Here is a 226,747-nt window from a genome sequence, read left to right on the forward strand (position 1 = left end):
GGGCTTGCACAGAACCTGACCGCGCTCGACGCCTTCACGGTCGATACCGCGCAGCAGAGCACCGATATTGTCGCCAGCCTGGCCCTGATCGAGCAGCTTGCGGAACATCTCGACGCCCGTAACCGTCGACTTGACCGTCGGACGGATGCCGATGATCTCGACTTCCTCGCCGACCTTGACGATGCCGCGCTCGACGCGACCCGTCACCACCGTGCCACGACCCGAGATCGAGAACACGTCCTCGATCGGCATCAGGAAGGGCTGGTCAATCGGACGCTCGGGCTGCGGGATATAGGTGTCGACAGCCGTCATCAGCTCGAGGATCGCGTCCTCGCCGAGCTTGGCGTCGCCGTCATTGAGCGCGACGACCGCCGAGCCCTTGACGATCGGAATGTCGTCGCCCGGATAGTCGTAGGACGACAGCAGCTCGCGGACTTCGAGCTCGACCAGCTCGAGAAGCTCCGGATCGTCGACCAGGTCAACCTTGTTCAGAAACACGACCAGCGCCGGAACGCCGACCTGACGGGCGAGCAGGATGTGCTCGCGGGTCTGCGGCATCGGGCCGTCGGCAGCCGAAACGACCAGGATCGCGCCGTCCATCTGCGCCGCGCCGGTGATCATGTTCTTCACATAGTCGGCGTGGCCGGGGCAGTCGACGTGGGCGTAGTGGCGGTTCTGCGTCTCGTATTCGACGTGCGCCGTCGAGATCGTGATGCCGCGGGCGCGCTCTTCAGGAGCCGCGTCGATCTGGTCGTACGCCTTGAACGTCGCGCCGCCCGTCTTCGCCAAAACCTTCGTGATCGCCGCCGTCAGCGACGTCTTGCCGTGGTCAACATGGCCGATCGTGCCAATGTTGCAGTGCGGCTTCGTACGCGCGAATTTCTCTTTAGCCATCGACGTGGTTTCCTGTCGTCTCGTTCTAACGAGCCAGACGGCTCAAACTACAAAGCGATAGGCCGCCATGGGCGGTCTCTATCGTCGGCAATTCAAAACTCAGTTGATGGAGCGGGTACCGGGAATCGAACCCGGGTATTCAGCTTGGAAGGCTGCTGCTCTACCATTGAGCTACACCCGCACGCTTACGCAAAGTCGAAATGGTGGAGGGGGTTGGATTCGAACCAACGTAGACTAAGTCAACGGATTTACAGTCCGTCCCCTTTAACCACTCGGGCACCCCTCCGGACATTTCGGCAGAGCGTTCAGCGATCAGGATAGTATCCGGAACCCCGTGCCGGAGGCGCCGGTTTTCCGTGGCGCGTCTTATGCCGACGTTGCCCTGCCCTGTCAACGCATATCGCGCTCTCCTTTCCGCGCTCCACAGGACCTTCGTCGGACGATTGCTCCGCGACCCACGCGCACCTATAAGGCTGCGATGAGCGAAGAAAACCGACCGACCAAGCGATCCAAGCATTCCGGCCATTATCGGCCCGGGAAGAACCGTCCCGACAACCGCGCGCCGCGTCATTCAGGCCCGCACAGCCCCGGCGATCGTTCGCCGGATCAGCTGTGGATATATGGCATTCATGCCGTGGCCGCCGTGCTCGCCAACCCACGCCGCAAGGTGTTGAGGCTCCTCGTGACGCTGAATGCGGCGCAGCGCCTGCGCGACGACGGCGCGACGCTGCCCGACGAACTCGAAGACATCACCCCGCACGATCTCGACAAGTTGCTCGGCTCCGAGGCCGTGCACCAGGGCGCCGCGGTCCAGGTCGCGCCGCTTGAGCCGCTCTCGCTCGATTCCCTCGAGCATGCGCGCCTCATCGTCGTACTCGACCAGGTGACGGATCCCCATAATGTCGGCGCGATCCTCCGCTCGGCCGTCGCCTTCGGCGCCGAGGCGCTGGTGACCACCGGCCGCCATGCCCCCGCCGAAACCGGCGTGCTGGCCAAGGCCGCTTCGGGCGCGCTCGAATCGATCACGATGGTCGAGGTGCCGAACCTCGCCCGCGCGCTGACAGAACTGGGCGAACTCGGCTTCACGCGCATCGGCCTCGACAGCGAAGGCACGGCCGTGCTCGAGGATTCGATGGGAGGCGACAAGATCGCGCTGGTGCTCGGCGCCGAGGGCAAGGGCCTCCGCCGTCTCTCGCGCGACAAATGCGATGTCGTCGCGCGGCTCGACATGCCCGGCCCGATCAAGAGCCTCAACGTCTCCAACGCGGCCGTGCTGTCACTCTATCTCGCACGCCGCCACCTCGGCTGAGTGCAATCCGGCAATGAGGATGCCGGACGATCGGCGTCGGCATCCTCGTCTGCCCGCCGCCTTCGTGGCGCAGGCCTGTCCGTGGCGTTGAATTCCACCGCTCCGACCTTGACCACGCCCCCCGGTCCTGACTAAACCCCTCCTCGGGCCGGCGTAGCACAGCGGTAGTGCAGCGGTTTTGTAAACCGAAGGTCGGGAGTTCAATCCTCTCCGCCGGCACCATCATCCCCGACAATCGCTGCGAAGCAGTGATTCTACCTTGCTCAGCAGGCGGGGTTCACTGCGCGCAGGCGGCTCTCAAACAGCCTGTGTTGCGCTGCAGCAAAAACAAGCGCTAAACTCCGATCACTCGTTCGGACCCGGTGAAATCCCGGGTGGCTCTTCCGGCCGCCGATCCGCCGGACCACGCACCAGCCTCGATGCCCCATTCAGCCCCTTTTCCGGGGCGGGCCGCTATGTGCTCTTCGAGTTTCATCCATGAACCTCTCTTCCACGCGCCAGGAATGGCTGACCCGCCCCACGCGGGAGATGCTTGCCGGAGCGGTCGCTACTTTCGCGCTGATCCCAGAAGTGATCGCCTTCTCCTTCGCGGCCGGCGTCGACCCGCAGGTTGGCCTGTACGCCTCCTTCGTGATCAGCATCGTGATCGCCTTCGCTGGCGGCCGGCCGGCCATGATCTCGGCAGCCGCGGGCTCCGTCGCGCTGGTCGCAGCCCCGCTCGTCCATGCCCACGGCCTCCCCTATCTCCTGGCCGCCGGGCTGCTGGCGGGTGTCATCCAGATCGTGTTCGGTTTGCTGCGGCTGAGCGTCCTGATGCGCTTCGTGTCGAAGTCGGTCCGCACCGGCTTCGTCAACGCGCTCGCCATCCTGATCTTCGCGGCGCAATTGCCGCATATCATCGGCGGCGGCTGGGTCAGCTATGCTGTGCTCGCGGCCGGGCTGGCGATCATCTATCTGGCGCCGCGCGTGACGACCGCGATCCCCTCGCCGCTGATCTGCATCGTCATCCTCACGGTGGCATCCATTGCCTTCGATCTGCCGGTAGACAGGGTGGCGGATCTCGGCAAGCTGCCGGATGCGCTGCCGATCTTCGCCTGGCCCGATGTGCCGCTCAATCTCCAGACGCTGGGCATCATCGCCGGTCCTGCCTTGGCCATCGCCATGGTCGGACTGCTCGAATCACTGATGACCGCCGGCGTCGTCGATGACCTGACCAATACGACCAGTTCGAAGAATCGCGAGAGCGCCGGGCTCGGCCTCGCCAATTTCGCGGCGAGCCTGTTCGGCGGGATCGCCGGCTGCGGCATGATCGGGCAGACGGTCAGCAACGTGAAATATGGCGGCCGGGGGCGGCTCTCGACGCTGTTTGCCGGGGTGTTCCTGCTGGTCCTGATGGTGCTCCTGAAGCCATGGGCGTCGCAGGTCCCGGTCGCCGCGCTGGTCGCCATCATGGTGATGGTCTCGATCGATACCTTCGACTGGTCGTCGGTGCGCAGCCTCGTCGCTCATCCGCGCATGTCGAGCATCGTCATGATCGCGACGGTGGCCGTCACGGTCACTACGTCCAATCTCGCTCTGGGCGTGACAGTGGGCGTGCTGCTGAGTGGCGTGTTCTTCGCCTTCAAGGTCGCGAGCCTGCTCCATGTCGTCTCCGAGACGGAGGCGGAGACGGGCCGGCAGGTCTACCGCGTGACCGGCCAGGTGTTCTTCGCGTCGGCGGATGCCTTCGTCGATTCGTTCGACGTGACCGAGGCGGCCGGAAGGAATGTGCTGGTCGACGTCTCGCAGGCTCATTTCTGGGACATCACGGCAGTCGCCGCACTCGAAAAGGTGCTGCACCGCTTCAGGGCACATGGCGCCCAGACGGAGGTCCTCGGCCTCAACGCCGCGAGCGCGACGCTGATCGAACGCCTCGACCGCTCGGCCATGTTTGGCGATACGGTCGCTTGAATGAGCGGCGCGGCACATGTCCAGTGCCGCGCCTCCAATCCGCCGCGGCGCCGAAAGATCGGCTTGGCGGCAGCAAGCGCCGAGATTACTTCCCGGCCTTGCGCGTCAGGTGCAGCGAGGAGATGCCGGCAGCGACATTGAGGCCGGTCTGCGTCGTGACCGAAAGCGGCTGCAGCGCGATGCTGCCATCGCCACCGCCAACCAGCACATTGGCGCCGAGGCCGACACCGACGGTCGCCTGCGCGGTGGCGCCCGTGTAGCGGCCGGACAGGTCGCCGTGGCGCCGGGTCGGCTCGAAAACGCTCCATACGATGGTGCTGTTGCGCGTGATACCGACATCGAGGCCGATCCTGTCGATACGGCCAGTATAGAGTTCATTGCCACGGCTCGAATGGAACTCGCAGTTCAGGCTGCGACGAGATCCAAAGAGCAGGCCGATGCCGGGTGCGACATGGCAGGTCAGCGTTCCGGTTTTGACGGCGGCCTCCGCCACGGACGCCAGCGGCAGCGCCGCCGTGAACGCAACAGCGCCGGCCAGGACAACGTTCAACAGTTTCGACATGATCGACCTCGTTCCAGATTTGCCGACGTCCAACGGGCCGCCCGGGCCCCTTCCACGTGCCTTCGAACGTCAGGGACTGCGATTAGAGTTCACGGTATGGTAGCGCCCATCGCCGCCACACGGACCAGCGTCAGGCGGCGAAACCGTGGCAATTGTGAGGCAGCAGCGGGATCCGTCACGACTTGATCCTGGGCGGTCCCTCATCCCGGCAAGTCCGGCAGATGGCCCCGACTCACGTCAGGGAGCGCGGCCGCAGCCGCCATCGCATGCCCATGCGCGGAACAAGCGATCCACGAAACGGCCCGCTCAATCGCGATCAGGACTGTGAGTAAGCCGGCTCGCCGTCCGCCGTGATGTCGAAACCAATGCTTAAACTTGATCAGGCTCAACGACTGGACATCAGATCGAGAACAAGCCTAACCTGTGACCTACATTATGGGGAGACTGATCTTGAAATTCTTGTTTATCGCGGTTTTGTCGACATTGGCGCTTGCGGGTTGCCAGTCGAGTGGCGGTGGCGGAAACAGTGATTATTCCGGCGCCTGCAACTCCGTTGGTTCCGGCGCGACGCCCGACGTCATCTGCCGCTGAGCAACCGGCCCGCTGCGTTCCCGGAACGCAGCGGGCCGTTTCCGTTCATGGCGCCGTCGAGGCGTCGCCGTGTGGCGCATCCATGGTGAGAAGCTCGACGGCCTCGCGAAGCGGCGCCTCGGAAATGTGAATGAGCCCGCCAAAGGGCTGGTCGAGTTCCATGAGCAGGAACACCGCGCTGGCGACCGACAGCGAGCAGAGCATGAAGGCGACGATGACCGTCGCGTTTCGCGGCGCGAACATGCCGAAGCTCACGAAGATGACCACCAGCCAGAAGATCAATATGATGAGGAATGGCGTCTGCAGCGCGCTCCCGCTCTGCTCGACCAGCAGCCAGCGCGACTGGGCAATATCGCCGGTCAATTCAAGCGCGCGGCCCTGAAGCCATTTCTCCCCGTCCGAAGCCGGCGTCAACCCGCGCAGGATATTCTGGATCTTCTCGATATTGGACGACGCGCTGAGATCCGTCCAGACGGTCTTCACATTGATCGTTCGGCCCTGGCGATTGGCGAGCGCGACCACTGAATTCTTCAAAATCGTCCGCGCCTCGTCGGCTTCGGGGCCGTACTGCCTCAGCACGCGATCGAGCAGCACGAGATTGGCCATGGCCGCGCGATATTCGTGGTCCTTTAAGTCATAGCCGCCCTTGGCCGACGCGATCAGCAAGCCCAGGATCAGCGCGGCCAAAGTGGCGACAGTGCCGATGGCGAGTTTCACGGTCTCGCGCGATTCGCTGCTCAGGTGATGGCCCGGAAGGACGCGGGCCAACCAGAGCCCAGCCATCGCCCCGCTTGAAATACAAACGAACACGATGAGACCGACCCAGGCGGGCGACAGCCAAAATGATGAAAGAACCATCCAATTCACCGAAAGCGCCGTTCGAGACCGAGCATTAGCGCCGGCATCCGAATAAATATATCAAGCCAATATGCTTTGACATGCTCAATCTTACGCAACGGCATTACAGTAAACTATTTCGTGAGCGGCCCACCATTCCAACGATATACCATACCGATCTAGGCCTATTGATCCAATACCGAACCGGCACCCTGAATCCCGACCGCCATCCCTGCCCGATTGGACCACGAAATATTCGTTCAAAATAACGAAAATTTCAGCATGGATCAGCAGAAGCGCCTTCCTCAACTTGTCATTGCCCGCAATTTATTATTTGCTGCACCTGCGAAGTGCCGGCGCATTGGAGGGGCTCCGACATATTGGCATGTCGTTTGGTTGGCGTGAACCGTTCTGAGGGGGGCGGTGGACGGGGGTTTGATTTGAACGATCTTGCGAGAAATTCATGAGTACGCCATCACAGCCCGAAGGGCCGAAATGGCGCTCAGGTCCATTTGTCTATGGCGCCGTGCTGGTGTCATTGCCTCTGATCGCCGTGGCGATTTGGGCATTGCCCATTGTGGCACCGCTGGCGTTGAAGGGCAATCTGGCGGCTCCCAAGGCCCTTGGCGGTCTGGTGTGGTTCGCCATCGTCCTGCTGGCGCCTGTCGGTGCGCTCTATTTTCGGCGCCTGTATCACCGACGTGCGGAGTGGCGACGTCCACGCAGCCTGTCGATCGTCTTCGCCGGCCTGGCGTATGTCGTATCGATCTTGTCCTACGTGGCGATCGCGCTGCTGATGACGAAATTCAATCTCTGACGCCGGAGGAGGAGGACGAGGCCGCCTAGCGCGGCTTCGTCGTCTCGGCCAGTGCCGCCAGAGCCTTCGCCGCCTCGTGCGAGCCGGTGCCGGCCACTGCGACGAAGATCTGCTTGGCTTCCTGGAAGCGGCGGAGATGGAAGTAGCTCCAGCCGCGCATCATCAGGCGGTCGTTCTGCTCGGGCGCCAGTTGCGACAGTTCGTTGAGATACATCAGCGTCTCGACGAAGCGATTGTCGTTATAGGCGGCTATGGCGCGCTGCGAGAGGATCGCGACGCGCATTTCGGTGCTGCGCGCCGCGGGCTGCGATGCAGCCGCGGCCGAAACTGCCGCTGCGTCCGTCAATCCAGCCTGCAGATTGGCCAGGGTTTTGCCATAGGCGGCATCCTGGCGCATCTTCGCGTCCCCCTTCTGCAACGCCGTCTCGAACGCATCGACCGCCTCGATCGAGCGATTGAGATTGAGCATGCACCAGCCACGAGCCAGGGCGGCCGACGCCGACAGTTGGCCCGCCGGCTGGCTGCCATTGCAGGCCCCGCCGCCACCGCCATTGCTGCCCCGCGTCGCCGAGGTGCGGACCACGCGGGCGGAGGCGGGTACGGGATCGACGGCGACAGCAGCCTCGCCCGGCCCGATCTCCGACGAGATCGGATCGATCGAGGGTACCAGCGTATCCTGCCCGGTCGACGCGGCCTGACGGACCGGCTGGCCTGGATTCTCGATGCTTGGCGGCAAGGGCAGATCGTCCGCCGACGAGCGGCGTCCCTGTGCCGCGGCGCGTGGATCGGCGAGCCGGGCGATCCGCTCCGAGCGCGGTCCCCACACCTTCACGACCTTCTGGAATGCGGCCTTGTTGCCGAGCCGGTTATAGGCGAGCGCCAGGCCGAAGGCCGATGGCTCGTTGTTCGGATCCCAGGTGAGCGCTGCCGTGAACCAGCGCGCGGCCGTGAGCGTCTGACCGATATTGTAGGCGTACCAGCCGAGTTCCTGCGCGCCTTGCGGAAAGCGCGCCTCGCTGATCGCCTTGGCCATGCGCGCCAGCACGTCCGGCTCGATCTTGGCCGGCGGATCGAGCGAGAGCAGCGCCGTCGCCACCACGAGATAGGCCTGCTTGTTCTCCGGACTGTCGTCGCGCCATTGATAGGCCGCCGCCTCGCCATCGGCCGGGCGCTTCAACTGGTTGAGCGCATAGGCATAGCCACGCGCGATCTCCGGTGTATCGGCTCGGGTCTTGGCAAGTTCATACCATTTGGCGGCCTGAGCCGGATCACCATGGGCGAACCAGTAGCCGCCGAGCAGCACGGCATCGTCCGCGACGGTGGCGTTCTGTGCGATCTGCGCCAGAAGCGCCAGGTCGGCCGGCGTCGCCTTCTGCTTCGGATCGGCGGCCGCGGCGCCGACGCGCTTGCGCGCCAGATCGCCCTTCACCGGGGCAAACTCGCCCTGCCCGTCTGCGCCCACGCGCTCGAGCTTGAGCAGGTCGTCCAGTTCGCCATCCTTCAGATAGGTCATGGCTTTCTGGACCGTCGCGAGCCGTTCCTTCGGATCGACGCAGTTCGACAGGACATAGGTGCCAACATCACGCGCGCGGGACGAGCGATCGGACTTCGCGAAGGCCTCCGACAAGCGCCAGAGCACATCGACATCGGCGCAGGTCAGAAGGCTGGGTGTTGCGGCGGCAATCGAGACGACCGTATCCCATTGCTGCGCGTTGGAGGCGTTGACGAGCCGCTCGCGCGCTTCCCCGATATCGAGCCGCGCCAGCAGGTCAGCCGGCGGCTTCCATTGCGGATCATGCGCCAGTCGATCGGCGATCGCCCCTCGCGCCGCGGCGTACTGGCCATCGCTGTAATACTTCCACATCTGATCCAGCAGCGGATCGGCGATCGGCTTCGGCTGTGTCAGGTTGTCCGGCGGATACCAGTCGGGATAGAGCGCGCGCAGACGGCCGATCTCGGCATTCAGGCGACGCGTATCGCCCTGCCGCGCAAAATAGCGCAACGCTGTCTCGTCAACCGCGTTCGGATCAGTCGCCGTGCCGGGCGTGGGACTGACCTCGGTCACGGGCGGCGCCGGGGAACTGGCCGGTGTGCCGTTCGCCGGCTGCGTCTCGGTCACCAAGGGCGCGGCGGGCGGCAGCGGTGCCGCAGCCGGAGGCGGCATCTGCACCGGCGGAACCGCCGTCGCCTGCGCCATCTGGATGGTATCTACAGGCGGCCATTGCCTTGCGGAAACGTCCTGCCCGCCGAGGCTGATGAGATCTGCCGATGCACCCGCCAATGTCCGCTCGCTGGCCTGGGCGGTCAGTCCCATATCGCCCGACGGGCCATAGCCGATGCGGAGCGCCGCCGCGCTGGTCAGCGCGACGATCGCGATCGAGCCGAGGCCGATGAAAGCGCGCCTCACAGGCATTCGGCGTGCCTTTCTGCAAGATAGGAGATCGACAGGAGATAGAGCGTCGACGGGTAGTAATGCGTCGGGGTGAAGGATTTCAGTTCGCTGGGGATCTTCGTGCCACTGCGCACGCAGGCGAGAAGCGCCGGTAGCATCCTGTAGCCCGCATCGGTCAGCCGCTCATCGATCTGGTTGGTCATCACGTTGATGATCGGCAGGCCATTGACGCCCGCCCCGGCCCAGGCGGCCGAGAAGGGCGCGAGCAGGTCGGGATTATCGATGCCGGCGCGGACGAGATAGAAGGGAATGCGCAGCGCGTTGTAGCCGAAGACCGGATCGAAACCGGCAGCGGGCTTCGCCTTGCCGCCATGAAGGGAGATCCATTCGGACGGCAGGCCGGCATCGCCGAAGCGGGCGCTGGCGAGAAGATCGAGACCGGAGCGCGCGAGCGCCTGCCAGTCCGTATCCGGCGCGAGCTGCTGCATGACCGGCAGCGCCTCGAAGATCCAGTAGGACAGATTGATGACCGGGCCGTCGGCACGATCCTTGGTGGCGAAACCCGAAGCCCCCGGGAGAAGCAGGCTCTCGCCACGCTCGTCGATCACGGTCGCCTTGCCGAGCGCCTCGGCAAGCGCTGTCGCCGCCTGCGTGTAGCGATCATCCGACCATGCCTTGCCGGCCAGCGAAAGCGCATAGGCGATCAGGAGATCGCCATCGCTCGCATTGTTGATGTCAGGCACATGCGGGGTTGTCGGCAGCCATTTCCAGACCGCGAGGCCGTCATTGCGCAGCAGCATTTCGGTCTGCGTGAACGTCCAGATCCGCTCGAAACCGGCGCGATCATCGGCAGCGAGCGCGAGCAGCAAGCCGTAGCCCTGCCCTTCCGTATGGCTGATATTGCCATTGGCGTCGTCAATGATGCGACCGCTCGGATCCAGGAAACGCTCGCAATAGACCTGCCAGGCCGCCTGGCTGATCGTGCCGCGGATCGTCAGTTCAGCCGCGCGGGGTTCACGGGTCATGACCATGCCGGAAAGGACGAAGCAGGCGATCAGCAACAGGCGGGCGAAGCGCGGGCTCACGACGGCCTCCCGAGGCGGCGCAGCAGCAATGACGTCATGCCGCCCAGCGCAAGGCAGAGCACCATGAGGCCGATGGCATAGAAGATGATGTTGCTGGAGAGCCAGTTGGCCGCGATCAGGCGGACATTCTGGAACGAGAGCGGCTGCGTCACGATGAACTCCGTGCGCGCCGGCAACTGATTCTCAATCCGACCGGTCGTGGCGGTGAAGGTGCTGATCTGGCCGCCGACCTGGGTCCAGGTCTCGACGCCGGCGATAGCCTGTGTCCCCGACATGAGTTGCCGTTCGCTCGGGGCCGTCAGAAGCGTCCACGTCCCCGATCCATCCGGGCTCGCGGCCTGAGCGAGGATCAGGGTCGTCTTCGCCCGCGGCTCGTAGATCACGCTATCGGCTGGTCCCAGCCGCAAGGCGGAGAACGATATGTCGAAGGTGCGTCGCATCCAGTCCTCGAAGGCCGTGATCTGCCCACGCCAGCCGCCGCCGCCCGCAAGCTCATCCTTCCACTTGTTGAAGGTGATCTCGGTGTTTTCACTGTCGAGGTCCGCAGGCGTGCCGGCATCGGCGATCCCGCCGGGCACGGGGGCGGTCCCGCCGCCGGAGGTGGACGAGAACGACATCTGGGCCGGACGTGGCAGATCCTCGCGCCAGCTCGTCCGCGCCGCCTCGGATATGCCCATCTGGCTGAACAGCCCGGCGGGAATCTGCGGCGCAGCACCAATGATGATCGCGGACTGATTGCCGACAGCCGTCAGTTGGGTGGGCACGAATGAAATGATGCGGCCACCCTGGATAGCCAGCCGGCTAACGAAGGTCGCGGCCGCGGAAATCGTATCCCTGCCCGCACCGGCGAGGACCAGCGGCGTCGGCGAGGTCGCGACCATGTAGGGATAGGCCGTTCCGGAAAGCGCGGCGAGATTGGGCAATTGCCCGATCCGCGCGAAGGTCGGCATGGAGAATTCGGTCGTATCGAACAGAACGAACCGCGCCGGGCCCGCCGTCGAGCCTCCCGGCGCGCAGACCTGATCCGCGGCCGTGTCGAGCATTGCCTCGATGGTGATCCGGTTGACGCCGGGATGGAAATGACGAAGCGGGATCTGGATCGGCAGATGGCGGAAGATGCCGCCATGCGTGACGATGCGTGTCGTCGCCGCGATCTGGTCGTTGACATAGATGTCGATATGGCTCGCCGGCAGCACGGCCGCCGTATAGGCCGCGTCGAGCAACAGCGTCGCTTCGCCATAGGCCGAGGCATAGAAGTCGGACGGAATGCCGACGCCGAAGCTGGTGCGGAACCGGCGGCCGGAGAATTCCTGCGTCGGGACGCCGACATCAGACAGGCGCACGGTTTCGGCTGCCCGGAAATACCGAACCTCCGGCGCGAACCAGCTCGCCGTGTCGAGCGTCTTGCGCGCTATGCCGACGGGCCGATTGACCGTCTTTGCCAGCGCATCGATCGTCGCTTCGATCTGGCTCCAGCTTCCGGCCGACACCACCATGACATTGGCCCCGATCGCGGGATCGTCGATGAAGTCGATCGGCGCGAGCGGCGACGCTTCGTTGATCGGCGCCGAGGTGAAGGGCTGGATTTCGGAAGCTGTCCCGACGAGCACGGTCAGTGTTCCGGGACCGTCCGGTTCACCTGCGCTGTCGCTGATGGTCACGCGCGGGTTGGGGAACGCTCCGACCATGCCGATGATCTGGCTGAGCTTCAGGATCGGCGCCGCGACGGCGGCCTGATTGCGCGTCGGCACGATCATGTGGATCGAGGTTACGCCCTTGGCGTCATAGCCGACGGCGGCGACATCATCGAGCTGGCGCAGGACGGGCGGAGCGAGATCGCCGTCGAAGGTCAATGTCGTGCCGGCCGGGTCGATATCGGTCCAGAGTTCGAAAGTCGACGCGATCGAGCAATCCGTGCGATGGCGCTGCGAGATCTGGAAGCGCAGCATATTGGCGCCGGCCAGCGTCAAGCCTGCCGGGATCGCCGCGCTGACCGTCCTGAAGCTGTCCGACGACGCAAGCGCCGTCTCGAGCACCGGCTGATCGTTGAGCAGCACGCGCAGGCGCGAGGCCTCGGGCATGACGACGATGGCGTTCTTGTAGCTGACGTCAATCCGCGCGGAACGGCCGGCCTGCTCGTTCGAAAGCGTGATGGTCCAGGCGCGCTGGTCGATCTCGCCCTGGAAGCGGAGCGCGGCCTGCGGAATGATGTAGCGACGGTTGGCCGATGCCGCGAAGAAGGCCGGCGCTACGGGCGCTACGGGCGCGGGCGTCTGCAGGGCCGGGGCTGGCGCGGTGACAGGTGCCGGTACGGGCGCCACCGGCGTCGGCAGCGGCGACACCGCGACCGGGGGAGCAGGCTGGCTGTTCACCATTGGCGCCGGCAGCGGATTGACGGCGACGGGGGGCGGCAGCGGGTTCACGGCCGTGGACGGACGCAGCGGGGCGACTCCAGTCCCAAAGGGCGCCGGCGCTGGCGCGATCGACGGCGACACGGGCGACGGCTGGATCGGCATGTTGCCGCGCTCCGTGCTCATGTCGAATGGCTGCCCGGTCTGCGCAGCCGCGAGACAGGTCGCGCCGATGACGATCAGTGCAGCGGGGAGAAGGCGCGGAAAACCGATCATGCGCCGCTCTTTCCAGCGACAGGTGCCGCCGTCTTGGACGGCGAACGACGAATGATCTTGGTGAGATAGCCGAGGCCGCGGCCGGTCTGGTAGAGCGCCAGCCCGACGAACCAGATCGTGCCGCGCAGGATGCCGATATTGACGCGGCGCGACCACAGGAACTTGTACCAGAGGTCGGAGCTGGAAAAGACCAGGTCCGAGATCAGCCGGTAGTGATCGGCGATCGTCGGATCATAGCGGCAGCCGAGCATCAGTCCGCCGGTCCCACCCGCCACGGTGCGGACGCTGATCGGCAGTTCGTTGCGCAGGATCGGGACGTTGGTCTTGTAGCGAATGGCGCAAATCATGCCGCGATGAACGTCCTGCGCGGTCAGCCCGGTGGCATTGATCCGGGCGCCGCCGACGGAGGCATCCTCGATCGTCGCCGGGAAGACCCTGTCGCCGATCAGCAGGTCGCAGCGGCGCTTGACGCTGACGCGGCGGCTTTGCCGGCTCTCCTGCCGCTCCGACACAACGCCGAGCGCGCAGCCGGCGATCAGCAGGTTGAGCAGGTTCCAGCCGCCCACCACGAGCGCCACATCGGTTTTGTACGGCTCGGAATAGATGCGCCAGACCGTCATGATCAAGCCGGCGACCAGCAGGAAGAAGATGATGTAGAAGGGCCGCGCCAGTTCGGAGATGCGCGCTTCGTCGAGCGACTCGTTCTTGGCCGTGACCTTGAAGGTCGGCTTGCTCGGATTGAGGATCACGGAGATCAGCGCCGGCAGCAGATAGACCGACTGCACGTATTCATAGAGTTCGGAAATCCATGGCCAGCGGAAGCGGCCATAGAGGTAGTTCTGCATCATCAGGTTCACGAGCATGTAGGACGAGGTGTAGGCGAGGAATTCCGCGCCCGAGGCCGTGAAGATCTCGAGATTGAAGAACAGGTAGCAGAGCGGCGCGAGCAGGAAGACCCAGCGCGTCAGCGGGAAGAACCAGAACAGCGTGCTCGACATGTAGCAGAGGCGCTGCGGGATCGAGAGACCGCGCTTCAGCGGCGGAAAGCGGAAGCGCAGAATCTGCATCATGCCTTGCGCCCAGCGGCTGCGCTGACCGATGAAGGAGGTGAACGTCGCCGGCTGCAGGCCCGCGATCAGCGGACGATCGACATAGACGCTGTGCCAGCCGGTCGCGTGCAACTCGAGCGCCGTTTCGGCATCTTCGGTGATGCTGACGCCCGAGAAGCCGCCGGTCTGGTCGAGCGCCTCGCGGCGCAGCACGGCCGCCGAGCCGCAGAAGAAGGACGCGTCCCATTTGTCCAGGCCGCGCTGGATGATGCCGTAGAACATCTCGTTCTCGGACGGCATGGTCTCGAAGGTGCGCAGATTGCGCTCGACCGGATCGGGATTGAGAAAGAAGTGCGGCGTCTGCACCAGGAAGAGCTTCGGGTCCTGCGCGAAATAGCCAACCGTATAGTTCAAGAAGTCCCGCGCCGGCGCATGGTCGGCATCGAAGACCGCAATCAGGTCACCCTTGGAGACGCCGAGGCCGTTGTTCATGTTGCCAGCCTTGGCGTGCTCGTTGCGCTCGCGCGTCAGGTAGCGGCAATCGAGATCGGCGGCGAGCTTCTGCAGCGCGACATAGCGCTCCTCGGCCTCATGGGCGGTCTGCAGATTGTCGGAATGGCGCTTCTGGATGGTGCCGCCGTCATCGAGCAGCCATACCGTCAGCTTGTCGGCCGGGTAGTCCATCGCCTTGGCTGCCGCGAGCGTCGTAGCGAGCAGCTCGGCCTCCTCATTGTAGGTCGGCACGAACACATCGACAGAAGGCAGGTCTGGCGCGTTCGATTCGACCTTCAGCGAGCGCGGCGCCATCGGCCGCATCACTACGAAAAGGCTCAGGAACAGCATGAAAATGCTGTACATTTCGGCGATGTAGACCAGCACGCCGGGAATGAAGTTCTCCGGCTCGTTGATCGGCGGCAGCGTGCTCGTCGTGCGCCAATAGGCATAGCGCAGCACGATCGAGGTGCCGAGCGCCAGCGCGATCTGGCGCCAGACGCCCTCGCGCGTGAAGAGCTTGAGCAGGATCATCACGCCGACGACCGTCGCGCCCGCGACCAGATGGGCCTGCAGGTTGATCGGCAGCGTGATCAGGATGATCACCGCCAGGGCCGATATCCCCCACAGAACCGCAATCGCGATGCGCGTCATGTCACCCTCATTCCGATCCAGCTTCCGGGCCGCATCATTGACGAACCGGCGATGCGCCGACCGCTCGGCCATCGGTAATCTTCAGCAATCCAAGAAGTGCGCCGGCAAAGCCCCCTTTGCTTCATGCGCACCCCCATCTCTTCTCATGCTGCGGTGAACAACTTCTCTCGATCCACAATGAATCTATCGCGCTGCAATATTTTTCTGGGCTCAGGATGGCGGCGGAACGGATGCGTAATCGCCGTACTGCCGTGGCACGGCGTCGGGATAGGGCACCACGCCGGTCGACGGGGTCAGCGTCGGCGAAGGAACGATATCGGGGCCGAGCACCAGCGGATCATCCAACGTCTCGGCTGCCGCGACCGGCGCGACGCGGCGCACGACGGGGGCCTTGGGCACAGCAGTACTGACCACCGAGGGCGGCGGAATGACGGATGCGCCGGTCACGCCGACATTCGGCGGCGGGGGCGGCGCCTCGCCGAACGGATTCCATCCAGGCGTCAGGAAATAGGAATTGATCGTGAAGCCGTTCATCACGTCGAGCAGCGCGGATTCGGTGGCGCCGGTCTCGCAGAGGCGGAGGCGGATCGAAATCGTGCCCTGATGGCTGATCAGCGTCGGATCGAGATCGGGCGCGCGAATGCGCTGCCAGGCGAACAGGCAGGTATCGCCTGTCTTGGTGTGGCCGGTCGCAAAGCCGAACGAACCATATTTGTTCTGGGCGTAATAGGGCGAGACGCTCATCGGGATGCCCCAGAGCGCCCATTTCATCTCCTGGCCAATATTGAGCGCGGCCAGCGGCTGGTTCGGCATCTCCTTATAGGGGCCGGTGGTCTGCAGCACCGGGCCGAACATGGTGATGGTGAGCACGTTCTGGCCGGCCGTATGCGAACGGTTGGCGAGCACGATCTCCTGCGCGGTGGAATTGGTGTAGCGCCGCTCGACGACGCCGATCACAGCCGGGCCGCCCGGCGGCATGTCGACCATGGCGCGATCAGGCTCGACCCGCGCCGCTATCGAACCGGTCTGGATATCGGAGCGGCGGCCGGCACAGCCCGCCAGCGCGATCGAGGCCGCCATGCAGGCGAGAAGCGAAAGCCGCGACAGGCGCCGCGCCCCTTCCCGCCGAGGCTGGCGCCGATCGTCGTGACGGGGACTGATCATTTCGACGCGCATCGGCCGCAGTACATTTCATGGTTAATGGCGCGAGCCGCCGAGCGCCCGAAAAACCCGGGCGTCCGGCGCGGCATCGGCCGACGCCTCAATGGAACATGGTGGACTGGAGGTGCCGAAAGACCCTTGGCGCGGCGTTTCGGCGAGACTTGTCGTGGTGTTGGAACCGCCTGTCTACCCAGCGCCACAGTCGGCGATCTATGGTTAACATCGCGTTACGGCCGCACAGTTTCACCCTGGCGACGCGGCGCCAAGTCCATGCCGCAACAGCGATATTCCTGCGTCGGCAAAACGACGCAGATCATCCCGCCGACCCGGAGGGGTGCCGGGCCGAATACTGGCGGGGCATTACCGCGACGGAATAAAACTTGCGACTGTCAGAGATGCGGCGTGAGGCGGGCGACGAGATGATCGCGCTCGATCGTGCCATAAGGCAGACGCGCGCCATGCCCCCAGACGGGCCCCGGCCAGGCGGGATCGCCAACGCTGCGCCCGACGACATGGACATGCATCTGCCGCACGATATTGCCGAGGGCCGCGACATTGAGCTTGTCGAAGGGGGCGGCCGCTCCCAGTGCATTCCCGGCGCGGCGGATTTCCAATGCGAGCGTCGCGAGATCGGCGGCGTCGAGTTCCGTCCACTCGACGAGGCCCGGCCGGCGCGGCAGCAGCAACAGCCATGGATAGCGCGAATCATCCATCAGGCGGACCTGGCACAGCGTCCAGTCGGTCAGGAAGATGCTGTCGTTCTCGATCGGCGCCGCAAGGGCGAAGGTTTCAGTCACACGGGCGCTCCTCGAATCGTGCCGGCTGATCCTCGCCGTATCGCTGCGGAGCCGCAATGGCCGGTCGCTCGCGCCCCATGCGCGGCATTGGTGCCACACGCTCCGCTTGTGACGCGGCTTACGCCGAATTCTGCCTTGACCGCGCCATAGTGCGGGTCTTGTCTGATAATTGCTGCGCCTGCGGTTTTCTTTCGCCGGGGCGCTGCACCTCCCCTGCCGACCGAGGTCGTCGTGCCGATCACAGCCGTCCCGCGCGTATTTGCCGCCCTGTCGCGGATGCGCGTCTCCATACACGGGAGCCCGCGCCCGTGACCGCCATCGCGCAAGCGCCGAGCGGCGACCAGGCAGAGCGCATTCTGCTCGGCCTCTCCGTTTCGCTGGTCGGCAACCTGATGTTCGCCACCAGCGACGCCATCGTCAAAACGCTGTCGGGGCGATATTCCGTCTTTCAGCTCGTCGTGACGCAGGCCGTCTTCGCGCTGGTTCCGCTGATCATCATGGTGATCCGGGACGGCGACTGGCGCCAGATTCGGGTCCAGCATCCGCGCCTCGTGTTCCTGCGCGGCCTGCTGGCCGGCACGGGAACCGTGTTCGGCTTCTTCGCCTTCTCGCAATTGCCGCTGGCCGAGACCTATTCGATCTTCTTCTGCACGCCGATCCTGGTCACGATCCTGTCGATCCCGATCCTCGGCGAGCGTGTCGGCCTTCATCGCTGGGGTGCCGTGATTCTCGGTCTCGTCGGCGTCATCGTGATGGTGCGTCCGGGCTTCGCCACGCTGCATCTCGGCCATGCGGCCGCCCTCATGGCCTCGATCATCGGCGCCTTCACCGTGCTCGTCATGCGGCGAATCGCACGCGAGGAGCGCCACGCGGTCATGGTGATGGCCGTGATCACGGGCCTGATCGTCGTTGGTCTGCCCGGCATGATCATGACCTTCCGCCTGCCGAGCCCGCAGGACATGCTGCTCTTCGCCTGCGGCGGCCTGCTCATGGGCAGCGGCCAGTTCTTCGTCGTGCGCTCGCTCTCGCTGGCGCCGGCCTCGGTCATCGCGCCCATGCAATATTCCATGATGATCTGGGCGATCATCTATGGCCTGCTGCTGTTTGGAACCGCAGTCGACCCGTTCGTCGTGTTTGGCGCGATGATCGTGATTTCGAGCGGGCTCTACATCATGCACCGCGAGCGCAAGCGCAGCCGCATGTCACGCCTCGCCGCCAAAGGCGCGTGAGGCGGCGCACCGAGCGCCGCCACCCAACGATTTCCTAGAAGGTCGGCGCGGGACGACCGGCAGCGCGGCAGGCGGCGACCAGCGTGTTCGCCATTAGCATGGCGATCGTCATCGGCCCGACACCACCGGGAACCGGCGTGATCGCGGAGGCATGCGCCGCAGCTTCCGCATAGGCGACATCGCCGACAAGGCGCGTCTTGCCCGCGCCGCGCTCCGGCGCCGGAATGCGGTTCATGCCGACATCGATGACGACGGCGCCGGGCTTGATCCAGTCGCCGCGCACCATTTCCGGACGGCCGACGGCTGCGACCAGAATGTCGGCCCGGGCGGCCAGCGCCGGCAGGTCGCGGCTGCGCGAATGGGCGATCGTGACCGTGCAGCTCTCCTGCAGCAGCAATTGCGCCATCGGCTTGCCGACAATGTTGGAACGGCCGATGACCAGCGCGTCCTTGCCCGAGAGATTATCGCCCAGAACGCGCTTGATCAGCACGAGGCAGCCGGCGGGCGTGCAGGAGACGAGCGCGCGGTCGCGCTCGCCGATGGCGAGGCGACCGACATTGATCGGATGGAAGCCGTCGACATCCTTGGCAGGCTCGATCGCCTCGATCACGGCGGTCGTGTCGATATGAGCCGGCAGCGGCAATTGCACCAGGATGCCATGAATGGCGGGATCGCGATTGAGCGTCGCCACCAAGGCGAGCAGGTCGGCCTGCGAGGTATCGACGGGCAGCGTATGCTGGACGGAATGGAAGCCGAGCTCGCTCGCCTTCTTGCCCTTCGCGCCGACATAGACCTGGCTCGCGGCGTCCTCGCCGACGAGCACGACGGCGAGGCCGGGCGGCAAGGCGCCGGCCGCGACCAGTTCGGCAGTGCCGGCCGCGACCCGGGCCGTGATGTCGGCCGCTACGGCCTTGCCGTCGATGATGGCGGCCGCCTTAGCGGAAGATGACGGTGCGTGTGCCATTGAGGAGCACCCGATGTTCGAGGTGGAACTTGATGGCGCGCGCGAGAACAGCGTTCTCGATGTCGCGGCCGATCGCAATGAGCTCTTCCGCCGACATGGAGTGATCGACGCGGCCGACATCCTGTTCGATGATCGGGCCTTCGTCGAGTTCCGCCGTGACGTAATGCGCCGTGGCGCCGATCAGCTTCACGCCGCGCTCATGCGCCCGGTGATAGGGCTTGGCGCCCTTGAAGCTCGGCAGGAACGAGTGATGGATGTTGATCACGCGGCCGGCGAGCCGCTTCGACAGGTCGCTCGAAAGCACCTGCATGTAGCGCGCGAGGACAACGAGATCGATCCGCTCGGCTTCGATCAGATCGAGAAGCCGGCGCTCCTGCCCTTCCTTGTCGTCGGCGACAACGGGCAGATAGTGGTAGGGCAGCCCCTCGGCCTCGACGCGGCGGCGCATCGTCTCGTGATTGGAGACGACGGAGGCGAGTTCCATCGGCAATTGCCCGATCGAATTGCGATAGAGCAGATCGTTCAGGCAATGGCCCATCTTGGAGACGAGAATCATCACGCGCGGCTTGACCGCGAGATCGTGCAATTCCCAGACGAAATTGTAGCCCGTCGCGACGGGCAGGAAGCCGCGCGAGAAGCTCTCGACGGTGGTTGATGCGGGCGCGGCGAAGGCGACGCGCATGAAGAAACGGCCACTATCGGGATCGCCATATTGGGCGCTCTCGACAATGTTGCAGTCCTGCGAGGCGATGCAGTTCGCCACCGCGGCGACGATACCTCGACGATCTTCGCACGACAGAGTGAGAACGAAGCGTGCGGGTTCCACCGGCATGTTGCAACTGCCCTAGATCGACTGCGAAAATAGAAAAGGCCTTCAGGGCGCGATCCCTAACGCCCGCAAGCGCCCACCGCAACTGCCAACTGCAGCCAAGGCCGGATACGGCCCGGCGCCGCGCGAAACGAGACTTGCGCCCGCAGCGCCAAGCAGAAAGAGTGCGGCCAGTAAAACCAAGAAGGCCGTCATGTCCGAACCGCACTATGCGATTCCCCCCGCCCCCATCTCCTCGCTGCCGATCCAGGGATCGGAAGCCCGCTTTCCCATCCACCGCATCTATTGCGTCGGCCGCAACTATGCGGCCCATGCCCGCGAAATGGGCCATGATCCCGATCGTGAGCCGCCCTTCTTCTTCCTGAAGAACCCGGACGACATCGTTGAGCCGGGCGTGCCCGTACCCTACCCGCCGCTGACCGAGGATCTGCATCACGAGGTCGAACTCGTCGTGGCGCTCGGTGAGGGCGGCAGCGACATTCCGGCCGAGGCCGCGCTCGACCATGTCTTCGGCTATGCGATCGGGCTCGACCTGACGCGGCGCGACGTGCAGGCCGAGGCGAAGAAACTGGCCCGGCCCTGGGCCACCTCCAAGGCCTTCGCCGCCTCGGCGCCCACCGGCCCGATCCATACGGCGGCCGCGATCGGCCATCCCGATTCCGGCCTGCTGACCGCGACCGTCAATGGCGCGGTCCGCCAGGAGGGAGACCTCGCCGACATGATCTGGTCGGTGCCGGAGATCATCGCCCATCTCTCGCGCTGGTTCGTGCTCGCGCCCGGCGATCTGATCTTCACGGGAACGCCGGCCGGCGTCGGCGGGCTCGTTCGCGGCGACATCGTGGTCGCCTCGATCGCCGGCCTCGGCGAACTCAGCGTCCCGATCGTCTGATTGCGGCGACACGATTTGGCAACGCACCGCATGTATAGTGCGCCTCTAGCACAGGCATGCGGGCGGGCTTCGGGCGAACCGCCGAAAGGAAGAGAACGATGATGGCGATCGATCCCAACAAGCGCCGGGCGATCGCGTTCATCGCGAGCGCGACGCCGGAGGCCTGCGCCGCCTGCGATCGGCTCTGCGAACTCTATGACACGGTCGACCCCGAGGCGGCGGACGTGATCGTCGCGCTGGGCGGCGACGGCTTCATGCTGCAGACGCTGCACCGCTTCATGAATTCGGGCCGCCCGATCTACGGCATGAATCGGGGCTCGGTCGGGTTCCTCATGAACGAGTTTCGCGAGGAGGCGCTGCATGAGCGCCTCGCGGCCGCCCTAGCCACGACGCTCTACCCGTTGCGCATGGACGCACTCGACGTGGCCGGCAACGAGCACCGCGCCTATGCGATCAACGAGGTCTCGCTCTTCCGCCAATCCTACCAGACGGCCAAGCTGCGCATTTCGATCGACGATCAGGTCCGGCTCGAGGAACTGAGCGGCGACGGCATACTCGTCGCGACCCCGGCCGGCTCGACCGCCTATAATCTCTCCGCGCATGGGCCGATCCTGCCGATCCATGCCCCGCTGCTGGCGCTGACGCCGATCAGTGCCTTCCGACCGCGCCTCTGGCGTGGCGCGCTGCTGCCCGACCGCATCACGGTCAAGATCGAGGTGCTGGAGCCGGGCAAGCGTCCGGTAAACGCCGTCGCGGACCACACCGAGATCAAATCCGTGCTGCAGATTTCGGTGAAGCAGGATCGGCGCGCCCGGGCCCTGATCCTGTTCGATCCCGGCCATAGCTGGGACGACCGCATCCTGGCGGAACAATTCCGCTATTAGGCGTCTTGGAAGGTAGGCGTCCTGGAAGCGCCCGCGCCCGTCTCCCCCGCTGCGCGGGAGAGACGATGGACGGCGCCGGCTACGCGACCGGCTTCCAGTCGGTGACGATATCGGCGAGGTTGGGCCGCGGCCGCTCGAAGGGCGGTATGTCGCGCGTGCCGATATGGATCAGGCCTGCGAGCCGCTCGCTGTCCGAAAGCCCCAAAATGTGGCGCGCCTCCGGATCATAGCTCACCCATTCGGTGATCCACTGGGTGGAAAAGCCCATCGCATTCGCCGCGACCATCAGGTTCATCGCAACCGCGCCGGCCGAAAGCACCTGTTCCCATTCCTTGATCTTCGGGTGATCGGGAACGGTGCGGCTGACGACCGCGATCACGAGCGGGGATCGCGTGAAGCGATTGCGCTCAAATTCGATGAATTTCGGATCGATATCGGGCCGCTGGCGCTGCATCAGCGCGGCCGTCGCCTCGCCAGCCAGACGGCGCGAATCGCCGCGGAACAGGATGAAGCGCCACGGCACCAGCTTGCCATGGTCGGGAACGCGGGCCGCGATGGTCAGCAATTCCTCGATCTGCGCATCACTCGGACCAGGTTCGACGATGTTGACGGCAGGGATCGAGCGGCGTGTCTTCAGAAGATCGAGCGTATCTGTCATGATGTCCAAGGGTCTGGCCAAAACGGATCGGTTGGGAGAATAGTCGGCCGAGGCGTGTGGCGCGCGACGCCGTCCCTGACATCGGACGAATCGCCGCCCATTTCAACCCCGGTCAGTGGTCGTCGCCATGCTGCAACAGGGTCTTGAAATCGCCACCGTGATCGGGCTCAAGAGAGCCTCGGAATTATTAAGGTCGCCTTGGTGGCGCATCGTCGGCTGGAGGTTCGGAAGACCAATGGGAGCGAACCTTGCTCACTGAGCGGCTGGATAGCCTGGGCCGCTGGCTGTGCTGGAATGCCGCCGCGCTCCTCTTCGTGATCGTGGGCGCCCTGCCCGCCTTCGGCCAGAACGCGCCGACGCCGCCCGCCGACATCCCCGATGGCGCCGCGCCGTCCGATCCGCTGTCGCTCGCCCCGCTCCTGCCCGACCATGTCGTCGACCCCGCTGCTCTGCTGAAGCCCGGCGTCAGCGAGCATCCGGCCGGGGCCGCCAAGGCCAAGCCGCAGAACGGCTTCACGCTCGAAGCGAAGCTGACCGATGCCGGCGCGCTGCTGCCGACGGGCGTCGTCTGGCGCATCTTCGCCGACGCGCCCGGCAGCGACGGCAAGCTGCCGCTGGTCAACGAGATCAATGGCGGCACTGTCCATGTGCCGCTGAAGCCCGGCAATTATCTGGTCCACGCCGCCTATGGCCGCGCGGGCGTCTCGAAGCGCATCGTCGTCAATGGCGACGGGCAGAGCGATACGCTCGTTCTCAATGCCGGCGGGCTCAAGCTCTCGGCGATCGTCGGCAAGGACCAGATGCTGCCGGCCAAGGAGGTCGAGTTCGACATCTATCCCGGCGGCGAGCAGAACAATAGCGAACAGAACGCCATCGCCACCGACGTCAATGCCGACACGATGGTTCGCCTCAATGCCGGCACCTATCACGTCGTCTGCCGCTATGGCGACGCCAATGCGGTGGTCCGCGCCGACATCAAGGTCGAGGCGGGCAAGCTGACCGAGGCCTCGCTGTTCCAGAAGGCGGCGCGCATCACGCTGAAACTGGTCTCGGAGGATGGCGGCGAGGCGCTGGCCAACACTTCATGGTCGGTCATGACCCCCGGCGGCGACAGCGTCTTCGACAGCGTCGGCGCGTTCCCGGACGTCGTGCTCGCCATCGGCGAATATACGGCGGTCGCCAAGCACGACAACAAGATCCACGAGCGCAACTTCACCGTCGAATCCGGCCGCAATCGCGAAGTCGAAGTGCTCGCGAACTAAGACCCGGGGGAGTCGGAACCATAATGGCGCAGACGATCAGGCGGCCGATCCTCGGCTTCGACCATATCGCGCTTCTCGTGCGGGACATCGCCGAGAGCGGTGATTTCTACCGCGACGTGCTCGGCCTGCAGGAAGTGCCCAATGATATGGGCCGGGCAACGGTGCGCTGGTTCAGCCTGGGTGACGGCCGGCACCTGCACCTGTCGCAGGGCGATATGGCCGGCGTCGGCATCAAGCGTTCAAATCACTTCGCGCTGGCCGCCCGCAATTTCGACGAGACGATCGAGCATTTTCGCGCCTCGGGTCTGGCATTCCAGGATTTCGCCGGCGAGGCCGGCAAGGTGCACATGCGCCCTGACGGCTTCCGCATGGTGTTCATCCAGGATCCGAACGGATACTGGATCGAGATCAACGATCACGCGTGAAAGCGCCGCCGCATCGCGGCGGCGCCTTCAGATTCATGCCCTGGCGAGATCCGGCGGCGTCGCCTCCGCCACCAGCGCGGCGATCGCGTCGGAGAGGGTTTCCGAGACCTGATCGCGCGAGCCGAGACGGCGGATATTGACCGTCGCCTCTTCCGCCTCGCGCTTGCCGCAGACCAGGATCACCGGAACCTTGGCGACCGAGTGCTCGCGAACCTTGTAGTTGATCTTCTCGTTGCGGAGATCGATCGAGGCCCGGAGCCCGGCCTTCTTCAGCTTGGCGACGACTTCCTCGGCATATTCATCGGCTTCCGAGGTGATGGTCGCGACCACGACCTGCTGCGGCGCGAACCAGAGCGGGAAATGGCCGGCGAAGTTCTCGATCAGAATGCCGAGGAAACGCTCCATCGAGCCGCAAATAGCGCGATGGATCATCACCGGCGTCTTCTTCTCGCCGTCTGAATCGACGTAGAACGCACCGAACCGCTCCGGCAGGTTGAAGTCGACCTGCGTGGTGCCGCACTGCCATTCACGGCCGATCGCGTCGCGCAGCGTATATTCGAACTTCGGCCCGTAGAACGCGCCCTCGCCCGGCAGGATGCCGGTCTTGATCTTGCCGCCCGACTGCTCCTCGATCGTCTTCAGCACGCCCATCATGACCTCTTCGGCATGATCCCAGACGGCATCGGAGCCGACACGCTTTTCCGGGCGGGTCGAGAGCTTCACGACCACTTCGGCGAAGCCGAAATCCTCATAGGTCGAGAGGATCAGGTCGTTGATCTTCAGGCACTCGGCCGCCATCTGCTCTTCGGTGCAGAAGATGTGCGCATCGTCCTGCGTGAAGCCGCGCACGCGCATCAGCCCGTGCAGCGCGCCCGAGGGCTCATAGCGATGGACCGCGCCGAATTCGGCGAGGCGGAGCGGCAGGTCACGGTAGGACTTCAAGCCGTGCTTGAAGATCTGCACATGGCCGGGGCAGTTCATCGGCTTCAGCGCGAAGACGCGCTCGTCCTCGGTGTCGTCGCCGGCCGACGTCACCGCGAACATGTTCTCCTTGTACCAGCCCCAATGACCGGAGGTCTCCCAGAGCGACTTGTCGAGCACCTGCGGCGCGTTGACCTCCTGATAGTCGAGCGGGCGCAGGCGCCGCCGCATATAGGCGATCAGCTCCTGGAACATCGACCAGCCCTTGGCGTGCCAGAAGACGACGCCCGGCCCCTCCTCCTGGAAATGGAACAGGTCCATTTCGCGGCCGAGCTTCCGGTGGTCGCGCTTCTCCGCTTCCTCCAGCATATGGAGATAGGCGTCGAGCTGGACCTGGTCGTGCCAGGCGGTGCCGTAGATGCGGGTCAGCATCGGATTGTTCGAATCGCCACGCCAATAGGCGCCCGCGACCTTCATCAGCTTGAAGGCCGAGCCGATCTGGCCCGTGGACGCCATATGCGGACCACGGCAGAGATCGAACCAGTCGCCCTGATTGTAGATCTTCAGGTCCTGCCCGGCCGGAATCGCGTCGACGAGCTCGACCTTGAACATCTCCCCTTTGTCGGTGAAGACCTGTCTCGCCTTGTCGCGCGACCAGACCTGCTTGGTGAAATGGGCGTTGCGCGCGATGATCTCGCGCATCTTCGCCTCGATCTTCGGCAGATCCTCGGTGGTGAAGGGCTCGTTACGGAAGAAATCGTAATAGAAGCCGTTCTCGATCACCGGACCGATGGTGACCTGCGTACCGGGAAAAAGCTCCTGCACGGCCTCGGCCATCACATGCGCCGCATCATGGCGGATCAGTTCGAGCGCGCGCGGGTCTTCGCGCGTCACGATCTCGAGCTTCGCATCATGGGTGATCGGGTCGGAAAGGTCGGTCAGCACGCCGTCCAGCGTCATGGCGACGGACTTCTTGGCGAGCGACTTGGAAATGCCCTCGGCGATTGCCTTGCCGGTTACACCGGCCTCGAACTGGCGAACGGAACCATCGGGAAATGTCAGATTGATCATACTATCTCTCCTGCTCACTCCCGCAGACGAGCGCGGGTAAGCGGTTTGTCATGGCGCTACGCCGTCATCCCGGGCGGAGCGAAGCGAAAACCCCGGTTCCATCCAGCCGCGATCGTTGGGAGCGTCGGCCGCCATGGAGCCCCGCTTTCGCGGGGATGACGGGAGAGGGTATCAAGCGCAATCGTGGGCTGATGTCCAGCTTCAAGGCGTCAGGCCACAGCAAATCCAGCCGTGATCTGAGCGCTGCGGCCGAGCGCGTCGGCGGCGTCCCGCATCAGCGCTTCGGCGATAGGGTCGCCCGTGTCGCGCGCCAGCGCCGCGAGCGTTTCGCGGGCATGGATGGCATCGGTTGTCAGCGACAGCGCCACGATGGCGCGATCGATGGCGGCTGCATCGGCACGAGGGTCCAGCGCACGAATCCTGAGCCCCGCAAGCGCGTCGCCGAGCCCGCGTGTCGCGACAAGCGCTTCGCCCTCCATATCGGGCCGGTCGGCGGACCGGATCAGCCGCAGCGACAAGCGCCCGAGTTGCCATTGCAGCGGAACCGGGCCGCCATCCGCCAAGCGGATCTCGGCAGAAGACAGCCGCCGAAGATCACGCCGAATCGCGCGCACCATGCGCGTGGCTGCGAGTTCCGCGCGGTTCGGGAGCACCAGGATCAAGCCGGATACGACCAGCGCCGCCAGCAGGAAGGCCGCCGCGCCACCAAGGATGTCCGCAGGACTCCATGGCACGTTCACCAAGGGCTGCGCGGCGAGCAGAAAGCACATATTGGCGTCGATCGCCGGGATAGCCGTCCATTTGCCGACCCGCGCCAATCCGCCGAGCAGCAGGAACGGCGCGAGGGACAAGATCAGGACAAGATTGGTCCCGACATGGGGCTGAACCGCAACGCGGTAGAGGATAGCAACCGCGATCCCGGCCGAGACCCCAATGACGATCTGCGGCGCCGCGCGGCGCGGGGTCGGCAAGGATGTGATCACCATCGACATGATGCAGATGCCGAGTGCCGCGAACTCGCCGGCGCGCCATGGCACGACCAGACCGGCTAGCGCCGAGATCATGGTCGCGAGGCCGACGAAGAGGCCCGATTCGAGCGCGACGGCGCTGTCGCGCTGCGGCGACAGAACGGCGCGCAGCCAGTCGAAATGCTTCGGCTCCCGAACCTTCCGTTCCGCAAGGACGACATCGCGGCGCGCAAGACGACGCAGGGCGACGCCAAGCTCGGCATCGTCACGCTCGACGCGCGCGATCACCTCCTCCGATGGCGCGGCCGAGGCCAATTCCTCGGCGACACGTGCCACATCCCGGGGCTCGAGACTCACGGGCTCGCCGCGCTGCGCCCGCGCGCCCAGCGTGCCGGCGCGCGCCATCACGGAGAGAACCGCGACGATTTCCGAAATAATGCCATTATAGCGCTTGTAGCCGTCGACCGATCCGGCCGTAACCGTCGTCGCGGCTGAAAGCGATGCGGAGAGCCGGCCGAGCAGATCGCTCGCGCGGACATCGCTCTCTCCCGAAAGTCGCCTTGCAGCAAAATCGGCCGCGTCGACGGCAATGCGGCGCAAGCTCTCGTCAAAATCGTCCCGCCGGGCCCAGGGCGTCGACACGGCCATCACCAATGTCACCACGATCACGCCGATCAGCGTGCAGACGACACGGGCGACCGCGAGGTCGAACGACCCCTCTGGCGCCAGTACGGTCGGCAGGACCACGATGCCCGCCGTCATGCCGGCCATCATCACGCCATAGGACTGCACGCCGCGCACGACATGGACCAGCGCCGCGGCAAGCCCGACCCAAAGACCGAGCGCAACGACCACCGCGACCGGATCCGGCAGCAGTCGCAGCACGGCAAGGCCGACGGCGGCACCGACGATGGTGCCGATCAACCGAAAGATCGCCCGCTCTATGAGCAGGCCACGCGAGGGCTGCACCACGACCCAGATCGGCATGGCGGCCCAATAGGCATGCGGGATGCCGGCGAGGGTCGCGATCGAGAAAGCAAGCCAGGCTGCGAAAGCGAGACGAAACGCCCGCTGGAGCCCGGGTCTATCGATGCCGACCAGCGACGTGAATTGCACTGCCATGGGAGCCCGCTTGCCGCCTGCCGTGCGGCTTCTCGATGAAAATCGTCGACGTTACGGGCGCTCCCCTCGCCTGCCGCCGACCTTCTGCATGGTCATGGCTAGCGCAGCCTTCGGCAGTGCGCAACCGAACCTGGCCTATCGATCCAGCCGCGTCTTGGGATCGATATTCCGGCCGGTCCAGCGGCCGTAACGCCAGGGCAGATACCATGCGGCGTTCGCGGGGCGCTCCTCCGGCACGGGATCATAGCCCGACGCGCCGAAGGGACCGCAGCGCTGGAAGCGGGCGAGCGTCATCCAGCCGCCGGCCCAGAGCCCATGGCGGCGAATCGCCTCCTCGCCATAGCTGGAGCAGGTCGGCAGATAGCGGCAGGATTGGCCGAGAAAGGGCGAGAGCGTCAGCTTGTAGAGCCGGATCAGGCCGATACCCACGAGCGCGGGAAGCCGCGCCACGAATGGCGCGGCCCGTGCCGGATCGACCGGATCGGCGCTCAAGCGCGTTCCGGTCGCGCCGTGATCATGAGCAGTGGAAGTACAGATAGCGGCCGGCCTCTTTGCCAGCGGCCGTGGCCGAGGCCTCGTCCGCACTGATCTTGCCGGCGGAGGCGAGCGCCGTCGCCGCAGCCGTCACCGCCGTGGTCAGCTGGCCCTTGTCCGAGCAGACGGGCTTCAGGTCCGGATTGCTGGCCTTGACCTGGTCGACGATCGTCTGCGCATCGGCCGACAAAGCGAAGGCCGGCGCCAGCGTTCCAAAGAGCCCCAGCGACGCCGCCGCCAGAGCGATCACGGCGCGGCCGCGCAATGTCTTTTGGATCATTCTTGTTCCTCCCCAATATGGGAGAGCCGGTGCGGGATCGCCCGGCCTCTCCTCATAAGCTCAAGCGACTTCGCCGGATCGATGGCAGACGGCTTCGACATTGTGACCGTCCGGATCCAGCACGAAGGCGGCGTAATAATTGGCATGATAGTTCGGCCGAAAGCCCGGCGCGCCATTGTCGCTGCCGCCAGCCTCGATCGCGGCGGCATGAAAGGCGCGGACCGCCGCATGGTCGCGCGCCGTGAAAGCGAAGTGGATGGGACCCGGCACGGCACCCATCGTGCCGATCCAGAACATGATCCGGCCTTCTTCGCCAAACGCCGCCCAGCCATCGCCCTCATGGACGATGCTTATATCGAGCGGGGCGAGCGCGCTGATGTAGAAATCGCGACTCTTCAGAAAATTCGAGACGTTGAACCCGAGATGATCGAAAGGCATGCCGGTTACTCCGCAGCGATCGATAGGACGCGGCGCGCTTCGATCTGGCCGATCGCATCCACTACGGCATCGAAGGTCAGCATGGTCGAAGCGTGGCGCGCCTTGTAGTCGCGCACCGGCTCCAGATATTTCAGATCCTCGAATCGTCCAGCCGGCGGGGCGCCATTCTCCTTGAGCATGGCCAGCATGGCTGCGCGCACAGCGCGAAGCTCGTCGGCCGAGGCGCCGACCACATGGCGCGCCATCACCGACGAGGAAGCCTGCCCGAGCGCGCAGGCGCGCACTTCATGGGAGAAATCGCTGACGATGTCGCCCTCCATGACCAGATGCACGGTCACGGTCGAGCCACACAGCCTCGAATGCGCCGTCGCGCTCGCCTGCGGCGCCGGAAGCTTGCCCAGCCGGCCGATATTGGCAGCGAATTCCAGGATTCGCGCATTATAGATGTCGTCGATCATGACAGCCTCCACGCGCCAATATAGAAACTCGCGCCTCGGTGAACCAGATATAGCACGATTGCCTCGGCCGGCTTCAGCGGCACGGCGCCTCAGATCGATACGGAGTACCTATGGACGCAAAGACGACGCCCGACGCAAAGCGGGCGGCCCCTGAGCCATTGCGCCGCCCGAGCCGCGAGGAAGCCGAAGCCGCCGTGCGCACGTTGATCGCCTGGGCGGGCGACGATCCCGCGCGCGAGGGCCTGATCGAGACGCCGGCACGGGTGACCAAGGCCTTCGGCGAATTCTTCAAGGGCTATGAGGAAGACCCGGCGGAAGTTCTCGACCGCGTCTTCGACGAGGCCGGCGGCTATGACGATATCGTGCTGGTGCGCGATATCCCCTTCTTCTCCCATTGCGAACACCACATGGTGCCGTTCATCGGCAAGGCCCATATCGCCTATTATCCCGGCCAGGGCGTGGTCGGGCTCTCCAAGCTCGCGCGCGTCGTCGATCTCTTCGCTCGCCGCCTGCAGATGCAGGAAAGGCTGACGCAGCAAATCGCCGACGCGATCGAGGACGGCCTCGCCCCGCGCGGCGTCGCGGTCCTGCTCGAGGCGGAGCATCACTGCGTCTCGATGCGCGGCGTGCAGAAATCAGGCGTCTCGACGATCACGACGAGCTTCACCGGCGTCTTCAAGCAGGACGTCGCCGAGCAGAATCGCTTCCTGACGCTGGTGCGCGGGCGGTAATCGGCCAAGGCCCCGCTGGCGACAGGCGCGATCGAAAACACGATCGCGGCCTTGAGACATTGTGTCCGGGCCGCGCTCGGTCTATCCCCCCTCGCAAACGCGATTGAACTGGAGCGAGACGACATGGCGAGCGTGATGGAGCGAGAGAAGCAGACCACGATCCTGCCGCCATCCGCGCCGCTCGTCGGCCGCGTGACCCCGCCGGGCTCGAAGTCGATCACCAATCGCGTGCTGCTGCTGGCGGCGCTCGCCAAGGGCACGAGCCGCATCACCGGCGCGCTGAAGAGCCTCGACACCAAGCTGATGGCGGAGGCGCTGCGCCAGATGGGCGTGACGGTCGACGAGCCGGACGAAACCAGCTTCATCGTGACCAGCACGGGCCGCCTCGCCGCGCCGGCAGCGCCGCTCTATCTCGGCAATGCCGGCACCGCCATGCGCTTCCTGACGGCGGCGGTGGCGCTGGTAGACGGCACGGTGATCGTCGATGGCGACGCGCATATGCGCAAGCGCCCGATCGGCCCGCTGGTCAGTTCGCTCCGCGCCTTCGGCATCGATTGCAGCGATGCGGACGGCTATCCGCCCGTGACGATGCATGGCCATGGCCATTTCGGCAGCGGACGGGTCGAGATCGATGGCGGGCTGTCGAGCCAATATGTCTCCGCGCTGCTGATGGCGGCCGCCTGCGGCACGGGCACGGTCGAGGTCGCGCTGACGGGCAGCGATATCGGCGCGCGGGGCTATGTCGACCTGACGGTCGCGGCGATGCGAGCCTTCGGCGCCCGCGTCGAGCAGAGCGGCGATGCCGCATGGCGCATCGAGCCGACCGGCTACCGGGCGACCGACTTCCATGTCGAGCCGGACGCGTCGGCGGCAACCTATCTCTGGGCGGCGGAAGTGCTTACCGGCGGATCGATCGATATCGGCGTGGCGGCGGGCGCGTTCACGCAGCCCGATGCCAAGGCCTATGATGTCATCGCGCAGTTCCCGAACCTGCCGGCCGTAATCGACGGCTCGCAGATGCAGGACGCGATCCCGACCATCGCGGTGCTGGCGGCCTTCAACAATCATCCCGTCCGCTTCGTCGGCATCGCCAATCTGCGCGTCAAGGAATGCGACCGCGTCGCGGCCGTCGCGACCGAGCTTTCCCGCATCCGTCCCGGGCTCGGCACCGAGGATGGCGACGACCTGATCGTCGCCTCCGACCCCGCGCTCGCCGGCCAGGTGCTGCCGACGCGGATCGAGACCTATTCCGATCATCGCATCGCCATGAGCTTCGCGCTCGCCGGGCTGAAGATCGGCGGCATCACCATTCTCGATCCGGGCTGCGTCGCCAAGACCTACCCGGCCTATTGGCAGGCGCTGCAATCGCTCGGCGTCGAACTCGATCCGGTCATGGGGCGCATGTGATGGCAGAGACGGCAATCTTCGCGGCGCCCGGGTCGCATCACGAGGTCGAGGAAGGCCGGCTGCTGACGCCGCGCTTCGGCGCCGACGGGCTCCTCGCCGCCGTGGTGGTCGATGCCGCGACCAGCGAAGTCGTCATGTTGGCCTGGATGAACGCCGAGGCGCTGGCGCGGACGATCGAGACGGGCGAAGCCTGGTACTGGAGCCGTTCGCGCAAGGAGCTCTGGCACAAGGGCGCGACCAGCGGCCACATCCAGACCGTGACCGAGATGCGGGTTGATTGCGACCAGGATGCGATCCTGATCAAGGTCGACACGGCCGGCACGGGCGCGAACTGCCACACCGGCCGCAAGGGCTGCTTCTATCGCACGGTGCCGATCGGCCAGTCGGCCTCGCAGGAGACCGCGCTCGCCTTCACCGACGATACCCCGCTCTTCGACCCGAAGGCCGTCTATGGCGATGCCTGACCGGCGCGGTCAGGCCATCGCGATATAGGCGCGCATTTCGTCGGCCTCGCGCTCGACCTGCTCGATGCGCGCTTTCACCACGTCGCCGATCGAGACGATGCCGGCGATGCGGCCGCCATCGACCACGGGCAGATGGCGGAAGCGGCCTTCCGTCATCCGCGCCATCACGTCGTTGATCGTGTCGTGATCGGCGCAGGTCACGACACGCGCCGTCATGATCGAGGAAACCGGGCCGTCTAGCGTCTCGACGCCGCCACGGGCGATGGCGCGCACGATGTCGCGCTCGGAGACGATGCCTTCGATGCGCCTGGACGAATCCGCGACGACCACCGCGCCGATGCGACGCTCGGACAGCAGGCGGACAGCGTCGTGAATGATCGTATCGGCGGGGACGGTCAGAACGTCCCGGCCCTTTCTGGCCAGAATGGCAGCAACAGTCATCGGCGTGGGCTCCCTTGCTCGAGGAACCCGGCCGCTCTCTTGTGGTGGACCGGTCCGGACCCCTCAGATGGCGGCGGACGCTTCTCATGCGGAAACGTCACATCCGTCGTTTGATGATGGGCCTCGATTGCCGGCTTTGCAAGACTCCGCCCCGGCGGGGCAAGCCGCTAGGAGAACGAGCTGCCGCGCCGCGAAACCGGGTCGAAGAGCGGAAAGAGCAGCAGCCCGGCAAGGAAGCCGCCAATATGCGATTCCCAGGCGATCTGGCCGGTCTCGACGCCCGGCGGCACGAAGATCAGACCGAACAGCAGGTTGAACACGAACCACACAGCGAGGAAGGTCACGACACGGCGGTCGCGCACCATCTCCATGATCGACAAGGCCGGGCGGAAATCGGCGTCGTAGCGCGCCAGGCCGCCGCCGAGCCGGGCGCCGGGCGAAAAGGCGAAGCGCGCAGAGGCGGCCATCTGCGCCGAGATCGCCGCCGAAGCGCCGACCAGCGGCACGACGCTGTGGGGTGCCAGCAGGAGATGGGCGGCGGCACCCGCCGCAGCTCCCGCGAGCGAGAAGAGCGTGAAGCGGAGCCAGCCGAAACGGCGCGCCAGCGGCGTGCCGAAGGCCGCGAGCCAGAGCGCGTTCACGCCATAATGCATCCAGTCGCCATGCAGGAAGGCATAGGTGACGAAGCTCCAGACCGAGCCCGCCAACCCGCCCGGCCAGTCGAGGCCCACCATCTGCGGCGCGGTGATGCGGATCGGGATGAAGGCGAACGTCACCAGCACCCAGCCATCCTGATCGGAGGTCAGCAGATAGGTCCGCACGGCATGAACGAGGGCGAGCACCGCCAGCGTGGCGATGATCACCGGGGGGAGGTTGAAGACCGGCTCTCGCGCCGCGCGCTCGCTTCTCTGGCTCATGAAGACGGCATAGTCGCCCGCGGCACGGCACGCAAGACGGCGCCGCCTTCAAGCCGATGGACCGGAGCCAGTCGCCGGGGCAAATCGAAAAGCGACCGCCTGGCGCGCGCAAAGCGCGCACAGGCGGTCACCATCACGTTTCGTCTTGCCCCCCGGCTAAAGACGCCCCGTGATCCCGTCGGCAACGCGTCCCAGGATTGGGCCTCACGTCCCATAGCGAATCCTTATTTATCGATTCCGTTACGTAACATCAATCTGGCACAGGCCCTGCAATACCACTTTGCACCGCAGCATCGGGCCGGACATGTCCCGCCGCCGCACGCTCATCATGGGCCGGCACCAGCACGACGCCGGCCAGCGCATCAAAACGGGACGACTACGGGCCACCATGAGACACCCCAATACGCGCGCGCTCCATGCCTATTGGTCGAAGCTGCGCGGCATGGAGCCCGCGCCCGCGCGTTCCGCCATCGATCCCGCTGCGATCGCAGGACTTCTGAGTGACACGTTCATCCTGGAAGATATCGGCCCCGCGGATTACCCGTTCCGCCTCGCCGGCACGCGCCTCTGCCACCATTTCGGACGCGAATTGAAGGGCCGGAACTTTCTCGGCTTCTGGGCGGCGAACGATATCGAGCCGATCGCGACGCTCATGGCAGCCGTGACCCATGACGCCGCAGCTGCGGTCCTCGATGTCGCCATGTCGAATGACCGCGGACAATCGACGCGGGCGGAGATGATCCTGTTGCCGCTACGCTGCGGCCCCGCGCGCTACGACCGCATCCTCGGGCTGGTCGCGCCGATGGAGCGCGCAAGCTGGCTCGGGCTGCATCCGGTCGTCCGGCAATCGGCAAACAACCTCCGCCTGATCTGGCCGGACCGGAAGGACGAGTTCGGCGTGACGCCAGCAGCCAGGCCAGTGGCCAGCCGCCCTGTGCCCTTCCCGCTCAATGGACGCCGCCACCACCACCTCGTCGTCTTCGACGGCGGCCGGCAATAGGCGCCGCCAGCGCTCGTCCAACGGCGCGCTTCTGGCAACGCCTTCAGCCACAGCCGCCCGCCACGGACAGCCGGTCTCGGCCCGGGTCGGCGCGACGCATTGGCATGCCCATGCCTTCATCGGGCATGGCGATGCAAGGCGGCCACAGTTGTTCCCCTCCCGCCACACGAGCGTCACAACCGTTAACCTTAATAAAAGGTTACGCTTGCCTGCCGACACCCTCCGACATATTGTTAACGGGTGGTTAAGCTGAAGTATAAAATTTGAATCTAACTCGATCACAATGTGAATCGAAATGAGGTTCCCGGCTTAGACTCGAATAAAACCATGTGTGCAAAGGTCATTCTCACCTGAGGGGATGGCAGTAGTGAGTTCCATGCGCGTATCGAGTTTCATGGCCGGCCTTGCACTTCTTCTCTGCCTTGGCGGAGCCGAAGCTTTCGCACAATCCCAAGCAGCGTTCATGCGCGTCACGGGCAAGACAACCCAGCCCGTCGGCCATCATGAACTCTGCGCGCGCATCCCGATCGAATGTCGCGAGCGCACAGCCACGGAAGATGCGGTCAAATTGACCCCCGTGCTGTGGCAGGAACTCATCGCCGTGAACGACAATGTCAACACGGCCATCGAGCCCGTGACCGACAAGGACAACTACGGCAAGGACGAATACTGGAACTATCCCGACGACGGCAAAGGCGATTGCGAGGACTTCGTCCTGCTGAAGCGCCGCGAACTGCTCGATCGCGGCTGGCCGGCGGGCGCGCTGCTGATCACCGTCGTCAAGCAGGTCAATGGCGACGGCCATGCCGTGCTCACGGTCCGCACCGATCGCGGCGATCTCGTGCTCGATAATCTCGAAAGCCGCATCAAGCTCTGGAGCGATACGGACTACCAGTTCGTCAAGCGCCAGTCGGACGTGGATAGCGGCCGCTGGGTTGCGATCGATGACGACAGGTCGGTCCTGGTCGGTTCGATCAAGCGCTGAACGAAGCCGGGCAATCCCGGCCTCCGCCCGCCGCAAGCCATCGATGACTTTCCAGGCCCACGGCGACCCCGTGGGCTTGGCGCATTCAGGCCCGAGCGAGCCGCCGCCCGGCCCGACGCCCCAGATGGGAAATGAGATGCAGGTCGGCGCGCGTGGGCTGCGCTCCCGGTGACCGTCTACCCGTCGAGGCCGGCGGCGAAGCGGCGCCAGTTGGCGACATAGTTGAGCGCCGATTGCCGGAGCCGCTCGATCTGCGCCGGCTCCAGCGTACGGATCGCCTTGCCCGGCATGCCGACGACCAGCGAGCCATCCGGAATGTCCCGCCCCTCGGGCACCAGCGCTCCTGCCCCGACCAGGCAATTGGCACCGATCTTCGCGCCGTTCAACACGATCGCCCCCATGCCGACGAGGCTGTTCGCGCCGATCGTGCAGCCATGGAGGATCGCGCGGTGGCCAATCGTGCAGCCCTCGCCGAGCGTCAGCAGGAAACCCATGTCGGTGTGGAGCATGGCGTGCTCCTGGATGTTGGTGCGGGCGCCAATCGTGATGCGCTCATTGTCGCCGCGCAGCACGGCGCCGAACCAGACGCCGACCTCGTCGCCGAGCGTGACCTTGCCGATCACATGCGCATCCGGCGCGATCCAGAACCGGTCGGCGGGTGGTACATCCGGCATAACGCCGTCAAGTGAATGAAGGGGCATGTCTGGTTCCCGGCATCATGGCGGCGACAGCTTCGCACCGCGGGGAACGCTTCGCCAGCCTGATCCTGCGGATCGGCTCCAATCGCGCGGGCGCAAACCCCGCGCGATTCCGTTCAACCGCGCCGCAAAACGAAGCCGTTCGCGGCGCCGGCGGCAAGGCCGCCTATTCTTCCTCGAGGTCGATGTCGAGGATGGCCATGGTGAAGTTGTAGGAGAGTTCGCCCTCCTCGTCGTCACGGAACAGCACGCCGACGAATTCATCGCCGAAATAGACTTCGGCGGAATCGTCCTTGCGGGGCCGCTGACGGACGGTGATGTCCTTCATGGCGAAGCGGCGGCGGAAGAAGCTCTCGAGCTTCTGGATCTCCTTGCGATCCAATTCTATCTCCTGAGATGCGGGGCAAAAGGTCGGCGATCGGCCCGCGCTGGCGCAGGCTCGTCCGTCGCGCCGCCCCGTACGGCGCCTCCGGAACCGGTGTTGATCGGTGGACTATACCTGATTTTCGACGATCTGATCCATCGCGCGGGAAGGCTCCGCGCAGGGCGCCTTGCCGACGACCTTGGCCGGCACGCCGGCGACCGTCGTGTTCGACGGCACGGCATGAAGGACCACCGAGCCGGCGGCGACGCGCGAGCAATGGCCGATCTCGATATTGCCGAGGATCTTGGCGCCCGCCCCGATCAGCACGCCGTGGCGCACCTTGGGATGGCGGTCGCCGGTTTCCTTGCCCGTCCCGCCCAGTGTCACGCCCTGAAGGATTGAGACATTGTCTTCGATCACCGCCGTCTCACCGATCACGATATCGGTGGCATGGTCGAAGAACAGGCCCTTGCCGATCTTCACCGCCGGATTGATGTCGACCTGGAAGACGGAGGAGGAGCGGCTCTGCAGGTAATAGGCGAAGTCGCGCCGGCCGTGATGCCAGAGCCAATGCGCGAGGCGGTGGGTCTGGATCGCGTGGAAACCCTTGAAATAGAGCACGGGCTCGACGGCGCGGTTGCAGGCGGGGTCACGGTCCAGCACGGCCTGGATATCGACCCGGATTGCATGCGCGATGCCCGGCTCGGTCACGAACGCCTCGGCAAAGGCCTGGCGGATGATTTCGCCCGAGAGATCGCGATGATTGAGGCGGTCGGCGATGCGATGCGCGACGGCTTCCTCGAGACGGTCATGGCTGAGGATCGAGCCATAGACGAGGCTCGCCATCGCCGGCTCGGCGCGCATGATCTCCTCGGCCTCGCTGCGAAGCGCGGACCAGAGCGGATCAAAACTCGCGAGGCCTTCGGCCCCGAACCGGGAATTGGCTACGGACATGGACGTCTCCTTGCGCCAGGCGCTGTGCGTCTGGTTGGGCGCGCACATTAGCATGAGCGATCATCGGCACGAAACCGTGCCCGACAGGTAAATAATGCTCCGGGCACCAATGTGCTCCAGGCCGGTATCGCGAAAGGGGCCGCCTCGGCAACAAGAATTTCCCGAAACGGCCCACGACCATCCCGCGGCGGGACAAGGACCGGCCGGACGGTGCGCCAGACGCTCAGCCGAGCCCCTGCCGCGCCAGAAAGTCGAGCACGCCGGCCTTGTAGACCTTGTCGCCGACCGCGAGCATGTGGTCGCGCTTGGGAATTTCGAGCACGGCCGCGCCGGGAATGATCTCGGCCAGCCGCTCCGGCGAACCCGCCAGTTCGTCGCGCTCGCCGACCGCGATCAGCACCGGCATGTGCAGCGTGGCCAGATCATCGGCTGAGATCGGCACGCGGGTCGCCTTCATGCAGGCGGCGAGCGCCACGCGATCGCTCTTCGTCTGGTCGGCGAACTTGCGGAACATCAGCCCGACGGGATCGGTGATCTCTTCGGGATGCTCCGTCTCCAGCGCCTCCACCACCGGGCCCCACGGCCCGATGCCGGTGACAATGCCATAGCCGAGACCGCCGAAGATCAGCGCCTTGATCAGTTCGGGATGCGCCAGCGCCAGGAAGGCAGAGATCCGCGCGCCCATCGAATAGCCCATGACATCGGCCTTCGCGATGCCGAGATGGGCGAGGAGATTGCGCGCATCCTCCGCCAGCGCCGCCACGCGATAGGCAGCGACCTCGTGCGGCTTGGCGCTGTGGCCATGGCCGCGATTATCGAGCGCGATCACGCGTCGGCCGGCCTTCGTCAACGTGTCGACCCAGCCCGGATTGACCCAGTTGACCCGTGCGCTGGAGCCGAAGCCGTGGATCAGCAGGATCGGTGGCCCCTCGCCTTCGTCGAGATAGGCGATCTCATAGCCATTGGAGGAGAAATGCTTCATCCGAGGGATCCGTCGCGGTGGGACCGCCCTTATGGCGCAAGCCGGCGGCCGCGCCAAGGTGTCGCCATTCTGCCGACCATCACGGTCTGTTCATCGCGCCACGACGCCGCTATGGTCCGCCCAACAGCATTCCAACGACGGATTCCGCCATGGCCGATCATGTGATCCCGCATTTCCACAATGATTCCGGCGTTGCGCTGATCGAGATCGGCGTGACGGAATTCATGTGCGTCGGCGCCAAGCCGCCCTTCGACCATCCGCATGTCTTCCTCGACCTCGGCAGCGACGGCGAGAAGGTCTGCCCCTATTGCTCGACGCTCTATCGCTATAACCCGAAGCTGCACGGCACCGAGAGCAACCCGGCCGGGCATCTCTTCATCGATCCGATCGCCGCCTGAGGCGCTCTAGAGGAAAAGCCGTGCGGATAGCAATCGCCGGCGCCGGCATAGCCGGCCTCACGACGGCCCTGCTGCTGTCCCGCGCGGGCCACGGCGTCGATCTCTATGAGCGTGCTGCGAACCTCTCGGAAGTCGGCGCGGGCGTGCAGATTTCGCCCAATGCCGGCCGCATCCTGGAACAACTCGGCCTCGGCCCGGCGCTCGATCATCTCGCGACGCGGCCCGTTGCGATCGACATACGCGGCGCCGTGTCAGGCCGGGTCATTGTCTCCCTGCCGCTCGCCAAGGCCGCCGCGCGCTATGGCGTGCCCTACCGGCTGATGCATCGCGGCGACCTGCAGGGCGTACTTCTGAACGCGGCCATCGCCGATCATGGCATCAAGCTGCATCTCGGTGCCGCGCTTGCCGACTTTGCCGATACGCCGGCTGGCATGCGCTTCAGCGCCAATGACGCGCCGCACGAGGTCGATCTGCTGATCGGCGCCGATGGCGTGCGCTCGAAAGTCCGCGAACTCATCTCCGGACCGAATGGCCGCCAGAGCTCGGGCCGCACCGCCTGGCGCACGACGATTCCCGCCGCCAAGGTGCCCGCCGATCTGCCGCGCGACCGCACCACGATGTTCCTCGGCGATCGAACCCATGTCGTGATCTATCCGATCCGCTCGGCGCGCGAGATCAATGTCGTCGCCATCGTCGAGGAGAACTGGACCGGCGAGGGCTGGAGCGAGCCCGGAGATCCGGCCTGGCTCGCCGTACACTTTCGCGGCGTGTCCCCCCTGCTCCAGGATACGTTCACGGCGGCAGCCGGCTGGACGCGCTGGTATCTCTCCGCCGTCGATCCACTGGCGTCCTGGCAGAAGGGACATGCCGTGCTGGTCGGTGACGCCGCCCACGCCATGCTGCCCTTCCTCGCCCAGGGCGCAGCCATGGCGATCGAGGATGCCGCCATTCTCGTGCGCTGTCTCACGCGGGCGAACACGGATATCGAAGGCGCGCTCGCGCGTTACGAGGTCTTGCGGAAGCCCCGCGTCACCCGTGTCTGGCAGACGGCCCGCCAGAGCGGCACCATCTACCATATGAGCCCGCTGACGGCGCCCTTCCGCGACGCGACGATGAAGACGCTCGGCGGCGAAAGGCTGCTCGGCCGCTATGACTGGCTTTATGGCTGGCGACAGACCGACTGATCGGCCGAGCCCGCCCTCCGGACGCCACAAACCACCGGTCTGGTGCCGCGCGAAGCGACGGTCCAGCACTGCCGTCGCACCTATTCGACGGGAAACGCCATGATATTCCGCCTCGCCGCTCTCCTCCTCGCCAGCAGCACCATGATCGGGAGCGCGGCAGCGGGCACGGTCTGTACGATCGTCGCGGATGCCAGGACCGGCAAGACGCTCCTCGAGGAAGGGCGGTGTGACCAGAGGATCACGTCGGCATCGACCTTCAAGATAGCGATCAGTCTGATGGGCTATGATGCCGGCATCCTCAAGGACGCGCACCACCCCGCCCTGCCTTTCAAGAAGGGCTATGCCGACTGGCTGCCGATTTGGCGCCAGACAACCGACCCGAGCAGCTGGATGAAGAATTCCGTCGTCTGGTATTCGCAGCAGGTGACGCAGGCGCTCGGCGAGGCCCGCTTTCGCGACTATGTGCGGGCCTTCGACTATGGCAATCAAGACGTCTCCGGCGATCCGGGCAAAAATGACGGCCTGACCCGCTCATGGTTGAGTTCGTCGCTGAAGATCTCCCCGGTCGAGCAGGTCGCGTTCCTGCGAAAGGTGGTCAATCGCGAATTACCAGTGTCCGCATACGCCATCGAGATGACGGCGCAATTGACTGCGCTCGATGTCGCGGGCGGCTGGGACATTCATGGCAAGACGGGTGCGGGCCGCGCCACCAAGGCCGATGGGACGCCAGGCAACGCGCAAGGCTGGTTCGTCGGCTGGGCCACGAAGGGCGATCGCACCCTCGTTTTCGCCCGACAGGTCGAGGACGAGAAGACGGAAGCGGTCAGCCCCGGCATCCGCACACGCGACGCGATGCTGAAGGAATTGCCGGCGATGCTCGACAAGCTTCAGGCTGCAGACTGAACCGACATCGCCGGATCACTGCGGCCGCGCCCGACCTTCACCCGCGCGACGCCGCATCGGCGAGCACAGCCAAGGATGGGGATCGGAGAGCGCGGGTGCACCCGTCGCGACCAGCGTTCGGTCAATATCCGGCTCGTCCTCATGCATCGCGCTGCCGGACATGTGGCCCCCCCTCCCTGGGCAATCAGCCAACAGGCGCCAGACGCGCGTCCAGCGCGTCGACTTCGCTGTCGGAAAAGACCTCGATGCCGTTCTCCCTGAGCAGCGCCGCCGTCACGCCGGCGCCGGCATGTTTCGTCCCGTCGAACCGGCCGCCATAGACGAAGCCGCTGCCGCAGGACGGGCTGCCGTCGATCAGGAGGGCAAAGGCGCAATCATGCGCCCGCGCAACGGCCAGAGCCGCCTCGGCGCCGGCGACGAACTGCGCCGTCACGTCCCGGCCATCAATATCGACCACGCGCCCCTCCCCGGCCAGGACGGCATCGCCGGAAAGCCCGGCGCCGATCTCGGCCGGCGCGCGCGGCACGCTGAAACCCGCCATCAGCTCGGGACAGATCGAGACGACACGGCCCTCCGCCTGCCATCGCGCGAGCGTGGAATGGGCGAGCGTCTTGGCCGACCCATTATAGCGGACCGGCCGCCCCAGCAGGCAGGCGCTGACGAGGATCCTGGCGGTCACGATCGGTCCCGGCGATCGCGCGCCGGCATGAATGCAACGACCCTTCCGGCCAAGCCCAGTTTCATCCGACCCGCTCCCTCAGCGTTTCGCGATCTCGATGATTGCCGGATAGTCCGTCTTGCCCGTGCCGAGCATCGGCAGCGCCTCGACGGTCACGATGCGCTTCGGCACCATGATCTCCGGAATGCCGTGCAACCGGGCTGAGCCGACCAGCGCCTCGCGGTCAGGATCGACGCGATCCGTCACCAGCACCAGCTGCTCGCCCTTGCGCTCGTCCGGCACCGCCACGACGGCATGGATGTTGTCGGGCCAGACCTGCGAAGCATAGGCCTCGACGGCGGCGAGCGAGATCATCTCGCCGCCGATCTTGGCGAAGCGCTTGGCACGGCCGCGAATGGTGATGTAGCCCTCGGCATCGACCGAGACGATATCGCCCGTATCGTGCCAGCCATCCGGCGTGCGCTCCAGCTTGCCCGGCGCGCTGTCGCGCAGATAGCCCTGCATGACGTTCGGACCCGTGATCCAGAAGCGGCCGCCTTCGTCGAGGCCGGCGACCGGCTCGATGCGATAGGACATGCCCGGCAGCAGCCGCCCGACCGTGCCGTCGCGATGATAGAGCGGCGTATTGGCGGAGATCACCGGCGCCGCCTCGGTCGCGCCGTAACCCTCAAACAGTTCGATGCCGAACTTGTCGCGCCAGAGCGTGCGGGTCTGATCCTTGATCCGCTCCGCGCCGAGCACGACTAGACGAAGTTTCTCGAAATCCTTCTTCTCGCCCATGCGACCCCAGCCGCCGGCGAAGGTGTCGGTGCCGATCAGGATGGTCGAGCCGCTTTCGGCGACGATGGGCGGGATCTGCTTGTAGTGCAGCGGCGTCGGATAGAAGAACACGCGCATGCCGATCGCAAACGGCGCGATCAGGCCGACCGTCATGCCGAAGGAATGGAACACCGGCAGCGGATTGAAGAGCGAATCCTCGGCGCTGAGCTCCAGCGTTCGCAGGAACTGCTCGACATTGCAGAGGATGTTGGCGTGGCTGAGCGCGACGCCCTTGGGCACGCCCTCCGAGCCGGAGGTGAAGAGCATCACGGCGATATCGTCGGGCTTGGCCTTCGACGCGGCGTGGACGAAGCGCGACAGCATTGACGAGGCGACGCCGAGCAGCTTGTCGAAGGTGCCGACCGATTTGCCGATATCCTCCAGCCAGATGAACTCGACATGCGCGCCGATCGCCGCGATCAGTTCCTCGAGCTTGCCCTCGGCGACGAAGCGGCGCGAGGTGATGACGTGGCGGATCTCCGCCGCCTTGCAGGCGACGAGCAGGTTCTTCGGCCCGGCGGTGAAATTGAGCATGGCGGGAACGCGGCCAAAGGCCGTCAGCCCGAAAAAGGCCGGCGCCACGGTGGCGACATTCGGCAGCAGCAGGCCAACGCATTCTCCGGGCCTGGTGCGCTTGGCGAAGACCCGGCCGAGCACGAAGGCACCGATGATGACGCGGTCGAGCGAGAGCGGCTTGCGCTGCACATCCTCCATGACGATCCGCTTGCCGCCGAAGCGGGCGCGGGCATCGAGCAGCATCTGGAACAGCGTCTTGTTCCAGCGGCGCGGATCGAGCGGGATCGCCGCCGTCGCGGGGCTCGGTATGGCGGTGGCGATGTCCATCGGTCTGTTCCTGCCCCTGGCGCTGAACGGCCGCGCTCAGCCGCGGCGCGTCATTCTCCTCGCCCGCGACCATATAATGATGACGGTCGCCGAGGCGAGGCCATCGCGCATTCTTCAGGCTGCGACGCGCGCGATTCGCGCCAGAAGACCCTCTGCCGTCGGCCAGACATAGCGCAGCAGCGGCGCCGCCTTGCCGTCGCCCTCGGCGGCCGGTTCGATCCGCTCGGCGACAGCGCCGCCCCAGCGATCATAAACGGCGCGGGCGGGATGGTTGGCCTCGTAGACGAGCAGATGTACCGGCGCGCCCAAGGACCCAACCGGCAATTTCTCGAGGGCGGCGCGCAGGAGCGCCGCGCCGATGCCCCTGCCCTTGCGCTCGGGATCGATATGCAGATTGTTGATGAAATGCCCCCAGCGGGCATCCTCATGCGGCACGAGGCAGATCAGGCCGGCGATCTGGCGATCGTCGGTCTCGGCGACGAGAATGATGCAATTGCGCGTCTCGGGATCAACCGTGATCCGCTCAAGCCATAATGCTGCGCGCTCGGCCGCCAGCGGACCGTCGAGATAGGCATCGGCCACGATGCCGCGATAGGCCCGGCGTGAACTCGTCACATGAAGCGCCGTGACAGCGTCGATATCGCGCCGCACCGCGTGGCGGATCGTCTCCATTCAGCCATTCCCTATCATTGGACCCAAGGCGCGACAGCGATCGTCCATTGCCGCCCACCTTGTCAAACGGCGGGCACGAAACGACATGAGACATGTCGTAAGATATATCTTGACGAAACGCCGGGCTCGACCTAATTAAGATATATCGTAAGACATAACGGAGAAACCAGATGGGTTTTGGACATCATCATCATGAACATTGCGGCCATCCGCATCGCGGCCGCTTCTTCGATTTCGCCGGCCGCCGTGGCGGGCGTGGCGAAGGCGGGCCGGGCTTTGGCGGCGGCTTCGGTCGCGGACCCTTTGGCGGGCGTGGCGGCGACGGCTTCCGGATCGGACGCATGGTCGCCGATGGCGACCTCCGCCTGATCGTACTCTCGCTGCTCGAGAAGACCCCGCGCCATGGCTACGACGTCATCAAGGCGATCGAGGAACTGACCAGCGGCAGCTACAGCCCGAGCCCCGGCGTCATCTATCCCACCCTCACCTTCCTCGAAGAGGCGGGCCAGGCGACGGCGACGACCGAGGGCAACAAGAAGGTCTATGCCATCACCGATGCCGGCAAGGCGCATCTGAACGAGAACCGGGTCGGCGTCGAGGCCGTGCTGGACCATCTCGCCCGGATCGGCAAGCGGATCGCCCAGGCTCGCGCCTGGTTCGGCCGCGACGAGGACGGCCCGCGCGGCGAACGGCCGGATCGCGACATCCCGGATGTCATTCCGGCGATGAACGAGGCGCGCCGCGCGCTGAAGGGCGCCATTGCCAGCCGCATCGGCGACGACGAGGCCGAGCAGCAGCGCGTGGCCGACATCCTGCAGCGCGCCGCCGAGGAGATCATGCGCGGCAAGGCCGGCGGCATCGATCTCTAGGCCTGAAAATAGAGATGCAAAAACGGCCCCGTCGCAAGGCGGGGCCGTTTTCGTGTCGCGTCGAGGCATTAGACTCTTTGGTTGGTCGCGTTTCCTTCACGCGAACCGCATTCCACTTCGCTCGGAAACGCCCTATGCCGCGACGGTCTCGGCCGTCTTGAAGCGCGCGGCCGCATGCTTGAGCGAAAGATGCGGACCGAGCGCAAGGCGCGCCGCATCGTGGGCCGCCCAGAGCGCCGGATCGGCGAGCGAGGGAACGGTCACCAGTTCACCCTGGTCGAAGCCGGCCAGCGCCGCATCGACCATCTCATCCGTCGCCATCACCATTTCCGGCGGCAGTTGCGAGACCGGCTGGCCGACCTTTTCCCAGATGGCCGTTGCGGTGGCACCCGGCAGCACGGCCTGCACATGGACGCCGTCCTTGGCGAGCTGGGTCTGCAGGGTTTGCGTGAAGTTCAGCACATAAGCCTTTGTCGAAGAATAGATATTGTCGAAGCGCTCCGGCAGGAGCGGCACGACGGAAGCGATGTTGATGATGCTGCCCGCGCGCGCCACCAGGCCGGGGATGGCGGCGAGCGACAGGCGCGTCAGCGCCGTGATGTTCAGGTCGATCATGCGCTCGATCGCATCGGCATCGGCGTCGACATAGGGGCCGAACACGGCGATGCCGGCATTGTTGACGAGCAGCGTGATCGCCGCGTCATTCTTGAGCCGCGCCTCGACGGTCCGCAGATCCGCCTTGTCGGCCAGATCGGCGACCAGCACCTCGACCGCCCTGCCCGTCGCCGCGACGATCTCCGCCGCCAGCGCGTTCAGCTTGGCCTCGCTGCGGGCGACCAGCACGAGGTCATAACCCCGCTCCGCGAGGCGCCGCGCATAGACGGCACCGATACCTTCGGACGCGCCCGTGACGAGGGCCGTGCCGTTTGCCTGATGATGAGCCATGGAAATTCTCCGTTTCGACTGGGTGCTGGCGCGTTGCCGCTGCCGCACGCAGCGATGCTTAAACGTCCATCGACTTATATGATGGTCATCATCTAACATGCTTCAAGCACCCGGCTGCGGAAAATTTCCGCTTTCGACATTCGTCCGTTGTCGCGTCGAGGGGTCAGGCCTCGTCCGGCGGGACGGCCGAGGCGGGCGCCACCTGCAGGCGTTGCCGCGCCGCCTCGATGATCGCGTCGGAGAGCGGATCGCCCTTGGTCGCCCGCGCCATCAGGATCGTGCCGACCATCAGCGCCATGGTCGCGAGCGCATCCGATTGCGCCGCGTCCGCGTCGTCGTCGCGGACCGGGCTGAGGCGCGCCAGCTCGTCGATCGTCTTCCTGACGCCGGCCGTGTAGGCCTTGCGCACCGCGCTATCGTCGCCCGACCGCGCGACATCGATCGAGAGCGCCGCCGTCATGCAGCCGAGCGCGGGATTGTCGCGATGCGCCGCCGAGAGATAATTCGACAGCACCTCCTGCCGCGCGCCCTCGGCATCGTCCGAATGCCGGGCCATGCTCTGATCGATTCGATCGGTGAACTGGTCGAATCCGGCCGCGCAGGCGAGCGCCGCCAGCGCATCCTTCGATGAAAAATGGCCGTAGAAGCCGCCATGCGTCAGCCCGGCCGCCCCCATGAGATCCGGCACGCTGACCCCGTCCAGCCCGCGCTCGCGAAAGAGCCGCGAGGCCGCCTCGACGATCTGTTCCCGATGTTTCTCCGCCTGCTCGCGCGATGCCCGTGCCATGTCGATACTCCTTGACCGAGCAAATATATGATGCACATCATCAATTGTCAGCGGTTGGCAGCGAATGCGCTGCCGATCCGGTAAACCTTCGCTCGCCGGCGGCATGTTTTTTTGTCAGGCACCGTCCCGGGGCCGATCCACTTCCGAGGCGTTTCCTGTCCTGTTCATCCGGCAAGATCAACCGGACATGATTGCGTCTCAGCCGTGTTTACGAGCAAATTTCCTCTGCGAAATGCGTCATTCTATACTATCATGGCCAGACGCATCACTGCGATGATGCCAACGAACAAACGGGGGTTCTGACGATGACCATTCTGATCCTGGCTCTGCTGATCGGCGTCATCGCCGGTCTGCGCGCTATGACGGCGCCCGCCGCCGTCAGCTGGGCCGCCTTTCTCGGCTGGGTTCCGGTCGAGGGCACCTGGGCTGCCTTCATGGGCTTTCGCTTCACGCCATGGATCTTCTCGGTCCTCGCCATCCTCGAATTCATCACCGACCAGTTGCCGAGCACGCCGAGCCGCAAGGTGCCGATGCAGTTCGGTGCGCGCATCGTCAGCGGCGCTTTCTGCGGCGCCGTCGTGGGAACGCCAAGCGGCATGCTGATCGGCGGCCTGATCGCCGGCGCGATCGGTGCCGTTCTCGGCACGCTCGGCGGCTATGAGGCCCGCAAGTGGCTCGTCGCGGCGATTGGCGGCAAGGACCTGCCGATCGCGCTGCTGGAAGACCTCGTCGCCATTCTCGGCGCCGTCTGGATCGTGGCGACCGTGACATGAAGAGCTTCGATGCCATCATCATCGGCGCGGGCCAGGCCGGCCCGCCGCTGGCCGGCAGGCTGACCGCCGCCGGCTGGAACGTCGCGCTGATCGAGCGCAAGCTCTTCGGCGGCACCTGCGTCAACACCGGCTGCATGCCGACCAAGACGCTGGTCGCCAGCGCCTATGTCGCCCATCAGGCCCGGCGCGCCGCCGAATATGGCCTGACATTGTCGGGACCGGTCGGTGTCGACATGAAGGCGCTGCGAGCCCGCAAGGAGACCGTCTCCAGCAATGCGCGCAATGGCGTCAAAACCTGGCTCGAAGGTATGCAGCGCTGCACGGTCTATGAGGGCCATGCGCGCTTCGAGAGCGCGAAGATCATCGATGTCGACGGCGAGAAGATCACCGCCGACAAGATCTTCATCAATTCCGGCGGCCGCGCCTTCGTGCCCGACATGCCCGGCGTCGACCAGATCAGCTACCTGACCAACACCTCCATCCTCGAGCTGGAGGAATTGCCGAAGCATCTCGTCATCATCGGCGGCAGTTATATCGGGCTCGAATTCGGCCAGATGTATCGCCGCTTCGGCGCCGAGGTGACGATCGTCGAGAAGGGCCCGCGCCTGATCGGCCGCGAGGACGAGGATGTCTCCGATGCCGTCAAGGGCATTCTGGAGAAGGAAGGCATCAAGCTCCGCCTCAATGCCGAGTGCATCAGCTTCCGTCCAGTGGGCGAGGCGATCGGCGTCGGCGTCGATTGCACGGAAGGCGACCCGGAAATCGAGGCCTCGCATGTCCTGCTCGCCGTCGGCCGCGTGCCGAACACGGACGATCTCGGCCTCGACAAGGCGGGCGTGACGGTCGATGCGCGTGGCTATATCCAGGTCGACGACCAGTTGCGCACCAATGTCGACGGCATCTGGGCGATGGGCGATTGCAATGGCCGCGGGGCCTTCACCCACACCTCCTACAATGATTTCGAGATCGTGGCGGCCAACCTGCTCGACAACGATCCGCGCCGCGTCAGCGACCGCATCCAGGCCTATGCGCTCTATATCGATCCACCGCTCGGGCGCATCGGTATGACCGAGGCCGATGTCAGGAAATCGGGCCGCAAGGCGCTGGTCGGCACGCGCCCAATGACACGCGTCGGCCGCGCGGTGGAAAAGGCCGAGACGCAGGGCTTCATCAAGATCCTGGCCGATGCGGAGACGAAGGAGCTTCTCGGTGCCTCGATCCTCGGCACGGGCGGCGACGAGGCGATCCACAGCCTGCTCGACACCATGTACGCCCAAGCCCCGGCAACCGTCGTCCAGCGCGCCGTCCACATCCACCCGACCGTCTCGGAACTCCTCCCCACCGTCATCGGAGACTTCAAGCCCCTCGCCTGACGGAGTCCCCTGACGCTGCGGCAGCGCCCGTTCGACGCGAGCGGCCGGGCCATGGCGTTGCTCTGCGCCATGGCGCCCGGTCTCGCCGCGTGGTAGCGCCAGCTTGTTGCGCCATGTCACTGAAGCCGGGCGGCTCTCTGCTGATCCTCCGGCCAGCAGGGACAGCGCGAAATGACGGGGATATCATGTGACGCGAGGGCTCAGCCGATTTTGTCGGTTCTTCGGGGTCTCGGCAGCCGATCTGGTTCCGATCGGCATCACGATGCTCGTCTCGGTCGTGGTCTACAGCGCGCTGGTTTCCGGCATCGTCTTCACCAACCACACGATCCCGAACAGCCTGCTCTACCCCTATCCGAGCTTCAAGACCGTCTCGGAGGGTCGCTGGCTCGCCGACATACTGATCCAGCTTTTCGGCGGCGGCAGCCAGACCTTCCAGGCCTTTGCCGGCCTGCTGATCCAGTCGGTCAATGGGCTGCTCTTCGCCGAGCTCATCGGCGCGCGCGGTGTCGCCAAGAGAACGATGATCGCGCTGTTCGTGGCGCTGTTCCCGGCCGTGCCCGATCTCTACAGCTTCACCGCCGACAACATCACCTTTACCATCGCGCAGGCGCTGAGCCTTTCCGCGGTCTTCGCGCTTGATCGCATCCGCCTCTATCGATGGTCCATCCCGACTGCCGCTGTGCTCTTTGCGCTGTCGCTCGCCGGATACCAGCCCCTCATCGTCGTATCCGCCACGGTGCTGGTGGCCTGGCTGCTCCATCGCTCGATCACGACAACGCCGCGCGTCAGCCTGTTCCTGGCTTCTGGCCTCGCCATGGTGCTGGGGCTGCTGCTCTATTGGATATCGACCAAGCTCACCATCATCTGGCCGCTGCCAGTCAGCACCAACACGAATGGTGTCCGGGAAGTCGCGTGGGAGATCCTGCGATCCTACCCGAATGCCGTCCGCCGCTTCTATGACTTCATGATCCACCAGCCGCTCGCCGGCCGGCTGGGCGTTGCCGCGACTGTCGTCCTGTCGGGCTGGGCGGTGGCCGCGAAGCTGACACGGTCGAATGCCGCCGCGATCATCGCCTGCCTGATCCTGATGCCATTGGCGCTGCAGGCGGTCTTCATCATCAATGCCGATTCCACGCCGAGCGTGTCCCGCTTCGGCGTCGGATATGGCTATTATCTGGCCTTCGCGGCCTCGCTCGCCTTCGATCTCTTCTCGAAGCTGAAGCTCGGCGTCGTGGCGACATCGGCCGCGCTCTATGGCCTGCTCTTCCTGGCGGTGCAGGAGAACGGCTATACGGCGCTGAAATCGGATTACGAGACGCAGGCGATCAACAGGCTCGTCCTGAAGGTCGGAGACCTGCTCAAGGGCGACGAACACCCTGCCCTTGTCGTCATCGGCCAGTTCCCGCTCGACCATCTCGATCGCCTGCTCTCCTATCCGAAGCGCCCTTTTCGACCCCACACATCCTCTGCGGCCTTCATGCCCTATCGCCAGGTCGAGATCGCCAATTTCTTCATGGGCGCCGACAATCTCCGCTCGCCGACGACCGCCGAGCGCGACGCGGCACTTGCCGACGCCGCCAGCCATCCGATCTGGCCGGCAAACGGGTCTGTCTATCGTTCGGGCGACGTGATTGTGGCCGTGTTGTCGCGAAAGACGGAGGATGTCACATGGGTCCACGACCCATGAGCTGTATCAGCCGGCCAGGACGCGATCCCTCGGCGCGGGCATCGCCAAGGGACGCGGAGAGCCCGACCAGGCACAACATTGTTGAGCGTTGCGCATTCAGCCTTCCGTCCAGAGCTTGAAAATGGCAGTTTCCGGCGCGCTGCGGGCGTGGCGAAACTGGTAGACGCAAGGGACTTAAAATCCCTCGACTTCGGTCATGCGGGTTCGATCCCCGCCGCCCGCACCAAATTTCGTATCCGGTCATCATGCCGAGACCTTCCTACGTCCGACCTCGCCCCGTCGCAGACCAGCGCTTTGCTGCACACTGGTGAAATCAGCCGCCGGGCAGCCGCGTCAGACGGCCGATGCCCGTGCGCGCTACGATGTCCCGAGGCAGCCTGACCGCAAAGGCGACAGGCTTCTCGAAATTGGGTCCGGGCACGCGCGACCGGCCTTCAGCGAGCTCCGTCATGCGGCTCTCACCTCCAATCAGCTTCGATCGCCGGAACCGGTGAGCGACCAGCCGGGATATTCGACCGGTAGGCGGCTGACGGCGTCCAGTTGCACCATGTCGTCGGCGTCCAGCACGATGCGCGTCGCCCCGACATTCTCCTCCAACTGGTCGGTCCGCTTGGCGCCGATCAGCACGGTCGACACGACAGGCTGCCGCAGCAGCCAGGCGATCGCGACCTGCGCCGGGCGGCAGCCATGCTTGTGCGCCACAGCCTTCAACATATCGATCAGAGGCTCGCCGCGACCGCGATCGATCGGCGGGAAATCCAGTTGCGTCTGCCGCCCGCCGGCACTGTCGCCGCCCACGGAATATTTGCCGCTGAGATAGCCGCCCGCCAATGGACTCCAGACCATGAGCCCCACCTTCTCCGCGGCGAGCAGCGGGACGATCTCGCGCTCCAGATCGCGTCCGACCAACGTATAATAGGCCTGAACCGAGATGATCGGTGCCAACTGGCGGGCGCCGGCAATGCCGATGGCCTTCATGATCTGCCAGGCGGCCCAGTTCGACAGACCGACATAGCGGACGTCCCCGGCACGCACGAGCGTATCGAGCGCTTCCAGCGTCTCCTCCATCGGGGTGGCGGGATCGAAGCCGTGAAGCTGGTAGAGATCGATATGTTCGAGGTCCAGCCGCCGCAAACTGGCGCGGATTTCGCTCATGATATGCCCGCGGGACGCGCCCCGCCGGTTGGGCCCGTTGCCCATGGCGCCGTGCACTTTTGTGGCGATCACCACTTCGTCCCGGCGGACGCCGAGATTTTTGAGCGATTGGCCAAGGATTTCCTCACTCCGACCGTTCGCATAGATATTCGCGGTGTCGAAAAGGTTGATCCCGGCATCGAGGGCAGCCTTGACCAAGATATCGGCCTCTTCCTGCCCCAGCTTGCCGACCTGACCCCACAGCCCGTCCGTGCCGCCGAAGGTCATGGCGCCGAACGAGAGTTCCGATACGAAGAGCCCACTGTTTCCCAATTTGCGCATGCGCATCATATTTCTCCTTGATCGGAATTGCGGAGCCGGTCGACCAGGATTGATCGTCCGATGCTCCACCTGGCATGTTCAGGTCAGATTTCTCTGGCGCTCGCCCGTTCGAGCCGCCCGCTCGACTGCTGCGACGAGCCGGCTGTTGTGGAGTGCCTGGACAAATCCCGGCGTTGCATGGGTGCCCGCCACGAGATCGCGACCCAGCGACGCGTAGACTTCACCCACATTGATCGCCGCGCCGTTCCAGAACCCGGCGGCCGTCGGCCCTGTGCCGGTGGCTATCGGAGCGTCCGGAGCGGCAAAAGAGAGGCTCGAGGTCAGCGCGAGATCACCCACCTGCGCGCCCGCCGGATGGTTGCCCGAGAGCCGCAGCCAACCCGCTGAGCCACGGATTTCGAAGACGAAACCGGCCTGCTCCGGCGCGACGCCCGCAAGGACCTGAACCGAGACGGGCGCGCCGCTGGTGGTCTTGGCGATGAGATCGAGATGATCGGGGATCTCACGCGCCGAGGTCTCTCCCGTGTCGACGATCTCGATGTCGGGCCACAACAGTTCGGTGCGTGCATCGACTTCGGTGATCGGCCCGAGCACGGCCTCGATAATGTCGAGGACATGCCCGACCGTGATCGTCATGAAGCTGGCGCCTGACGCGAGCTTGTTGAAGTAGTCGTAGGTGCTCGGCGATTGCGGACCATAGCCGAACGTCGTCGCACCGAGGCGAGCCGACATCAGCCGACCGAGCTTTCCCGAGGCTACCAGCTCCGCGGCGCGGCGAACGGCGGGATTGTGCCGACCCTGCAAGCCGATCACGGTGTGCAGGCCTTCGGCAGCCCTGGCCATCTCTTCCGTTTCAGCGAGGGTCGCCCCGAGGGGGGCCTCGGAATATACGGCCTTGCCGGCGGAGAGAGCGGCCATGACAAGCGCCCGATGAGCGGGCACCTTGACGGCCACCGTGATGACGTCGATGCTCGCATCATTGATCATCGCGTAAGGATCGAAGAACCAGCGTTCGGCCCCGAACGCCTCCGCAGCCGCCTTTGCGCTCTCTTCGCGACGGGTCGCGACCGCAGCCAGGACCAGCGAAGGCTGCGCCCGCAATCCGGGAATGTGCGATGCGCCGGCCCAGCTTGCCTGCGTATCCGCTCCGATGAGCCCGACACGGAATTTCTTGTCTGACATGTCTCTATGTTCCAGCATTTTCGCCATCAGGCGCCGATCAGCGCCAATGCCGAACCATAGCGACCGGCCGAGATCCGACCCTATGCAGATGCTATCAGCGACTTGCCTGCCTCTCTCATTCGTCTGAACCGTGCGCCTTGCTCGAGGGCGTTTGAGAGGATGGGGCGCGCCCTTGATAGGATATGCATAGCCCCCGATATCGACTGGTGGTGATGTGACGGCCGAAGCCGGCCGGCCGGCCGATACACTCCCGCACAGGACGTTCGCCAATGATGAAGCCGCAGTTCCCGGATTTGGTGACCGTCATCGAGCGTTACGCCCGATATGACTATGTGACGCCGGTTCCCGGCCTGAAGGTCGGCCGCACCGATCACCCGACCGAGGTGTCGCACTCGATCTACCAGCCGTCTTTCGGCCTTGTGGGACGGGGCGTGAAGGAACTGATGGTCGGGGAAGTCCCATTCCACTATGCGGCAGGGGAATCCTTGCTGTGCGCCGCCGACGTTCCCGTCACCTCCCGGGTTACGCAGGCCAGCCCTGCGGCGCCCTATCTGGCGATCCATCTCGACATTGATCCGGTCGTCGTGGCCGAGCTTCTGCGTGAGCAGTCCGGCTCGCGCCCGATATCGCCCGACGTCAAGGTCGCTGGCAAATATGCGCTTGATGTGGATCTGATCGATCCGCTGGTCCGGCTGGTCGCGCTCATCGAGCGACCGCGCGACATTGCCGTGATGGCCCCCCTGATCCGCCGGGAAATCGTCTGGCGGCTGCTGCACAGCGACCACGGCCCGATGCTCGCCCAACTCGCCTTCGCCAATGGTCATGCGGCCCGTATCGGCCGCACAACGGCCTGGATCCGAGAGAATTTCGCCGCGATGCTCCGTATCGCCGATCTCGCGGCACTGGCGAATATGAGCGTTCCCAGCTTTCATCGACATTTCAAGGCCGTGACGTCCATGACGCCGGTCCAGTTCCAGAAGCGCGTTCGGCTGCAGGAGGCGCGCCGAGGCTTGTCCGGCGCCAGCACGATCTCGGCTGTCGCCTACGATGTAGGCTACGAGAGCATTTCGCAGTTCAATCGCGATTACCGCCGGCTCTTCAACCTCACGCCGAGCGACGACGCCGCGACCTTGCGCGCACCGCAACGGCCTGGCCATGACCCCGACCGCGCGCCGGTCTCCGGCTGCGGGTCATTGCGGACGCAGCACGTTCGTTTGAGCTGAGCGCGCCGGGCGAGCCCCACTGGGACCCACGCCACGCGCCCGGCGGGCCGCCGACAACGCCTCCCCCACAAGCGCATTGACCTTTCTGGCGAAACCCGGTCAGCAAGCCAAACGGGCTCAACGCGGCTCTGCCGCTCAGCCGTTTGCGTCGAACGCGGCGGTCACCGCGCCAGTTCCGGCACTCTGGCCATCCCGGCGTCGCCTCGCTGCATCGCGCGACGGCGGGAACCCGAACTGCCGGGCATATTCACGGCTGAACTGCGTCGGGCTCCGGTAGCCCACATCGAACGCGATCGATGTTGCGTTGCCTTCACCCGCAATCAGGAGCGACCGCGCCTGCAGCAACCTCACATGCTTCTGGTATTGCAGCGGGCTGAGGGCGGTGACGGCCTTGAAGTGACGATGGAAGGCGGAAACGCTGAGGGCCGCCATCTCCGCCAAATCCCCGACCCGCAACGGCTTGGCGAAATTCTCCCGGATCCATTGGATAGCGACGCCGATCCGCGAGAGCGCGGTGTCCGGCGTCGCGATGTCGCGCAGCATCCAGCCGAGCGGCCCCTGCAAAACCCGGAAGAGGATTTCGCGCTCATAGGCGGGAGCAAGGGCGGCGATCTCGTCCGGACGCTCCATCAGGCGCAGCATCCGAAGCCAGGCATCGAGAAGCTCAGCGGTCACAGGCGCAACCGAGAAGCCGGGGCTGTAAAGATCTCCTCCGGCAGGTTTGGGCAGATCCGCCAGCAGGTTGGCGACGATCGCCGGCTCCAGCGTCAGGCTGATCGCCAGATAGGGCGCGCCATCGGCGGCGGGGTGCACCGAGCCCACCGCCGGCAGGTCGACCGACATGACGAAATAGGTCGCGGGATCATAGCGAAACGTCCGGTCGCCGACGGTCATGGTCTTCGACCCCGTCAGGATCAGGTTGATCATGGGATCGTAGACGGCGGCGAGCCGATGTTCCGGGATCTCGCCCTGCACCATGGCGACGCGGGGAATGCCCGTCTCCGTGCGGCGGTTCTCCGCCCGCGACGCCAGCCGCCTGAGTTCCTGAAGTGGCGTGTCCATGGCCGCGTTGTTTCATGCCAATGGCCCACATGCAACGAGAAAGCAGAAACAGGCAAGAATCGAAGAGAACTGCGCGAGCGCACCGGGCGACCGACGGCTATCACTCGCCTATCCCATCGCAGGAGCATCCCGTGAGCATCGTCATCATCACCGGCGGAAGCCGTGGCCTCGGCGCCAGCATCGCAGTCCAATGCGCAAAACGCGGCATGGGCGTCATCCTCACCTACAACAGCAATCGCCGCGCCGCCGAAACGGTCGTCGACACGATCGAGGCTGACGGCGGCAAGGCAGTCGCTCTCGAACTCGACGTCAGCCACAGTGAGACCTTCCCAGCCTTTCGCGACGCGGTCGGCGAAACCCTGGCAAAGACCTGGACCGCCAAGGCCTTTGACGTCCTCGTCAACAATGCCGGATACGGTCTCTACAACCCGATCGCGTCCGTGACCGAAGACGAGTTCGACGGGCTGTTCCGCGTCCATCTCAAGGGGCCGTTCTTCCTGACGCAGACCCTGCTTCCGCTGATGGCCGATGGCGGTCACATCGTGAACGTGACGAGCGCGACCAGCCGCGTGGCGACCGCCGGCGTGGCGCCCTATGCCGCCTTCAAGGGCGGGCTCGAAGTGCTGACCCGCTACATGGCCAAGGAGTTCGGCGAACGCCGCATCCGCGCCAACTCCATTGCACCCGGACCGATCCGCACCGAACTCGGCGGCGGTCTCACACCGGAATTCGAGGCGCTGCTCGCCGGGCAGACGGCGCTCGGCCGCGTCGGCGAGCCGGACGATGTCGGTTGCATGGTCGCGAGCCTGTTGTCGGAGGAGAACCGCTGGATCAACGCCCAGACCATCGAAATCAGCGGCGGCTACATCATCTAAAGGAGGCTCACATGCTCGATCACATCTTCCTGACGGTCAGTGACGTCGAACGCTCGATCGCCTTTTACGAGAAGGTGCTCCCGATCCTCGGGATCACCACTCGCCACGACTATGACGGCCGCCGGGGCCCGGCAGGGCATCCCGACCTCAAGGGCTTCGGTACGAAGGGCCGGATGTTCTTCTGGCTGAGCCAGGGCGCGGCCATGCCCGGCTCCGTGCATGTCGGTTTCGTCGCCGATTCCGAGGCAATCGTGAATGCCGCTTATCGCGAGGCCTTGGCCGCCGGAGCGACCGAGATCCACCCGCCGGGGCCGCAGCTTCACTATGATCCCCGCTATTACGCCGCGCAGGTCCGCGATCTGGACGGTCATAGCCTCGAATTCGTCTTCAAGAGCTGGCAACACGGGAGTTGACGCGATGACCGCCAAGACCACGATGACCACCAAGACACTGCGCGAGACGGCAGATGCGCTGATCGCCGCCACCAATGCCTTCGACGTCGACACGACATTGACCCTGTTCACACCGAATGCGGTGATCGACGACCCGTCGACGGGTCACCGTTTCGACGGCCATGCCGGCATTCGCGATTATGTCGAGCGGTACTTCGTCGGCTATCACACGGTGACCCGCTTCCTTTCGATCGAGATGACCGGCGAGACACGGGCGCGCTTGCGCGTCGATTTCACCGGAGACTTCGGTCACGAGATCGGCCTCCTCGACATCTCGGTCGATGCCCACGGGCTGATCACGCGCATCGACGCCGATCTCGAATGATGGCCTGCCAGGGGTGAAGCCGCCGATCGCGATTGCGCCCTGGAGGCGGCGCACCTCATACGACAGGATGGGGATGGCCGGTCTGCCCGGCGGCGGGCCCGCTTTACTCGGGCGAACCGGCCTGACAATGTGCTCGCCCGATAGTTGATCGAGGCCCCCTTGGATCAGAACGAGACCGACGCCCCGAAACCGGCGCTGACTGGCAGCGCGCGCGCGGTGTTCCGGCAACTGGTCGAGGGTGGCCCCTCGACGCGCCCGCATATCGGCTCGTCACTGAGCCTGTCGCGCCCGACAATGTCGGCGGCGATCGCCGAACTCGAGCGTCCGCAATACGTCGAGATGATCGGCGCCGTGCGGGGGGCACTCGGGCGCAGCGCCGCGCAATACCGGGTCGGCAGCGGCGCCGGCCACGTCATCGCCGTCGATGCGGGTTCGACCCATGTGCGGCTGCGGGTGTCGACGCTCGACCGCAGGCTGCTGACAAGCCGGGTGCTGCGCCTGCCGGTGAGCCAGATCTCGATGAACGAAGAGGTCAGCCGCGCCGTGGCGGCCGAGGTCGCGGCGGCCCAAGCGGCGATGCGGCCGAGCTGGGGTCCGCTGCGCGCCATGGGTCTTGCCCTGCCGACGCGCGTCGTCGGGCCGACCGGAGACGTGGCCTCGACGCGGCAGGAGATCGTGTTCAGCGCCTTCACCCCGCCCCCCGGCGTCGCGCTGGTGCTGGAGAACAATGTCAACTGCGCCGCGGTGGCCGAGCAGCATTATGGCGCGGCGCGCGGCGCGCAGAGCTTTGCCTATGTCCAGGTCGGGCTGAAGATCGGCATGGGGCTGGTGCTGGGCGAACAATTGGTGCGCGGCCGCAACGGCGCAGCCGGCGAGATCGGCCATCTGAGCTTTCCCTTCGCGCCAGGCGCCAGCCCGCAGCCGGGCGAGGCCGAACATTATCTGGGCACGGAAGCCTTCATGGCCCGCGTCAGGGCAGACTGGCCCGAAGCGGCAGGCGACGCACCGGCCGACACTGCCGAACTGCTCGCGATCGCCGGATCAGGCCATGTCGAGGCGCTTCGCCACGTCGCCCGGCACGCGCTGGACATCGGCGCAGTCATCGCGACCTGCGTCAGCGTCGTCGATCCGGGCCTCGTCGTATTGGGCGGCGGCCTCGGTGCCTCGCCGCTTCTCCTGCCCGGCGTTGCCGAGGCCGCCAACCGCCTGTCCTATCCGGTCGAGATCCGCAACACGCTGCTCGGGGCGGACGCGACCGTGCTCGGCATCGAGCGCCTCGCCATCGAGGCGGCGATGGCGGTGTTGCTGGGTGACGAGGCCTGAATCAGGCCCTTCCCGAATTCCGACGCCCGCCCTGCATAGGGGCTTGACTGTCGCCTCGATAATTTTGTTAGTTAGGCTGCCTAACACAAAAAGAATATCCACCGAGTGGCGAACTGTCGTGAAATTTCAGGAGGGAAGATTGAGAACTCTCAATAAACTTCGGGCCGGCATTGCCGGTGTCGTCGCGCTGGCCGCAATCGGATCGGCCGGGATAGCCGCCGCCGAGGACGTCAAGCTGCAATACTGGGTCTATTCCGACTTCGCGCAGGGCGACGCTTTGGCACTGCAGCAGGAATTCATCAAGGAATTCACCGCCAAACACCCGGGCGTGAGCATCGAGATCGTCGGCAAGGGCGATGACGACCTGACCGCCGGCCAGGTTGCCGGCGCTGCCAGCCGCCAGCTGCCCGACGTGTTCATGAACGCCCAGTCTGTGGGTGCGCAACTCGTCGATGTCGGCGCGCTCGACAATCTCTACACCAAATGGATGGCGCTGCCCGAAGACTACCGGGCCCAGTTCGATGCCGATGCGCTCAAGGGCTGCATGCCCAAGCCGGACGAACTCTATTGCCTGCCCTATACCGGCTTCGGCTCGCTGCTGTTCCGCAACCTGACCGTCCTGGAAAAGGCCGGCATCGACGCGTCGACGCCGCCGGCGACCTGGGACGAATGGCTCGCCCAGATGAAGAAGGTCAAGGAAGCCGGGATGTATGCGATCCCGGACGATACGCTGGTGTTCAACTCGGTCGCGGAAATCTATGCGACGTCAGGCGGTAACGACAGCTGGGGCTTCGACTGGGCCAATCGCAAGACCCGCATCGATCCCGCGATCATGACCAAGGTCCTGCAGAAGTTCGTCGACATGAAGGAGCTGAACAGCAGCACCAGCCGCAATGATCAGGCGACGAAGGACCTCTTCATCTCCAACCAGCTCGCCTTTCACAATATCGGCCCCTGGGTCAACCCGACCTATGCCGACGCCGCCAAGACCAGCGGGCTCAAATATGACTTCGTGCTGATCCCCGGCGATACGCCCGGCAAGACCGGCGGCATCCGCAGCTACGAGATGATCGGCGTGGCGCCGGGCCCGCATGCCGATCTGGCATTCGAGTTCGCCACCTATGTCACCGAAAAGGGCCAGATGGCTCGCTGGGCGAAGCTGCTGTCGCGCTACAATGCCAACGCGGCTGCCATGGCTGATCCCGACGTCTCGGCGCTGCCGCTGATCAAGGTCTCGGTCGAGGCGGCGCATGGAGCGATGGATGTCGCGGCGCCCTATTTCATCAGTTCGGTGCCGAGCTGCTACAACTCGACCGTCACCGACATCGCCTCTGCGACCGCCGACGGGGAATACACGCCCGAAGCCGGCGCCAAGGAGATGATCACGCAGTTGAACGACTGCCTGGCACGGTAGTCCGTCGCCCGCGGCGCGCCGGGGCAAGACCCGGCCGCGCTGCTCTGCCCGAACGCTGTTGAATGGCCGGGCCGCCCGCTATCCGGGCGGCCACGGCACGCAATCGGGATGAACGCCTCGACGAGACGCGGCGATCCCGGCCGGCCGTCCGACGGCCGGACAGCGTAGCCGCCCCCGCCTGTGCAGACACATCAAGGCCGTCCTGATCCGGCCACGGCACCGCAACGGAGCGCCCATGACCCTTCGCCGCTACCTGCCGCACTACCTCATGATCGCGCCGTTCATCATCCTGTTCGCGATGTTCTTCCTCTACCCGATCCTCAGCGGGCTCTATTACAGCTTCCACGCCTGGAATGGCGTCCGGCCGCCCGAATTCATCGGCCTGACCAACTACCAGAAGATCATCGCCTCGCGCGATTTCGCGACCGCGATGCGCAATCTTCTGACCTATGTGGCGATCACCGTGCCGGCGGGCATCCTCGTCGCGCTTGGTCTGGCGCTCCTGGTCGACAACTTCACCGGACGCTGGGCCAACTTCTTCCGCAACGCCTATTTCATGCCCGTGGTGCTGCCGGCCTTCCTCGCGGCGACCATCTGGCGCTGGATCTACGCGCCGAACTTCGGGCTGCTCAACATGATGCTCGGCTGGTTCGGCCTGCCCTCGGTCAACTTCCTCAACGACACCGGCACGATGCTCTACGCGCTGGTCGCGGTCGATGTCTGGGTTTCCGCCGGCTTCAACATGGTGATCATCCTGGCCGGCCTGAAGAACATCCCGACCGAGCTCTACGAAGCCGCGCGGCTCGACGGCGCCAGCAAGGGGCAGCAGATCGTCCACATCACCATCCCGATGCTGGGGCCGGTCCTGTTCTTCGTCGTGACCTACGGGCTGATCTCGGCCATGCAAGTCTTCGACAAGCCATGGCTGCTGACCGGGTCGTCCTTCACGACCTATGGCGGGCGCCGCAACGCGCTTCTCTTTCCGGTGATGGACATGATGGGACGCGCCTTTGGCGGCGTCCGCTTCGGCGAGGCCGCGGCCTATGGCTTCATCCTCACCGTCGCCATCATGGTTCTCACCGCGGCGATGTTCGCTCTGCGCGGCTGGAGGGGTCGCAAATGAACCGCATGTCGCGTCCCTCCATCTGGACCGTCCTCAAATGGGTCCTGGCGGTCTCGATTGCCGCCATCGCGCTCTTTCCGATCTGGTGGATGATCAATGTCGTCTTCGCGGTGCCGGGCGAGCCCGTATCGCTCAATCCGCGGCTCTTCCCGACCTCGATCCCAGCCGGCATCGAGAAGATCCGCCTGATCTTCACCGAGACCGATTACCTGCGCGCCTATGGCATCTCGCTGCTCTATGCGGTGCTGACCATCGCAGGCGTCTTGATCATCGGCTCGCTCGCCGCCTTCGAGTTTGCGCTGTTCGATTTTCCCGGCCGCAGGCCCCTGTTCGGCGTGGTGATGCTCTCGCTGATGGTGCCGACGGCGGTAACGATCATCCCGACCTATCTGCTGACATCGCAGCTCGGCTGGCTGAACACGATGCAGGGTCTCGTCGTGCCCGGCCTCGCCTCCGCCTTTGGCCTGTTCATGCTGATGCAGTTCATGCGCGCCATCCCCTCGGACATGATCGAGGCGGCGCGGCTCGATGGCGCCAGCCACTTCCAGATCTACTGGCATGTCGCGCTGCCGCTCTGCCGCAACGCGCTGGTGACGCTGGCCATCCTCACCTTCATGCAGACATGGGGCAATTACATGTGGCCGCTCATCGTCAGCTCGCGCCCCGAAATGTACACGGTCGGTCAGGTCGTCGGACTGTTCAACTCGCCGCTGTCGCACCAGACGGTCGACACGGTGATGACCGCCAATCTTCTCGCCGCGATCCCCCCGCTCGTCTTCTTCCTGATCTTCCAGCGCAAGATCGTCGCGGGCATCGCCATGTCGGGAACCAAGGGCTGATCGGAGAACAATCATGGCATTCCTCGACATCAAGGCCGTCTCCAAGTCCTTCGGCGCCCAAAGCGTGCTCAAGGACGTCGACCTCTCCATCGAGCGCGGCGAATTCGTCGTGTTCGTCGGGCCGTCGGGCTGCGGAAAATCAACGCTGCTGCGGATCATCACAGGGCTCGAGACCGTCAGCTCGGGGACGATCTCGATCGAAGACGAGGTGGTCAACGATGTCGAGCCGGCCAAGCGCGGCACGGCGATGGTGTTCCAGTCCTATGCCCTCTATCCGCATATGACGACCTTCCAGAACGTCTCGTTCAGCCTGCGCATGGCCCATCGCCCGCGCGCCATGATCGCCGACAAGGTGCAGAAGGCTGCGGCGATCCTCCGGCTCGACACGCTGCTGGAGCGCAAGCCCGGCCAGCTTTCCGGCGGCCAGAAGCAGCGCGTCGCCATCGGTCGGGCGATCGTGCGCGAGCCGCGCGTGTTCCTGTTCGACGAGCCGCTGTCGAACCTTGATGCGGAGCTCCGCGTGCAGATGCGGGCCGAGTTGATGGACCTGCACCGGCGCCTCGGCACGACGATGATCTATGTCACGCACGACCAGGTCGAGGCGATGACACTGGCCGACAAGATGGTGGTGATGCATGCCGGCCGGGTCCAACAGGCGGGCAAGCCGCTCGACCTCTATGACGACCCCGACAATCGCTTCGTCGCCGGCTTCGTCGGTTCGCCCAAGATGAATTTCCTGCCCGCAACCGTGCTCTCCTCGTCGGGAGAGGGCCTCCGCCTCGGCCATATCGGCGGCACGGGCGAGGCGACGCTGCCCTTTTCCGCGCCCGGTCTCGCCGGGCCGATCGAGATCGGCCTCCGTCCCGAGCGGCTGCACCTGCTGGCGCCGGGCACGACCCCGCCCGTCGACAGGCTGGTCGTCGAAGGCACGGTGGCGCTGGTCGAGGAGCTGGGATCGGAGAGCTTCGTCCATATGGACCTTGCCGACGGAACGCGGATGACGATCCGCGCCGGGCGCGACGAAGTCGTGCATGAACGATCGCTGCGGGCGACCGCCGATCTCCGCCACGCCCTGCTGTTCGGTGCCGATGGCCTGCGCATCCGCAGCCGGACCCAGGGCGGAGTGCAGCCATGACCCTCGCTTCGGCTGAGATGCCGCTGATCGTCGGCATCGACATCGGCGGCACCAAGACGCATCTGCGCGCGGAGTCTGTTTCAGATGGGCCGGCGCGCGACCTGGTGGTGCCGAGCCATGAATGGCGGACCCGCGATTGGGATCGCGACGCCGTGCGGCTGCTCGACATGGTCGCGCGCTTCGTCGAGGGTGCACCGGTCGCCGCCATCGGCATCGGCGCGCATGGCTGCGACGATGCCGCGGAATGCGAGGCCTTCCGTGTGGCCCTCGCCGCGCGGACGGCAACGCCGCTATCGGTCGTCAACGACGCCGAACTGATGCCGCTGGCGCTCGGCCTTGCCGAACAGATCGGCGTTGTTGCCGGCACCGGCTCGATCGCGGTCTGCCGTCCCTCGCCACAGCAGATGCTGGTGGCGGGCGGCTGGGGCTGGATCATCGGCGACGAGGGCAGCGCGTCCGGCCTGGTGCGCGAGGCGGTGCGCGCCGTCGCCCGCCATTTCGACGCCGGCGGCTCCCGCCGCGAGCCCCTGGTCGAGGCGATCTTCGAGACCTTGCAGGTGCCCTCCGTGCCGCGGCTCGGCAGCACGCTCTCTGAGCTGCGCTCCGCCGCCACCGTCGGCCGCCACGCCACGGCGGTTTTCCAGGCCGCCGAAGCGGGCTCAACACTGGCGGCGACGGTCATACGCGAAGGCGGTCGCGCCCTCGCCCAGTTGGCAGCGCTGCTCGAGGCGCGGGGTGCCGGTGCGCGTCATGCGGTGGCCGGCGGCAGCGTCATCGCCGCGCAGCCGCTGCTGTGGCAGGCCTTCGCCGCCGAATTGGCCGAAGCCTCGGCCGGCCGCATAGCGGCCCATCTCTTCACCGGCTCCCCGGTCGAAGGCGCCTGTCGCCTTGCCGCCAGCCTCGCCCAATCCCCGGCCGGAGACGGAATGCGTTCCGCCGCGGCCCTGTCATGATCCGGAAAGGACCCCCCATGAGCTATCGTTCCACCATCGCCCGCCAGCCCCAGGCGCTGGCCGATACCCATGCGGCCGCCCGGGCCGAACTTGCCGGGCTCGAGCTCTCGTCGCTCGACCGGCCGGTGATCGGCGTGACCGGCATCGGCGCCAGTTTCGCTGCAGCGGTCGTGATCGCGGCGGAGTTGCAGGCGCAGGGCCGGCGCGGCTTCGCCATCCGCGCGGCCGACATGGCGGAAGGACACGACCTTTGCGATGCGCTGATCGGTCTGTCGCATCGCGGTCGCAGCGTCGAGACCGTCGACGCGCTGGCGAAGCTGCCCTCCGCGACCCGGCTCGCCATCACCAACGACCCGACGAGCCCGCTCGCGGAGGCTGCCAACCTGCATGTGCGCCTCGCCAACGGCTCCGACGCGACGCCGTCCAGCACCGGGTACACCGCGACGCTTCTCGCCGCCGGCATGGTCGTCGAGAAGCTCGGCGGCGGAACGGCCGATGCCTTCGCTGCCCTGCCCGCGCTCGCCTCGGAGGTATTGACCAATGCGGCGGAGAAGATGGAGCGGCTCGGCCGCTTGTTCCAGAACCGCCGCGCGATCGACTGCGTCGGAGCCGGTGCGTCGCTGGGCACGGCCGACGGCGCCTCGCTCCTGATCCGCGAAGCGTCGCGCATCCCGGCCTCGGCCTATGACACGCGCCACTATCTGCACGGGCCGATGGAATCGATGGACGCGACCACGGGCGTCGTCCTTTTCGGCGCCGGGCGCGAGATTGAACTCGCGCGGCACCTGGAACAGATCGGTTGTCCGGCCCTGCTCGTCACCACGGCCGACGGGGTCGCCGACGGCGAGCTGCTGACCGTGATCCGCGTGCCGCACTCGGACAATGTGATAGCCCAGGGCATCATCGACATCTTCGCGGCGCAACTGTTCGCGGCGCAACTTTCGGATGCGGCCGGCTTGACGGACACCAAGTTCCGCTACCGCATGTCCGACACCAAGGTGCCGCAGGCGGCCTGACGGCGGCCGCACGGGAAGGACGGAGGATGAGCGCGATGAAGGACTTTGCCGACCTCGAGCTCGGCTTCGACATCCCTGCCCTTCCCGGAATGAGCGAGGCCGAGGTGCAGACGCCCTGCCTGATCCTCGACCTCGATGCGCTCGAGGCAAATCTCGCGCGGATGGCGGATTTCGTCGCCAGCCGCGGCCTCAGGCTCAGGGCCCATGGCAAGATGCACAAGTCGGTCGACGTCGCGCGATTGCAGATGACGATCGGCGGCGCCTCGGGCCTTTGCTGCCAGAAGGTCAGCGAGGCCGAGGTGTTCGTTCGCGGCGGCATCCGCGATATCCTCATCACCAACGAGGTGCGCAGCCCGGTGATGATCGACCGGCTGGCCCGGCTACCGCAGTCCGGCGCGCGGCTCGCGGTCTGCGTCGATGATCCGACCAATGTGCCGCAACTCGCCGAGGCGGTTCAGCGCCACGGCACGGAACTCGGTTGCTTCGTCGAAGTGGATTGCGGCGCCGGCCGCTGCGGGCTCTCCGATCCGGAGGCTGCGCTCGCGCTTGCCCGCTCCATCGCATCAGCGCCTGGCCTCAGCTTCGCGGGTATCCATGCCTATCAGGGCGGCATGCAGCATCTGCCGACCTATGCCGAACGCGAGACGGCCTTCGCCGCCGCGCTCGCGATCACGCGCGCCGTCGTCGACCGGATCGAGGCAGCCGGGCTGCCGGTTCCGCTCGTGACCGGCGGCGGCACGGGCAGCCATCCGCTCGAGGCGGCTTCTGGCCTCTATGGTGAATTGCAGTGCGGCTCCTACGCCTTCATGGATGCCGCCTATGGCCGCGTTCGCGGCGAGGATGGTGGGCGGCTGGATGGCGAATGGCGCAACGCCCTTTTCCTGCTGACATCGGTGCTGTCCTGCCCCGCCCCGGGGCGTGCCGTCTGCGATGCCGGGCTGAAGGCGCAATCGGCCGATTCCGGCCTGCCGGTGGTCTCCGGCCCGGAGGGCGTTCGCTACACGAAATGGACGGACGAGCACGGCGAACTCGCCGATCCCGACGGTCGGCTCGCCATCGGCGATCGACTGCGGCTGGTGCCCGGCCATTGTGACCCCACCTGCAACCTGCATGACTGGTATGTCGGGATCCGCAACGGCAAGGTCGAGACGATCTGGCCGGTCTCGGCGCGCGGCAAGCTCTTCTGAGGCCCGTCCTGACGGTCAAATAGCTGGCGAGCGGCACGGGATCATGATGCCGCCCTTCGGGAGCATCGCCGACGAACGCCACGTGCGAGGGAGGCCTTTGGTCAATTCCCACGGGACCATTGGCGACGCGCGACCTCAACCCCCAGACGGCCTCGGCTCTGATCACGTCACGCGCGCCTTCTCGGCCAAAAAATCCAGCAGCGCGCGGATGCGGGCCGGGAGCGGTCCGCCCTGGCCGAGATAGACGGCATGGACCTCTTCCAGATCGCCGGGATTATGGTCCTCCATGACGGCGACGAGCCGGCCGGCGGCGATGTCGTCGCGGACCGTGAAGGCCGCGAGGCGGGCAAGACCGGCGCCGCAGATCACGAGCTGCCGCAGCGCCTCGCCATCGCTCGTCTGGACGCTGCCGACGATCGGCAGCACGATTGTCCGCTCGCCGTCACTGAGCGGCCAGCCATCGACCGAGCGCACATAGCAGAAGCCGAGCCGGTTATGCCGCTCCAGTTCGGCGATCGTGGTCGGCAAACCGAAGCGCTCGATATGGGCCGGAGCCGCGACCACCATCATGCGCGTCGCGCCGAGCTTGCGTGCGACGAGACTGGAACTCTTCATCGGCCCGGCGCGGATCGCGATGTCCGTCCGCTCTTCCATCAGGTCGACGACCTTGTCGGTCTGCACGATATCGAGCGTCACGCCCGGATGCAGCGCGAGGAATTCGGCCACCAGCGGCGCCAGGAGATGATTGCCAAAGGAGGCGCTGGTGTTGATGCGGATGCGCCCCACGGCGCGCTCGCCGGTCGAGACGCTGCGCTCGGCCTCGTCCAGATCGGCCAGTATGGTGGTGCAGCGCTCATAAAAGGCGCTGCCCTCGGGCGTCAGTTGCAGCTTGCGCGTCGAGCGGTTGATGAGGCGCGCGCCGAGGCGCGTCTCGAGCCGGCCCATCAACTTGCTCACCGCCGACGGCGTCATCCGGCAGGCGCGCGCCGCGGCCGTGAAGCCGCCGAGCTCGACCACCCGCACGAACACCTCCATCTCGCCCGATCGATTGACGTCCAGTCGCGACATGATGATTTGAACTCACAGATCAAGTGACGCCGAGCAGTCTAGCTCATCATCGCCGACAGGTCGATCTTGGACGGCGAGACGAGGCGCGCCATCCGCGCCGCTGTCACAACCAATCGAAGAACAGGAGATCGACCATGGATTATCGCCATCTGGGCGCATCGGGCCTCAAGGTGCCGTTGCTGAGCTTTGGCGCCGGCACCTTCGGCGGCAGCGGGCCGCTTTTCGGCGCCTGGGGACAGACCGACGCCGATGAAGCACGACGGCTGGTCGATATCTGCCTCGAAGCCGGCGTCAATCTGTTCGACACCGCCGATGTCTATTCGAACGGCGCCTCGGAAGAGGTGCTCGGCGCGGCGATCAAGGGCCGGCGCGGCGATGTCCTGATCTCGACCAAGACCTCGCTGCCGATGGGCGATGGGCCGAACGATTCCGGCTCGTCGCGCCTTCGGCTGATCCGCGCCGTCGAGGATGCATTACGCCGGCTCAACACCGACTATATCGACCTGCTGCAACTGCACGCCTTCGATGCCGGCACGCCGATCGAGGAGGTCCTGTCGACGCTCGACGGCCTCGTTCGTTCCGGCAAGGTCCGCTATGTCGGCGCATCGAACTTCGCCGGCTGGGAATTGATGAAGTCGCTCGCGCTCGCCGAAGCACGCGGCTATCCGCGCCATGTCGCCCACCAGGTCTATTATTCGCTGGTCGGCCGCGACTATGAGTGGGAATTGATGCCGCTCGCCCGCGACCAGGGCGTCGGCGCGCTGGTCTGGAGCCCGCTCGGCTGGGGCCGCCTGACCGGCAAGATCCGTCGCGGCCAGCCGCTGCCGGCGGGAAGCCGGCTGCACACGACCGCGGCCTTCGGCCCGCCCGTCGATGATGAAAAGCTGTTCGACATCGTCGAGGTGCTCGATGCGATCGCGGAAGAGACCGGCAGGACCGTGCCGCAGGTCGCGATCAACTGGCTGCTGCGGCGCCCGACGGTTTCCTCCGTCATCATCGGCGCGCGCAACGAAGAACAGCTGCGCCAGAATCTCGGCGCCGTCGGCTGGGCGCTCTCGGCCGAGCAGGTGGCCCGGCTCGATGCGGTCAGCGCCATGACCGCGCCCTACCCCTATTTCCCCTATCATCGCCAGGAAGGGTTCGCCCGGCTCAATCCACCTATCGTGTGAAAGGGTTGCCGGGTTTACCGGATTCAATCTGCGAAGAAGGCCGGCGGCGGTTTTGTATTGTGACTGCCGTCGGTGAAATATGACTTTCCTGCACGGCTTTTCTGCTGATACATCGGCGCCGGGTGAATCGTGACACCACGGCGGCTCGCTCGAACCATCTCTGTCGCAGCGAGCCATCAGGACCGTCACCATGACCGAACCCGTTTCCTACCGCCAATCCCTGCCGCTGGAGCCGCTGGCGATCCTCCAGCGCGCCGTCCTGATGGGCCGCGCCCTGGTGGGCGTGCGCGCCGGTGGCGCCCTGCTGGAGCGGATTGGCATTCTCGACGGCATCGTCGAGGAGAACGGCCTCATCGTCTCGCATGGTGCGCGCCACGAAACGCGGATCGACCCGAAGGCGATCGTCGCGATCGTCGCCGATCGCAGCGAGACCCCGCACGATACCGTGCTCACCTATATCGATTTCCTCGACCGGAACGGTGATTCCGTCATCAAGGTCACGGCGCTTGATGGCCCCGAGGGCCTCGACGCGACGCTCGAAGGCTTTGCCCGCGCGCCGCTGCCCTATCAGCCGCCGCTTGAGCGTTCCGCCGTCGCCGTGGAGCCGAGCGATATTGGCGCCGTCCCGCTCCTCGCCGCCAAGGCCAATGGCGATGCGGTCACCCTTGCCGTCACCCGGGCGGGCAGCTTCCAGTCCTGGACCGGCGTGATCGAGAAGGTCCATTTCGGCCACAACTACATCAACATCATCCAGCCCGAGGTGCACCTGCATCTGCGCGGCCAGGTGATCGGAAGCTGGGACACCGAGGTCGAGGGCGACCGGCTCGTCCTGACAGCGCTGGATCCGGCCGACGCGCCGATCGGCCTCACGGTCAGCGGCGATGCCATGGCCTTCGCCGAACCGCTTTCCCTCGACGCCTGACCCCCACGCGACAAGCAGGCGGCCGCGCTCACGCCGCGCGGGCGAGCGAGACGCGGTCGCAGAAGCTCACGATCAGCTCGGCCAGGCCACGCACGGCCGGGCCGGCATTCGGCGCCACCAGCAGGGCGAGTTCGGTCGGCGGCACGCGTCCGAAGCCGTCGGCCGGGCCGAGCCGCCGGTAGTTCGGCCTCGCGAAACGCTCCTCGACCAGCGCGACGCCGAGCCCTCCGGCGACCGCCGCGTCGATGCCGATCAGGCTCGCGCTCTCATAGGTGATGCGCCAGCGTCGTCCCGATACCTCAAGCGCGTGGATCGCCCGGTCACGATAGCGGCAGCCCTGCGGGAAGGCCACCAACGGCACCGGATCGGCCTCCCGCCAATCCCGCCCCTCGGACGCGACCCAGACCAGCCGCTCCGGCCATACGCCATGGGCCGGACCACCGCCCGCGTCGCGCTTCAACAGCACGAGGTCGAGATCGCCGCGCGACAGGCCCGCATCAAGCGCGACCGACAGATCGCAGCGCACATCGAGCCGGGCATCCGGCCAGGCCCTGGCGAAGCCCGAGACCAGATCGGTCAGCTCAACGATCGCGAAATCCTCGGTCAGCCCGAGCCGCACATGCTCACTCGCGCGCGGCGCCGCGACCGCCACCCGCGCCTCCTCGGCGAGGTCCAGCAGCCGGCGGGCATAGCCGATCAGCCGCTCCCCTTCCGGGGTCAACTGGACGCCGCGTCCGTCGCGGACGAGCAGCCGCGTACCGGCGAGTTCTTCGAGCCGCCGGATCTGTTGGCTGACGGTCGACTGGGTCTTGTGCACGCGCTCGCCCGCCCGCGTGAACCCGCCCGCATCGACGACCGATACGAAGCTGCGCAGAAGGTCGAGATCGAACATCGACACCTCCATCATTCAGATATCGAATGATTAGCATCCAAACATTCAATTTCCAAATGCTGCGCCGCCGGCCTATGCCCATGCCGGACAACAAAGGCAATCCGGACGACAACGAATGGCAATGAATGGCAACACAATTGCGGCAGGCAGCGATCTCGGCCGATACCGCTTCGGCGGCCTGCTGCAGATCGCGCTGTTCTGCGTCATCTGGAGTTCGGCTTTCGCAGCGGCGAAGATCGCCCTGCCCGATTGTCCGCCGCTCCTGCTGCTCGCGATCCGTTTTCTCGCCGCCGGCTCGCTGATGTTCGCCCTCGCCGCGCTGACAGGTCGGCTCTCATGGCCGGATCGCCGCACGGTCGGACAGCTCGCGCTGCTCGGCGCGTTCAACAACGCGATCTATCTCGGCTTCAGCTTTTCCGGCATGCAGACCGTCTCCTCGGCCTTTGCCGCCGTGATCATCAGCGCCAATCCGCTGCTGACCGGGCTTGCCGCCGCGACGCTGCTCGGCGAGCACCTCTCGGCGCGCAAGATCGCCGGTCTCGTTCTCGGCATGGCGGGCGTATTTTTCGTTGTGCGTTCAAGGCTTTCCGGCGGGCATGAGGATCTGCACGGGACGATCCTCGTCATCCTGGGGCTCATCGCCCTGGTGTCGGGCACTGTCCTGTTCAAGAAGCTGAAGCCTGCGACGGATCTGTGGACCGGCACCGCGATCCAGGCTCTCGCCGGCGGCATCCTGCTGATGCCGGTGGCACTCGCAACCGAAAGCGTCGCCGATATTCGCCTGACACCGGCGTTTTTCGGCGGCATCGCCTATCTGATCGTCGCGGTCTCGATCGGCGCCTACTGGCTCTGGTTCCGCCTGCTTCAGACCAGGACGGCGACCGAGGCGAGCGCGCTGCATTTCCTCATGCCGCCGCTCGGCCTCCTCTTCGGCTGGCTCGTCTTTCGCGAGCCGGTCAGCCTCGCCGATCTCGCCGGCATCGTGCCGATCGCGATCGGCATCGCGATGGTGACGCGAGGCTAATCAGTTGGTCTCTTCGCGCTGGGACTTCACCTCGGCGATGAAGCCCTCGGCGTCCTTCTTGATCTCGCGCAGGTGCTCGCCGACATCCTTGAGCAGCCTGTCGAGATCGAGGCGCAGACCGCTTGCGGACGGCTTCTCGACACTATTCGCATAGAGCATCATGCGCGTCGTGACCGTCAGGTCGAGCAGGAGGCCCATCAGAAGCGCGTCGTCGACCTGGTGCTCATCGGCATAATCCGAGATCAGGTCGAACAGCGCCTCGCGATGCTCCTCATATTCTTCGGCAAAGGCTTCGAATTCTTCGTCTTCGGTCGGCTCGGTCATTTGGAAAATCCTCAGCCGACAATCGGCGGTTGGAAGGTGAGACCCATGTCCCACGGGAAATAGATCCAGGTATCCTGTGACACTTCCGTGATGAAGGTGTCGACCAGCGGGCGGCCGAGCGGCTTCGAATAGAGCGTCGCATAATGCGCCTTCGGCAGCATGTCACGCACCAGCCGTGCCGTCTTGCCCGTATCGACCAGATCGTCGATGACGAGGACGCCCGCGCCATCGCCGCCGGCGAGATCGATGACCGCCTGGCTCACGGGCTTCAGAACCTTGAGCGAACCCTGCTCCTGATAGTCGTGATAGGAGGCGACGCAGATGGTCTCGACCAAGCGTATGCCCAGTTCGCGCGCCACCACGGCGGCCGGCACGAGCCCGCCCCGCGTGACGCAAACGATCGCTTCCCACTTCTTGTCGCCCGAAAGCCGCCAGGTCAGCGCGCGGGCATCCCTGTGAAACTGGTCCCAGGATACGGGAAAAGCCTTGTCGCTGCGGGCATCCACCATCGTCATCTCCTGCTCGTCGCGAGCATGCCGTCAGGCCAAAGAAACCGTAAAGACTGACCCTTGGAGCGCCGGCCGGCCGCTGGCAATGCAGCCGCCCCGGCGATCCACAGGAAACCGCTGAAACTCAGCCCTGCGCCGCCCAGATCGACGCGATCATGGCCTCGACGGCGCGCGCCGCTTCGTCCAACCGGTCGGCGTCGCGCGATCTGAGCACGATATCGGTCGAAAAGCCGCCATCGAGCATCTTGGGATAGCTCCCGATCGCGACATCGGGAAAATCCTTCTGGATCGCGCCGAGCTGCGCGGCGATGCGGCCCTCGCCCATATTGGCCGGGACCGTGCGCGACAGCATCTTGGTGCCCGTCGGGATCGTCGCGGCGACCTCGTCCAGCATCGCCTGCATGATCGCCGGCACGCCGGCCATGACATGGACATTGCCGAGCGTGAAGCCGGGCGCCTTGGAGACCGCGTTCAGGATCAGATCGGCGCCGGCCGGAATCCGCGCCATGCGCAGGCGCGCCTCGTTCAGGTTGGCCTCGCCATAATGGCTGGTCAAAATCGCCACCGCGCGCGGATCATGATCGATGGCGACGCCGAATGCCGCAGCCATCGAATCCGCCGTGATGTCGTCATGCGTCGGCCCGATGCCGCCGGTCGAGAAGACGTGATCGTAGCGGGCGCGGAGTGCGTTCACCGCCGCGACGATCTCGGCCTCGATATCCGGCACGACGCGAACCTCGCGGATGTCGATGCCGATATTGGTGCAGTATTCGGCGATATAGCCGATGTTCTTGTCCTTGGTACGCCCCGACAGGATCTCGTCGCCAATGACGAGGATCGCGGCGGTAACGATGCGGGGTGCCGCCGCGGGATCGGTTTCGGCCATTCTCGTGAACTCCATCTCTGTCCGAGCGGTTTAGCGCCCAATTCGGGGCGGCTCAACAGAGCGTTGAGAATCAGTGCGCTTCGCGCGCTCATGTCGCTGATGACCTGCCATCGACCCAATAAGCGGACGCCATGGCTGCATTTGCTCAACGTTCCCCTTGCAACCGCGGCGCCGATACGCCAGATCGAGCGCATATTCCCCTTTGTCGCGAAGACGACTTGTTCCGGCGCCCCGAGAGTGGTGTGCTACCGGAAACGGAGCTGGTTTCATGGTTACCTATGTTGATGCCGATACGGCGCCGCTGAAGAACAACGGCCAGATCAGGCTTTATGGACGTGACGGTTTTGACGCGATGCATCGCGCCGGCCAATTGGCGGCGGCCTGCCTCGACGCGCTCGCCGACATCGTCCGCCCCGGCGTGCCGACCGATGTGATCGACCGGTTCGTCTATGATTTCGGCGCGGAACACAACGCTCTGCCGGCCACGCTCGGCTATCGCGGCTATACCAAGTCGACCTGCACCTCGATCAATCACGTCGTCTGCCACGGAATCCCGAACGAGAAGCCGTTGAAGGAAGGCGACATCGTCAATGTCGACGTGACCTATGTGCTCGACGGCTGGTATGGCGATTCAAGCCGCATGTATCTGGTCGGCGAAGTGAAGCGCGCCGCCGAGCGGCTGGTCGAAGTGACCTATGAATCGCTTATGCGCGGCATCGCGGTCGTAAAGCCCGGCGCCACCACCGGCGACATCGGCTATGCGATCCAGTCGTTTGCCGAGGCCGAGCGCTGCAGCGTCGTGCGCGATTTCTGCGGCCACGGCGTTGGCCGCCTGTTTCACGACACGCCGAACATCCTGCACTACGGCAATCCCGGCGAGGGCGTCGAATTGCGGCCCGGCATGATCTTCACGATCGAGCCAATGATCAATCTCGGCCGCCCCCATGTGAAGGTGCTCTCGGACGGCTGGACCGCGGTGACGCGCGATCGCTCGCTCTCGGCACAGTTCGAGCACACGGTCGGCGTCACGGAAACCGGCTGCGAGATCTTCACACTGTCGCCCCGCGGCTATACCTGCCCGCCCTACCCCGTCGGAGCATGAACGGTTTCGAAGACGATTCCGGCGACCTGCCGCATTTCGTTGGCCATCGCGAGCGGCTCAAGAACCGTTTCCGCGAGCATGGCAGCGAGGCGGTCGCCGACTATGAGTTGCTGGAGCTGATCCTCTTCCAGGCCGTCCCACGGCGCGACACCAAGCCGATCGCGAAGGCCCTGATCGCGCGGTTCGGCACATTCTCCGACGTTCTGGCCGCGCCGGAAGCCCGGCTGATGGAAATACCGGGCGTTGGCGCCTCGGTCGCAACGCATCTGAAGGTCGTCCACGCTGCCGCGACGCGCTATGCCCGTGGCGCGCTGCGGGAGCGCCCGCTGCTCGGCTCGTGGAGCGCCGTCATCGACTATTGCCGCGCGGCCATGGCCTATGAGGAGAAGGAGCAGTTCCGCATCCTCTTCCTCGACAAGAAGAACGTTCTCATCGCCGACGAAGTGCAGCAGACAGGCACGGTCGATCACACGCCGGTCTATCCGCGAGAAGTCGTCAAGCGCGCGCTGGAACTGTCGACAACGGCTGTGGTGCTCGTCCACAACCATCCGTCGGGCGACCCGACACCGTCGCGCGCCGATATCCAGATGACGAAGACCATCATCGACATCGCAACGCCCCTCGGCATTGCCGTGCATGATCACATCATTGTCGGCCGCCACGGCCATGCGAGCTTCAAGGGGTTGAAGCTGATCTGAACGCGGTGCGTGACCGCGTTCAGTCGTCTTTTCGCGAGCGTGCGCTGCCTCAGTAACGCTGCGGCGCGGCCGGCTTGTTGTCGAGGATCGCGTCGATCCTCGCGAGGATTTCCGGCGTCAGGCTATCCTGCACGTCGAGCGCCTTGAGATTGTCCTCGAGTTGGCTCTTCTTCGAAGCGCCGAGGATGACGGTCGAGACATTCTTGTTCGCAAGGCACCAGCCGAGCGCAAGATGATGCAGCGGAATGCCGAGTTCGCCGGCGATCTCGGTCAACTGCTCGACCTTGACCAGCCGCGCCTGGCCCTTCTCGCTCTGCCAGATCTCCTTCAGCCACTCATAGCCCGGCAGGTTCAGGCGGCTATCGGAAGGAATGCCCTTATTGTATTTGCCCGTCAGGATGCCCGACGCCAGCGGCGACCAGATCGTCGTGCCGAGACCGATCAGATCGTAAAGCGGACGGTAATCGCCTTCGACCTTATCGCGCTCGAAAAGATTATATTGCGGCTGCTCCATGGTCGGCGGCGTGATCTTGAGATCCTTCGCGACGGCCCAGGCCTCGGTCAACTGCTGCGCTGTCCATTCCGACGTGCCCCAATAGAGCACCTTGCCCTGCGCAACGAGGTCGTGCATCGCCCGCACCGTTTCCTCGATCGGGGTATCGATATCGGGACGGTGGCAGAAATAGAGATCGAGATAGTCGACCTGCAGGCGCTTCAGGGCGGCGTGGCAGGCGTCCGTCACATGCTTGCGCGAGAGGCCGCGCTGCGTGGGCTTGTTGCCACCCCAGAACACCTTGCTCGATACGATATAGGAATCCCGGCCCCAGTTCAGCTCCGCGAGCGCCTCGCCCATCAGCGTCTCCGAGACGCCGGCCTCATAGCCCTCGGCGTTGTCGAAGAAATTGATGCCGGATTCATAGGCCAACGCCATGATATCGAGCGCATCCTTCCGGTCGACCTGCTTGCCGAACGTGACCCACGAGCCGAGCGAAAACTCGCTCACCTGCAGACCTGATTTACCCAGACGGCGGTATCGCATCGTTCAATTCCATTCTTCTGTCGATTGCTGCTGCAATGGGGCTTGGTATATCAGCGCCAGGGCGCTCATGGCAGCGACGCGAGATCACTTTCGTGCGCACCATTTCGCCTATAACGATCTATGATCTTGTTTTGTTGCATTTTCTTCACGCGAACCGCAGTCCGGTTCGCTCAGAAATGCCGAAGCCGTTGCAACGCGAGGCATTCTTGATATCCACCCTACCAGCAAATCGGCACGGCTCGGTTGGACTGTGTGGCCAATGAACGTGTCGTTGCGGCACCCGTTCCATGATGAACCACGACAATTCATCTGATGAATTTCATCATCGCCCGCCAATGACGTCTGGCATGGACGCCCGAGCGGCGGCTCGCTAGAACGCCCTACGATCATCGGGGTAAAATGTGAATGTCAGAACTATCTGCCGATCATTTGGCCGGCGCCAACTGGACCCCGCCTGAAGTCTGCATTGTCGTTCCGACTTATAATGAGAGCGGCAACATCGCGTCGCTCTATGAGAAAATCGCGATCGCGCTCCAGGGCACGCCTTGGGAGATGATCGTCGTCGACGACAACAGTCCCGACCATACGATTGACGTGGTCAGGACCTTGTCGCGGCAACACAGCAATCTGCGCGGTATCAGGCGTGTGGGACGACGCGGCCTTTCCTCGGCCTGCATCGAGGGCATACTGGCGACGGCGGCGCCCTATGTCGCCGTCATCGATGCCGACCACCAGCACGACGAGAGAATTCTGCCTGAGATGCTGGCATTGGTCCGGTCTGGCGCGGATATCGCAGTCGGCTCGCGCTTCGTCGGCGGCGCAACGGCGGGAGACGGCCTGTCGGCAACGCGGCTTTGGGGCAGCCGTCTCGCGACCAGGCTTTCATCGATCGTGACCGGTCAGGACATCACCGATCCGATGAGCGGCTTCTTCCTGCTGCGCCGCGACGAATTCAACCGCCTTGCGCCCGAGCTTTCTTCCGACGGCTTCAAGATCCTTCTCGATCTGCTGGTGACGGCCAGGCAGCAAGGCCGACCACTTGCGGTCGCCGAGGTGCCGTACACGTTCCGCGCGCGCTTCAGCGGCGAGAGCAAGATGAACTCACTGATCGCCGCCCAGTTCGTCGGACTCTGGTTCTCCAAACTGACCCGCGGCGCCGTTCCCACCACCTTCGTCCTGTTCGCAGCCATCGGCATCTCGGGAATCGGCATCCACCTGCTGACCCTCTGGCTTCTGCTCGATGTCATCGGCTTCGATTTCACCGTCTCGCAGATCGGCGCGACACTCGTCGCGATGACGACGAACTTCTTCTTCAACAATACGCTGACCTATGCGGACAAGAAGCTGTCAGGCCGGCGTCTGTTCACCGGCTTGATCGAGTTCTATGCGATCTGCTCCATTGGCGGACTGGCCAATGTGTCGGTCGCCGCATGGCTCTATCAGGCGCATCAGCCGCCTTTGTTCGCCGGTGTCGCCGGCGCTCTCATGAGCTCGGTATTCAACTATACTGTGACCCGCGCCTTTACCTGGCGTTAGGAGACCGCATTGGGACTGGTCAGATCAGCAGGTGCCACTACGCCGATATCCTGGGATCGACTTCCGGTATGGTGGCGAGAAAACGCGCTCGCCATTCTGGTCGCGTTCGGGGCCGCGCTGATCGCCTATTCATCGATCGTCACGCAGTTTCTGTTTACCAACCATTCCGTCCCCAACATCTTCATCTACCCTTATCCAAGCTTCAAAACGTTCTATGAAGGCAGATGGTTCGCCGACATCATTATTCGTCTCGGCGGCGGCGGCGGGACACAGTCGTTTCAAGCGCTCGCCGGCTTCTTCTTCCAGGCCCTTAACGGCGTTCTGTTTGCCGAGGTCCTGCGCGTCAAGGGTCGCGCCAACAGGATATTGATCGCCCTCTTGGTCGCGCTGCATCCTGCAGTGCTCGACTATTATGCCTTCACGATCGACAATGCGAGCTTCACGATCGGCGACAGCCTGCTGCTTCTGGGTGCCATCGCGCTGGATCGCGGCCAGAACCGTCTAGTGTCCTGGACAGCTGCGACCATCCTCTTCGTCCTGGCCCTCGCGACCTACCAGCCGAAGATTGCCGTTCTGGCGGTGATCCTGATTGCCTGGGTCGTCTCGCGGACAACTTCTGGCCACAGGGACGACAAGAACATCTATGCGCCAATGGTCGCGGCGGCCGTATGCTTTGTTCTCGCTGTCATACTCTACAGACTGTCGCTGTTCATCACGACGGACTTGGCGACGGATACCGGTATAGGCCAACGGACGCATATGAACAGCCTGCGCGAAGTCGCGGTTGAGTTCTTTGTATCCTATCAGACAGTTATCGTGAGCTCGATCCGCCAGATCAAGTCACAGCCCCTCCTGACGGGATGGGCCACCATACCGATCGTGTTGGGCGGCACCACTGTCGCGGCGACCAGAGCCGCAAGGCGCAGCCCCTTGGCCGTGCTCCTGAGCCTGATCGGAATCGCCGTCTTGCCGCCGGCGATCAATCTCGCCGCGGTCATCAACAATGAGAGTTGGACGAATACGGGCAGGATATCGATCGGTTATGTCTATGCTCTGCCCTTCTTCGTCGCCGTACTCATGACAGGCGCCTGGCAACAGCGGATTGCCCGTCTGCTCGCCATCATCGTCATCTACGGCTTCTTCCTGGTCGCGACACAACAGAACCAGTACATGTCGACCAAGGCGCTGTTCGAGACAAACCTGCTGTCGAGGATAACAGGGCGAATCGAATCGATCCTGCCTGATGACAAGCCGCACCCGCTTGTCGTCCTGGGCTACCCCTCGTTCGACGATGGCGCGCTCACCATGATGTATCCGGATCGCCCGCTTCGTTCGCAGTTCAACACTGCGGCGTTCGCGCCCTATCGCCAGCCCGCAATCGTCAATTTCTTTCTCGGACGGAGCCAACTGCGCTTTGCAACGGCGGACGAGATCGCACTGGCGACGTCGCATGCATCCGGACGCCCTGCCTGGCCGCTGGCGGGGTCGGTCTATATGGACGGCGACATGGTTGTGGTTGTCTTGACGCCGGTGCCCTGAGGACTGCGCTCTCTGGGCGGACGCGGCATCTGCCTAATTATTCAGCAAATGCTGCCTTTCGTGCCGCGTCAAACGGTTCTGGCGAATTCGTGATATTGCCTCTAGCCAAGATTGCTCGGCTGATATGCAATGCTCGTCGTGATGCTGCTTCGGCTGTGCTTCGCGCCTGACGCCAATGTCGCGTTGGCATGGGGTTTGCCGGATGTAGCCAGAAAAACGAAATGGGGGACCGCGCGCATATGGTCGTTGCCTTCGACGAGATGAGCGCAACCAGCGATGGCTGCAGGCCTGGTTACGAGATCCTGAAACGCTGGCTCGATGCCACGCCGCCGGAGCTTCTGGCGACACGAAGGGCGGAGGCCGAGTTGCTCTTCCGCCGGGTCGGCATCACCTTCAACGTCTATGGCGATGATGCCGGCGAAGAACGCCTCATCCCCTTCGACATCATTCCGCGCATTCTGACGGGGACGGAGTGGACGCGCCTCTCCAAGGGGCTCGTCCAGCGCACCAAGGCGCTGAACGCCTTCCTGGCCGATATCTATTCCAAGGGCGAAATCCTGCGCGCCGGGCTGGTGCCGGAAGATCTCGTCTACCGGAACCCCTATTACCGTCCCGAGATGGCCGGGCTGAAGCTCGCCCATGACATCTATGTCATGATCGCCGGCATCGACATTGTCCGTGTCGACCCGGACACCTTCTATGTGCTCGAGGACAATGCGCGTACGCCTTCCGGCGTCTCCTACATGCTGGAAAACCGCGAAGTGATGATGCGGCTTTTCCCCGATCTCTTCGCCGAGCACAGGATCGCGCCGGTCGAGAACTATCCCGATGCGCTGCTGGCGACGCTGAAATCGGTAGCGCCGCGCTCAGCGCCGAGCGATCCGACTGTCGCGCTGCTCACGCCCGGGCCCTTCAATTCGGCCTTCTACGAGCACTCTTTCCTTGCCGACAAGCTTGGTGTCGAACTCGTCGAGGGCCGCGATCTCCTGGTGCGCGACAACATCGTGCACATGCGCACGACCGAGGGCCCGAAGCGCATCGACGTGCTCTATCGTCGCCTCGACGATGATTTCCTCGATCCCCTGACCTTCCGGCCGGATTCGATCCTCGGCGTGCCTGGATTGATGAACGCCTATCGTGCCGGCAACATCACGCTCTCCAACGCGGTTGGAACGGGCGTCGCCGACGACAAGGCGGTCTACTCCTACATGCCGGAGATCGTGCGCTTCTATCTCGGCGAAGAACCGATCCTGAAGAACGTGCCGACATGGCGCTGCCGCGAGCCGGATTCGCTGAAATACGTGCTCGAGCATCTGGACGAGATGGTCGTGAAGGAAGTCGCGGGATCGGGCGGATACGGCATGCTGATCGGGCCGGCAGCCGACAAGAAGACGCGCGACGAATTCGCGGCCAAGCTGAAGGCCAACCCCGACGACTTCATTGCCCAGCCGACTCTGGCCCTGTCGACCTCGCCGACCTTCGTCGATGCCGGCATCGCGCCGCGCCATGTCGATCTGAGGCCCTTCGTGCTGACGGGTAGCGACAAGGTCCGCATCGTACCGGGCGGGTTGACCCGCGTCGCCCTGAAGGAGGGCTCGCTCGTGGTCAATTCCAGCCAGGGCGGCGGCACCAAGGATACGTGGGTGCTCGATGCGTGACACAAGGCAACGCACCGCAACGATCGCCCGCAGGCCGGCCCGAATGTGCCTGCCATCGACGTCGATGAAGCCCTCGCACAGGACGAACGCGCCTTCAGGCGCCCCTCGCCAAGGCGATTGCCTTCCATTCCGGAGTTCTTTTCCGTGCTGAGCCGTACCGCCGACAATCTCTTCTGGCTCGCCCGCTATGTGGAGCGCGCGGAAAACACCGCCCGTATCGTCGACGCGGCCAACCGCCTCGCCGCGATGCCGATTTCCTATGCCGGCAGTTCGAATGAGTGGGAATCGGCCGTCGCCGCCACCGGTTCGCTCGGCCTGTTCAAGACGCTCGGCAAGGAAGCGACATCCGAAAACGTCATCGAATTCCTCGCATTCTCGCAGGAGAATCCCTCCTCGATCCGCTCCTGCCTCGAGCGCGCCCGCGTCAATGCGCGCACGGTCCGCACGGCGCTCACCTCGGAGATGTGGGAGGCGATCAACGGCGCCTGGCTCGGGCTGAAGAATTTCAGGAACATTTCGCACGACCGCCTGCGGCTGAACGAGTTCCTGACCTATGTGAAGGAAGCATCCGTCCGCTTCGATGGTTCGGCCTATCGCACCATGTTGCGCAACGATGCGTTCTTCTTCTCCGGCCTCGGCACCTTCATCGAGCGGGCGGACAATACGGCGCGCATTCTCGATGTGAAGTATCATCTGCTTCTGCCGGAGCATGAAGCCGTCGGCGGCGGCCTCGATTTCTTCCAGTGGTCGTCGATCCTGCGGTCGGTCTCGGCCAATACTGCCTATCACTGGGTCTATCGCGAGAGCCTGAAGCCATGGCTGGTGGCGGACCTCCTGGTCCTCAACGACCAGCTGCCGCGCTCGCTTGCTTCCTGCTACGACCATATCTGCGCCTTCCTCGACGAACTCTCGCTCGCCTATGGCCGGCAGGGCCCGGCCCAGCGCGTTGCGCGCTCGACCCGCAACCGGTTGCAGAACGCGACGATCCAGGATGTCTTCCAGGGTGGACTGCACGAATTCCTGACCGAGTTCATCGGCGAGAACGGCCGTCTCGGGCAGGCCATCACCGACCAGTATCTCGTCTGACAGGACCGTTTCATGCGTTTGAGGATCGTTCATGAAACGGCCTACAGCTACGATCCGCCCGCGACGGGCGCGATCCAGACGCTGAGGCTGACGCCACGCGGCCATGATGGGCAGTTCGTCATCAACTGGCGCATCGAGGTCGATCATGATTGCCGGCTCGACACGGCGAGCGACCCGTTCGGCAATGTCGTCCAGTCCTTCACGACGGAAGGCAGGCTCGACGGGCTCGTGATCACGGCGCTGGGCGAGGTCGAGACCCACGACATGGCCGGCATGGTCCGCGGCCAGTCCGAGCGCTTTCCCACCGCCGTCTTCCTGCGCGATACGCCACTCACCGAGTCGAACGCGGCGCTCAGGACGTTTGCGCTCGACGTGAACGCCTCGGCACCGGCCGATCGATTATCCAAGCTGCACGTCCTGATGGGCGCCATCCACGAGGCCATCGCGGTCGAGACGACCGATCATGACGATGCGATCCGCACGTTCGAATCGGCCAAGGGAGATCCACGCGCCATTGCGCATGTCTTCATCGCGGCCGCGCGCCATCTCGGCATTCCGACGCGCTACGCAAGCGGCTATCTCTACCGGCCGGACGACTCCGAGCCGGTCTCGGCCGAACATGGCTGGGCGGAGGCGCTGATCGATGGCGTGGGCTGGATCGGTTTCGATGCGACGATGAATCTCTGTCCCACGGACTACTACGTCCGCCTCGCCATCGGCCTCGACAGGGTCGGTGCAGCGCCGGTTCGTGGCACGGCTTATGGTGACGGTGCTGCCGTTCCGCGGGTCTCGATCCTCGTCTCGGAGGCCCGTGCGGCAAAGAGATAACGGGCTGAACGCCCTTTTTGCTTGCGACTCGTCGGCCAACACCCAACAATCCGCCTTCCGAGTTGGGGGGCCTGGACGAGTTTAATGACTTACTGCGTAGGAATTCTGGTGCGCGAAGGGTTGGTGATGGTCGCCGACACGCGCACCAATGCCGGCCTCGACAACATCGCCACGTTCCGCAAGCTCCATCTGTTTCAGAGCGAAGGCGAGCGTGCGATTGCGATTGCAACCGCCGGCAATCTCGCCGTCAGCCAATCGGTCCTGAATGTCTTGACCGAAGGGATCAAGGACCCCGAGACGGGCAAGCTCGAGACGATCTTCACGATACCGACCATGTTCAAGGTGGCGCAGTTCGTAGGCCGCGCCATTCGTGAAGTCTATCGCATCCACGGCAAGTCGATGGAGCAGCAGGCGGCGAGTTTTGACGTCACCATGCTGCTCGGTGGCCAGGTCAAGGGTGGCCGGCTCCGGCTGTTCATGGTCTATTCGGCCGGCAACTTCATCGAGGCTACCGCCGATACGCCCTATCTGCAGATTGGCGAGCACAAATACGGCAAGCCGATCCTCGACCGCGCGGTGACGAGCGAGACCAGCCTGAACGAGGCGCTGAAGCTCGGCCTCGTTTCGATGGATTCCACCATCCGCTCCAATCTCGGCGTCGGCATGCCGATCGACATCGTCACGATCCCTCGCGATTCGATTTCGATCGAGGTGTCGCACCGGATCGATCGAAACGACGAGTATTTCATGGACCTGCGCGAGCGCTGGTCGGCGGCGCTGCGCGCCGCCCATCAAGCTATTCCCGCGCCGCCCTATGGCCGCGACTGACGCGCTGCATCGACGCTAGTTGAGTGCAAACTCGGCTGAGGCGAGCCTCACTTCGGCTGCACTGATTATCTTGTGGTGCGCCACCTTCACGGAATGCAAAGGCCCCTCGATCTCGCGCTTCCAGAAATCGAGAAAGCGGTTCAGTTCGGGAAACTCTGGAGCGAGATCATAGTCCTGCCAGACATAGGTCTGCAGCAGCTTCGGATGGTCCGGCAGATGGTAGAGGATCTGGGCCGTGGTCAGCCCGTAGCCGGAGAGTTGGCGCAACAGCGAAGACGTCATGGGCACCTCTCGATTGCGATCGTTTCACGTCCTGGGAGGGACACGACGATGCTCTCGCCACGAGGGCTTGCCTTCAAGAGAAAATTGGACGATTGTCCTTCATAATCAATATTTTAGCAGCATAGTCGGCTGAGTGCTGCCAAGAGCCGGCGCAACAAGTCCGTGTGGTAGAGCCGAATGGATATTGGCCAACCGATCGGACAGATCAGCCGACGATGCGCCCGCCCAAGGCTGCCAAGCCTTCGGGTGTGTCGAGATCGAGCATCACCTCAGGGCCGATCTCGACCTCCACGACCACATCATCATGCGCGGCGATGAGCCCCCGCGCGCCCTTGTCACCCGTCAATGCAGCGATTTCGGGAAAGAAGGACCGCGACAGGATCACCGGATTGCCGCGCGCGCCTTCATGGGTCGGAACGACGATCAGCCGCCCCTCCTCCGGCGCGAAGGCGGCCATGAGACGGTCGAGGATGGCGGCACTGATCGCCGGCATGTCGGCCAGCATGACGAGGACGGCATCACACCCCTCGCCGAGATGGGCGATCCCCGCCCGCAACGATGTCGCGAGGCCATCCGCATGGTCCTCGTTATGCACCAGTTGAACCGGCAGCCCGGCGAGAGCCAGTTCGATCGCCTCGCGACGATGTCCGGTAACAACCGTCACTGAGGCTGCGGCGCTGGCAAGCGCTGCCTCCGCCGCGCGTCGCACGAGGCTCCTGCCGTCGATCTCGGCCAGCAGCTTGTTCGGCCCGCCCATCCGCCGCCCCTGCCCCGCGGCCAGGATGAGGATCGCGATACGGGGCTTCATCGGGACAGCAGGGTGTCGGTTCCGCGCGTGCGCAATGCGCCGACGATTTCGGCCAATATCGAAACGGCGATTTCGGCCGGCGACTGCGCGCCGATCGCAAGACCGATCGGCGCCCTGATTCGGGCCGTCACCTCTCCAGGCAGACCAAGCGCTTGCAACCGATCGAGCCGCTTTGCATGCGTCTTCCGCGAGCCGAGCGCCCCGACATAGAAGCAATCGGCGGACAGGGCTGCGGATAGTGCGAAATCGTCGATCTTGGGATCGTGCGTCAGCGCGGCAAGCGCGGTGAACGGGTCGAGGGCGATCGTCTCGAACGCCTCCTCGGGCCATTGCGGCAACAGGGCGACATCGGGAAAACGCTCTGTCGTCGCGAAGGCGGTGCGCGGGTCGATAATCGTGACATCGAAGCCGGCGATCCGCGCCATCGGCGCCAGTGCCTGCGAAATGTGGACGGCACCAATGACGACGAGGCGGGGTGGCGGCAGACTCACGGTCAGGAAGAGCGCGCCCCCACCCTCCACATCGACCGTGCCGGAGCGCCCGGTGCGAAAGCGCTCAGCCAGGTGCGCCGCCAGCGGCTCGTCATCGAGCTGGTCGGTCTCGCGGACCAGGCGCACCGCGCCGCTATCGAGATCGGTCACGAGAATCGCGGCCTGCCGGCCGCGGCGCGTCTCGTTCAGCGCATGAAGGGTCGCCAGATCCAACTCAGCCCACCTTCTCGACATAGATTCGGATGCGGCCGCCGCAGGAGAGGCCGACCCGCCACGCCGTCTCGTCGGCCACGCCAAAATCGAGCATGCGCGGTGCACCCACCCCGATCACGTCGATAGCCTCCTGAACCACCGCACCTTCGACGCAACCACCGGACACCGAGCCCTCGAAACGGCCATTCGCGTCGACGATCAGATGGCTGCCAACCGGACGCGGCGCGGAGCCCCAGGTCTCGATCACCGTCGCAAGCGCAACGCTCCGCCCCTGGCTCACCCAGTCTTCGGCGAGCGCCAAGACGTCGCTCTCGGCGGGCCGAGGGTTCAAGACACCGGACATCAGGCTCCTCGCCGAATCATTTCAACGGGCAGGCGGGTGGATCGATTGCGGAACGCGCCATCACAATGCTGTCCATTGATCCGATCCTCAGCCATTCTGCGCCTCTCGCGCCTCTTGCCCTCCCCCGGCGCTGCTATAGGCTGTAGCGGCGCGATTGCGGGGGAGCAGCTGTGCCGCCATCATGCAGGCTGTTCGCATTTGCTGGCAAGTTGACGGAAAGAGGGTCGATGCCACTGATCTCGATGGATGACGGAATTGGGCTTCATGTGGAGGCCGATCCGGAGAACGGGAAACCGTCCGTACTGTTCCTGAACGCGCTCGGCGCCGACCACACGATGTGGGACGAGCAGATGCCGGCCTTTCGCGAGCATTTCCGTGTGATCCGCATGGACGATCGCGGCCATGGCCAGTCAGAGGCCCCCGACATGCCCTATACGATCGACCGGTTGGGGCGCGATGCGCGCGCCGTGCTGGAGGCCGTCGATGTTGAGAGTGCCCATGTCGTTGGGCTCTCCAAGGGCGGCATGACGGCTGCATGGCTCGGCGCGAACTCGCCGGAGCATATCGAAAAGCTGGTTATCGTCTCTGCCGCGCCGCATCTGGCGCCGCGCGACGTCTGGGAAGGCCGCGCCAAGACGGCGCGCACCGAGGGCGGGCTGCATACGCTCGCCGAGGCCGCCATCGGACGGTGGTTCACGGAGAGCTTCCGCGCCAAGAACCCCGAGGCGATCGCCAAGGTGAGAGCCATGATCATGCAGACGGCGCCGGCAGGCTATGCGGCGTGCTGCGAGGCGCTCGCGGAAATGGACCTCAGGGACGATCTGGCCCTCATTCCCTCGCCGACGCTGGTGCTGGTCGGTGATTCGGATCCCACCAGCCATCCGGGCAAGACTCGCGAATGGGTGGCGACGATCGAGGGCGCGCAGCTCCAGATCATCAAGCAGGCCGCGCATCTCTGCAACATCGAGCAGGCGGCCAATTTCAACAAGATCGCCCTGGATTTCCTGCTGGCCAATTGAGCGGCGCGCCGCGACCCCGTCGGCACGAATTGCAGCCAACGGGATCGCGGCGTCCGCCACGGTTCAGCATCGCAAGGCGGCTCAACGACCGGCCGCTTTGCCCGCTTTCACATATTCGGATAGTTCGGCCCGCCCGCGCCCTCGGGCACGGTCCAGTTGATGTTCTGGTTCGGATCCTTGATGTCGCACGTCTTGCAGTGGACGCAATTCTGCGCGTTGATCACGAAGCGCGGGCCATCGGCCTCTTCGACCCACTCATAGACGCCCGCCGGACAATAGCGGCTGGAGGGGCCGGCATAGACGTCGTGCTCCGATGTCTTCTGCAGGGTAGGATCAGTGACCCTGAGATGAATCGGCTGGTCTTCCTCATGGTTGGTGTTGGAGAGGAACACCGAGGAGAGGCGATCGAATGTCAGAACGCCATCGGGCTTGGGATAATCGATCGGCTTGCACGCCGCGGCAGGCTTCGTCGCCGCATAATCCGGCTTACCGTGCCTGAGCGTACCGAACAGCGAAAAGCCAAGCGTATTCGTCCACATGTCGAGGCCGCCCAGCGCGATGCCGGCCAGCGTGCCGAGCTTGGACCAGAGCGGCTTGACGTTGCGCACGCGCTTCAGGTCGCGCCCGATATCGGACGCCCGCCAATCCCTCTCATAGCCGGCTAACTCATCGCCAGAGCGTCCCTCGGCGAGTGCTGCGACGACGTGCTCCGCCGCCTGCATGCCGGAGAGCATGGCGTTGTGGCTGCCCTTGATGCGCGGAACATTCACAAATCCGGCCGAGCAGCCGATCAGCGCACCGCCTGGAAAGACCAGCTTGGGCACGGACTGATAACCGCCTTCGGTAATCGCCCGGGCGCCATAGGATATGCGCTTGGCCCCCTTGAACAGCGGCGCGATCGCCGGATGCGTCTTGAAGCGCTGGAACTCCTGGAACGGCGAGAGATAGGGATTGTCGTAGTTCAGGTGAACGACAAAGCCGACGACGACCTGATTGTCCTCCAGATGATAGAGGAACGAGCCGCCACCCGTGCCGTTGCCGAGCGGCCAGCCGAAGGAATGCTGCACCAGCCCCGGCTTGTGCAGGGCCGGATCGACCTGCCAGAGCTCCTTGAGGCCAAGACCGTATTTCTGCGGTTCGCGGCTTTCGTCGAGGCCGAAGGCGGCGATCAGCTCCTTGGCGAGCGAACCACGGGCCCCTTCTCCAATGAGGGTGTACTTGCCGCGAAGCTCCATGCCGCGCTGATAATTCGGGCCCGGCTCGCCATCGCGACCAACGCCCATGTCTCCCGTCGCGACCCCGACGACAGCGCCGGTGTCATCGCGCAGCAATTCGGCGGCGGCAAAGCCCGGATAGATTTCGACGCCGAGCGCCTCGGCCTTGCCGGCCAGCCAGCGACAGACATTGCCGAGCGAGACGACAAAATTGCCGTGATTGGACATCAAGGGCGGCATCAGGAAATTGGGCAGCCGAACGCTCCCCGCTGGCCCAAGGAACAGAAAATGATCCTCGGTGACCGGGGTCTTGATCGGTGTCTCCTCCTGCCGCCATTCCGGCAGCAGGCGATCGAGCGCGATCGGATCGATCACCGCGCCAGAGAGAATATGCGCACCGACTTCGGAGCCCTTTTCGACCACGACTACAGAAACGTCCGGATCCAGTTGCTTCAGTCGAATGGCGGCGGCAAGTCCAGCCGGACCGGCACCGACGATGACGACGTCGAACTCCATCGCCTCACGTTCGGGAAGCTCCGCCAAAGGGGCCATGACTGCTCTGCTCGCTGGAGAAATGCCTGTCCCTCTTTAGAAGAGGGATAATCGACGCGCAATGACCGGGCGTCATGTCGGCGCTGGTCCGCGCTGCCGGATGCGATTGACCGATCGGCAGCCGCCCCCGTATCGGTTGCAATGGAACAGTGATTCGTGGGGAAACGGACCATGGCAGGCAGTATCGAACTCGGCCGTCTCAGCCGGCGCGGCTTTCTTGTCGCCGGCGCCGCCGGGATGGGACTTCTGGTGACGCGCGGCGTGCATGCCGAGGCGGTTGAGGAAATCACCGATCTGAAGCCTGGGGACTACACCTGGCATCCCGAGCGCTCGCCCGACGGTCCTGTTGCCGTCGTCGTCTCGCTGCCGGAACAACTCGTCTTCGTCTATCGCAACGGCATCCGCATCGCCGTCTCGACCTGCTCGACCGGCAAGCCAGGTCATGAGACCCCCACAGGCGTCTTCACGGTCCTCCAGAAGGACAAGAACCATCATTCGAGCATCTATGACGATGCCTCGATGCCGAACACGGACCGGCTGACCTGGTCGGGCGTGGCGCTTCATGCCGGCGGCTTGCCCGGCTATCCCTCCTCACATGGCTGCGTGCATCTGCCGCTTGCCTTCTCGTCGCTGCTGTTCGGCATCACGCCGGTCGGCACGCCGGTCATCATTGCCGGCCAGCATGACGAGCCGGTCGATGTGGTCCATCCGGGCCTGGTGCTGTCGGACTATGCCGTCCAGGAGGCCGACGCCGCCGAGGCCAAGGCCGATCCCGCCGCGCTCAACGCCGAGGACGCCAAGCCGGCGGTCTCCATCATCGTCTCCGGCGCCGACAAGGCGATCGAAGTGCTGGAAAACGGCGAGACGGTCGCCTCGGGCCCGGCGACGATCCAGTTTCCCGACAAGCCGCTCGGCTCCTATGTCTATGTTCTGTCGCGCACTGACGGCTCCAATGGCGACCTGACCTGGCATGCGATCGGGTATAATCGTGGCAGCGATCAGGAGCAGGAGGCGGAAGCAACGCTCTTCCGCATCCATGGCGACCCGACCGTCATCAAGGCGATCCAGGCGCGGATGAACCCCGGCGCGATCATGGTCACCACCGACCTGCCGCTCGAGCCGAACGCCAGAAGCGGCAAGGATTTCGTCGTCATGGATACCAGGACCGAGAGCTGATCCTGCCGCCAGCGTCGCCCGGCTGAAGCAGCGCGTCACGGCACGGCCGTGACGCGCCAGATCGATCCATTGCCGTCCTCGGACAAATAGAGCGCCCCGTCCGGTCCGACCGTCACGCCGACGGGACGGCCCCAGACCGCATTGTCCGACAAGACGAAGCCGGTCACGAAATCCTCATACACACCGGTCGGCCGACCATCCTGCATCCGGAGCCGCACCAGCTTGTAGCCGGTCGGCGAGCCGCGATTCCACGAGCCGTGCAGAGCCACGAAGGCGTCGCCACGATAGGCCTCGGGGAAAGCGGTGCCGTCGTAAAAGGCGATGCCGAGCGGCGCCGAATGCGGCTGGATCAGCACGTCCGGTACCGTGACCTTGTTTCTGAGATCGCCGCGCTCGCCCGCATGCCGCGGATCCTGATTGGCGCCGATATAGAACCACGGCCAGCCATAGAACCCGCCTTCGGTAACATGCGTGGCATAGTCGGGCGGCAGGTTGTCCCCGAGGCCGTCGCGCTCATTGGTGGCGCACCAAAGAGCGCCCGAGGCGGGTTGGACTGCAAGGCCGGAACAATTGCGGATGCCGGTCGCGAACGTCTTGAAGTCTCGGCCCTCGGGGTCGGCCATGAAGACGCCAGCGCGGCCCTGCTCTCGCCCCCAGGCGGCACCGAGGCCGTGATGATCCTCCCAATCCGCGATGTCGGCGTCTGACTTCGTTCCCATTGCCTCGCCCGCATTGGAGGCTGAGCCGACGGAAAGGAACAGGCGCTTGCCATCAGCCGAGAAGGCGATGTCGCGCGTCCAGTGCGAACCTCCCGCGGGAAAGCCGGACAGCACCGTCTCGCCCGGCCCCGAGGCCTTGCGATCGCCGGCCCTATAGGCGAAGCGCACCACCCTGTTGGTCTCGGCGACATAGAGGAATTGCGGATCGGGCCCCGGAGGATAGAAGGCCATGCCATAGGGGCGATTCAGACCGCTGGCGAAGACCACTGGCTTGGACAGGCTGGCGGATTCGCCTGCCGGGATCACGCTGATCCGCCCGCCCCGGCTCTCGGCGACAAAGAGATCGCCATTCGGTGCGGTCCGCAATGTTCGGGGTCCCGCCAGACCCTCGGCGACGAGCGAGACGTCGAAGCCCGGCGGCACGCGCGGCTTGCCGCCGGCTGGACGCTTGACGATGTTGGCCTGCTGGGCAACGGATTCCGTCGCATAGGCCGGCGGAAGATCGCCGGGGCGGATCAGCCGGCTGACGCCCGGCCGGTCGCCGCGCCAGCCACCGAAGGCGTCCGAACCGGTCAGCGGCTCGGCCGCCTGCGCCGTCAATGTGGCGCAGGCGATCAAGGCTGCCGGCCACAGGCTTCTGATGGGCATGGTGGCCTTCCCTTTCATCGCGTCTCGCGGCTGGCTTGTCGGATTTGTCGGTTGCGTCATCCGGCTTTAGGGACGACATAGGGTTTCGATATCCCGACACAAGCGGAACGGGCTTCCCCGACAACGAGATCATGCCGGCCGAGTTCCCCGCCTCCTCCACCGACGCGCTGGCCGCTCTCATCGAGTGGTATGCGGCCAATGGCGTCGACATCGCGCTCGACGAGGAGCCGGTCGATCGGCTGACGCCTCGTGCCGCGCCGCAGCCGGCTTTCGCCACCGCTGCACCGCCGACCATGGAGACGGCCACCCCCTCCCCACGGATTATGCCGTCGGCGCCGCCACAGGTCGCACCAGCGCGGGCCGCCGGCAGCAACGCGGCCCTCTCCCCCGACGCCGAGGCGGACGCGCTGGCGGCGCGGGCCGCGGCCGCCTCGGCGCGAACGCTCGACGAACTGCGCGAGATTCTCGCCAATTTCGAGGGCTGCTCACTCAAGCTGACCGCGAAGTCACTGGTCTTTGCCGACGGCAATCCGGCCGCGCGCATCATGCTCGTCGGCGAAGCGCCCGGCCGGGAGGAGGACCTGCAGGGCCTGCCCTTCGTCGGCCCCTCCGGCCAATTGCTCGACCGAATGCTGGCGGCGATCGAGCTGACGCGCGACGATGTCTACATCGCCAATGTCGTGCCCTGGCGGCCGCCCGGCAACCGCACGCCGACGCCGCAGGAAACCGCGATCTGCCGCCCGTTCATCGAACGACAGATCGCGCTCGTCGACCCAGACATCCTGATCTTCCTGGGCGGCGCGTCGGCAAAGGAGATGCTGCGTGCCACGGAAGGCATATTGCGGCTGCGCGGCCAATGGCGCGACTTCGACACCGGAACGCGTATCGTCAAGGCGATGGCGACCCTCCATCCCGCCTATCTGCTGCGCCAGCCGCTGCAGAAGCGGCTGGTCTGGCGCGACCTGCTCACCGTCAAGGCGGAGATCGACGCACGGCGCGCAGAGACTATTAATTCCGCAAGCTGAAAATCCTCGCAATTCACTGAATATATCTGCCGTAAACGCACTATTCATCGGCAAATGCCATGATTTGGACATGCGACTGGCGTTGAAATCAGCCATTGCACTCAAGCCTTTGCGACACCAGCGGTCGCTCTCCGGTCATTCATGGCTCTGCAGCTCATTCCCGTCGCCGCACTCCTCATGGGGTCGGCCCTCCTTCTCGTTGCCGGCGGCATCCATGGCCTGCTGCTTCCCATTCGTGGCTCGATCGAGGGCTTCACGACGACGGAACTCGGCCTGATCGGCACGGGCTGGGCCATCGGCTTCGTTGCGGGCTGCCTGATCGTGCCGACCATCGTGCGGCGCGTCGGCCATGTCCGCGCCTATGGCGTGATGGCTTCGATCGCCACCGTCGTCATCCTGCTGAACCTGCTGTTCATCTCGCCCTGGGCGTGGATCGTGCTGCGCGGCTTCTCCGGCTTCTGCTTCGCCGGCGCGGCGATGATCGTCGAGAGCTGGCTGAACGAGCGCGCGACCAAGGAGAACCGTGGCACGATCTTCTCCGTCTACCAGATGGTGAATTTCGCGGCGTCCACGGCTGGACAGCTGGTGCTCGCGACGCGGCCCACAGATGGATATTTCTTCTTCGTGCTCGGCGCCGTGTTCTATTCGCTGGCGATCCTGCCCTCGGCGCTCTCCACCGCGCAGACCCCTCGCCCGCTCAAGACCACCAAGCTCGACCTCAAGGGGCTCTTCGCCAATTCGCCGGTAGCGGCGGTCGGCTGCTTCATCATCGGCATGGTCAATGGCGCATTCGGCACGCTCGGCGCCGTCTACAGCCAGAAGATAGGCCTGCCGACCGAGACCATCGCCCTCGTCATGAGCGGCGCGGTCCTCGGCGGCGCGCTGACCCAGGTGCCGCTCGGCCGGCTCTCCGACAAGATCGATCGTCGTTACGTGCTGATCGGCGTGGCCACCGCGGCGATCGTCATGACGCTCACCATCAGCATCCTGAACCCGACCGATCCGTGGGTGGTCATCGGGCTCGTCACGCTGTTCGGCGGCATGGTCTATCCGATGTATGGCCTCACCGTCGCGCATGCGAACGACTTCGCGGCGCCCGACGATTTCGTGAAGATCGCAAGCGGCCTGCTGCTGATGTCCGGCATTGGCACCATGATCGGGCCGATCATCGGGGCGCTCGCGATGGAGCATCTGGGACCACAGGGCCTCTTCACCTTCTGCGGCGCCATGCATGCCCTGCTGATCGTCTATATCGGCTATCGGCTGATGCGGCGTCCGGCCGTTCGTGACGTCCCGCGCGACGTGTTTCAGTCTGTCCCCATGCTGAAGAACGCCACGCCGGAAACCGCCGCGCTCGACCCGCGTGCGACAGAAGGCGGCAAACAGGCCGCCTGATTCGACGTTTCGCGGCGCACCGCGCCTGAAAGCCACGATTTCTCACATTCTTGCCGTCCGCAACCGCACAAGGCGCCGCCGCCCTTTGCTGCGCGGCGGCCACGCTTTGCGTCGCCCTCATCGCAGCGGGTGGCGCTGCTGTTGTTTTGTGCGTGCCGAATTGCTAAGCCAAAGGATCAAAGAGAAGCCGGCCTTCGGGACCGAGCTTCCAATAAAGACGAGAACCGGCTGCATCGGGGAACTGTGAAGATGGAAATCTTCCTACAGCAATTGATCAATGGGCTGACGCTCGGATCAATCTACGGACTTATCGCCATCGGCTACACGATGGTGTTCGGCATCATCGGCATGGTGAACTTCGCCCATGGCGACGTGTTCATGGTGTCGGCGTTCATCGCCATGATATTCTTCCTTCTTTTGACGACGGTGTTCGGCATTACGTCGATCTTCCTGACGCTCATCATCGTGCTCGTCATCGCCATGGTGCTGACCAGCCTGTTGAGCTGGACGATCGAGCGAGTGGCCTACCGGCCGCTACGCGGCTCGTTCCGCCTCGCGCCGCTGATTTCGGCGATCGGTATGTCGATCGTGCTGTCGAACTTCATCCAGGTCGCTCAGGGCCCGCGCAACAAGCCCCTGCCCCCGATGCTGTCCGGCACCGTGACGCTGATGGAGAAGAACGGCTTTGCCGCGACGATCTCCTACAAGCAGATCATGATCTGGGTCGTGACCGCCGTGCTGCTGGCAGCCTTCTGGTATGTCGTGCAGAAGACGCCGCTTGGCCGCGCCCAGCGCGCTTGCGAGCAGGATCGCAAGATGGCGGCGCTGCTCGGCGTCAATGTCGACCGCACGATCTCGCTCACCTTCGTGATGGGCGCCGCACTCGCCGCGGTCGCCGGCACGCTCTACCTCTCCTATTACGGCGTCGTGAACTTCTCGGACGGCTTCACGCCGGGCGTCAAAGCCTTCACGGCTGCGGTCCTCGGCGGCATTGGCTCGCTTCCGGGCGCGGTGCTGGGCGGGCTCCTGATCGGGCTGATCGAGACCTTCTGGTCCGGTTACTTCTCGATCGACTACAAGGATGTCGCCGCATTCTCGATCCTCGCGATCGTCCTGATCTTCATGCCGCAAGGCATTCTCGGACGTCCTGAAGTCGAGAAGGTTTGACATGACGTCAGATGCGACTGTGACGAAACACGGCCCGGACATCCCCGCCGCCGTGAAGGACGCCGTATTGGCCGGCGTCATCGCGCTTGGCATCTTCGGCCCGCTGGTCGGGCTGAAGACCGAGCAGAACATGAGCAACGAGCTCGTCATAACCACCCGCTGGGGGCTGGTTGCAGTAATCGTCGGCATCGTGATGGCCGGGCGCTTCCTGCTCACCACCTTCATCTGGCCGACGATCGCCGTGCGCAAGCAGCGCGACAAGGCGCCGCCGAGCGCAGGGCGCCTCGCCTTCCTCGCCTCGTTCAAGAAGTGGTTCCCCTCGGGTTCGCTCGTCTTCCTGTTTCTCTACCCCGCGATCGTGGTCTACCTGCTCGGTTTCCAGGGATCGCTGAAATGGGTCGATAATTTCGGCATCCAGATCCTCATCTATGTGATGCTCGGATGGGGCCTGAACATCGTGGTCGGACTCGCCGGCCTGCTCGACCTCGGCTATGTCGCCTTCTACGCGGTCGGCGCCTATTCCTATGCGCTGCTCGCCACGCATTTCGGGCTGTCCTTCTGGCTGCTGCTGCCCATGGCCGGCATTCTCGCCGCGCTCTGGGGCATCATGCTCGGCTTCCCCGTGCTGCGCCTCAGGGGCGACTATCTCGCCATCGTGACGCTGGCCTTCGGCGAGATCATTCGCCTGGTGCTGATCAATTTCCGTGAGCTGACCAACGGTTCGGCCGGTATCAGCTCGATCCCGAAGATCACCTTCTTCGGCATCTGGTCCTTCGACGTCAGCGCACCGAACAACTTCGCCAAGGTCTGGGGCCTCGCCATGTCGAGCGCCTATTACAAGATCTTCCTCTATTACCTGATCCTGCTCCTGGCGCTCCTGACCGCCTTCGTGACATTGCGCCTCAGGAAGTTGCCGATCGGCCGTGCATGGGAAGCCCTGCGCGAGGACGAGATCGCCTGCCGCTCGCTCGGCATCAACACAACCAACACCAAGCTGACGGCCTTCGCCCTCGGCGCCATGTTCGGCGGCTTCGCCGGCTCGTTCTTTGCCGCGCGCCAGGGCTTCGTCAGTCCTGAATCCTTCGTCTTCATGGAATCGGCCGTCATCGTCGCCATCGTCGTCCTCGGCGGCATGGGCTCGATGATCGGCGTCGCGCTCGCCGCCGTCGCCATGATCGGCGGCACGGAGCTCCTGCGCGAGCTGAGCTTCCTGAAGGCGGTGTTCGGCGACAATTTCGATCCGGACCAGTTCCGCATGCTGTTCTTCGGCCTTGCCATGGTGCTGATCATGATCTGGCGGCCACGCGGCTTCGTCTCCGCCCGCGAACCGACCGTGTTCCTCACTGAACGAAAAGCGATCTCCGGTTCGCTCGTGAAAGAGGGCCATGGCTGATGTCGTTCATCACAGAAGTGGAAGTCGACGTGACGGTCGACATACTCCCGTCCTGGGCGCTTGATCCGGTCCTCTCGGTCGAGCATGTCTTCATGCGGTTCGGCGGTCTGGTCGCGGTGAACGATCTCTCGTTCACGGCCGGCCGCGGCGACATCACCGCGCTGATCGGACCGAACGGTGCCGGCAAGACCACGGTGTTCAACTGCATCACCGGCTTCTACAAGCCGACGCAGGGGATGCTGCTCCTGAAGCACGGCTCGGGCGACAGCTATCTGCTGGAGCGGATGACGGATTTCCGCATTTCCGCCAAGGCCAGGGTTGCGCGGACGTTCCAGAACATCCGCCTCTTCTCCGGCATGACGGTGCTGGAGAACCTCCTGGTCGCCCAGCACAATCCGCTGATGCTCGCCTCCGGCATGACGATCCTCGGCGTGCTCGGCCTCCCCGGCTACAAGCGCGCCGAAAAGGTCGCAATCGAGCGGGCGAAATACTGGCTCGACAAGACCGGTCTCTACAGCCGCGCAGACGACCCCGCCGGTGACCTGCCCTATGGCGCGCAAAGGCGGCTCGAGATTGCACGCGCCATGTGCACGGGCCCCGAGCTCCTCTGCCTCGACGAGCCGGCGGCTGGCCTCAATCCGCGCGAATCTGCGGAACTGAACGCTCTCCTCCTCGACATCCGGGGAACCGAGAAGACGTCGATCCTGCTGATCGAGCACGACATGTCGGTCGTGATGGAAATCTCCGACCATGTCGTGGTGCTCGAATATGGCACCAAGATCTCCGACGGCACGCCGTCGGCCGTCCGCAACGACCCCCGCGTCATCGCCGCCTATCTCGGCGTCGACGATGAGGAAGTCGAGAAGGTCGAAGAACAGTTGGACGAGATCATCGCGGAGTCGACGCCATGACGGACACGCTCATGGAGGCCCCTGCCCCGGTCGATACGCGCACGCCGCTTCTGTCGGTGCGCGGCGCCAAGACCTATTACGGCAAGATCATCGCGCTGAAGGGTGTCGACGTCGACGTCCACAAGGGCGAGATCGTGACGCTGATCGGCGCGAACGGCGCCGGCAAGTCGACCCTGATGATGACGATCTGCGGCAATCCGCGGGCGCGCGAGGGGCAGATCCTGTTCGAGGGACAGGACATCACCAACATGCCGACGCACGAGATCGCGCGGCTGCGCATCGCGCAGTCTCCCGAAGGGCGCCGCATCTTCCCGCGCATGACCGTGCTCGAAAACCTGCAGATGGGGGCGGCGCTCGACAACCTCGCCCATTTCGACCAGGACGTGGAGCGCATGTTCACACTGTTTCCGCGCCTCAAGGAGCGCATCGGGCAGCGCGGCGGCACGCTCTCCGGCGGCGAGCAACAGATGCTCGCCATTGCTCGTGCCCTGATGGCGCGGCCGAAGCTGCTGATGCTGGACGAGCCCTCGCTCGGCCTTGCGCCGCTGATCGTGAAGCAGATTTTCGACGTCATCGGCGAATTGAACCGTACCGAGGGGCTGACCGTCTTCCTCGTCGAGCAGAACGCCTATCACGCGTTGAAGCTCGCCCATCGCGGCTATGTGCTGGTGAATGGCTCGGTCACAATGAGCGGTCCCGGGCGTGAACTGCTCGAGAAGCCCGAAATCCGCGCTGCCTATCTCGAGGGAGGGGCTCATTGATGTCGATCGCGCCGCTTTCCTGCCATCACGCCGCCGGCCCTGCCGGCGGATCCGCAATGCCACGGCTGCACGGGCTAGGGTGAACGACGATGCAAGGTCTGATCTACGAGGAATCCTCGCTGCTGGTCTTCCTGTTCGTGACGTGCATCCTCGGCGGTGCCGGCGCCTGGATGACGGGCCGCGCCTGCGCGCGCACCTGGCGCCCTTATCCACCGCTGCTCGTCTATCTCCTGATCCTCTCCTTCGCCGTTCGATTCATCCATTTTGCCCTGTTCGGTGGCACGCTCCTGTCACTGCACTACTGGCTGGTTGACCTCGTCGTCGTGGTGATCATAGGAACGATCGGCTACAGGTATACTTTGGCCAACCAAATGGTTTCCCAATATTACTGGCTCTACGCAAAGTCGGGTCCGTTTTCCTGGCAGGCCAAATGACGCGGTCTTCGCAGCCTGATTGAAGCTCGACTAAAACGCTTATCGAACAGGCGCCAAGCGCCTCAAAATGAACCAAGAATCCGGATGACAGGTCTCGCAAAATCGGCAAGATGGCCGATCAAGGCGATTGCTGCATCCGCCGAAAGGGCCGAACGGCCCACTTCCAGTGCCAAACGGGAGACTATCGAATGAAGAAGTCCATCATGTCCGGTCTCGTGCTTGCAGCGGGACTGGCATTTGCCGGTGTCGCGCATGCCGACGACATCAAGATCGGCGTCGCCGGTCCGCTCACGGGCCCGAACGCCGCTTTCGGTGCTCAGCTGCAGAAGGGTGCCGAACAGGCCGTCGCGGACATCAACGCCAAGGGCGGCGTTCTCGGCCAGAAGTTTGTGGTTGAGCTCGGCGACGACGTTTCCGACGCGAAGCAGGGTGTCTCGGTCGCCAACAAGTTCGTCGGCGACGGCGTGAAGTTCGTTGTCGGTCACTTCAACTCGAGCGTCTCGATCCCGGCCTCGGAAGTCTATGCCGAGAACGACATCCTTCAGATCACCCCGGCCTCGACCAACCCGACCTACACCGAGCGTGGCCTCTGGAACACCTTCCGTACCTGCGGTCGTGACGACCAGCAGGGCGCGGTCGCCGGCGCCTTCATCGCCGAGAAGTTCAAGACCACCCCGATCGCCGTCATCCACGACAAGACGACCTACGGTCAGGGCCTTGCCGACGAGACCAAGAAGGCGCTCAACGCGGCCGGCATCACCGAAGTCGTCTATGAAGGCATCAATGTCGGCGACAAGGACTTCTCGGCGCTGATCTCGAAGATGAAGGCCGCGAATGTCGGCGTCATCTACTGGGGCGGCCTGCACACCGAAGGCGGCCTCATTGTCCGTCAGGCGGCCGAGCAGGGCCTGAAGGCCGTTCTGATCTCGGGCGACGGCATCGTGTCGAACGAGTTCGCCTCGATCGCCGGTCCGGCGGCTGAAGGCACGCTCAACACCTTCTCGCCCGATCCGCGCAAGAACCCCGCCGCGGCCGCTGCCGTGGGCGAGTTCCGCGCTGCCGGCTTCGAGCCGGAAGCCTACACGCTCTACTCCTACGCTTCGGTCCAGGTGATCGCCGCTGCGATCGAAAAGGCCGGTTCGGCCGATCCGCAGAAGGTCGCCGAAGTCCTGAAGTCGGGTGGCCCGTTCGAGACCGTGATCGGCCCGCTCTCCTTCGACGCCAAGGGTGACCGCACCACCGCCGACTACGTCATGTATGTCTGGAAGAAGGGTGAGGACGGCAAGATCACCTATGTCGAGATGTAAGATCACGCGCCAGCGCGCCTGATTGCAGCGCCCGTCCCGGTCTCCGGGGCGGGCGTTTGCTTTTTCGCCCGATGTCGGCATCATCCCGCCGTCCTGCAACACACCCGCCGGCCTCCATGTACCGCTTCCTGCTCGCCCTCCCCCTCCTCGCCACGCTCGCGCTTCCCGCCGAGGCCGATATCCGCATTGCGGTGATCGGGCCGATGACGGGCCCCTATCAGGCGCTCGGCAAACAGATCCAGGCCGGCGTTCAGAAGGCCGCCGACGACATCAACGCCAAGGGCGGCATCGGCGGCGAGCGGATCAGCGTCGACGTCGAGGATGACGCCTGCAAGGCCGACGATGCGGCCGCAGCGGCCAACCGCGCCGCCGGGCGTGGCGATGTGCTGGTCGTGGGGCATGTCTGCGCAGAGGCCGCCAAGGCGGCCGCCGCCGTCTATGCCAAGGCCGGCATTGTCGCGATCACGCCTGCAGTAACGGCGATCGGCTACACCGATGAGCGCGCCGGACCGTCCATCTTCCGCCTCGCGACCCGTGATGACGCGCAAGGCGCAGCCGCGGGGGCCTATCTAGCCAGCCATTTCGCCGATGCGCGCATCGCCATCCTGCATGACGGCTCGCCCTACGGCAAACCGCTCGCCGACGCCACGAAGCAGGCCATGAACGAGGCCGGAAAACGCGAGGCGCGCGCCGACAGTTTCGATCCCGGCGCCAAGGATTACAATGCGCTCGCCGATCGTCTGAAGGCCGACGCCATCGATGTCGTCTTCGTCGGCGGCTACCAGGCCGACGCCGCACTGATCCTGAAGGCACTGCGCGCAAAGGGCTCCAAGGCAATCCTGATGGGCGGCGACGCGCTCGGCACCAGCGAATTCGTGAATTCCGCCGGCGACGCGGCTGAAGGCACGCTGCTGACCTTCTTCACGGACTGGCGTCTGGCGCCCGACGCCCAGAATGTCGTCGCGGCCATGCGTGCCGCAGGAACCGAACCGCAGGGCTACACGCTTCCCGCCTACGCGGCGGTGCAGAGCTGGGCGGCCGCGCGCCAATCGGCTGGAGCCACCGGCACGATTGCCGCGCTTTCGACCGATATCACGCCGACAATCCTCGGCGCCCTAGCCTTCGACGCCAAGGGTGACGCCGAAATCCCGGGCTTCACCGTGAATGTCTGGAAAGACGGCGTCTTCGCACCGGCGCAGTAAATCGACACCGCGCTCGCGCTGCACCTCCGCTGCACGCGGCGAACCTTCCCGGCGGCTTCTCCACCTAACCCCTGAACCGCGTCGCGGCGAACGGAGCCGGGTCCACGAACGGCATTTCGCGCGTGATCAGCTCGGCGAGCAGCCGTCCCGTGGCGGGTCCGAGCGTGAAGCCGAGATGGCCATGGCCGAAATCGAGCCAGAGGCCCGGATGGCGCGGCGCGGGACCAACCACCGGCATCGAATCGGGGAAACAGGGCCGCGATCCCATCCAGGGCTCCCGCTCGATCGGGTCGCCGATCGGGAACAGTGCGCGGGCCTGCGGCAGGATGCGCTCGATCTGGACTGGGGTCGGCGGTGCGTCGCGGTCGTCGAACTCGATGCCGGACGTGATGCGATAGCCCTGCCGCATCGGCGTCAGCACATAGCCATGGTCGACATCGACGATCGGCCGGTCCAGCGCGGCATCGCCGCGCGGCTTGAAATGCAGATGATAGCCGCGCTTGACCGCAAGCGGAAAGCGGTAGCCGAGCGGGCCGAGCACGTCCATCGACCAGGGGCCGAGCGCCACGACCACATCGGGCGCGGTCACCGGCCCGCTCGCGCAATCGACCACCCAAAGATCATTCTCCCGGCGCAACGAGCGAGCATCGCCATGGCCGAGCCCACCGCCCATCAGTTCGAACAGGCGCGCGAACGACTTCGTGACGCCGCCAGGGCTGGAAACGGAGACCGTATCGGGCCACAACACCGCGCGGGCGAAGACCGGCGCGAGATCCGGTTCGAGATCGGCGATCTGATGATTGTCGAGGATCTCGTAGCGCACACCGAAATGATCGGCGAGCGCGCGCTGCGGACCGCTCGCCGCGAAGCTCGCCACGCTGCGATGGCCGCGCAGCCAGCCGGTGCCGCGATAGAATTCCAGCGCACGGCTCTTGCCGGCCAGAACGCCATGCTCGCTCGCCGCATGCGAGAGAATCGGATTCATCGCCTCGGCATAGGCTTCGACGCGGCGCGGCGCGGAGGCGGCCCTCAGCTTGAGCAGCCAGGGCGCGATCTTCGGCATGTAGCGGGCATTGTAGTGAAGCCGCGCCTCGCCATTGCGCGCGGCGCTCCAGAGTTCGCCGGTCTTGCGCGGGAACACGATCGGATAGAACCCTTCGCGCTCGATCACGCCGGCATTGCCATAGGAGGTTGCCTCGCCGGCGCCGCTCCTGTCGACCAGGACGACGCTCCGGTTCCGCTTCAGAAGATTGAGCGCTGCGGACACGCCGACAATGCCGGCTCCGAGCACGATCGCATCAAACTTCTTCATGAAGTCCCCGTTTGGAATCGGCAGCATATGACGTGGCGATGACGGAGTTTGCCTGCAGCCGTCGGAACGGGCAATTGCCGAGGGATGATGGCCGTGTTAGGGCCGGGGCGAAGGCGATCAAGCCGCGACATGAGATGCAGCAGACCATGGCCAAAGCTCCCCTGATAGCCCCCTCGATCCTGGCTTCGGATTTTTCCCGCCTCGGCGAAGAGGTCCGCGCCGTCGACGCCGCCGGCGCCGACTGGATCCACCTCGACGTGATGGATGGGCACTTCGTTCCCAACATCACCTTCGGGCCGGATGTGGTGAAGGCGGTGCGCCATGCGAGCGCCAAGCCGTTCGACGTCCATCTGATGATCGCGCCGGCCGATCCCTATCTCGCCGCCTTTGCCGATGCCGGCGCCGATCGCATCACCGTCCATGCCGAGGCCGGCCCGCATCTGCACCGCTCGCTGCAGGCGATCCGGGCACTGGGCAAGAAGGCCGGCGTTTCGCTCAATCCGGGGACACCTGAGAGCGCGATCTCCTATGTGCTCGACGTCTGCGACCTCGTGCTGGTCATGAGCGTCAACCCGGGCTTTGGCGGACAGGCCTTCCTGCCCGAGGCGATCGACAAGGTCGCCAGGATCAAGGCGATGATCGGCGCACGGCCGATCCTGATCGAGGTCGATGGCGGCGTGACGCACGAGACCGCGCCGCCGCTGGTGGCCGCCGGCGCCGACGTTCTCGTCGCGGGCTCCGCCGTGTTCAGGGGCGGCCCGTCATCCTATGCGGCCAATATCGCCGCCATACGCGGATAGAGCGACGACGAGGCCAATCCGACAGACAACTGCTGACCGCGCGACGGCCGCGCCGCGCCATCCGTGTCCCTGGGGAGATCGACGATGCGATCGTTCGTTCTTGCGTCCATGCTGCTCGTAGCCGGCCTTGCGCCAGCCACGGCCGGCGATTTCGCCGAGCGCAACCTGCTCGGCTTTTCCGGCGACGGCGCCCGTTTCGCCTTCGAGGAATTCGGCGTGCAGGACGGCTCCGGCTTTCCCTATGCCAATGTCACCGTCATCGACACGACCAAGGGCAAGCGCGCCGAAGGCTCGCCCGTCCGTGCGGTGATCGAAGACGAGACGGCGACGATTGCCGCCGTGCGCCACATGGCGGCCGAGCGCGCCGCACCCATGCTCGAAGGAATCGACAATCCCGGAACGCTGCTTGCCTCCAATCCGATCACGGAAAGTGGCCGCGCCCCCTACCACATCGTCTTCAAGCGCCATCCGGAACAACTCCTGCCGGGCCCGGACCTGTCGCTCCGGCTCGACAAGTTTCCGCTCGACGCGCCCGACAATCACGACCCGTTCTACAAGACCTATGGCTTCCGCCTCGTGCTGAAGACCGACAAGCTAGAGACGATCGTGCACGAAGACCAGGCACTGCCCGCCAGTCGCGGCACGCCGCTCGATTATCGGATCAACGATGTCGTCATCTATCAGCGCTTCGGCCAGCCGGCGACGCTCGTCGTCGTCATCATGGTACTGCGACGCGGGTTCGAGGGCCCGGACGGCCGCTATATCGCGGTGAGCGCGCAACTGCCCGATTGAAGCGGCGCCTGCAACGCCCCGGCGCGCCATCGCTTGGCCGCTTCCGGGACGAGCGGGATTGTTCACCGCGCGCGGCTCTGTTAGACCGCGCGCGGAAACAACTGGGGAATGCCGATGATCCCGCGCTATTCGCGCCCCGAAATGACCGCCATCTGGTCACCGGAAACCAAGTTCCGCATCTGGTTCGAGATCGAGGCCCATGCGCTCGATGCCATGGCCGAGATCGGCACGGTTCCGAAATCGGCCGCGCAGACGGTCTGGGAGAAGGGCGGCGCCGCCACCTTCGACATTGATCGCATCGACGAGATCGAGCGCGTCACCAAGCATGACGTCATCGCTTTCCTGACCCATCTTGCCGAAATCGTCGGCGAGGATGCCCGCTTCGTCCATCAGGGCATGACCTCGTCCGACGTGCTCGACACCTGCTTCAACATCCAGCTCGTGCGTGCCGCCGATCTCCTGATCGCCGATGTCGACGCCCTGCTCGCCGCCCTGAAACGCCGCGCCTTCGAGCACAAGAACACCGTCACGATCGGCCGCAGCCACGGCATCCATGCCGAGCCGACGACCTTCGGCGTCAAGCTCGCCCAGGCCTACGCGGAGTTCGATCGCAACCGCGCTCGCCTCGTCGCGGCGCGTGACGAGGTCGCGACCTGCGCCATTTCCGGCGCTGTCGGCTCCTTCGCCAATATCGACCCGCGCGTCGAGGAACATGTCGCCGCCGCACTCGGCCTCAAGCCCGAGCCGGTCTCGACGCAGGTGATTCCGCGCGATCGCCACGCCATGTATTTCGCAACGCTGGGCGTGGTCGCCTCGTCGATCGAGCGCGTCGCGACCGAGATCCGCCATCTGCAGCGGACTGAAGTGCTGGAGGCGGAGGAGTATTTCTCGCCCGGCCAGAAGGGCTCGTCGGCCATGCCGCACAAGCGCAATCCGGTCCTGACCGAGAACCTGACGGGCCTTGCCCGCCTCGTCCGCGGCATGGCGCTCCCCGCCATGGAGAATGTCGCGCTCTGGCACGAGCGGGATATCTCGCATTCCTCGGTCGAACGCATGATCGGCCCGGATGCGACGGTGACGCTCGATTTCGCCCTGGCCCGGCTCACCAGCGTGATCGACAAGCTGCTGATCTATCCCGACAACATGCAGAAGAACCTCGACCGCCTCGGCGGCCTCGTTCATTCGCAGCGTGTCCTCCTCGCGCTGACGCAGAAGGGTGTTTCGCGCGAGGACGCCTATGCGCTCGTGCAGCGCAATGCGATGCGCGTCTGGGAGGAAGGTGCGGATTTCCTCACCGAGCTCAAGGCCGATCCGGACGTGACAGCCGCGCTGAGCGAGGCGGAGCTCGAGGAGAAATTCGACCTCGGCTATCACACCAAGCACGTCGACACGATCTTCCGCCGGGTCTTCGGCACGGCCTGAATTCGACAGGCTGACGCGCGCCTCGCGGTTATCGCCGGAACAGACCCGGCCATGACCGCGCGGCGCTTGAGCTTTCTCCAGGCATCCTTATGTTCCGAACGTCAGCTTTATTGCCAAAGCGTCGAACAGAGGTTGCCCCATGCCCTCCCCGCTCTATGAAATCCCCGTAGCCCGCATCGACGGCAGCGAGACATCGCTCGGCGCCTATGCCGGCAACGTCCTTCTCGTCGTCAATGTCGCCTCGAAATGCGGCCTGACACCGCAATATGACGGGCTGGAAGCGCTCTATCGGAAGTACAAGGACGAGGGACTGACGGTCGTAGGCTTCCCCGCCAACAATTTCGCCGGGCAGGAACCTGGCACCAACGCCGAAATTGCCGAATTCTGCCGCCTGACCTATGGCGTCGATTTCCCGATGTTCGCCAAGATCTCAGTCAAGGGCGAGGATCGCCATCCCCTCTATGATGCGCTTGCCGGCAGCGAGGACATCAGCTGGAACTTCGAGAAGTTCCTGATCGGCCGCAACGGCGAGGTCGCCGCGCGCTTCTCACCGAAGACGGTTCCCGAGGATCCGGCGGTCGTGACGGCGATCGAGCAGGAACTGGCCAAGGGCTGAACCCTCCTCCCGAAAGGCGCCAAAGTACCGGCGCCCCCGGGGCGGGCTCGGATAAATTCCGCCAGGATCGAAGCGGCAGGCGTCAGTCGCCTGCCGCGCCAGCGAGCTGATCAGGTCTCGCCGCCATAGAGAATGCCGGCCTTGTAGACGAAGCCGGCAATGGCCGCGCCGAGGAACGGCGCCACGATGAAGAGCCAGAGCTGCGACAAGGCCGCACCGCCGGCAAAGAGCGCCGGGCCGAGACTGCGGGCCGGGTTGACCGAAACGCCGGTGACGTTGATGCCGACGATGTGGATCATGACCAGCGTCAGGCCGATGGCGAGGCCGGCGAAATGGTGCACGACGAGCCTGTGCGTCACGCCGAGAATCACCACGACGAAGATGAAGGTCGCCACCACTTCGAAGATGAGGGCCGAGGCAGTGTTGTACTCGCCGAGATAGCCGGCGCCCCAGCCATTCGTGCCCATGCCGCCTTCCCAGCCCGAGGCCTTGCCCTTCATGATGATGAAGAGGACGAGCGCGCCGACAATCGCACCAGCCACCTGCGCGATCACATAGGTGATGAAGTCACCGACCGACATGCGGCCGGCGACAAGCGCTCCGAGACTCACGGCGGGATTGACGTGGCAACCCGAGATAGGCCCGATCGCATAGGCCATGGCGACGATCGCCAGACCGAACGAGAACGCGATGCCGAGCACGCCGACAGTGTTGGGTCCCGCAATACCCGGGCCGGCGATCACGGCCGCGCCACAGCCGAACAGGACCAGCGTAAAGGTTCCGATGAACTCCGCAATTGCTTTTTGCATGTGCTTCCTCCCAGAAGCAGCGGATTCGCTGCCCAGCAAGAAGATCACCACAGACTTGACTTGTAAAATGACGTAGCGTTACTCGGCGCGTCGATGACGCAACGTTACTTGGCGCGTGCTTCCGCCAGCATCGACGCAGCGCCGGCCTGCAAATACATGTCGTCTGACCCGAGCGCGACGAAATCATAGCCGAGCCCGAGATAGAGCTTGGCCTGGGCGCCGGTCAGAGCAAACATCCCAACATACTTGCCGGCCGCATGGGCGCGCGCGAGCAGATCGCTTGCGACAGCCTGATTCTCGGCATCCATCGGGTCGACATGGCCGCCGCGCGAGAGCGCGATCGAGAGATCCGACGGGCCGATGAAGATCGCATCGATGCCGGGCACCGCCAGGATCTCGTCCAGCGCTGCAACGGCGGCGCGCGTCTCGATCATGGCGAAGGTGAGCGTTTCGGCATTGGCGCCCTGGAGATAGGCATTGCCACCAGTCGCGCCAGCGATCTGCATGGCGCGGACCGGGCCCCAGCTCCGTTCGCCGATCGGCGGATATTTTGTGGCCCGCGCCAGGGCCTCGGCATCGGCGGCCGAATTGATCATCGGCGCAATGATCGCGCTCGCCCCCATGTCGAGCGCACGGCTCGCCATGGCGAAATCGCCAACCGGAACGCGCACGATCGCCGGAACGCCGGCGAGCGCGACCGCGCCAATGCCGCGCATGATGCTGACCGGATCATGCAGGCCGTGCTGCATGTCGAGCGTCACGCAATCAAAACCCGCGCGCGCCGCGCTCTCCGCGACGAGCGGCTCGGGCATCGCGATCCACGAGGAAAGGACGGATCCGCGCGCACGCAGAAGAGCGATCAGCGACGGAACCGGCATGGATGGCGCTCCGGGCGTGTCCCCGCCTCAGCCTTCGGACTTGATCTGCTCGATCGCCTTGGCGAGGAGCTCGTCCATGGTGCGACGGATCTGGTGATCGGATTCGGCAACGCCGGCCGCGTCGAAATCCGCGCGGATCTTGCGGAACACGTCCTCGTCACCGGCCTCGACAAAGTCCGAGACAATGACTTCGGCCGCATAGGATTCGGCATCATCGCCGGTCTTGCCCAGCAGGCCGGCAGCCCAAAGCCCGAGCTGCTTGTTGCGCCGCGCGACCGCCTTGAACTTCAGCGCCTCGTCATGGGCGAAGCGGTTCTCGAAAGCGTCCTTGCGCTGGTCGAACGTCGTCATCGGCGAAGTCTCCAGTGAATATGTCAATCGGACCGGCAAGCGAGGCCTGCCCGTGCAGAGTGGCCCTTGCATATCGCGCCGGAAACCCCAAATCAACGGCAGCGAGAAGGCGAAGGAAACTCAGGGCGTGTCGCAACATATAGCGGCTCGAAATGTCAAAATCGCCGCATTTATCCGTCATTGTGAATTGGCCGGCGATCGAGTAGGTTCACGCCGCGCGGACGGCCTTAGGATGAGAGTCGTTCGGCGGAGTTTCGCCGCGGCGAATCCCTTTATATTGGAACCCCGGCTGTATGGATTTCCTCAAACCACGGTATGTGCCCATGAATCGCCGTCGGCGCATCTATGAGGGCAAGGGCAAGATTCTTTTCGAAGGACCTGAGCCCGGCACGCTGATTCAATTCTTCAAGGACGACGCGACTGCCTTCAATAAAAAGAAGCATGAAGTCGTCGATGGCAAGGGTGTGCTGAACAACCGGATCTCGGAGCACATCTTCACCCATCTCAACAGGATGGGGATCCCGACCCACTTCATCCGCCGGCTCAACATGCGCGAGCAGTTGATCCGTGAGGTCGAGATCATCCCGCTCGAAATCGTCGTGCGCAACGTCGCCGCCGGTTCGCTCGCGAAGCGCCTCGGACTCGAAGAGGGCACGGTTCTGCCGCGCTCGATCATCGAGTTTTACTACAAGGCCGACGCGCTCGACGATCCGATGGTTTCGGAAGAGCACATCACGGCTTTCGGCTGGGCGAACCCGCAGGAAATCGACGACATCATGGCGCTCGCCATTCGTGTCAACGACTTCCTTTCGGGTCTCTTCCTCGGCGCCGGCATCCAGCTCGTCGATTTCAAGATCGAATGTGGACGGCTCTGGGAAGGCGACATGATGCGTATCGTCGTCGCCGACGAGATTTCGCCCGACAGCTGCCGTCTCTGGGACGTTCAGACCCAGAACAAGCTGGACAAGGACCGTTTCCGCCGCGACATGGGCGGCCTCGTCGAGGCCTACCAGGAAGTCGCGCGCCGTCTCGGCATCCTCACGGAAGAGCAGGAGCGGCCGCAGGGCGGCGGGCCTGTTCTCGTTCAGTAAAATATCGATTATGGAAACGGCCGCCGAGAGGCGGCCGTTTGCATTTCTAGGTTCACTTTCGACTGGAGCTCCCGATGAAGGCCCGCGTGACCGTCACCCTGAAGAACGGCGTCCTTGATCCGCAAGGCAAGGCAATCGAAGGCGCGCTCGGTTCGCTCGGCTTCGACGGCATCGCCAGCGTCCGCCAGGGCAAAGTGTTCGACATCGAAGTCGAGGGCAATGATGCCGGCAAGGCCAAGGCGGAGCTTGAAGCCATGGCCGCCAGGCTGCTGGCCAATACGGTGATCGAGAATTACCGGGTCGAGATCGTCGGCTGAGCGGAGGCATCTTTCATGAAATCCGCTGTCGTCGTCTTCCCCGGCTCCAATCGCGAACGCGACATGATCGCGGCGATCGAGAAAATCAGCGGCCATAGGCCCGTGACGGTCTGGCATGGCGATCACGACCTGCCCAAAGTCGACCTGATCGTCATTCCGGGCGGCTTCTCCTACGGCGATTATCTGCGCTCCGGCGCGATCGCCGCGCGCGAGCCGATCATGGCAGCGATCGCCCGCGAGGCCGAGCGCGGCGTAGCGGTGCTGGGCGTCTGCAACGGGTTTCAGATCCTGTGCGAAGCCGGCCTGCTGCCGGGCGTGCTGATGCGCAATGCCGGGCTCAAGTTCATCTGCAAGGAAGTGCATCTGCGCGTCGAGACGACGGCGAGCCAGTTCACGAACGGCTACACCAAGGGCCAGGTCATCCGCTCGCCGGTCGCCCATGGTGACGGCAATTATCGCGCCGACGACGAGACGCTGAAGCGGCTCAACGACGAAGACCGCATCGCCTTCCGCTATGTCGACAACCCCAACGGCTCGATCGATGACATTGCCGGCATCCTGTCGGAAAAGCGCAATGTGCTCGGCATGATGCCGCATCCGGAAAACCTGATCGAGCCGCTGAATGGCGGGCTCGATGGACGGCCTCTGTTCGAGGCGGCACTGAAGGCGGTCGCCTGATCGGGCTGCGTCCCGCCCCGCAGGGATCATTCCTTGATCGGGTAGTCGGCGAGTTCGGGCAGCATCGCTTCGACGACGAAATCGACAAAGGCCTCGGGCACGTCGAGATAGAATTCGCGGGTGGTATAGGCCGAAACCTGCGCATTCAGTCCGCGTTCCCGGAGCCAGATGGCGAGTTCCTCGAGATCCTGCTGCGGCGTGGTGCTCAGGAACGACACTTGCGACTTCAGCTTGTCGTCATCGCGGGACTGTTCGACGCTGCGGTTCAGCTGAAGATCGATATTGGTGCCGGGCTGCCGCATCCAGATCGCGCGATCCAGCCGGCGCAATGTCTCGAAGCCGAGCTTTTCGAGGAACATGGCGACGATGATATCGAAATGACGTCCGTCGATCCGGTTGGCGACGTGATTGAACTGCAGCATGGGGTTCCCTTCACTGGCTGCGTTGAAAATGCGGCGCGAGGGACCCAGATGTCACGCCGTTTCTCGGAGCAGAGTGCCCCGATTTCCGCCTCATGGCAGCGGAATCTGCGCCGCCGCCCAGTCTTTTGCCGCCCTGCCATTTACAGATGTCGCCCTGCGCTCTATCGCAACGTCGACACATTCGACCGAGGTTTTCCGTGCTCCAGAACGACACGCCGATCACGCCCGAACTCGTCGCCAGCCATGGCCTCAAGCCTGACGAATATCAGCGCATCCTCGACCTGATCGGTCGCGAGCCGACCTTGACCGAGCTCGGCATCTTCTCAGCCATGTGGAACGAGCACTGCTCGTACAAATCCTCGAAGAAATGGCTGCGCACGCTGCCGACGACCGGCCCGCGCGTCATTTGCGGCCCTGGCGAGAATGCCGGCGTGGTCGATATCGATGACGGCCAGGCGATCATCTTCAAGATGGAGAGCCACAACCACCCCTCCTTCATCGAGCCCTATCAGGGCGCGGCGACGGGCGTGGGCGGAATCTTGCGCGACGTCTTCACCATGGGCGCGCGGCCGATCGCGGCGATGAACGCGCTCCGCTTCGGTTCGGCCGATCATCCGAAGACGCGCCATCTGGTCTCGGGCGTCGTCTCGGGCGTCGGCGGCTATGGCAATTCCTTCGGCGTGCCGACGGTCGGCGGCGAGGTCAATTTCCACGCCCGCTACAATGGCAACATCCTGGTCAACGCCTTTGCGGCCGGCCTCGCCGATGCGGACAAGATCTTCTATTCGAAGGCGGAAGGCGTTGGCCTCCCCGTCGTCTATCTCGGCTCGAAGACCGGTCGTGACGGCGTCGGCGGCGCCACTATGGCCTCGGCCGAATTCGACGATTCGATCGAGGAGAAGCGCCCCACCGTCCAGGTCGGCGATCCCTTCTCGGAAAAGCTGCTGCTCGAGGCGTGCCTCGAACTGATGAAGACGGGCGCGATCATCGCGATCCAGGACATGGGCGCGGCCGGCCTCACCTGCTCGGCCGTCGAGATGGGCGCCAAGGGCGATCTCGGCATCGAACTCGATCTCGACAAGGTCCCCTGCCGCGAGGCGGGCATGTCGGCCTATGAGATGATGCTCTCGGAGAGCCAGGAGCGCATGCTCATGGTGCTCCGCCCCGAGCAGGAAAAGGAAGCCGAGGCGATCTTCGTCAAATGGGGCCTCGATTTTGCGATCGTAGGCTACACGACGGATGATCTCCGCTTCCGCGTGCTGCACAAGGGCGAGGAAGTGGCCAACCTGCCGATCAAGGATCTGGGTGACCAGGCGCCGGAATATGACCGGCCCTTCGTGCGCCGTCCGGCCCCGGCGGTGATTCCGGCCTCGGATATTCCGGAGCCGAACGATTATGCCGAGGCGCTGCTGAAGATCGTCTCCTCGCCCGACATGGCCTCGCGCCGCTGGGTCTGGGAACAGTATGATCACCTGATCCAGGGCAACACCGCGCAGCGCCCGGGCGGCGACGCCGCCGTCGTGCGCGTCGAGGGCCAGCCGAACAAGGCGCTTGCCTTCTCGCTCGATGTCAGCCCGCGCTATTGCGAGGCGGATCCTTTCGAGGGCGGCAAGCAGGCGATCGCCGAATGCTGGCGCAACATCACGGCGGTGGGTGCCCTGCCCCTCGCCGCGACCGACAATCTGAATTTCGGCAATCCGGAAAAGCCGGAAATCATGGGCCAGTTCGTCGGCGCGATCGAAGGCATCGGCGCTGCCTGCCGCGCGCTCGATTTCCCGATCGTCTCCGGCAATGTCTCGCTCTACAACGAGACCAATGGCGTCGGCATCCTGCCGACCCCGGCCATTGGCGGCGTCGGCCTGCTCTCTGAAATCGACAGGATGGCGACGGTGGCCTTCAAGGCGGATGGTGATGTCGTCCTGCTCATTGGCCGCGATGGCACGCATCTCGGCCAGTCGATCTATCTGCGCGAGATTCTCGGCCGCGAGGAAGGCGCTCCGCCGCCCGTCGATCTCGCGGAGGAGCGGCGCGTCGGTGATTTCGTGCGCTCGCTGATCCAGGGCCATTTCGTCAGCGCCTGCCACGACATCTCCGATGGTGGCCTCATGGTGGCGCTCGCCGAAATGGCGATGGCCGGCGATCTCGGCGCGACGATCAAGCTGCCCGAAAGCGCCGCGACGCCGCATGGTTTCCTCTTCGGCGAGGATCAGGCGCGCTATGTCGTGACCGTCTCACCCGCCCTCGTCGATGCGATCACGGCATCGGCGGCGGAGGCCGGGATCGATCTCAGGATACTCGGCACGGTTGGCGGCACGACACTGGATGTTGCGGACTTCGCCACCATATCTGTTGCAAAGCTCCGCCAAGGCCACGAGAATTGGTTTCCAGCGTTCATGGCCGGCAGCGCGTGACCTGCGGCGGGCCGAGAGCGACAGCGATCCCCACGGCGCAAGGAAACTGACAATGGCAATGGATGCACGCGACATTGAAGGCCTGATCAAGGCGGCCCTGCCCGATGCCAAGGTCGTCATCCGTGATCTTGCAGGCGACGGCGACCACTATGCCGCCGAAGTCGTATCCGAATCATTCCGCGGCAAGAACCGGGTGCAGCAGCACCAGATGATCTATGCCGCGCTCAAGGGAAACATGGGCGGCGCCCTGCATGCGCTGGCCCTGCAGACCAGCGCGCCGGAATAGATTTTCCGTTCTGGCCCACCAAATGCATGGAAAGTTCTTGTCGGCGCGGTTGCCGCAGGCGTAGGGAAGTCCCAATTGACGGCGAGAATGACCGGGCCTCGGAGGTTCGGCGAGCCGCCATCGACAAAGGATCGATTGAATGAGCGATATTCAGACCTTCATCGACAACGAAGTGAAGTCGAACGACGTCGTGCTGTTCATGAAGGGCACGCCGGCCTTCCCGCAGTGCGGCTTCTCGGGTCAGGTGGTCCAGATCCTCGATTATCTCGGGGTCGACTATAAGGGCATCAACGTGCTCGCCGACGCCGATATCCGCCAGGGCATCAAGGATTATTCCAACTGGCCGACCATTCCGCAGCTCTATGTGAAGGGCGAGTTCGTCGGCGGCTGCGACATCATTCGCGAGATGTTCCAGGCCGGCGAGATCCAGTCCTATTTCACCGAAAAGGGCATCGCGGTCGCTCAGCCGGCCTGAGCGACATCCGCCATCGGTCTTTGATTTGAAACGGCGTGCATCTCTGATGCGCGCCGTTTTCGTTTGTTCGCCGTGTGGCGCGATCAATCGAAGGAACCAATCCATTCTCCGTCCGTTGTAACTTCACAGACCAACGCGTATCGGCGCCGAATATCGGCATGCTTTCTCTCGCTTGCGAGAAGTCGATCCGGTCAACGATACGAGTGATGGAGGATATATTATGTTCGAGAACGTCAAGAAGCTCGCCGTTTGTGGCCTGGCGACAGCACTGGTCGCGACGTCGGCGCTCGCAATTCCATCGGCCGCCCAGGCCCAGCCGGCTGACGGATCATTTCAGCTCGCGCAGAACTGGGATCGGCCAAATGGCTGGAACGGCGGTGGCCCCCGCTACCACAATGGCGGCCCGCGCTATTATGGTCATGGTCGCTATTATGGCCCGCGCCGTGGCTATACCTATCGCAACGGCTACTACTATAATAACAATACTGGAGCGGCCGTGGCGGCTGGCGTGATCGGGCTTGCCGCAGGCGCCATGATCGCCGGCGCGGCGAACCAGGACCGCTACAACAACAACGTTTCCTACTGCTCGCAGCGCTACCGCTCGTACAATCCCAATACCGGCACCTACACCGGTTATGATGGCCGCCAGCATCCTTGCCCGTAGGGCATCGCCGTAGCGGTTCGACCATACGCCTTGCTGAAGTGAACTTCGGGACGACGCGAATCAGCGCCGTCCCTTTTCGTTATGACGCGCGCAGATCGAGCCCGGCGAAATCGAACATGTCGCGGTCGAGCAGGTGCGAGGGATTGCCGTTGGCCAACGCCTTCAGCATGATTTCCTTGCGGCCCGGCGCCTTCTTCTCCCAATCGGCGAGCATCGCCTTCACGGCGTTGCGCTGCAGCCCCTCCTGAGACCCGCAGAGATCGCAGGGGATGATCGGGAACGCCATGGCCTGCGCGAAGCGGGCGATATCATCTTCCGCGGCATAGGCGAGCGGCCGCAGCACGAACTGATCGCCCTCCTCATTGACCAGCTTCGGCGGCATCGCCGCGAGCTTGCCGCCATGGAAGAGGTTGAGGAAGAATGTCTCGAGAATGTCCTCGCGGTGATGGCCGAGCACGACGGCCTGGCACCCCTCCTCCCGCGCCACGCGATAGAGATGGCCGCGGCGAAGGCGCGAGCAGAGCGCGCAATAGGTCTTGCCGGCCTGCACCTTGGACGTGACGATCGAATAGGTGTCCTGACGCTCGATCCGGTAGGGAACGCCGACCTCGTCGAGGAAGCGCGGCAGCACGTCGGCCGGGAAGCCCGGCTGCGCCTGGTCGAGATTGCAGGCGAGCAGATCGACGGGCAGCAGGCCACGCCATTTCAGATCGAGCAGCATGGCGAGCAGCGTATAGGAATCCTTGCCGCCGGAGAGGCAGACGAGCCAGCGATCGCCCGGCCGCACCATGGCGAAATCGTCGAGTGCCTGACGCGTCTGCCGGATCAGCCTTTTCCGCAGCTTGGCGAACTCGACGCCGGATGGCGCCCGACGAAAGAGCGCGGGCAGTTCGTCGCCTTGAGGATCAGAATCGGAATCGAGCTCGAAATCGAGAACGGCGGACATGGGGAGGCTCCTGCAACGGCTCCCTTTTGCCCGTTCGGCGCGCGTCGCGCAACAAAGGCCGCGCCTATCGCCGCCGCGCCAGATTGACGATCAGCACGCCACCGATCGCCATCGCGCCGCCGACGAGGCCAAGGATGGTCGGGATCTCGCCAAGCCAGAAATAGCCGATGATCGTCGCCGTCGGCGCGATGCAGTAGAGGAAGTTCGAGGCGCGCCCGGCGGGAAACTGCTTCAGCGCCACGGCCCATGTCAGATAGCCGATCACGGTCGGGATCAGGGCGAGATAGGCGATCGAAAGAATGACCGATGACGGCGCGAGGCTGAGAGCCGAGATCGTCTCGGGCACCGCCGGCAGCAATGGCAGCGGCCCGAGCAGCAGGATCCAGGCCGTGACGGCCAGGGCCGGCATGCGGCCGAGCAGTGGCTTCTGCATGATGGTCGAGACCGATGTGCAGAGGGCGGCACCGAGAATGAGCAGCGCGCCGACATTCAGGCTGAAGCCGTCGCCGCTGCCATAGGCGATCAGCCCGACACCAAGGAACGAGATCAGCGTACCGAGCCAGCCATAGAGCCCGAAGCGCTCGCCGAGCAGCGGCATGGCGACCAGCGCCACCATGACCGGGTTGATCTGGATGATGAAGGAGGCCGGTCCGGCCGGAATCGTCATCTCGCCCGTATTAAGCAGGACGGCATAGGCCGAGATGAAGGTCACAGCGATGATGACGAGGCGGATGAAGTCCCTGAGCGAGGGCAGCGGCGGCCGCGCGATCAGGAGATAGAGCCCGGCCGGCACCGCAGCCGACAGGTAGCGCGCGGCGGCCAGCTCGACCGGGCTCAGATAGCGAAGCCCGACCCGGATCGCGGCAAAGGCGGATGCCCATGTCACGATGGTGATGGCGATGGCGACGAAGCCACCGACAGCGGCGCCGCTTGGCTTTTCGGCTGCAATCTCGGACATGGAATCGTTCCTCCGCGCCGCTCTCTGACGGGCGGCTTCACACGGCAATGAAGGCGGCACCATACGCCACCCGAAAATGAAAAGGCCGCCCCGAAGGACGGCCTTTCCCAATTCGAGACCTGAAACCGATCAGCGCGAGTAGAACTCGACGACCAGGTTCGGCTCCATGTGGACCGGATACGGCACGTCCGCGAGGCTCGGGACGCGCGCGAAGGTCGCGGTCATCTTGTGATGATCGACTTCGATGTAGTCGGGAACGTCGCGCTCGGCGAGCTGGGTCGCCTCGATGACGATCGCGAGCTGCTTCGACGATTCCTTGACCTCGATCAGGTCACCGACCTTGACCGAATAGCTCGGAATGGTGACGCGGCGGCCGTTGACCTTGACGTGGCCGTGCGAGACGAACTGGCGCGCGGCGAAGACGGTCGGAACGAACTTGGCGCGATAGACGATCGCGTCCAGCCGGCTCTCGAGCAGGCTGATCAAGCTCTCGGACGAATCGCCCTTCCGGCGCGTCGCCTCGGCATAGATCTTCCGGAACTGCTTCTCGGAGATGTTGCCGTAATAGCCCTTGAGCTTCTGCTTGGCGCGGAGCTGGGTGCCGTAATCGGAAACCTTGCCCTTGCGGCGCTGGCCATGCTGGCCCGGGCCGTATTCGCGCTTGTTGACCGGGGACTTCGGACGGCCCCAGAGGTTTTCGCCAAGACGGCGATCGATCTTATGTTTGGACGAAGCACGCTTCGACATCGCATATCCCTTGGATTACGCGTTTCAGGGACACGCGCCCTCCTCTGTCCGCCTGGGCGGACCGACAGGACAAAGCGACGAGCGCTTTATCCGCGGGTGCGTGAAATAACACGCGGGCCCAAATGGACCCGCGCGATGGCTGGGTCTTTAGACGAGATGGGCGGGAGTGTCAAATATAGACCGATCCGCGCGGCACTATATGAACCGCGCGCTCCGTGAGCAGAGGCTTGCGCGCCATGGCCGGCAGGGGCATTGAGGCGGCGATCACGAAACGCAGCATAGCGAAAAGGCGGGACACATGTCGCAGAAAGTCATCGGCCTGATCGGCGGCATGAGCTGGGAAAGCTCGGCTGAATATTATCGCATCATCAATGAGCGCGTGCGCGACCGCCTGGGCGGCCTGCACTCCGCGCGCTGCCTGATGTGGTCATTCGATTTCGCCGAAGTCGAGGCGTTGCAGCACGAAGGACGCTGGCAGGATGCCACCCTGCTGATGATAGAGGCGGCGCAGCGGCTCGAGCGCGGCGGCGCCGACTTCGTCGTGATCTGCACCAATACGATGCACCGCATGGCGGCCGAGGTTCAGGCGGCGATTTCGCTGCCGCTGCTGCATATCGCCGACCCGACCGCAACGCGCATCCGCGCCGACGGCCACCGTCGTGTCGGCCTGCTCGGCACCGCCTTCACGATGGAGCAGGACTTCTACAAGGGCCGACTCGCCGACAAGCACGGGCTCGATGTTCTGATTCCCGATGAGGCCGATCGCACGACCGTCCACCGCATCATCTATGAGGAACTGGTGCAGGGCCGGGTCGTCGAAAGCTCGCGGCAGGCCTATCGCGCGGTGATCACCCGCCTCGTCGAACGCGGCGCGGAGGCCATCATCCTCGGCTGCACGGAGATCATGCTACTGGTGAAGCCCGAAGACAGCACCGTGCCGCTCTACGATACGACGATGATCCATGCCGAGGCCGCTTTGGAGATGGCGCTGGGCCAACCGAGCTAACCATCGTTCGGGGCAAGCCGCCAAGCCTCCCGCGCGCGGCCCAGGGTTGGACCCGCTCAGCCGCGCCGCACATCCGCCTCCCACTGCGTCAGCAGTTCCATGATCTCGATCGAGTCGTCCAGCCGCGGCGACGGGCGCTCCGCCTGCTTCAATCCGGCGGCGAGGCTCCGCTCGACCATCCGCACCTGATGCAGGAACGCGTCGCCGTCGGACTGCACCTCGATGACCTCCGAAGAACCGTCGAATCCCGTCCACACAAGACGGTTGCTGCCCGCGACGGGCAACCAGGGATTCGTCACAAAGCTGAGGCTGCCCTTTTCGCCGATCACTGTGAATTCAGGATGCATGCCATGCGTCTCGGCCGTCTGGACGGTGGCCAGAATGCCATTGCCGAAGCGCAGCGCGATCGCGGCCTCGCTGACATTGCCGTCATGGGCGGAGATCGTGCCGAGGCCCGTTCCCGCTCGGTCGCGGAAGGCGCCCTCGCCTGCCACGGTCTGGATGGCGAGATGCAGCAGCGAAACCGGATAGCAGCCGAGATTGTAGAGAACGCCGCGCCCCTCGGGATTGACCAGTTGCCAGATATCGGCGGCATAGCTGGCGTGGATCGATTTGACCGCGCCGAGCCGGCCATCGCGCAGGATCTCCACGAAACGCGCGATCACAGGGTGAGCCAGATACATCAGCCCTTCGACGAAGAAGCTGTCATGCGCGCGAACTGCATCGACCAGCGCATGGCTCTTCTCCATGTCGATCGAGAGCGACTTTTCGCTCAGCACCGGCTTGCCGGTGGCCGCGGCTCGAATGGTCCAGACATGATGGAGATTGTTCGGCAGGCCGACATAGACGATGTCGACCGACGGATCGGCAAGAAGCGCATCGAAATCGGTATAGGCCGCAGGAATGGCGAAGCGGGCGCGAAACGCCTCTGTCCGCGCCGCATCGCGCCCCGCGACAGCCGCGATGCGGGACCCCGGGCTCTGTCCGATGGCCTTGGCGACGGTATCGGAAATGAAGCTGGTGCCGAGAATTCCCCAACCGGGCATGCGCGATCTCCCTTGCGGCAATGACCCTGCTTAGCCGGTTCGTTGCGCGGAGCCTAGCAGGGGGCGACTTTGTAAGCCTCGCTTATCGAAGCCCCTTTTCGATGGTCCGCCGCAACCCCACATGGCGATGACATTCGCAGATCCGGAAATCTCCCCATGCCCAATCTCGCCGATACGCCGCTCTCGGTCCTCGACCTCGCGCCAGTCCGCCAGGGCGGCACCATATCGGCCGCGCTCGCCGACACGCTCGATCTCGCCCGCCATGTGGAAAAGCTCGGCTATAATCGCTTCTGGCTCGCCGAGCATCACAACATGCCCGGCATTGCGAGTTCCGCGACCTCCGTACTGATCGGCCATGTCGCGGGCGGCACGTCGACCATTCGCGTCGGCTCCGGCGGAGTGATGCTGCCGAACCACGCGCCGATCGTCATCGCGGAACAGTTCGGCACACTGGAGGCGCTCTATCCCGGGCGAATCGATCTCGGGCTCGGCCGTGCGCCGGGGACCGACATGCTGACCACGCGCGCACTGCGCCGCGATCTCGCCGACGACGAGAACTCGTTCCCGCGCAATGTGCAGGAACTGCTCGCCCTGCTCGCCCCGGCCGGCGAAGGCCAGAAGGTTCGGGCCGTGCCGGGTTCGGGTTCCAACGTGCCGGTCTGGCTGCTCGGCTCATCGACCTTCAGCGCGCAGCTTTCCGCCATGCTCGGCCTGCCCTTCGCATTTGCCAGCCATTTCGCGCCGCAGCGGCTGCTCGAGGCGATCGAAGTTCACCACCATTTCTTCAGGCCGTCGGAATATCTGGACAAGCCCTACATCATGGTCGGCCTGCCGGTGATCGCGGCGGACACCGACGAGAAGGCACAATATCTGGCGACGACCACCTATCAGCGCCTGGTCAATCTCGTCCGTGGCCAGCCGACCGTGCTGGTGCCGCCGGTGGACAGCATGGACGGGCTCTGGGACGAACGCGAGAAGGCGTATGTCGCCTCCCATCTCGGTATTGCCGTCATCGGCGGACCCGAAACGGTCAAATCGGGACTGCAGGCCTTCCTGGACAAGACCGGCGCGAACGAACTGATCATCACATCCGACTTTTACGAGCATGCCGACCGGCTACGCTCGTTCGAGATCATAAAGGATGCGGCCCGGGCCGGCTGAAGCCATCATACGGCCCTGATCAGGCGCGAAATGGGGACATCGTCTTGCCAAGAAGCGCCCATGTCTGCCGATCAGCTTACCGTCATCGTACCGGTCTTCAACGAGGAGGCCGGGCTCCATCGTTTCGCGGCCGAACTCAAGGCCGTGCTGGAACATATTGACCGCATCGAATGGACGGTCCTGTTCGTCGATGACGGCTCGAAAGACGAAACGCGGGACATCATCCATGTCCTGAACGCGGGCGATCCGCGCTTTCGCGGCCTGGCGCTGAGCCGCAATTTCGGCAAGGAGGTCGCGATCGCCGCCGGTCTGCGCAATGCGGGGGGCGACGCGATCATCCTCATGGATGGCGATCTCGAGCATCCCCCGGCGGTCCTGCCCAGCTTCGTCGAGAACTGGCGTGCCGGCTACAAGATCGTCTTCGGCCGAAGGACCGACAGCGAGCAGCAATCGGCGCTTCGCCGCCTCTATTCGAAGGCGTTCCATCGTGTCTTCACGGCGATCGCCAAGCCGAGCATTCCGTCCGGCGCCGTCGATTTCCTGCTGATGGACCGCAAGGCGGTCGACGCGATGAACGCGCTCGGCGAGCGCGCGCGGTTCAGCAAGGGCCTCTATGCCTGGATCGGCTTCAAATCGACCGTCGTGCCGTTCGATGTCGGCCGGCGCGAAGCCGGAGATTCGAAATTCGGCTTCGTCTCGCTCGCGCGCTTCGCGATCGACGGCCTCGTGTCGTTCTCGACGATCCCGTTGAAGGTCTGGTCCTATCTCGGCCTCGTCATCTCGGTCTTCGCCCTGCTCTACGGCCTCGCCTTCATCATCGACACGATCGTCAACGGTCCCGACGTTCCGGGCTTCCCGACGCTGGTCGTGTCGATCATGTTCTTCGCGGGCGTGCAGCTCATCTCGCTGGGCGTGCTCGGCGAGTATGTTGCGCGGATCTACGAGGAGGTGAAGGGCCGGCCGCTCTTCATCGTCGACGAGACGATCGGCGGCGGCAGTCCCCGCCCCGCCTCGCCGGAGACCCGCATCGCGTCGGCGGAGCAAAGGGACTGATGGCGGACAGGGTGCTGCTCTGCGCCGATGATTTCGCGCTTTCGCCGGGCGTATCGCGCGGCATCGCGGAATTGATCCGAGCGGGGCGTCTGTCGGCCACGGGCGCGATGGTGACGGAGCCCGATTGGGCCGCGCAGCGGACCGCGTTGCCTGAATTGCGGTCCAAAGCCGCGATCGGCCTTCATCTCAATCTGACCACAGGTGGACCGCTCGGCCCCATGCCGACTTTGGCGCCCGATGGACCGTTTCCGGGCCTGCAGGCGCTGATGCGGCTGGCCTTCACCGGCCGCCTTGCGGCGCCCGAAATCAGCGCGGAAATCAGCCGTCAGCTCGACCAGTTCGAGACCGTGGCGAACATGCCGCCCGATTTCGTCGATGGCCACCACCATGTTCAGGTCCTGCCGAAAGTCCGTGCCGCCCTGCTCGACGCATTGTCCCGGCGCTATCCCGGCCACACGCCCCTGCTTCGCAATCCCGGCGACACTGTTCGGCGAATCGCGGCGCGGCGCGGTGCAGGGCGAAAGGCGCTGCTCGTCACCCTGCTCGCCCGCGGCTTCGGTGCCGACGCGCATCGCCATGGCATTGCGACCAATGAGGGCTTTTCGGGATTTTCGGCGTTTGATCGCGAGCGCGCCTTCGCTGACGAGCTGACGACCTTTCTGAAGGCGCCGGGACCACGACAGATCGTCATGTGCCACCCCGGCTATCCCGACCAGCAGCTTGCGGCGCTGGACCCGCTCTTCGACCGGCGTCTTGACGAGCTCGGCGCATTGATGACCTATCCCGATCTGGACCGGCTGATCACGCGGCCGAGGCGCAACACGGACGGACGGATCGAATGGTTATGGCCGTGAGCCCTCGCCGCAGGCAGCAATTGCACCATCTCGCCGGCTTCCTCGTGGCGGGTGGCAGCGCCTTTCTGGTCGATGCGGGCATTCTCATGCTGCTCGTCCATTTCGGCGCCAACCCTTTTGCGGCACGGCCCTTCGCCATCGCCTGCGCCATGGTCGTCGGCTGGCTGATCAACCGCACATGGACCTTCCCCATGCCCGGGCCGCCGCGCCTCGGCGAGTTCCTGCGCTACGCCGCCGTCGCCTGGCTCTCGGTCTCGATCAACTATGCGATCTATGCGGGATTGCTGATCGTGTGGCCGACCATGCCGCTGATCGAGGCGCTGGTCATCGCCACGGCGATCGCCATGTTTTTCTCCTATTTCGGCTACCGCCTGATCGCCTTCCGCAAGCCCCGCTCGGCGGTCAGCGCGTCCGGGCCGAAGTCGTAGCCGCCTGCGGCGCTGCCAGGCAGCGCCACACCAGGAAGGGCAGGAAGGCGAGGCAGAGCAGCGGCTGCAGCCAGAGATTCGTCAGCTTGAACGTGAGCGCCTGCACGAGGAAGCCAAAGGCGATCGCGCCCAGGAACCAGGTCGGCCCCGCAAGGCGGTCCCTGTTCCAGACGATGCTGGCGTAAACCGCGAGCACCGAACCGAACATGATGTAGGTGTTGGCCTCGGTGCGCGGGTTCATCAGCATCAGATAGACGACCGAGAGCGCGAATATGTCGATCGCCGCATCGAGGCCGTCACGACGGCGCTTCGTGATGTAGGCGAGCCCCAGCACGACGGCGGCGATCACGATCCGGATCGCGGTCAGGACGGGGTCCGAAAGCCAGATGCCGAGGCTGTGGAGAAGGCCGGTGATGTCGGCCCATGCGCCCTCGCCCGGATCGCCGGCCACCATGATCTTCTGGATGCCCAGCCCGTAGAGGTGGAAGGCCACGACGGGATCCGGATTGACCAGCGGCAGCAGCAGCACGCCGATCGTAACGACCAGCAAGCGCCAGCCAAGCTTGGGATAAAGCACCCCGACCAGCAGCATCATGACGAAGGCGAGCGGCTTGATCGCAAAGGCGAGCCCGAGCAGCAGTGCGGCGAGCCACCAGCGCCTCTCGGCGATCGAAAGCGCGCTGAGCAGCATGAGCGCCGTCAGGATGGTCGTCGCCTGGCCGTTCCGGAGTGCGCTGAACGCGCTCGGCATCAGGAACAGCAGCGCCGCGCCGAAGACCAGCAGCCGGTCGCGCGCCGGCATGGAGGGCATGGCCAGGATGCTGGCGCGCCACAATGCAAAGGCCAGAAGCACGACCGAGACAACCCGCCAGAGCGCATCGCCGACATTCGGCCCCAGCAGCGCGAACGGCGTATAGAGCACCGCAAAGCTCGGCAGATAGAGGAAGCCCTCGCGGCCGGCGCCGAAAATGTCCTCGCCGCGCCACCAGCCGAGCGCACCATTGCGATAGACCGGAACGACGCTGCTCGCGGACGGATCGCGCAGGACCAGCACCACGACAACGAGATTGAACAGAACGAAGAGCGCCAGTCCGACGACCCCGGCGACAGGAAGGAGTCGATCCAGCGGATCGCGCGACCCTGCGCCTGCGGTCGCGATATTCACATTCGACATCGAAATTCCATTTCCTGCCGATTATCCGGCGCGCGGCTCGAGGCCGCACTGCGCCAACAAGCCGGTGAGATTATGGGACCAGTCTTTTGCCGAAGTTAGGTACGCACCACCCTTGTTCAGTGGCGTTCCCTCGGGATCGGGCTCCCGGCCGAGCACGGAAAGGACACGGCGCGCGATCGCTTCGGCCGGATCGACCCAGGCCACCGGCCAGGGCGCGAGCCGGTCGAACCGCTCGAGGAGAAAGGGATAATGCGTGCAGGCCAGAACGACAACATCGGTTCTGCGTCCATCGACCTCGATGAAGGCCGGTTCGATCTCGGTTCGGATCGCCTCGTCCGGCACGTCCTCACCAGCCATGACGCGTTCCGCCAGCGGGGCGAGTTCCGACGAGCCGACGAGGCGGACATGGCAGCGCTGCGCGAAGGAGCGGATGAGTTCGCGCGTATAGTCGCGCTTCATCGTGCCGGGCGTCGCGAGAACACCGATGACGCCGCTCTTCGTACGCTCGGTGGCCGGCTTGATCGCCGGCACGGTGCCGATGAAGGGAATGGGATGGGCAGCGCGCAGCGCGGGAAGCACCAGCGTGGACGCCGTGTTGCAGGCGATGACGACAGCATCGGGCTGGAACCGCGCGATCAACCGGCCGATCAGCGCCACGATATGTTCGAGCAGCGGTCCGGCCTCCCAATCGCCATAGGGAAAGGCGGCATCGTCGGCGACATAGGCGATCTCCGCCGAGGGCAGATTGCGGCGGATCTCGCGCAATACGGAGAGACCGCCTATCCCGGAATCGAAGACCAGCAGCCGGATGCTCAATCGTCGGCCTCGCGGCTGGTCGTCTCCGTCCCGTCGGCGCGCCGGCGGGGGCGTGTCGGACGATTTTCGAGCGCCGCGATGACGCCGCGCAGGGTGCGGATGTCCTTCTCGGTGAACTGCGCCTTCTGCAGCATGGCGCGCAGCGTATGGACGACCACCGGCCGCTTCTCGACCGGACGGAAGAAGGTCACGGCATCGAGCGCGCCTTCCAGATGCTCGAACAGGCCGATCAGCTCTTCCTTGGTCGCCGGGCGGCTGTCGTTCGGCGTCGTGAAGCGCAGCCCAGCCTCTTCGCTCTCCAGCCCGCTCCGCCGCCATTCATAAGCGACGATCAGCACGGCCTGCGCGATGTTGAGCGAGGCGAATTGCGGATCGATCGGCAGCGTTACGATCTCGTCGGCGAGCGAAATCTCCTCGTTCGTCAGTCCGATCCGCTCGCGTCCGAACAAGACACCGGTCCGCACGCCCTCCATCATCCGGCCGCGCATCATCTCGGCCGCCGAAGCCGGACCACGAACCGTCTTGGCGAGTTCGCGCGGGCGGGCGGTCGTCGCGGCCACATAGCCGAGATCGGCCACGGCCTCCTCGACGGTGCCGAACAGGCGGATACGGTCGAACACATGGTCGGCCCGGCTCGCGGCACGGCGCGCGCTCTCGCTCGGCCAGCCGTCGCGCGGGTTCACGACACGCAGGTCGCGAAGGCCGAAATTCGCCATGGCGCGGGCGGCGGTGCCGATATTCTCGCCGAGTTGCGGCTCGACGAGGATGATCGCAGGTCCGTCGATCAGGAGTTCGGAATCTGACATGGATCTCGCAAAGGGATCGAAAACGTGGGTGGCGCTGTCCTAACGCATAGCATCGCCCCTCGCCAGAGACGTCCGAACCCCCAAGGCGATGGGCGCCCGATTCGGCGCTTCCACATCGCATTCCGATATCGGCAATATGGTTGTAGAATGGCAGCATCCGCGCCAGATTCGGGCGCTATTTTGGGGGTACGGCAATGCCGACGGTCATCGTCTCGGACAAGAGCATTTCGGCGACGGTCCTGCAGAAATGGGGCTGGTTCATCGCGCTCGGCGTGGTGTTCCTGATTGGCGGCATCTTCGCCATCATGATGCCGCTCGTTTCCAGTCTCGCCGTCGGCATCTTCCTCGCCGCCATCCTCGTCATCGCCGGCGTCATCCAGATCTTCCAGGCCTTCCGCGTCCAGAGCTGGTCGGGCTTCATCTGGCAGTTGCTGATCGGCGTGATCGTCCTGATCGGCGGCATCGCGATCTACTCTTCGCCGGTCTCCGGCAGCTTCGCGCTCACGCTCGTGATCGCGGCCGTGTTCATCGCCAAGGGCATCTTCCAGATCGTGCTCGGCTTCCGCCTGCGCCCGCAGGACGGCTGGGGCTGGATCCTGGCTGCGGGCATCATCGCGCTGCTGGTCGGCGTCATGATCCTCTCCAACTACCCGTTCTCGGGCCTCTGGGTTCCCGGCACGCTCGCTGGCGTCTCGCTGATCTTCACGGGCTGGAGCTATATCGCCCTGGGTCTGGCGGCGCGGCGTCTGGCGTCCTGACACTGATCGACGCCGGCGCGGCGGACATCGCAGGCGCCGGCGCGATCTCCCGGGCATAATCGACACAGGCCGCGACGATCGGTGCGCAGACCGTGTTGCGGCCATAGGACGTGTCATTGTCGCCGGCATAAGTGAGCCGCACGGCGCGTCCATCGACGAAGCGGATCTGCGCGCGGCAATTGCCGCCGCCGGGCTTCATCGAGACGGACGTGCTCGCCGCCCCGAACAGGACCGGCGCATTGACCGTCACGCCACCGCTCGACACCGCCGTTTCATAGCTCCAGATCTCGCTGCCATCGCTCTCGCGTGATGTCCGCTGCGGGAAACCGGCGCACATGCGGATATCGGCTTGGCTGAGCCCCACGATGGAGCTCCGCGCCGCTATCACCGTGCGTTCCGATGTCGTGCACCCGTTGAGAGTGGCCGCGGACGCGACGAGAAGGCCGATAGCTGCCCGGCGCAGCACGCGCTTCATGGCGCATCCCCCGTCGAATGGACCGCCGGATCAGTCGGGAGCATCCTGAAGGGCCGCGACCTGTCGCTCGGCAAGGCCGAGCGCGAGAACGCCCAGAGCCAGAACCGCCGCGCAATCATGCGCCCAAATGAAAGCCTGGGCATTCGAGAGTGAATAGCCAGCCAGCGCTGCGAGGCTGATGGCCACGACAAGCGCCGACCAGATGATCAGCCCGACCAGGAGCGCGACGCCACCGCGCACCATGAGTTCGTCCATGTTTTCCGGAATGGCTTTCAGCATGGCCTGTCTCCGTTCGCCTGCACCGACATTTGTTGCCGCAGTGCAGCAACGACTGATGAGGCAACCGCTATGGCGCGACAGGGTTCCGATTCTTTTCGCGTCTCGCTGACTTATCGTGTCGTTACGTCAGACCACGGCCGGCGAGACCGTCGGCCACTCTGCGAATTCGGTCGGGGCTCCGGTCTCAGAGCGGCCCTGCAACCGCCGACGGACGACCCGTCAGGGCGCGCTGCGCCAGAGCGCCGAGACCAAGCAGTGTCGCCACCACGCCGACGACCCAGCCGAAGATCGGTATGGCGTGGAGAATCGACAGGACGACCAGGCCGACGAGGATGGCCCCGATGGCAGCCCAGCGACTGGCCGAAATGCGGCCCGTGACGCGGTCGAGCAGTGCACCGCCGACCACATAGGCGCTGGTCAGGTAGCCGGCGATCAGCAGGAACGGGATCAACAGGATGATCACCGGGACCAGCGGTATGCCGATCAGCGAAATCGACAGCACGAAGACCGAACCGAACAGCGCCGACAAGGTGATGATCCCGGCGAAGAAGGTGCGCCATGGACGGTTGGTCAGAACACCGCGCGCATCGGCCAGCACCGGCATCAGGATCCAGACCAGCAGCACGCCGGCGACGAGCAGCACGGCGAGGAACATGAGCGCGCCGCCGATGAAGTGTGTCATGCCAGGCGGCACCGGCGGTGGAGCGACGATATTGGCCGTCACCTTCTCGGGCGCGATGACCTCGGCCGGGATATTCAGCGCCCGGTCACTCCAATAGGTGAGGTTTCCGCCAATATGGGCGCCGGGCCCGAACCGAATCTCGCGCGCCCGGATTTCGGCCGAGCCGGAGATCGGCGCACCGATCTCGACGACATCACCCGTCAGCAGCGCATTGCCGGCGATCGGGCCATCAATGTTGACATAGCGGGCGCCCAGTATCGCCTCGCCGCCGATCGAGCCTTTCGCACCGACATTGACCGCATATCCGGCAGCCGTCACATCCCCGGTGACCGGTGCGTCGAAGCTGACCGAATAGCCGATGGCGTAAGCGTCCCCGCCGACCGCTGCGTCGAAACGGACATTGCGTCCCGCCGCATGGGCGGTTCCCGAAATATCGCTGTCGATGGCCACCGTCTCGCCTGCGGCGAACAGGCCCCGCAACCCCGGCTGGCCAACGCGCACATCCATGCCAGTCGTGAAGAGACTGTTGCCGAAGCGATGGCTCCCGCCATCATCGTCGGCCGACGCGGCGCCGCCGAGCAGAAGGAGAACGAATGCCGCGCGGGCGGCGAGCTTGAAGAAGCGGGCCATGATGACCTCTCTGGCTGGCACAGGCGAGCAGGAAGTGGATCACGGGCTGTGCAACAATACCCGCGCTCTATCGGCAACCATCATGACGCATTACCGGGCGCAGGAATTGATGCGCGTCAAACGCCGCTCTGACGACTTTCCGCCCTCTAGCCCCGATGCTATAGCAACAGCGACTTTTCACTCGCGCTCCACCACGCGGCCTCCACCGCCCCGGCCGAGCGCTCCCAACCCCAAGGCGAGGCAATTTCTCCATGGCGAAGATCAAGGTAGCCAATCCCGTCGTTGAGCTCGACGGCGATGAGATGACCCGGATCATCTGGCAGAATATCAAAGACAAGCTGATCCATCCCTATCTCGATCTCGACCTGCAGTATTACGACCTCGGCATCGAACATCGCGACGCGACCAACGATCAGGTGACGATCGACGCCGCCGAAGCGATCAAGAAGGTCGGCGTCGGCGTCAAATGCGCCACGATCACGCCGGACGAAGCCCGCGTGAAGGAATTCAACCTGAAGGAAATGTGGAAGTCGCCGAACGGCACGATCCGCAACATCCTCGGCGGCGTGATCTTCCGCGAGCCGATCATCTGCCAGAACGTGCCGCGCCTGGTGCCCGGCTGGACGCAGCCGATCATCGTCGGCCGTCACGCCTTCGGCGACCAGTACAAGGCGACCGATTTCAAGGTTCCCGGCAAGGGCCGCCTGACGGTCAAGTTCGAGGGCGAGGACGGCACCGTCATCGAGAAGGAAGTCTTCAAGTTCCCGGGCGCTGGCGTCGCCATGGCGATGTACAACCTCGACGAATCGATCCGCGAATTCGCCCGCGCCTCGCTGAATTACGGCCTGATGCGCAAATATCCGGTCTACCTCTCGACCAAGAACACGATCCTCAAGGCCTATGACGGCCGCTTCAAGGACCTGTTCCAGGAAGTGTTCGATGCCGAATTCGCCGCCGCCTTCAAGGCAGCCGGCATCACCTATGAGCATCGCCTGATCGACGACATGGTCGCGTCTGCGCTCAAGTGGTCCGGCGGCTATGTCTGGGCGTGCAAGAACTATGATGGCGACGTCCAGTCCGACACGGTCGCGCAGGGCTTCGGCTCGCTCGGCCTGATGACCTCCGTGCTCCTGACGCCCGATGGCAAGACCGTCGAGGCCGAGGCCGCGCACGGCACCGTCACGCGCCATTACCGCGAGCATCAGAAGGGCAAGGAGACGTCGACCAACTCGATCGCCTCGATCTTCGCCTGGACCCGCGGCCTCGCCCATCGCGCCAAGCTCGATGACAATGCCGAACTCGCCAAGTTCTCGTCGACGCTCGAGAAGGTCTGCGTCGACACGGTCGAAGCCGGCTTCATGACCAAGGATCTCGCGCTCCTCGTCGGTCCGGACCAGAAGTGGCTCTCCACCACCGGCTTCCTCGACAAGGTCAGCGAAAACCTGAACAAGGCGATGGCATAAGCCGAGGCCGCCAGCGGCTTTTCGCCGGTCAGGTGGCTCTCTTCAAACGATCGACAGCGAGATCGGCGCGGGCCTCCGCGCCGATCTTCGGCAAGATGACTACGCATAGCCAAGCAGTTTACGGGCGCCGATCGGAGATCGGCTGGAAAGGCCGGGCCGCATAGGCTAGCCTGATGGCAGGTTTCAACGGCAGAGGATCGGTACCATGTCGTCGATCACGACCGGCAATGCCGAGCAATATGCCGATAGCCGCAAGCTTGCCGCGCGTGCTCGACTCAATTCGCACTATACGATTGCCGCAACGGGCTGGTTCGAGTGGGTGGCCTCGCAATTGCCGCTTCGTGCCCGGGATCGCGTACTCGACGTCGGCTGCGGGCCCGGTTGGTTCTGGGCGGCGGCCGAGCCAATCGCACCAGCCGAACTCCGCCTGACGCTGCTCGATCTATCGGCCGGGATGGTCGGCGAAGCCGTCACCCGCTGTGCGACAGCGGGCTTCAACGGCGTCGAGGGCGAAACGGCCGATGCAACGGCGCTGCCCTTCGCCGCGGAGACGTTCGACGCCGTAATCGCCATGCACATGCTCTATCACGTCGCCGATCAGATGACGGCGATCTCCGAGGCCTGGCGCGTGCTGAAGCCCGGTGGCTTTCTGGCGGTTACGACGAACGGGATCGGCAACATGCGCGAGATCTACGCGCTGACGACCCGGCTCGGCAGCGCGCCGATCGATCCAGCGGCCGCCGCCTTCGGGTTTGACGACGCGAAGCGACTGATGCGCGCCGCCTTCGGCAATGTCACGGCAAGTGAACATCCGGCCCATCTGCGCGTCACCGAACCGGAGGACCTGATCCTGGCGATGACGTCGTTCCCACCCGGAGACCGGGCCAGCGAGGCCGAACTGCAATCGTTCCGTGGCGCCGTGGCCGAAGCATTCGATGCTGGCGGCGGCGTACTCGAAAGCGCCAAGGAAACCGGCCTGTTCATCAGCCGGAAAGCGGCCTGAATCTGGTGCGGCTCGGCCCTCGGCAAGTTGAGCATCTCCCCATTGCGACGTGGAGAGGTGCCGGCGCTTGAGACGTCCGCGACCGGTCTCGTGGCGACGATGCCCTAAACCGGCTCTGCCATACGCTGCGGATCGGTGATCGAAAGCTCTCGCAGCCGCGCCGCGTCACGGGCGGGCGGCGCGCCGAAGAGGCGGTTATATTCGCGCGTGAACTGGGACTGGCTCTCATAGCCGACGGCAAAGCCGATGCTCCCGGCGTCCGCAGGCCGCGCGAGCAGCAGCCGGCGCGCCTCCTGCAGGCGGATCTGCTTCTGGAACTGGAGCGGGCTCATCGATGTCACCGCCTTGAAATGACGATGAAAAGACGACGCGCTCATGCCAGCGATTTCGGCCAGCATCTCGACACGGGCCGCCTCGGCATAATTGTGCTTGATCCAGTCGATCACGCGGCTGATGCAGGAGAGCCGGCTGTCGGACAGCGCGATCTGGCGCAGCATGCGGCCCTGCGCGCCGCACAAGAGCCGATAGAGGATCTCGCGCTCCAGCATCGGCCCGAGCACGGGAAGATCGCGCGGCCGATCAAGCAGTTTCAACATGCGGATGACAGGATCGAGCAAATCGGCATCGACCGCCGAGACGGCCATGCCAGCGACCGGCGCGCCATCATCCTCGATCTCGGCAAGTTCCAGCAGCATCGCCGCAAGCATGGCGCGGTCGAGACGCAGGCTGAAGGCGAGATATGGCTCCTCAGGACTCGCGTCGATGATCTCGCCACTCGCCGGAAGATCGACCGAGACGACCAGATACTTAGCCGCATCATAAATCAGCACATTGTCGCCGACGATGACGCGCTTGGCGCCCTGTGCCACGATGCAGAAGAGCGGTTCATAGAGGACGCGCGACGGCATCGTCATGTTGCCCGAGCGCATGAGCGTCACACGCGGGATCGGCGTCTCGACGCGCGGAACCTGGCAGTGCCGTGCGATCAGGCCGCGCAATTCGTTCATCTGGTCCATATCCGCTCCGATAGCACAAAGAGACCCGGCCGGCGCAAGCAATGCGACCATGGCGATCAAGACTCTGAGAGGATCGTGCAAAAAGCCGGCAGCTTTTGGATAGCGCCGCGAAGCCGTGCTCGCCATCTGAAGAGCGTCATTGAAGGAGCTTCTCATGAGCAAGACTTGGTTTGTTACCGGAGCGACGCGCGGCATCGGCGCCGAGATCACCAGGGCCGCCCTCGCCGCCGGCGACAGCGTCGTCGCCACGGGGCGTGACCCGGCGCGGATCGAGGCGACTTTCCCGGATGGCGGCGACCGTCTCCTGGCGGTCGCCCTCGACGTCACGTCCGAGGCGCAGATCAAGGCGGCGGTCGCAGCCGCCGCCGAGAAATTCGGACGCATCGACGTGCTCGTCAACAATGCCGGCTATGGCCAGCTCGGACTGTTCGAGGAGACCGCACCCGGCGATGCCGAACAGCAATTCGCAACCAATGTGTTCGGTCTCTTCAACGTGACCCGCGCCGTGCTGCCGCTGATGCGGCAACAGCGTTCGGGCCATATCTTCAATCTCTCGTCGATTGCCGGCCTGCGCGGCGGCCTCGGCGGCTCGCTCTATTGCGCCAGCAAGTTCGCAATCGAAGGCTTTTCGGAATCGCTCGCCCAGGAAATCGAGCCGTTCGGGATCAGCGTGACCGTGGTCGAGCCCGGCTTCTTCCGCACCGATTTTCTCGATGACACGTCGGTTCGCCTCAGCACCGCAGGGATCGCGGACTATGCCGAAGTCTCGGCGCAGATCCGTAGCGGCTATGCGGCGCGCAACCACCAACAGGCCGGCGATCCGGTCAAGCTCGCCGGCGTCATCGTCACGCTCGCTGGAGAGGAACAGCCGCCCTTCCGCTATGCGGCCGGCAGCGATGCGGCCGAGGTGTTCGCCGCCAAGATCGCGCGGCTGACGGCGGAACTCGAAGCGACACGCCCGCTCTCCCCCCAGACCGACGGCTCCTTCTAGCACCTTCAGGCGGGCCGACGTCGGCTCGCCTGCATCCCACCCGGCGCCCTGCGCCACCCCAGCCAGAACGGAACATTCCCATGCGCTACAACACGCTCGGAGGCACAGGCCTCCTCGTTTCGGAAATCACCCTCGGCACCATGACCTTTGGCGGTCGTGGCTTCTGGACCGCGATTGGCGAGCTCGACCAGTCGGCGGCCGACACCATCGTCGCTCGCGCGCTCGATGCCGGCGTCAACTTCATCGATACGGCCGACGTCTATTCGGAAGGGCTCTCCGAGGAAGTCACGGGCCGTGCCATGGTCAATTCGGGCAAGAAGCGCTCCGACATCGTGCTCGCGACCAAGGCGCTCGGCTCGGTCGGACCCGGCCCGAACGATCGCGGCGCCTCGCGCGGCCATATCATGGACGCCGTGAAGGCGAGCCTGACCCGCCTCGGTACCGACTATATCGATCTCTACCAGATCCACGGCTTCGACCCGCTGACCCCGATCGAGGAAACGGTCCGCGCCCTCGACGATCTCGTCCGCCAGGGGCATGTCCGCTATGTCGGCGTCTCGAACTGGGCCTCGTGGCAGATCATGAAGGCGCTCGGCATCGCCGACCACAATGGCTGGGCCCGCTTCGCCTCACTGCAGGCCTATTACACGATCGCCGGTCGCGACCTCGAACGCGACATCGCGCCGATGCTCCTCGACCAGAAGGTTGGCCTGATGGTGTGGAGCCCGTTGGCGGGCGGCCTGCTCTCGGGCAAATATGATCGCGACGGCAGTTCGCCGGAGGGTGGCCGCCGCGCGAATTTCGACTTTCCGCCCGTCAACAAGGACCGCGCCTTCGACGTGATCGACGTCATGCGTGACATCGCCAACGCCAAAGGCACCTCGGTGGCGCGGATCGCGCTCGCCTGGCTGCTGAAACAACCCTTCGTGACGACGGTCATCATCGGTGCGAAGACGATCGAGCAGCTGGACGACAACCTCGCCGCGACGGACATCGAACTCTCCGCCGACGAACTCGCCCGGCTCGACGCGGTCAGCGCCTTGCCGCCGGAATATCCGGGCTGGATGCTGGCGCGGCAGAGCGAAGGTCGCAAGCGCGGCTGATCCGCAGGCGACTTGACGCTTCGAAGCAATCGACTAAGCAAGGCGGATGGACGATCCCATCCGCCTTGCTGCGCTCAATAATGCCGAATGGTGCGACGCGATCTGCCGCGCACATGGCCGGCCGTGCACCTTCGGCGACGCGCTCTGGTTCAACCGGCAGGCAACACCGCCCTTCTATCCGAACGCGGTCACGCTCGCCCGCGACAGCCGGCCAGCGATCGAGCAGGCCCTGCCCTTGATCCAGGCCGGCGCCGGCGCGGCGTTTGCGATCAAGGACAGCTACCAGTCGCTCGATCTGAGGCCGCTCGGTTTTGATCCGCTGTTCGAGGCCGAATGGATCCTGCGCGCCCCCACTCCATCGACGGCCGATCGCGGCGATATCAGCTGGCGCGTCGTCGAGACGGAGCGGCAACTGGCCGCCTGGGAGACGGCCTGGGCAGGTGGTGTGGTCGACGAGCCGATCTTTCGCGTCGCCCTTTTGGCCGATCCGGCCGTGACGCTGATCGCAGGTTTTGACGGTGACCACATCGTCGCCGGCGCGGCGCTCAATCGTTCGGCCGCAGCCATGGGCTGGTCCAATGTCTTCGCGCCGGAGGCCGATGGCCTTAGCCCGATCGCGGGCGCCCTCGCCTTCGCGACGACGCTCGCCGGCGATCTGCCGTTGGTCGGCTATGAGCATGGCGAAGCATTGGAAAAATCCATGGCGCTCGGCTTTGAACCCGTTGGCGGGCTGCGCATTTGGGCCTATCGACAGGCCTGAAAACCGCCCACGACACCAGCCGGAGCCGACATGTCCGAATTCCACGACAAGCGCATTCTCATCACCGGCGCCGGCAAGGGCATAGGCCGGGCGACGGCGCTTCACTTCGCCGAACTGGGTGCGAAGGTCATCGCCATATCCCGCGACCCGCGCGATCTCGAGAGCCTTGCCGAGGAGATCGGCTGCGAGACCTTCGCCGTTGATCTCGCCGATGCGGACGCCACGCGCCGGGCCGCCTCGGCCGCGCAGCCGGTCGACTTTCTCGTCAACTGCGCCGGCACGACGACGCTCGAATCCTTCCTCGACACATCGGTCGAGAATTTCGATCACCTGATGGCCGTCAATGTCCGCGCCGCCATGATCGTGGCGCAGGAAACGGCCCGCAACATGATCGCCCGGCAGCACCGGGGTGCCATCGTCAACGTCTCCTCGATCTCATCCTGGGTCGGCTTCCAGGATCACGCCAGCTATTGCGCCACCAAGGGCGCGCTCGACGCGCTGACCCGCGTGATGGCGAATGAACTCGGCCGGCACGGCATCCGCGTGAATGCGGTCAACCCGGTCGTGACGCTGACGCCGATGGCGGTGAAGGCGTGGAGCGATCCCGCGAAATCCGAACCCATGCTCAGCCGCATCCCGCTCGGCCGCTTCGTCGAGCCGAACGAAGTCGCGACCGCGATCGCCTATCTGCTCGGCAGCGGCGCCGCCATGGTCAACGGCATCACCATGCCGATCGATGGCGGCTTCATGGTGAACTGAGGGTTTCCCCGCCCGACATCGACGCCGGGTCGATCCGGGAGCTCAATCGTCGATCGCGCGCGGACGGACGGTCGCCGGATCGCTGAAATCCTCGCGCAATTGCGCGCGGGCAGCCTCGCGCGCGACGGAGAGGCGCTGATCAATCGCGTCATCGGGCAGGCCGACATCCGCGAGGATCAGGCCCGCCAGCTGCAGGCTACCCTCCAGCGCCTCGGGCACGACATCCGTGGCGCCGAGGTCGAGCAGCGCGCGGGCATGGCCGAGGCTCCGGGCGCGCGCGTGAACGACCGCATCGGGCCAGCGCTGCCGCACCGCGGCCACCATCTTTTCCGCCACCCCCGCGTCGTCGGGCGTCGCTACGAAGGAGCGGGCGCGGGCGCCGCCCAGCCGTTCCAGAATTTCGGGGCGCGTCGCATCGCCGAAAAACACAGTCTGGCCCTCCGCCTTGGCATGCTCGACATGCTCGGCGTTGAGATCGAGCCCGACATAGGGGATGCCTTCGGCCTGGAGCAGATTGGCGACCGTAGCACCGAAACGGCCGAAGCCGCCGATGATCACATGGTCGGCATAGCCCTCATCGGCACTGACGCCATGGGCGCTCTGGTTTCTGCGTTTGTCGAGATAAGCCGCGAGCCGGGCGCCGATCACCCCGAGGAAGGGCGTCACGACCATGGACAGCGCGGCGATCGTCGCCGCGAGGCGCGTCAGGTCCGGCGCGACCACATTGTCGCGCGCGGCCAGCGTGAAGACGACAAAGGCGAATTCGCCGGCGCCGGCCAGCACGAAGGTCGTCTCGATCGAGACGGAGCGCGGCATCCAGGCCAAGCGACAGGCGACATAGCCCGCGGCCAGCTTGATCGAAATCAGCAGGGCCAGCGCGCCGAGGACGAGCGGCAATTGCCCCATGACAGCAACGACGTCGATCGTCATGCCGACGGTCATGAAGAACAGGCCGAGGAAAAGATCGCGGAACGGCTCGATATCGACATCGAGCTGATGGCGATATTCCGTCTCGCTCAGCAGCAGTCCGGCCAGGAATGCGCCAAGCGCGCCAGACAGACCGGCATGGGAGGTGATCGCGCCGGTTCCGACAATGATGAGCAGGGCCAGCGCAATCAGCAGAGTGCGGTTGCCGGTCGCCCCGGCGAGCCGCATCAACGGCTTGATGATGGTTCGGCCGATCACGACGACCGCAACGACCACCACGGCCGCGAGCGCGATACCCTTGATGAGCGAGGCGCCGACGCTCGCCCCCTCCTGGCCCAGAATGCCGACGATGATGACGATCGGCACAACCATCATGTCTTGCAGGATCAATACGCCGAGCGCCGTGCGGCCGACCGGTGCGCCGAGCCGCTGCCGCTCCACCAGAGACTGCGTCACGATCGCCGTCGACGACAGCGCGAGCGCCATGCCGAACACCAGCGAATCGTCGAACTGGAAGCCGAGCGCTGCCGCAACGCCGTAGATCGCGGCCGTCGAGAGCGCGACCTGCAGCCCGCCGGCACCGACCATCAACCGCCCGACCGAGCCGAGCTTGGCGAAGGACAGTTCAAGCCCGATCGTGAAGAGAAGAAACATGATGCCGAGGTCGCCGAGACCCTGCATCACGCTCGCATCCTTGATCGTCGCATAGCCGAAGATCGGATAGAGCGGCACCAGATGGCCGAATCCGCCCGGACCGACGGCGATGCCGGCGATCAGGAAGCCCAGGACGACCCCGAGCTTCAAATGCTGGAAAAGCGGCACGACGATGCCGGCCGCAATCAGGAAGACCAGCAGCTGCCGGGCATCCACGACGTGTTCCATGCCGCCCTCCCCCTGGTCGGCACAGGCCTCAAGCGGCCAACACTGTCTCGATTGCGGCGAGCGCTTCACCGGCCCGGGCGCCATCGGGGCCGCCGGCCTGTGCCATGTCGGGCCTGCCACCGCCGCCCTTGCCGCCGAGCACCTCGGAACCGGCGCGGACGAGATCGACCGCATTGTAGCGCCCGAGCAGATCCTCGCTCACACCGACGACCAGCGCGGCCTTGCCATCATCCGAGACGCCGACAAAGGCGACGATGCCGGAACCGACCGACTTCTTCGCATCGTCGACGAGCCCCTTCAGATCCTTGGGCGCAATACCTTCCACGACGCGGCCGAGATAGCGCACCGAGCCGACCTCGCGCACGCCATCGCCGGCCGCCTGTCCGCCACCGCCGAGCGCCAGCTTCTTCTTGGCATCGGCCAGCTCTTTCTCAAGCCGGCGGCGCTCCTCGACCAGAATCGCGACGCGTTCGGCAGCCTCTTCCGGGCGCACCTTCAGCGCGGCCGCAACGGCCTTGAGGCGCTTGTCCTGCGTCTCCAGATAATCGCGGGCCGCCTTGCCCGTCAGCGCCTCGACGCGGCGCACGCCAGCGGCGACCGCACTTTCGCCGACCAGCGTCACGAGGCCGATCTCGCCGGTGCGGCCCACATGCGTGCCGCCGCAGAGCTCGACCGAATAGGGCTTGCCGTCCCGCTCACCCATGGTGACCACGCGGACTTCATCGCCATATTTCTCGCCGAACAGCGCCATGGCGCCGGAGCCCATGGCCTCGTCGCGATCCATCAGCCGCGTTACGACCGGCGCATCCTGCAACACGACGGCATTGGCGATGTCCTCGATCGTTCCGAGCTCTGTCTCGTCGATCGGCTTCGGATGGCTGAAATCGAAGCGCAGCCGGTCGGGGGCAACGAGCGAGCCCTTCTGCGCGACATGATCGCCGAGAACGGTGCGCAGCGCCGCATGGAGCAGATGGGTCGCCGAATGGTTCGAGCGGATCGCGCCGCGACGCGCATGATCGACGGAGAGGCGAACCGCGTCGCCCATCTCCACCGTGCCCTGCTCGACCTTGCCGATATGCACGAAGAGGCCGTCGGCCTTCTTCTGGGTGTCCTCGATCGCGATGATCGCGCCCTGTTCGGTCTCGATGCGACCGGCATCACCAACCTGGCCACCCGATTCGCCATAGAACGGGGTCTGGTTGACGACGATCGAAACCGGCTCGCCGGCCGACGCGCTCTCGATCTCGGCGCCGTCGCGCACCAGCGCCAGCACCTTGCCCTCGGCAGCCTCAGCCGAATAGCCGAGGAATTCCGTGGCGCCCAGACGATCGCGCAGAGGATACCAGACGGTCTCGGTTGCGGTGTCGCCGGAGCCGGACCAATTGGCGCGCGCTTCGGCCTTCTGCCGCTCCATCGCGGACTGGAAGGTGTCGGTATCGACGCCAATGCCGCGCGCGCGCAGGGCATCCTGCGTCAGGTCGAGCGGGAAACCGTAAGTGTCATAGAGCTTGAATGCCGTCTCGCCATCGAGCGTCGAGCCTTCGGCAAAGCCCGACGTCGCCTCGTCGAGCAGCGTCAGGCCGCGCGCCAGCGTGCGGCGGAAGCGGATTTCCTCGAGCCGCAGCGTCTCCGTGATCAGCGGCTCCGCGCGCACGAGCTCCGGATAGGCCTGGCCCATCTCACGCACTAGCGCCGGCACGAGCCGCCAGAGCAGCGGATCGGCTGCGCCCAGGATATGGGCGTGGCGCATGGCGCGGCGCATGATGCGGCGCAGCACATAGCCGCGGCCTTCATTAGACGGCAGCACGCCATCGGCGATCAGGAAGCTCGATGCGCGCAGATGATCGGCGATGATGCGGTGGCTCGCACGTGCGGCACCTTCCGCCGGCACGCCCGTCGCCTCGACTGAAGCGCGGATCAGCGCCCTGAAGAGGTCGATATCATAATTGTCGTGAACGCCCTGCAACACGGCGGCGACGCGCTCGAGACCCATGCCGGTATCGATCGAGGGCTTGGGGAGCGGAACACGGTTTCCCGGCGCGATCTGCTCATACTGCATGAAGACGAGATTCCAGATCTCGATGAAGCGGTCGCCATCCTCCTCCGGGCTGCCGGGCGGGCCACCGGGAATGTGATCGCCATGGTCGTAGAAAATTTCCGAGCACGGGCCGCACGGGCCGGTATCGCCCATCTGCCAGAAATTGTCCGAGGTCGGGATGCGGATGATCTTCTCATCCGCAAGGCCGGCGATCTTCTTCCAGAGATCGAACGCCTCGTCGTCGGTGTGATAGACGGTGACGAGGAGCTTGTCCTTCGGCAGGCCGAATTCCTTCGTGATCAGCGTCCAGGCGAGCTCGATCGCCCGTTCCTTGAAATAATCGCCGAAAGAGAAATTACCGAGCATCTCGAAGAAGGTGTGATGGCGGGCCGTGTAGCCGACATTGTCGAGATCATTGTGCTTGCCACCGGCACGGACGCATTTCTGCGACGTGGTCGCGCGCGGATAGGGCGCGCCGATCCGGCCGGTGAAATAATCCTTGAACTGCACCATGCCGGCATTGGTGAACATCAGCGTCGGATCGTTGCGCGGTACCAGCGGGCTCGATGGCACGACCTCGTGACCGTTCTTCTGGAAGAAGCCGAGATAAGCCGACCGGATGTCGTTGACGCTGCTCATGAACCGAACCGCCTGATACGAAAAAGGGTGGAGCCGCATCGATGCGGCTCCACCGAAAAAAGATAGTGGGCGTTTGTAGCGAGCGACCGCGGGGCTGTCCAGAAAACGCGTGTGGGGCCAAGCCCTCTGGCGCCCAAAGCGCGAAATTTCACCCGATATGACTGACGAAAGCCTCACGCGCGATGCGGCAATCCGGGTAAACGACTCCGATCCCGCCCCCACTGAGCCCCGACCGCCGGCAGATCGCGCGGTCGGTACCGTGGCGCCCGCATGGCCCCGCTAACCACACGACGCCGGCCGTCGCACGCTCCCGACACAAAACCGCCGGCTCACTGGCCGGCGGTTTCACGACGAAAAGAAGGGTGGTCGCCTGTCAGGCTTCCATGGCGCCGTCGGAATCCTCTTCGCTGTCCGGACCACCATTGGTCAGCAACTGGTCGGCGATGAGGCCGGCATTCTGGCGGATCGCCTGCTCGATCGTCTTGGCGATCTCGACATTCTCGCGCAGGAAGTTCTTGGCGTTCTCGCGCCCCTGGCCGAGCCGCTGGCTGTCATAGGAGAACCAGGCGCCCGACTTCTCGACGATGCCAGCCTTGACGCCGAGATCGATCAGCTCGCCGACCTTCGACACGCCTTCGCCATACATGATGTCGAATTCGACCTGCTTGAAGGGCGGGGCCAGCTTGTTCTTGACGACCTTGACGCGGGTCTGGTTGCCCACGACCTCGTCGCGCTCCTTGATCGCGCCGATGCGGCGAATGTCGAGGCGGACCGACGCGTAGAACTTCAGCGCATTACCGCCGGTGGTCGTCTCGGGATTGCCGAACATCACACCGATCTTCATGCGGATCTGGTTGATGAAGATCACCATGGTGTTCGACTTGGAGATCGACGCGGTGAGCTTGCGCAGCGCCTGGCTCATCAAGCGCGCCTGGAGACCCGGCAGGCTGTCGCCCATTTCGCCCTCGATTTCGGCGCGCGGCGTCAAGGCCGCGACCGAATCGACCACCAGCACGTCGATCGCGCCGGAGCGGACCAGCGTGTCGGTGATCTCGAGCGCCTGCTCGCCCGTATCGGGCTGCGAAATCAGGAGATCGTCGAGATTGACGCCGAGCTTGCGCGCATAGATCGGATCAAGCGCATGCTCCGCATCGACGAAGGCGCAAATGCCGCCATTCTTCTGCGCTTCCGCGATGGTGTGCAGCGCGAGCGTGGTCTTGCCCGAGGATTCCGGCCCGTAGATCTCGACGATGCGGCCCCGCGGCAGGCCGCCAATGCCGAGCGCTATATCGAGCCCGAGCGAGCCCGTCGGAACGGTTCCGACTTCCACGATCTTGTTGTTCAGGCCGAGGCGCATGATCGACCCTTTGCCGAATGCGCGCTCGATCTGACCAAGCGCCGCGTCGAGCGCCTTCGACTTGTCCATTGTAACCCCTTCGACGAGACGGAGAGAAGCTTGTGACATCCCGACGATCCTTATTTCACACAGCCCAGAGTCGATCAAACACAGACAATGTACATGTTTTGTTCTCATTCGCAAGAACAAACGACCGAAGCTGCCGAACGGGAACGTGCCATCTCTTCCCTTGCGTCAATCGGATTGAATCACAGGCAGCGCGGCGACGGGGCTTGCGCGCCGGGGCGCCGATCGGCCATGGTCCGCCGCTTCCCGATCGGCCCGCCCGCGCCCTTGTTGCGGCGGGCTGAACCGATCTTTCGTGCGACACCGGTGACAGCCATGCTTGAAACGACCAGCCTCATCCTCTCAGACGAAGTCGCCACCGCCAAGGCGGCCGGCAAGCCCATCGTTGCGCTCGAGACGACCATTGTCACCCATGGCATGCCCTATCCCGAGAACATCGCCACCGCGCTCGCCGTCGAAGATATCGTGCGCGCCGCCGGCGCCGTTCCGGCGACCATCGCGATCATGGACGGCAAGATCCGCGTCGGGCTGACGGCCGAGGAGCTGGAGCGGCTCGCCGGCCTCAAGAACGTCATGAAGCTTTCCCGCGCCGATCTCGCCTTCGCGCTTTCGACCGGCCGTCCTGGTGCTACGACGGTCGCCGCGACCATGATCGCGGCCGATCTCGCCGGCATCCGCGTCTTCGCGACCGGGGGCATTGGCGGCGTCCATCGCGGCGCCGAGACCAGCTTCGACGTCTCCGCCGACCTGCACGAACTGGCGCGCACGCCGGTCGCGGTGGTCTGCGCCGGCGCCAAGGCGCTGCTCGATATTCCCAAGACGCTGGAAGTGCTGGAAACGCTCGGCGTGCCCGTCGTCACCTATGGCCAGGACGAGCTGCCCGCCTTCTGGTCGCGCCAGAGCGGCCTGCCCTCGCCGCTCCGTCTCGACGCGGCCGGCGAGATCGCCGCCTTCATCGCCAAGCGCGACGAACTCGGCCTCGCGGGCGGTGTGCTGGTGGCCAATCCGGTGCCGGCAGCCGACGAGATCCCGGCCGACGAAATGAGGGCCTATATCGAGCAGGCGATCATTGATGCCGAGCGCGACAAGATCCGCGCCAAGTCCGTGACGCCCTATGTGCTCGGCCGCATCCTTGAGCTCACCGCCGGGCGCAGCCTCGTCACCAATATCGCGCTGGTGAAGAACAATGCCCGCCTCGCCGCTGAGATTGCGGCGGCGCTCGCCTGATCTGTCCGCTTGCCTCGCGCCGGCCGCCCTGGTGGCCGGCGTCAGGCCTTGACCGCCGAGACCACATGACCCGCCGATGAGCGGTCGAGCGGCGATGCAACACCGAGATAGGCCTTGCCGAGATCGGGCCCGGCGAGATCTTCAACCGCCGTGAAGCCGAGATCGGCGAGGCGTCGTGCCAGATCCTCGGGCTTGAAGAAACTGACGAAGGGCTCGCCCAGACCCGCAACGCGGCCGGCCAGCGTCTGGAAGGCGAGGCGCTGCAACTGGCCGAGCCGGTCGGGCTGCAGCGCATAGTCGAACACCACCTCCGAACCGGATGGCCGCGCGGCGATGATGCGAAGCGTCGCGAAGATCGCCTCCTCGGTCAGATAGGGCACGACGCCCAGCCAGGAAAAGAAAGCCGGCTCGTCGGGAGCGAGCCCGGCCGCCGCGAGCCGCTCGTCCAGCGCCTCGGTCGCGAAATCAATCGGCACGAAGACGACATCCGGCGGTATCGCAATGCCCGTTGCCGTGAGTTGCTGCTTCTTCCAGGCCTGCGTCGCGGGACGGTCGACCTCATAGACCCGAAGCCCGTCACCCGCGAAGCGATTGCGATAGGCGAAGGTGTCGAGGCCGGCGCCGAGCACGACATAGCGCCGGATGCCGCGGGCGACAGCAGCGGCAAGCCTGTCCTCGGCATAGCGGCTGCGGGCCGCCAGGAAAAAGCGCAGCGCTGCGCCGCCCGGCGAATCCGCGCGCGAAAGCTCGTCGCGTGCGAGCGTCGAACCGCGATCACCGCCGATAATGGTGAGTGCCAGCGGATCCTCGAACACCAGCGGCTTGTCGAGCAATTGATGCGCCGCCCGGCGTATGGCGGTGCGGAAGGCCGTGGCGCTCGGCTGTCCTTCGATCAAGTGCTACTCCATGCAACCGAAATTGGTGAGCATCTTCTTCGTGTCCTCTGCCGACAGCATGTCGCCTTGCTTCCGTTCATCCGGGAGCATCAGCAACGACGTCTTGCCATCGGGGTCGACGATCACATGAAAGGGCTGGAACGGCTGGCCCTTGCCGGGACTGACGCTGCCGCAATAGCCGTGGCCGTTCCGGGCCAGCGATTTCTTGTCTATGCTGATCTCGAAGCCGGCCGGCAGATGGAGCTCGCGTTCCAAGGCCGATGCAATGGCGGCCTCTATCTCGGGCGCCGGATGCGAATTGCCGACATAGATCTGCCCAAAGGCGAGGCTCGGCGCCAGGCAAAGCGCCCCCGCCGCCAAGAGTGCCCATCGTGACCACATAGCTCCCCGCCCTCCGATCATGTGCAGGCGACAGTCAGACGGTTTCACGGGCGGACGCAAGCCTCACCAAGCGACGCGCAGGGCTTCGAGGCCATGGAAATGATAGTTGTCGCGATAGAGCGGCGCCTCGGCGAGACGCAGGCTCGGCAGGCGCTGGAACAGGATCGGCATGGAAATCTGCATTTCCAGCCGCGCCAGCGGCGCGCCGATGCAGAAATGGATGCCGCCGCCAAAGGCGAGATTGGCGATCTGAGCGCGTGATGGATCGAAGCGATCGGCCATGGCGAAGCGCGCCGGATCGCGGTTCGCCGCACCGATGAGGAGACCGACCCGGTCGCCCTTGCGGAACGGTATGCCGCCATAGTCGAGGTCTTCGAGGGCATAGCGGGCGAAGAAATGCAGCGGCGGATCATAGCGCAGGCATTCCTCGATCGTCGCGGCGGTGGCATCCGCGCTGCCGAAGATGACGGCCGGATCGAGGCCCGTCTGGAGGATCGTCTTCACGCCATTGCCGGTCGCGTGCACCGTCGCCTCATGGCCTGCATTGAGCAACAGGATACAGGTGGTGATCAGCTCGTCTTCGGTGAGCTTTTCGCCCGCCTCCTCCGCAGCGATCAGCGTGCTGATCAGATCGTCGGCCGGCTTGCCGCGCCGCTCGCGCACATAGCTGCGGAGAAAATCGGAAAAGGCGAGCGTGGCGGAAACCGCCGCATCCTCCATCGCCCGCGTCCGGCCGAACTGGTACATGCCGACCATGCGGTGCGACCAGTCGAGCAGGTCGGGCGCGCGCTCGGCCGGCACGCCGAGCAATTCCGCGATCACCACGACGGGAATCGGCGCCGCATAGGCCTCGATCAGCTCGGCGCGGCCCTCTGCTTCGATGCGATCGATCAACTCATGCGCCAGCCGCTCGATCCGTGGCCTCAGGCGCTCGATCTGGCGCGAGACGAAGGCGCGATTGACCAGGGTCCGGAGCCGCGTATGCACCGGCGGCTCGCGCTCCAGCATGGAGAGGCTGTCGACATCATAGAACGGCTTCAGATGCGGAGCCGGCTCCGGCATGCCGAGTTCCTCGCGGGTCGCGACATGCAGGATCTCGCGTCCGAAACGCCGGTCGCGAAAGAGCGCGTTGACGTCGTCGGCGTTGAGGAAACACCAGAGCTGGTATTCCTCCCAGTAGAAGGCCGGCGTCAGGTCGCGGATCGCCTCGAACACCGGATAGGGATTCTGGAAGAAGGCCGGATCCTTGGCGTCGATCGAGACATGGCGGGTGGCGCGATCGATCTTCCCGGCCAAAGGCTGACCATTGGCTGCCGACAATTCGTCCAATCTCGGATCTCCGCGCGACGGCGCCCGGCTATTCACCGAGCGCCTCTTTCACCGCCGTCGCCAATTGCTTGAGCGAGAAGGGCTTCGGCAGGAAGTTGAAGGCCTCGCCATCCGGCAGGTTCTTGGCGAAAGCGTCCTCGGCGTAGCCGGAGACGAAAATGATCTTGATGCCGGGGCGCTGCTTGCGCAATTCGCGCAGCAATGACGGGCCGTCCAGTTCCGGCATGACGACGTCTGAGACGACCAGGTCGATCTCGCCGCCCGTCTCCTTCATGATCTCCAGAGCCTCGACGCCCGATGCCGCCTCGTGCACGGTGTAGCCGCGTGAGGCCAGTGCCCGCGCCGCAAAGGCCCGGACCGCCTCCTCGTCTTCGACGAGCAGGATGTGCGCGCTGCCGGTCAGGTCGGCAAGTTCGACCGGCTTCTCGACGACCGCCTCGACCTTCGGCTGCTCGAGCGGGATATGACGCGGGACGAATATCCGGAAGACCGTGCCCTTGTCCAACTCGCTGTCGAAGAAGATATGCGCGCCGGTCTGGCGGACGATACCGTAGACCGTGGAGAGCCCGAGGCCGGTGCCCTTGCCGACCTCCTTGGTCGAAAAGAACGGTTCGAAGATCTTGGACTGCACCTCGATCGGAATGCCCGTGCCGGTATCCTCGACCTCGATCAGCACATAGTCGGCGGCCGGCAGGGCTTTGTAGCCGTAGCTCGCCGTGTCCTCGGCCGTGACGTTGCGCGTGCGGATCGTGAGCTGGCCACCTTTCGGCATCGCGTCGCGCGCATTGACCGCGAGGTTGATCACGACCTGTTCGAACTGGTTCATGTCCGCCTTGATCGGCCAGACATCGCGACCATGCACGACCGACAACGCCACCTTCTCGCCGAGCAATCGGTCGAGCAGGATGGAAAGGTCGGAGAGGACATCGCCGATCGCCAGCACCTGCGGCCGGAGCGTCTGGCGACGCGAGAACGCCAGCAACTGCCGCACGAGGCCGGCCGCGCGATTGGCGTTCTGCTTGATGTTCATGATGTCCTGGAATGACGGATCGCTCGGCCGGTGATTGGCGAGCAGGAGATCGGAGAAGCCGATGATGGCCGTCAGGACGTTGTTGAAATCATGTGCGACACCGCCGGCGAGCTGGCCGATCGATTCCATCTTCTGGCTCTGCGCGAATTGCACTTCGAGCGCCCGCTGCTCGGTGGTGTCGAGCGCATAGACCGTCGCGATCTCGCTGTCGCTCGCCTCCTCGTCGACCGCGCTGACATAGAAGCGCACGCTGCGATCACCGGCGCCCGCAATCGAGGTGTCCACCGGCGGGATATCGCCGCGCCCGCCCGCTGCCGCCTCGAGCGCGTCCTGCAGGGCCGCCCGGCCGGCGTCGCCGACGAGATCCGTCAGCCGAACCCGTGTCCCGCCATCGCGCTTCGCTGGCCCGAAGAGATGCGCGAAGGCGGCATTGGTGCGCCCGACACGGCCACTCTTGTCGATCGAGGCGATCGCAAAAGGCGTATGGTTGAAGAAGCGGGCGAAGCGGACCTCCGCGGCGCGCAGCGCTTCCGATATGTCCTCGCCCGGCCCCCGGTTCAGCACCACCGTGCGCGTCGCGCCCGGCGCGCCGTCGCTCGCATACGGCACCTTGTGCAGTAAGCGCACCGGCAGGCTCTGGCCATTATGCTTGACGAGGTCGAGATCGACGATCTCGGTCTGCGTGCCGCCGGGGCTAGAACGGCCGCCGGCAAGGAGCGCCACGGCATCGCCGCGCACGATATCCTTCAGCGACAACGAACCCGGCCGGAAGAAGGTGAGATCGATGCCGAGCCATTCGGCAAGCGTCGCGTTCAGATAGACGATCCGGCCATCCGGCTCGGCCGAAAGGAAGCCCGCCGGCGCGTGATCGAGATAGTCGATCGCGTGCTGCAGGTCCTGGAACACCGTCTCCTGCTGTTCGCGATCCGCCGTCACGTCCGCGACCCGCCAGGCCGTCAGAAAGCGATCGCCGCCGCGCCCATGCGAGCTCTTGTCACCATCCGCGCTGATCGCGACGGGGCGCACGCGGATGCGGTACCAGCGCGGCGTGCCGGACATGGCGCCGGAGAGCGGGCGCGGCATGCGCACTTCCTCGATGCCGCTCCTGCCTTCGCGCACGGCCTGGGACAGGCGATAGATCGCCTCGCTCGCCGCCTGGTCACCCGAAAAGACACGCTCGACCGCGCGAACATCGCGCTCGTCATCCGCGCCGATCAAATCGGCATAGGAACGGTTGGCGTAGAGGATGCGGCCGTCGCGATCCGTGACCACCAGCCCCTCGACCATGGAATCGATGAAGCCGCGGGCGAGTTCGTCGCGCGGCGCCCGGCCCCCGATCCGCACCAGGCCGATCGCCGCCGCAAAGAGGGTGAAGACGCCGATGACGGCAAGAAGCCCGAGCAGGCCGAAGACAAAAGGCTCGGCGGCGGCAGGCGGCAACAGGGCAAAGGCCAAGGCCGCGCCCACCAGCCCCGCCGCGAGCACGACAAGGCGGCCAATACCGCTCGGCCGGTCAGACCGGTCGATGATTGGCAGCCGGGTTTCCATCCCGCGCGGTTCCTCGGTCATCTCGACATACCGACCCTGCGACACTCGAACCGTCTCAACCTCAATCTGCTCCTCCGGACGCGGTCGGCCGAACAGAATCGGTGACGCGGATTCGTTTGCCACAATGCTGAGGATCGCTCGCGAATACAACGCGGCCGCGCTTCCTAGCCGATCCTGAACGTGTCGTGCCCTCGCCCGAGGCGTCGATCTGCCGCTTGAGCGAAACGCCGATAGCCGCCATGGTTAGGAAATTCCTAATATGTTTGACGAATTGATAGATCGAATCGGTTCCCCGGCCCTTGCCAATCGAGGACGGGCGCCCGAAAACGGCGCATAATTTCAGAATCGGGACCCATATGGGCACCCGGGCCATACCGATGATCGCGGAGCGGCGCTTCGCGCGCTGTCAGGAGACCATAATGCGTGACTATTTCGAACCGATGCTGGGTGCTACCGGCGCCCTGATTGCTCAGTTCGCCATCACGCTTCTCATCGTCCTCGTGCTGGTCTTTATCGTGTTCTGGCTGATCCGCCGTTTCACGGGAGGTCGCTTCGGCAACACAGCGACACGCGGCCGGCAACCCCGTCTGAGCGTGCTCGACGCGCTGCCGATCGATCCGCATCGCCGCCTGCTGCTGATACGGCGCGACAATGTCGAGCACCTGATCCTTGTCGGCGGCACCAGCGATCTCGTGATCGAGGCGGCGATCCATCGCTCGGCGCCAGGACAAAGGCGTCTTGATACCAGTGCGGGACGCGGTCCTGCGCCGCAGGTGAACAGCCGACCGGCAGCTGAGGGAGCCGCGCCGCGGGCCGCCGAGCCCCAGCGCGCGCCGGAACCCGCCCGCATGGCGGAGCCGCAACGCGCGCCCCTGGCCGAGCCGAGCCGCAGCGAGTTGCCGCAGAACGAGGTCCTGCGCGCCGAGCCCCTCCCCGTTATCGAGCCGCAGGCCGAGGTCGAGCGGCCTGCCGAGGAGACCAGTTATCGCCGTGACGAACCCTTGCGCGAGGCAGCGCCGGAATTCGTCGCCGCGCCGCCCCCGCCGGCCTTCGAGCCGCCGCCAGTTCCGGCGGAGCCGCCCATGCGCGCCGCCCCGCAGCCGCCCCGTGCTCCGGTCCAGCCGCAGGTGAAGAGCGGTCGCGGGCTGCCATCCTTCCTTTCCGGCGGCCGCTCGCGGCAGACACCGACCGTTCCGCCCGAGCCCACGCCGGCCGATAGTCGTCGGCTCGCCGGACGCGTTCGCCCGAACGAGCCGCAGTCGCGCGTGACGTCGCCCTTCGCCACGCCGCCTGAGCCGATCGTGACGCGCGAAGCCTCGATCGAGCCGGCAGGCCCCGCGCCCGCGCCGGAGTTTTCGGCGCCCGTCCGCCCGCCCATTCCGCCGGCGCCGGCTCCGACCCGCATGACCGGCGAGGAGCCCTTCGGCACGCCGGACACCGAGATCAGCCGCCCGCTGCGCTTCGAGCCGGTCTTCGACACCGTGTCCGACGAGGTCAGGACGGAGGAGCGCGCACCTGCCGTGGAGCCGCCCACGGCGAGCGACCAGCCGGTCAATATCGATACCGCCTTCAGCGAGGAGGCCCCGATTCTGGGCCATCGCGGAGCGGAGGGCGACGAAGAGGGCGCCGCCGCAGCCCGGGCCACTGCCGTAGGCGATCTCGAAAAGGAGATGGCGCGGCTCCTGGGCGAAATCTCCGGCGGCCGCAAGAAATAGCGGCCGCATCGCGGCACGCTGCCGAGGCGGGTCGCTGGCGCGAACGACATTCTTCCAAAGAGAAGGGCGCGGAACCATCACGGTCCGCGCCCTTTTCATGTCGTGGTACAACCCTCGAGCCTTCCCCCGGCCGTCGGGTACCCCCGCGTCGTCGAAGCGACCGGCCTAATCGTCGCGATAAACCCGCTCGCGGCGCTCATGCCGCTCCTGGGCTTCGATGGACAAGGTCGCGATCGGCCGCGCGTCGAGGCGCTTCAAGCTGATCGGCTCGCCCGTCTCCTCGCAAAATCCATAGCTGCCGTCCTCGATCCGCTGCAAGGCGGCATCGATCTTCGAGATCAGCTTGCGCTGCCGATCCCGGGCTCTGAGCTCGATGGCGCGGTCCGTCTCCGAGGAAGCACGGTCGGCAAGATCTGGATGATTGACGTTCTCGTCCTGCAAATGCTGCAGCGTCTCACGAGATTCCTTCAGAATGTCGTCTTTCCAGGCGAGCAGCTTCTTACGGAAGTACTCCCTTTGCCGCTCGTTCATGAAGGGCTCGGTCTCCGATGGCCGATACGCTTCAAGACTGTCTAGCATCATGAATGACCCCTGGTACGGTGGCATTGCGGCGCGGAATATAGCGATGCACCTCTCAGAGAACAACTGCACGAATCCGCATTCGAAAACCCGCCTGAAATCCGGTCAAAGCGCTAGGCAAATGCCTTTGAAAGAGGCGAGCAATTCGGCTTAGGCGGCTTGGCGCGGCATTTTTTCACTGGCGCGAAATTTCCCGCACGGCCTTGGAATTGTTCGACGAAATGATTCGGTTCACTCGCCGCCGTCGTTTCGCGGACACGACAAAACCGCGCGGACGGAAAGCATTTGTTAACGATGACAATCGCTAAATGGGGCGTTCTCCCGACCAGCGCCGAAACGCGCCAGGGTTGAGGAGGGACGCGCTTCGCGTCTGGTTCGCCGCCAGGAAAGCCCGCTCATGAGTGAACCCAGCGCCACCCATCGCCATGCCGCATCGACTGATGAAGACTGGCGGATCACCAGCCATGAAGACGCCACGCTCGCCTGCGCGCGCATCGTCTCCAACATGGAAGCGCTGCTCCAGCTGATCGAAGCGGAAAGCTCGCTGCTGCGGGCCGGCAAGACCATCGCAGCCTCCGCGATCGAGCAGCGCAAGTCCGAATATGCGCGCGCCCATATGGACGATCTCGAGTTTCTCCGTCAGGTCGGCCCTGAGCTCGAATACTGGGCGCCCAATGCCGTGGAGCGGCTGCGCAGCGCCCATGCCGAGTTCATGTCCGTCCTGCAGATCAACATGGCCGCGCTTGCGACCGCACAGGTCGCGCAGGAATCGGCGGAGCGCTCGACGGCCGCCGGGCTCGAGCATTATGTGCCGCCGGCGCCGAGCCTTGCGCGCCGCATGGCGCTTCGCGCCCCCGGCCGATCGCTCTTCCGCCGCCTCGCCAAGGCGGTCTGAGCCGGAGCGGCGAGGCGCACTGCCCATTCATTCCGGGAGACAGGTGGCGGCCTGTGTGTCCTGCGCCATATTCTTGTCCATGGAGTGCGGGCATAGAGAGCGGGATCAAACGGGATCGAGCTCCGGGGCGGAGCGAGCTGGTCCCCTCACATGAGGGATCGATCATGAAGAAGAGCGTTATCGCCATCGTCGCCGGTCTCGGCGCGCTGGCCATCAGCATGGGAACGGCCGCGGCCCAGTCGCGCTATTGCGACGGCTTCGCACGCGATTATGCGGATCAGAATTCGCGCGGCAGCGTGGCTGGCGGCGCCGTCGCCGGTGGCGTGATGGGTGCGGTCGGCGGCGCCGTGCTCGGCGGCATCATCAACGGCAATCGTGGCGCGGGAACGGGTGCCGCGATCGGCGGCGCTTCTGGCGCGCTGATCGGCGCCGGCCAAGGCTCGCGCCAATGGCAGTCGCTCTACGACCAGGCCTATAATGATTGCATGATCCGCCGCAGCAGCGCGCGCCCTGCCCCGCCGCCGCCGCCGCCGGGCGCCGGCTTCCGGCCGTGGACGCCGGAATGGTATGATTACTGCGCGCGCCGCTATCGCTCGTTCAATCCCAATACCGGCTATTTCGTCGCCAATGGCGGCCAGCGGCAGTTCTGCCGCTAGCCCTGACCGGCTGGCGAACACGACCGAGGGCCCGTGGTTCGACCGCGGGCCTTTTTCGTGGTAGGAGCGCGCCCTCGACAGCGAGGCCGGACTGGAAGATTCTCGCTACCAGTTCGACTTCACCCGGAACGAAGAGACGCGGATGACACGCCTTCTCCTGCTCCGTCACGCCAAGTCCTCCTGGGATCAGGCGGGCCTGGCCGATTTCGACCGTCCGCTGGCCGCGCGCGGCCGGCGCGCCGCGACCATGATTGGCGAACATCTCGCCACGCACCGCCTTGTGCCGGACCGCGTGCTCTGTTCCTCGGCCCGGCGCACCCGCGAGACCCTGATCGGCCTGCTGCCGCTGATCGCGGCCGATCTCGACATCAAGATCACGCGCGATCTCTACGAGGTCGGCGCGGACGCCTATATCGATTCGATCAACGCGCTGGGGGCGAATGCCCGCACGCTGCTGGTGATCGGCCACAATCCGGCGATTCAGGAAACGGCGATCGAGCTCATCGGCAGCGGCAATCCGGCGCTGCGCGACGAGATCGCCGAAAAATTCCCGACCGCCGGCCTCGCCGTGATCGATTTCGACGTCCATAAATGGTCGGAACTTCGGCCCAAGACCGGCCGGGTTGTCGCCTTCTTCCGCCCGCGCGAGCTGGAACTGGTCGGCAGCGAGCCACCCTCGGACGACGAATAGCCCTTTCGCAGGCGGGTCTCGCCGCCTACATGGGTTCACACGTCGAGGCCGCGGACCCAACCGATTGAAGCTCACCAATCTTGCTGATGAGGCGCTGCTCGCGCTCGCCACGCTCGGCGACCGGGCGAGCGATCTGGTATCGCCGACAGTGCGGCTCGGCGTCACGGGCCTCGCCCGCGCCGGCAAGACCGTGTTCATCACCGCGCTCGTCCACAATCTACTGCATGGCGGGCGGCTGCCGCTGTTCCGCTCCTATTCGACCGGCCGGATCGCCGATGCGCGCCTTGAGCCGCAGCCCGATGACGACGTGCCGCGCTTCGACTATGAGGATCATGTCCGTGCTCTGGTCGAGCAGCGCATTTGGCCGGATTCGACCCGGCGCATCAGCGAGCTCCGCCTGACCATCACCTATGAATCCGCGTCCTATTTCCGCCATCGCTTCGGCCCCGGTCGCCTGAACCTCGACATCGTCGATTATCCCGGCGAATGGCTGCTCGACCTCCCCTTGCTCGGAAAGGACTTCGCGACCTGGTCGCGCGAGGCGCTGGCGCTCGCCCATGGCCCGGGACGCGAAGCCGCCGCCGGACCTTGGCTCGCGGCGCTCGCCGCCACAGACCCTGCGGCTCCGGAAAGCGACGTGACGGCGCGCATGCTGGCCGCGGTCTTCACCGATTATCTGCGCGCCTGCCGCGCCGACGAGAACGCGCTCTCGACCCTGCCGCCCGGCCGTTTCCTGATGCCCGGCGATCTCGAGGGATCGCCCGCGCTCACCTTCTGCCCCCTGCCCGGCGATATCGCGGCCATGCCGGCCGGATCGCTCGGCCGGATGATGGCGCGACGCTACGAGGCTTATAAGTCGGTCGTGGTGAAGCCGTTCTTCCGCGAGCATTTCGCCCGCCTCGATCGGCAGATCGTGCTGGTCGATGCACTGCATGCGCTGAATGCCGGGCCTGAAGCGGTTGCCGATCTCGGCACGGCGCTGGGCGAAATCCTGACCTGCTATCGGCCGGGCTCCGGCTCGTGGCTCAGCAGCCTGCTGACCCACCGGATCGACCGCATCCTGATCGGCGCCACCAAGGCCGATCATCTGCACCACGCCGATCATGACCGCCTCGAGACCATTCTGGGCCATCTGCTGGCGCCGGCGATCGAACGCGCCTCGGCCGCGGGTGCCCGTGTCGAGATCGCGGCCCTCGCCTCCGTCCGCGCCACCCGCGAGGGCGTGGTGATGCAGCATGGCGAACGCCTGCCCTCGATCATCGGCACGCCGCTCGCCGGCGAGCGGGTCGATGGCGAAACCTTCGACGGCAAGACCGAAATCGCGTTTTTTCCCGGAGACTTGCCGGACGATCCGGATTCAGTGCTTCAACGCGTCGGCGCGGCCTCCGACGGCGGCCGCGCGGCGCCGGCGGCGCTGCGCTTCGTCCGTTTCCGTCCTCCGGCGCTGGAACGCACCGTCGAGGGCATGACGCTTTCGCTGCCCCATATCCGGCTCGACCGCGCGCTTGAATTCCTGATCGGAGACCGGCTGGCATGAGCAACGACCAGCCCCGCCGCCCCGCCGCCTTCCGCCTCGACCACGTCAAGGTCGTCGATGATCCCGAGGCGGCGCTGCGTCCCAGCGACCGCCCGGTCGTGATTCCCGAGCCGGAGGACCTCTCGGCCGCCATCGTTGCGCCAAAGCCGAAGCGCCCCTTTCGCTGGGCCAATATCCTCGCCGGCGCGCTCGGCATTCTCGTTTCGCTCGCCATCGGTCTCGCGGTCGACGGTCTGGTGCGCGACCTCTTCCAACGCGCCGACTGGCTCGGCTGGTTTGCCCTCGGCGTTGCAGGGATCGCGGCTGTCGCTGTCGTCGCGATCGCCATCCGCGAAATCGCCGGCCTGCTGCGGCTGAGGCGGATCAACCGGATCCGCGACGCCGCCGAGGACGCGGCGCGGCGTGACGACCGCACGGCCGCGCGCGCCGTGGTTCGGGATCTCTCGGCGCTTTACGGTGAACGCGCCGACACCGCGCATGGGCGCGCGGCACTGGAGCGGCACGCGGCCGAAATCATCGATGGTCGCGATCTCATGGCGCTGGGCGAGCACGAGATCCTGCGCGCGCTCGACGTCACGGCACGCACCATGGTGCTCGCCGCCGCCAAACGGGTGACCGTCGTCACGGCAATCTCGCCGCGGGCCCTGGTGGACCTGCTCTTCGTGCTGGTGACGGCGCTGCGGCTCATCCGCCAGCTCGGCCAGCTCTATGGCGGCCGCCCCGGCACGCTCGGCTTTCTGAGGCTCGCCCGCACGGTCATCGCGCATCTCGCCGTGACGGGCGGCATGGCGGCCGGCGATTCGCTCGTGCAGCAGATCCTCGGCCACGGCATTGCGGCGCGCCTCTCGGCCCGCCTCGGCGAAGGTGTGATCAACGGCATATTGACGGCGCGCGTCGGCATTGCCGCCATCGATGTCTGCCGGCCGCTGCCCTTCCTGGCCGAACCGCCGCCCGCCATGGGCGATTTCATCGCCGAACTGACGAAGCTCAATGCCGGCAAGATGAAGCCCGGCGCCGAAAGCTGACGCCGGCGGGGCGAACGGCTATCGCGGCTTGTTGTCGGCCGCGAGATGACGACCATATTCGCGGTCGCGCTCGTCGCGCTTGGTCACCAGTTCCTCATAGGCGCGCTTGGCCTCCTCGGAGAGCGTCACGCGCTTGACGGCAGCCTTCTTGCGCGGGGGCTGCTTTCCGTAGGTTTCTTTGGGCTGGTCCATGGGCGTCGGCTCTCTTCCAGATGGGGTGGTGCCACCTTAGAGGAGCCCACGTCGCGCGGCGAGCCTCTTCGGTGCAACGGGCAAGCGCCATTCGCCCCAGCCAATAGTTGACAAAAGCAACGATATGCCCAGATTGAGGCCGTCACGGAGCGGGATGGGCATGCATGATGGACGAGACCGAGCAGATTGACCGCATCCGCCTGTTCAACCGCGCCTATACCCGCCGCATCGGTGTCCTCGATGAAGGCTTGCTCGACAGCCCGTTTTCGCTGACGGAAGCGCGCATTCTATTCGAGATCGCGACCGCCCCGGATATCAGCGCCGGCAGCCTGGGCGGCATCCTCGACCTCGACGCCGGCTATCTGAGCCGGACGCTGAAGAAGCTCGAACAGAGTGGGCTCGTCGTCGCATCCCGACCGGCCGAAGATGGCCGGCGGCGGGCGTTGCGGCTGACGGCCGCAGGCGAAAGCGCCTTCAAGGCGCTCGACGCCGCCTCGCGGGATGCGGTCGCGGGCATGCTCGGCCCGCTCGGCCCCCAGAATCGACTGAGACTGGTTGCCGCCGCCGACACGATCCTCGCCTGCCTGGCAGGCTCTCCCGAGCCAGCGGCCCGGCTCCGCGCCCATCAACCGGGCGACATGGGCTGGATCATCGAGCGCCATGGCGCGCTCTATGCGGCCGAATATGACTTCGATGCCCGTTTCGAAGCGCTGGTGGCCGAGATCGCCGCCGATTTCCTGCGTCATTTCGACCCGGCGCGCTCATGCTGCCTGATCGCAGCACGCGGCGACGAGCGGCTCGGCTCCGCCATGGTGGTCGATGCCGGAGATGGGGTCGCCAAGCTGCGGCTCGTGCTGGTCGAGCCGCAGGCACGCGGACTGGGCCTAGGCCGGCTGCTGCTGGAAGGTTGTCTCGATTTTGCCCGGCAGGCCGGCTATCGCCGCATGACGCTCTGGACCAACAGCATCCTGACCACCGCCCGGCAGCTCTACGAGACCGCCGGATTCCAGTTGGTCGACGAAGCCGAGCACAGCGACTTCGGCCCGAGGCTGATCGGGCAGAGCTGGACGCGCGACCTCTAGCTCTTTGGTTGGTCGCGTTTCCTTCACGCGAACCGCATTCCACTTCGCTCGGAAACGCTCCAGGCGCCTCGCCTTTGCGGCGCGATCAGCCCTGGCTCTCGGGAATACGCACGATCAGGCCATCCAGCGCCGCCGAGACGCGGATCTGGCACGACAGGCGCGAATTCGGCTGAACATCGCTCGCGAAATCGAGCATGTCCTCCTCCATTGGCTCCGGCTCGCCGGTCGCCTCGAGCCATGCCGGGTCGACATAGACGTGGCAGGTCGCGCAGGCGCAGGCGCCGCCGCATTCCGCCTCGATGCCAGGAATGGAATTGCGAACCGCATTTTCCATGACGGTCGAGCCGTCGCGTGCCTCGACATCGTAGACCGTGCCGTCAAAGGCGATGTAGGTGATCTTGGCCATGAGCCCCGGCGAAATTGAGCAGATTGGGGGAAAACGAAGGACGTCTCATAGGCGATTTGGAGGCGGCATGCCAAGTCTTCCGCACCGCACGCGCATGCGACCGATTTTCCTATGCCGTTGCGAGACGGCGCTCGATCTCGCTGACGAGCGCGGTGAGCGCGGCATCGAACGCCGCCAGATCTTCGGGCTCCGCGAGGTCTTCGGCATCCGCAGGGTCCCGTTCCAGCACCATTGCCTTGCCCGCAAGCGCAAGAGCGCCAATGCCGAGCGCCGCGCCACGCACGCGATGGGCAAGCCTGCGCCGCTCGGCCGGATCGATGCCGGACGTCACGAGGCGCCCTTCCGGCGCCACCTCGGTGATGAAGATCCTTAAAATATCGTTAATGAGCGCAGCATCCGCGCCGGTGTTGCGATCAAGGCTCGCCTGGTCGATCGCGTTCATGCCTGCCAACACCCCCGCCGAGACGATTTCAACAACGCCAACCGCCCCGGAATCAGCCGGCGAACACACCGGTCGAGCGCCCGGACACAACCGGACGAGCCCCGAGGGCAGGCTCCGGAAACGTTGAGTTCGACGGTATTCCGATCGGTCGCGAGCCCGATTCCAACGATGGGTTGCAGCCTTTGGCCAGCCTCGGACGGGCCACGTTCACCGAGGGGCCACGAAGCGGCGACAGGCACCCCGCCGGACGCCGCTGACGTCGCGTCCATGGGCCGTCTCGGTGGTGCCAGAATCATCTTCGAAGCCAAGTTTCGGGCACCGGCCGCCTTGTTGACAAGATCGGTTGAAAGGCCGGACTTTCTTGTGCCTTCCCCGCGAATGTGCCAAAAGGTGAGGCTGTGGGCAAGGGTGTGACGGCCAGTTCGAAACGCACTGTAGCGTGTCGAATAGCGGGCTGATGACGGGGCGTAGCAATTTAAGCGCGCAGCTTGCAGGCGTGCGCTGTGTTCCCGAAGCATCCTCGTGCTTTCGACGGGCTTCTTGCTCGTCGAGGCGGCCGGTGAAGTATCGAGTACGGACGCGAGGCTTAAAGAATGGTAAATACTCCGAAGTCCAAGGACCCGGCGGACGCAGCAATCTCCGCCGTGGAGCAGGCTCTCCGGATCGATTTCAATTCTTCCAGCGACCAGACCGCGGACCGCGCGCCTCAGCCGAGCGGACCGCGTGACCGGCGCCTGGAGCCGCCGCGCCTGACCGAACCCTCCCGTCAGGGCCAACCGCAGCAGCAGATCCCGCGCCGTACCGATGGTCCGCGCCGCAATGAGGCTGCCCCGGTTGCGGCCGCCGCGCCGCGCCAGGCGCCGCCGCGCGCCGAAAGCCCCCGTCCGACCGAAAATCCGCGCAACGCCGACGAGCCGCAGCCGAAGGCGCGCGTCGATCGTCGTGGCCGCGCTCCTGCCAATGACGACCGTCGCGTGGCTGGCGCGGCGCTTCCGGCCCGCCGCCCCTCGCGGATGATCTACCCGCTCGCCGCCCTGCTCTCGGTCATCTGGATCGGCGCGATTGCCGCCTACCTTTCCTCCGCCGGCATCAACCCGCTCGTGGGCGACAGCGCCGTCGGCAGCGCACAGTTCACCAATATCGCCCTCGCGCTCGTGCTGCCGGTCGGCATCCTCTGGGGCATCGCCATCATGGTGGCGCGCGCCCAGGAAATGCGGATTGCCGCGCGCTCGATCTCCGAGGTCGCAGCCCGTCTCGCTGAACCGGAAGCGGCCGCGACCGAAGCGGTCGTCACCGTCAGCCAGGCCATTCGCCGCGAAGTCGCCGCCATGGGCGACGGCATCGAACGCGCCCTCGCCCGCGCCAGCGAACTGGAATTGCTGGTCCATAACGAGGTTGCCGCGCTCGAGCGGTCCTATTCCGACAATGAAGTGCGCATGCGCGGCCTGATCGACGATCTCGCCAACCAGCGCGAAGCGATCGTGATCAATTCCGAGCGCGTCCGCACCTCGATCGTCTCGGCCCAGGAATCGCTCTCCAAGGACCTGCGCGAGGCGAGCGAGCAGATCGCCGAGAACGTCATCGATTCCGGCAGCCGCATCACGGTCGCCCTCGCCGATCGCGGCGAGCAGATCACGGTTGCGCTGTCGACCGCCGGCGATTCGATGATCGAGAAGCTGTCGGGCCGCGGCGAGGATCTCGTCGGGCGCCTGACATCGGCTGTTTCCGAGGTCACGGAATCGCTGTCGCGCACCGGCGGCGAAGTCACCGACGTGCTGCTGTCGCGCAGCGCCGACATCAACGAGACGCTGGAGACGACCGGCCGCGCCATGGCCGACATGGTGGCCGAGCGTGGACGCGAAGTGAACGAGACGCTCGCCCGCGTCACCGAGGAACTCGCCGAAGGCCTCGACCGCCGCACGGTGGAGATTACCCATTCGATCTCGATGACCGGAAACCAGGTCGCCGAGACGATTTCGCACCACACCCGCGAAGTGAATTCGGCACTGAAATCCAATGCGGACAGCCTGATTGTCGATCTCGCTCTGCGTGGGCAGGAGATCAACGACAAGCTCGACGAGACCGGCACGCGCATCGCCGACACGATTTCGGCGCGCGGCGACGATCTGGCGGAGCGGCTGTCGATCACCGGCGACCGCATTCAGGACGCGATTTCGATCGACGGCAGCGGGCTGGCCGACCGCCTCACCGCCGCCGGCGACATCATGGCGAACCTGATCGAGGCCCGCACCGCTGCGCTGCGCGACACGATCGACAACGCCTCCTACGCGGTGAACGAGACCTTCGACGCCCGCTCGCAGGAGCTGACCGAGCGCCTCGCCAATGTCGGCGGCGAAGTCGCCAAGGCGATCGCTGTCCGTGGTCTCAAGGTCAACGAGACGATCATCGCCTCCGGCAACGAGATCGCCGAGACGATGGCCTCGCGCGCCAACATGCTGCACGACCGCTTCCTCGATTCGAGCCGCCAGGCGACGGAGACGATGGAGAACCGCGGCAATGCGGTCTACGACCTGATCATCGAGACCAGCCAGCAGCTTTCCGACGCGATCGAGACGCGTGGCTCCGCGATCCACCAGCGCATCCTGTCGTCCGGCAACGAGATCATCGGCACGATCGAGAATCGCACGACCGACCTGCACGGCCGGATCATCGAATCGGGCACCCGTCTCTCCGACGAGATCCTGAACCGCGCCGACGCGGCCCATACGCGGATCGTCACCTCGGGCAGCGATCTCGCGAGCGAGATCGAGAACCGGGCCGATGCCGCCTTCCAGCGCATCATCAGCTCCGGCAGCGAACTGGCGAGCGAGATCGAGACGCGCGCCGACGCCGTGCACGAGCGCATCGTCGTGTCGGGCACCAATCTGGTCAACGAAATGGAGAACCGGGCGGGTGCCGTCTATGACCGGATCTTGTCCTCGGGATCGAGCCTCGTCAGCGAGATCGCCAGCCAGGCGAGCGCCGCGCACGAGCACATCGTCGCCTCCGGCTCGAACCTGGCCAACGAGATCGAGACCCGCGCCAACACCGTCCACGAGCGCATCGTCGCCTCGGGTTCGGAACTGGTCGGCGAACTGACCAGCCAGGCGGAGCTTGCCCACCGCCAGCTCGTCTCGGCCGGCTACAGCTCGGCCGAAGAGATCGAGAACCGCGCCAATGCCGTCCATCAGCGCATCGTCGCCTCGGGTTCGGAGCTGGTCGGCGAACTGACCAGCCAGGCGGAACTCGTCCATCGCCAGCTCGTCTCGGCCGGCTACAGCTCCGCCGAGGAGATCGAGAAGCGCGCCGGCGCCGTCCACCAGAGCATTCTCGCTTCGGGCAACCAGCTCATCGGCGAATTGTCGACGCGCGCCACGGCTGTTCACGAGCAGATCGTCTCGGCTGGCTATGAAGTCGCCGGCGAGATCGAGAACCGCGCCACCAGCGTGCATCAGAAGATCGTCGCTTCGGGCTCGGAACTGATCGGCGAACTCGCCGCGCAGGCGAGCCTGACGCATGAGCAGATCTCGAATTCGGGCGCCAATCTCGCCAACGAGATTTCCAGCCGCGCCAATGTCGCCCATCAGCGCCTCGTTTCCTCCGGCTCCGAGATCGTCGACGAGATCACCAACCGTGCCGCCGCGGCGCATGGCCAGATCCTCGCCTCCGGCTCGAACCTCGCCAGCGAGATCGAGACGCGTGCGCAGGCCGTCCATCAGCGCATCCTGACCTCCGGCGCCCAGATCGCCGAGGAGATCGCGACGCAGGCGAATGCCTCGCACGAACAGATGGCGCTGGCCGGCACCACGATCGCACAGGAAATCGAAAGCCGCGCGACCACGCTGCACGGCCTCATCCTCTCTTCCGGCTCGAGCCTCGTCGAAGAGATCGCGACGCAGGCCAATGCGGCCCATGAGCGGATCACCGCCTCCGGCGCGGATATCGCCAACGAGATCGAGAACCGCGCGCTCAACGTCCATGACCGGATCGTCGAGACCTCGACCCAGTTCGGCGAGTTGATCGGCGATCGCGGCCAGGCCATCGCCACCGGCCTCGACGAGCGCTTCGCGGCGCTGCGCGACATCATCGAAGTGCGCGGCCCCGAGCTCATCACGCGCTTCTCCGAGCGCGCCAATGTCATGGACACCTCGCTCTCCGACCGCCTCGCGCGCTTCAGCGACGCCATGGAAGCCAAGCTCGACACGGCGGCTGAGACGCTCGACAGCAATACGCGCCGCATCGACGAAGCCCTCGATGCCCGCTCGCGCCAGATCAACCAGACGCTGATCGAGCGCACCCGCCAGATCGCGGAGGCCTTCACGACCGGCCAGACCGAGATCAACGGCATCATCGACGGCCGCCTGTCCGACATCACCGATCGCCTGTCGGACCGCACGCAGGCGCTCTCCGACATGCTGTCGGAGCGCACGCAGAGCATCAACGACACGCTCGGCGCCCGCGCGCTGGAGGCTGCCACCAGCTTCGACGCCCGCGCATCGCAGATGGACCAGATCCTGTCGACCCGGCTCGGCGACATCACCTCCACGCTCGGCCGTGAATCGGTTCGTGCGGCGGAGCAGATCGTCACCTCGCTCTCCGAGGCGACGGAACGGCTGGTTTCCACCTCCGAGACGACGGCCGACAGCGTCCGCCGTTTGGCCATCGAGGCTTCGGAAAGCGTCGTCCAGTCGAGCGCCGGCGCGGCGCAGTCGCTGTCGCAGGTCGCGACCTCGACCATCGATCTTCTCGCCGCTTCGACCTCCGAGGCGACGAGCCATCTTTCGCGCGCCTCCTCCGAGGCGAGCGAGAACCTGATGCGCGCCACGAACGAAGCCCGCGAACATCTGGTCCGCGCTTCGGACGAGGCCCGCGAGAATCTGGTGCGCAGCTCGACCGAAGCGAGCGAGACACTCGTTCTCAGCTCCACCCAGGCGAGCGAGACGCTGGTTCGCAGCTCGAGCGAGGCTAGCGAGACGCTCTTGCGCAGCTCCACCCACGCCAGCGAGACGCTTGTTCGCAGCTCCACCCAGGCTAGCGAGACACTGGTGCGCAGCTCGAGCGAGGCCAGCGAGGCTCTCGTTCGCAATTCGCACGAGGCGAGCCAACTCCTGATCCGCAGCTCGACCGAGGCCGGCGACCACGTCACGCGCGCCAGCGCCGATGCCGGCGGCCACCTCTCGCGCGTCACGGCGGAAGCCAACGATCAGCTCAACCGCCTCTCCAACGATGTCGGCGAGCAGATTGCGCGTGTCTCGGGCGACGCCGCGATGCATCTCGCCCGTGCATCGAGCGAGATCGAGCAGAGCCTCGGCAGCCGCGCCATCAACGTCGCCAATGCGCTCGAAGAGCGGACGCGCGCCATGAACGAGGTTCTGAGCACGCGCAGCGCCGAGCTGGCACAGTTGCTCGATGGCGAAGGCAGCCGCCTCGTCAGCTCGATCGGCGAGCATGGCGACGCCCTGACCCGCCGTGTCGCCACCGTCGGCGACGCCGTGATCGACCTCCTGTCCTCCAAGGGCTCGGAAGTCGTCTCCATGGTGCTCGGACGCACCGACGAGGCGGCCCGCACCCTGCTCGACAGCGGCGAGACGGTCTCGCGCAACTTCAACGCCACCAATGACCGCATCCAGGTCGATGTCGCGGGCATCGTCGAGCGGCTGTCGCAGTCGAACGACATGCTGAGCTCGCTGCTTGCCCGCACCACTGACAATCTGAACCAGATCGAGACCGGCCTCGCCTCGCGGACCGTCGAGTTTGCGAACTCGATCGAGCATGCGATCAGCGGAACGCAGAACTCGTCGTCCCTGCTCGCTTCGCAGGTCGGCATGCTGCGCGACGTCTCGAAGGACGTGCTGGAGAATATCGGCACGATCGCCGGCCGGTTCGAGGATCAGAGCCGCTCGCTGCAGGAGGCCGCCCGTTCGATCACGGCCGCCAACAGCGAGATCGAAGGTTCGGTCGAACAGCGCCGCGTGGCGCTGGAAGCCCTGGCCGACAGCCTCGCAGCCCGGTCGAGCGATCTCGACATGCGCATGCGCTCCTTCACCGACACGATCGGCTCCTCGCTGCGCGAGGCGGAAGAGCGTGCCGCGGAAGTCAGCCGCATGCTGGCCAAGTCGAGCGAAGAATCGGCCAAGACGATCGTCGAGAACCTCGAAGGCCTGCAGGTCACGGCGCAGTCGGCCAGCAGCAAGGCGGTCGATTCCGTCCGCGAGGCCAATCGCGCCCTGGTCGAGGAAATGGCAGCGGTCGTCGCCCAGGCGACGCATCAGTTCTCCTCCGCGACCGAGGGCATGCGCGCCGCAGCGCGCGACATGCAGCACGATCTGGAGGCGACCCGCACTGAGCTGAAGCGTGGCGTGCTCGAACTGCCGAGCGAGACGCGCGAAAGCGCCGATGCCATGCGCCGCGTCGTGACGGACCAGTTGAAGGCGCTCTCCGAGCTTTCCGAGATCATCGGCAAGCACGGCAAGTCGCTCGATGTCTCGGTGCCGAGCTCGCCGTCGCAGGCGCGTCCGCGCTTCGCCGAGACGTCGCGTGTCGTCCAGCCGGCGCACGTAGCGCCTGCCCTGGTTCAGCCGGCGCCTGCTCCGCCCGTCGCCGCCGTCGTGGCGTCCGCCGAGCCCAATCGCGCCCCGGCTCAGCCAACGCCGTTCCAGCGGCCCGAGACGCAGCGCCCGGCCGCCGCAGCAGCCGAGCAGCCTCGCCAGCAGGCGGCCGCCCCGGCCCAGACGGCACCACGCGAGGCGCCCCGCCCCGCCGCGCCCGCCCAATCGGCCCAGCCGAAGCAGGAAACGGCCGAGACGGAGCAGCGCGGCTGGGTGTCCAACCTGCTGCGTCGCGCTTCGCGTGACGAAGACCAGCCGCAGGCGGAGGCCGCAGCCAACGCCAATGCCCCGGCGCGCGCCAATGGTTCGCCGGAGTCGCTCGGCAATCTCTCGACGGAAATCGCCCGTGCGATCGATCCCCGGGCTGCTGTCGAGCTCTGGGAGCGTCATCGCCGCGGCGAGAAGAACGTCTTCACCCGCCGTCTCTACACCCTGCAGGGCCAGCAGACCTTCGACGAGATTCGTCGCAAATATCAGCACGAGCAGGAGTTCCGCTCGGCGGTCGACCGCTACGTCTCCGACTTCGAGCGCCTGCTGAAGGAGGTTTCGCGGCAGGATCCGACCACGAGCAACACCTATCTCGTCTCCGATACCGGCAAGGTCTACACCATGCTCGCCCATGCGAGCGGCCGCTTCGACTGATCGAAGATAGAGCGTTCACGACAAGGGCGCGGCTTCGGCTGCGCCCTTTTCTTTTGTGGTAGGGCCAGTTCGCGGTCGCGACCGCCTGCGGCGCGAAAGTCACGCCGCGGCAATCGATCGCCATGGCGAGCCCGAGAGAGTTGCCCATCTCCGGCGCGCGCGATAGAGACAGATGAACATGACCGGGACGCTCCGCTTCCGGCTTTCCGAGGCGTCCCCTCAGCTTTCATGACCAATCCCGCGATCCCGCCGAGCGGAACGACGCGCCATGGTGCCTTTCGCCATCGCGGCTTCGTGCTCTATCTGTTTGCCCGCCTCTGCGCCAATTTCGCCGTCAATATCGTCAGCGTCGCCGTCGGCTGGCAGGTCTATGACCTGACGCAGAACCCGCTCGATCTCGGCATTATCGGCCTGGTGCAGTTTCTGCCGGCGCTGGTCCTGGTTCTGATCACAGGCGCGGTCGCCGACCGCTACAACCGGCGCATGATCATGGCGCTCTGCATGGTCGGCGAAGCGCTCTGCGCGCTCGGATTGTTCCTGTTCACCCAGACGGGCAGCACGAACGTCATCATCGTGTTCGGGATCCTGCTCGCCTTCGGCGTCGTGCGCGCCTTCATCGGACCGGCTGCCAGTTCGCTCGTCCCCAATCTCGTCCCGGCCGAGGATCTCGGCAACGCCATTGCCTGGAACTCCAGCACCTGGCAGATCGCAACGATCTGCGGGCCTGTCCTGGGCGGTCTGCTCTATGGCGTCGCGCCGGCGGCTCCTTATGCGCTCGCCCTCACCCTGCTGCTCGTCGGCGTCGTGATGGTCAGCCTGATCGCCAAGCCGATCCAGAAGACGCTGGCGGAAAAGGCGAGCTGGGAAGCGGCGATCGCCGGCTTCCGCTATGTCTGGAAGGAGAAGATCGTGCTCGGCGCGATCTCGCTCGATCTCTTCGCCGTGCTGCTCGGCGGGGCAACCGCCCTGATGCCGGTCTATGCGCGCGACGTGCTGGAAGTCGGCCCATGGGGCCTCGGTCTGCTGCGCGCAGCCCCGGCGATCGGCGCCATCGCGGTTGCCGCCTATCTGGCGTTCCGCCCGGTCAAGGACCATGCCGGCCTGGTGCTCTTCGTGTTCGTCACCCTGTTCGGCACGTTCACGATCATCTTCGGCCTCTCCACCAGCGTCTGGCTCTCCGTCACCGCGCTGGTGCTGATGGGCGCCTCCGATATGTTCAGCGTCTATATCCGCGAAACGCTGATCCAGGTCTGGACGCCGGATGCGGTGCGTGGCCGCGTCAACGCGGTCAACATGGTGTTCCTGGGCGCCTCCAATGAGCTGGGCGAGTTCCGTGCCGGCGTTTCCGCCGCGATGATCGGCGCGGTCGGTGCCGTCGTGATCGGCGGCGCGGGCACGGTCGCCGTTGCCGCGATCTGGTCGCGGCTCTTCCCCGATCTGAGGCGCGCCCGCCATCTCGACGGGCGCCCCTGAGCGGGTCGGGTCACAACCGCTCTATGTCTTCGCGATCACAGAATGTGGAAGACATAGAGTAGGATGATGACCGTGATCGGCACACCCATGATCCAAAGCACGATACCCTTCATCGAGACATCCCTCCGTTCACTTCAGGTGGGAGGGCAACGTTCTGGTCGAGCGACGGTTCCTGCGCCGCGCAAACAAGAATTTTGGAACCGATGAAACGATTTTGTTCTTCGCTCGTTGATGACTGTATCAATAACGGGCTGGACCAAAATGAGCACCATTCTTCTCATCATCCTGATCATTCTACTCATCGGCGCCCTGCCGAGCTGGCCCTATAGCCGTGGCTGGGGCTATTATCCCAGCGGTGGTGTCGGTCTGATCGTCGTCATCTTGATCATCCTGCTCCTGATGGGCCGGATCTGACGAGGGCGGCACGGATATCGAGAAAAGTGGCGCGGCGAACAGGTTCGCCGCGCTGTTGTTTTCTCGGCGCCCCGATTTTTGAACCATTCCTGTCTTTGCGCGTTCGTTGACGTCGCCTCGAAGATCAGACGCGCGCGATGGAGTGTTGAATGAGACTTTTCGAATGCCAGGCCTGCAGCTACACCCTCTCCTTCGAAGAGACGCTGTGCGGCGATTGTGGTCGCGAGCTCGGCTATGAGCCCGCCATGGGCCGCCTTCTCACGATCGAGAGTGCGGGCGACGGCGTGTTTTCGGTCTTTGGCACGCAATCCGGCGCGCAGCCCAGCTATCGGCGTTGCGCCAATGCATCCCATGGCGCCTGCAATTGGCTGATCGCGGCCGATTCCAACGAAATGCTCTGCCTCTGCTGCCGCACCAACACGACCATCCCGGATATCTCCAACGAGGTGTTCGCGGGGCGCTGGCGCGAGATCGAGCTTGCCAAGCACCGGCTCTTCTACAGCCTGATCCGCCTCGGCCTCGCCACGCCGAACAAGCAGGACGATCCGGCTGGCGGCCTCTCGTTCCAGTTCCTCGCCGATCTCGCCGACCTGCGCGTGATGACGGGACACGAGGACGGCCTGATCACGATCAATATCGCCGAGGCCGATTCCGTCGAGCGCGAGCGCGCCCGCAACGACATGCACGAGCCCTACCGCACGCTGCTCGGCCATTTCCGCCACGAGATTGGCCATTATTACTGGGACCGGCTCGTGCGCGACGCGAGCCGCTTCGACGACTTCCGCGCCGTCTTCGGCGACGAGCAGGACGATTACCAAGCCGCGCTGCAGCGTTACTACGCCGGCAATTTTCCGCAGGACTGGCGCGATCGCTTCGTCACGCAATATGCGTCGTCGCACCCTTGGGAGGATTTCGCCGAGACCTTCGCGCATTACCTCCACATGATCGACACGCTGGAAACGGCCTATGCCTTCGGCCTGCGTATCCGGCCGAGGGCCCGGCTTCAGTCGACCGCCGATACGACCATCGATTTCGATCCCTACAGGGCGATGGACTTCACCCAGATCGTCGAATCCTGGGGACCGCTCACCTATGCCGTCAACTCGCTCAATCGCAGCATGGGCCAGCCCGACCTCTATCCATTTACGCTGGTGCCGGGCGTGATCGAGAAGCTCGGTTTCATCGACCGATTGATGAAGGAGCCGATGGCGGCGCTGCGGGCGGCGTGATCGCGATCACTGCGGCAACAGGGCCGATCCCTTATCAGAACGGCAACGACCAATTCCGGTCACCACCTGATCAAGGATCATCCCATGTCCGCCAATTTCTCCAACTGGCTGCGCCGTCGCCAGAGCCGCAACGCGCTGATGAAGCTCGATGATCGGCAGCTCGCCGATATCGGCATCAGCCGCTCCGAGATCGATTTCTTGCTGGACGGAACGCGCCAGCATCGCTGATGAATGACATTCAGCCTCGGGTGTGCCGCTTCCGCCGATGGCAGGCGGCACGCCCGGGTGCTCAGAGGCCAGGACCGGCCAGCGCGCGGCCGGCGGCGAGGATCGCCGCATCGGTGCCGAGTGCCGTCGTCACGCTGCCTGCCTTTTCATTATAGGGCGCTCCCGCGAATTTCGGGTCGCGCCACGGGCCGGTGGTGATGTTGATCCCCCGGAATACCAGTTCCCCGCCAACCCGCGACAAGTTCATGCCCCCCGATGACGCCCCCGATGCGTCGCAATCCGAGCGATAGAAGCTCGTCTTCTCCGTCGACACCGGCTTGCGCCGGATGCTGCAGGGCTGCACCACCGGCACGCCACGATCGACCTCGCGCTCCATGTCGGCCGGATGGGCCGTCACGACGATCAGCGCGTCGCCAGCTGCGACCGGCACGTCCGGCTTGACCGGAAAGGGCCGCGCATCGGCGATCGGCTCGGCCAGCCGCACCACCGCGAAATCATTGTTCGACCCCGGCTTGGGCCGCTTCGATCCGAAGCGCGCATTGGCGTCGTCGACCAGAAGGTCGATCATCACCGGGTCGGCCGCCTGGTTCTTGAAGAAACACTTCCAGCGCCGCTGGCCCGATGGCTCGAAGAAGACGTGAGCCGCCGTAAGGATCTGCCGGTTGTTCAGGAACAGCGCGCCCGAGGCGACGGACGGCGACGGCGACAGGCAGCCGACATAGCCCGAGACAGCCCTGATGCGATCGATTTCGGCCGGCGACAGCCCGAGGCCCGGGCCGATCGATGTCAGCGCCCCACGGTCATCGGCGCCGTCGATGACATTGATTCGCTGGAGGTCTCGCGGGGGCCCCTGCATGGGCGCCGCGAGCGGCATGGGTTCGAGGGCGAAAGCCGCGAGCGGCAGCAGCGAAAGGGAGATGGCGATGAATGTGCGCATGGGCCGACAATGGCACGGCGCATGCGCCGCGTCACCGCTGAAAGGCCAGAGATACGGGCTTTTCCCGGCCTCCGCCCCTGCGGCAACCACGGGATCGAAGCGCCCGCATTGCACTGCACGCGCGATCGCTGAATAATCGTCGCAGGTGATGAACTGGCCACTTGCGGAGCCCCGCTTTGCTGGCTCATCTGGTATATAGGGGGCAGTGAAATTCGGGGGATTGGGTGATGACGCTCCGAGAAGTCACGATCGGCTACTATTCGGACTTTCTGGTTTATCCGCTCGTCATGATCGGCCTTGCGGCGGTTCCCATCGCAACGCGCGAGCCGGCGAGCGCCTTGGCTTGGCTGGGGGCGGCGGTGGTCGGCCTCTGCCTGTGGACGCTGGTGGAGTATCTCGCCCACCGCTTCATCCTGCACAAGGTGCCCTATTTCCGCGGTTTGCACGACGCGCATCATGCGGCGCCCGGCGATCTCATCAGCACGCCGATCTGGATGAGCTTCCTCGTCCTGGTCGCCTCGTTCCTGGCGGCCTGGTGGCTGCTCGGCCTCGATCTCGGCAGCGGCGCCATTTTCGGCCTGACCGCTGGCTATCTCTATTATTCGTTCCTGCACCACATCCTGCATCATTGGCGGATCGTGCCCGGCAGCCCGTTCTACGGCCTGAAGCACAAGCACGCGCTGCACCATCATCGCCATGACGAGGGCAATTTCGGCGTGACGTCCCTGTTCTGGGACCACGTCTTCGGAACGGCGCTCGCAGCGCCCGGCAGGACCCGCGCGAAGGGCTGAGGCGGAAGGCCCCAGCCCATCGAGCCTGACCGCCTCAAGCCCGTCTGCGGCGGGATTTCGCGAAGGTGTCGAAGGCGACGGCCAGCACGATGATCACGCCGATGATGATCTGCTGGATGTAGGACGAGACGTTCATCAGGACGAGCCCGTTCAGCAGCACGCCGATCAGGAACGAGCCGATCACCGTGCCGAAGATCGAGCCGACGCCGCCGAAGAGCGACGTTCCGCCGATCACGACCGAGGCGATGACCGTCAGCTCATAGCCCGTGCCCGCGACAGCTTCGGCGGAGTTGAGCCGAGCGGAGAGCACGAAGGCGCCGAGCCCGGCAAAGAAACCCATGATCACATAGACGCTGCAGATGACGCGGTTGACGTTGAGGCCCGAGAGGCGCGCCGCCTCGGGATTGCCACCCACCGCATAGACCTGCCGCCCATAGCGCATGTAGCGCAGCGCGATATGGGCGAGCACGGCGGCGCCCAGGAAGATGATGACCGGGACCGGAACCGGCCCGATCTTGCCCTGTCCCCACCAGGTGAAATCGGGCTGGAAGCCCGAGATCGGCCCGCCGGCGGCAAAGAGCAGCGCAGCACCGCGAAACACCGACATGCCGCCCAGCGTGACGACGAAGGGTGGCACCTTCAGACGCGTGATGGCGAGGCCCTGCAGCAGGCCGCCAAGCACGCCGACCATGATGGCGGCGAGCGCGGCGAGTTCCCAGCCATAGCCGACGCCGCCCTCCCCGACCGTGAAGCGATCCTGCAGCCCGCCCTTGGCGACCGCCGCCGCGACCAGCCCGGCAAAGGCGAGCAGCGAGCCGACCGAAAGGTCGATGCCCGCAGTCAGGATCACGAAGGTCATGCCGATCGCCAGCAGGCCGGTGATCGAGACCTGGCGCATGACGTTGAACAGGTTGATCGAGGAGAGGAAGCGCGGCTCCATCACCGCGAACACGGCCATCAGCACGATCAGAAAGATCAGCGGCGCGAACCGCGCGAGAAAGCCGAAGAGATCCACCCCCGCCTCGGCGCTGGAAGTCTCGCGTCTGACGTCCGTCATGTCAGTCCCTTTCGCCATTTTCTTGATTATCGGTCGCCTCGACCTCAGGCCGCCTTGGCGGCGGACCCGAGCGTCATCAGCGCCATGAGTTTTTCCTGCGTCGCGCCCTCGCGCGGCATCTCGCCCGTCACGCGCCCCTCGCGCATGGTGACGATGCGGTCGGCGACGGAGAGCACTTCCGGCAGTTCGGAGGAAATCGCGATCACGGCGATGCCGGAGCGCGCCATTTCGAACAGCAGATTGTGCACCTCGACCTTCGCGCCGACATCGATGCCGCGCGTCGGCTCGTCGACGATCAGGACCTTCGGCCGGAGAGCCAGCCAGCGCGCGAGCACGACCTTCTGCTGGTTGCCGCCGGAGAGATTGCCGACCGCCTGGTCGGCGCTCGCCATGCGGATGTTGAGCAGCTTGCGATATTCCTCGACCATGCCACGCTCCTTGCGCTCATCGACGAAGAGCCCGAAGCGGTTGATCAGGTCGAGCGCGGCAACCGACATGTTGGTGCGGATCGCCTGGGTCAGGAACAGCGCCTGCAGCTTGCGATCTTCCGGCACGAGGCCGATGCCGTGGCGGATCGCATCGCGCGGGGTGCGGATCGTGACCGGCTCGCCGTCGACGATCACGCGGCCCGAATCGAAGCCGTCGGCGCCGAAGATCGCGCGGGCCGTCTCCGTGCGGCCGGCGCCGACGAGGCCGGCAATGCCGAGGATCTCGCCGCGCCGGACATGCAGGGATACATCGCGCAGCTCGGTCGCGTGCGGGTCCTGCGCGGTGCGCAACCGCGTCAACCCTTCCACCGCGAGCGCCACCGGTCCCGGCTCGCCGGCCTCGCGATGGCCATAGAGCGCATTGACCTCGCGGCCGACCATCAGGCGGATGATGCCGTCGATCGTGATCTCGGCCACGCGGCCGGCGCCGACATTGCGGCCGTCGCGCAGCACGGTGTAGCGATCGCAGATATCCATCACCTCCTCGAGGCGATGGGTGACGAAGATGATGGATAGTCCCTCGGCGCGCAGCTGGCGCACGATGCGGTAGAGCTTTTCCACTTCGGAAAGGCTGAGCGCCGAGGTCGGCTCGTCCATGACGATCAGCCGCGAATGCATGGAAAGGGCGCGGGCGATCTCGACCATTTGCTGCTCGGCGACCGAGAGATCGCGCACCAGCGTCATCGGGCTGCGCTCGAGGCCGATGCGGCGGATCAGGGCATGCGTCTCCGCCGCCATCTTCGACCAGTCGACGAACGGTCCCCGGCCGGGCTCGCGGCCGATGAACACGTTCTCCGCGATCGACATGTCGGGCGCGAGCGTGAATTCCTGGTAGATGGTGACGATGCCGAGCGCCTGTGCGGCGTGGGGATTGGCGAGCGTCACATCGCGGCCGTCGAAGGTGATCGTGCCGCTATCGGGCGATTGCGCGCCCGCGAGGATCTTCAGAAGCGTGGACTTGCCCGCGCCGTTCTCGCCCAGCAAGGCATGGATTTCGCCGGGGGCAACCTCGAGGTCGACGCCGTCGAGCGCCCGGACACCGGGAAAGCTCTTGGCGATGCCGCGCATGGCGAGCAGCGGCGGGACGGCGTGTTCGGCAGTCATGGACATCACTCTTCAGGCGCAGGGCTGCGCCGCTGACAAATCCGGATCGTGAACAGACAGCATGCCGGACGGCGGGAAGCGCGCTTCTCGCCGTCCGAATTGCCGCATCAGCCTTTCGGCTTACTTCACTTCGCCGAGACGCTCGGCGATGTTCAGATTGTCCTTGGTGATCGCGACCGGCGTCAGCAGGGTCACGGCCTCGGCAGGCTTGGTCTTGTCCTTGATGAAGGCCACGAGCGTATCGACGCCCATCGCGCTCTGCTTGCCGGGGAACTGCTCGATCGTCGCCGTCAGGCCGCCATCGCGAACCTGGGCCAGCGCTTCCGGCAGGGCGTCGAAGCCGATGATGGCGATGCCCTGCAGATTGCGGGCCTTCACCGCCTCCATCGCGCCGAGCGCCATGTCGTCATTGGCCGCAACGATGACCTTGGGCGGCTCGGCGAGACCGGCAAGTGCCGCCTCGGTCACGGACAGGCCCTTGGCGCGATCGAAGCCAGCGGTCTGCTCGAAGACGATCTTGTACTTGTCGGCCGCCTTGTCGAGCACGTTGTGCAGGCCCTTGTTGCGGTCGATCGCCGGCGAGGCGCCCGACTGGCCCTGCAGGTTCACGATGGTCGCGCCATCGGGATAGAGCTTCATGATCAGTTCGGCCTGAGCCTCGCCGCCCTTGACGTTGTCGGCGCCGATATGGGCGAGAATGCCCTCAACCTGCGAGACGCGGCGATCGACGGTCACGACCGGAATGCCGGCCTCCACCGCCTGCGCCAGCGCCGGCGCCATGGCGTCGACTTCGTTCGGGCTGATGACGATGCCCTGCACGCCGCGCGTGATCGCCGCTTCGATATCGGCGGTCTGCTTCGGCGACGATACCTGGCCGTCGCTCTCGATGACTTCGACGCCCTGCTTCGCCGCTTCGGCCTTGAAGGCGTTCATCATGTGAACGAAGAACGGGAAGGTCAGGCCTGGAACGGAGGCCAGGATGGTGACCTTTTCCTGCGCGACGGCCGGGGCCGACATCGACGTCGCAGCCGCAAGCGCAATGGCGCCGGCAGCAAGGATGGACCTTGCAGTATTCAACATTGGCGTTCTCTCCCTCATGCCCTCTTTAACGGGGCTAAAAGGGAGCATGACGCAGGACGCCGTCGCGTTCAATTGGAATTCAATCGATTTGGGTGAATCCTGGAACCGGCGGCGAGGCGGCCGTCAGTCCGCGCTGGCGGGCCCGCCCTTCGCGGTGCCGCCCCGCTGCAACCGCACGGCGACCGCCCAGCAGATCATCGCCCAGGCCGCGCCGACGCACCAGCCGGCCAGCACGTCGGTCGGGAAATGTACGCCGAGGAACACCCGGCTGATCCCGATCAGGACGGTCATGAACACGGCGAGGCCGATGAAATAGACCTTGAGCACGCGCCGCCGTTCCGAGCGCGCCAGCAGCGCCCCCAGCGTCAGATAGGTCACGGCCGAGAGCATGGCGTGGCCACTTGGAAAGCTCAGCGTCTGCACATTGACGAGATGGGGCACGATATCGGGCCGGGGCCGCTCGAACCCGATCTTGAGCAGCGAACTCAGGATCGTGCCGCCGACGACCGCGATCGCCACGAGCCCGGCCGCGCCGCGGTGCCCGGCGACGACGAGATAGATCAGCACCGCCAGCGTCACGATGGTCAGCACGGTCGTGCCGCCGAGGCTGGTGATGTCGAGCATGGCCAGTTCGAGCCATGCGGGCCCGATGGTCTGCGTCAGATTGCCGGGAACGCGGAAGGCGAGCAGGATCGCGGCGTCGAAATGGCCGGTCTCCCCTTCCGCGATCTCGCCGGCGATCTGGATGAACGCGAACAGCGCGCCCGAGGCGAGGCAAAGCAGCGCCAGCGGATAGAATTCCGTGCGGATGAACGCGGGAAGGCGTGTGCGCACGCCGTCCCAGTAATGTGTCGTCCGCCGGAGCATTGTCGCGCCTCGCCCTTGACCTAGCGCGGCGCCCCTATGGCTGTGCCGCGACCGTGACGGTCGCCTTGCGCTCCAGCTTGCCCCAACCGACAAACGGGCCACGCACGGCGTTGATGACCGATTTCACGACGACATAATACATCAGCTGCCGATAGCCAAAGCGCTGCAGCACCAGCCACCACAACAACCGCCAGCGCTCCGTGCGCTCCAGCGCCATGGCCAGCACGCAGGCGCTGATATCGACCAGCATGAACAGCGCGAAGAACATGCCCGTCAGCATCAGATTGGTCGGGTCGAACTGGTCGCCGTGCTGGAGATAGTCGATGAAGGTGCGCACGATCTGCCAGAAGAACATCAGATCGACCAGCGGCGAGAACAGCGACAGCGCGATCTGGAACAGCCAGACCTGCGGCAGCGCGACCATGCCGAGCACGCCATAGCGCGGGCGGAAGGTGACGCGGCGATGCTTCCAGAGGCATTGCAGCGTGCCATAGGCCCAGCGGAAGCGCTGCTTGGCGAGACCGCGCAGCGTATCCGGCGCCTCGGTCCAGGCGATCGCCTCGCTCTCGAACATCACCTTGTAGCCGGCCGCCTGCACGCCGATCGTGAGGTCCTGGTCCTCGGCGAGCGTATCGGTCGGGAAGCCGCCCAGCCGGTCGAGCGCGGCGCGGCGCCAGGCACCGACGGCACCGGGCACCACCGTGATGCAGCCGAGCGCGGCGAGCGCGCGGCGTTCCAGGTTCTGCGCGACGATATATTCGAGCGCCTGCAGATAGGTGACCGTGTTGATGCGGTTGCCCACCTTGGCATTGCCCGCCACGGCGCCCATTTGCGGATCGGCGAACCAGCGCACCAGCTTCGGGATCGTATCGGGCTGGAACTGCGTATCCGCATCGAGCGCCACGACGATGGCGCCCCTGGCGCGCGCCAGCCCGTGATTGAGCGCCGCCGCCTTGCCGCCATTGGCAATGGTGAGCAGCGTCACGCGGGGCTCGTCCTTGTAGGCCTCGCGCACCACGGCCGACGTCGCATCGGTCGAGCCGTCATCAATGACGATGATCTCGATATTGCGATAATCATTGGTGAGCAGGCGGCCGATCGAGGCGCGGATCACCGGCTCCTCATTATGGGCCGGGATCAGCACCGAGACGAGCTCGGGCTCGGACGGGAGCACGGGCACGATACGGCGCTTCTCGCGCCGGCGGTTGATCAGCGCGAGGCTGCAGAGCATCACCAGCCGCGCGACGCCGAGCCAGATCGCCGCCATGAACATAAAGTTCAGCGCCTTGCCGATCCAGGCGAGCGCCATGAAGACCGGCCCATCGACCATCTTGGCGATCGAGCCGGCCGGCACGGGCGGCATGGCCTGGTCGCGCGTCAATCCGGCGAGTTCGGAGACGGTCACGAACTGGTAGCCCTCGGCGCGCAGCGTCTCGATGATCCGCGGCAGGGCGAGCACGGTCTGCTCGCGGTCGCCGCCGGCATCGTGCAGCAGCACGATATTGCCATGCATGTCGGGGTCCTTGCTGTTGACCCCGTCGACGACGCGCTGGACGATCGTGTCGGCCGGCGGCTTCTGCCAGTCATCCGGGTCGACATGCAGGCCGACGGCCGTGTAGCCCATGGATTGCGCCAACTCGACCGGGCCGATTTCATCGCGCGTGGTCGGTTCAGCATCGCCGAAATAAGGCGGGCGGATCAGCCGCATCGACCGGCCGGTCAAGGCCTCGAACAGGCGCTGCGTCGCGTTGATCTCGAGCCGCGCGACGCTCGCCGGCAACTGGGCCATGTTGGGATGCGTATAGGTGTGATTGCCGACATCATGGCCCTCATCGACCATGCGGCGCACGAGATCGGGCGAGCTCGACGCGTTGCCGCCGATGATGAAGAACGTCGCGGGAACGTTGTTGGCCTTCAGGATGTCGAGGATCTGCGGCGTCCAGACCGGATCGGGCCCGTCATCGAAGGTGAGCGCGATCTTGCCGGGCATGTCGCCGAGCCGCTGGATCACATAGGGCGTCGGCGTCGAGAGATAGGTCTGGTCGTCGATATCGCCCGTGTCGGGATCGATCTCGATCGAGCGTGCGCCCTCGGTCGGGCTCTTGGCGATGCGCAGGATTTCGCCCTTGCCCTCGATGTCGATGTCCTGGCCGACGGAGATCGTCTTGAGCCCTTCCGGCGCCGGCGCGCCGTAGGGCCGGCCCATCACCGACCAGATCGACGGGTCTTCCGAGCCGAGACGCCAGAGCGCATAGCCGGCCGGCTTGTAGTCGTCGGCGGCGTGGATCTGGTTGAAGGCGGTGACGCCGTCGAGGAACCAGACATTGTGGGTCTTGCCGTCATCCTCGACATAGGAGAAATGCGGGTTTTCGGTATCGGGGTCGAAATCGATCGACGCTTCGGAATCCTGCGCCGCGAGCACCGCCTCCTGGAAGGTCAGGTCCTCGGCCATTTTGCCCTTGGTCCAGTCATAGCCGTAATTGCCGATCGCCACGATGGTGTGGTTCGAATCGAGCGTGGCCATGCGCTTGTCGAGCGTCTGCTCGAACCAGCTCTGCCCGGCGATGCTGCCGGGCGCCCCCTCCTCCCAATGCTCGTCATAGGCCATCAGGATCAGGTAATCGACGATCGACGCATAGGCGTCATAGTCCCAGTCGGCGTCGTCGAACGGCACGGCAAGCGCGATCGCCCAGCCATGCGGCTTGAAGGCGGCGGCGAGCTCGCGCAGGAAGGTCTTCAGATCGGCCTGGGCGGCATGCGGCACGGTCTCGAAATCGACCGTGAGGCCCTGCAGCTTGTTTGCGGCGATGAAGCCGACGAGCCCGTCGATCCGCGCGGCGCGCATCGCAGGATCGGCCAGCATGCGGGCGAGCCCGGCGCCGTCCCATTTGCCATCGGCGGCGTTCTGGATCATCGGCAGGATCGGCGTGCCGGGTTTTTCGGTGTTGATGAGCGTCAGCGCCTTGTCGTCGAGCGACGTCGTCATCGCCATGTCCGGGCCCTGCAGGTTGAGCCAGCCGGGAATGACCCAGTCGAGATGCGGCAGCGCCTGCTTCAGCGAGGGATAGCTGTTGTCGTCCCAGTTCACATAGAAGCCGATCGACAGCGCGCGCCCGTCCGGCGCGGTCAGGGGCGCCGCGCGGCCGTCACTGGTCGTTGTATTGGTCGCCTTGTGCTGCGCTCGCGCCAGCGCGCGTTCCTTGCTGTGCAGGTCGTCGGCAAGCTTGTCGGCGGAGGCCTGCAGCGCGTTCGCCGGCTGGCCGGGCAAGGCATGAAGGCCGGATCGCGCCGGCGCGATGATGTTCGCTCCGGGATGGAAGATCACCAGCGTGGTGACCAGCGCGGCGCCGGCCAGCGTGCTCGCCACGGCGCCGGCCCAGCCGAGCCACGACAAATGCGTGGCGCGCCGACCCGTCGGGTCGAAGAAAACAGGTGTATCGCTCATGATCTCGCCCAAAGCCCCCGCGACAAGGTCGCGACTGCATCCGCCGATCTCAGCCCACCGGGCGAGTCTCGGGATCGCCATCATGGATGACAGTCAATCCAAGGCGGATTTGCGGCCAAGAAGATGACAAACACGCAACGTTTGGGGGATGGAATGGCGGGCGCGATATAGCCACGAGCCAAGTCAGTTTGGTGGCCGAAGCCGCATCAAACCGACAGAATTCTCAAGGGAGGAATTTGGTGGGTGCACTAGGGATCGAACCTAGGACAAGCTGATTAAGAGTCAGCTGCTCTACCAACTGAGCTATGCACCCGCCGCGCAGCGGCGCGTTGGCCGTGCGGAACGAGGGGGTGTGTAGCAAAGGCCGCCGGGCATGTCCAGCACGTTTCAGCAGCCTGTGGATATCTCTGAATCCGAGGCGGCGCCTCAGGCCGCATCCGTCATCCCCACGTCATCTGGCGCCGTTCTATTCGCCCTGCCATCAGCAATGCGAACGACAAACACGCTCAAGGACCAGGGAACCCATGTTCAAGCCGATCTTGCGCAGCGCGCTTGCCGCGTCTCTTCTCGCCGGAACCGCCCTTGCCTCTCAGGCAGCCGAGAACTTCAACCGCATCTCGACTTTCCACGTGGTCGATAACCTGCCCGCCGGGGCCGATGCATCGAAGAAGACGGTCGCGGAAATCATCACCGCCACGCCCGACGGCAAAACGCTCGTCTATACGGACAGCCCCGGCGAGCGAATCGGACTGATCGACATCACCGATCCGAAGGCGCCAAAGGCGGCCGGAACGGTGGCGCTGGGCGGCGAGCCGACCTCGACCGTCGTGATCGGCGGCTATGCGCTGGTCGGCGTTGTCACCTCGAAGTCGAAATCCGAGCCCTCGGGCCATCTCTCCATCGTCGACCTCGCCACCAAGACGGTGAAGGCCACCTGCGATCTCGCCGGCCAGCCCGATTCGCTGGCGAAGAGCCCGGACGGCAAGTTCCTCGCCATCGCGATCGAAAACGAGCGCGACGAGGAGATCAATGATGGCGCGATCCCGCAGCTTCCCGGCGGCAATCTGACGAGCTTCGCCGTCGCGGCCGACGGCACGGTCGATTGCGCCAGCAAGAATGTCATCGACGTCTCCGGCCTCGCCGCGATCGCGCCGGAAGACCCGGAGCCGGAATTCGTCGACATCAACGACCAGAACCAGGTCGTGCTGACGCTGCAGGAAAATAACGAGATCGTCATCGCCGATCTGGCGACCGGCAAGGTGGTGAAGCACTTCTCCGCCGGCACGGTCGATCTCGCCGGCATCGACACCAAGAAGGACGGCGTCATCGACCTCTCCGGCAAGATGGAGGGCGTCGCCCGCGAGCCGGACGGCGTGCAGTGGATCGATTCGAACCGCTTCTTCACCGCCAATGAGGGCGACTGGAAGGGCGGCAGCCGCGGCTTCACCATCTTCACGAGGGATGGTGCGGTCGACTATGACAGCGGCACGGCGTTCGAATACGAAACCATTCGCCTCGGCCACTATCCGGAAAAGCGCAACAAGAAGGGCAACGAGCCGGAAGGCGCCGAGGTCGCGACCTTCGGCGCGGACAAGCTCATCTTCGTCGGCTCCGAGCGCGCCTCGCTGATCGGCGTCTACAAGGACGAGGGCGCCGGAAAGGCCCCGACCTTCCTGCAGGCGCTGCCGGGCGGCATCGGGCCGGAAGGGCTGCTGGCCATTCCCGCGCGCAACCTCTTCGTCACCGCGTCTGAAAACGACCTGCGCGAGGACGGGCTGATCGGCTCCGTCGTCACGATCTATGAGCGCTCCGACGCGCCGGCCGCCTATCCGACGATCGTCTCGGCCGACAAGGACGGCAAGCCGATCGGCTGGGCGGCGCTTTCGGGCACTGTCGGCGACGCAAAGGAAGCCGGCAAGCTCTACGCCGTCATCGACAGCGCGCAATCGATCGGCCGCATCCTGACCATCGACGCCAATCAGACGCCCGCGCTCATCACCGACGCGCTGACGGTCACCAAGGATGGCAAGCCGGCGGAAAACCTCGATCTCGAGGGCATTGCGCTGGCAAGCGATGGCGGCTTCTGGCTCGCCTCGGAAGGCAATCCCGAGCGCGAGAAGAACAAGACGCAATCGACGCTGGTCCGCGTCGACGCCAAGGGCGCGATCCTCGAGGAGATCGCCCTCCCCGAGACGCTCGCCGCGCAGGCGACCCGCTTCGGCTTCGAGGGTGTCACGGTGACCGGCTCGGGCGCCGACGAGACGGTCTGGCTCGCCGTGCAGCGCGAATGGAAGGACGATCCGAAGGGCTTCACCAAGCTCCTCGCCTATAAGCCCGCTTCGAAGGAATGGGCGGCCGTGCTCTATCCGCTCGACAAGGCGGAAAAGGGCTGGGTCGGCCTTTCCGAGATCACGGCGGTTCCCGGCGGCCTCGTCGTGATCGAGCGCGACAACCAGGTCGGTCGCGACGCGGCCATCAAGAAGCTGACCTTCGTCTCGCTCGACGGCGTGAAGCCCGCCCCGCTCGGCGGCGAACTGCCCAAGGTCGAGAAGAAGGACCTGGCCGACCTGCTGCCGGCGCTCGCCGCGCCGCATGGCTATGTGCTGGACAAGGTGGAGAGCTTCGCGATCGACGCGGCCGGCAATGCCTTCGTGATCACGGACAATGACGGCGTCGACGGCCATTCCGGCGAGACGCAGTTCATCCGTCTGGGCAAGGTCGCTTTGCCGATGTGAGGCGCTCACGCGCGAACCCGCCCCATAGGGGCGAGTTCAAGAAAGAAAGAGCACCTCGGCTCGAGAGACTCGGTCTCGAAGCCCGCACCGCCCGAATCCCCTCCCCCTTGTGGGGAGGGTTAGGGAGGGGGTACAGGCTCGGTGTCGCCGGACGCGGCTCCTGGCCTCTCCGGCTCTCCGGTGAATCCGAACTCGTCCCCGGCGCTCCCCCCTCCTAGCCTCCCCCACAAGGGGGGAGGGACAAGAAAGGGGGCGAACGAGGACCGCCCCATTCAGGTCGCGCAATTCAAACGCCCAATGTGAAAACGGCCGCGTCGATGACGCGGCCGTTTTCATTCCAAAGCGCGAAAGCTCGCTTAAGCGCTGACGGCCTGGGCGTGCTGGCGCTGGCGCTTGATCATGATCTTGTTCACCGCCGAGATATAGGCCTTGGCGGAGGCGACCATCGTGTCGGGATCGGCACCGCGGCCGGTGACCGACTTACCGTCTTCCTCGAGGCGGACCGAGACCTCGGCCTGCGCGTCGGTGCCCTCGGTCACGGCGTGGACCTGGTAGAGCGACATCTTCGCCTCGTGCGGCACGATCGCCTTGATCGCGTTGAAGGTCGCGTCGACCGGGCCGTTGCCCGTCACTTCCTTGGTCACATGCGTGCCGTCGACATCGAGGCTGATGATCGCCTTGGCCGGGCCGCCCGTGCCGGCGATGACCGTCAGCGCCAGAACGCGGATGCGCTCATTGGCGGTCGCGACCTCGTCGCCGACCAGCGCCTCGATATCCTCGTCATAGACGTGCTTCTTGCGGTCGGCCAGATCCTTGAAGCGCTTGAAGGCGTCTTCCAGCGCGTTGTCGCCCAGTTCGAAGCCCAATTCCTTCAGCTTCTCGCGGAAGGCATGGCGGCCCGAATGCTTGCCCATGACCAGCGAGGTCGCCTTCACGCCGACGCTCTCGGGCGTCATGATCTCGTAGGTCTCGGCGTTCTTCAGCATGCCGTCCTGATGGATGCCGCTTTCATGGCTGAAGGCGTTCCGGCCGACGATCGCCTTGTTGTACTGCACCGGGAAGGCGGAGACGGCCGAGACCAGCTTCGAGGCGCGGGTCAGCATCGGCGTCTCGACATCGGTGCGGTAGGGGTAGAAATCGCCGCGCGTGCGGATCGCCATCACGACTTCTTCCAGCGCGGCGTTGCCGGCGCGCTCGCCGAGCCCGTTGATCGTGCACTCGATCTGCCGCGCGCCACCGGCGACGCCGGCCAGCGAATTGGCGACGGCGAGGCCCAGATCGTCATGGCAATGGGTCGAGAAGATCGCCTTGTCGGAATTCGGCACCGCCTCGACGATGCGGCGGAACATCGCCGCATACTCCTCCGGCACGGCATAGCCGACCGTATCGGGCAGGTTGATGGTCGTGGCGCCGGCCTTGATCGCCGCGTCGACGCAGCGGATCAGATAGTCGATCGGCGTGCGGGTCGCGTCCATCGCCGACCATTCGACGTCATCGACCAGATTGCGCGCCTGCGCGACAGTGGCCGAGATAATGTCGAGCACCTGCTCCTCGGTCTTCTTCATCTGGTGGGCCAGATGGATCGGCGAGGTCGAGACAAAGGTGTGGATGCGCGGGCGCTTGGCGACGCGGACCGCCTCGGCGGCGCGGGTGATGTCGCCCGGAATGGCGCGGGCGAGACCGGCAATGGTGACGTCGCCGGCGCGGCGCGCGATCTCCTGCACAGCCTCGAAATCGCCCTGGCTGGCGATCGGGAAGCCGGCCTCGATCACGTCGACGCCCATGTCCTCGAGCAATTCGGCGACTTCCAGCTTCTCCTCATAGGTCATCGAGGCGCCGGGGCACTGCTCGCCATCGCGCAAGGTCGTGTCGAAGATGACGATCTTGTCCTTGGACGAAGCGGCGGAAGAGGTCGTTGTCATGATCTGGTCTTTCTTCTCGGGCAGCCGGCTCTCGAGCATCGGGCCGCGGAGCAATGTTTCCGTCTTGCTGGTCGGCTCATCCCCTGAATGCCCGGTCGCGTGCGACCAGCCGGCGCTCAGGGGCAGCTAAGAAGAAGGAGGCTGTCGAGGGAGGCGAGCGCAGGCGCACGACCACGCCCGCAGGACTGATGTCCCGCCGCAGGCATGATCGAGGAAACCCAAGCGCTCATGATGGCTCCGCTGGATCATGACGACCATGATCCGAACGCCGGCAATCCGGCTCCGCTCTTCTAGCAATCCCGCGCGTGGAAATGCAAGCCCCGGCAACACATGGCATTGCGCCGCCGCCCATGGCCCGGACCGTATCGTTCCCGCTATCCCGATGCCCCGATCATCACCACGAAAGCGCGCGAGAGTAACCGCTGGAGTCTAGCGCGATCCGAACCGCCGCCTCGCCTCGTCCGTCGCCGGCATATAGAGCGAAACGGCCGTGCCTTCGGGGTCGCGGAACTGGAACGTCCTGTTGCCCCACGGCATCGTCTTCAGGGCATGGACGAGGGGGACCCTGTCCTTGAGGCGCGCATAGTCGGCCTCGATGTCCTCGACCTGAAATTCGAGATAGGCGGTGCGATTGGCACCGGGCTCGGCACTGCCCGCCCGCCAGAGCGCCACGGTTTCGACGGTGCCGATCGCAAGCGTCGCGCCCGGCGTCACGATTTCCGCGAAGACCGGGGCGAGCCATTCGGCGGTCAGTCCCGTCACCATTTCGTAGAAGGACACCATCGACTGGATGTCGGCCGCGATGAGGCGGATGGATGCGAGTTTCATGGAAGTTCCTTTCGGGTCGGCCGCAAGGCGCTGCGGCATGCCGGAGCGCTTGTCGCACAGCGCTGCTGCCAGCATACTGTCAGCAGGAGTCAGCATGCGCCGCGCCGACCGTCTGTTTCAGATCATCCAGATCCTGCGCCGATCGACCCGACCGGTCACGGCGGCAACGCTGGCGGCGGAACTCGAGGTTTCGCAGCGCACCGTCTATCGCGACATCAGCGACCTGATGGATCAGCGTGTCCCGATCGAGGGCGAGGCGGGGCTCGGCTATCTGCTCGCCTCCGGCTATGACATGCCGCCGCTGATGCTGACACCGGACGAACTGGATGCCGTCGTCCTCGGCGCGCAATGGGTTATCGGCCATGGCGACAAGGCGCTCGTGCATGCGGCCCGCGACCTGGTTGCGAAGATCGCAGCCGTCGTTCCCGAGGCGCTGCGCCCGCACATCATCGAGCCGGCCGTCGGGGTCAAGCCTGCGACTGACGGCGCGGCCGATGACGGCGTGGACCTTGCCGGTCTTCGCGCGGCCATCCGTCATGGCCGGAAGGTGCGGCTTCGCTACCGATCGGAGACCGGCGCGGAATCGGATCGGACGATCTGGCCGGTGCTGATCGGCTATGCGGAGACGAGCCGGCTTCTCGTGGCCTGGTGCGAACTGCGCGCAGGCTTCCGGCATTTTCGCATCGACCGGATGATCACGGCCGAAATTCTCCCGGAGAAAACGGGCCTGCGCCAGGGCGAATTGCGAAACCGCTGGGAGCGTTGGCGCGAAGAGCAGCTCCGCCTGTTTCGGCCGCCGGCAGGGCATTCCTAGGGCGGCGCGGACGGCGTGGCGGGCCCGGCCCAGAGCGTTTCCGAGCGACGTGGAATGCGGTTCGCGTGAAGGAAGCGCGACAAATCAAATAGATGGATCATTTCATCGTTTCCATGAAACGATGAAATGATCTAGGTCCAGAGCGCGATCATAGGGCCGTCGGCGCCCCCGACGGGGTCCGCATCCGGCCGTGCCACGGCGGCGATCCGCGCGCGTATGGCGCCCGTGTCGCCCGCCGCCGAACGGATGAGGTCATAATCATGGCCCGGCGGATAGCCGCCGATCACCAGCAGCGCCCGGCTCGACGAGATCAGCCTGTGCCCGGTTCCGGCCGGCAACAGCAGCGCATCGCCGGCCTTGACGATGAACGCCCTCCCCGCCTCGCCGCCGAGTTGAACGGTCGCCTCGCCACGCGCGATTCCGAGCACTTCATGCGTATTCGAGTGGAAATGCGTAAAGGGATAGATGCCGTTGCGAAAGCCGACGACCCAGCCGTTCCGCTCGAACAGCCGGTCGAAGGCGTGCTCCGAGGCCGCTAGGAAACCCGGATCGATCGCGCCGGCATAGACGACCAGCGGCCAGCGCGGATGATTGGGAACATCGCCATCATCGGCAAAGGAAAAGCCTTCCACCCGCATTGTCCCCGCTCCCCTTGATCGATCGCCTTCTCCAGAAGTCGCGCGGGCGGCCGCGGTTGCATGGCCCGCCCTAGAGATCCAGCATACCCCGCCCGACCACCACCGCATCGCCGCCGATCCGCGTTGCGTGCAAGGCGCCGTGGCTGACGTCGATTTCCAGCGCGATCAGGCTCGGACGGCCCATTTCGAAACCCTGCTCGATGAAGAAGCGGTGCGTGCCGGTCGGCAACTGGTCGAAGGCGAGCACCGGCCCGGCAAAGCCGGCCGCCGCCGAACCGGTCGCCGGGTCTTCGACGAAGCCTTTCCCGAGCCAGAACATGCGCGCGCGGAAATGGTGATCCTGCACCGTCGTCTCGCGCGTATAGACATAGGCCGCGAGGTCGCCGGGGAAGCCCTTTTCCCAGAGATGGGCCTGCGGCCGCAGCCGCGCCATGACCGAGAGATCGCGGACTGGCACGAAGATATAGGGCTTGCCGGCCGAGAAGCCGGAAACGGTGTGGTTCTCGAAGCCGAGATCGCTGGTCGTCAGGCCGAGCGCCGCGGCGATCGCCTCGCCATGCAGCGGATCATCCGTGCGGCGCGACAGGCTCGGCACGTCGAAGATCGCATGGCCGAGGCTCTGCGACTTGAGCGCGACGGCGCAGCGCACGAAGCCGATCTCCTCTTCGAGCACCATCATCGCGTCGCGGCCGGGCGCGCTGTCGCCGAAATCCTCCAGCGCGAGCAGGACGGCGGAGCCGACGGTCGGATGGCCGGCAAAGGGAAGCTCGCGCGCCGGCGTGAAGATGCGGATGCGCGCGCGATGGCCCGGCCGTTCAGGCGGCAGCACGAACACCGTCTCGGCGATGTTGAACTCGGCCGCGATCGCCTGCATGCGCGCGCCGTCCAGCCCCTCGGAATCGAGCACGACGGCGAGCTGGTTTCCCTCGAGCGGGCGGTTGGCGAAGACATCGAGCAGGACATAGCGACGGGACATGGCAACCTCATGGGCGGGATTCGTTTGTCATAGCATGAGACGCCGATCATTTCGGCCCTGTGACCACTTTCATAGGCGACCCGACCACGCCGTGATCATCTCCTCCTCATTCAGCCAGCGTTCAGCTTGCAGCGTCTAGAAACAACCCGACAACGCCCCAGGAGGGCACGATCATGAAGATTATCGCCGCCGCCGCTCTCGCCACCACCATCGCGCTCACAGCGATGGCCGCTTCCACCACCACCGCTTCGGCCGACTGGTATGGCGGCAATGCGGTGGGCGGCTTCGCGCTCGGCACGGCCGTCGGTCTCGGCATCGGCGCCATGGCAGCCCAGCCGCGCTATTATGACGAGACGCCGCGCTATGTCCGCCGCGCCGGCTGGAGCGCGCATGTCGAATATTGCCAGGATCGCTATCGGTCCTACGATATCCGCACCGACACCTATTTGAACAGATACGGCCAGGCCCGCCGTTGCTACGGCTCATATTGAGCTTTGGTCGCCACCAATTTCCCGGGTCGACAATTCCCCGCCGGCGACGGCGGGGTTTTGATCTTCAATACACTGGAAGTGACTGAAATATACTTTGATCATAAGGTCCGTCATTATCCGAACTGTCTTATTTTTGCCAATTTGCGCTTCCCATATACAGACAATCAGGAATTGCCTGCTGTCTTGTACTGACAAGGAGATTTCACCATGAAGAGCCTGGCTTCGATCGGTCTCGCCGCCGTGCTCGGCGTGACGGCCATCGTCGGGACCACGGGTGATGCTTCGGCCCAATGGTATGGCCGTGGCGGTCCCGGCTGGGGCGGCCCTGGTTGGGGTGGCCCCGGCTGGCATGGTGGCCCGCCCCCGCCCCCGCCCGGCGGCGGCTATTACTATCGCGGCCCGCGCTATTATGGCGGCTGGTACGGCAATCCCGGCGCGGCCGCAGCGGCTGGCGCCATTGTCGGCCTCGGCCTCGGCGCGGCGATCGCCTCGCAGCCCTCCTATGGCTATGAGGTTCCGCCGCCGCGTGGCGTCGCATGGCGCAATCATGTGAGCTACTGCGAGGATCGCTACCGCAGCTACAACCCGTCAACCGATACCTTCATCGGCTATGACGGCCGCGCCTATCGCTGCGTCGGCTCGTACTGAGCCCTTCGAAACGACGTTAAAGAGCCCCGCGGGAGCGATCCCGCGGGGCTTTTGTTTTCGTCCAACGAGGTCGCTTTCGCCCGCCCGCCTCAGGCCGTCCTGGCGGTGTAATCCATCTGCCTGAGGTCATCGAGGAGACTCGGGCCGGTCGGCAGCCAGCCCAGCTTTTCGCGCGTGATCGCGCTGGACGCCACGATGTCCGCCGAGGCGAACATGGCGAACCAGCCGAAATGCGCCGCCGCCTCGTCTTTCGAGAGAGAGACGACCGGAAGCCTGAGCCCGGCGGCGACGGTCTCTGCGATATCGCGTGCCGCCACGCCTTCCTCGGCGACCGCATGATAGCGCGCGCCGGCCTCGGCCCGCTCGAGGGCGAGCACATAGAGCTTGGCCACATCGAGCACATGGCCGGCCGACCAGCGGTTCGCGCCCTCCCCGACATAGGCGACTGTGCCCTTGGCGCGCGCCATCTCGATATAGGGCGAGATCAGGCCCTGCTTGACCGTATCGTGCACTTGCGGGAGCCGCACGACCGAGAGGTTCACGCCGTCTTCCAGCAGGGCCTGCCCGGCCTGCTCCGAGGCGATGCGCGGATTGAAGTGATGCGCGTCGAAAACGTCCTCCCGCGCCGGCTGACCATTGCGCGGATCGCCGATCCCGACGCCCGAGGTGATCAGCATGGGCCGATCCGATCCCTTCAGCACCGATCCGAGCGCCGCGATGACGCGCCGATCCTTTTCGCAATTGGCGACGAAGTTCGAGAAATCATGATCGAAGGCCGTGTGGATGACGGCGTCGGCGTTCCGGGCGCCCTCGGCGAGCCCGGCCGGATCTTCGAGCGTTCCGAGATGGGCGCTCGCACCCGCCGCGGCGAGCGCGTCTGCTCCGGCCCTGGACCGCGCATTGCCGATCACCTCATGGCCGGCGGCCAGAAGTTCGGGAAGGATGTGGGACCCGATGAAGCCCGTGGCACCCGTGAGGAAAACACGCATGGGAAAATCTCCGATATTGACGGACGGCCTGATCCCATGAAAAATCGTCCTGTTAAAGTAGTGACTTTATCATGGTATAATGACCAACAGGATCACGAGCGTGACGGTTTCCGAAAACGTCCTGGGCGCATTCCTGCGCGATCGGCGCATGCGGCTCGACCCGGCCGTCTTCGGCTTCCAGGTCGGACGCCGCCGCACGCCGGGCCTGCGCCGCGAAGAGGTCGCCCAGCGCGCGAACATCAGCCCGACCTGGTACACCTGGCTGGAACAGGGGCGCGGCGGCGCGCCATCCGCCCATGTGCTCGACCGGATCGCCGCAGGGCTCATGCTGACCGAACCGGAACGCGACCATCTGCACATTCTCGCCTTCGGCCATCCGCCCGAGGCGCGATACCGTGAGCCCGAAGGCATCAGCCCCAGACTGCAACGCGTCCTCGACGCCATGCCCTTCAGCCCGGCCATCCTCCGGACGGCGACATGGGACGTGGTGGCGTGGAACAAGGCCGCGACTGTGATCCTGACGGACTATGCGAAGCTTCCGAAGGACAAGCGCAACATATTGCGGCTGATCTTCTCCGACGAACGGGTGCGCGCGGCGCAGGACGATTGGCGCAACGTCGCCCGCTACGTCGTCGGCGCCTTCCGCGCCGATGCCATGCGGGCGGGCGCCGGCGTCGAAATCCAGCTCCTGGTCGACGAGCTTTCCGCGAGCAGCCCCGAATTCAAGGCGCTCTGGGACGACAATGAAGTCACCGGCATGCGCGACGGCATCAAGCGCCTCCACCATCCCCTCCTCGGCGCCATCGAGCTCGAATTCTCGACCTTCGCGGTCGAAGGGAGATCGGATCTGAACATGCTGGTCTACAGCCCGGCGAATGAGGCGGTGATGGAGCGGTTTCAGGCGGTGATTGGGGCGGCGGGGCGGTGAGAGGCTATTCGGGCCAGGGCATCGCGGACGGCAACCGCGCCGCCGCGGTCCTTGTTATTGCGCCCCCCCAGCGACCCGGGCGCTGATGGCAACTTCCGACCCCGTTTCGGTCGTTCAATCCTGAAGCGCGAATTCTGAATAGCTGACGTTCTCCGTCGGCGTCGCCAGTGGTAAATGCGGCGATACCCTCAGCCCTGTGGGCACGGCCCACTATCCTAACGGGCCGTGCGGTTCCCTTAGTTTCCAATATGCTAGACTTGCCCGGGAAAGGGAAACCTCCATGGCTACGCTGGAATCGCATGTAGAGGCACTAATCGCGGAACTGACGCGCATACAAGCTCCTGGATCGGTACCGGGACCGGATGAGGAAGGATTCTCGTTTCCAGGGCAAATTGCCGTCGGGAATGACCGCTTCATAATGACGACGCCGGAGATGGAGCGGCTGATCGAGCTTTTTTCGCGGGAGTTCCAACGCAGCGATCCGATCCTAAGCCGCTCTCATACCGATAAGGAATGGAATTGGATGGTGCGGGGTGCCTTCGGCCCGGCGCTGATGCTAATCGATCTCGATGAAGACCGGCAAGAGAACGCCCGCACTGTTATCGCTGCCATCCGCGTGGCCGTTAGTGGACCTGCCAAGACACACGGCCCTGCTGAGCATTCGTTCGGCTGCACTCTGTTTGGCAACTTTGAGGTCGCACCGTTTTCGATTGGTCCAGTACAGTTTGAGCCACGTCCGGCGTGGCTCGCACGCAAGCTTTCCGAAGGCGACGTTAGCAAGACCACCGCGCAGCGCATCATGCGCGTCTGGTCTGGAGGCAAACCGCGTAAGCGCAAGAGATCGGTAGATTTCATGCGGGAGCAGAATATTCTCGATGCAGTGGGCAAGTGTCCGTATGTGTGTAGTGTGCGCACTGAAGGGCTCGCCTCCGAAGCCGGTCGTCTTAAAGCGCAAACGGCTGCGCGCCTTGCACTGACAGGAATTGCCCTGCACTGGGCCGTACCCTCCAAAGCGCTCGATGGGTTTCGCCTGTTGGTCGATCCGTCAGTTCGCCGCCAGCGCTCGCTGGTGTTCAAACCGAAGGTCAAGACGCTGTCTGGCGGCAACCTGATGGGCCTGCCGCATGGTCCGAATATTAGTCCTGGAGAATGGGCCAAAGAACTGGCGAAGCATCGCGATGACTTCGATGTGGTGGGCGAGGCGATCACCTATTACCTCTCGCGTGATGGGAAGGTCGCGCGTCCAGCGCTCATGAATACATTTGCGCAGGCGCTGCTATGGTTTCATGAGGGGTGCCGAGATGAGGTGGATCTGATGGCAGTTGTGAAGTTCTCGGCGTGCCTTGATGCCCTCGCTAGTGGCGGCAAGTCCAGCGGGATCAGAAGCCTAATCCGAGCCCGGCTGGGCATGCAGGACGACAAACCCATCCGCAAGGATGGCCCCACCATGCACCAGGCTGTAGAAGAGATTTACAGCTCGGGCCGCAGCCGCACGATACACGGCACCAACGACAAGTTCGGCAATGACTGGTCATCTACTCGGGCGCTTGCAGAACAGTTTGCGCGGATGTGCCTTGTGATGAGTCTGGACTGGGCAGCCAGCAATCCTGCCAGCGACGACCCACTGGCTCTCAAGAAGTGAATGAATAGGGTATGCCCTCAGCGGACTTGCCACTTCCAGCCCCAATTCCGTGATCGGCGGAACGACCGCTGCCTTAAGCGCCCATTGAAAAAGCGGACAGGCGGGAAACCACCCCATTTCTGACCCCGTGGCCGATTTGCCGGGGCGGATGGATTCCCGGATGACGACGTTGGTTCGAAGACGTTCAATATGAGGTGCCAAGCGGCACGAAAGAAGATTTGCTGAACGCCCGTCCACTTTGAGTGCGTTTTTTTTGGAGCCGGTGAAGGCGCGATGGAATCCGCAGGGCCTTTTGTCCGGGCTCAGCCGCCAAGCCATCCCTCAAGGGGAGGGTTTTGCCGCCGGTGGCCGACGAACGCCGTCACCTCTCCAGCTCCGTCATCCCGGGCTTGACCCGGGATCCATTCCGCCGAAGCGCAGATCGCCCCAGCGGCCGAAATCACGGCTGTATGGGTCCCGGGTCGAAGCTCTGCTTCGCCCGGGATGACGGCGTTCTTAAAGGCTTCGGCTGCGCAATACAGGGAGTCGAAGGCCGTCCCCCTTCGAGCGCAGGCGCTGCAGAACCTTGATCCGGCGGATTTTGGGGGAAAGGCCCGCCTTCTGGGCGAAAGGCCCGTCTGTCGGCGGGCCCAAAGGCCGAACGGCCTACTTCAACGAGATCGCCATGCCGCTGATATCGGCGTTGATCTGGAGTCCCGTCTGCGTGCCCGAGAGTTCGAGCCGGGCGCCCTTTTCGTTGGTCATGACGATGACCTGGGCGCCCTTGACGGCTGCGCCGCCGCCGCCGGCCGCGGCGTAGACACCCGCCACGTCCGAGGCGCGCTTGATGTTGCGCACGGTGCCCTGGAAATTGGTCCTGGAAACGCCGAAGGCGAGCCCGCCCGACAAGCCGCCGATCGCGATCGGATAATTGCGACCCTGGAAGGTCAGCGTGCCATCGCCGCCGGAACCGCCGACGAAGAAGGCCGCCTTGTAGATCGAGAAGCGGATCGTGCCCGTATCGGCATGCGCCGCGCTGGCGGCACCGACGGCCACCGCCGCGACAGCGGCAACAGCAACGGCACGGAGTCTGGACGAGATTATCATAGTGGTCGTTCCTCTGGATCGCCGCGCGCCCAGCGGCTGGGCTCGTCAGCATTGCGTCACGCTACAACTGAACCGTCGCGCCCGCTATTGGTTCCAGGCCAAGAACTTCCAAGCAAATGGCCTCCAAGCACATAGCTTCCAAGCACATGGCTTCCAGGCACACGGCTTCCAGCCGCTCCGCCCCGATCGGCGGCCTCGATGGTCCGGCCGCTCCGCTCATGTTCCGTCGGCAGAAAACAAAAACCCTTGAACGCGCCCCTGCGGGCGGGTTCAAGGGGTAGCAGCGCCAGCGCCGATATCGCCCTCCTCCCTCGGCAACGGCCGAGGGAAGAGGAGAGACGGCGGGGAAGACCTTAGTTGCGGGCCTTGTCGACCAGCTTGTTCTTGCCGATCCAGGGCATCATGGCGCGCAGCTGCTCGCCGACGGCCTCGATCTGGTGCGAGTCGTTGTTGCGGCGGATCGCCTTGAAGCGGGCGGCGCCGGCCTTGTATTCCTGCATCCATTCCGAGGTGAACTTGCCGGTCTGGATATCAGAGAGAACGCGCTTCATCTCGGCCTTGGTCTCGGCGGTGATGATGCGCGGGCCGGTGACATATTCGCCCCACTCGGCCGTGTTCGAGATCGAGTAGTTCATGTTGGCGATGCCGCCCTCATAGATGAGGTCGACAATGAGCTTCACCTCGTGCAGGCACTCGAAATAGGCCATTTCGGGCGCGTAGCCGCCCTCGACCAGCGTCTCGAAGCCGGCGCGGATCAGCTCGACCAGGCCGCCGCAGAGAACCGCCTGCTCGCCGAACAGATCCGTCTCGCACTCTTCCTTGAAGGTCGTCTCGATGATGCCCGAACGGCCGCCGCCGACGCCGCAGGCATAGGAGAGCGCGAGCTCGAGCGCATTGCCCGAGGCGTCCTGCGCGATCGCGACCAGGCACGGCACGCCGCCGCCCTTCTGATATTCGCCGCGAACCGTATGGCCGGGGCCCTTCGGCGCGATCATGACGACGTCGACCGTCTTCTTGGCCTCGATCAGGCCAAAATGGACGTTGAGGCCATGGGCGAAGGCGATCGCGGCGCCGTCGCGGATGTGCGGGGCGATGTCGGCCTTGTAGATGTCGGCCTGGAGCTCGTCCGGCGTCGCCATCATCATCAGGTCGGCCCAGGCGGCGGCCTCGGCCACCGAGAGGACCTTGAAGCCATCGGCCTCGGCCTTGAGCGCCGTGGTCGAACCCGGACGGAGCGCGACGGCGAGCTCCTTGGCGCCGGAATCCTTGAGGTTCAGCGCATGGGCGCGGCCCTGGCTGCCATAACCGATGATCGCGACCTTCTTGGACTTGATCAGATTGAGATCGGCATCACGATCGTAATAGACGCGCATGGAATATTCCTTTCATCCCGTCCGTTCGTTTCCCGCGCCGGCTCTCTCTGGAGCCGGTCCGGTCCCGTGCCGGCCCTCTGGGGACAGCCCGGTGGTTCTTTCAGCGCCATAGAGGCGCAGAAACTGGTCGATCGCCTGTTCCGCTCGCGCGGCCGGCGATTGGTCGTCGAGCCCGTCGCCGAGCAGCAGGCGCACATGCATGTCGCGCACGACGAGGCCGTAGAGCGTGCGATAGGCCTCGCGCGTATCATCGAATGCGATCAGCCCGGCCGCGCGCCCGGCCTCGAGCAAGGCGGAAAGCCGCGTCTCGATCGGCTTGCGGCCATGTTCGCGCAGCAGCCGGCCGAGCTTCGCCTCGTCGCGGCGCGCCTGGCCGATCGCAAGGCGGTTCAGCGCCAGCGACATGTCGCCGGCGAGCACGCGCAGCAGATTGGCGCCGATGCCGATCAACTGCGCCCTGAGCGCCGCGCGGCCGACCGCGCCGGAGGATTGCGGCTCGGCCCGCACCTGGCTCGACTGGAAGGTGATCATCGCGGCCAGCAGGCCATCGCGATCACCAAACCATTTATAGAGGCTCTCCTTCGAGCAATTAGCCGCGCGCGCCACGCCCGCCGTGGTCAGCGCCCGCTCGCCGCCCTCGACCAGCAGCGCGAGCGCGCTTTCCAGAACGGCGTTCTGGCGCGGCGAATAGGTCTCGCCCGCTGTCGTCGCCATCTCGGTCGTCGCTGCGCTCATCGCCGCCAAATCCGTCGGTCTCCCGATCGCCCCTGTCTCGAATGCCACCCGCAGCGCATTTTGCTGCAATGCAGCGTACCGTACGGTACGGTTCCTTGGCGATACAGGAGGGATATCGGCAGGTCAAGGGGCGAAGCGCGCCCATCGCTCTGCCGACGCCGCGCCCGGCCGAGCTGGCCGCACGGCCGGCCGATCGCGTGCTCGTGCCCGGACGCTCCGTCAGCCCGCCATCAGCGCATCGAAGACAGGGGCCGGATCGTCGGCCTCGATCAGCCGCTTGCCCGAGATCACCCAGATCCGCGTCGCCACGGCCTGGACGAAGGCGCGGTCGTGGCTGACGAGAAGGCAGGCCGCGCCGTGCTCCACCAGCTCGCCTTCCAGCATCTCCTGTCCCTCGATATCGAGGTGGTTGGTCGGCTCGTCCAAGAGATAGAAATTCGGCCGGGACAGCCTTAGCAGCAGCATAGCCAGCCGCGCCCGCTGGCCGCCGGAAAGCCGGGCGACAGGCGCCGGCTGGGCGTCGATGCCGATGCCCGCCGCGGCGAGTTGCGCCCGTGCCTGGTGGTCGGCGAGCGCGCCGCTTCGCTTCACAGCGTCCCAAGGCGTCGGAAACGCATCGAGCTGCGACAGCGACTGGTCGGAATGGCCGAGTTCGAGGCTCGCCGCGCCTCGGATCTGCGGATCCGCGCCGGCAAGTGCCGCCCGTACCCTTTCCACCAGCCGCGTCTTGCCGGTGCCGTTGGCGCCGAGCAGGGCGATGCGGTCCCCCTTCTCGATCCAGAGCCTGCCGGTGCGGAACAACAACCGTCCGTCCGGCGTCGTGATCGCCGCATCCTCCAGCGTCACCAGCGCCTTGGCGTGGCTGCCGCTATTGGTCAGGCGGATCGCCCCGGCCGAGCGTTCCTGATGCGCCGGTCTGGCCCGTTCCTCGAGCTTGTCCGCCCGCTCCGAAAGCTGCCGGGTCTTCACCACCAGCAGGTCGGAGCCGCTGTTGATGCCGATATTCTTGAGCTTGGCCGCCTGCTGGCGCAGCGCCTTCACCTTGCGCATGTCGTTTTCGAACTGGCGATCGCGCGCCGCATCGCGCTCCGCCAGGACTTGCGCGGCGCGGGAATAGGCGAGCGGGACGTCTTCGCTTGCCTCCGGCCGCAGGAACAGCGTGCGGTTGGTCACGTCGTCGAGGAAGACGCGATCATGGCTCGCCGCAACCACGGCGCAGTCGCGCGGCAAGCCGGCGAGAAACCGTTCCAGAACGCCGATCCGGCCGATGTCGAGATGGTTGGTCGGCTCGTCCAGCAGCAGCAGGTCCGGCTCGACCACCGCCGCGCGGGCAAGCAGCATGGTGCGCTGCCAGCCGCCAGAAAGACTGCGGACGGCGCGCCCGCGCATCGCCTCGTCGACGGCGAGATCGTCGAGCAGCACATCGACCCGCCAGCCCTCCGTCTCCGCCACTTCGGGCGCGAGCGCGTCGCGCACCGCATCGTGGAAGCTGAACGACAGCAGGCGTTCGGGCGGGTCCTGCGGCGCGACGGCCACGACCAGCCCGCGCGATCGGGTGACGGTTCCGTCGGTCGCCTCCTCCTCGCCCGCCAGGACGCGCAGCAGCGAGGACTTGCCGCGGCCATTGGCGGCGACGAGCCCGAGGCGGTCGCCCTTGGCGATGGAAAGGCTGAGGCCGGCGAAAAGGGAAATGTGACGGGTGAGCGAAAGCTCTTTGGCGGCAATCAGGGACATGGAGGTCTCATCGGATCAGAGAGGCACGACAGAGCGTGCCGGAAAGGCTGACGACGAGACGGCGATGCGTTCCCTGGTCAGCCCCGCGAGATCAGGCGCGGGGCGAGGACAGGCCCTCGGGTTCTGTCATGGAAGCGACGATGCAGCACCGGCTTCCCCTTTGCGTGAGTCCAATGACGAGGGAAACGTAGCAATCCGAGCTCGCACTGACAAGGCAATCGGCTCTGGGGCACGCATCGGTGCCGCTCCCTTGGATCAACAGCAATTCGCCAGCGTCGATCGTGGCGTAGGGTCGGCGCACCCTTTTTTCAAAGCTGAAGGCACCGCTGATGCGGGCCTGAGGAACGCCGCTCGTGGGTTAGGGCACCAAGCCGAGCAACGGAGCCAGTCGGGCACGGACATCGGCCATGAATGAATCCGGCACACGCTCCAGAAACCCGAACAAGCGCGACTCGTTGTGGACGAAGCGGATCTGGTCGATCAGCACGACGCCGCGCGTCAGCAGATGGTCCGGCAAGGGCAGGTTCCAGTTCCAGTCGCCACGTGTAGTGCTGACCGGGCAAACGATCGAGCGGCCGGCTGCGATATTGTAGGCGAGCGGCGTCAGGATCAGCGCCGGGCGGCGGCCGGATCGCTCGGTTCCACGGTTCGGGCTGAACTCGGCCCAGACGAGATCACCGGCGTCGTGCGGCATCACGCCCGCTCACAATGTCATCGTAAGTGATCTCGCCGCGCGCATACGCATCGTCTGGAAGAGCTTCACCGCCGCGATCCGCCCCCCACTCGATAAGATCGGGCGGACCCTCGGGCCCGGCTGGGCCTGTGCCGTCAAGCAGTTCCTCAAGCGTGTAGCGCCGCGTCACGGGCCGGAATTCCAGGATCCCGCCCCGCGTCTCGACATCGAGTTCCTGTCCGTCGGATAAGCCCGCTTGATCGACAATGTCCTTGGGAATGCGAACGGCAACACTGTTGCCCCATTTCGCGACCTTGACACGCATGACAGCCTCCTCGCTTCGGATATCCAATGTATATCCGAAGCGAGGATTATTCAATGTCGATCGACGCCTATGTCGCGTCCGGCCCGCGCGTGATCGCCGCGACGCCGGTGCGCGAGACTTCGACGAGGCCGAGCGGCTGCATCAGCAGGATGAACTGGTCGAGCTTGTCGGTCTTGCCGGTCAGCTCGAACACGAAGCTCTCCGTCGTCGCGTCGATCACGCGGGCGCGGAACGCCTCGGCGAGCCTGAGCGCCTCGCTGCGCAATTCGCCCGCGCCGCGCACCTTGATCAGCAGCAATTCGCGCTCGATCGCCTTGCCCGTCACGGTCAGGTCCATGACGCGGTGCACCGGCACCATGCGCTCGAGCTGCGCCTTGATCTGCTCGATCACCTGCGGCGAGCCGGTGGTGACGACGGTGATGCGCGAGCGATGCTTCTCGTGCTCGGTCTCCGAGACGGTCAGGCTCTCAATATTGTAGCCGCGGCCGGAGAACAGGCCGATGACGCGGGCTAGAACGCCCGGTTCGTTGTCGACGAGCACCGAGAGCGTATGGGTCTCGGTGGCGTCCTTGCCTTCCTTGATCGCATAGACGGATCCAGGCTGCATGATGGTCTCTCCGTGTGTTCTTGTTCTGTCGGTTCAGACCAGCGCCGCGCCGGCCTTGTCGATCGCGTTGGCGATCGCCTCGTCGGTCGCGTCTTCCGGCAGCAGCATCTCGTTATGCGCCTTGCCCGAGGGGATCATCGGGAAGCAGTTGGCGAGGTTGGCGACGCGGCAATCGAACAGCACCGGCCCCTTCGCCGCGATCATCGCGTCGATCGCGTCGTCGAGCTCGGATGCCTTCTCGCAGCGCATGCCGATCGCGCCATAGGCCTCGGCGAGCTTCACGAAATCCGGCAGCGCATCGGTATAGGAATGCGACAGGCGATTGCCGTGCAGCAATTGCTGCCACTGGCGCACCATGCCCATATACTGGTTGTTCAGGATGAACACCTTGACCGGCAGTTCGTGCTGGATCGCCGTCGACATCTCCTGAATGTTCATGAGGATCGACGCGTCGCCCGCAATATCGATGACCAGCGCGTCGCGATGCGCCGTCTGCGCACCGATCGCCGCCGGCAGGCCATAGCCCATCGTGCCGAGCCCGCCCGAGGTCATCCAGCGGTTCGGCTCATCGAAATGGAAATGCTGGGCGGCCCACATCTGGTGCTGGCCGACCTCGGTGGTGATGAAGGTCTGCCGGCCCGTCGCCTTCTCGAGCGCCTTCGTCTTCTCATAGAGCCGCTCGATCGCATATTGCGGCATGATCGTCTCGCTGGTCTGGCGATAGGCGAGGCTCTTGCGCGTCCGCCAGCGGTCGATCTCGCCCCACCAGTTCTTCAGCGCCGCCTGGTCGAGCTTGTGGCCCGCCGCCTTCCAGACCGCCAGCATCTCGGAGAGCACATGGGCGACATCGCCGATGATGCCGAGATCGACGCGGACATTCTTGTTGACCGAGGACGGGTCGATATCGACCTGGATCTTCTTCGACCCCGGCGAAAACGCGTCGAGCCGGCCGGTGATGCGGTCGTCGAAGCGCGCGCCGATCGCGATCATGACGTCGCAATCATGCATCGCATTATTGGCCTCATAGGTGCCGTGCATGCCCAGCATGCCGAGCCACTGCTTGTCGGAGGCCGGATAGGCGCCGAGACCCATCAGCGTCGAGGTGATCGGAATGCCCGTCAGGCGCACGAATTCGCGCAAGAGCGCCGCGGCTTCCGGCCCCGAATTGATGACGCCGCCGCCGGTATAGAAGATCGGCTTCTTCGCGCCCGCGATCAGCTCGACCGCCGCCTTGATCTTCGCCGGATCGCCCTCGACCTGCGGATGATAGGTCTTGTGCTCGACGCGGGCCGGGCCCTGATAGGTGCCGGTCGCGAACTGCACATCCTTCGGAATATCGACGACGACCGGCCCCGGACGGCCGGAGCGGGCGACATAGAACGCCTCGTGCAGGACGCGGCCGAGATCGTTCACGTCCTTGACCAGCCAGTTATGCTTGGTGCAGGGCCGCGTGATGCCGACCGTATCGGCCTCCTGGAAAGCGTCGGAGCCGATCAGATGCGTCGCGACCTGGCCGGTGATGCAGACCATGGGGATCGAATCCATCAGCGCGTCGGTCAGCGGCGTGACCATATTGGTAGCACCCGGCCCCGAGGTGACGAGCGCGACGCCGACCTTGCCGGTCGAGCGCGCATAGCCCTCCGCCGCATGCCCCGCCCCGCCTTCCTGGCGGACGAGGATGTGCTGGACCTTGTCCTGCTGGAAAAGCTCGTCATAGATCGGCAGGACCGCGCCGCCGGGATAGCCGAAGAGGTGTTCCACGCCCTGGTCGATCAGCGCCTGAACGACCATCTCCGCGCCTGTCATCTGCCGTGCCATCTTAATCGCTCCGTGACGGACCACCATCGCTCGGTCCGCTTTTCTTCAGTTCCATCAAGCCAATAAAAAAGGCCCTCTCGGGGCCCATTTTCGCGCACTACCTGTCGTGACGGCTTCAAACCATCAGGCAGTGCGCTCCGATACTACAAGAATGCTGAGGCGGATCATGTCCGGGCCCTTCGAACGAGAAATTTCGCGGAACATGGCGCAGGACAAAGCGGGCGTCAAGAGGGGCAGGAAGAAAGTTGCGCGGGAGGGGTGTGGAGGGAAAGGAAATTAGGGGGTAGCCCGCAAACGATCAGCTACCAGTGATTGCAGTTAGGACACAATAGGACTTGAGTGCCAGAGTGATTTCCACCCTTATCGGTCCTAGTCTAGCTCAAACTCGCAGGCGGCCTCGGCAATGACTAAATTCATCGGCAGTGACCCCAACATTTTCGCTGAGAAAATGCTTGATTCAGGCTTTTTTCCCGAGAATTTGCCGCCTGTTTTCAAGATTGAAAACTTGCATGAAGCAGCAATTGGAGCGCTCTCAACCAACCATTACTTAACCGATAAACCAACGGAAGGTGCCCGATACAATGCTTCAAAGAGGAACGGTCAACGACGTATATTCACAATGCCTAATCCCGTATTTATGGTCGACTGCTCTATATTCTTTAGTGAATATTCCAGCCAAATCGATGAGCATTTGTCATTGTCCGCCGATGGACCCTCAAACCCGTTGTTCAACGACGGCGCGGGTCGACCAATAAAAATAAATAGCCATCCAGAATTCCATAGAAGACGCCGAAAGGATCTTGCCCTTTCCAGATACGTGGTAAAGACAGACATATCTCGTTTCTTTCATTCTATTTATACGCACTCGATATCGTGGGCGTTGCACGGAAAAACAGATGCAAAAAAGGACCGCCGCGACAGTTCTGAAACGGTGTTTGGTAACCGTCTAGACAAGATTGTACGCCAGTCGCAAGACGGACAAACAATCGGAATTCCAGTTGGACCAGATTTCTCACGATTAATATCTGAAATAATTGGAGTATCCATAGATCATCGATTCAGAATTGATAACGGAGGAAACATCCCACTATTAAGGCTGGTTGACGACATATATATCGGTGCAGATAATTTGGATGACGCTAACAGTTACTTGAGCTCTATCAGGGACTCTATTCGCCAGTTTGAACTGGATATTAATGAGTCGAAAACTACCATACTCGAGTCCAGCGACGATCTGGAGCCATTCTGGCCCGTAGAAATTCGACGAGAGATCCAGACATTTTCCGCGGATGATATTACCAACAATCGTCAGAGCCGAGCAGACTTTGTTCATTTCATGGACGAAATTCTTCGAGCTGCAAAAATTAGAAATGATGAGGGCATTGTTAAATTTGCCCTTAGGAAGATTGATGACTTTAACATATGGAACATATATTGGGATTTACTTGAGCCTTTTCTAATAAGATCGGCAATCAGCTTTCCGCACTGCTGGGACTATGTTGCGAGAGTCGTCGCATGGCGGCAGCGGAAGCACGGCGTTGATTCGGACTTGTGGCGACAAGTTGCCGAAAAGTCGATCGCGCGTAGCGCCCGTTCGGGAAACGATTCAGAAGTAATATGGGCTCTTTGGATGCTCAAAGAGCTTGGCCAGGCGATATCACTCAGCTTGGTCGAGTCAATAATAAAACGCTGCGGGCCATTCGTCGTCTTATTATGCTTAGATGTCCACCAATCGTCTGCTTCTACCTACAACTTTCCCAAAGATATTTTGCTTGATCGCATTGGCGAACGACCGATGTTGGGGAGTAATTGGATATTATCTTACGAGGCGGATCGTCAATTTGGATTTCGGCTTAAATCAAAGAATTTGCAAGGGAGCGATTTCTTCCAGTCTATGTACGACAATAACACATCATTCTATGATCGCAGTGCTGACCCGGTTGTTTTTGAGAATGATGTCACGGGAACTTCCGCCAAAAATGCAATCGAAAAAGGCATAGGCGACTATGATGATTATTTTGATGATGAACCTGACGGCAAAGAAGATGATGAGTTCTAAATTCATCTGCATTCTATAAATAGTCGCGGCCAGCCAGGATTTTCTTTCGGTCGTTCGTGCGCGCCCGCATCCCCAAGAGGGTCGTAGATGGTCGGGACCAGCCGACTATGACAACGGCGCGGGGTGAGGCGCAGGCTGTCCTTGGATGGCGTTGGCTATTCGTTGAGGAGCGAGGCTTATCCCGGTCAGGCCGTCCGCTCGCAGGTCAGGCTCACCTTTCGGCTGGCTCCTCCCTTCGACACACCACACCGGCCGTCATGGCCGCACTTGTTGCGGCCATCCACGTCTTGCTTTGGTAAGTCGGAGCATGCCCATGGCCAGCCATAAAGGCGTGGATGGCCGGGACGAGCCCGGCCATGACGGCTGCGTGGCGTGAGTCGCCAGCAGCGCCCTGCTACCAATTCAATTGCTCGTAGAGATCATCCCATTCGGGGTTCTGCTCGTGGATCAGCCGGACCTTCCAGGCGCGCGGCCAATGCTTCATCGTGCGCTCGCGCTGGATCGCCGCGGCGATATTGTCGTGCACCTCGACCCAGACCAGTCGCTTCAAGCCATAGCGCTCCGTGAAGCTCCCAATCACCAATCCCTCGCGATGCTCGAAGGCACGCCGTGCGATATCGTTCGTCACGCCGAGATAGAGCGTTCCGTTCTTCTTGTCCGTCATGATGTAGACGTAAGCGGCCATATGTCGAGCACAACGCAACCTCGGGCCGTCGTCAATGGGTTTTGGGGCGGCAAGCCCGGCGTGGGACGAGCCCTGCCATGACGGCGTCTGGCTATGAACCAAAGCCTCGTTTGGACTATCGTCCCAGGGCGGACGGGATTGCCACCAACAATTGTCATCCACCGCCGTCATGCCCGCATTCATTGCGGGCATCCACGTCTTGCTTTTGGCCGTGGTGCGCCAGGGCGGGTGTCAGAAAGGCGTGGATGGCCGGGACAGGCCCGGCCATGACGGTTTTGATGAACCGCCCAACCCGACCTCAGGCCGTCATCCCGGGCGGAGCGCAGCGGAGACCCGGGACCCATTCAGCCGTGATGCCGGGTGCCTGTCATTCCCAATGCTCCGGCTGGATGGGTCCCCGCTTTCGCGGGGATGACGGCACTGGAAAGAGGGTGATGGCGCTAGAGAGGGGCCGCGCTGGCGTCGATATGACAGCAGAAGCGGCAGGACGGCATGGCTCCGCTTAACCCGCCCCTTGCGGGCGGGTCGAAAACGCCCTTGCGTTTTCGGGGCGGGGTTAGCCTTGGCGAAGCCGAGGCGTTCTTGCTTTCGGTGCGTTCTGAAGAGCCGGTATCCGGCCCCCGCAACCCGACCCCGCCCCAAAACCGCCTCGCGGTTTTGACCCGCCCGCAAGGGGCGGGTTAAGCGGAGTGTGGGGGCGTCATGGGCAGTCCAGCATCAAAGCCGTCATGCCCGCATTCATTGCGGGCATCCACGTCTTCCTTTCGTCCGTGGTGCGCCTGAGCAGGTAACAGCAAGGCGTGGATGGCCGGGACAGGCCCGGCCATGACGGCGTTGGGTTGCCGGAGGCGAGTTTGTCGGCGACGGCTGGAGTTGCGCATTGGCAGCAGGCCATTCCTATCGAGAAGGAGCGCCGCACTCTTCGCTTGGCGTCGATAGGAATAATTTCCTTGACATGTCCCTCCCCTTTCCGGCATGCTCCCTCCATCCCGTGACGCGCCGGGGGCGGGCCTGGATCCGGTCCTTGCCTGATGCGTCCAAAGGGAGCGGCGCGTGCAGGCGGGGGAAACCGGTCCTTCGTCTCCGCGAGGCCTGCGATCATGCCAGCGGACACTATGATCCGTCGTGAGCGGCACCCATCGTGCCGCGCACCAGGGTTGGAGATCGGTCCGTTCCTCCGCCGCGATCAACCCCGGTCAGGAGGACGGACGTCCGAGTGCCTTCGCGCAGCGCGCGTCGAGCCGTCTCCCTCCCGCCAGGGCCGATCGGAGGACAGAAATCGCCGCGGCGGATGCGCGACGAGCGCCATATACGGAACTAACCCCAAGCGGTGCTTCTCGCGCATCCGCCTCCCCCCGGCCATCGCCGGCCCTGCCCCGCCGAGCACGAACCCGGGCGATCCGCCACGGGATCGCGCAACCGCGCCGCGACGCGAGAATGCCGACCGAGCCACCCGACCAGACCATCCGGCCATGACATCCAGCCCCCCCCTAAACCCAGCCATGAAGCCTGCCCAACCATGACGCCCCGCCATGCACCCCTCGCCATCACGCCGGAGGATGACGCGGCGACGCCGATCGCGGCGGCTGTCATGGCGTTGGGGCGCAGAGCAGCGCTATCCCGGCCGGGCCATGAAGGGGGCGCGGCCGCGGCGACATGGGATGGCGACGCCATGCGCGATGGGCTCGCGTCGGCGCATCGGAATGATCGCTTCTTCAAACGCAATGTTCTAGGCTGCCGGCAGGATATCCCCCCGGTACGCCTGAATGACCTTCGTCGATCCACCGACCCTCTTCGTCGTACTCGTCGTTACGATGATGGCGACGTCCATCCTGCTCTTCGGCTCGTGGCTGCAGATTCGCCGCGACCGCACGCTGCTCTGGCTCGGCCTCAGCTATGCGCTCGGCGCGACCGGCTGCCTGATGTATGCCGGTCGCGGCATCATCCCCGATTTCGTCTCGATCGACCTCGCCTCGGCGATCAATCTCTTCGGCTTCGGGCTCTGCTGGGTCGCGGCGCGCGTCTTCGACGGCCGGCCCGCCCGGCTCTGGCCGCCGCTCGCCGGCGCGGCGCTCTGGCTGCTGCTCTGCCGCTTTCCGGTGATCCAGGAGACCTTTTCCTATCGCGTCGTCGGCATTTCCCTCGTCATCGGCTTCTGGACGATCGCCGCGGCGCGCGAGTTCTGGGGCCATGACGGGCTCAAGGCGCGCTATGCGCTGGCGATCGTCTTCGCCGTGCACGGGCTCATCGTGCTCTTGCGCATTCCCGTCGCGCTGGTCGATGTCCCGACGCTCGACGCCCCGTTCGGAACGCGCTGGTTCGGCCTGATGGCGCTCGAATCGATCGTCTTCACCCAGGTCGTCGGCTTTCTCGCCGTGGCGCTGACCAAGCAGCGCGTCGAGGCACAGCTGCGCGAGGCGGCGCTGCGCGATTCACTGACGGGCCTCGCCAATCGCCGCGCCCTGTTCGAGCAGGGCGCCGCCATCCTCGGCGGGCGCGCGCGGCGGCAGCCCGTCGCGGTGCTCACCTTCGATCTCGACCGCTTCAAACAGGTCAACGATCTCTATGGCCATCCGGTCGGCGATGCGGCGCTGCGCGCCTTCGCCGATGCGGCGAGGGCCTCGCTCCGGCCGGATGATCATGTCGGGCGGATCGGCGGCGAGGAATTCGCGGTGATCATGGAGCAGGTCGGCGAGGCGGAGGCGCGCGCCGTGGCGGAGCGGATCATGACCGCCTTCACCGAGCGCGCCAAGGCGATAGACGGGCTCGAGGCCGGCTGCACCACCTCGGTCGGCATCGCCGTCTCGCCCGATGGGCGCGGCTCGATCCAGCAATGGCTGGCGCTCGCCGATGCCGCGCTCTACGAGGCGAAGCGCGAGGGCGGCAACCGCCTCTGCGTGGCGGAGGCGGGCGCACTAGCCGTCGCCGCCTGAGGCAGCGTTTTCGGGCCCTCCGCAGGGAGAGCCCGATTCACCGTTTGACCCGAAAGGCGGAACGCGTCAGCTGTTCCCCCAATTGGGGAAATACTGGTAGAGCCAGGTTTCGGTCACGGCCGCGCCGGTCTTGTCGCGCACGAAGAGGCGCATATCGAGCGGGTCGGAGCCGGTAACGATCGTGTCGAAGAAGGCGCGGTAGAGGCCCGGCCGGCCGACCACCGGATAGGCATCGGCGAGGCTGACCGCGCCGCGCGACAGGCTGACCTCGGGCTTCGCGTCGCCGCGCACCAGCGCGTCGACCTTGGGCCCGCGGAAATCGACGACGAAGCGGACGGCGCCCGGCGGGCGGGGCTGGCCGGGAATGCCGCCGACACCGACATAGCTCGACACCACGCGGCCGAGATCCGACGGATAAGGCTCGTCCTCGACCCAGAACAGCCGATAGGAGAGCTCGATCGTGTCGCCCGGCTGCGCCTGCTTCTCCGGCACCCAGTAGACGACGATATTGTCGTCGATCTCGGTGTTGGTCGGCAGTTCCACGAGCTGGACCTGGCCCTTGCCCCATTTGCCCTTGGGCTCGACCCAGATGCTCGGCCGGCGGTCGTAGAACACGCCGTCATCCTGGTAATGGTCGAAATCGCGATCGCGCTGCAGCAGGCCGAAGCCGCGAATATCGGCATCGAGGAAGGAATTGGTCATGACGCGCGGGGGATCGTTGAGCGGGCGCCAGATGCGCTCGCCATTGCCGGACCAGATCGCGAGGCCGTCGGAATCGTGGATTTCCGGCCGCCAGTCGATCGCGGTGCGGCGCACGGTCTCCGAATACCAGTACATTGAGGTGAGCGGCGCGATGCCGAGGCGCCCGATCGGCTTCCTCGGATAGAGCACGCTGTCGATATCCATCACGACCTCTTTGGTCTTGACGCAATCGATCCTGTACGCGCCCGTCACGCTCGGGCTGTCGAGAAGGGCATAGACGATGACGCGGCCTTCCTGGCCCAGCACGCGCTCCAGCCAGAAAGCTGAGAAGCGCGGGAATTCCTCGGCGGTCGGCATGGCCGTATCGATGGCGAGACCGCGCGCGGAGGGTCCGTATTGGTCGAGCGGGCCGGAGGAGCGGAAATAGGACGCGCCGAGAAAGGCAAGCCAGTCGGTCTTCTGCGACGGCGCCTCGACGCGGAAGCCGGAGAAGCCGATATCGTCGGGCAGTTGGTGCGCCGGATGGCCGGGCGGCATGTCGAAATAGGTCTGCCGGTAGAGGATCTCGCGCGCCTTGCCATTCTCGACGGCATAGATCTGGCAGGGCTCCTGGAAATACTTGCCGAGATGGAAGAGCTGGATCGGATTGCCGCCCTTATTGTCGGCCCAGAGCGCATCGGCCTTGCGGAAGGCGATGCTCTGGAAATTGTCGTAGTCGATCTTGTCGAGGATCGCGCCATAGGGCGAACGGCCGCTGACCCAGGGTTTCTTCGCATTCGCCTCGGCGAGCGCCTTCAGATCGTCGAAGGAGAACGGCGCGGCAGGGCCGAAGACGAGGCCGGGATCGGCCTCCGCCGCGGCTGCCGGCCCCATGCCCGAAAGGGCACCGGCGGCAATGGCGGAGAGCATTGTGAGCAGGGTATCGCGGCGGTTGGGATGAACCATGTCCAGTCTCGTTCGCAGGGACGGCGCCAATCCTTCGCGCCGCTATTCGCCTCGCCGATAGCACGCTTTTCGTGCGGCGCGTAGGGGCCGATAGTGCTGCAATGCGGCCGTTTCTGGCCAGAATCGCACTGCCGCGACGGCAGGTCTGAAATGACGCATCCGTTCAGCCGGGAAGGAGCAGCCCGGGATCGTCGCCGGGTACGATCCGCGTCCAGTCGGCCATCTGGTGACGGAACCAGGTGACCTGCCGCTTGGCGTAGCGCCGCGTCTCCATCTTGGCGCGCTCGATGGCTTCGGGAAGCGTGATCTCGCCGGCCAGGAACGCCGAGAATTCGCGCACGCCGATCGCCTTCATCGCCGGCAGCGCCGGATCGAGGCCGAGGGCTGAAAGCGCCCTCACCTCGTCGAGCGCTCCGGCCTCGACCATCCGGTCGAAGCGCTCGCCGATCCGCGCATAGAGCAGCGCGCGCTCGGGATCGAGCACGAGGCGATGCGCTTGATCAGGCTCGATCAGCGGCGGCTCGGTCAGGCGCGCCTGAAAATGTCGCAGCGGCGATCCGGTCGCCTCCAGGACTTCGAGCGCACGGACGACACGGGTTCGGTCGCTCGGCTTCAGCAGCGCCGCCCCCTCGGCATCGCGTTCGGCGAGCGCGGCATGCAGCGTTGGCACGCCCTCGCGCTCCGCCCAGAGCTCGACGCGCGCGCGTATCTCCTGCGGCACGGACGGCACATCGGCAATGCCCTCGGTCAGCGCCTTGAAATAGAGCCCCGTGCCACCGACGATGATCGGCAATTGCCCCGCGCCCCATGCGGCCTTGAGGGCGGCCTCTGCATCTCTCCGCCAGGCGGCGACGGAATAGCGCCGGGAAGCGGGCACATGGCCATAGAGACGATGCGGCGCGCGCGTCTCCTCGGCGGCATCAGGGCGTGCCGAAAGGATGCGCAGCTCGGCATAGACCTGCATGGAATCGGCGTTGATGATCACGCCGCCATGCCGCTCCGCCATCTGCAGCGCGAGGGCCGACTTGCCGCTCGCGGTCGGCCCGGCTATCAGGACGGCACGCCGTTCCCCCGTGAAGTTCAGGTCTCCCATGCCGCCCGATGCCGCTCCGTTCGAATATGTCGCCACCTTCATAGCACGGCCCGAGCATGCGGCATCGCTGTCGGAAGTCGTCGACGAGGCGGCCGATCTGCCGACGGCCGGGCGGCCCGACTGGCTCGCGCCGGGCGAGGCCTGCGATATCGCCCTGCCCGCTGCCGCGTCCAGCGATCTTGCGGCGGTCCGCGACGACCTTTTCGAGATGATCGACGGCCGCCCCGTCGACGTCGTCGTGCAGCCGATCGCGAGCCGGCGGAAGCGGCTGCTGGTCGCCGACATGGATTCGACCATGATCGGGCAGGAGTGCATTGACGAGCTCGCCGACATGGCCGGCCTCAAGCCCTATGTCGCCGCGATCACCGAACGCGCCATGCGTGGCGAGATCGCGTTCGAGCCGGCGCTACGCGAGCGCGTCGGCCTGCTGAAGGGCCTGCCGCTCGGCGTGATCGACACCGTGCTCGCCGAGCGGATCAAGCTGACGCCGGGTGGCCCGGAGCTGGTCCGCACGATGAAGGCCGCCGGCGCCTATACGGCCCTGGTCTCGGGCGGCTTCACGCTCTTCACCGGCCCGGTTGCCGCGATGATCGGATTTGACGAGAACCGCGCCAACCAACTGAATCACGAGGGCGGCGTTCTCGACGGCACCGTGACCGAGCCGATCCTCGGCCAGGAAGCCAAGCTTTCGGCTTTGATGGACCTTTCCCGCCGCTTCGGCCTGTCGCGTCATGAGACCCTGGCGATCGGCGACGGCGCCAATGATCTCGCCATGGTCCGCGCGGCGGGCCTGGGCATCGCCTATCATGCCAAGCCCAAGGTCGCCGCCGAGGCCGACGCCCGCATCGACCATACCGACCTGACAGCAATCCTATTCGCACAAGGCTATCGCCGCACGGAGTTTGCCGCATGAGAACCGAGACCGAACGACTGATCCTGCGCCCCTGGGAACGACGCGATCTTGAGCCCTTCGCTGCGCTCAATGCCGATCCCGAGGTGATGCAGTTCTTCCCCGCGCAGTTCACCCGCGAGGAGACGGCGGCCTATATCGAGCGCGTCGCAACGCTGACGGATCAGGGCCTTGGCTTCCAGGCTGTCGAGGAGAAGGTCAGCGGTGATCTGGTCGGCGTCGTCGGCATGGCGCCGGTGAAGCCGGAATTCCCCTCGTCTCCGGGCGTAGAGATCGGCTGGCGCCTTGCCAAGGCGTTCTGGGGCAAGGGCTACGCCAGCGAGGCGGCCGCAGCCTGGCTGCACTGGGGCTTTGAAGAGCTGAACCTGGACGAGATCGTCGCCTTCACCTTCAGCGGCAACTTGCCTTCACGACGCGTGATGGAACGGCTCGGCATGAGCTATGATCCGGCGGACGATTTCGAGCATCCCAGTCTCGCCGAAGGCCACAGGCTGAAGCCGCATGTGCTCTATCGACTGAAGCGCGCCGATTTCAGGCCGCGAGCCGGTCGAAGCTGAAGAGCGAAAGATCGAACGGGCTCCGCTTATCGGTCGCAAAATCGGCGAGGATTTCTCCCACGACGGATGCGAACTTGAAGCCGTGACCCGAGCACGGCGAAGCGACGATGATATCTGGTGATCCCGGCAGCGTGTCGATCACGAAATGCTCGTCGGGGGTATTGGTGAAGAGGCACGCTGAAAGCCGGAGCGTCGACCCGTTCGCATCGGGGAACAACCGGCTCATGCCGGCGCGCAGGATTTCCTCGTCGCGGGGCGTCGGCTCACGCGAGAGACTCTCGGCGTGACCGCTCTCGTGCAGATGGTGATAGAGCCCGATCTTGAAGCCCGGAATGCCCCATGTTGGAAACTGGTAGTAGTGACCGAAATCGGTCAGCACGTTCGAAACGGGGAAGCGCTCAGGCGTGAAAAGGGCCGGCACCTTGGGCTGGAACCAGCCGAGCACCTGCCGCTCGGCTACAGCCTTGCCCTTGAGTGCAGGGATGAGATCCGAGATCCAGCCGCCCGCCGAAACGATCACCCTGCCCGCCTCGTAGCTCGCGCGGTCGGTCGTCACGACGACACGTCCGCTACGCGGCGAAATCTCGCGCACCATTTCGCGGGCATGGATCGTCGCGCCCGCGCCGATCGCCAGCCCCGTATGGGCAAGGATGGCCCGCTCGGAGGCGACGAAGCCGCCATCGGGCTGGAACACGGCGAGATAATCCTCGGGCAGGCGATAGCCCGGGAAGCGGCCAGCCGTTTCCGCCGCCGTCAGAACCTCATGCGGCAGGTTGTGCTCGCGACAGGAAGCGAGTGATCCCTCGACGACATGACTGCCCTCGGGACCACCATCGATGGAGCCTGTGATGAACAGAAGCTGTTCGCGCGTCAGCGTTTCCGCCTCGCGCCAGAGCTCATAAGCCCGGCGGAGCAGCGGCACATAGGAGGGATGCTCGAAATAAGCGAGGCGGATGATCCGGTTCAGGCCGTGCGACGAGCCCATGGCATGACCGAGATCGAAGCGCTCGAGCCCGAGCACGCGGAGGCCGCGGCGCGCAAGCTGCCAGCATGCCGCCGACCCCATGCCGCCCATTCCAACCACAATGACGTCATAGGTTCCGCTCACGCCACGCCTCCGACAAACACGGCAGAAGGATAATCGATTCCGGCGTCGCCAAGACGAGGCGCGACGCCGCACATGGCGATTGGGCCGACGCTATTCGTCGAGTTTGAGCGGAACGAAGCGCAGCTCGCCGGCCGTATTGGCGATCAGGAACAGCGCCGATTTGCGACCGTCCTTCTTCAGCGTATCGATCCGTGCCGTGATGTCCTCGGGCTTGGCGACGCTCTCCTGCGAGACCTCGACCACGACTTCACCCACCGCGACACCCTTTTCGGCAGCGCCGCTGCCGGGCGCAACGGCCGTAATCACCACGCCGTTCACATCCTTGGCGACGTTGTATTTGGTACGCAGATCCGGAGTGAGCTCGGCGAGCGTCAGACCGAGAGCCTCGGTCACGATGGGTTTTGGCGGCTCGGCCGGCTGGTCGTCGAGCTTCGTATCGGCCGATGCCTCGGCCGCCTCGGTCAGGCGCCCAACCTTCACCTTCAGGGTCAATTCGGCGCCCTTCCGGATCACAACGACATCGACCACCTTGTCGATCGGCGCATCGGCCACGAGTCGCGGCAGGTCGCGCATTTCGGTGATCGGCTTGCCGTCGAAGGAGATCACGACGTCGCCCGGTTCGATCTTCGCCTCGGCGGCCGGACCCTTGTCCGTGATGCCGGCGACGAGCGCGCCCCGCGCGGGACCCATGTTGAGGCTTTCGGCGATCTCATCCGTCACCTGCTGGATGCGCACGCCAAGCCAGCCACGCCGCGTCTCGCCATACTGCCGCAACTGATCGACGACATGCATCGCCGCGTCGGACGGAATCGCGAAGCCGATACCGATCGATCCACCGGATGGCGAGATGATCGCCGTGTTGATGCCGATGACCTCGCCATACATGTTGAACAGCGGTCCGCCCGAATTGCCGCGATTGATGGCGGCATCGGTCTGGATGAAATTGTCATACGGACCGGAATTGATATCGCGATTGCGGGCAGAGACGATGCCCAGCGTCACCGTTCCACCGAGGCCGAACGGGTTGCCGATCGCCATCACCCAATCGCCGACGCGCATCTTGTCGGAATCGCCGAATCTCAGCGCCTTGAGCGGCTTGGCCGGATTGGGTTTCACCTGCAGCACGGCAAGATCGGTCTTCTCGTCCTTGCCAAGCAATGTCGCGGTCAGCTTCGAACCGTCGGAGAAATTGGCGACGATCTCGTCGGCATCCTCGATCACGTGATTATTGGTGATGATGATGCCCGATGAATCGATCACGAAGCCGGAGCCGAGCGACTGAACCTTGCGCGGCGGCGCTTCGGCCTGTCCGTCTGGCCCCTTCTGTTTGTTGAAGAATTCGTCGAAGAACTCCTGGAACGGTGAACCCTCCGGCGCAGATGGAGCCGGAACGCCGCGTGTTCCGGCGACGGTCTGCGAGGTCGAGATGTTGACGACGGAATCGAGCAGCCCCGCCGCCAGATCGGCGACAGAGGCAGGCCCCTGCTGCGCAAAGGCCGGAGTGCCAGCCGGCACGGCGACAAACAACGCGCCCAATATCGCCGCGGCCAAGCCGAAGCGACGGGTCGATGCTCTCGCCTTTGCCTCGATGGACCGTGTCGCTGCCGCCGCCATTACGCTCTCCTCATCCCGCTCGCCGGACGGCATGAATGCCGCCAGCCTCGATCATTCGTCATCTAGGGCAGCGAAGTACACGCGACGATAGCGGTCAACTCCGCGCGAGCCAGACGATACCCACCCCAACTGCCAATGCGGCCAGGCCACAGATGCGCAACTGGTTGTCCGATGCGGCAAGACCTTGCCGCATCATGAATTTGCCGAGGGAGGGCGCCGCGGCATAGAAGGCGCCCTCGATCACAAGCACGAGGCCGATCGCCGCGGCGAAATCCGTCACGGCGTTGCAGGAGCCGGCTGCGCCGGCGCCGGCACGGACGGCGCGGGCGAGGACGGTGCGATCGCCGCTCCACCCAACGGATCCGCGAAATAGCGGAAGAAGGGCGAAGTCGGAGAGAGCACGATCCGCGTCGTCTCCCCCTTCATGCTGTCGATGTAAGCCTGCATCGACCGGAAGAAGGAGAAGAACTCGGGATCCTGGCCATAGGCGGCGGCGAAGATCTTGTTGACGGCGGCATCGCCATCGCCGCGAAGCTCTTCCGCCTGCTGGTTGGCTTCAGCCACGATCACCGTCGCCTGGCGATCAGCCTGCGCACGGATGGTCTTGGCCTCCTGCTCGCCGCGCGAACGGATGTCGGTCGCCTCGCGCTGACGTTCCGTCTGCATGCGCTGGAACACGGCCTGGCTGTTTTCCGCCGGCAGATCCGCGCGGCGAATGCGGACATCCACCACGTCGACGCCGAGGCGTCGGCCTTCGGTATTCACCTGCCGTGTGATGCTCTCCATCAGACCGGCACGGCCATCGCGCACGATATTGGTGAAGTCCATCTGGCCGACGGCACCACGAATGGCCGAGTTCAGGATCACGGCAAGCCGCGATTCAGCGACCTCGATCGAGCCGGCCGCCTGGTAGAAGAGCAGCGGATCGGTGATCTTGTAGCGACCAAACGCATCGACGATCAGGCGCTTGCGATCACGCGCTATGACTTCGAGCGGCGGGGAATCCACGTCGAGAAGCCGCTTGTCGATCATCACGACATTGTCGATCAGCGGAATCTTGGCATAGAGGCCGGGTTCCGTTACGACCCGGACCGGATTGCCGAAACGCAGCACCAGCGCCTGGTCGGTCTGGTTGACCACGAAGAGACCGGAATAGGCGATGACCGCTAGAACGATCAGGATGACGACGCCGAGGCCGCCGAAAATACCGCCGCCCCTCATTGTGCCGCTCCCTGAGCCGGCTGGCTCGCAACCGGAGCACCCTTGAGCGCAGGCAACGGAAGATAGGGCAACACACCGCCGGTCTTCTCGTCGACGACAACCTTGTCGGCGCCGCCGAGGACCTGAGACAGCGTCTCGAGATACATGCGCTGGCGCGTTATGTCGGGTGCCGCCTTATAGGATTCGTAGACTTTCACGAAACGATCCGCCTGTCCGGTGGCTTGCGCGATGCTCTGATCGCGATAGGCGTTGGCCGCCTCGACAATCTGCGACGCCTGGCCGCGCGCGCCGGGCAGAACCCGGTTGGCGTAGGTTTCGGCCTCGTTGCGAATGCGGTCCTGGTCCTGCTCTGCCGCCTGAACGTCGCGGAATGCGTCGATGACTTCGGCCGGCGGACCGGCGTTCAGAAGCTGAACCTGCGTGATCTGGATGCCCGCGCCATACTGGTCGAGCTTCTTCTGCATCAGTTCCTGCACGGAGGTCTGGATGCTGAGGCGCTCCTCGGTCAGAACGCGCTCGATGTCGGAACGGCCGATGACTTCGCGCATCGCGCTTTCGGCGATGGCCTTCACCGTGCCTTCGGGATTCTGGATGTTGAACAGGAAGTCGCCCGCATTGTTGATGACCCAGAACACCGTGAAATCGATATCGACGATGTTCTCGTCGCCGGTGAGCATCAGGCTCTCCTGCGGCAGGTCGCGGCCGGCCGTGCTGCTGCCCGCACGATCATCCTGGCTCGTCCCGATCGTCACCCGGTTCACGCGCGTTACCTGCGGCGTGTAGACGGTTTCGATCGGATATGGCCAGCGCAGGTTAAGACCTGGCTTGGCATCGCGGCTGTACTGGCCGAAGCGCAGCACGACGCCTTGCTCATCCGGTTCGACGCGGAACGTGAAGAAATTATAGCCGACAAAGGCGACGACGAGCGCCAGCACCCCCAGCAGGAGCACGGGATTGAACCCGCCCGAACCACCGCCTCCCGGCAGAACCTGCTTCAGCTTGTCCTGGCTGCGGCGAAGGAGTTCCTCGAGATCCGGCGGATTGGGGCCATTGCTGCGCGGCCCCTGACCCCAGGGCCCGCCATTGTTGCTCCCCTTCCATCCGCCGCCCGTCTGGTTGCTCCAGGGCATTTGCACTCCTCAAATGGCGTAACGTTACGGCGAGGCCAAATTGGCTGCACCGGACGAAACAAACTAACCCGTCACCGGCCGCGTCGCCACGGCATGAGCTTGCGACAAGTGGTGTTCGGGACCTCACCTGTCAACGCAGGACCTCAAACAGTCACGAGACCCGTTCATAGATGGTAAACCGGCTTGCCGCCGTATCGGACGGACCGGCGGGCACATCTTCGGCCGAAACGACGCGCCATGTCGACGGGTCGATGGGCGGAAAATGCGCGTCGCCGTCCGGCGCCGTTAAAACATGCGTGATGTAGAGCCGGTCGGCCCGGGGCATGAACGCGCGATAGATCTCGCCGCCGCCGATCACCATCGCCTCGACGACATCGGAAGCCGCACCGGCGGCGATCGCCGCGCTGAGCGCCGCATCCAGCGTGGGGACCACGACGATCCCCTCCTGATCGAACGCCGCGTCGCGCGTCATCACGATATTGACGCGGTTCGGCAAAGGACGCCCGATCGAGGCATAGGTCTTGCGCCCCATGATCACGGGCTTGCCCGATGTGATCGCCTTGAAACGGCGCAGATCCGTCGAGAGCTTCCACGGCATGTCGCCGTCGCGGCCGATGACGCCATTTTCGGCGACTGCGGCGATCAGCGAGATGCGAAGCGGTTCCGGCCCGCCGGCAACCTCTCCGGACGCCCCAAAATCGGATGTCTCTCCGTCCCTGGCCTCATGGCTTGCCATGTGCGTCGCCCTTCGAGGTGATCCGATCGAGCAAGCCGAGAAGAAGGGCGGACACGACAAAGGTCATGTGCATGATGGTGAACCACATGATCTTCCAGTTGTCGTACTGATCAGCGTTCAGGAAGATCTGCAGCAAATGGATCGAGGAGATCGCGACGATCGACGACGCGACCTTGATCTTCAGGCTGCCGGCATCGAGCTTGCCCAGCCAGGACAGTTGCACGTCGGCATTGTCGAGCCGACTGACGTAATTTTCATAGCTCGAGATCATGACCATCACGAGCAGGCTCGCAACGAGGGCCGCATCGACCAGGCTCAGCATGGAGAGGATCATATCGGCTTCATCAAGCACGAAGACGCCCTTCACCACCTTGATGAACTTGAAGACGAAGGAAATGGCATAGACGACGAGGGCGGCGGCGAGGCCGAAGCTGAATACGACGAGGATCCAGCGACTTCCAAGAATGATACGTTCGATGAAGGCTTCGGCGGCTTTCACGGCAAGGCTCCGATCAGGGGTCTGTCGCTCAGACGAAGCATATGGCCGTTCCCGGCTCAAGGCGCCAGAGGCTTCTCACGCCCGAGCGCGAGAAGTGCGTCCCCTTCCACACGGCATCGCTGCCATTCCGTCAGGATGCGCGCGCCCTGCGAGCGATAGAAGTCGATCGAGGGTGTATTCCAGTCGAGCACGGCCCATTCGAATCGCCCAAGCCCCTCGGCCACGCAGCGCGCTGCGAGCCCCTTCAGCAGCGCCTTGCCGATGCCATGGCCACGAAATTCCGGGCGGACAAACAGGTCTTCCAGATAGATGCCATGCAAGCCGCGGAACGTCGAGAAGGTGTAAAACCAGAGCGCGAAGCCGGCCGGCTCGCCGTTCCAGCTGGCGATCTCGCAGAAGACGCGCGGCTGTTCACCGAAGAGTGCCCGATCGATCGCGACCTCGTCGGCCTCGACCTCGTGCAGGAGCTTCTCATAGTCGGCCAGTTCTCGCACGAACTGGAGCACAAGCGCAGCATCCCGCCTCTCGGCCGGTCGAATCGTAAGGCCTGTCATCATTTCTCCAGTCCGGCGCCGGCCAGAATGAGGACGTCGAAATCGCCCTCAGGGTAGAAGTCTTCCTTCGTCATCTCGAAGGTCGTCGGACCAGTCTTCTTCACGCCATCGCCGCAGAAGCTCACCAGGTTTTTCGGCGAGCCCTTGTCGACGACGAGATGGAATTTCGAAATCGGACCAGCCCAGTTTGCGCCGGTACGCAGGATATATTCGATCCGATGCTCCATGAGGAAGTCGTTCTCGGCGCGGCCCGCCGCCGCCTTGTCCGCCGCAGCCAGGAAGGACTTTTCGATGCAATATTTGCGAACATAGTCCTGAAACCATGGCTCCTTGCGGCTTTCGGGCGTGCTGAAGGAGACACCCGCAGTAGAGCCAACGCTTGGCTTGTAGCTATGCTCGACGGTGATGGTGCGCTTGGCCGGAAAGGTCTGCTCCCAGTAGTAAGCTGTCGAAAGCACCCACATCGGTGCCAGATGGCTCTCCCAGCCCTTGCCCGCATCGAACGTATCGACGGCGGCGAGGCCGAGATTGATCAGCCTGTCCCATTGCTCGCGCGGCAGCTTGTCGAGCGCCGCACGTGTCGCCTCGAGTTGCGGCGCGAGCGGCACGCCGAGGCTCTGGATCAGGGCCGTCTGGTCGACCCCAAGCGCGGAGACCCGCTGCTGCAACTTGGCCGTCACAGGCGCCCCGTCGACCGTTGTCTTGAAGCCGAGGAAATTGGCGGGGTCATCGACCGGGATACTGTCCATGAAATCGATATCGCCCTTGATGTCGGGCATCGGGAACGCGACGAGCGTCGTCACGTCCTTGTCGGACTTGTTTTCGAACTGATAGCGAACGCGAACCTCGTCCATGGAGATGAACAGGTCTTCGGAGGTCATCGCGACATCGTCGGTGGTAACATAGACGAGCCCGCCAGCGCCGAGCTCCGCAGTGGAATCGTTCGCCAAAGCCGGCTGTGCCATCGCGCCCGCAAGGACGGCGATCAGGATCAGGGTTACCGAAACCAGGCGCATCGGAATCTCCCGCCGAAGCAGTATCGCGGAACGCCGGGGCGACCCGTCACGACGACGATTGGATCAAACGGCCACGGGAGCGCGGATCAACGGCTCGGGATGATACCCCTCGAGCGTGAAATCCTCATAGGTGAAATCTTCCAGCCGCCGAACGGCCGGATTGAGCTTCATGACCGGCAGCGCCTTCGGCTCACGCGAGAGCTGCAGTCGGGTCTGCTCCAGATGGTTCAGATAGAGGTGCGTATCGCCGAAAGAATGGACGAAATCGCCCGGCTTCAGCCCGGTCACCTGAGCCACCATCATGGTCAGGAGCGCGTAGGACGCGATGTTGAATGGAACGCCGAGGAAGACATCGGCAGAACGCTGGTAGAGCTGGCAGGAGAGCTTACCGTCGGCGACATAGAACTGGAACATCATGTGACAGGGCGGAAGCGCCATGTCCTCGATCTCGGCCGGATTCCAGGCCGAGACGATCAACCGGCGCGAATCCGGCGTCGTCTTGATCATCTCGATCACATTGCCGAGCTGGTCGATCGAGCGTCCGTCCGGCGCGGGCCAAGACCGCCACTGCGACCCATAGACCGGCCCGAGATCGCCATGCTCGTCGGCCCATTCATCCCAGATCGAGACGCCGTGGTCCTTCAGATATTTGATGTTGGTGTCGCCGCGGATGAACCAGAGCAATTCGTAGATGATCGACTTCAGATGCACCTTCTTCGTCGTCAGCAGCGGAAAACCGGCCGAAAGATCGAAGCGCATCTGGTGTCCGAACACCGACAGCGTCCCCGTCCCGGTCCGGTCCGTCTTCTGGGCCCCCTCGTTGAGGATACGCTGCATCAGGTCGAGATAAGGGCGCATGATTCTTCGTCGTTCGATTCGTCTTTGGCTGGATTATAGAGCGAAATCGCGCTACCCGCGCTCCCGAAACAGCCTGTGGCCGATCAAGGCCATGCGTTCGGACAGAGTCAGGGTCGATACAGATGAACAATGCGGCGCCGATTCCCGACGTCTATATGCACATCCGCGTCATCATCGGCATCATTCTCGGCCTCAGCGTCTCGCGTCTTCTCAACGGGCTAGCAGGCTTCGTCCAGCATCCATCGAGCAAGAAGATTTACTACACCCATCTCATATGGGTCGTGTTCACACTGATTTCCGTCCTGCATTTCTGGTGGTTCGAGTTCTACCTCTACACCGTTCCAAAATGGACGTTTGAGCTATATCTTTTCGTTGTATTCTATTCCAGCCTCTATTTCCTGCTCTGTACCCTGCTTTTTCCGGACAAGATGGATGAATATTCTGGGTACAGCGAATACTTCATGTCTCGGCGCAAATGGTTTTTCGGCCTCCTGGCAACGATTTTTATCGTCGACGTCATCGATACCGCAATCAAGGGATACGAACATATCCTGTCGTTCGGGTTCATCTATCCCGGCCGTAACTTCATATTTGCTTCGGCCGCCATCAGCGCGATCTTCATAACGAACCGGCGCTACCACCTCGCCGTCGCCATCGCGTCGCTCTTCTTCCAGACCTTCTGGATCCTTAGAGCCTTCTCGACGCTTTCGTGATGGCAAGCGGCGTTGTCGGCCGCTGAAGCTGCCGAGGCGAGCGAGGGCGTCAAGCGCAGTCGATCACGATCACGAATGTTCTACTGGACGGTCGCCTCGGTCAGCCGTCGGCCACGCAGGGTGGCTTGCGCGAGGATGAACGTGGCGATCGCGGAGCCCGCTATGCCACAGATCATCGGAAGCGCTGTGCCATCACTGAACAGGCCGGTGACCGCCATGATCACGCCGCCGGTGAGGAACTGCAGCGTTCCCATGAGCGCCGAGGCCGTGCCGGCGATTGCGCCATGTTCGTCGAGCGCCAGCACAGCCGAGGTCGGAATGACGAGACCGAGGAAGCCGAAACCGAAGAAGAGCAGCACCCCTATCAGCAGCAGATCGTCGAACCCGGCGAGCACCACCGCCAGCAGCAGCACCATGATGGAGACGAAGCAGGTCACCGCGAACTTCATCACCCGCGCCAGACCGAACAAGCCGCCCAGCTTTCCGTTGAACTGCGATACGCCGATGAACGACACGGCATTGATCGAGAAGGCGAAGGAGTACTGGGTCGGCGTCAGCCCGTAGTGCTCGATCAGCACGAAGGACGAATTGGCGAGGTAGGTGAAGAAGCTCGACACGCCAAATGCGCCAATAAAGGTCAACCCGAGGAAATGCCGATCCGTCAGGAGCTGGCGGTAACCGGCAAGCGCGCTCGACACGCTGCTCTCGACGCGGCTTTCAGGCGGACGCGTCTCCGGCAGCGCGAGGCCAAGCAGGACCAATCCGAGAGCGCCGGCAATCGTGACCGCCCAGAACACACCGCGCCAGCCCGCGATATGAATGATGCCGCTTCCGGCGAGCGGCGCCAGGATCGGCGAGATGCTGAAGACGAGCATCAGGAGCGACATCAGCTTGGCCGCTTCGGTGCCCGTATGCAGGTCGCGCACGATGGCGCGCGGGATCACCATGGCGGCGCACGCGCCCACGCCCTGAATGAAGCGGAACAGGATCAGCATCTCGATCGTCGAGGCAAAGCTGCAGCCGATGCTGGCGACCACGAAAAGCGTAAGGCCGAAATAGAGCGGGGCCTTGCGGCCGAGCATGTCGGAAATGGGACCATAGATCAGCTGCGCGATCGCCACCGAGCCGAAGAACGCCATCAGGCTCAATTGCACCGCCGCGGTGCTGGCGCCGAGATCCTCGCCGATCGTGGGAAGCGCCGGGAGATACATGTCGATCGCGAACGGCCCTATCGCGCTGAGCAGGCCGAGCACGACGCCGAAGCGGAGGATGGACGATGCCATGATGGAAATCCTTCCGGCGAGAACCGGTCGACGGCCGGCGCGGACCGCAACGCGTGAAATGTGGGGAACGGACCGTCACCTCCGGACATGCGGAGGACGGCAGCGCAGCATAAGTCCAGTTTTTTGGACATAGTTGTCTAATCCGTCAAGCCCCCCTATTCTGCGGTCATGAGACAGCAAAACGAGTTCGAGCCTGGTTGTGGCGGAACGCGCGGCCAGTGCGCGAAGCGCAGTTCGATCACCGAAGCGGCCGAAACGCTCTTTTCGCGCAACGGTTTTTCGGCTTCGAGCCTCGACATGATCGCGACCGCAGCAGGCGTGTCCAGGCAGACGATCTACAACCATTACGGCGACAAGGAAAACCTGTTCGTCGCCGTCGTCCGCGACATGACCGAGCGGGTCAATGCGGTGCTCTTCTCGGTCATCGCGACGTTCCCCGACCGCCCGCAATCGGCTGACCTCGAGCCCGAGCTCACCGCCTTTGCCACGCGCCTCATCCGCAATTGCCTGTGCGACCGGGACGGACGGGCCCTGAGGCGCATGATCGAAGCCGAAGGCGGACGTTATCCCAAGCTTTTTGCGGCCTGGCGCGACCACGGGCCGGGCAAGGCCTGGTCACTGATCGGCGGCCATTTTGCGCGCCTCGCCCATGAGCATCTGCTTTCCGTCGAAGATCCGGATCTCGCCGCGCGCCAGTTCATGGCGCTGATTTTCGCCGATATCCAGATGATGACGCTGCTCGGCGAGCAGCCCTCGACGGAGCAGATCGAGGCCGCAGCGATGAACGGTGTGCGCACGTTCATCCGCGCTCACGACGCCACCCGGCCGGTGCCAGGGCCCTCTCCCGTTCCTGCTGGACGCGACGCGACCATCGCTCTTTCATAGCGCGGCGGTTCGCGCCCTTTTCACCGCCCTTTCGATCCCCTATATCTCCAGTGCCGGTGCAAGCCGGCTATGGCGATAAACGGTCACCGAAATAAACCTATCGGACCCGGGGGCGGTACCCGGCGCCTCCACCAAAGACCATCGGCAACGATGGACCATCGACGGCGATGGTTTTCGGCGGGGGCGAAATAGGATCGACGAGGGCGTAAAGGGTGTTCTTTTGCTCGGCATGGTACCGCCGATATCGGACCAAACCTATAGTTGCGAATGACAACTATGCTCCGGTTGCTATCGCCGCGTAATGCGGTGCTGGTACCGAAATCAAAGTCCTTGCGGGTAGCACTGTAAGGCGGGGTCCGGAGGCACCTGGCAACAGAAGCCTCCACTTCTTTTCCCGGCCCTTGGGCCGGAGCCTTATGCGAGACGGAAGAACGAATGGCCGAAGACCTGATCCGTTACGATATTCTGGCTCAGGACGCGCTTCGAGGCGTCGTTCGCAAGGTGCTTGCCGAAGTGGCCAAGACCGGCCTTCCCGGTGATCATCATTTCTACATCACCTTCGAGACGCGGGCGCCCGGCGTCAGGATTTCCAGCCGCATGCTGGCCCAATATCCCGACGACATGACGATCATCCTGCAGCATCAGTTCTGGGACCTGTCGGTCACCGAGCATGCCTTCGAGGTCGGATTGTCCTTCAACGGCGTCCCCGAGCGGCTGCTCATTCCGTTTACGGCGCTGAAGGCCTTCCTCGATCCGTCGGTGCAGTTCGGACTGCAGTTCGACATGGCGCGTGCCGACGAAGACGCCGAAGAAGGCAGCCACGAGATGGAGGAGGTCGAGACCTCACCGCTCGTGCTCGACCGTCCGTCGGCCTTTGCCTCCGCCGAAGCGGAGAGCGAGCCGGCTGGCGACGAAGAGCCTAAGCCGGCCCAGGCCGAGATCGTCCGGCTCGACGCCTTCCGCAAGAAGAACTGACCGGCAGTCAAACAGCCCCGATTCAGGCCGTGAGCGTTATCGCACGGACTTGAAGTGCTTCTTGCCGATATCGAACGGCAGGAATGGCTGGATCTTGAGGCCGATGATGTTGCGCCGGTCGCGGTTGTTCACGTAGCCGCCCTGGTTCGGCACATAGGGATCGCCCTCCTGTGTGGCGATCCATTCCGCCATGACGGCCGGATGACTGCCCTCGAACCGTTTCACCAGCCGCCCATCCATCGAGTAGGTGTGCTGACGATTGACGTTCTCGGGCGTGGGGTCGATGCCCCTGCCCTCATAGAGCCGGTTCATCTGCCGCCGCTTCTCCCACATCGGGATAGGTGAGCGCGCATTGCCATAGTGGAACAGCCGGGCCTCGGCTGAAGCCGCGCGCGGATACCGGCCGCGCTTCTTCTTGTCGAGCACGAGAAAATAGAGCGAATCGGTCGTCGTCGTCCGCAACGTGTTGCGAATGACGCGCACCTCGCGTCGATAGAAGCTGTGCCCGATCGCCTGCCAGTTCACGTCGCCATAGAAGTGCACATAGTCGAACCAGAGCGCCTCGACGCGCGGATCGTCGAAATGCCGCTCCATGGATCGCTTGAGCGCGTCGGCATCGTCCTCGTGCAGGACCTCGTCGCCCTCGATATAGAATGCCCAGTCGCCCGTGCAGTTATATTGCGCGATCATCTTCTGCTGCGCGAGCACGAAGCCCTTCTTGTGCAGCACCGGGTTCCAGACCGTATCCACGATGCGGATCTTCGGGTCGCCGATCGCCACAATGCGCTCGCGCGTGTCATCTTCGCCGGCGCCGACCGCCACCACGAATTCGTCACAGACCGGCAGGGCCGATCTTATGCTCTCGATGAACGGATAGTTGAGGAGCGAACCGTTCCGGATGAAGGTGAAGCCGCTGATACGCATGTCTCGACGCGATTGACCCTGACCTGCGCGACGGGCGCATCAAGCGCTTGGTAGCCTCTCCCGTCTTGCCGGGCAATCCGCAACGCTGCAAATCCGCCGTCCTGCGATTGCAGCCTTGGCCGCCTCGGACCCCCATGCTAGACAGCCGCATCCTTCGAGTTTCCTGCTGCACCGCGACATATCCGGGATTGAGCGCGCCATGACCACCCGCATTGAAACCGACACTTTCGGCCCCATTGAGGTTGCTTCCGACCGCTATTGGGGCGCGCAGGCCCAGCGCTCGCTCGGCAATTTCAAGATCGGCTGGGAGAAGCAGCCCGTCGCGATTGTTCGTGCGCTCGGCATCATCAAACGTGCTGCGGCTGAAACCAACATGGAACTCGGCCGGCTCGACCCGGCCATCGGCAAGACGGTCATCGCCGCCGCGCAGGAAGTGATCGACGGCAAGCTCGACGATCATTTCCCGCTCGCCGTCTGGCAGACCGGCTCGGGCACGCAGTCGAACATGAACGCCAACGAGGTCATCTCGAACCGCGCGATCGAAATGCTGGGCGGTGTGATGGGCTCGAAGAAGCCTGTCCATCCGAACGATCACGTCAATATGAGCCAGTCGTCGAACGACACCTACCCGACGGCGATGCACATCGCTGCCGCCGAGGAGATCGTGCAGAAGCTGATCCCGGCTCTGACGAAGCTTCGCGACGCGCTGGACGCCAAGGCCAAGGCCTGGGCCGGCATCGTCAAGATCGGCCGCACCCATACGCAGGATGCGACGCCGCTGACGCTCGGCCAGGAGTTCTCCGGCTATACCCAGCAGGTGACGAACGGCATCGCCCGCATCCAGCTGACGCTTCCGGCGCTCATGGAACTGGCGCAGGGCGGCACCGCCGTCGGCACGGGTCTCAACGCGCCGATCGGCTTTGCTGAAGGCGTCGCCGCCAGGATCGCCGCCATTACCGGCCTTCCCTTCACCTCCGCTCCGAACAAGTTCGAGGCGTTGGCAGCCCATGATGCGATGGTCTTCAGCCATGGCGCCATCAACACCGTCGCGGCTTCGCTGTTCAAGATCGCCAACGACATTCGCCTGCTCGGTTCCGGCCCCCGCGCCGGCCTGGGCGAGCTTGCCCTGCCGGAGAACGAGCCCGGCTCGTCGATCATGCCGGGCAAGGTCAATCCGACCCAGTGCGAGGCACTGACGCAGGTCTGCGTGCAGGTCTTCGGCAACAATGCCGCGCTGACCTTCGCCGACAGCCAGGGCCATTTCGAACTGAACGTCTACAATCCCGTCATGGCCTACAACTTCCTGCAGTCGGTGACGCTGATTGCCGATGCGGCCGTATCCTTCACCGACAATTGCGTCGTCGGCATCGAGCCGCGCCTCGACAACATCAAGCATGGCGTCGACCGCTCGCTGATGCTCGTCACCGCGCTCGCGCCGAAGATCGGCTACGACAACGCCGCCAAGATCGCCAAGACCGCTCACAAGAACGGGACGACGCTTCGCGAGGAGGCCGTCGGCGGCGGCTATGTCACCGATGAGGAATTCGACGCGATCGTCCGTCCCGAGGACATGATCGGACCGAAGTGAGGCGACCGGGCTTGCCCGGCTCTGCCCGCGATGCATCCTCCGCATGGATGTGCGGGGCGGCTGGATAGTGCTTCGATCGGACCGGCGGGCTCAAGCTTTCCGATCCGAAACGACTGAACGGCAGGCAAGATCGATCACGATCGAAACTGCATCAAAGTCGTGCTCAACCTGCAGTCTGCGAGGTTCTTGAAGTGTCGGCTGACCTCATCAACCTGAACCGCGTTCGCAAGGCCAAGGCCCGCCAGGATCAGGCGGTCAGGGCCGAGGAAAATCGCGCGCGGTTCGGGCGGACCAAGGCCGAGAAGAACAAGGCGAAAGCCGAAGCGGAGATGGCTGCCCGCCAACTCGATGGCCATCGCCGCGACACGGAATGAAGAAGCGCTCGCTCTCGATCGCCGGCCACGCGACATCGATATCGATCGAGGAACCGTTCTGGCAGGCCTTGCGGGAGATCGCGACGGCCCGATCGATCAGCGTCGCAGCCCTCGCCGCCGAGATAGACGGGGCGCGGACGCCCGAGACGAACCTCTCATCCGCCATACGTCTACACGTCCTCGCCTGGTATCAGGCGAGGGAAACACGGCCAGCTCCGGTTCTGCCGGACGGCCCCGGGCCTGATCTTACGGGTTGAACAGTTCGGGCGGCAGCCCGCCCAAAGGCTGCGCCGGCGCCGCGGGCTTGTTAGCCGACTCGGCAGCCTTTCGTTTCGCATCGGCCGCCTTGGCATCGGCGGCGGCCTTGGCATCTGCCGCTGCCTTTGCGTCCGCCGCTGCCTTGGCTTCTGCAGCAGCTTTTGCATCGGCCGCCTTCTTCGCCGCCTCTGCGGCCTTAGCCGCATCCGCCGCCGCCTTGGCCGCGGCAGCATCGGCAGCGGCCTTCTGCTTGGCCGCTTCGATCGCCTGGGCCTTGGCCACGGCCTCAGCCTTGCGGCGCGCCTCTTCGGCCGCCTGCCGCTCCGCTTCCGCCCGCTGCGCCGCCTCGGCCCGGCGTTGGTCCTCCTCACGATAGAGGCGAACGAGGCGGCCGAGCTTTTCCTTCTCCAATATGTCGGCCTGCAGTTTCTCGATCCGCTCGACCTCCCGCTCGAATGCCCGCACCGAGAGGAAGCCGGCCAAGGGCGCAACGTCGATCTTGCGCACGGGAGCCGACAGCGGACCGGAGAATGTCAGGTTGACCTGCGGCACCGCACCGGAAACCTTGTCCTCGCCCGGATCGACGGTAAGCGTCCACTGGCTGTCAATCGTGCCCTGATTGAGATCGACGGTGGCACCGCCGACCGTCGTAGCGCTCTTGGCGACGACATCAAGATTCTGCGCCCGAAGGGTGCCGGCAGCGATCGAGAACGCGCCTTCGACACGCTCGAAGGCGAGCGTGCCCGCATCGAGATAGCCGGCAAAGAGCTTGCGCAGATCGGCTTCGCTGATCTCCCGGCCCGCATTCGACGCCCGGATCACCGAACCGAACGCCTCGGGGTTGACGAAGCGCGCGGTGCCCGCACCGATGCGCAGCGATCCGCCGCCGGAGAGTGAGGACACCACGCTTGCGAGCGAGCGTCCCGTGCCATCGAATTGTCCGGACAGATCGAGCGTGCCATCGGCGATCGAGCGCCCCTCGCGCTGCCAGACGATGTCGCCCAGCGCCGCGCCCTTGACGGAGAATTGCCCCGAGAGCGAGGCCTCCCCCTCCGGATTGACGATCGAAAGTTGCCCGCTGGCCACGCCGCCGGCAAAATCGCCCTTGGTGAGGCCGATCTCGGTTCGGCCATCGGCAAAATGGGCCATCAGGCCTGCATTCGAAATCGAGAGCGCGTCGCCGAGCTCCAGACGATCAGCGCTCAGGCGGAACGACGCCTCGAAACGATCGATCACCGCCGGACCAAACGTCGATTTCGACCACGGTCCGTCATCCGGCTGCAGGGCCTCCGGCGACAGTCCAAGGGCTAGACCGAGCGCCACGTCGAGATCGGCTTCATCGACGGACAACTCGCCATCAAGCTTCCAGCGGCCCGTTTCCTGACGAAGGCCGAGCGTGCCGCTCGCATGCACGCTGCCGATCCGCGCATCGCGGAAGGTTGCCGTGCCAGCCGGGCCGCCGATCTCGAGCGCGGCATTGACCGTCAGCGGGCGGCGTTCGCCGAGGCCCGGTAGCGTCGTCAGCAGCAGCGAGAGGGCCGGATCGATATCGTCGCTGGTGAGTTCCGCCGTTCCCTTGAAGCGTGGCTCAGCGTCGGCATCGGCGCCGATCGCGCCATCGAAAGCGTAGGAGATCCCGGCAAAATCGCCCTTCATCACCGTCTGGACGCCATCGCCGAGAGAACCGGCCCCCTCTGCGGTCAGACGAAACCTGCCGGGTGTTCCGATCGATACGACATCATGGCCCAACTGCCGCAGGATCTGGCCGGCATCGTCGTTCTCGACCGCGGCGGAGAGCTTCAGGGCCCCGGTGCGCCAATGATCCATGGTGCCGGCATAGCCGAGCGCCAAATCTATGGCCGTGCCTCCCGCCGTTCCGTTCAGCGTGAGATTGGCCGTCGTCGTTCCATTGAGGGCACGGGCATCGATCACGGTCGAGAGCTTGGCCGGGCCGAGAACGGGGGCGGCGGCCGTGAACCAGGTCGCAATCGGACTGTTCGGCAGGAACTGGCCGACGATTGGCGCGAGTCCAGACAGGTCCTCCGCCGTGATTGAAGCCGACAATTGCCCGTTTGGCGCGCCAGTTAGATCGGCGACCCGTCCCGAAGCATTGATCGAGGCGCCGGCGAGATTGCCGATCGAGAGCTTCTTGGCAACCAGCGCGCCATTGGCGTAGCTGCCATCGGCCGCAACATCCTTCAGCGTCTGATCCCCGATCATCAGGGCGCCAGTTGCGATCTTGACGGAGATGCCGTCGGCGATGCCGCCGCCCTCGGTGACCTTTCGGCCCGAGAACAATTCGGCCAGCGCCGCGACCTGATTATAGTCGAGCGTATCCGCCTTGAGATCGAGCGCGAGATCGCGCCGGCCGTCGCTCACCTGCTTCCAATCGAGCCCACCACGAATATTGGCGTTCGACAGTTTCGCGGCAATGCCGCCGATGCGGATCGAGCCGGGCGCGAGATCGAGCTGCCCCGACATGTCGAAGGGCTGCAGCAGCGACGCTTGTCCGCCGGAGCCACCACGCCACCAGGACGCGAAGATGGAGGGCTGCTGTGATGCGAGACGGACCCCGCCGGAGAAACTGGCGGTGGGGCTGGTCCGCACCGTGCCGTCGGCTGTCAGCCGCGTCCGACCGGGCAGGTCGACGCCCAATTCCTCGATCTTCCAGCCATCGCCGGATGTCGAGGCATCAAAGCGCAGGTTCTGGGCCACCGACCCGCCAATGATGATGCCGGGAATATCGAAGGCAATCCGCCCGGGAATGGGCGGCATCGGCAGACCCGACAATCCGTTGGCAAAGCCGATCACCGCCGACCCGACATCGACAGGCCCCGCCGGTCCCTTGCCGGACGAACGGTCGACATCGATCTGCCGCGACTTGACGGTCGCATCGAAACGCATCGACGGCCCGAGATCGACGGTCGAGCGGCCCGCAAGCCCATAGGGCCTGTCTTCGGGCCCCTGCGACAGGTCGAAATTCGGCAGGTTCAATTGCTCGGGCCGCAGCTCGAATGCGCCGGACGCGCGCCAGCCGGGCCCCGGTTTCGCAGCCGCGTCCGACGGCTCACCGTCCACGCCGGCGATATGGGCAAGCGAGAACGTGCCCGACCAGACCGGTCCACGGGCATCGATGCCGAGCGGACCATCCGCCGACAGCGCCACTGGCATGGAGGCCGGGTTCAGGTCGAGCTTGACGCGGAGCATGCCGTCATCACCGCGCCGGCCCGTCGCGATGCGGAAGGTC

The 226,747-nt window shown here is 64.9% G+C and carries 214 protein-coding genes, 5 tRNA genes, 1 other RNA gene and 1 other annotated feature (1 of these 221 cut by a window edge); of the genes, 110 read left to right on the forward strand and 110 right to left on the reverse strand.

The features are described from left to right. The 3 genes from tuf to QO014_RS19480 form a co-directional block, all read right to left on the reverse strand. Nucleotides 1–894: elongation factor Tu (gene tuf, locus QO014_RS19470; protein ID WP_266350425.1), on the reverse strand; the 894-nt coding region annotated here is incomplete at its 3' end. 107 nt (nt 895–1,001) lie between these two features. Further along, a tRNA-Gly gene (locus tag QO014_RS19475) sits at nt 1,002–1,075 on the reverse strand. A 20-nt stretch (nt 1,076–1,095) separates the two neighbouring features. Beyond that, nucleotides 1,096–1,180: transfer RNA gene (locus tag QO014_RS19480), tRNA-Tyr, on the reverse strand. Between the two features lie 192 nt (nt 1,181–1,372). Between QO014_RS19480 and QO014_RS19485 the strand changes: the two genes are divergently transcribed. The 3 genes from QO014_RS19485 to QO014_RS19495 all read left to right on the forward strand — a co-directional run bounded on the left by QO014_RS19485 (nt 1,373) and on the right by QO014_RS19495 (nt 4,153). Further along, nucleotides 1,373–2,203 carry a TrmH family RNA methyltransferase gene (locus tag QO014_RS19485; RefSeq protein WP_266350426.1) on the forward strand — a complete coding sequence of 277 codons (831 nt, stop codon included), beginning with the start codon at nt 1,373–1,375 and terminating at the stop codon, nt 2,201–2,203. Between the two features lie 147 nt (nt 2,204–2,350). Further along, nucleotides 2,351–2,425 (forward strand) — tRNA-Thr (locus QO014_RS19490). A gap of 130 nt (nt 2,426–2,555) precedes the next feature. Continuing rightward, nucleotides 2,556–2,611 (forward strand) — a sequence feature (sul1 is cis-regulatory element that is thought to sense ions involved in sulfur or methionine metabolism; They are found in Alphaproteobacteria). A gap of 69 nt (nt 2,612–2,680) precedes the next feature. Then, the gene (locus QO014_RS19495; protein WP_266350427.1) at nt 2,681–4,153 is read left to right on the forward strand and encodes a SulP family inorganic anion transporter; all 1,473 of its coding nucleotides are present in this window, start codon (nt 2,681–2,683) and stop codon (nt 4,151–4,153) included. 85 nt (nt 4,154–4,238) lie between these two features. Here QO014_RS19495 and QO014_RS19500 read toward each other — a convergent pair whose 3' ends face one another. Both QO014_RS19500 and QO014_RS19505 read right to left on the reverse strand, forming a co-directional pair. Beyond that, nucleotides 4,239–4,715: a DUF992 domain-containing protein gene (locus QO014_RS19500; protein ID WP_266350428.1), complete on the reverse strand. Its 477-nt coding sequence runs from the start codon at nt 4,713–4,715 to the stop codon at nt 4,239–4,241. 636 nt (nt 4,716–5,351) lie between these two features. Next, a complete protein-coding gene (locus QO014_RS19505; protein ID WP_442358278.1) occupies nt 5,352–6,164 on the reverse strand; it encodes a bestrophin-like domain in 813 nt (270 codons plus the stop codon). 442 nt (nt 6,165–6,606) lie between these two features. Between QO014_RS19505 and QO014_RS19510 the strand changes: the two genes are divergently transcribed. Continuing rightward, on the forward strand, nt 6,607–6,960 hold the full coding sequence (locus QO014_RS19510) for a hypothetical protein (protein ID WP_266350430.1): 354 nt from the start codon (nt 6,607–6,609) through the stop codon (nt 6,958–6,960). A gap of 25 nt (nt 6,961–6,985) precedes the next feature. Here QO014_RS19510 and QO014_RS19515 read toward each other — a convergent pair whose 3' ends face one another. The 6 genes from QO014_RS19515 to QO014_RS19540 all read right to left on the reverse strand — a co-directional run bounded on the left by QO014_RS19515 (nt 6,986) and on the right by QO014_RS19540 (nt 17,217). Beyond that, entirely contained in the window at nt 6,986–9,373 is a 2,388-nt protein-coding gene (locus tag QO014_RS19515) for a tetratricopeptide repeat protein (protein ID WP_266350431.1), read from the reverse strand. Next, nucleotides 9,364–10,383, reverse strand: a complete 1,020-nt coding sequence (locus QO014_RS19520; protein ID WP_370877186.1) for a family 8 glycosyl hydrolase — start codon at nt 10,381–10,383, stop codon at nt 9,364–9,366. Before QO014_RS19520 ends, QO014_RS19515 begins: the two co-directional genes overlap by 10 nt. Nucleotides 10,384–10,433: 50 nt before the next feature. Beyond that, complete coding sequence (locus QO014_RS19525; protein ID WP_266350433.1) at nt 10,434–13,064, reverse strand: cellulose biosynthesis cyclic di-GMP-binding regulatory protein BcsB; 2,631 nt, start codon at nt 13,062–13,064, stop codon at nt 10,434–10,436. After that, nucleotides 13,061–15,259, reverse strand: a complete 2,199-nt coding sequence (gene bcsA, locus QO014_RS19530; RefSeq protein WP_266350434.1) for a UDP-forming cellulose synthase catalytic subunit — start codon at nt 15,257–15,259, stop codon at nt 13,061–13,063. Before bcsA ends, QO014_RS19525 begins: the two co-directional genes overlap by 4 nt. Nucleotides 15,260–15,469: 210 nt before the next feature. Continuing rightward, nucleotides 15,470–16,423 (reverse strand): cellulose biosynthesis protein BcsN, encoded by a 954-nt coding sequence (gene bcsN, locus QO014_RS19535; protein WP_266350435.1) that lies wholly within the window; start codon nt 16,421–16,423, stop codon nt 15,470–15,472. Nucleotides 16,424–16,809: 386 nt separating this feature from the next. After that, the gene (locus tag QO014_RS19540; RefSeq protein WP_266350436.1) at nt 16,810–17,217 is read right to left on the reverse strand and encodes an HIT domain-containing protein; all 408 of its coding nucleotides are present in this window, start codon (nt 17,215–17,217) and stop codon (nt 16,810–16,812) included. 308 nt (nt 17,218–17,525) lie between these two features. Between QO014_RS19540 and QO014_RS19545 the strand changes: the two genes are divergently transcribed. Continuing rightward, nucleotides 17,526–18,446 (forward strand): DMT family transporter, encoded by a 921-nt coding sequence (locus tag QO014_RS19545; protein ID WP_266350437.1) that lies wholly within the window; start codon nt 17,526–17,528, stop codon nt 18,444–18,446. Nucleotides 18,447–18,480: 34 nt separating this feature from the next. Here the strand turns inward: QO014_RS19545 and folD are convergent, their stop codons facing one another. Together folD and purU are read right to left on the reverse strand one after the other, a co-directional pair. Further along, nucleotides 18,481–19,410: a bifunctional methylenetetrahydrofolate dehydrogenase/methenyltetrahydrofolate cyclohydrolase FolD gene (folD, locus tag QO014_RS19550; protein WP_266350438.1), complete on the reverse strand. Its 930-nt coding sequence runs from the start codon at nt 19,408–19,410 to the stop codon at nt 18,481–18,483. Continuing rightward, nucleotides 19,382–20,242, reverse strand: a complete 861-nt coding sequence (purU, locus tag QO014_RS19555; protein WP_266350439.1) for a formyltetrahydrofolate deformylase — start codon at nt 20,240–20,242, stop codon at nt 19,382–19,384. Before purU ends, folD begins: the two co-directional genes overlap by 29 nt. A 190-nt stretch (nt 20,243–20,432) precedes the next feature. Between purU and QO014_RS19560 the strand changes: the two genes are divergently transcribed. Both QO014_RS19560 and QO014_RS19565 read left to right on the forward strand, forming a co-directional pair. Then, the gene (locus QO014_RS19560; RefSeq protein WP_266350440.1) at nt 20,433–21,128 is read left to right on the forward strand and encodes a fumarylacetoacetate hydrolase family protein; all 696 of its coding nucleotides are present in this window, start codon (nt 20,433–20,435) and stop codon (nt 21,126–21,128) included. A 101-nt stretch (nt 21,129–21,229) separates the two neighbouring features. Further along, the gene (locus QO014_RS19565; protein WP_266350847.1) at nt 21,230–22,012 is read left to right on the forward strand and encodes an NAD kinase; all 783 of its coding nucleotides are present in this window, start codon (nt 21,230–21,232) and stop codon (nt 22,010–22,012) included. A 79-nt stretch (nt 22,013–22,091) separates the two neighbouring features. Here the strand turns inward: QO014_RS19565 and QO014_RS19570 are convergent, their stop codons facing one another. Next, nucleotides 22,092–22,670, reverse strand: a complete 579-nt coding sequence (locus tag QO014_RS19570) for a nitroreductase family protein (protein ID WP_266350441.1) — start codon at nt 22,668–22,670, stop codon at nt 22,092–22,094. A 248-nt stretch (nt 22,671–22,918) separates the two neighbouring features. On the opposite strand from QO014_RS19570, the gene QO014_RS19575 reads away from it, so the two are divergent. Beyond that, entirely contained in the window at nt 22,919–23,932 is a 1,014-nt protein-coding gene (locus QO014_RS19575; protein WP_266350442.1) for an RgsD C-terminal domain-containing protein, read from the forward strand. 23 nt (nt 23,933–23,955) lie between these two features. Continuing rightward, nucleotides 23,956–24,357, forward strand: a complete 402-nt coding sequence (locus QO014_RS19580) for a VOC family protein (RefSeq protein WP_266350443.1) — start codon at nt 23,956–23,958, stop codon at nt 24,355–24,357. A 33-nt stretch (nt 24,358–24,390) separates the two neighbouring features. On the opposite strand, the gene thrS is transcribed toward QO014_RS19580, so the two are convergent. From thrS to QO014_RS19610, 6 genes are all read right to left on the reverse strand, one after another. Beyond that, a complete protein-coding gene (thrS, locus tag QO014_RS19585) occupies nt 24,391–26,349 on the reverse strand; it encodes a threonine--tRNA ligase (RefSeq protein ID WP_266350444.1) in 1,959 nt (652 codons plus the stop codon). A 209-nt stretch (nt 26,350–26,558) separates the two neighbouring features. Further along, nucleotides 26,559–28,439: an FUSC family protein gene (locus tag QO014_RS19590; RefSeq protein WP_266350445.1), complete on the reverse strand. Its 1,881-nt coding sequence runs from the start codon at nt 28,437–28,439 to the stop codon at nt 26,559–26,561. Nucleotides 28,440–28,574: 135 nt separating this feature from the next. Beyond that, nucleotides 28,575–28,997: a membrane protein insertion efficiency factor YidD gene (gene yidD / locus QO014_RS19595; protein ID WP_370877187.1), complete on the reverse strand. Its 423-nt coding sequence runs from the start codon at nt 28,995–28,997 to the stop codon at nt 28,575–28,577. Then, nucleotides 28,954–29,253, reverse strand: a complete 300-nt coding sequence (locus QO014_RS19600; RefSeq protein WP_266350446.1) for a hypothetical protein — start codon at nt 29,251–29,253, stop codon at nt 28,954–28,956. The genes yidD and QO014_RS19600 overlap by 44 nt, the downstream gene beginning before the upstream one ends. A gap of 60 nt (nt 29,254–29,313) precedes the next feature. After that, nucleotides 29,314–29,691, reverse strand: coding sequence for a VOC family protein (locus QO014_RS19605; RefSeq protein WP_266350447.1), 378 nt, complete (start codon nt 29,689–29,691; stop codon nt 29,314–29,316). 5 nt (nt 29,692–29,696) lie between these two features. Next, a complete protein-coding gene (locus QO014_RS19610) occupies nt 29,697–30,149 on the reverse strand; it encodes an iron-sulfur cluster assembly scaffold protein (RefSeq protein WP_266350448.1) in 453 nt (150 codons plus the stop codon). A 110-nt stretch (nt 30,150–30,259) separates the two neighbouring features. Between QO014_RS19610 and folE the strand changes: the two genes are divergently transcribed. The 3 genes from folE (at nt 30,260) to hisI (ending at nt 32,751) form a co-directional block, all read left to right on the forward strand. Next, nucleotides 30,260–30,880, forward strand: a complete 621-nt coding sequence (folE, locus tag QO014_RS19615; RefSeq protein WP_266350449.1) for a GTP cyclohydrolase I FolE — start codon at nt 30,260–30,262, stop codon at nt 30,878–30,880. Between the two features lie 123 nt (nt 30,881–31,003). Next, nucleotides 31,004–32,287: a 3-phosphoshikimate 1-carboxyvinyltransferase gene (gene aroA, locus QO014_RS19620; protein WP_370877179.1), complete on the forward strand. Its 1,284-nt coding sequence runs from the start codon at nt 31,004–31,006 to the stop codon at nt 32,285–32,287. Beyond that, nucleotides 32,287–32,751 (forward strand): phosphoribosyl-AMP cyclohydrolase, encoded by a 465-nt coding sequence (hisI, locus tag QO014_RS19625; protein WP_266350450.1) that lies wholly within the window; start codon nt 32,287–32,289, stop codon nt 32,749–32,751. The genes aroA and hisI overlap by 1 nt, the downstream gene beginning before the upstream one ends. Nucleotides 32,752–32,760: 9 nt before the next feature. Here the strand turns inward: hisI and QO014_RS19630 are convergent, their stop codons facing one another. Both QO014_RS19630 and QO014_RS19635 read right to left on the reverse strand, forming a co-directional pair. Then, nucleotides 32,761–33,192 (reverse strand): CBS domain-containing protein, encoded by a 432-nt coding sequence (locus tag QO014_RS19630; RefSeq protein WP_266350451.1) that lies wholly within the window; start codon nt 33,190–33,192, stop codon nt 32,761–32,763. Between the two features lie 167 nt (nt 33,193–33,359). Beyond that, nucleotides 33,360–34,109 (reverse strand): rhomboid family intramembrane serine protease, encoded by a 750-nt coding sequence (locus QO014_RS19635; RefSeq protein WP_266350452.1) that lies wholly within the window; start codon nt 34,107–34,109, stop codon nt 33,360–33,362. A gap of 304 nt (nt 34,110–34,413) precedes the next feature. Between QO014_RS19635 and QO014_RS19640 the strand changes: the two genes are divergently transcribed. Further along, nucleotides 34,414–35,109 (forward strand): PAS domain-containing protein, encoded by a 696-nt coding sequence (locus tag QO014_RS19640; protein WP_266350453.1) that lies wholly within the window; start codon nt 34,414–34,416, stop codon nt 35,107–35,109. 376 nt (nt 35,110–35,485) lie between these two features. Then, nucleotides 35,486–36,094, forward strand: a complete 609-nt coding sequence (locus tag QO014_RS19645; protein WP_307258857.1) for a transglutaminase-like cysteine peptidase — start codon at nt 35,486–35,488, stop codon at nt 36,092–36,094. Nucleotides 36,095–36,270: 176 nt separating this feature from the next. Here the strand turns inward: QO014_RS19645 and QO014_RS19650 are convergent, their stop codons facing one another. The 4 genes from QO014_RS19650 to QO014_RS19665 form a co-directional block, all read right to left on the reverse strand. Next, entirely contained in the window at nt 36,271–36,795 is a 525-nt protein-coding gene (locus QO014_RS19650) for a gamma carbonic anhydrase family protein (protein WP_266350455.1), read from the reverse strand. Between the two features lie 163 nt (nt 36,796–36,958). Next, nucleotides 36,959–37,174: a DUF3126 family protein gene (locus QO014_RS19655; RefSeq protein WP_266350456.1), complete on the reverse strand. Its 216-nt coding sequence runs from the start codon at nt 37,172–37,174 to the stop codon at nt 36,959–36,961. Nucleotides 37,175–37,285: 111 nt separating this feature from the next. Next, nucleotides 37,286–38,110, reverse strand: a complete 825-nt coding sequence (gene cysE / locus QO014_RS19660) for a serine O-acetyltransferase (RefSeq protein ID WP_266350457.1) — start codon at nt 38,108–38,110, stop codon at nt 37,286–37,288. A 223-nt stretch (nt 38,111–38,333) separates the two neighbouring features. Further along, nucleotides 38,334–39,092 carry an alpha/beta fold hydrolase gene (locus QO014_RS19665; protein ID WP_266350458.1) on the reverse strand — a complete coding sequence of 253 codons (759 nt, stop codon included), beginning with the start codon at nt 39,090–39,092 and terminating at the stop codon, nt 38,334–38,336. A gap of 149 nt (nt 39,093–39,241) precedes the next feature. On the opposite strand from QO014_RS19665, the gene QO014_RS19670 reads away from it, so the two are divergent. The 3 genes from QO014_RS19670 to blaOXA all read left to right on the forward strand — a co-directional run bounded on the left by QO014_RS19670 (nt 39,242) and on the right by blaOXA (nt 41,577). After that, nucleotides 39,242–39,490 carry a zinc-finger domain-containing protein gene (locus QO014_RS19670; RefSeq protein WP_266350459.1) on the forward strand — a complete coding sequence of 83 codons (249 nt, stop codon included), beginning with the start codon at nt 39,242–39,244 and terminating at the stop codon, nt 39,488–39,490. 20 nt (nt 39,491–39,510) lie between these two features. Next, nucleotides 39,511–40,674: an FAD-dependent monooxygenase gene (locus QO014_RS19675; protein ID WP_266350460.1), complete on the forward strand. Its 1,164-nt coding sequence runs from the start codon at nt 39,511–39,513 to the stop codon at nt 40,672–40,674. 99 nt (nt 40,675–40,773) lie between these two features. Continuing rightward, nucleotides 40,774–41,577 (forward strand): class D beta-lactamase, encoded by an 804-nt coding sequence (gene blaOXA, locus QO014_RS19680; protein ID WP_370877180.1) that lies wholly within the window; start codon nt 40,774–40,776, stop codon nt 41,575–41,577. A gap of 184 nt (nt 41,578–41,761) precedes the next feature. Here blaOXA and QO014_RS19685 read toward each other — a convergent pair whose 3' ends face one another. The 3 genes from QO014_RS19685 to QO014_RS19695 form a co-directional block, all read right to left on the reverse strand. After that, nucleotides 41,762–42,256 carry a 2-thiouracil desulfurase family protein gene (locus QO014_RS19685; protein ID WP_266350461.1) on the reverse strand — a complete coding sequence of 165 codons (495 nt, stop codon included), beginning with the start codon at nt 42,254–42,256 and terminating at the stop codon, nt 41,762–41,764. Between the two features lie 78 nt (nt 42,257–42,334). Further along, nucleotides 42,335–43,918, reverse strand: a complete 1,584-nt coding sequence (locus tag QO014_RS19690; RefSeq protein ID WP_266350462.1) for an AMP-binding protein — start codon at nt 43,916–43,918, stop codon at nt 42,335–42,337. Between the two features lie 114 nt (nt 43,919–44,032). Further along, a complete protein-coding gene (locus QO014_RS19695) occupies nt 44,033–44,590 on the reverse strand; it encodes a GNAT family N-acetyltransferase (protein ID WP_266350463.1) in 558 nt (185 codons plus the stop codon). 170 nt (nt 44,591–44,760) lie between these two features. Between QO014_RS19695 and QO014_RS19700 the strand changes: the two genes are divergently transcribed. Further along, nucleotides 44,761–45,459 carry a PadR family transcriptional regulator gene (locus tag QO014_RS19700; protein WP_266350464.1) on the forward strand — a complete coding sequence of 233 codons (699 nt, stop codon included), beginning with the start codon at nt 44,761–44,763 and terminating at the stop codon, nt 45,457–45,459. A gap of 132 nt (nt 45,460–45,591) precedes the next feature. Here the strand turns inward: QO014_RS19700 and QO014_RS19705 are convergent, their stop codons facing one another. Both QO014_RS19705 and QO014_RS19710 read right to left on the reverse strand, forming a co-directional pair. Then, the gene (locus QO014_RS19705) at nt 45,592–46,404 is read right to left on the reverse strand and encodes an SDR family NAD(P)-dependent oxidoreductase (protein WP_266350465.1); all 813 of its coding nucleotides are present in this window, start codon (nt 46,402–46,404) and stop codon (nt 45,592–45,594) included. 163 nt (nt 46,405–46,567) lie between these two features. Further along, the gene (locus QO014_RS19710) at nt 46,568–47,191 is read right to left on the reverse strand and encodes a TetR/AcrR family transcriptional regulator (protein WP_266350466.1); all 624 of its coding nucleotides are present in this window, start codon (nt 47,189–47,191) and stop codon (nt 46,568–46,570) included. 305 nt (nt 47,192–47,496) lie between these two features. On the opposite strand from QO014_RS19710, the gene QO014_RS19715 reads away from it, so the two are divergent. The 4 genes from QO014_RS19715 (at nt 47,497) to QO014_RS19730 (ending at nt 51,250) form a co-directional block, all read left to right on the forward strand. After that, nucleotides 47,497–47,964, forward strand: coding sequence for a DUF4126 domain-containing protein (locus QO014_RS19715; protein ID WP_266350467.1), 468 nt, complete (start codon nt 47,497–47,499; stop codon nt 47,962–47,964). Continuing rightward, nucleotides 47,961–49,337, forward strand: a complete 1,377-nt coding sequence (locus QO014_RS19720; RefSeq protein ID WP_266350468.1) for an FAD-containing oxidoreductase — start codon at nt 47,961–47,963, stop codon at nt 49,335–49,337. The genes QO014_RS19715 and QO014_RS19720 overlap by 4 nt, the downstream gene beginning before the upstream one ends. 187 nt (nt 49,338–49,524) lie before the next feature. Beyond that, the gene (locus QO014_RS19725) at nt 49,525–51,024 is read left to right on the forward strand and encodes a glucosyltransferase domain-containing protein (RefSeq protein WP_266350469.1); all 1,500 of its coding nucleotides are present in this window, start codon (nt 49,525–49,527) and stop codon (nt 51,022–51,024) included. A gap of 141 nt (nt 51,025–51,165) precedes the next feature. Then, nucleotides 51,166–51,250: transfer RNA gene (locus QO014_RS19730), tRNA-Leu, on the forward strand. Between the two features lie 87 nt (nt 51,251–51,337). Here QO014_RS19730 and QO014_RS19735 read toward each other — a convergent pair. The 3 genes from QO014_RS19735 to QO014_RS19745 all read right to left on the reverse strand — a co-directional run bounded on the left by QO014_RS19735 (nt 51,338) and on the right by QO014_RS19745 (nt 53,682). Further along, the gene (locus QO014_RS19735) at nt 51,338–51,475 is read right to left on the reverse strand and encodes a hypothetical protein (protein ID WP_266350470.1); all 138 of its coding nucleotides are present in this window, start codon (nt 51,473–51,475) and stop codon (nt 51,338–51,340) included. Nucleotides 51,476–51,492: 17 nt separating this feature from the next. Then, nucleotides 51,493–52,506, reverse strand: a complete 1,014-nt coding sequence (locus tag QO014_RS19740; RefSeq protein WP_266350851.1) for an aldo/keto reductase — start codon at nt 52,504–52,506, stop codon at nt 51,493–51,495. A gap of 72 nt (nt 52,507–52,578) precedes the next feature. Then, nucleotides 52,579–53,682 (reverse strand): Gfo/Idh/MocA family protein, encoded by a 1,104-nt coding sequence (locus tag QO014_RS19745; protein ID WP_266350471.1) that lies wholly within the window; start codon nt 53,680–53,682, stop codon nt 52,579–52,581. 269 nt (nt 53,683–53,951) lie between these two features. Between QO014_RS19745 and QO014_RS19750 the strand changes: the two genes are divergently transcribed. Then, nucleotides 53,952–54,905 carry an AraC family transcriptional regulator gene (locus QO014_RS19750; RefSeq protein ID WP_266350472.1) on the forward strand — a complete coding sequence of 318 codons (954 nt, stop codon included), beginning with the start codon at nt 53,952–53,954 and terminating at the stop codon, nt 54,903–54,905. A gap of 135 nt (nt 54,906–55,040) precedes the next feature. Here the strand turns inward: QO014_RS19750 and QO014_RS19755 are convergent, their stop codons facing one another. Then, a complete protein-coding gene (locus QO014_RS19755) occupies nt 55,041–55,967 on the reverse strand; it encodes an AraC family transcriptional regulator (protein ID WP_266350473.1) in 927 nt (308 codons plus the stop codon). A 131-nt stretch (nt 55,968–56,098) separates the two neighbouring features. Here QO014_RS19755 and QO014_RS19760 point away from each other — a divergent pair, with 131 nt between their 5' ends. The 11 genes from QO014_RS19760 to QO014_RS19810 all read left to right on the forward strand — a co-directional run bounded on the left by QO014_RS19760 (nt 56,099) and on the right by QO014_RS19810 (nt 66,609). After that, nucleotides 56,099–56,842, forward strand: coding sequence for an SDR family NAD(P)-dependent oxidoreductase (locus tag QO014_RS19760; protein ID WP_266350474.1), 744 nt, complete (start codon nt 56,099–56,101; stop codon nt 56,840–56,842). Between the two features lie 11 nt (nt 56,843–56,853). Next, on the forward strand, nt 56,854–57,255 hold the full coding sequence (locus QO014_RS19765; protein ID WP_266350475.1) for a VOC family protein: 402 nt from the start codon (nt 56,854–56,856) through the stop codon (nt 57,253–57,255). Nucleotides 57,256–57,259: 4 nt separating this feature from the next. After that, nucleotides 57,260–57,619, forward strand: a complete 360-nt coding sequence (locus tag QO014_RS19770; RefSeq protein WP_266350476.1) for a nuclear transport factor 2 family protein — start codon at nt 57,260–57,262, stop codon at nt 57,617–57,619. 159 nt (nt 57,620–57,778) lie between these two features. After that, on the forward strand, nt 57,779–58,942 hold the full coding sequence (locus tag QO014_RS19775; RefSeq protein ID WP_266350477.1) for an ROK family protein: 1,164 nt from the start codon (nt 57,779–57,781) through the stop codon (nt 58,940–58,942). Nucleotides 58,943–59,081: 139 nt separating this feature from the next. Beyond that, nucleotides 59,082–60,356 carry an ABC transporter substrate-binding protein gene (locus QO014_RS19780; RefSeq protein WP_266350478.1) on the forward strand — a complete coding sequence of 425 codons (1,275 nt, stop codon included), beginning with the start codon at nt 59,082–59,084 and terminating at the stop codon, nt 60,354–60,356. 235 nt (nt 60,357–60,591) lie between these two features. Then, nucleotides 60,592–61,479 carry a carbohydrate ABC transporter permease gene (locus QO014_RS19785; protein ID WP_266350479.1) on the forward strand — a complete coding sequence of 296 codons (888 nt, stop codon included), beginning with the start codon at nt 60,592–60,594 and terminating at the stop codon, nt 61,477–61,479. 5 nt (nt 61,480–61,484) lie between these two features. Beyond that, complete coding sequence (locus tag QO014_RS19790) at nt 61,485–62,318, forward strand: carbohydrate ABC transporter permease (protein ID WP_266350480.1); 834 nt, start codon at nt 61,485–61,487, stop codon at nt 62,316–62,318. 13 nt (nt 62,319–62,331) lie between these two features. Beyond that, nucleotides 62,332–63,453, forward strand: a complete 1,122-nt coding sequence (locus QO014_RS19795) for an ABC transporter ATP-binding protein (RefSeq protein ID WP_266350481.1) — start codon at nt 62,332–62,334, stop codon at nt 63,451–63,453. After that, complete coding sequence (locus QO014_RS19800; RefSeq protein WP_266350482.1) at nt 63,450–64,406, forward strand: N-acetylglucosamine kinase; 957 nt, start codon at nt 63,450–63,452, stop codon at nt 64,404–64,406. The genes QO014_RS19795 and QO014_RS19800 overlap by 4 nt, the downstream gene beginning before the upstream one ends. A gap of 17 nt (nt 64,407–64,423) precedes the next feature. Next, a complete protein-coding gene (locus QO014_RS19805) occupies nt 64,424–65,422 on the forward strand; it encodes an SIS domain-containing protein (protein WP_266350483.1) in 999 nt (332 codons plus the stop codon). Nucleotides 65,423–65,448: 26 nt separating this feature from the next. Next, on the forward strand, nt 65,449–66,609 hold the full coding sequence (locus tag QO014_RS19810; protein WP_266350484.1) for a DSD1 family PLP-dependent enzyme: 1,161 nt from the start codon (nt 65,449–65,451) through the stop codon (nt 66,607–66,609). Between the two features lie 162 nt (nt 66,610–66,771). On the opposite strand, the gene QO014_RS19815 is transcribed toward QO014_RS19810, so the two are convergent. Further along, nucleotides 66,772–67,677, reverse strand: a complete 906-nt coding sequence (locus QO014_RS19815; protein WP_266350485.1) for a LysR family transcriptional regulator — start codon at nt 67,675–67,677, stop codon at nt 66,772–66,774. A gap of 134 nt (nt 67,678–67,811) precedes the next feature. Between QO014_RS19815 and QO014_RS19820 the strand changes: the two genes are divergently transcribed. After that, nucleotides 67,812–68,846: an aldo/keto reductase gene (locus QO014_RS19820; RefSeq protein ID WP_266350486.1), complete on the forward strand. Its 1,035-nt coding sequence runs from the start codon at nt 67,812–67,814 to the stop codon at nt 68,844–68,846. 190 nt (nt 68,847–69,036) lie between these two features. Then, entirely contained in the window at nt 69,037–69,768 is a 732-nt protein-coding gene (locus QO014_RS19825; protein WP_266350487.1) for a hypothetical protein, read from the forward strand. A 28-nt stretch (nt 69,769–69,796) separates the two neighbouring features. Here the strand turns inward: QO014_RS19825 and QO014_RS19830 are convergent, their stop codons facing one another. Continuing rightward, nucleotides 69,797–70,660, reverse strand: a complete 864-nt coding sequence (locus QO014_RS19830) for a LysR substrate-binding domain-containing protein (protein WP_266350488.1) — start codon at nt 70,658–70,660, stop codon at nt 69,797–69,799. 121 nt (nt 70,661–70,781) lie between these two features. Between QO014_RS19830 and QO014_RS19835 the strand changes: the two genes are divergently transcribed. Then, nucleotides 70,782–71,684 (forward strand): DMT family transporter, encoded by a 903-nt coding sequence (locus QO014_RS19835; protein ID WP_266350489.1) that lies wholly within the window; start codon nt 70,782–70,784, stop codon nt 71,682–71,684. Here the strand turns inward: QO014_RS19835 and QO014_RS19840 are convergent, their stop codons facing one another. The 3 genes from QO014_RS19840 to QO014_RS19850 form a co-directional block, all read right to left on the reverse strand. Next, on the reverse strand, nt 71,685–72,008 hold the full coding sequence (locus QO014_RS19840; protein WP_266350490.1) for a hypothetical protein: 324 nt from the start codon (nt 72,006–72,008) through the stop codon (nt 71,685–71,687). It lies immediately after the preceding gene. 11 nt (nt 72,009–72,019) lie between these two features. Further along, nucleotides 72,020–72,517, reverse strand: a complete 498-nt coding sequence (gpt, locus tag QO014_RS19845; RefSeq protein WP_266350852.1) for a xanthine phosphoribosyltransferase — start codon at nt 72,515–72,517, stop codon at nt 72,020–72,022. Nucleotides 72,518–72,641: 124 nt separating this feature from the next. Next, complete coding sequence (locus QO014_RS19850; RefSeq protein WP_266350491.1) at nt 72,642–73,403, reverse strand: competence/damage-inducible protein A; 762 nt, start codon at nt 73,401–73,403, stop codon at nt 72,642–72,644. A gap of 268 nt (nt 73,404–73,671) precedes the next feature. Between QO014_RS19850 and map the strand changes: the two genes are divergently transcribed. Together map and radC are read left to right on the forward strand one after the other, a co-directional pair. Continuing rightward, nucleotides 73,672–74,505 carry a type I methionyl aminopeptidase gene (map, locus tag QO014_RS19855; RefSeq protein ID WP_266350492.1) on the forward strand — a complete coding sequence of 278 codons (834 nt, stop codon included), beginning with the start codon at nt 73,672–73,674 and terminating at the stop codon, nt 74,503–74,505. Beyond that, nucleotides 74,502–75,203 (forward strand): RadC family protein, encoded by a 702-nt coding sequence (gene radC / locus QO014_RS19860; protein ID WP_266350493.1) that lies wholly within the window; start codon nt 74,502–74,504, stop codon nt 75,201–75,203. The genes map and radC overlap by 4 nt, the downstream gene beginning before the upstream one ends. A gap of 49 nt (nt 75,204–75,252) precedes the next feature. On the opposite strand, the gene QO014_RS19865 is transcribed toward radC, so the two are convergent. Next, the gene (locus QO014_RS19865) at nt 75,253–76,242 is read right to left on the reverse strand and encodes a potassium channel beta subunit family protein (RefSeq protein ID WP_266350494.1); all 990 of its coding nucleotides are present in this window, start codon (nt 76,240–76,242) and stop codon (nt 75,253–75,255) included. Between the two features lie 405 nt (nt 76,243–76,647). Between QO014_RS19865 and QO014_RS19870 the strand changes: the two genes are divergently transcribed. The 6 genes from QO014_RS19870 (at nt 76,648) to QO014_RS19895 (ending at nt 83,717) form a co-directional block, all read left to right on the forward strand. After that, complete coding sequence (locus tag QO014_RS19870; RefSeq protein ID WP_266350495.1) at nt 76,648–77,778, forward strand: glycosyltransferase; 1,131 nt, start codon at nt 76,648–76,650, stop codon at nt 77,776–77,778. A gap of 9 nt (nt 77,779–77,787) precedes the next feature. Further along, the gene (locus QO014_RS19875) at nt 77,788–79,317 is read left to right on the forward strand and encodes a glucosyltransferase domain-containing protein (protein WP_266350496.1); all 1,530 of its coding nucleotides are present in this window, start codon (nt 77,788–77,790) and stop codon (nt 79,315–79,317) included. 239 nt (nt 79,318–79,556) lie between these two features. Next, entirely contained in the window at nt 79,557–80,975 is a 1,419-nt protein-coding gene (locus QO014_RS19880) for a circularly permuted type 2 ATP-grasp protein (RefSeq protein WP_266350497.1), read from the forward strand. A gap of 144 nt (nt 80,976–81,119) precedes the next feature. Beyond that, nucleotides 81,120–82,061, forward strand: coding sequence for an alpha-E domain-containing protein (locus tag QO014_RS19885; protein WP_266350498.1), 942 nt, complete (start codon nt 81,120–81,122; stop codon nt 82,059–82,061). 12 nt (nt 82,062–82,073) lie between these two features. Further along, nucleotides 82,074–82,889 (forward strand): transglutaminase family protein, encoded by an 816-nt coding sequence (locus tag QO014_RS19890; RefSeq protein ID WP_266350499.1) that lies wholly within the window; start codon nt 82,074–82,076, stop codon nt 82,887–82,889. Between the two features lie 84 nt (nt 82,890–82,973). After that, nucleotides 82,974–83,717, forward strand: coding sequence for a proteasome-type protease (locus QO014_RS19895; protein WP_266350500.1), 744 nt, complete (start codon nt 82,974–82,976; stop codon nt 83,715–83,717). A 15-nt stretch (nt 83,718–83,732) separates the two neighbouring features. On the opposite strand, the gene QO014_RS19900 is transcribed toward QO014_RS19895, so the two are convergent. From QO014_RS19900 to QO014_RS19915, 4 genes are all read right to left on the reverse strand, one after another. Next, a complete protein-coding gene (locus tag QO014_RS19900; RefSeq protein WP_266350501.1) occupies nt 83,733–83,999 on the reverse strand; it encodes an usg protein in 267 nt (88 codons plus the stop codon). Between the two features lie 205 nt (nt 84,000–84,204). After that, a complete protein-coding gene (locus tag QO014_RS19905) occupies nt 84,205–84,807 on the reverse strand; it encodes a nucleotidyltransferase family protein (protein ID WP_266350502.1) in 603 nt (200 codons plus the stop codon). Beyond that, nucleotides 84,804–85,511 (reverse strand): XdhC family protein, encoded by a 708-nt coding sequence (locus QO014_RS19910; RefSeq protein WP_370877181.1) that lies wholly within the window; start codon nt 85,509–85,511, stop codon nt 84,804–84,806. The genes QO014_RS19905 and QO014_RS19910 overlap by 4 nt, the downstream gene beginning before the upstream one ends. Before the next feature lies 1 nt (nt 85,512). Next, nucleotides 85,513–85,854: an XdhC family protein gene (locus QO014_RS19915; protein WP_266350504.1), complete on the reverse strand. Its 342-nt coding sequence runs from the start codon at nt 85,852–85,854 to the stop codon at nt 85,513–85,515. 227 nt (nt 85,855–86,081) lie between these two features. Between QO014_RS19915 and pcaD the strand changes: the two genes are divergently transcribed. Continuing rightward, nucleotides 86,082–86,873 (forward strand): 3-oxoadipate enol-lactonase, encoded by a 792-nt coding sequence (gene pcaD, locus QO014_RS19920; protein ID WP_266350505.1) that lies wholly within the window; start codon nt 86,082–86,084, stop codon nt 86,871–86,873. A gap of 107 nt (nt 86,874–86,980) precedes the next feature. On the opposite strand, the gene QO014_RS19925 is transcribed toward pcaD, so the two are convergent. Beyond that, nucleotides 86,981–88,639: an electron transfer flavoprotein-ubiquinone oxidoreductase gene (locus QO014_RS19925; protein ID WP_266350506.1), complete on the reverse strand. Its 1,659-nt coding sequence runs from the start codon at nt 88,637–88,639 to the stop codon at nt 86,981–86,983. 171 nt (nt 88,640–88,810) lie between these two features. Here QO014_RS19925 and QO014_RS19930 point away from each other — a divergent pair, with 171 nt between their 5' ends. Next, the gene (locus QO014_RS19930) at nt 88,811–89,815 is read left to right on the forward strand and encodes a L,D-transpeptidase (protein ID WP_266350507.1); all 1,005 of its coding nucleotides are present in this window, start codon (nt 88,811–88,813) and stop codon (nt 89,813–89,815) included. Between the two features lie 35 nt (nt 89,816–89,850). Here the strand turns inward: QO014_RS19930 and QO014_RS19935 are convergent, their stop codons facing one another. After that, nucleotides 89,851–91,182 carry a PQQ-dependent sugar dehydrogenase gene (locus QO014_RS19935; RefSeq protein WP_266350508.1) on the reverse strand — a complete coding sequence of 444 codons (1,332 nt, stop codon included), beginning with the start codon at nt 91,180–91,182 and terminating at the stop codon, nt 89,851–89,853. 131 nt (nt 91,183–91,313) lie between these two features. Here QO014_RS19935 and QO014_RS19940 point away from each other — a divergent pair, with 131 nt between their 5' ends. From QO014_RS19940 to QO014_RS19980, 9 genes are all read left to right on the forward strand, one after another. Then, nucleotides 91,314–92,207, forward strand: a complete 894-nt coding sequence (locus tag QO014_RS19940) for a uracil-DNA glycosylase (RefSeq protein ID WP_266350509.1) — start codon at nt 91,314–91,316, stop codon at nt 92,205–92,207. Nucleotides 92,208–92,348: 141 nt separating this feature from the next. Next, the gene (locus QO014_RS19945; RefSeq protein ID WP_266350510.1) at nt 92,349–93,602 is read left to right on the forward strand and encodes an MFS transporter; all 1,254 of its coding nucleotides are present in this window, start codon (nt 92,349–92,351) and stop codon (nt 93,600–93,602) included. Nucleotides 93,603–93,851: 249 nt separating this feature from the next. After that, complete coding sequence (locus QO014_RS19950; protein WP_266350511.1) at nt 93,852–94,769, forward strand: ABC transporter permease subunit; 918 nt, start codon at nt 93,852–93,854, stop codon at nt 94,767–94,769. A 1-nt stretch (nt 94,770) separates the two neighbouring features. Then, on the forward strand, nt 94,771–96,162 hold the full coding sequence (gene livM, locus QO014_RS19955) for a high-affinity branched-chain amino acid ABC transporter permease LivM (RefSeq protein ID WP_266350512.1): 1,392 nt from the start codon (nt 94,771–94,773) through the stop codon (nt 96,160–96,162). Further along, the gene (locus QO014_RS19960) at nt 96,162–97,073 is read left to right on the forward strand and encodes an ABC transporter ATP-binding protein (protein ID WP_307258884.1); all 912 of its coding nucleotides are present in this window, start codon (nt 96,162–96,164) and stop codon (nt 97,071–97,073) included. The genes livM and QO014_RS19960 overlap by 1 nt, the downstream gene beginning before the upstream one ends. Continuing rightward, on the forward strand, nt 97,070–97,834 hold the full coding sequence (locus tag QO014_RS19965) for an ABC transporter ATP-binding protein (RefSeq protein ID WP_266350513.1): 765 nt from the start codon (nt 97,070–97,072) through the stop codon (nt 97,832–97,834). Before QO014_RS19960 ends, QO014_RS19965 begins: the two co-directional genes overlap by 4 nt. Nucleotides 97,835–97,923: 89 nt before the next feature. Beyond that, nucleotides 97,924–98,268 (forward strand): DUF6867 family protein, encoded by a 345-nt coding sequence (locus QO014_RS19970; protein ID WP_266350514.1) that lies wholly within the window; start codon nt 97,924–97,926, stop codon nt 98,266–98,268. Nucleotides 98,269–98,456: 188 nt separating this feature from the next. Continuing rightward, entirely contained in the window at nt 98,457–99,575 is a 1,119-nt protein-coding gene (locus tag QO014_RS19975; protein ID WP_266350515.1) for a branched-chain amino acid ABC transporter substrate-binding protein, read from the forward strand. 116 nt (nt 99,576–99,691) lie between these two features. After that, on the forward strand, nt 99,692–100,777 hold the full coding sequence (locus QO014_RS19980; RefSeq protein WP_266350516.1) for a branched-chain amino acid ABC transporter substrate-binding protein: 1,086 nt from the start codon (nt 99,692–99,694) through the stop codon (nt 100,775–100,777). A gap of 64 nt (nt 100,778–100,841) precedes the next feature. Here QO014_RS19980 and QO014_RS19985 read toward each other — a convergent pair whose 3' ends face one another. Beyond that, a complete protein-coding gene (locus tag QO014_RS19985; protein WP_266350517.1) occupies nt 100,842–102,089 on the reverse strand; it encodes an NAD(P)/FAD-dependent oxidoreductase in 1,248 nt (415 codons plus the stop codon). 146 nt (nt 102,090–102,235) lie between these two features. Between QO014_RS19985 and rpe the strand changes: the two genes are divergently transcribed. The 4 genes from rpe (at nt 102,236) to QO014_RS20005 (ending at nt 105,719) form a co-directional block, all read left to right on the forward strand. Further along, entirely contained in the window at nt 102,236–102,889 is a 654-nt protein-coding gene (gene rpe / locus QO014_RS19990; RefSeq protein WP_266350518.1) for a ribulose-phosphate 3-epimerase, read from the forward strand. 84 nt (nt 102,890–102,973) lie between these two features. Continuing rightward, nucleotides 102,974–103,681 carry a DUF2259 domain-containing protein gene (locus QO014_RS19995; protein ID WP_266350519.1) on the forward strand — a complete coding sequence of 236 codons (708 nt, stop codon included), beginning with the start codon at nt 102,974–102,976 and terminating at the stop codon, nt 103,679–103,681. Nucleotides 103,682–103,795: 114 nt separating this feature from the next. Continuing rightward, nucleotides 103,796–105,103, forward strand: a complete 1,308-nt coding sequence (purB, locus tag QO014_RS20000) for an adenylosuccinate lyase (RefSeq protein ID WP_266350520.1) — start codon at nt 103,796–103,798, stop codon at nt 105,101–105,103. Nucleotides 105,104–105,242: 139 nt separating this feature from the next. Further along, nucleotides 105,243–105,719: a glutathione peroxidase gene (locus tag QO014_RS20005; RefSeq protein ID WP_266350521.1), complete on the forward strand. Its 477-nt coding sequence runs from the start codon at nt 105,243–105,245 to the stop codon at nt 105,717–105,719. A gap of 110 nt (nt 105,720–105,829) precedes the next feature. On the opposite strand, the gene QO014_RS20010 is transcribed toward QO014_RS20005, so the two are convergent. The 3 genes from QO014_RS20010 to QO014_RS20020 form a co-directional block, all read right to left on the reverse strand. Further along, a complete protein-coding gene (locus QO014_RS20010) occupies nt 105,830–106,528 on the reverse strand; it encodes an MIP family channel protein (protein ID WP_266350522.1) in 699 nt (232 codons plus the stop codon). A 104-nt stretch (nt 106,529–106,632) separates the two neighbouring features. Continuing rightward, complete coding sequence (locus tag QO014_RS20015) at nt 106,633–107,406, reverse strand: HpcH/HpaI aldolase family protein (RefSeq protein ID WP_266350523.1); 774 nt, start codon at nt 107,404–107,406, stop codon at nt 106,633–106,635. A gap of 27 nt (nt 107,407–107,433) precedes the next feature. Then, a complete protein-coding gene (locus tag QO014_RS20020; RefSeq protein ID WP_266350524.1) occupies nt 107,434–107,757 on the reverse strand; it encodes a DUF1476 domain-containing protein in 324 nt (107 codons plus the stop codon). A 323-nt stretch (nt 107,758–108,080) separates the two neighbouring features. On the opposite strand from QO014_RS20020, the gene purC reads away from it, so the two are divergent. The 3 genes from purC to purQ all read left to right on the forward strand — a co-directional run bounded on the left by purC (nt 108,081) and on the right by purQ (nt 109,843). Continuing rightward, a complete protein-coding gene (gene purC / locus QO014_RS20025; protein ID WP_266350525.1) occupies nt 108,081–108,848 on the forward strand; it encodes a phosphoribosylaminoimidazolesuccinocarboxamide synthase in 768 nt (255 codons plus the stop codon). 74 nt (nt 108,849–108,922) lie between these two features. After that, on the forward strand, nt 108,923–109,165 hold the full coding sequence (purS, locus tag QO014_RS20030) for a phosphoribosylformylglycinamidine synthase subunit PurS (protein ID WP_266350527.1): 243 nt from the start codon (nt 108,923–108,925) through the stop codon (nt 109,163–109,165). Nucleotides 109,166–109,180: 15 nt separating this feature from the next. Next, a complete protein-coding gene (gene purQ / locus QO014_RS20035) occupies nt 109,181–109,843 on the forward strand; it encodes a phosphoribosylformylglycinamidine synthase subunit PurQ (protein WP_266350528.1) in 663 nt (220 codons plus the stop codon). A gap of 26 nt (nt 109,844–109,869) precedes the next feature. On the opposite strand, the gene QO014_RS20040 is transcribed toward purQ, so the two are convergent. Then, the gene (locus QO014_RS20040) at nt 109,870–110,265 is read right to left on the reverse strand and encodes a hypothetical protein (protein ID WP_266350529.1); all 396 of its coding nucleotides are present in this window, start codon (nt 110,263–110,265) and stop codon (nt 109,870–109,872) included. 197 nt (nt 110,266–110,462) lie between these two features. Here QO014_RS20040 and purL point away from each other — a divergent pair, with 197 nt between their 5' ends. The 4 genes from purL (at nt 110,463) to QO014_RS20060 (ending at nt 114,101) form a co-directional block, all read left to right on the forward strand. Next, on the forward strand, nt 110,463–112,676 hold the full coding sequence (gene purL / locus QO014_RS20045; protein ID WP_266350530.1) for a phosphoribosylformylglycinamidine synthase subunit PurL: 2,214 nt from the start codon (nt 110,463–110,465) through the stop codon (nt 112,674–112,676). Nucleotides 112,677–112,728: 52 nt separating this feature from the next. After that, complete coding sequence (locus tag QO014_RS20050) at nt 112,729–112,962, forward strand: BolA family protein (RefSeq protein WP_266350531.1); 234 nt, start codon at nt 112,729–112,731, stop codon at nt 112,960–112,962. A 139-nt stretch (nt 112,963–113,101) separates the two neighbouring features. Continuing rightward, nucleotides 113,102–113,437: a Grx4 family monothiol glutaredoxin gene (grxD, locus tag QO014_RS20055; RefSeq protein WP_266350532.1), complete on the forward strand. Its 336-nt coding sequence runs from the start codon at nt 113,102–113,104 to the stop codon at nt 113,435–113,437. Between the two features lie 220 nt (nt 113,438–113,657). Next, nucleotides 113,658–114,101, forward strand: coding sequence for a BA14K family protein (locus tag QO014_RS20060; protein WP_266350533.1), 444 nt, complete (start codon nt 113,658–113,660; stop codon nt 114,099–114,101). 79 nt (nt 114,102–114,180) lie between these two features. On the opposite strand, the gene ttcA is transcribed toward QO014_RS20060, so the two are convergent. The 3 genes from ttcA to rpsD form a co-directional block, all read right to left on the reverse strand. Further along, the gene (gene ttcA / locus QO014_RS20065) at nt 114,181–115,047 is read right to left on the reverse strand and encodes a tRNA 2-thiocytidine(32) synthetase TtcA (RefSeq protein ID WP_266350534.1); all 867 of its coding nucleotides are present in this window, start codon (nt 115,045–115,047) and stop codon (nt 114,181–114,183) included. Nucleotides 115,048–115,111: 64 nt separating this feature from the next. After that, on the reverse strand, nt 115,112–116,005 hold the full coding sequence (locus tag QO014_RS20070; protein WP_266350535.1) for a DMT family transporter: 894 nt from the start codon (nt 116,003–116,005) through the stop codon (nt 115,112–115,114). 129 nt (nt 116,006–116,134) lie between these two features. After that, nucleotides 116,135–116,752: a 30S ribosomal protein S4 gene (gene rpsD / locus QO014_RS20075; RefSeq protein ID WP_266350536.1), complete on the reverse strand. Its 618-nt coding sequence runs from the start codon at nt 116,750–116,752 to the stop codon at nt 116,135–116,137. Between the two features lie 298 nt (nt 116,753–117,050). Here rpsD and QO014_RS20080 point away from each other — a divergent pair, with 298 nt between their 5' ends. Beyond that, entirely contained in the window at nt 117,051–117,758 is a 708-nt protein-coding gene (locus tag QO014_RS20080; protein ID WP_266350537.1) for an aspartate/glutamate racemase family protein, read from the forward strand. A gap of 56 nt (nt 117,759–117,814) precedes the next feature. Here the strand turns inward: QO014_RS20080 and QO014_RS20085 are convergent, their stop codons facing one another. Further along, nucleotides 117,815–118,804: a Gfo/Idh/MocA family protein gene (locus QO014_RS20085; RefSeq protein ID WP_266350538.1), complete on the reverse strand. Its 990-nt coding sequence runs from the start codon at nt 118,802–118,804 to the stop codon at nt 117,815–117,817. Between the two features lie 156 nt (nt 118,805–118,960). Between QO014_RS20085 and QO014_RS20090 the strand changes: the two genes are divergently transcribed. From QO014_RS20090 to QO014_RS20105, 4 genes are read left to right on the forward strand one after another with little or no spacing between them, the layout of a single operon-like run. Continuing rightward, nucleotides 118,961–119,965: an LLM class flavin-dependent oxidoreductase gene (locus tag QO014_RS20090; RefSeq protein WP_266350539.1), complete on the forward strand. Its 1,005-nt coding sequence runs from the start codon at nt 118,961–118,963 to the stop codon at nt 119,963–119,965. A gap of 60 nt (nt 119,966–120,025) precedes the next feature. Continuing rightward, complete coding sequence (locus tag QO014_RS20095; RefSeq protein ID WP_266350540.1) at nt 120,026–121,018, forward strand: glycosyltransferase family 2 protein; 993 nt, start codon at nt 120,026–120,028, stop codon at nt 121,016–121,018. Continuing rightward, nucleotides 121,018–121,872 carry a ChbG/HpnK family deacetylase gene (locus tag QO014_RS20100; RefSeq protein ID WP_266350541.1) on the forward strand — a complete coding sequence of 285 codons (855 nt, stop codon included), beginning with the start codon at nt 121,018–121,020 and terminating at the stop codon, nt 121,870–121,872. The genes QO014_RS20095 and QO014_RS20100 overlap by 1 nt, the downstream gene beginning before the upstream one ends. After that, nucleotides 121,863–122,300, forward strand: coding sequence for a GtrA family protein (locus QO014_RS20105; protein WP_266350542.1), 438 nt, complete (start codon nt 121,863–121,865; stop codon nt 122,298–122,300). The genes QO014_RS20100 and QO014_RS20105 overlap by 10 nt, the downstream gene beginning before the upstream one ends. Here the strand turns inward: QO014_RS20105 and QO014_RS20110 are convergent. The 3 genes from QO014_RS20110 to QO014_RS20120 are packed head-to-tail and all read right to left on the reverse strand — an operon-like array spanning nt 122,275 to nt 125,096. Next, complete coding sequence (locus QO014_RS20110) at nt 122,275–123,474, reverse strand: glycosyltransferase family 87 protein (protein ID WP_266350543.1); 1,200 nt, start codon at nt 123,472–123,474, stop codon at nt 122,275–122,277. The two genes, QO014_RS20105 and QO014_RS20110, sit on opposite strands and share 26 nt — an antisense overlap. 21 nt (nt 123,475–123,495) lie before the next feature. Further along, on the reverse strand, nt 123,496–124,290 hold the full coding sequence (murI, locus tag QO014_RS20115; protein ID WP_266350544.1) for a glutamate racemase: 795 nt from the start codon (nt 124,288–124,290) through the stop codon (nt 123,496–123,498). Further along, nucleotides 124,287–125,096: an RNA methyltransferase gene (locus QO014_RS20120; RefSeq protein ID WP_266350545.1), complete on the reverse strand. Its 810-nt coding sequence runs from the start codon at nt 125,094–125,096 to the stop codon at nt 124,287–124,289. The genes murI and QO014_RS20120 overlap by 4 nt, the downstream gene beginning before the upstream one ends. A gap of 194 nt (nt 125,097–125,290) precedes the next feature. On the opposite strand from QO014_RS20120, the gene QO014_RS20125 reads away from it, so the two are divergent. Next, nucleotides 125,291–125,854 carry an HdeD family acid-resistance protein gene (locus QO014_RS20125; RefSeq protein ID WP_266350546.1) on the forward strand — a complete coding sequence of 188 codons (564 nt, stop codon included), beginning with the start codon at nt 125,291–125,293 and terminating at the stop codon, nt 125,852–125,854. Here the strand turns inward: QO014_RS20125 and QO014_RS20130 are convergent. From QO014_RS20130 to QO014_RS20140, 3 genes are all read right to left on the reverse strand, one after another. Further along, entirely contained in the window at nt 125,799–126,218 is a 420-nt protein-coding gene (locus tag QO014_RS20130; RefSeq protein ID WP_266350547.1) for a hypothetical protein, read from the reverse strand. The genes QO014_RS20125 and QO014_RS20130 overlap by 56 nt on opposite strands. Before the next feature lie 141 nt (nt 126,219–126,359). Further along, nucleotides 126,360–126,608, reverse strand: a complete 249-nt coding sequence (locus tag QO014_RS20135) for a hypothetical protein (protein WP_266350548.1) — start codon at nt 126,606–126,608, stop codon at nt 126,360–126,362. Between the two features lie 184 nt (nt 126,609–126,792). Beyond that, nucleotides 126,793–127,920: a DUF8173 domain-containing protein gene (locus QO014_RS20140; RefSeq protein ID WP_266350549.1), complete on the reverse strand. Its 1,128-nt coding sequence runs from the start codon at nt 127,918–127,920 to the stop codon at nt 126,793–126,795. A gap of 251 nt (nt 127,921–128,171) precedes the next feature. Between QO014_RS20140 and QO014_RS20145 the strand changes: the two genes are divergently transcribed. Together QO014_RS20145 and QO014_RS20150 are read left to right on the forward strand one after the other, a co-directional pair. Then, nucleotides 128,172–129,383, forward strand: a complete 1,212-nt coding sequence (locus QO014_RS20145) for an NADP-dependent isocitrate dehydrogenase (protein WP_266350550.1) — start codon at nt 128,172–128,174, stop codon at nt 129,381–129,383. 205 nt (nt 129,384–129,588) lie between these two features. Further along, complete coding sequence (locus tag QO014_RS20150; RefSeq protein WP_266350551.1) at nt 129,589–130,386, forward strand: class I SAM-dependent methyltransferase; 798 nt, start codon at nt 129,589–129,591, stop codon at nt 130,384–130,386. A gap of 104 nt (nt 130,387–130,490) precedes the next feature. Here the strand turns inward: QO014_RS20150 and QO014_RS20155 are convergent, their stop codons facing one another. Next, nucleotides 130,491–131,402: an AraC family transcriptional regulator gene (locus tag QO014_RS20155; protein WP_266350552.1), complete on the reverse strand. Its 912-nt coding sequence runs from the start codon at nt 131,400–131,402 to the stop codon at nt 130,491–130,493. Between the two features lie 154 nt (nt 131,403–131,556). On the opposite strand from QO014_RS20155, the gene QO014_RS20160 reads away from it, so the two are divergent. From QO014_RS20160 to QO014_RS20175, 4 genes are all read left to right on the forward strand, one after another. Further along, on the forward strand, nt 131,557–132,393 hold the full coding sequence (locus QO014_RS20160) for an SDR family NAD(P)-dependent oxidoreductase (protein WP_266350553.1): 837 nt from the start codon (nt 131,557–131,559) through the stop codon (nt 132,391–132,393). Nucleotides 132,394–132,473: 80 nt separating this feature from the next. Beyond that, nucleotides 132,474–133,496, forward strand: coding sequence for an aldo/keto reductase (locus QO014_RS20165; protein WP_266350554.1), 1,023 nt, complete (start codon nt 132,474–132,476; stop codon nt 133,494–133,496). Nucleotides 133,497–133,542: 46 nt separating this feature from the next. Next, a complete protein-coding gene (locus tag QO014_RS20170) occupies nt 133,543–134,256 on the forward strand; it encodes a hypothetical protein (protein WP_266350555.1) in 714 nt (237 codons plus the stop codon). A gap of 30 nt (nt 134,257–134,286) precedes the next feature. Then, complete coding sequence (locus QO014_RS20175; RefSeq protein ID WP_266350556.1) at nt 134,287–135,015, forward strand: SDR family oxidoreductase; 729 nt, start codon at nt 134,287–134,289, stop codon at nt 135,013–135,015. Nucleotides 135,016–135,057: 42 nt separating this feature from the next. Here the strand turns inward: QO014_RS20175 and QO014_RS20180 are convergent, their stop codons facing one another. The 3 genes from QO014_RS20180 to recA all read right to left on the reverse strand — a co-directional run bounded on the left by QO014_RS20180 (nt 135,058) and on the right by recA (nt 140,966). After that, entirely contained in the window at nt 135,058–136,824 is a 1,767-nt protein-coding gene (locus tag QO014_RS20180) for a cation:proton antiporter domain-containing protein (RefSeq protein ID WP_266350557.1), read from the reverse strand. 28 nt (nt 136,825–136,852) lie between these two features. Then, nucleotides 136,853–139,501 (reverse strand): alanine--tRNA ligase, encoded by a 2,649-nt coding sequence (gene alaS / locus QO014_RS20185; RefSeq protein WP_266350558.1) that lies wholly within the window; start codon nt 139,499–139,501, stop codon nt 136,853–136,855. A 373-nt stretch (nt 139,502–139,874) separates the two neighbouring features. Further along, nucleotides 139,875–140,966, reverse strand: coding sequence for a recombinase RecA (gene recA, locus QO014_RS20190; RefSeq protein WP_266350559.1), 1,092 nt, complete (start codon nt 140,964–140,966; stop codon nt 139,875–139,877). A gap of 273 nt (nt 140,967–141,239) precedes the next feature. Between recA and QO014_RS20195 the strand changes: the two genes are divergently transcribed. Beyond that, nucleotides 141,240–142,151, forward strand: a complete 912-nt coding sequence (locus QO014_RS20195) for a pseudouridine-5'-phosphate glycosidase (protein ID WP_266350560.1) — start codon at nt 141,240–141,242, stop codon at nt 142,149–142,151. Between the two features lie 41 nt (nt 142,152–142,192). On the opposite strand, the gene QO014_RS20200 is transcribed toward QO014_RS20195, so the two are convergent. The 4 genes from QO014_RS20200 to cckA form a co-directional block, all read right to left on the reverse strand. Further along, nucleotides 142,193–143,047, reverse strand: a complete 855-nt coding sequence (locus tag QO014_RS20200) for a class I SAM-dependent methyltransferase (protein ID WP_266350561.1) — start codon at nt 143,045–143,047, stop codon at nt 142,193–142,195. A 3-nt stretch (nt 143,048–143,050) separates the two neighbouring features. Continuing rightward, nucleotides 143,051–143,428, reverse strand: a complete 378-nt coding sequence (locus QO014_RS20205) for a hypothetical protein (RefSeq protein ID WP_266350562.1) — start codon at nt 143,426–143,428, stop codon at nt 143,051–143,053. A gap of 63 nt (nt 143,429–143,491) precedes the next feature. Beyond that, nucleotides 143,492–144,748: a cytochrome P450 gene (locus QO014_RS20210; protein ID WP_370877188.1), complete on the reverse strand. Its 1,257-nt coding sequence runs from the start codon at nt 144,746–144,748 to the stop codon at nt 143,492–143,494. A 37-nt stretch (nt 144,749–144,785) separates the two neighbouring features. After that, the gene (cckA, locus tag QO014_RS20215; RefSeq protein ID WP_370877189.1) at nt 144,786–147,356 is read right to left on the reverse strand and encodes a cell cycle histidine kinase CckA; all 2,571 of its coding nucleotides are present in this window, start codon (nt 147,354–147,356) and stop codon (nt 144,786–144,788) included. Between the two features lie 398 nt (nt 147,357–147,754). Between cckA and QO014_RS20220 the strand changes: the two genes are divergently transcribed. Continuing rightward, entirely contained in the window at nt 147,755–149,050 is a 1,296-nt protein-coding gene (locus tag QO014_RS20220; protein WP_266350565.1) for a flagellar biosynthetic protein FliO, read from the forward strand. Between the two features lie 165 nt (nt 149,051–149,215). Here the strand turns inward: QO014_RS20220 and dksA are convergent, their stop codons facing one another. Then, nucleotides 149,216–149,632, reverse strand: a complete 417-nt coding sequence (dksA, locus tag QO014_RS20225) for an RNA polymerase-binding protein DksA (protein WP_266350854.1) — start codon at nt 149,630–149,632, stop codon at nt 149,216–149,218. 394 nt (nt 149,633–150,026) lie between these two features. On the opposite strand from dksA, the gene QO014_RS20230 reads away from it, so the two are divergent. The 5 genes from QO014_RS20230 to QO014_RS20250 all read left to right on the forward strand — a co-directional run bounded on the left by QO014_RS20230 (nt 150,027) and on the right by QO014_RS20250 (nt 154,433). Further along, a complete protein-coding gene (locus tag QO014_RS20230; RefSeq protein ID WP_266350566.1) occupies nt 150,027–150,524 on the forward strand; it encodes a hypothetical protein in 498 nt (165 codons plus the stop codon). Nucleotides 150,525–150,688: 164 nt separating this feature from the next. Further along, nucleotides 150,689–151,180 (forward strand): BA14K family protein, encoded by a 492-nt coding sequence (locus QO014_RS20235; RefSeq protein WP_266350567.1) that lies wholly within the window; start codon nt 150,689–150,691, stop codon nt 151,178–151,180. A gap of 142 nt (nt 151,181–151,322) precedes the next feature. After that, on the forward strand, nt 151,323–151,871 hold the full coding sequence (locus tag QO014_RS20240; protein ID WP_266350568.1) for a SixA phosphatase family protein: 549 nt from the start codon (nt 151,323–151,325) through the stop codon (nt 151,869–151,871). Nucleotides 151,872–151,935: 64 nt separating this feature from the next. Further along, nucleotides 151,936–153,408, forward strand: coding sequence for a YcjX family GTP-binding protein (locus tag QO014_RS20245; protein ID WP_266350569.1), 1,473 nt, complete (start codon nt 151,936–151,938; stop codon nt 153,406–153,408). Further along, on the forward strand, nt 153,405–154,433 hold the full coding sequence (locus tag QO014_RS20250; protein ID WP_266350570.1) for a YcjF family protein: 1,029 nt from the start codon (nt 153,405–153,407) through the stop codon (nt 154,431–154,433). Before QO014_RS20245 ends, QO014_RS20250 begins: the two co-directional genes overlap by 4 nt. A gap of 18 nt (nt 154,434–154,451) precedes the next feature. On the opposite strand, the gene QO014_RS20255 is transcribed toward QO014_RS20250, so the two are convergent. Then, nucleotides 154,452–154,625, reverse strand: a complete 174-nt coding sequence (locus tag QO014_RS20255; RefSeq protein ID WP_266350571.1) for a hypothetical protein — start codon at nt 154,623–154,625, stop codon at nt 154,452–154,454. Between the two features lie 164 nt (nt 154,626–154,789). On the opposite strand from QO014_RS20255, the gene QO014_RS20260 reads away from it, so the two are divergent. Next, complete coding sequence (locus QO014_RS20260) at nt 154,790–155,707, forward strand: MarR family winged helix-turn-helix transcriptional regulator (protein WP_307258909.1); 918 nt, start codon at nt 154,790–154,792, stop codon at nt 155,705–155,707. An 85-nt stretch (nt 155,708–155,792) separates the two neighbouring features. On the opposite strand, the gene QO014_RS20265 is transcribed toward QO014_RS20260, so the two are convergent. Both QO014_RS20265 and QO014_RS20270 read right to left on the reverse strand, forming a co-directional pair. After that, nucleotides 155,793–156,113 (reverse strand): 2Fe-2S iron-sulfur cluster-binding protein, encoded by a 321-nt coding sequence (locus QO014_RS20265; protein WP_266350572.1) that lies wholly within the window; start codon nt 156,111–156,113, stop codon nt 155,793–155,795. Nucleotides 156,114–156,222: 109 nt separating this feature from the next. Continuing rightward, the gene (locus tag QO014_RS20270) at nt 156,223–156,555 is read right to left on the reverse strand and encodes an Hpt domain-containing protein (RefSeq protein WP_266350573.1); all 333 of its coding nucleotides are present in this window, start codon (nt 156,553–156,555) and stop codon (nt 156,223–156,225) included. A 593-nt stretch (nt 156,556–157,148) separates the two neighbouring features. On the opposite strand from QO014_RS20270, the gene QO014_RS20275 reads away from it, so the two are divergent. The 5 genes from QO014_RS20275 (at nt 157,149) to QO014_RS20295 (ending at nt 167,149) form a co-directional block, all read left to right on the forward strand. Continuing rightward, the gene (locus tag QO014_RS20275; RefSeq protein ID WP_266350574.1) at nt 157,149–163,805 is read left to right on the forward strand and encodes an apolipoprotein A-IV repeat region-like domain-containing protein; all 6,657 of its coding nucleotides are present in this window, start codon (nt 157,149–157,151) and stop codon (nt 163,803–163,805) included. A gap of 228 nt (nt 163,806–164,033) precedes the next feature. Continuing rightward, a complete protein-coding gene (locus QO014_RS20280; protein WP_266350575.1) occupies nt 164,034–165,278 on the forward strand; it encodes an MFS transporter in 1,245 nt (414 codons plus the stop codon). A 261-nt stretch (nt 165,279–165,539) separates the two neighbouring features. Further along, nucleotides 165,540–165,692: a DUF3309 family protein gene (locus tag QO014_RS20285; RefSeq protein ID WP_266350576.1), complete on the forward strand. Its 153-nt coding sequence runs from the start codon at nt 165,540–165,542 to the stop codon at nt 165,690–165,692. Between the two features lie 149 nt (nt 165,693–165,841). Next, the gene (locus tag QO014_RS20290) at nt 165,842–166,921 is read left to right on the forward strand and encodes a zinc-binding metallopeptidase family protein (protein ID WP_266350577.1); all 1,080 of its coding nucleotides are present in this window, start codon (nt 165,842–165,844) and stop codon (nt 166,919–166,921) included. An 84-nt stretch (nt 166,922–167,005) separates the two neighbouring features. After that, entirely contained in the window at nt 167,006–167,149 is a 144-nt protein-coding gene (locus QO014_RS20295; protein ID WP_266350578.1) for a DUF1127 domain-containing protein, read from the forward strand. Nucleotides 167,150–167,210: 61 nt separating this feature from the next. On the opposite strand, the gene QO014_RS20300 is transcribed toward QO014_RS20295, so the two are convergent. Further along, a complete protein-coding gene (locus tag QO014_RS20300; RefSeq protein WP_266350579.1) occupies nt 167,211–168,086 on the reverse strand; it encodes a S1 family peptidase in 876 nt (291 codons plus the stop codon). 227 nt (nt 168,087–168,313) lie between these two features. Between QO014_RS20300 and QO014_RS20305 the strand changes: the two genes are divergently transcribed. Beyond that, nucleotides 168,314–168,877, forward strand: a complete 564-nt coding sequence (locus tag QO014_RS20305; protein ID WP_266350580.1) for a sterol desaturase family protein — start codon at nt 168,314–168,316, stop codon at nt 168,875–168,877. Between the two features lie 34 nt (nt 168,878–168,911). On the opposite strand, the gene QO014_RS20310 is transcribed toward QO014_RS20305, so the two are convergent. The 6 genes from QO014_RS20310 to QO014_RS20335 form a co-directional block, all read right to left on the reverse strand. Next, nucleotides 168,912–169,934, reverse strand: coding sequence for an ABC transporter permease (locus tag QO014_RS20310; RefSeq protein ID WP_266350581.1), 1,023 nt, complete (start codon nt 169,932–169,934; stop codon nt 168,912–168,914). Between the two features lie 44 nt (nt 169,935–169,978). Further along, nucleotides 169,979–171,526, reverse strand: coding sequence for a sugar ABC transporter ATP-binding protein (locus QO014_RS20315; protein ID WP_266350582.1), 1,548 nt, complete (start codon nt 171,524–171,526; stop codon nt 169,979–169,981). 120 nt (nt 171,527–171,646) lie between these two features. Next, nucleotides 171,647–172,606, reverse strand: coding sequence for a substrate-binding domain-containing protein (locus tag QO014_RS20320; RefSeq protein ID WP_266350583.1), 960 nt, complete (start codon nt 172,604–172,606; stop codon nt 171,647–171,649). Between the two features lie 123 nt (nt 172,607–172,729). Continuing rightward, on the reverse strand, nt 172,730–173,473 hold the full coding sequence (locus tag QO014_RS20325; RefSeq protein ID WP_266350584.1) for a phosphatase PAP2 family protein: 744 nt from the start codon (nt 173,471–173,473) through the stop codon (nt 172,730–172,732). Nucleotides 173,474–173,507: 34 nt separating this feature from the next. Continuing rightward, nucleotides 173,508–176,918 carry a trifunctional glycoside hydrolase family 18/polysaccharide deacetylase/glycosyltransferase family 2 protein gene (locus QO014_RS20330; protein WP_266350585.1) on the reverse strand — a complete coding sequence of 1,137 codons (3,411 nt, stop codon included), beginning with the start codon at nt 176,916–176,918 and terminating at the stop codon, nt 173,508–173,510. 237 nt (nt 176,919–177,155) lie between these two features. Beyond that, nucleotides 177,156–177,231 (reverse strand) — tRNA-Lys (locus tag QO014_RS20335). 211 nt (nt 177,232–177,442) lie between these two features. On the opposite strand from QO014_RS20335, the gene QO014_RS20340 reads away from it, so the two are divergent. Further along, complete coding sequence (locus QO014_RS20340; RefSeq protein ID WP_266350586.1) at nt 177,443–179,653, forward strand: esterase-like activity of phytase family protein; 2,211 nt, start codon at nt 177,443–177,445, stop codon at nt 179,651–179,653. A gap of 356 nt (nt 179,654–180,009) precedes the next feature. Here QO014_RS20340 and QO014_RS20345 read toward each other — a convergent pair whose 3' ends face one another. Further along, complete coding sequence (locus QO014_RS20345) at nt 180,010–181,575, reverse strand: 2-isopropylmalate synthase (protein ID WP_266350587.1); 1,566 nt, start codon at nt 181,573–181,575, stop codon at nt 180,010–180,012. 429 nt (nt 181,576–182,004) lie between these two features. Further along, a complete protein-coding gene (locus QO014_RS20350; RefSeq protein ID WP_266350588.1) occupies nt 182,005–182,403 on the reverse strand; it encodes a VOC family protein in 399 nt (132 codons plus the stop codon). Between the two features lie 94 nt (nt 182,404–182,497). Here QO014_RS20350 and QO014_RS20355 point away from each other — a divergent pair, with 94 nt between their 5' ends. Continuing rightward, nucleotides 182,498–183,217, forward strand: coding sequence for a helix-turn-helix transcriptional regulator (locus QO014_RS20355; RefSeq protein ID WP_266350589.1), 720 nt, complete (start codon nt 182,498–182,500; stop codon nt 183,215–183,217). A 131-nt stretch (nt 183,218–183,348) separates the two neighbouring features. Here QO014_RS20355 and QO014_RS20360 read toward each other — a convergent pair whose 3' ends face one another. Continuing rightward, nucleotides 183,349–183,855 (reverse strand): cupin domain-containing protein, encoded by a 507-nt coding sequence (locus QO014_RS20360; RefSeq protein WP_266350590.1) that lies wholly within the window; start codon nt 183,853–183,855, stop codon nt 183,349–183,351. A 70-nt stretch (nt 183,856–183,925) separates the two neighbouring features. Then, nucleotides 183,926–184,831, reverse strand: a complete 906-nt coding sequence (locus QO014_RS20365; protein ID WP_266350591.1) for a PhzF family phenazine biosynthesis protein — start codon at nt 184,829–184,831, stop codon at nt 183,926–183,928. 173 nt (nt 184,832–185,004) lie between these two features. Between QO014_RS20365 and QO014_RS20370 the strand changes: the two genes are divergently transcribed. Next, the gene (locus QO014_RS20370; RefSeq protein WP_266350592.1) at nt 185,005–185,322 is read left to right on the forward strand and encodes a BA14K family protein; all 318 of its coding nucleotides are present in this window, start codon (nt 185,005–185,007) and stop codon (nt 185,320–185,322) included. A 207-nt stretch (nt 185,323–185,529) separates the two neighbouring features. Beyond that, the gene (locus QO014_RS20375; RefSeq protein WP_266350593.1) at nt 185,530–185,970 is read left to right on the forward strand and encodes a BA14K family protein; all 441 of its coding nucleotides are present in this window, start codon (nt 185,530–185,532) and stop codon (nt 185,968–185,970) included. Nucleotides 185,971–186,059: 89 nt separating this feature from the next. Here QO014_RS20375 and QO014_RS20380 read toward each other — a convergent pair whose 3' ends face one another. Beyond that, complete coding sequence (locus QO014_RS20380) at nt 186,060–186,959, reverse strand: SDR family oxidoreductase (protein WP_266350594.1); 900 nt, start codon at nt 186,957–186,959, stop codon at nt 186,060–186,062. 79 nt (nt 186,960–187,038) lie between these two features. Between QO014_RS20380 and QO014_RS20385 the strand changes: the two genes are divergently transcribed. Together QO014_RS20385 and QO014_RS20390 are read left to right on the forward strand one after the other, a co-directional pair. Continuing rightward, on the forward strand, nt 187,039–187,887 hold the full coding sequence (locus QO014_RS20385) for a helix-turn-helix transcriptional regulator (protein WP_370877182.1): 849 nt from the start codon (nt 187,039–187,041) through the stop codon (nt 187,885–187,887). Between the two features lie 280 nt (nt 187,888–188,167). Next, nucleotides 188,168–189,529 (forward strand): hypothetical protein, encoded by a 1,362-nt coding sequence (locus QO014_RS20390; RefSeq protein ID WP_266350596.1) that lies wholly within the window; start codon nt 188,168–188,170, stop codon nt 189,527–189,529. Between the two features lie 645 nt (nt 189,530–190,174). Here the strand turns inward: QO014_RS20390 and QO014_RS20395 are convergent. The 8 genes from QO014_RS20395 to QO014_RS20430 all read right to left on the reverse strand — a co-directional run bounded on the left by QO014_RS20395 (nt 190,175) and on the right by QO014_RS20430 (nt 197,880). Beyond that, nucleotides 190,175–190,615, reverse strand: coding sequence for a hypothetical protein (locus QO014_RS20395; RefSeq protein WP_266350597.1), 441 nt, complete (start codon nt 190,613–190,615; stop codon nt 190,175–190,177). A 353-nt stretch (nt 190,616–190,968) separates the two neighbouring features. Further along, on the reverse strand, nt 190,969–191,988 hold the full coding sequence (ilvC, locus tag QO014_RS20400) for a ketol-acid reductoisomerase (protein WP_266350598.1): 1,020 nt from the start codon (nt 191,986–191,988) through the stop codon (nt 190,969–190,971). 12 nt (nt 191,989–192,000) lie between these two features. After that, a complete protein-coding gene (locus QO014_RS20405; RefSeq protein WP_266350599.1) occupies nt 192,001–192,723 on the reverse strand; it encodes a TetR/AcrR family transcriptional regulator C-terminal domain-containing protein in 723 nt (240 codons plus the stop codon). Nucleotides 192,724–192,942: 219 nt separating this feature from the next. Further along, on the reverse strand, nt 192,943–194,457 hold the full coding sequence (locus tag QO014_RS20410; RefSeq protein ID WP_266350600.1) for an ATP-binding cassette domain-containing protein: 1,515 nt from the start codon (nt 194,455–194,457) through the stop codon (nt 192,943–192,945). Nucleotides 194,458–194,815: 358 nt separating this feature from the next. Then, nucleotides 194,816–195,151 carry a type II toxin-antitoxin system PemK/MazF family toxin gene (locus tag QO014_RS20415; protein ID WP_266350601.1) on the reverse strand — a complete coding sequence of 112 codons (336 nt, stop codon included), beginning with the start codon at nt 195,149–195,151 and terminating at the stop codon, nt 194,816–194,818. Further along, nucleotides 195,132–195,455 carry an AbrB/MazE/SpoVT family DNA-binding domain-containing protein gene (locus QO014_RS20420; protein WP_266350602.1) on the reverse strand — a complete coding sequence of 108 codons (324 nt, stop codon included), beginning with the start codon at nt 195,453–195,455 and terminating at the stop codon, nt 195,132–195,134. Before QO014_RS20420 ends, QO014_RS20415 begins: the two co-directional genes overlap by 20 nt. A 67-nt stretch (nt 195,456–195,522) precedes the next feature. Then, nucleotides 195,523–196,065: an acetolactate synthase small subunit gene (gene ilvN, locus QO014_RS20425; protein ID WP_266350856.1), complete on the reverse strand. Its 543-nt coding sequence runs from the start codon at nt 196,063–196,065 to the stop codon at nt 195,523–195,525. Between the two features lie 30 nt (nt 196,066–196,095). Next, on the reverse strand, nt 196,096–197,880 hold the full coding sequence (locus tag QO014_RS20430) for an acetolactate synthase 3 large subunit (RefSeq protein WP_266350603.1): 1,785 nt from the start codon (nt 197,878–197,880) through the stop codon (nt 196,096–196,098). A gap of 403 nt (nt 197,881–198,283) precedes the next feature. Here QO014_RS20430 and QO014_RS20435 point away from each other — a divergent pair, with 403 nt between their 5' ends. Further along, nucleotides 198,284–199,939 carry an RNA-directed DNA polymerase gene (locus QO014_RS20435; protein ID WP_266350604.1) on the forward strand — a complete coding sequence of 552 codons (1,656 nt, stop codon included), beginning with the start codon at nt 198,284–198,286 and terminating at the stop codon, nt 199,937–199,939. A gap of 394 nt (nt 199,940–200,333) precedes the next feature. Here the strand turns inward: QO014_RS20435 and QO014_RS20440 are convergent, their stop codons facing one another. Then, on the reverse strand, nt 200,334–200,624 hold the full coding sequence (locus QO014_RS20440) for a GIY-YIG nuclease family protein (RefSeq protein ID WP_266350605.1): 291 nt from the start codon (nt 200,622–200,624) through the stop codon (nt 200,334–200,336). Between the two features lie 1,766 nt (nt 200,625–202,390). On the opposite strand from QO014_RS20440, the gene QO014_RS20445 reads away from it, so the two are divergent. Then, complete coding sequence (locus tag QO014_RS20445) at nt 202,391–203,557, forward strand: GGDEF domain-containing protein (RefSeq protein WP_266350606.1); 1,167 nt, start codon at nt 202,391–202,393, stop codon at nt 203,555–203,557. A 66-nt stretch (nt 203,558–203,623) separates the two neighbouring features. Here QO014_RS20445 and QO014_RS20450 read toward each other — a convergent pair whose 3' ends face one another. Together QO014_RS20450 and miaA are read right to left on the reverse strand one after the other, a co-directional pair. After that, nucleotides 203,624–205,204, reverse strand: coding sequence for an OpgD/OpgG family glucan biosynthesis protein (locus QO014_RS20450; RefSeq protein ID WP_266350607.1), 1,581 nt, complete (start codon nt 205,202–205,204; stop codon nt 203,624–203,626). 163 nt (nt 205,205–205,367) lie between these two features. After that, complete coding sequence (miaA, locus tag QO014_RS20455; protein ID WP_266350609.1) at nt 205,368–206,297, reverse strand: tRNA (adenosine(37)-N6)-dimethylallyltransferase MiaA; 930 nt, start codon at nt 206,295–206,297, stop codon at nt 205,368–205,370. Between miaA and serB the strand changes: the two genes are divergently transcribed. Continuing rightward, complete coding sequence (gene serB / locus QO014_RS20460; protein ID WP_266350610.1) at nt 206,296–207,210, forward strand: phosphoserine phosphatase SerB; 915 nt, start codon at nt 206,296–206,298, stop codon at nt 207,208–207,210. The genes miaA and serB overlap by 2 nt on opposite strands. Then, nucleotides 207,207–207,764 carry a GNAT family N-acetyltransferase gene (locus QO014_RS20465; protein ID WP_266350611.1) on the forward strand — a complete coding sequence of 186 codons (558 nt, stop codon included), beginning with the start codon at nt 207,207–207,209 and terminating at the stop codon, nt 207,762–207,764. The genes serB and QO014_RS20465 overlap by 4 nt, the downstream gene beginning before the upstream one ends. Here the strand turns inward: QO014_RS20465 and solA are convergent. The 10 genes from solA to QO014_RS20515 form a co-directional block, all read right to left on the reverse strand. After that, nucleotides 207,739–208,872: an N-methyl-L-tryptophan oxidase gene (solA, locus tag QO014_RS20470; RefSeq protein WP_266350612.1), complete on the reverse strand. Its 1,134-nt coding sequence runs from the start codon at nt 208,870–208,872 to the stop codon at nt 207,739–207,741. The genes QO014_RS20465 and solA overlap by 26 nt on opposite strands. Before the next feature lie 90 nt (nt 208,873–208,962). Beyond that, on the reverse strand, nt 208,963–210,486 hold the full coding sequence (locus tag QO014_RS20475; RefSeq protein WP_266350613.1) for a Do family serine endopeptidase: 1,524 nt from the start codon (nt 210,484–210,486) through the stop codon (nt 208,963–208,965). A gap of 94 nt (nt 210,487–210,580) precedes the next feature. After that, the gene (locus QO014_RS20480; protein ID WP_266350614.1) at nt 210,581–210,766 is read right to left on the reverse strand and encodes a DUF2065 domain-containing protein; all 186 of its coding nucleotides are present in this window, start codon (nt 210,764–210,766) and stop codon (nt 210,581–210,583) included. Then, a complete protein-coding gene (gene hflC / locus QO014_RS20485) occupies nt 210,763–211,707 on the reverse strand; it encodes a protease modulator HflC (RefSeq protein ID WP_266350615.1) in 945 nt (314 codons plus the stop codon). The genes QO014_RS20480 and hflC overlap by 4 nt, the downstream gene beginning before the upstream one ends. Beyond that, complete coding sequence (hflK, locus tag QO014_RS20490) at nt 211,704–212,837, reverse strand: FtsH protease activity modulator HflK (RefSeq protein WP_266350616.1); 1,134 nt, start codon at nt 212,835–212,837, stop codon at nt 211,704–211,706. The genes hflC and hflK overlap by 4 nt, the downstream gene beginning before the upstream one ends. A 151-nt stretch (nt 212,838–212,988) precedes the next feature. Further along, entirely contained in the window at nt 212,989–213,435 is a 447-nt protein-coding gene (locus QO014_RS20495; protein ID WP_370877190.1) for a dihydrofolate reductase, read from the reverse strand. Between the two features lie 124 nt (nt 213,436–213,559). Continuing rightward, entirely contained in the window at nt 213,560–214,072 is a 513-nt protein-coding gene (locus tag QO014_RS20500) for a TIGR00645 family protein (protein WP_266350618.1), read from the reverse strand. 56 nt (nt 214,073–214,128) lie between these two features. Beyond that, complete coding sequence (locus QO014_RS20505) at nt 214,129–214,629, reverse strand: GNAT family N-acetyltransferase (RefSeq protein WP_370877183.1); 501 nt, start codon at nt 214,627–214,629, stop codon at nt 214,129–214,131. Continuing rightward, a complete protein-coding gene (locus QO014_RS20510; protein WP_266350619.1) occupies nt 214,626–215,642 on the reverse strand; it encodes a DUF4424 domain-containing protein in 1,017 nt (338 codons plus the stop codon). Before QO014_RS20510 ends, QO014_RS20505 begins: the two co-directional genes overlap by 4 nt. Before the next feature lie 63 nt (nt 215,643–215,705). Continuing rightward, nucleotides 215,706–216,500, reverse strand: coding sequence for a thymidylate synthase (locus QO014_RS20515; protein WP_266350620.1), 795 nt, complete (start codon nt 216,498–216,500; stop codon nt 215,706–215,708). Between the two features lie 122 nt (nt 216,501–216,622). Here QO014_RS20515 and QO014_RS20520 point away from each other — a divergent pair, with 122 nt between their 5' ends. After that, nucleotides 216,623–217,213: a hypothetical protein gene (locus QO014_RS20520; protein ID WP_266350621.1), complete on the forward strand. Its 591-nt coding sequence runs from the start codon at nt 216,623–216,625 to the stop codon at nt 217,211–217,213. 80 nt (nt 217,214–217,293) lie between these two features. Here QO014_RS20520 and QO014_RS20525 read toward each other — a convergent pair whose 3' ends face one another. Continuing rightward, on the reverse strand, nt 217,294–218,496 hold the full coding sequence (locus QO014_RS20525; RefSeq protein WP_266350622.1) for a multidrug effflux MFS transporter: 1,203 nt from the start codon (nt 218,494–218,496) through the stop codon (nt 217,294–217,296). A gap of 168 nt (nt 218,497–218,664) precedes the next feature. Between QO014_RS20525 and QO014_RS20530 the strand changes: the two genes are divergently transcribed. The 3 genes from QO014_RS20530 to QO014_RS20540 all read left to right on the forward strand — a co-directional run bounded on the left by QO014_RS20530 (nt 218,665) and on the right by QO014_RS20540 (nt 220,356). Continuing rightward, entirely contained in the window at nt 218,665–219,381 is a 717-nt protein-coding gene (locus QO014_RS20530; protein ID WP_266350623.1) for a TetR/AcrR family transcriptional regulator, read from the forward strand. A gap of 13 nt (nt 219,382–219,394) precedes the next feature. After that, nucleotides 219,395–219,768, forward strand: a transfer-messenger RNA (tmRNA) gene (ssrA, locus tag QO014_RS20535). Between the two features lie 48 nt (nt 219,769–219,816). Then, nucleotides 219,817–220,356, forward strand: a complete 540-nt coding sequence (locus tag QO014_RS20540) for an SspB family protein (RefSeq protein WP_266350624.1) — start codon at nt 219,817–219,819, stop codon at nt 220,354–220,356. A gap of 36 nt (nt 220,357–220,392) precedes the next feature. On the opposite strand, the gene QO014_RS20545 is transcribed toward QO014_RS20540, so the two are convergent. Further along, on the reverse strand, nt 220,393–221,280 hold the full coding sequence (locus tag QO014_RS20545; RefSeq protein WP_266350625.1) for a glycosyltransferase family protein: 888 nt from the start codon (nt 221,278–221,280) through the stop codon (nt 220,393–220,395). A 199-nt stretch (nt 221,281–221,479) separates the two neighbouring features. Here QO014_RS20545 and fumC point away from each other — a divergent pair, with 199 nt between their 5' ends. The 3 genes from fumC to QO014_RS20560 all read left to right on the forward strand — a co-directional run bounded on the left by fumC (nt 221,480) and on the right by QO014_RS20560 (nt 223,499). After that, complete coding sequence (gene fumC / locus QO014_RS20550) at nt 221,480–222,868, forward strand: class II fumarate hydratase (protein ID WP_266350626.1); 1,389 nt, start codon at nt 221,480–221,482, stop codon at nt 222,866–222,868. Between the two features lie 191 nt (nt 222,869–223,059). Beyond that, nucleotides 223,060–223,242, forward strand: coding sequence for a DUF4169 family protein (locus tag QO014_RS20555; protein ID WP_266350627.1), 183 nt, complete (start codon nt 223,060–223,062; stop codon nt 223,240–223,242). Further along, the gene (locus tag QO014_RS20560; RefSeq protein WP_266350628.1) at nt 223,239–223,499 is read left to right on the forward strand and encodes a ribbon-helix-helix domain-containing protein; all 261 of its coding nucleotides are present in this window, start codon (nt 223,239–223,241) and stop codon (nt 223,497–223,499) included. Before QO014_RS20555 ends, QO014_RS20560 begins: the two co-directional genes overlap by 4 nt. Here QO014_RS20560 and QO014_RS20565 read toward each other — a convergent pair. Next, nucleotides 223,489–226,747: the 3' portion of an AsmA family protein gene (locus tag QO014_RS20565; protein ID WP_307258996.1), read on the reverse strand. The gene runs 584 nt beyond the window's last position; the window shows 3,259 of its 3,843 coding nt (coding positions 585–3,843); the start codon falls outside the window, past its right edge; the stop codon is at nt 223,489–223,491. The two genes, QO014_RS20560 and QO014_RS20565, sit on opposite strands and share 11 nt — an antisense overlap.

Source organism: Kaistia dalseonensis (assembly GCF_030814715.1).
In the GTDB taxonomy this organism is placed as follows: Bacteria; Pseudomonadota; Alphaproteobacteria; order Rhizobiales; family Kaistiaceae; genus Kaistia; species Kaistia dalseonensis.

Excerpts from the sequence above, each read along its gene's own strand:
- QO014_RS19965 (WP_266350513.1), top strand. The coding sequence starts at position 97,070 with ATGACGGACACGCTCATGGAGGCCCCTGCCCCGGTCGATACGCGCACG.
- QO014_RS20250 (WP_266350570.1), top strand. The coding sequence starts at position 153,405 with ATGAGCAACGACCAGCCCCGCCGCCCCGCCGCCTTCCGCCTCGACCAC.
- QO014_RS20530 (WP_266350623.1), top strand. The coding sequence starts at position 218,665 with ATGAGACAGCAAAACGAGTTCGAGCCTGGTTGTGGCGGAACGCGCGGC.
- bcsA (WP_266350434.1), bottom strand. The coding sequence starts at position 15,259 with ATGACGCGCATCGCGATTGCGGTTCTGTGGGGGATATCGGCCCTGGCG.
- QO014_RS20340 (WP_266350586.1), top strand. The coding sequence starts at position 177,443 with ATGTTCAAGCCGATCTTGCGCAGCGCGCTTGCCGCGTCTCTTCTCGCC.
- purS (WP_266350527.1), top strand. The coding sequence starts at position 108,923 with ATGAAGGCCCGCGTGACCGTCACCCTGAAGAACGGCGTCCTTGATCCG.
- QO014_RS20085 (WP_266350538.1), bottom strand. The coding sequence starts at position 118,804 with ATGCCCGGTTGGGGAATTCTCGGCACCAGCTTCATTTCCGATACCGTC.
- QO014_RS20100 (WP_266350541.1), top strand. The coding sequence starts at position 121,018 with ATGGCGGACAGGGTGCTGCTCTGCGCCGATGATTTCGCGCTTTCGCCG.
- QO014_RS19560 (WP_266350440.1), top strand. The coding sequence starts at position 20,433 with ATGTCCGAACCGCACTATGCGATTCCCCCCGCCCCCATCTCCTCGCTG.
- QO014_RS19835 (WP_266350489.1), top strand. The coding sequence starts at position 70,782 with ATGAATGGCAACACAATTGCGGCAGGCAGCGATCTCGGCCGATACCGC.
- QO014_RS19935 (WP_266350508.1), bottom strand. The coding sequence starts at position 91,182 with ATGCCCATCAGAAGCCTGTGGCCGGCAGCCTTGATCGCCTGCGCCACA.
- QO014_RS20330 (WP_266350585.1), bottom strand. The coding sequence starts at position 176,918 with ATGAGCGATACACCTGTTTTCTTCGACCCGACGGGTCGGCGCGCCACG.
- QO014_RS20380 (WP_266350594.1), bottom strand. The coding sequence starts at position 186,959 with ATGCGTGTTTTCCTCACGGGTGCCACGGGCTTCATCGGGTCCCACATC.
- serB (WP_266350610.1), top strand. The coding sequence starts at position 206,296 with ATGCCGCCCGATGCCGCTCCGTTCGAATATGTCGCCACCTTCATAGCA.
- QO014_RS19695 (WP_266350463.1), bottom strand. The coding sequence starts at position 44,590 with ATGGAGACGATCCGCCACGCGGTGCGGCGCGATATCGACGCTGTCACG.
- QO014_RS19605 (WP_266350447.1), bottom strand. The coding sequence starts at position 29,691 with ATGCCTTTCGATCATCTCGGGTTCAACGTCTCGAATTTTCTGAAGAGT.
- QO014_RS20120 (WP_266350545.1), bottom strand. The coding sequence starts at position 125,096 with ATGTCAGATTCCGAACTCCTGATCGACGGACCTGCGATCATCCTCGTC.
- QO014_RS19505 (WP_442358278.1), bottom strand. The coding sequence starts at position 6,164 with ATGGTTCTTTCATCATTTTGGCTGTCGCCCGCCTGGGTCGGTCTCATC.
- QO014_RS19715 (WP_266350467.1), top strand. The coding sequence starts at position 47,497 with ATGACCATTCTGATCCTGGCTCTGCTGATCGGCGTCATCGCCGGTCTG.
- QO014_RS19570 (WP_266350441.1), bottom strand. The coding sequence starts at position 22,670 with ATGACAGATACGCTCGATCTTCTGAAGACACGCCGCTCGATCCCTGCC.
- QO014_RS20350 (WP_266350588.1), bottom strand. The coding sequence starts at position 182,403 with ATGAAACTCGCATCCATCCGCCTCATCGCGGCCGACATCCAGTCGATG.
- QO014_RS19745 (WP_266350471.1), bottom strand. The coding sequence starts at position 53,682 with ATGTCAGACAAGAAATTCCGTGTCGGGCTCATCGGAGCGGATACGCAG.
- QO014_RS19850 (WP_266350491.1), bottom strand. The coding sequence starts at position 73,403 with ATGGCCGAAACCGATCCCGCGGCGGCACCCCGCATCGTTACCGCCGCG.
- QO014_RS20285 (WP_266350576.1), top strand. The coding sequence starts at position 165,540 with ATGAGCACCATTCTTCTCATCATCCTGATCATTCTACTCATCGGCGCC.
- QO014_RS20240 (WP_266350568.1), top strand. The coding sequence starts at position 151,323 with ATGACACGCCTTCTCCTGCTCCGTCACGCCAAGTCCTCCTGGGATCAG.
- QO014_RS20110 (WP_266350543.1), bottom strand. The coding sequence starts at position 123,474 with ATGTCGAATGTGAATATCGCGACCGCAGGCGCAGGGTCGCGCGATCCG.
- QO014_RS19735 (WP_266350470.1), bottom strand. The coding sequence starts at position 51,475 with ATGACGGAGCTCGCTGAAGGCCGGTCGCGCGTGCCCGGACCCAATTTC.
- QO014_RS19670 (WP_266350459.1), top strand. The coding sequence starts at position 39,242 with ATGGCCGATCATGTGATCCCGCATTTCCACAATGATTCCGGCGTTGCG.
- livM (WP_266350512.1), top strand. The coding sequence starts at position 94,771 with ATGACGTCAGATGCGACTGTGACGAAACACGGCCCGGACATCCCCGCC.
- rpe (WP_266350518.1), top strand. The coding sequence starts at position 102,236 with ATGGCCAAAGCTCCCCTGATAGCCCCCTCGATCCTGGCTTCGGATTTT.
- QO014_RS20125 (WP_266350546.1), top strand. The coding sequence starts at position 125,291 with ATGCCGACGGTCATCGTCTCGGACAAGAGCATTTCGGCGACGGTCCTG.
- hflK (WP_266350616.1), bottom strand. The coding sequence starts at position 212,837 with ATGCCCTGGAGCAACCAGACGGGCGGCGGATGGAAGGGGAGCAACAAT.
- rpsD (WP_266350536.1), bottom strand. The coding sequence starts at position 116,752 with ATGTCGAAGCGTGCTTCGTCCAAACATAAGATCGATCGCCGTCTTGGC.
- QO014_RS20005 (WP_266350521.1), top strand. The coding sequence starts at position 105,243 with ATGCCCTCCCCGCTCTATGAAATCCCCGTAGCCCGCATCGACGGCAGC.
- QO014_RS19640 (WP_266350453.1), top strand. The coding sequence starts at position 34,414 with ATGTCCCGCCGCCGCACGCTCATCATGGGCCGGCACCAGCACGACGCC.
- QO014_RS20365 (WP_266350591.1), bottom strand. The coding sequence starts at position 184,831 with ATGTCCCGTCGCTATGTCCTGCTCGATGTCTTCGCCAACCGCCCGCTC.
- QO014_RS20290 (WP_266350577.1), top strand. The coding sequence starts at position 165,842 with ATGAGACTTTTCGAATGCCAGGCCTGCAGCTACACCCTCTCCTTCGAA.
- QO014_RS19905 (WP_266350502.1), bottom strand. The coding sequence starts at position 84,807 with ATGAAGCCCCGTATCGCGATCCTCATCCTGGCCGCGGGGCAGGGGCGG.
- QO014_RS20560 (WP_266350628.1), top strand. The coding sequence starts at position 223,239 with ATGAAGAAGCGCTCGCTCTCGATCGCCGGCCACGCGACATCGATATCG.
- QO014_RS19915 (WP_266350504.1), bottom strand. The coding sequence starts at position 85,854 with ATGTCCGGTGTCTTGAACCCTCGGCCCGCCGAGAGCGACGTCTTGGCG.
- gpt (WP_266350852.1), bottom strand. The coding sequence starts at position 72,517 with ATGGTGGATGCCCGCAGCGACAAGGCTTTTCCCGTATCCTGGGACCAG.
- QO014_RS20520 (WP_266350621.1), top strand. The coding sequence starts at position 216,623 with ATGAACAATGCGGCGCCGATTCCCGACGTCTATATGCACATCCGCGTC.
- QO014_RS19610 (WP_266350448.1), bottom strand. The coding sequence starts at position 30,149 with ATGATCGACGACATCTATAATGCGCGAATCCTGGAATTCGCTGCCAAT.
- QO014_RS20140 (WP_266350549.1), bottom strand. The coding sequence starts at position 127,920 with ATGGCCCGCTTCTTCAAGCTCGCCGCCCGCGCGGCATTCGTTCTCCTT.
- QO014_RS20410 (WP_266350600.1), bottom strand. The coding sequence starts at position 194,457 with ATGTCCCTGATTGCCGCCAAAGAGCTTTCGCTCACCCGTCACATTTCC.
- QO014_RS19515 (WP_266350431.1), bottom strand. The coding sequence starts at position 9,373 with ATGCCTGTGAGGCGCGCTTTCATCGGCCTCGGCTCGATCGCGATCGTC.
- QO014_RS19750 (WP_266350472.1), top strand. The coding sequence starts at position 53,952 with ATGATGAAGCCGCAGTTCCCGGATTTGGTGACCGTCATCGAGCGTTAC.
- QO014_RS19785 (WP_266350479.1), top strand. The coding sequence starts at position 60,592 with ATGACCCTTCGCCGCTACCTGCCGCACTACCTCATGATCGCGCCGTTC.
- QO014_RS19900 (WP_266350501.1), bottom strand. The coding sequence starts at position 83,999 with ATGACGTCTTCGCTGTTGCGCCAACTCTCCGGCTACGGGCTGACCACG.
- QO014_RS19650 (WP_266350455.1), bottom strand. The coding sequence starts at position 36,795 with ATGCCCCTTCATTCACTTGACGGCGTTATGCCGGATGTACCACCCGCC.
- QO014_RS19645 (WP_307258857.1), top strand. The coding sequence starts at position 35,486 with ATGCGCGTATCGAGTTTCATGGCCGGCCTTGCACTTCTTCTCTGCCTT.
- QO014_RS20205 (WP_266350562.1), bottom strand. The coding sequence starts at position 143,428 with ATGTGGTCACGATGGGCACTCTTGGCGGCGGGGGCGCTTTGCCTGGCG.
- QO014_RS20150 (WP_266350551.1), top strand. The coding sequence starts at position 129,589 with ATGTCGTCGATCACGACCGGCAATGCCGAGCAATATGCCGATAGCCGC.
- QO014_RS19565 (WP_266350847.1), top strand. The coding sequence starts at position 21,230 with ATGGCGATCGATCCCAACAAGCGCCGGGCGATCGCGTTCATCGCGAGC.
- QO014_RS20370 (WP_266350592.1), top strand. The coding sequence starts at position 185,005 with ATGAAGATTATCGCCGCCGCCGCTCTCGCCACCACCATCGCGCTCACA.
- QO014_RS19800 (WP_266350482.1), top strand. The coding sequence starts at position 63,450 with ATGACCCTCGCTTCGGCTGAGATGCCGCTGATCGTCGGCATCGACATC.
- QO014_RS20095 (WP_266350540.1), top strand. The coding sequence starts at position 120,026 with ATGTCTGCCGATCAGCTTACCGTCATCGTACCGGTCTTCAACGAGGAG.
- QO014_RS19665 (WP_266350458.1), bottom strand. The coding sequence starts at position 39,092 with ATGAAGCATTTCTCCTCCAATGGCTATGAGATCGCCTATCTCGACGAA.
- hisI (WP_266350450.1), top strand. The coding sequence starts at position 32,287 with ATGGCAGAGACGGCAATCTTCGCGGCGCCCGGGTCGCATCACGAGGTC.
- pcaD (WP_266350505.1), top strand. The coding sequence starts at position 86,082 with ATGCCACTGATCTCGATGGATGACGGAATTGGGCTTCATGTGGAGGCC.
- QO014_RS20300 (WP_266350579.1), bottom strand. The coding sequence starts at position 168,086 with ATGCGCACATTCATCGCCATCTCCCTTTCGCTGCTGCCGCTCGCGGCT.
- QO014_RS20180 (WP_266350557.1), bottom strand. The coding sequence starts at position 136,824 with ATGGAACACGTCGTGGATGCCCGGCAGCTGCTGGTCTTCCTGATTGCG.
- QO014_RS20435 (WP_266350604.1), top strand. The coding sequence starts at position 198,284 with ATGACTAAATTCATCGGCAGTGACCCCAACATTTTCGCTGAGAAAATG.
- QO014_RS20160 (WP_266350553.1), top strand. The coding sequence starts at position 131,557 with ATGAGCAAGACTTGGTTTGTTACCGGAGCGACGCGCGGCATCGGCGCC.
- QO014_RS20305 (WP_266350580.1), top strand. The coding sequence starts at position 168,314 with ATGACGCTCCGAGAAGTCACGATCGGCTACTATTCGGACTTTCTGGTT.
- QO014_RS19485 (WP_266350426.1), top strand. The coding sequence starts at position 1,373 with ATGAGCGAAGAAAACCGACCGACCAAGCGATCCAAGCATTCCGGCCAT.
- QO014_RS20280 (WP_266350575.1), top strand. The coding sequence starts at position 164,034 with ATGACCAATCCCGCGATCCCGCCGAGCGGAACGACGCGCCATGGTGCC.
- QO014_RS20420 (WP_266350602.1), bottom strand. The coding sequence starts at position 195,455 with ATGCGTGTCAAGGTCGCGAAATGGGGCAACAGTGTTGCCGTTCGCATT.
- grxD (WP_266350532.1), top strand. The coding sequence starts at position 113,102 with ATGAGCGATATTCAGACCTTCATCGACAACGAAGTGAAGTCGAACGAC.
- cckA (WP_370877189.1), bottom strand. The coding sequence starts at position 147,356 with ATGACCGAGGAACCGCGCGGGATGGAAACCCGGCTGCCAATCATCGAC.
- QO014_RS19865 (WP_266350494.1), bottom strand. The coding sequence starts at position 76,242 with ATGCGATACCGCCGTCTGGGTAAATCAGGTCTGCAGGTGAGCGAGTTT.
- QO014_RS19985 (WP_266350517.1), bottom strand. The coding sequence starts at position 102,089 with ATGAAGAAGTTTGATGCGATCGTGCTCGGAGCCGGCATTGTCGGCGTG.
- QO014_RS20310 (WP_266350581.1), bottom strand. The coding sequence starts at position 169,934 with ATGACGGACGTCAGACGCGAGACTTCCAGCGCCGAGGCGGGGGTGGAT.
- QO014_RS19825 (WP_266350487.1), top strand. The coding sequence starts at position 69,037 with ATGACCGAACCCGTTTCCTACCGCCAATCCCTGCCGCTGGAGCCGCTG.
- QO014_RS20450 (WP_266350607.1), bottom strand. The coding sequence starts at position 205,204 with ATGGTTCATCCCAACCGCCGCGATACCCTGCTCACAATGCTCTCCGCC.
- QO014_RS20170 (WP_266350555.1), top strand. The coding sequence starts at position 133,543 with ATGGACGATCCCATCCGCCTTGCTGCGCTCAATAATGCCGAATGGTGC.
- QO014_RS20220 (WP_266350565.1), top strand. The coding sequence starts at position 147,755 with ATGCGTGACTATTTCGAACCGATGCTGGGTGCTACCGGCGCCCTGATT.
- QO014_RS20345 (WP_266350587.1), bottom strand. The coding sequence starts at position 181,575 with ATGACAACGACCTCTTCCGCCGCTTCGTCCAAGGACAAGATCGTCATC.
- QO014_RS19890 (WP_266350499.1), top strand. The coding sequence starts at position 82,074 with ATGCGTTTGAGGATCGTTCATGAAACGGCCTACAGCTACGATCCGCCC.
- QO014_RS19795 (WP_266350481.1), top strand. The coding sequence starts at position 62,332 with ATGGCATTCCTCGACATCAAGGCCGTCTCCAAGTCCTTCGGCGCCCAA.
- QO014_RS19520 (WP_370877186.1), bottom strand. The coding sequence starts at position 10,383 with ATGGTCATGACCCGTGAACCCCGCGCGGCTGAACTGACGATCCGCGGC.
- QO014_RS20255 (WP_266350571.1), bottom strand. The coding sequence starts at position 154,625 with ATGGACCAGCCCAAAGAAACCTACGGAAAGCAGCCCCCGCGCAAGAAG.
- QO014_RS19980 (WP_266350516.1), top strand. The coding sequence starts at position 99,692 with ATGTACCGCTTCCTGCTCGCCCTCCCCCTCCTCGCCACGCTCGCGCTT.
- QO014_RS20385 (WP_370877182.1), top strand. The coding sequence starts at position 187,039 with ATGACCAACAGGATCACGAGCGTGACGGTTTCCGAAAACGTCCTGGGC.
- QO014_RS19880 (WP_266350497.1), top strand. The coding sequence starts at position 79,557 with ATGGTCGTTGCCTTCGACGAGATGAGCGCAACCAGCGATGGCTGCAGG.
- QO014_RS19720 (WP_266350468.1), top strand. The coding sequence starts at position 47,961 with ATGAAGAGCTTCGATGCCATCATCATCGGCGCGGGCCAGGCCGGCCCG.
- QO014_RS20430 (WP_266350603.1), bottom strand. The coding sequence starts at position 197,880 with ATGGCACGGCAGATGACAGGCGCGGAGATGGTCGTTCAGGCGCTGATC.
- hflC (WP_266350615.1), bottom strand. The coding sequence starts at position 211,707 with ATGAGGGGCGGCGGTATTTTCGGCGGCCTCGGCGTCGTCATCCTGATC.
- folD (WP_266350438.1), bottom strand. The coding sequence starts at position 19,410 with ATGGCACACGCACCGTCATCTTCCGCTAAGGCGGCCGCCATCATCGAC.
- alaS (WP_266350558.1), bottom strand. The coding sequence starts at position 139,501 with ATGAGCAGCGTCAACGACATCCGGTCGGCTTATCTCGGCTTCTTCCAG.
- QO014_RS19740 (WP_266350851.1), bottom strand. The coding sequence starts at position 52,506 with ATGCGCATGCGCAAATTGGGAAACAGTGGGCTCTTCGTATCGGAACTC.
- bcsN (WP_266350435.1), bottom strand. The coding sequence starts at position 16,423 with ATGATCAGTCCCCGTCACGACGATCGGCGCCAGCCTCGGCGGGAAGGG.
- miaA (WP_266350609.1), bottom strand. The coding sequence starts at position 206,297 with ATGGGAGACCTGAACTTCACGGGGGAACGGCGTGCCGTCCTGATAGCC.
- QO014_RS20015 (WP_266350523.1), bottom strand. The coding sequence starts at position 107,406 with ATGCCGGTTCCGTCGCTGATCGCTCTTCTGCGTGCGCGCGGATCCGTC.
- cysE (WP_266350457.1), bottom strand. The coding sequence starts at position 38,110 with ATGTCCGTAGCCAATTCCCGGTTCGGGGCCGAAGGCCTCGCGAGTTTT.
- QO014_RS19510 (WP_266350430.1), top strand. The coding sequence starts at position 6,607 with ATGAGTACGCCATCACAGCCCGAAGGGCCGAAATGGCGCTCAGGTCCA.
- purB (WP_266350520.1), top strand. The coding sequence starts at position 103,796 with ATGATCCCGCGCTATTCGCGCCCCGAAATGACCGCCATCTGGTCACCG.
- QO014_RS19525 (WP_266350433.1), bottom strand. The coding sequence starts at position 13,064 with ATGATCGGTTTTCCGCGCCTTCTCCCCGCTGCACTGATCGTCATCGGC.
- blaOXA (WP_370877180.1), top strand. The coding sequence starts at position 40,774 with ATGATATTCCGCCTCGCCGCTCTCCTCCTCGCCAGCAGCACCATGATC.
- fumC (WP_266350626.1), top strand. The coding sequence starts at position 221,480 with ATGACCACCCGCATTGAAACCGACACTTTCGGCCCCATTGAGGTTGCT.
- QO014_RS19600 (WP_266350446.1), bottom strand. The coding sequence starts at position 29,253 with ATGATCCAAAAGACATTGCGCGGCCGCGCCGTGATCGCTCTGGCGGCG.
- QO014_RS19690 (WP_266350462.1), bottom strand. The coding sequence starts at position 43,918 with ATGGACATCGCCACCGCCATACCGAGCCCCGCGACGGCGGCGATCCCG.
- QO014_RS19950 (WP_266350511.1), top strand. The coding sequence starts at position 93,852 with ATGGAAATCTTCCTACAGCAATTGATCAATGGGCTGACGCTCGGATCA.
- QO014_RS19940 (WP_266350509.1), top strand. The coding sequence starts at position 91,314 with ATGCCGGCCGAGTTCCCCGCCTCCTCCACCGACGCGCTGGCCGCTCTC.
- purU (WP_266350439.1), bottom strand. The coding sequence starts at position 20,242 with ATGCCGGTGGAACCCGCACGCTTCGTTCTCACTCTGTCGTGCGAAGAT.
- QO014_RS20510 (WP_266350619.1), bottom strand. The coding sequence starts at position 215,642 with ATGCGCCTGGTTTCGGTAACCCTGATCCTGATCGCCGTCCTTGCGGGC.
- QO014_RS20270 (WP_266350573.1), bottom strand. The coding sequence starts at position 156,555 with ATGAACGCGATCGACCAGGCGAGCCTTGATCGCAACACCGGCGCGGAT.
- QO014_RS20175 (WP_266350556.1), top strand. The coding sequence starts at position 134,287 with ATGTCCGAATTCCACGACAAGCGCATTCTCATCACCGGCGCCGGCAAG.
- QO014_RS19710 (WP_266350466.1), bottom strand. The coding sequence starts at position 47,191 with ATGGCACGGGCATCGCGCGAGCAGGCGGAGAAACATCGGGAACAGATC.
- ttcA (WP_266350534.1), bottom strand. The coding sequence starts at position 115,047 with ATGTCCGCCGTTCTCGATTTCGAGCTCGATTCCGATTCTGATCCTCAA.
- QO014_RS20360 (WP_266350590.1), bottom strand. The coding sequence starts at position 183,855 with ATGCGGGTGGAAGGCTTTTCCTTTGCCGATGATGGCGATGTTCCCAAT.
- QO014_RS20165 (WP_266350554.1), top strand. The coding sequence starts at position 132,474 with ATGCGCTACAACACGCTCGGAGGCACAGGCCTCCTCGTTTCGGAAATC.
- QO014_RS20230 (WP_266350566.1), top strand. The coding sequence starts at position 150,027 with ATGAGTGAACCCAGCGCCACCCATCGCCATGCCGCATCGACTGATGAA.
- QO014_RS19635 (WP_266350452.1), bottom strand. The coding sequence starts at position 34,109 with ATGAGCCAGAGAAGCGAGCGCGCGGCGCGAGAGCCGGTCTTCAACCTC.
- QO014_RS19805 (WP_266350483.1), top strand. The coding sequence starts at position 64,424 with ATGAGCTATCGTTCCACCATCGCCCGCCAGCCCCAGGCGCTGGCCGAT.
- QO014_RS20465 (WP_266350611.1), top strand. The coding sequence starts at position 207,207 with ATGAGAACCGAGACCGAACGACTGATCCTGCGCCCCTGGGAACGACGC.
- QO014_RS20415 (WP_266350601.1), bottom strand. The coding sequence starts at position 195,151 with ATGCCGCACGACGCCGGTGATCTCGTCTGGGCCGAGTTCAGCCCGAAC.
- QO014_RS20395 (WP_266350597.1), bottom strand. The coding sequence starts at position 190,615 with ATGATAATCTCGTCCAGACTCCGTGCCGTTGCTGTTGCCGCTGTCGCG.
- QO014_RS19580 (WP_266350443.1), top strand. The coding sequence starts at position 23,956 with ATGGCGCAGACGATCAGGCGGCCGATCCTCGGCTTCGACCATATCGCG.
- QO014_RS19700 (WP_266350464.1), top strand. The coding sequence starts at position 44,761 with ATGGGTTTTGGACATCATCATCATGAACATTGCGGCCATCCGCATCGC.
- QO014_RS20070 (WP_266350535.1), bottom strand. The coding sequence starts at position 116,005 with ATGTCCGAGATTGCAGCCGAAAAGCCAAGCGGCGCCGCTGTCGGTGGC.
- QO014_RS20040 (WP_266350529.1), bottom strand. The coding sequence starts at position 110,265 with ATGCTGCAGTTCAATCACGTCGCCAACCGGATCGACGGACGTCATTTC.
- QO014_RS19495 (WP_266350427.1), top strand. The coding sequence starts at position 2,681 with ATGAACCTCTCTTCCACGCGCCAGGAATGGCTGACCCGCCCCACGCGG.
- QO014_RS19895 (WP_266350500.1), top strand. The coding sequence starts at position 82,974 with ATGACTTACTGCGTAGGAATTCTGGTGCGCGAAGGGTTGGTGATGGTC.
- QO014_RS20440 (WP_266350605.1), bottom strand. The coding sequence starts at position 200,624 with ATGGCCGCTTACGTCTACATCATGACGGACAAGAAGAACGGAACGCTC.
- QO014_RS20090 (WP_266350539.1), top strand. The coding sequence starts at position 118,961 with ATGCCCAATCTCGCCGATACGCCGCTCTCGGTCCTCGACCTCGCGCCA.
- QO014_RS19815 (WP_266350485.1), bottom strand. The coding sequence starts at position 67,677 with ATGTCGCGACTGGACGTCAATCGATCGGGCGAGATGGAGGTGTTCGTG.
- QO014_RS19755 (WP_266350473.1), bottom strand. The coding sequence starts at position 55,967 with ATGGACACGCCACTTCAGGAACTCAGGCGGCTGGCGTCGCGGGCGGAG.
- QO014_RS20405 (WP_266350599.1), bottom strand. The coding sequence starts at position 192,723 with ATGAGCGCAGCGACGACCGAGATGGCGACGACAGCGGGCGAGACCTAT.
- thrS (WP_266350444.1), bottom strand. The coding sequence starts at position 26,349 with ATGATCAATCTGACATTTCCCGATGGTTCCGTTCGCCAGTTCGAGGCC.
- QO014_RS20445 (WP_266350606.1), top strand. The coding sequence starts at position 202,391 with ATGACCTTCGTCGATCCACCGACCCTCTTCGTCGTACTCGTCGTTACG.
- QO014_RS20390 (WP_266350596.1), top strand. The coding sequence starts at position 188,168 with ATGGCTACGCTGGAATCGCATGTAGAGGCACTAATCGCGGAACTGACG.
- QO014_RS19975 (WP_266350515.1), top strand. The coding sequence starts at position 98,457 with ATGAAGAAGTCCATCATGTCCGGTCTCGTGCTTGCAGCGGGACTGGCA.
- QO014_RS20545 (WP_266350625.1), bottom strand. The coding sequence starts at position 221,280 with ATGCGTATCAGCGGCTTCACCTTCATCCGGAACGGTTCGCTCCTCAAC.
- QO014_RS20080 (WP_266350537.1), top strand. The coding sequence starts at position 117,051 with ATGTCGCAGAAAGTCATCGGCCTGATCGGCGGCATGAGCTGGGAAAGC.
- QO014_RS19630 (WP_266350451.1), bottom strand. The coding sequence starts at position 33,192 with ATGACTGTTGCTGCCATTCTGGCCAGAAAGGGCCGGGACGTTCTGACC.
- QO014_RS19930 (WP_266350507.1), top strand. The coding sequence starts at position 88,811 with ATGGCAGGCAGTATCGAACTCGGCCGTCTCAGCCGGCGCGGCTTTCTT.
- QO014_RS20020 (WP_266350524.1), bottom strand. The coding sequence starts at position 107,757 with ATGACGACGTTCGACCAGCGCAAGGACGCTTTCGAGAACCGCTTCGCC.
- QO014_RS19945 (WP_266350510.1), top strand. The coding sequence starts at position 92,349 with ATGGCTCTGCAGCTCATTCCCGTCGCCGCACTCCTCATGGGGTCGGCC.
- QO014_RS19960 (WP_307258884.1), top strand. The coding sequence starts at position 96,162 with ATGTCGTTCATCACAGAAGTGGAAGTCGACGTGACGGTCGACATACTC.
- QO014_RS20060 (WP_266350533.1), top strand. The coding sequence starts at position 113,658 with ATGTTCGAGAACGTCAAGAAGCTCGCCGTTTGTGGCCTGGCGACAGCA.
- QO014_RS20505 (WP_370877183.1), bottom strand. The coding sequence starts at position 214,629 with ATGATGACAGGCCTTACGATTCGACCGGCCGAGAGGCGGGATGCTGCG.
- QO014_RS20515 (WP_266350620.1), bottom strand. The coding sequence starts at position 216,500 with ATGCGCCCTTATCTCGACCTGATGCAGCGTATCCTCAACGAGGGGGCC.
- QO014_RS19790 (WP_266350480.1), top strand. The coding sequence starts at position 61,485 with ATGTCGCGTCCCTCCATCTGGACCGTCCTCAAATGGGTCCTGGCGGTC.
- QO014_RS19840 (WP_266350490.1), bottom strand. The coding sequence starts at position 72,008 with ATGACCGAGCCGACCGAAGACGAAGAATTCGAAGCCTTTGCCGAAGAA.
- QO014_RS20315 (WP_266350582.1), bottom strand. The coding sequence starts at position 171,526 with ATGACTGCCGAACACGCCGTCCCGCCGCTGCTCGCCATGCGCGGCATC.
- QO014_RS19925 (WP_266350506.1), bottom strand. The coding sequence starts at position 88,639 with ATGGCCCCTTTGGCGGAGCTTCCCGAACGTGAGGCGATGGAGTTCGAC.
- QO014_RS19870 (WP_266350495.1), top strand. The coding sequence starts at position 76,648 with ATGTCAGAACTATCTGCCGATCATTTGGCCGGCGCCAACTGGACCCCG.
- QO014_RS20540 (WP_266350624.1), top strand. The coding sequence starts at position 219,817 with ATGGCCGAAGACCTGATCCGTTACGATATTCTGGCTCAGGACGCGCTT.
- QO014_RS19830 (WP_266350488.1), bottom strand. The coding sequence starts at position 70,660 with ATGTTCGATCTCGACCTTCTGCGCAGCTTCGTATCGGTCGTCGATGCG.
- QO014_RS20375 (WP_266350593.1), top strand. The coding sequence starts at position 185,530 with ATGAAGAGCCTGGCTTCGATCGGTCTCGCCGCCGTGCTCGGCGTGACG.
- QO014_RS20145 (WP_266350550.1), top strand. The coding sequence starts at position 128,172 with ATGGCGAAGATCAAGGTAGCCAATCCCGTCGTTGAGCTCGACGGCGAT.
- purC (WP_266350525.1), top strand. The coding sequence starts at position 108,081 with ATGAATCGCCGTCGGCGCATCTATGAGGGCAAGGGCAAGATTCTTTTC.
- QO014_RS20260 (WP_307258909.1), top strand. The coding sequence starts at position 154,790 with ATGATGGACGAGACCGAGCAGATTGACCGCATCCGCCTGTTCAACCGC.
- QO014_RS19705 (WP_266350465.1), bottom strand. The coding sequence starts at position 46,404 with ATGGCTCATCATCAGGCAAACGGCACGGCCCTCGTCACGGGCGCGTCC.
- QO014_RS20155 (WP_266350552.1), bottom strand. The coding sequence starts at position 131,402 with ATGGACCAGATGAACGAATTGCGCGGCCTGATCGCACGGCACTGCCAG.
- QO014_RS20050 (WP_266350531.1), top strand. The coding sequence starts at position 112,729 with ATGGCAATGGATGCACGCGACATTGAAGGCCTGATCAAGGCGGCCCTG.
- folE (WP_266350449.1), top strand. The coding sequence starts at position 30,260 with ATGGACGCAAAGACGACGCCCGACGCAAAGCGGGCGGCCCCTGAGCCA.
- QO014_RS20475 (WP_266350613.1), bottom strand. The coding sequence starts at position 210,486 with ATGGCGGCGGCAGCGACACGGTCCATCGAGGCAAAGGCGAGAGCATCG.
- QO014_RS20320 (WP_266350583.1), bottom strand. The coding sequence starts at position 172,606 with ATGTTGAATACTGCAAGGTCCATCCTTGCTGCCGGCGCCATTGCGCTT.
- QO014_RS19590 (WP_266350445.1), bottom strand. The coding sequence starts at position 28,439 with ATGGCAGTGCAATTCACGTCGCTGGTCGGCATCGATAGACCCGGGCTC.
- QO014_RS20525 (WP_266350622.1), bottom strand. The coding sequence starts at position 218,496 with ATGGCATCGTCCATCCTCCGCTTCGGCGTCGTGCTCGGCCTGCTCAGC.
- QO014_RS20325 (WP_266350584.1), bottom strand. The coding sequence starts at position 173,473 with ATGCTCCGGCGGACGACACATTACTGGGACGGCGTGCGCACACGCCTT.
- aroA (WP_370877179.1), top strand. The coding sequence starts at position 31,004 with ATGGCGAGCGTGATGGAGCGAGAGAAGCAGACCACGATCCTGCCGCCA.
- QO014_RS19765 (WP_266350475.1), top strand. The coding sequence starts at position 56,854 with ATGCTCGATCACATCTTCCTGACGGTCAGTGACGTCGAACGCTCGATC.
- QO014_RS20495 (WP_370877190.1), bottom strand. The coding sequence starts at position 213,435 with ATGCCGTGGAAGCTCTCGACGGATCTGCGCCGTTTCAAGGCGATCACA.
- QO014_RS20195 (WP_266350560.1), top strand. The coding sequence starts at position 141,240 with ATGCTTGAAACGACCAGCCTCATCCTCTCAGACGAAGTCGCCACCGCC.
- QO014_RS20105 (WP_266350542.1), top strand. The coding sequence starts at position 121,863 with ATGGCCGTGAGCCCTCGCCGCAGGCAGCAATTGCACCATCTCGCCGGC.
- QO014_RS20010 (WP_266350522.1), bottom strand. The coding sequence starts at position 106,528 with ATGCAAAAAGCAATTGCGGAGTTCATCGGAACCTTTACGCTGGTCCTG.
- QO014_RS19970 (WP_266350514.1), top strand. The coding sequence starts at position 97,924 with ATGCAAGGTCTGATCTACGAGGAATCCTCGCTGCTGGTCTTCCTGTTC.
- recA (WP_266350559.1), bottom strand. The coding sequence starts at position 140,966 with ATGTCACAAGCTTCTCTCCGTCTCGTCGAAGGGGTTACAATGGACAAG.
- QO014_RS19995 (WP_266350519.1), top strand. The coding sequence starts at position 102,974 with ATGCGATCGTTCGTTCTTGCGTCCATGCTGCTCGTAGCCGGCCTTGCG.
- purQ (WP_266350528.1), top strand. The coding sequence starts at position 109,181 with ATGAAATCCGCTGTCGTCGTCTTCCCCGGCTCCAATCGCGAACGCGAC.
- QO014_RS19810 (WP_266350484.1), top strand. The coding sequence starts at position 65,449 with ATGAGCGCGATGAAGGACTTTGCCGACCTCGAGCTCGGCTTCGACATC.
- QO014_RS20265 (WP_266350572.1), bottom strand. The coding sequence starts at position 156,113 with ATGGCCAAGATCACCTACATCGCCTTTGACGGCACGGTCTACGATGTC.
- QO014_RS19770 (WP_266350476.1), top strand. The coding sequence starts at position 57,260 with ATGACCGCCAAGACCACGATGACCACCAAGACACTGCGCGAGACGGCA.
- map (WP_266350492.1), top strand. The coding sequence starts at position 73,672 with ATGGTTACCTATGTTGATGCCGATACGGCGCCGCTGAAGAACAACGGC.
- QO014_RS20295 (WP_266350578.1), top strand. The coding sequence starts at position 167,006 with ATGTCCGCCAATTTCTCCAACTGGCTGCGCCGTCGCCAGAGCCGCAAC.
- QO014_RS20135 (WP_266350548.1), bottom strand. The coding sequence starts at position 126,608 with ATGCTGAAAGCCATTCCGGAAAACATGGACGAACTCATGGTGCGCGGT.
- ilvC (WP_266350598.1), bottom strand. The coding sequence starts at position 191,988 with ATGCGCGTCTATTACGATCGTGATGCCGATCTCAATCTGATCAAGTCC.
- QO014_RS20235 (WP_266350567.1), top strand. The coding sequence starts at position 150,689 with ATGAAGAAGAGCGTTATCGCCATCGTCGCCGGTCTCGGCGCGCTGGCC.
- dksA (WP_266350854.1), bottom strand. The coding sequence starts at position 149,632 with ATGATGCTAGACAGTCTTGAAGCGTATCGGCCATCGGAGACCGAGCCC.
- radC (WP_266350493.1), top strand. The coding sequence starts at position 74,502 with ATGAACGGTTTCGAAGACGATTCCGGCGACCTGCCGCATTTCGTTGGC.
- QO014_RS19500 (WP_266350428.1), bottom strand. The coding sequence starts at position 4,715 with ATGTCGAAACTGTTGAACGTTGTCCTGGCCGGCGCTGTTGCGTTCACG.
- QO014_RS20355 (WP_266350589.1), top strand. The coding sequence starts at position 182,498 with ATGCGCCGCGCCGACCGTCTGTTTCAGATCATCCAGATCCTGCGCCGA.
- QO014_RS20275 (WP_266350574.1), top strand. The coding sequence starts at position 157,149 with ATGGTAAATACTCCGAAGTCCAAGGACCCGGCGGACGCAGCAATCTCC.
- QO014_RS19820 (WP_266350486.1), top strand. The coding sequence starts at position 67,812 with ATGGATTATCGCCATCTGGGCGCATCGGGCCTCAAGGTGCCGTTGCTG.